The organism is Jiella sonneratiae, from assembly GCF_017353515.1.
Taxonomy (GTDB): Bacteria; Pseudomonadota; Alphaproteobacteria; order Rhizobiales; family Rhizobiaceae; genus Jiella; species Jiella sonneratiae.
Genome location: NZ_JAFMPY010000006.1, coordinates 1 through 224887, shown reverse-complemented (window position 1 = coordinate 224887; position 224887 = coordinate 1). Strand labels below are relative to the sequence as shown.

The window sequence follows — 224887 nt, the reverse complement described above, 5'->3', positions numbered from 1 at the left end:
CCTTGGGGTCGTCGATATGGGCCTCGACCTCCGAGCGCGACTTCGAGCGCATCTCGCGCATCAGGTTGTGCAGGAGGCCGAGGACCTCGAGATAGTCCTTCTGCTTCGGCACCTTGTTCTTGACGGCGTCGCCCATCGCCTTGCCGACGTCCTTGATCGTCTTCGCCGAGTTGGAGATGATGAAGGTGCCGAGCGAGGTGCCGAGGATGACCACGTATTCGAAGGGCTGCACGAGCACCTCGAGATGGCCGCCCATGGCGACGAAGCCGCCGAGCAGCGCGGCGAGCGCCACGACCAGACCGATCAGAATTCCCATGTGAGCCTCGAATACGCAGGTTGTCCCACCGGCAGGCCTAAGGCAGAAGCGCTTGTGCGAGCCTTGACCGTCCCCCTGCCCGGCCACCCGAGATCGCCGGAGCCCGTCCTTTCAGTCTGAGACAAGGCAGGTCCCGCATTGTCCGCCCGACATCGCTAGGCCCGGACCCTTACCCGCGCGCCGCTCCGCAACCGGACACAAGAATCGAGAAGGATGGTCATGGAGGCTTCGCTTCCGGTCGCGCTTTCGGCGCAGCTCGCCGTCGAGCGGCGGCTCGACACGCTCGCCCACAACCTCGCCAACCTCAGAACCGTCGGCTTCCGCTCCGAGGAGGTGAAGTTCGACGAGCTGATCAAGGCCGGCGACGGCTTCGGCGCCGACCCGGTCAGCCTGACCTCGAAGGGCGAGAGCTTCCTTTCGACCAAGAACGGCGAGCTGACCCAGACCGGCAACCCCCTCGACATGGCGGTGAGCGGCGATGCCTGGTTCGGCTTCCAGGGGCCGAACGGCACGGTCTACACCCGCGACGGGCGGATGCGCATCAACCAGGCCGGCACGATCGAGACGCTGACCGGCTATCCGCTGGTCGATGCCGGCGGCGCGCAGCTGCAGGTCGATCCGAGCGGCGGCGCGATCACCGTCGCCCGCGACGGCATGATCACCCAGAACGGCCGGCAGCTCGGCGCCGTCGGCCTGTTCACCATCCCGGCGAGCGCCAAGCTCACCCGCTTCGACACCTCCGGCGTCGTCCCGGACCAGGCCGCCCAGCCGGCGCTCGACTTCTCCCAGGCCGGCGTGATGCAGGGCTTCGTCGAAGGCTCCAACGTCAATCCGATCCTCGAGATGACGCGGCTCATCGAATTGCAGCGCGCCTTCGAAAGCGCCGCCAATCTCGTCCAGTCGAACGAGCGCAGCCTCGGCGACGCCATCCAGACCCTCGGGGGCGCCAAATGAGTCTCGTTCCGGAAAAATCCGCCGACTTCGCCGCCCTCGACATGCCGCGCGTGGCGATCTCCGGCCGCATCGTCGACGTCGGGCCGCAGGCGTTCCGCGTCGCCGGCCTGTCGCCCTTCGTCCGGCTCGGCGACTGCATCGCCTGCCCCGGCGCCGGCGGCGAGGAGATCGGCGAGGTGGTGCGGATCGAATCCGACAGCCTGACCGTCAAGCCCTTCGGCATTCGCTCGACCCTCGGCGTCAAGAGCCCGGCGCGGCGCATGGGCCCCTATACCGTCGCGCCGACCGCCGACTGGAAGGGCCGCGTCGTCAACGCCTTCGGCCAGCCGGTCGACGGCCTCGGACCGCTGGAGAAGGGCGAGGAGGAGCGGATTGCCGACGGCTCGCCGCCGCCGGCCCTGAAGCGCGGCCGCGTCGGCAGCCCGGTGCAGACGGGAATCCGCACGATCGACCTGTTCACGCCGCTGGTCAAAGGCCAGCGCATCGGCATCTTCGCCGGCTCCGGCGTCGGCAAGTCGACGCTGATGGGCATGCTGTCGCGGGCCAAGGGCTTCGACACGGCGGTGGTCGCCCTCGTCGGCGAGCGCGGCCGCGAGGTGCGCGAATTCCTCGAGGAGACCATGGCCGGCGGGCTGGACAAGCTGGTCACGGTGGTCGCCACCGGCGACGAGAGCCCGATGATGCGCCGGCTCGCCCCGAAGACGGCGACGGCGATCGCCGAATATTTCCGCGACCGGGGCGAGAACGTCCTGCTGATCATCGACAGCGTCACGCGCCTCGCCCACGCCGCCCGCGACGTGGCTCTGGCCGCCGGCGAGCCGCCGGTCGCCAGGGGCTATCCGCCGAGCGTCTTTTCCGAACTGCCGCAGCTTCTGGAACGGGCCGGGCCCGGCCTCGAAGGCTCCGGCACGATCACCGGCGTGTTTTCCGTGCTTGTCGACGGCGACGACCACAACGATCCGATCGCCGACGCGATCCGCGGAACCCTCGACGGCCACATCGTCCTCGACCGCAAGATCGCCGAACAGGGGCGGTTCCCGGCGGTCGACGTCCTGAAGTCGATCTCGCGCCTCGCCGACCGCGCCTGGAACCAGCAGGAGCGCGAACTCGTCACCCGGCTGCGGGCGATGATCGCCCGCTTCGAGGACACCCGCGACCTCAGGCTGCTCGGCGGCTACAGCCGCGGTTCCGATGCGACGCTCGACCAGGCCGTCGATCTGGTGCCGCACATCTACGACTATCTGGTCCAGAATCCCGGCGATCCGGTCACCGACAAGCCGTTCAAGGACCTGTCGAAGAAGCTGAAGGAAGCCTTCGCGCCGCCGCCGGGAAAATGATGGCGCAGCGCGCATAGCACCGCCACTTCTACGCTTCGACGGCGCGGCTCCCTCCGCTTCGTGAGCGATTTCCCCTGCAAGACACCCTTGAGGGGGAAATGCCCGGCGTCACGACGGGAGGTGCGGGCGTCGCCGGTCCCGCAGTTCGCCACTGCAGCGGCGACCGATTGCCACCCGGCGCCTTCGCCCTTCGCCCTTCGCCCTTCGCCCTTCGAATTTCCGGGTTTGGACCGAACAGCTACCGCGACGATGGCGCGCCGGGATGTCCGCCGGCAATGCCCGTCCCCTCCTTCCGCGCATAGCCGCGCGGGGTGTAGGCCCAGCGCCGGCCGTCGCCCGTCTCGACCACCCGCGAGTTCGACGAGCCGACGATCACCACCGTCAGCATGTCGACGTCGTCGACCGCGAGTTCGCCGAGCCCGACGATGCGCACGCACTCGCCGGGACGGCCGAGATTGGTGGCGAGAATCACCGGCGTCTCCGCGCCGCGGTGCTTCAAGAGTTCGTCGCGGGCGAAGGCGAGCTGGGTGCGGCGCTTCTTCGAGACAGGATTGTAGAAGGCGATCACGAAGTCGCCCGCCGCGGCCGCCCGCACCCGCCGCTTTATGTCCTCCCAGGGCGTCAGCAGGTCGGAGAGCGAGATGGTGCAGAAGTCGTGGCCGAGCGGCGCCCCGGCCCGCGCCGCGGCCGCCTGCAGCGCCGAGATGCCCGGCGCATTGACGATCTCGATGCGCCGGGCGGCGTCCGACAAATCCCCCTTGTCGAGAAGCTCGAAGACCAGCGTCGCCATCGCATAGATGCCGGCGTCGCCCGAGCAGACGAGCGCGACGCGCCGCCCCTCGCCGGCAAGCTCCATGGCGTGGCGGACCCGCGCCTCCTCCTTGCCGAGATCGAAGTCGTGGCGGGTCTTGCCGGCCGCGAGCGGCCCGAGGAGATCGAGATAGAGCGAATAGCCGACGAGATCGTCGGCGCCCGCAACCATGCGGCTCACCTCCGGCGAGCGCCAGGCCTGCTGCCCCGGCCCGATGCCGACCACGAAGAGCGTGCCCCGCGCCCGCCCGACAGCCTCCGGATCGAGCGGCCCGGCCGCGCCGGCAAGGGCGGCGGTGACGCGTCTCGCCTTGCGCTTGGCGACGAGGAGGCTGCCCGCCGCGCCGACGGCGGCGAGCGCCGCGCCCTCCGCGACCCCGTGGCAGCCGACCTCCGCGAAGACCACTTCGGACGGGTTTTCAAGCCGCGGCGCTTCCTCTTCCAGCCGCGCGGCGCCGAAGAACCGCGCCGTCACGCCGTAGCGGCCGGCAACCGCATGGACGGCCGCCTCGTCGGCCTTGACGTCGAGGCTCGCGACGGCGGCAAGCGACAGCGGGCTGACGCCGGCTTCAAAAAGCACAGCCGCGGCAAGCGCAATCGCCTCCTCGGGGGCTGCGCCGCGCTCGGCGCCGATGCCGAGGACGAGGCTCTTCGGCCGATAGAGGAGCTCGTCCGGCGCCGGGGGGCGGGCGCTCGTCGAAACCGTCAGCCGCACGGCCCCCGCGACCGAGCCGCCGCGGTCGACGAACGGAATCGCCGAGGCCTCGAGCCAGGGCGCCGGCCCTTCGAGAGACGCCGGCGCGCCGGCGACGAGCGCCGCCATGACGGCCTTTGCGTCCTCCGGATTCTCCAGCACGTAACCCGCCGGCGGCGCGTCGAGGGCGACGCCGAACCGCACGTCCCCTGCCGTGGTGACCGCCGCGAAGCCGCGCGTCGCCGCGGCGATCAGCCGGGCGAGATCGTTGGCGCCGCGATGGCCGCCGAGCAGCGGCACCACGGCCGAGCCGTCCTCGGCGACCGCGACGACGGGCGGCTCGCTGCGCTTGTCCGACAAAAGCGGCGCGAGGATGCGGATCAGCGCGCCGCTCGCCATCACGGCGACGATCGGCCGGCCCCCGGCGAAGAGTTGCCGCAGCCCCTCCGCGACGCCCGGTGCGGCGGTTGACGGAGCGCTGTCCTCCGCCGGGCGATCACCGGACGTCGCACCGGACGATCCGGCATCTCGGCTCCGGTCGCCGAGGCCGGTCACCTCGCCGGAGATCGCCTCTGCCACCCGTTCGGCGAGCGGCCGTGCGGCGGCGCTCAGATGAACGACGGCGGGCGTTCCTTCGGGCATGACGCTCACGACGGTGCGCCTCCGGCAGCCGGCGCGGCCGTCGCCCGGACGATCGACGTGCCGCCCGCCGCCGCTTCCCGGCCATAGCGCCGGGCGATCGCCGGCTCGTCGCCGCGATAGCCGAGGATCATCGAAAAATACGGTGCCTCTCCCGACACCGCGGCGAGCGGCAGGACGCGCTCCTCGGGAAGCGTCACCCGCTCGCAATAGACCGCGCGGTCGATGAGACCGAGGCGCTCGATCAGCGCCCGCACCCGGTCGAAATGCCGGCCGAGCTTCATGATCACGAAGGCCTCGGCGCCTTCGAGCCTTGCGGCAAGGGCCCCGTCGTCGAGCGGGCCGGGGATGACGGTGAGACGGTCGTTGCGGGCGGCGAGCGGGCGAAGCGCCCGCGCCGCGGCGGCCATGGGCGAGGCGACACCCGGCACGATCTCGCTCTCGTAGCGCTCCGCGAGCCGCTCGAAGAGATACATGAAGGACCCGTAGAAAAAGGGATCGCCCTCGCAGAGGACGGCGACGTCGGCGCCGGCGTCGAGCCGTTCGGCGATCCGCGCTGCCGCCGCGTCGTAGACCTCCGCCGCGGGATAGCGCTCGACCCGCATGGGCACGACGATCGCGATCTCCTCCTGTGTGCCGGTCAGGAAGCCGGCGACGATGGCGCGCGCGAAGCTCGCCCCGCGATCGGGCGCCGGATAGGCGACGACCGGGCAGGCCTTGAGGATCCGCAGCGCCTTCAGCGTCAGGAGTTCCGGGTCGCCCGGGCCGACGCCGAGGCCGTAGAGCCGGCCGGTCCTCGGCGCGGTCATCCGCCCTGCCCCGGCCGCGGATGCGGCTTCGTCACGTGGAAATGCACGACCGGCATCGCCGGCCGAAAGCCCCGGAACGGCCCCACCGCCTCGGCCCGGTCGATCGCGACCCGCAGCAACTCGCCGCCGAGCCTTCCGTGCAGATCGATGAGGATCGCCTCCGATTCGAGCGTCACCGCATGGGCGACCATCCGGCCGCCCGGCTTCAGCGCCTCCCAGGCGGCGGCAAAGACGCCTTCCGACAGGCCGCCGCCGATGAAGACCGCGTCCGGCTGGTCGAGCCCCGCATAGGCCGCGGGAGCCGACCCCTCGACGATCAGAAGCTCCGGAACGCCGAGCGTCGCGGCGTTTTCGGCGATCGCCTGGCAGCGCTCCGGCCGCGGTTCGATGGCGACCGCCCGCGTGCGCTGTGCCCCACGCAGCCACTCGACGGCGATCGAGCCCGCGCCCGCCCCGACGTCCCACAGGAGCGCGCCGGGCATCGGCTCCAGGGCGGCGATCGCCAATGCCCTGAGCGTGCGCTTGGTCATCTTGCCGTCGTGGACAAAGGCATCGTCCGGCAGGCCGGCGACCAGCGGGCGCGGGGTCGCCGCCCGCCCGGCGACGCATTCGACGGCGACGAGGTTCAGCGCCGCAGCGTCCTCCAGGTCGTAGCCGGCCGCCGGCGCCTGAAGGACCCGCTCGCGCTCGCCGCCGAGATGTTCGAGCACGGTCAGCCGGCTCTGGCCGAAGCCGCGGCTGGTGAGAAGCCGCGCGATCTCGCGCGGCGAGGCGCCGTCCTCGGAAAGGATCAGAAGCCGCTCGCCGGGAAAGAGATGGCGCGAGAGCTGGTCGACCGGGCGGCCGTGGACGGTCAGGCAGGCGGCGTTCTGCAGCGGCCAGCCGAGCCGCGCGGCGGCGAGCGCGAAGGCGGAAGGCTGGGTGACGACGCGCATATCCTTTGGACCGACGTGGCGGGCGAGCGTCGCGCCGACGCCGAACCACATGGGATCGCCGGTGGCGAGCACCACGGTTGGCGTTCCGGCGCGCGCGAGCAGCCTGCCGAGCGCTTCGGAAAAGGGCTTATCCCAGACGATCGTCTCGGCCCGCGTCTCGCCCAGCAGGGCGAGGTGCCGCTCGCCGCCGAAGATCGTCGTCGCGCCGTCGATCGCGTCGAGCGCTTCGCCAGTCAGCGACGCGAGGCCGGCATCGCCGATGCCGACGACGGTCAGCCAGGGCCGGGCGGCGCCGCCCTCGGGCCGCTCGCCCTCCTCCGTCTCGGCGCGGCCCGAAAGCCAGGGGCGGACCGGGTCGCTCATGGCGCCTCCGCGCCGACGGCAAGGGCATTGACCGCGGCGGCGGCGAGCGCCGAGCCGCCGCGCCGGCCGGCCAGCGTCACGAAGGGCACGCCGCGGGAATCGGCGGCGAGCGCCGCCTTCGATTCGGCCGCCCCGACGAAACCGACCGGCAGCCCGATGATCAGCGCCGGGCGCGGCGCGCCCTCGTCGAGCCGTTCGAGCAGGCGGAAGAGCGCCGTCGGCGCGTTGCCGATCGCAACGATTGCGCCTTCGAGGAGATCGTCGCTCCACAAATCGACCTGCGCCGCCGAGCGCGTCGTCCCCTCGCGCTCGGCGATGCGTCGGGTGCGCGGGTCGGTCAGCCGGCAGACGATCTTGTTCTGCTGCTTCAGATTGGCGCCGATGATGCCGTGGGCGACCATCTCGCTGTCGCAGAGGATCGGCGCCCCGGCGTCCAGCGCCGCCCTGCCGGCCGCGACGGCGCCCTCCGAGATCGCGAGGTCGGCGAGGATGTCGGTCATGCCGCAGGCATGGATCATCCGGACCGCCAGCGGTTCGGCCTCCGCCGGCAGGGCGGAAAGGTCCGCCTCCTCGCGGATGATGCGGAAGCTCTCGGCGTAGATCGACGCCGGGTCCTTCAGATAGGCGTCGCCGGAGACGCTGCCGGCGAAGGAATCGAACCCGCCGCCCTTGTCGGCGACGAGATTTGCCTCCTTGAGCTGGTCGAGGCCGACGATCCAGCCTTCCTCGGCAAGCACCGCCGCGATCTCCTCGTCGGAGAGGCCGGACGGGACGTCGAGCAGCGGGCCGAAGCGCTCGGCGGCGTCGAGGCGGGCGAAGAGTTCGGCGAGCGTGTCGACCTGCGCCTCGTCGAGGCAGCTCTTCTCGCCCCTCTCGATGTCGACGAGGCCGGGATAGATCTCGGCGAGCACGACCGGCGCCGAGATCGCCTCGGCAAAGCGGGTCTCGAAGGGCCAGACGGCGATCTTGCCGGCGAATTCCGGATCCCTGCGCAGATGGTCGAGCCGCGCCATGCCGGTGATCGCCTGGCTGCCGACCGAGCCGGTGAAGTTCAGCTTCCAGACCGGCTGGGCCTTGCCGGTGCGCGCCTCGCCGATGCGCTTTTCCGCCAGCGCCGTCGGATAGGGGTCGGGCTTGGTGACCGAGAGGCCCGGAACCTCCTGGTGCATCGGCCGCCCCCAATACATCGGCGCGAAGGCGAGTCGTTCGCGGTTGAGCCGGCCGGTCACCTCGAAGCGGTTGGAGAAGTTGTCGTCGCGGTCCTGCAGGGCCTCGGCGAAATAGGCCCAGAGCGCCTCCCAGCCGCCCTCACCGGCGACCGCCGCCGCGCCGCCCTTCGGATAGCCGAAGGGAAAGTCGAAGCCGCAGAAGACCGTCTTCTCCTCGGCCAGCGCGTCGCGCAGGAACTGGCGCAGATGCGCCATCGCCGCCGAGCGGGTCGGCGGATTGACCGTCTCGACCATGCGCACGTCCCGCCCCTCGCGCGCCGCAAGGGCGATCCAGATCGAATCCCTGCCGGTGGTGGGCGTGTTGGCGGCCGACCAGTCGATGATCGCGTAGCGGTCGAAAAGAGGCATCCGGTCGTCTCGTCTCCTGGCGCCGGCGGCGCCCCGTTGTCGTTTATCTAGCGCATCGACCGCGGGCCGAGAGGATGGTCGGCATGCGGGTAGGGATGATGGTGATGACCATGGCCGCCGTCATGGCCGCCGTCATGGGCGTGGCCATGCGAATGGTCATGAGTGTGATCATGGGAATGCCCGCGATGATGGGCATGATCATGGCCGTGGTCGTCGTGGTGATGGTGGTGGTGGGCGCCCGGTCCGTCGTCGTGATGGTGGTGAGGGTGCCCATGGCTGTGGCCCTCCCCGTCGCCGGCGCCGTCGCCATGACGATGGTCGTGACGAGAGCCGGAGGAATTGCCGTGGTCGCTCTTTGCGGCATCGGCCGGTCCGGTGCCGATCCCCTCGACATGATGGTGGTGGCTCTCCTGGGCAAGGCCCACCTCGGCCTCGAAGCCGAGCACCTGCTCGCGATACTTGCAGAGCTGGCAGTTCATCACGTTGGTGCCGTCGATGATCTCGTGAAGGCGATCGACGAAGGTCTCGACGACGAGGTCGTGGTCGCCGAGATAGGGCGCCTTGAGGAAGCGGATGCCGGGATGTTCCGCGGCGACGGCGTCGGTCTGGTCGTAGATCCGGCGCACCAGGATGCCGGTGAACAGGAAATAGGGAAAGACGACGATGCGCCTGTAGCCGAGCCTGGCGGCATGGGTGAGGCCTGGCCCGACGAGGGGAAAGGTGACGCCCGAATAGGCCGTCTCGCCCCATCCGAAGCCGAAGCCCTCCCAGAGCAGGCGCATGACCTTGGAGACGTTGGAATTGGCGTCGGGGTCGGACGCGCCGCGGCCGACGACGACGAGGAGCGTGTCATGCAGCGGTTCGCCGTCGCGCCAGCCGTCGGCGAGGAGGCACTCCCTGATCCGCGCGCCGGCGGCCCTCAGCATCTTCGGGTCGATGCCGAGCTCGCGGCCGTAGCGGATCGTCACGCCATGCTCGGCGGCATAGGTGTTCAGCACCGAGGGAATGTCGTTCTTGGCGTGGCCGGCGGCGAACAGCATCCCCGGCAGCGCCAGGATCTCGCGCGCACCGCCCTCGCGCAGCCTGTCGAGGCCGTCGCGGATGATCGGCCGGGCAAATTCCAGATAGCCGTAGTCGGTCTGCCACTCCGGCAGGCGCGCCTTCAGCTTCTCGGCAAGGCCGGCGAATTCGCGCACGGCGCCCGCGTCGCGGCTGCCGTGGCCGCACAGCATCAGTGACTTCATCATGACCTTCGATCCTCCTTGCCCGTTCACGACGCCCGGAGGATCCGCCTGCCCGGTGTTCCGGGGCGGGCGAACCGATCCGACAGCTCCGTCTTGGTCCCCTGCTTGGGTCGACCGCACCGGAATCGCTTGCAGCCCCTTCGCGAGGGGCACCGTCATCCACAGCGCGATGGCCTAGATGGGATTGGCCGCCCGGTCAAACGGAGAAGGTCGACGCGGACCCGTCCTCGCCGCCGGAACGCGGCGCACGGCCGCGCCCCCGCGCCCATCGAATCCGCGCGCCCATCGAAGGTACACCGCAGGCGAGGCCTCATCTGAATCGAAGGGTGAAGCGAGCCCGGCGACGGCCGCGAGCCGCCGCTTTCCGGCGGCTTCGGGCTGGAGTCGAGGCCCGCTCAGGCCAGGGTGAAGGCGTCCCGGAAGGCGTCGAGCGCGCGTTCCGGATCGCCGCTGGCAAAGGCTTCCAGGCCGACCGGGCCGTCGTATCCCATCGCCGCGAGGGCGCGGGCGATGTTCTGATAGGCGATCTCGCCGGTGCCCGGCTCCATCCGGCCGGGCACGTCCGCCACCTGGATCTCGCCGATCCACGGCAGCGCCCTCCGGCACAGATCGATCAGGTTCCCCTCGCCGATCTGCGCGTGATAGAGGTCGAGGTTCAGCCGCAGCCCCGGCCGGTTCACCGCTAAGACCAGCGCCAGCGTGTCTTCTGCCCGGGCGAAGGGGACGCCCGGATGGTCGACCGGCAGGTTGAGGTTCTCCAGCGTGAAGGTCACGCCCTTCTCCTCGGCGAGGTCGGCGATCCTTTCCAGCGTGTCGCGGGCCTTCAGCCACATCGCGCCGGTGACGGCCCCGCAGGGCGTGACCGGCAGGCCGCCCTCCCCGAGCCCGGTGCCGTGGAGGTTCAGCCGGGCGACGTTCAGGCGAAGCCCGACATCGGCGGTCTGGCGCGCGGTCCGCAAAAGTTCCGCCGCACCCTCCTCGTCGGCGAGCCGGCCGGAGAGATAGCCGTTCATGATCGAGAAGGTCGCGCCCGAGCGTTCGAGCATGGCGAGGTCGTGATCCGGCCAGTTCCACAGCCCGACGTGAAAGCCGAGCTCGGTCAGGCGCTTCACCCGCCACTCCATCGGCCTGTCGCGCCACAGCATCTCGGCGCAGGCGGCAAGGGTGAACGCCATGGTCAGCCGCCCGCCATCACCTCGGCCACGGCGACCGGCCGGCCTTCCTTCAGGGAGCGGTTCGCCGCCTCCGCGAGGGCCAGCGCGTTCACCCCGTCCTCGACGGTGGCCGGCACCGGCTTGCCGCCGGTCACGGCATCGACGAAGGCCGCCCATTCGATCTGATAGGCCCGCATGTAACGTTCCAGGAAGAAGAACATCGGCTTGGCCGAGGAAACGCCTGCCGCGGTCGATTTCACCACCGTGTTCTCGATCTCGTTGCGCGCCTCCAGCATCCCCTCCGAACCCAGCAGCTCCACCCGCTGGTCGTAGCCGAAGGCGGCTCTGCGGGAGTTGCGGATGGTGGCGAGCCGGCCGTCGGCATAAATGAGGACGACCACTGCCGTGTCGACGTCGCCGGCCGCGCCGATCGCCGGATCGACGAGGCAGGAGCCGTGCGCCATGACGCTTTCCGGCATGCCGAAGAGAAAGGCGCACATGTCGAAATCGTGGATCATCATGTCGCGATAGAGCCCGCCCGAGACCTTCACATAGGCGACCGGCGGCGGGGCGGGATCGTAGGAGGTGACCGCCAGCATCTCGCCCTTGCCGATCTCGCCGGCGTCGAACGCCATCTTGATGCCGGCGAAGTTCGGATCGAAGCGGCGGTTGAAGCCGAGCATCACCGGCTTCGTCGAACCGGCCGCGATCTCGCGCACCCTGAGGGCGCGGTCGAGCGAGAGGTCGATCGGCTTTTCGCAGAAGATCGCCTTGTTCGCCGCGACGCCCTGTTCGATGAGGTCGGCATGGGTGTTGGTCGAGGAGGCGATGAGCACGGCGTCGATCGAGGCGTCGGCGAAGATCTCCGCCGGCGCCATCGCGGCGATGCCGTGTGCCTTCGCCAGGCTCTCGGCCGCCTCGGGCACCACGTCGGCGACGGCGACGAGCTGCGAGCGTGGATCGGCCCCGATCGAGGCGGCATGGACCTTGCCGATACGGCCGGCGCCGAAGAGCGCGACTTTCATTGTACGTCCTCCCGGTCCGGATGCCGGACCTTTTCGCGTGTCAGAGTTCGACCCGCCGCCCCTCGCGGGCCGCGACGTCGATGGCGTGGATCGCCGCCTCGAAGCCGAGCGCGGCGGTAAAATCGGGATACGCCGGCTCGCCCGCGGCGATGGCGCGCAGGAAGTGGCCCGCCTCGATGGTCTTCAGATCGCCGAAGCCGAGCTGGTGGCCGGGCGCCGGACAGAAGGCGCCGTATGGCGGATGCTCGGGGCCGGTGAGGATGGTGCGAAAGCCCTGGCGCGCGCGGGGCTCGTCGGCGACGAAGAGCTGCAGTTCGTTCATCCGTTCCTGGGAGAAGGCGATCATGCCCTTCGTCCCGTGCACCTCGAAGTCCAGCCTGTTCTTGCGCCCCCAGGCCGAGCGGGAGGTGAGCAGCGTGCCCTGCGCACCGCTGCGGAACCGCACGATGGCCGAGGCGGTGTCCTCGTTCTCGACCGCGGCACGGCCGGAGCCGTCCGCGAGCGGCCGGGTCGCATGGATGGTCTGGGTATCGGCGAGGAGACTTTCGAGCGGTCCCATCAGGCCGACGGCCATCGAGACGAGGTGGCAGCCGAGATCGCCGAGGGTGCCGAGGCCGGCCGCCGCGCGTGTCGCCCGCCAGGTCCAGGCGAGGTCGGGATCGGCCTGGTAGTCCTCGTCGACGACGCCGCGGAAATGCACCGGCCGGCCGATGACGCCCTCGTCGATCATCCGTCTGGCATGGGCGAAGGCCGGGTTGTGGATGTAGTTGTAGCCGACGATGGTGCGCACGCCCGCCGCCCGGGCCGCCGCCTCCATCTCGCGGGCGTCATCGAGGGTGAGCGCCATCGGCTTTTCGCAGTGGACGTGCTTGCCCGCCGCCATCGCCGCCAGCGCCATCTCCTTGTGCAGGCCGTTCGGCGTGGTGATCGAGACGATGTCGACCTCAGGGCTCTCGACCAGCGTCCGCCAGTCGTCGGTGGCCGCCGCGAAGCCGAACTGCCGGGCCATGGCGCCGGCCTTTTCGCCCGGCGTGTCGCACAGGAGGGCGAGCCGGAGTTCGGGAAGGTCGCCGAACACCGCGCCGGCCGCGCGGTAGGCCAGCGCATGGGCCTTGCCCATGAAGCCGGTGCCGATGAGGCCGAGACCGATCGACATTCCCCTTCCTCCCCTCCGATTGATTGGAATATATATTCCAACAGTGGGATGCGCCTGTATAGTGCCCGCTGTCAAGACAGGAGAGTTGCATGCCCGCAGAAGACGGCGCGCCGACGATGGCGCCGGAAAGCGTGTCGGAACTGATCGAGCGGATCGACGCCATCGCCCCGACGCTGCCCAAGCGCCTCGGCCAGTCGGCCGAGTTCCTGCGCCACAACATCCATCTCGTCGCGGTGTCGACCGTCGCCGATCTTGCCGCCGGCGCCGGCGTCCAGCCGTCCGCCTTCATGCGCTTCTGCCAGGTGCTCGGCTTTTCCGGCTTCTCCCAGATGCAGGCGCTGTTTCGCGCCGAATACCGGGAACTGCGCCCCGACTATGCCGAGCGCCTGTCGCAGCTTCGCCAGAGCGGCGCCGAGGGGCCCGGACGGCTCGCCGCAAGCTTCGCCGAGGCAGGCCACAAATCGCTGGTCTCGCTGATGAACGACCTCGACGCGGCAAGGCTCGCCACGGCGGCCCGGCTGCTCGCCTCGGCCGGGACGGTGCATCTCGTCGGGCTGCGGCGCGCCTTCGCGATCGTCAGCTACATGGGCTATCTGCTCGACAAGATGAAGGTTCCGGCCGTCATCCACCGGACCTCCGGCCAGATCGAGAGCGACCATGCCATCCGCAAGGGCGACGCCCTGTTCGCCGTGAGCTTCACCCCCTTCTCCGAGGAGACGCTCGAACTCGCGGCAAGGACCCGGCGGCGCAAGGTGCCGGTCGTCGCCCTCAGCGACACGGTCGACGGGCCGCTCGCCGCCACCGCCGACGTGCTGCTCGTCGCCCGCGAGGTGGATGTCGGCGCCTTTCGCGTGCCGACCGCCGCCCTGACGCTCGCCACCTCGCTCGCCGTCGCCATCGGCCAGAGCCGCGAGAAGACCGATTGACAAATCCATCGCCAGCGACAAAAATGGAATAAATCTTCCAAATTCGTCGGGAGGACGAAGGGAGGACGAAGGGTTCGGCCACGGCCGGACGCGGCCGCCGGGCGGCCGTGAAGCATTTGCTCAACCCAGGGAGGAACCATTGAGCATCTCCAGGAAACTCGCCGTCGCCGCCGTCGCGCTGACGATCGCCGGGCCGGCCGCGGCCCAGCAGATCATCGTCGTCAGCCATGGCCAGGCCAACGATCCGTTCTGGTCCGTCGTCAAGAACGGCGTCGAACAGGCCGCCAAGGACACCGGCGCCAAGGTCGACTATCGCGCCCCCGAGACCTTCGACATGGTCAAGATGGGCCAGCTCATCGACGCGGCCGTCAACCAGCAGCCCGACGGCCTCGTCGTGTCGATCCCCGACGCCGACGCCCTCGGCCCCTCGATCGAGCGCGCCGTCCAGGCCGGCATTCCGGTGATCTCGATGAATTCCGGCTCGGACGTCTCCGCCAAACTCGGCGCCGTCCTGCATGTCGGCCAGGACGAGTTCACCGCCGGCAAGAAGGCCGGCGAGAAGCTCAAGGAAATGGGCGGCAAGAACGCCCTCTGCGTCAACCAGGAGGTCGGCAACGTCTCGCTCGACCAGCGCTGCGCGGGCTTCGAGGAAGGCTTCGGCGGCAAGGTCGAGGTGCTGCCGACGTCGAACGATCCGACCGAGGTGAAGTCGAAGGTGCAGGCGGCGCTGGAATCCAACCAGGACGTCGACACCATTCTCGGCCTCGGCGCGGCGACGGTGGGCGAGCCGGCGGTCGCGGCAGTCGAGGCGGTCGGCCGCGGCGGCAAGGTCAATGTCGGCAGCTTCGATCTCTCCGCCGGCTTCCTCAAGGACGTCGCCGACGGCAAGGCCGCCTTCGCCATCGACCAGCAGCAGTTCCTGCAGGGCTACCTGCCGGTGGTGTTCCTCGCCCTCGACGCGAAATACGGCCTCGTGCCCGGCGGCAACGTGCCTTCCGGCCCGAACCTCATCACCAAGGAAAAGGCGAGCCAGGTCATCGACCTGTCGGCGAAGGGCATTCGCTGACGGCCCCGGCCGTCACGCACTCTTCGCAAGGCACCGAGCGAAGGCCGCGGCGGATTGAGCCGCGCCGCGGCCGCATCGCGCCCAGAACCGGCTTCGAGGGACATGCCATGGCGGACGTCTCCCCCATCATCGAGGACGAACGGCTGAAGCGCGAAGGCTTCGCGACGAAGCTGATGAAGCGCCCGGAACTCGGCGCCGTCGCCGGCTTCGTCGCGATCACCTTGTTCTTCCTGGTCACCGCCTCCGGCACGATGTTCACGCTTTCGGGCATCATGAACTTCATGACCCCGGCGGCGCAGCTCGGCATCCTCGCCATCGGCGCGGCGCTCTTGATGATCGGCGGCGAGTTCGACCTGTCGATCGGCTCGATGGTGGCGTTTTCCGGCCTCGTCTTCGGCGCCTTCGTCGTCACCTTCGGCATGCCGCTCGTCGTCGCGATCCCCGCGACCTTCGCCATTGCGGCGGCGATCGGCGTCCTCAACGGCTCGATCGTCCTGAGAACCGGCCTGCCCTCCTTCATCGTGACGCTGGCCTTCCTGTTCATCCTGCGCGGCGCCTCGCTGGTCGGCCTGAAGGTCGCCACCGGCGGCTCGACGCAGCTGCGCGGCGTGCGCGACGCCATCGGCGACGACTGGCTGGCGCCGCTTTTTTCCGGCGACGCCTTCACCGGCCTGTTCTCGTGGCTGGCCGAACAGGGCGTGATCGACCGGTTCCCGAGCGGCCTGCCGAAGGTGCCGGGAATTCCCGTCGAGATCCTGTGGTTCGTCGCCTTCGCGCTTGTCGCCACCTACGTCCTCTTGCGCACGCCCCAGGGCAACTGGATCTTCGCCTCCGGCGGCGACGAGAACGCCGCGTCGAATTCCGGCGTGCCGGTCCGGCGGGTGAAGATCTCGCTCTTCGTGCTCACCGCCTGCTGCGCCACCCTCGTCGCCGTCATCACGGTGATCGACGCCGGCTCGACCGACGCAAGGCGCGGATTCATGAAGGAATTCGAGGCGATCATCGCCGCGGTCATCGGCGGCTGCCTGCTCACCGGCGGCTACGGCTCGGCGATCGGCGCCTTCTTCGGCGCGATCATCTTCGGCATGGTCACCCTCGGCCTCACCTACACCGACATCGACCAGGACTGGTTCCAGGTGTTCCTCGGCGCGATGCTTCTCGCCGCGGTCCTCTTCAACAACTTCATCCGCAAGCGCGTCACCGGGGAGCGCTGAGATGAGCGGCGACACCACCTTCCACCACGGCGATCCGGGCACCGACGCCGCGCCGATCGTCGCAATGCGCGACATCGAGAAGCACTTCGGCAACATCATCGCCCTCGCCGGCGTCAGCTTCGACATCCGCCCGGGCGAGTGCCACTGCCTGCTCGGCGACAACGGCGCCGGCAAGTCGACCTTCATCAAGACCATGTCCGGCGTGCACAAGCCGACGAAGGGCGAGATCCTGCTCGAGGGCAGGCCGCTCTCCTTCTCCAGCCCGCGCGACGCGATGGAGGCCGGCATCGCGACCGTCTACCAGGATCTGGCGATGATCCCGCTGATGTCGGTGACGCGCAACTTCTTCATGGGCCGCGAGCCGACCCGCGGCAAATGGCTGTTCAAGCGCATGGACATCGAGCGGGCGAATGCCGTGACGATGGACGAGATGCGCCGCATGGGCATCAATCTGCGCGGCCCGGACCAGGCCGTCGGCACGCTGTCGGGCGGCGAGCGCCAGACCGTCGCCATCGCCCGCGCGGTCTATTTCGGCGCCAAGGTGCTGATCCTCGACGAGCCGACCTCCGCCCTCGGCGTGCGCCAGACCTCCAACGTGCTGGCGACGATCGACCGGGTGCGCAAGCAGGGGGTGGGCGTCGTCTTCATCACCCACAACGTCCGCCACGCGATGGCCGTCGGCGACCGCTTCACCGTGCTCAACCGCGGCAAGACGCTCGGCACGGCGCGGCGCGGCGCGATCACCGGCAACGAACTGCAGGACTTGATGGCCGGCGGCCAGGAGATGGCCTCGCTCGAGGGCTCGCTCGGGGGCACCGTGTGATGGCGAAGGATCTCGACCTCATCACCATCGGCCGCTCCTCCGTCGATCTTTACGGCGGCCAGATCGGCGGACGGCTGGAGGACATGCGCAGCTTCGACAAATATGTCGGCGGCTCCCCCACCAACATGGCGACGGGCACAGCCCGGCTCGGCCTGAAATCGGCGCTGATCACCCGGGTCGGCGACGAGCATATGGGCCGCTTCCTGATCGAGGAACTGAAGCGCGAGGGGGTCGACACGACGGGCGTCGTCACCGATCCCGAGCGGTTGACCGCCCTCGTCATCCTCGGCATCAGGGACGACAGGCAGTTTCCGCTGATCTTCTACCGCGAGAACTGCGCCGACATGGCGCTGTCGGAAGCCGACATCGACGAGGGGTTCGTGGCGCGGGCGCGCGCCGTCGTCGCTACCGGCACCCATCTCAGCCATCCGCGCACCGAGGCGGCGGTGCTGAAGGCGATCCGCCTCGCCAGGAAGCATGGCGCGCGAACCGCCCTCGACATCGACTACCGCCCCAATCTCTGGGGCCTTGCCGGCCACGGCGCCGGCGAGGAGCGCTTCATCGCATCCGACAAGGTGACGGCAAAGCTGCAGTCGACGCTGTCGCTGTTCGATCTCGTCGTCGGCACCGAGGAAGAGTTCCACATCGCCGGCGGGACGACCGACACGCTGGCGGCCCTTCGCGCCGTGCGCGCCGTCTCGGCCGCGACGCTCGTCCTCAAGCGCGGCGCGGCGGGCGCCGTCGCCTTTGCCGGCGCCATTCCGGCGAGCCTCGATGAGGGCGAAACCGGGCCCGGCTTTCCGATCGAGGTGTTCAACGTCCTCGGCGCCGGCGACGGCTTCATGTCCGGCCTCCTCAAGGGCTGGCTCGACGACGAGGCGTGGCCGCGCTCGCTCGAATACGCCAATGCCTGCGGCGCCTTTGCCGTCTCCCGCCACGGCTGCACGCCGTCCTACCCCTCCCTCGCCGAGCTCGATTTCTTTCTGAAGCGCGGCGTGAAGGAGAAGGCGCTGAGGAAGGACGCGGAGCTCGAACAGATCCACTGGTCGACCAACCGCAAGGGCGACTTCTCGACGATGCGGGTCTTCGCCTTCGACCACCGTATCCAGCTCGAGGAGATCGCCGGCGCGACGCCGGAAATGATCGGCGCCTTCAAGGAGCTCTGCCTCGACGCCGCACTGAAGGTCCAGGCGGGCCGGCCGGGCTACGGAATCTTGTGCGACGGAAGGCTCGGCCGCGAGGCGCTCTACCGCGCCGCGGGCCGCGGCCTGTGGATCGGCCGGCCCGTCGAATGGCCGGGTTCGCGGCCGCTGCTGTTCGAGCCGGAGATCGGTTCCGATTGCGGCGGCCTCGCCGAATGGCCGGCCGAGCACGTGGTCAAATGCCTGTGCTTCTGCCATCCGGACGACGACCAGGATCTCTGGGCCGAGCAGGAAGCGAGCGTCGGGAGGCTGTTCGACGCCTGCCGCCGCAACCGGCTGGAGTTCCTTCTCGAGGTGATCCCATCCAAGACCGGGCCGGTCGACGACGACACCACGGCGGAAGTGATCGGCCGCTTCTACGACCTCGGCATCTATCCCGACTGGTGGAAGCTCGAGCCGATGGCGAGCGAGGCGGCGTGGGAAAAAGCCTGCGCGGCGATCGCCGAGAACGATCCGCATGTGCGCGGCATCGTGATGCTCGGCCTCGACGCCTCGGAAGAGGCCCTGAAGGAGAGCTTCGCGGCCGCGGCGCGGTTCGATCTCGTGAAGGGCTTCGCCGTCGGGCGCACGATCTTCGGCGAGGCGGCGCGGGCCTACATGGCCGGGGAGCTCGCCCCGCAGGAGGCAACGGCAATGATGGCGGAGAAATACGCCAGGCTCTGCGCCCACTGGGACGATGCGCGGGCGGCCGCAACGAATTCCGGCAGAAAGACGACGCGATGACGACGATCCGGCTGACCGCCGCCCAGGCGATGGTGAAATATCTGAGCGCCCAGATGACCGAGGCTGGCGAGCCTTTTCTCGCCGGGGTGTGGGCGATCTTCGGCCATGGCAACGTCGCCGGCATCGGCGAGGCGCTCCACGCCGAGCGCGAGGCGATCCGGACCTATCGCGGCCACAACGAGCAGACGATGTGCCACGCGGCGATCGCCTTCGCCAAGCAGTCCGGACGGCGACGGGCGATGGCCGTCACCTCCTCGATCGGACCCGGGGCGACCAACATGGTGACGGCCGCCGCCCTCGCCCATGTCAACCGGCTGCCGTTGCTCCTGATTCCCGGCGACGTCTTTTCTGGGCGCGGGCCGGACCCGGTGCTGCAGCAGGTCGAGGATTTTTCCGACGGCACGGTCTCTGCCAACGACTGCTTCCGGCCGGTGACCCGCTATTTCGATCGCATCACCCGCCCCGAGCAGCTGCTCACCGCCCTGCCGCGGACCTTCCGGGTGATGACCGATCCGGCCGATTGCGGACCGGTGTGCCTCGCGTTTTGCCAGGACGTCCAGGCAGAGGCCTACGACTTTCCGGAGAGCTTCTTTGAGCCGCGGGTGTGGCGCCTCAGGCGGCCGCACCCTGACCCGGCGGAACTCGCCGCGGTCGCGGCCCTCATCGAGGCCGCCAAAAAGCCTGTGATCGTCGCCGGCGGCGGCGTCCATTATTCCGGCGCGACCGAGGCGCTGAAGGCTTTTGTGGAGAAGCACCGGATTCCCGTCGTCGAGAGCCAGGCCGGCAAGTCGGCGCTCGCCTTCGACGCGGCGATGAATCTCGGGCCCGTCGGCGTCACCGGCTCGTCCTCGGCGAACGTCGCCTCTGCCGAAGCCGACCTCGTCCTCGGCGTCGGCACCCGCTTCCAGGATTTCACCACCGGCTCGTGGAACCTCTTCCGCAACCCGGATCGCAAGCTCGTGTCGCTCAACGTCGCCGCCTATGACGCGATGAAGCACGGCGCCGCGCCGCTGTGCTGCGATGCCCGCGTCGGCCTCGAACTTCTGTCCGAGGCGCTCGGCGACAAGCGGTTCGACGCGCCGGACCCGGCGTTGAAGCAGAGCTGGTTCGCTGCCGTCGATCCGCTCACCGCCCGCCCGGAGGGAAACGCGCTGCCGACCGACCAACAGGTGATCGGCGCCGTGCAGCGGGCGAGCGGGCCCGATACGGTGGTGATGTGCGCCGCCGGCACCATGCCGGGCGAACTCCACAAGCTCTGGAAGGCACCGCGCCCCGGCGCCTACCACATGGAATACGGCTATTCCTGCATGGGCTACGAGATCGCCGGCGCCATCGGCATCAAGATGGCCGAGCCGGACCGCGACGTCGTCTGCATGGTCGGCGACGGCTCCTACATGATGGCGAATTCCGAGCTCGCCACCGCCGTCATGCTGGGGCTGAAGATTACCGTCGTCCTGACCGACAATCGCGGCTATGGCTGCATCAACCGGCTGCAGACGGCCTGCGGCGGGGCAGAATTCAACAACCTCCTCGACCACGCCTTCCACGTGAACCCCTCGACCATCGATTTCGCGGCGCATGCGGCGTCGATGGGGGCACAGGCCGTGCATGCCGCCTCGATCGCCGAGCTGGAGACGGCGCTCGACCGGGCGAAGGCGGCCGCCGGTCCCTTCGTCGTGGTCATCGACACCGATCCCTACCCGTCGAGCCAGCCGGGCGGCCACTGGTGGGACGTCGCGGTTCCCGAGGTCTCGTCGCGCGACGAGGTGATCGAGGCACGCGCGGCCTACGAGGCGCAGCTGAAGCTCCGGGCGGGCGGGTGATGATGGCCGGTTTTGACCGCGCCGGCAGAGCGGAAACGGCGGCGACCTTCGGCGCCCCCCTCTGCCTGCCGGCATCTCCCCCACGAGGCGGGAAATCGATCTCTATCCTCGGCAGCGCGCGCCAATCTCCCTCCTTGTGGGGGAGATGTCACGCAGTGACAGAGGGGGGTACGGCGCGACGTATCCGGTTCGATGACCCTGCCCCGGGCTCTCTCCCAGGTCTTTCCCTCCTCTTCCTTCCCACAGGACCTTCCCATGATCCGCTTCGGCACCAACCCCATCGCCTGGGCCAATGACGACGACCAGAGCCTCGGCGCCGACATTCCGACCGGGCGCATTCTCGACGAGGCCGGCCGGCAGATCGGCTTCGCCGGTATCGAGAACGGCCACCGCTGGCCGCAGGACGATCCCGCCGCGCTGAAGGCGCTGCTCGCCGCTTCCGGCCTCGTCTTCGTCTCCGGCTGGCACTCCATGAACCTCCTCGCCCATTCGGTGGCGGAGGAGAAGGCCGCGATCACGCCGCATCTCGACAAGCTCGCCTACAACGGCTCGAAGGTCTGCATCGTCTGCGAGACGTCGAATTCGGTGCAGGGGCGCGACGTCCCGCTGTCGGAGCGGCCGAAGCTTTCCGCCGACGCGATGCAGGCCTTCGGCGAAAAGGTCGAAGCGATCGCCGCGCATTGCGCCGAGCGTGGGATCGACCTCGTCTATCACCATCACATGGGAACGGTGGTCGAGAGCCCCGAGGACATCGACGCCTTCATGGCGGCGACCGGTCCCGCCACCAAGCTGCTCTTCGACGCCGGCCACTGCTTTTTCGGCGGCGGCGATCCCGCCGCGGTGCTTGCCCGGCACATCGGCCGGGTCGCGCACTTTCATGCCAAGAACGTCAGGCCCGCCGTCCGGGCGAAGGTCGAGGCGGAGGGCCTGTCCTTCATGGACGGCGTGCGCGCCGGCGTCTTCACCGTCCCGGGCGACCAGGAGGGGGCGGTCGACTTCGGCCCGCTGATGAAGATCCTCGCCGAAAACGGCTATGACGGCTGGATCGTCATCGAGGCCGAACAGGACCCGGCGATCCGCAACCCCCTCCTCTACCAGACCCTGGGGCTGGCGACGCTGAGGCGTCTCGCCCGCGAGGTCGGACTGACCGAAGGATAGAGCCCATGCCGCATCTGTTGCGCAAGCCGGCCGGCACCGCCGGCAGGATCCACGACATCACGCCTGAGAGCGCCCGGACGCCGCTCTCGCCGGACTGGACCTATGTCGGCTTCGCCGTCCACCGGCTGGCGCCCGGCGACACCGTCGCCGAGGCCACCGGCGATCGCGAGGCGATCCTCGTCCTTGTGGAGGGAAAGGCGAAGCTCTCGGCGAACGGCGAGGATTTCGGCGAGATGGGCGATCGCATGGACGTCTTCGAGAAGACGCCGCCCCACTGCCTCTACGTGCCGAACGCCAGCGAATGGTCGGCCACCGCGACGACGGCCTGCACCTTCGCCGTCTGCACGGCGCCCGGGCATGGCGGGCACGAGGCGGCGCGGATCGGCCCGGAGGGCATATCGCTCGCCGACCGCGGCAAGGGGACGAACCTTCGCCACATCAACGCCATCGCCATGGAGGAGCGCGACGTCGCGGACTCGCTGCTCGTGACGGAGGTCTTCACCCCCGCCGGCCACTGGTCGTCCTATCCGCCGCACCGCCACGACGAGGACGCCTTCCCGGACATGACCTATCTCGAAGAGACCTATTACCACCGGCTGAACCCGGCAAAGGGCTACGGCCACCAGCGCGTCTTCACCGAGGACGGCACGCTCGACGAGACGATGAGCGTCTCGAATCACGACGTGGTGCTGGTGCCGAAGGGCCATCATCCCTGCGCGGCACCCTATGGCTACGAGATGTACTATCTGAACGTCATGGCGGGTCCCTTGCGCAAGTGGCGCTTCAGGAACCATCCCGACCACGACTGGATCGCCAGGCGCGACGCCTGACGGGAAGACGCCGGCCTGCCATGCGGCCCCACGTCGCCCGCATTCCCGCTCCCCTGGTGCAGTGCTATGACGGCAGAAGAGGCGGCGACGCCGCCAGCCCGGCCATCGAGGAAGGCGGGTCGGGACTCGCCGGGACCGGAGGCGGACACCACTTTTATGGCGAAGACGAGAAGCTGGCCGAGGACATCACGCGATGACCGCTGAAGGATCGGTCGATCCCGCCGCCGAGCGCCGGGCAAAGCCGGTCCCATCGCTCACGGCCGAGCCGCCCGAGCGCCACGGCTGCGGCGTCTGCGGCCGGACGCTTCCGCGCGACGAACTGCGGCCCGCGGCCCTCGTCAGCGGCGCCGTCGCCGCTGTCCTGTCCCGCAGCTCGCCGGGCTGGAACGCCACGGGCTGGGTCTGCCGCGACGACCTTCGAAAGGCCCGGCAGACCACCATCGAGGAGATGATTCGCGAGGAGCGCGGCGAGTTGAGCGCCCTCGACGAGTCGGTTCTGGCGAGCCTTGCCGAGAGCGAGACCGTCACCGAAAATCCCGAGGAGGTCTATGGCCGTGCCGAGAGCTTCGGCGACAGGCTGGCCGACGACATGGCGTCCTTCGCCGGGTCCTGGACCTTCATCTCGATCTTCTGCTCGATCCTCGTTCTGTGGATCGCGGCGAATTCGGTGGCGCTCTTCGTCCGGCCGTTCGACCCCTATCCCTACATCCTGCTCAACCTCATCCTCTCCTGCATCGCGGCGATCCAGGCGCCGCTGATCATGATGAGCCAGAAGCGGCAGGAGGCGAAGGATCGCCTGCGCTCGGAAAACGACTACCGGGTGAACCTGAAGGCCGAGCTCGAGATCCGCCGCCTGCACGAGAAGATCGACCAGCACCTCCTCACCCAGTGGGAGCATCTGTCGCGCATCCAGGAGGCGCAGCTTGAGCTCGTCCGCGAGATGAGATCGCGCGGCTGACGCGCCGTGCGGCGGGGCTTCGAACGGATGGAAGTCGCCCGTCCGGAACCGGCGACGGTCAGTGCGGCATGCCCTTCAGCGTCGCGTTCTCCGCCTTGACGATGCCGCCGTCCTTGGTCGCCTCGATGGCGATGATCTTGCCGAGGCCGGGAACGGAGGAGCCGACCTGCACGTGCCAGAGTTCGCCCGGCGAGGCGAGATGCGCCTCGTGGCCGTAGACCATGACGATCGAGAAGTCCTTGGGCTGCAGCGTCCACGGCCGGACCAGCGTCGCCACCGGCAGCGCCGGGACGGTCGCCGTTTCCTCGTCGTCATCCTCCGCCTTGGCGGTCGAGCCGACGGCGATCGGATCGATCTGGGCATCGGCCATCTGGGAGATGAGGAGGCGGTCGAAATAGCCGGGATACATGTAGGAGATCGACATCACCACCGAGAAGAAGCCGGTGGAAAGGACGAACAGGAAGAGCGACAGCGCCCTCACCGCACGGTCGGACTGATAGGCGGCGTTGAGCTTTTCTGCAGCCGTCGGTTCGGCTTTCGCCGACCTGCGGCCCGCGATCTTGATCATGATGGACGGCCTCGATCCATGGGCTGGAAAGTCGAGGCAGCCTCATGCAACTCCGACGGCACGGAGCATTGCAGCCGCGGGTTAATCTTTCATCGACGCCGTGCATCGAGATCGGCAAGTCACCGACCCTGACGATCGCGCGTTCAGACTTCCTTGGCGATGGACGTGTAGGGTTTCGCGATGCAGCGCGCGCGACAAACCACGATCGGCGGCGACGGCCGGCTCTTCGAACGCCGGCGCACCCGGCTGCGGCCGGTGAAGCTCGCCAGCCTGTCCCGCCGGTTCATCGACGAGGGGCTGCTCCGCGACCGTTCGAAGGGCGGCGCCCGCATCCGCCGCGCGTCCGCGACCGCCCTTCCGGCGCGCTTTCTCCTGCTCGACGAGGGCGAATGCGTCTTCCTGCCGGTCGCGATCGTCTGGGAGGACGGGCTCGAGCTCGGCGTGCGCTTCGTCGGGGCGGAGATCCGCCCGACCCTTGCCGAGATCCGGCGCCTGACCGGCCGCTACTATGCCCTGCCCGAATAAGGTGTAGGGAAGCCGGCGAGGCAGGCGCCGATCGCGCGCGCCCACCGGCTGGGTTCGGGGTGCGACCCCCGAGTGCCTCAGTGCGCCGGCTTGTTCAGATGGACGGCTTCGCCGCCACCGCCACCGCCGGTACCACCGCCCGCGCCGCCGCCGCTCCGGGCGTCCTTCTTGGAGATGTAGTCGAACTGCTCGACGAGAAGCTCGTGCAGGAGTTCCATGCCGAAGCGCTGGTTCACCGAATCGCGGATCGAGGTGGTCAGGGCCGTCAGGTCGAACTTCTCCGGATGCTCGAAGTCGAAACTGTCGGTCGAATACATCCGCCGGAACACCTCGTCGAGAATGAACGGGTCCGGCGGCACCTTCAGCGTGTTCCCGATGGTGCCGTCGATCGTGTAGACGAAGCGGGCGAGGATGTATCCCTTGATCGTCTCGTCCGAAATCATCGGGATCGTGACGCTGTCCGTCGACTTGTAGTCGAGCCCGTCGAAATAGGTCGGGTCCTTCTTCACCTCCTGCGCCGGGGCGGGAGCGAAGACCGACGCCATCACGTAGCTCGAACCGAGCGCGACGACGGCGGCCCAGACGCCTATGCCGATGAGCTTGATCACCGTGTCAGCCTCGCCGCACGACGGCGGTGGTGTAGGTGCCGTCGGATTCGGCCGCCGCGATGGTCGCCGCGATCACGCCGCCGATCTCGTGGCTCGCCTTGACGTGCAGGCCGAGCACCCGCTGGTTCTCCTTGAGCGCCTTCTGCAGAAGACGCAGCCGGTCCTCGATGCGGCCGTCGCGCTCCTCGCGCACGGCGAGCGCCCGCGACAGCCGGCTGAGCTCCAGAAGGCAGTGGTTCTTGCGGGTGGTCAGCTCCGCCAGCGGTTCGCTCGCCTTGCCGCGCAGCGTGTCGATCTCCAGCGAAAGGATCGACTCCAGCCGGTCCGCCGCCTTTTCGATAGCCTGATACATCCGAAGCCCTTCTGCTCGCTTGTTGCTTGGCCGCTCGCCCCGAGCGGCTGGTTTCTCTGATGGCCCGGCGCCGCCGCCGGCCCCTGCCCGGTCAGCCGCCGGTTCTCGTCCGCCGGGCGGCCGCCGCGGCCATCGCGCCGTCCTCGGTCTCCATGGCGTCGACGCCGGCGCTCGCATCCGCCGCCGCAGCACGCCCGGGAGCCGCCAGCTTGTCCCGCTTGGCGATCTCCGCCGCGATGCCGATTCCGCCGCCCTTGGCGATCTCGTCGCCGATCTGCTCGGCCAGCATCGACCGCCAGACCGATCCGGCGGTTCCCTCGCCGAAGAAGCCGGAATCCTCGCTCGGCAGCATCGACTGGATGAAGCTGCGCAGGACGAAGCCCTCGAACTGTTCGAGCGGTCCCACCTTGCGCGCCTCGTGCTTGACGAGCGGGCGGATCGTCGGCTCCTGCAAGGGTTTGGCAACGGGCGTCGCGGCGGTTGCCGCCGCCGCCGTCCGCAGCGCCGCGGTAAAGTCGGTGCCGGCAGCGCCCGCCGCGGCGGGCTGTGCGACGCTCTCGCGCTGTGCCGCGCGCTGAAGCGCTATGGCCGGATTGATCGTGAAGTCGTTGGAAACCGTCATGGAGTTCGCGCGGCGCCGGTTCGGTGGGAAATCGGTGTCCCGGTTCTAGGCGATGCGGCTTATTCGAAGCTTGTTGTGCGGGCGAGAAACGCGTCGATGCTGGCATCGCGCTGGCTCGCCTCGGCCTCGGCCTCGGCGATGCGCCCGTCCCGGTCGCGCACCTTCTCGATACCCTTCTCCACCCGGCGCACCTCCCGCAGCCGCGCCTCGACGTCGGCCTCCTCGGCGGCGAGCTTCTTGCGCTCGGCCTCGTTGCGCCGGAGATTGTTGACCTTGGCGCCGATGAACAGCCCGTGCAGGGCGTTGTCGACGCCGAGGCTCGCCAGGATGTCGGCGTCGCTCTTTTCCAGCGCGACACGCTGCTCGCGCAGCTGGCCGATGCGCCATTCCTGCATCAGGCGTTTCTGCGCCTGCACCTTGAGGATGCGATCCAGTCGCTTGACCCGGTCGGCGCTGTCGCTCATCCGTGCAACACCCAGTTCTGGAATTCGGTCATGAAGATCGTCATGAAGTCGCCGAAGGTATAGCCGAACAGAACGACTCCGCCGGCGAGCACGAAGGGCATCGAGATGAAGTAGATCGGGATCGACGGCGTCAGCTTGTTGGCGAGGCCGATGGCGAAGTTGACGATCACCGCGTAGAGCAGGAAGGGGCTGGAGATCCTGAGGCAGAGAAGGAAGGCCTCGGAGAGGTTGTCGGTGACGGCGATCAGGCTCGCCTGCGGCGCGAAGCCGGCCGACGGGGTGATCGCACCGTAGGAGGCGACCAGCGCCCGGGCGATCTCGGCATGCAGGTTGAGGACGAAGATCAGCGTCGTCGCCGTCATGGTGATCAGCGAGGTGAGCGCCGCCGACTGCTCGTGATCCTCGATGGCGCCCCCCATGGCCTGGCCCATGCCGATCATGTTGGCGACGACGTGGCCGGCAAAGCTCAGCGCCAGCATGAAGATGCGGCCGAGCATGCCGATCATGAAGCCGATCAGCGCCTCCGAGAAGATCAGCCTGAGATGCTCGGCGTCGTCGCCCGTCTGCACCAGCGGCTGGACGATCGGCAGCAGCGCCGGCGCGAGGGCGAGCGAGACGGCGAGCGACAGGAACAGGCGGATCTGCTGGGGAATGCGGGCCGACGAGACCCCCGGCATCACCATCAGGCATGTCCCGACGCGGCAGAAGATCAGGAACAGCGCCAGCGCGACGTCGGGAAGCTGGCCGATCACGAGATCGACCCGATGGGCCGGATGTCGACGCCGCGCGCGATCTCGACGTGGCTGAGCACCGGCAGGTTGACGAAGATGCGCTCGATCATCATGCGCACGTAGGGCCTGGCGTCCGGCGCCGAGACGAGGACGAAGGACTCGCCCTGGTCCATCTTGGCGCGGATCACCTTGGTCGCCTCGCCGGCGAACTGTTCGACGAGGCGCGGGTCGATGTCGAACTCGACGACGTCGCCCTTGGCGTCGCGCTTCAGCGCCTGGTGGAAGGCGAGATCCCACTGGTTGCCGAGGCGCAGAACCGAGAGCTTGCCGTTGTGCAGGAGATCGCCGCAGATCTGCTGGGCCATCCGCATCCTGACATGCTCGACGATCTGCTCGGAGCGGCGGACATGCGGCGCGATCTCGGCGATCGCCTCGAGAATGAGGTTGAGGTTGCGGATCGATACGCGCTCGGCGAGCAGGAGCTTCATGACCGCCTGCAGCCCCGAATAGGACATGTGGGTCGGGATGATCTCGTCGATCAGCCGCTTGTACTCGCTGTCGAGGCGGTCGAGCAGCGTGCGCATGTCCTTGTAGGAGAGAAGCTGGGCGAGGTTGTTGCGGATCACCTCGGAAAGATGGGTGAGGACGATCGACAGCGTGTCGATCGGCTCGAATCCCTGGCGCTTCAGTTCCGAGGTGAAGCTCTCCGAAACCCAGGCGGCGCGCATGCCGAAGGCCGGCTCCTTGGTGATGTCGTGGGGCACGTCCGGGCCCGGCGCATCGCCGATGACGATCATCATTTCGCCGAGCCGCAGCGGCTGGGCGGCGATGGTCGTGCCGTGGATCTTGATCTGGTATGACTTCGGCTCGATCGTCAGATCGTCCGACAACTTGATTTCCGGCACGACGAAGCCGTAGCGCGCCGCGAAGCGCTTGCGCATCTTCTGGACGCGCCGCGCCAGTTCCTCGCGCTTGGCCATCATGTGGGCCGAGGTCTGCTTGCCGAGCACCAGCTCGATCTCGACCATTCTCAGCGATTCCTTGACGGAATCCTTTTCGGCCTCGGCGGCGATCTTGTCCTGGACGGCCTTCTGGGCCGCCACCGCGTCCTCTTCCTGCTTGCGCTTCTTCGGCACCGTCCAGGCAACGAAGGCGAGACCGCCGGCGGTCATGATGAAGGGGATGAAGGGAAGGCCCGGCAAAAGCGCGAGAACACCCATCAGGCCGGCGGCGAGCGACAGGGCCAGCGGGTAGTGGCCGAGCTGGCCGAGGACGGCGGTCTGCGCCGCGCCGCGCGTGCCGCCCTTGGAGACGAGGAGGCCGGCGGCGAGGGAGACGATCAGCGCCGGGATCTGCGAGACCAGGCCGTCGCCGACCGAGAGCTTGGTGAAGACGTCGGCGGCGGCTGCGGCATCCATGCCGTAGCGGGTGATGCCGATGACGATGCCGCCGAAGACGTTGACCGCGGTAATGATCAGGCCCGCGATGGCGTCGCCGCGCACGAATTTCGACGCGCCGTCCATCGAGCCGAAGAACGAGCTTTCCTCCTCGAGCTCCTTGCGCCGGCGCTGAGATTCCTTCTCGTCGATCAGGCCGGCGGACAGATCGGCGTCGATCGCCATCTGCTTGCCGGGGATGGCGTCGAGGGTGAAGCGCGCGCCGACTTCGGCGATACGCGTCGCGCCCTTGGTGATGACCAGGAAGTTCACCGTGATCAGGATCACGAAGACGATGATGCCGATGAAGAAGTCGCCGCCCATGACGAACTGCGAGAAGCCGCCGATCACGTGGCCGGCGGCGTTCACGCCCTCGTGGCCCTGCGACAGGATCATGCGCGTCGTCGCGATGTTGAGCGACAGGCGCAGCATCGTGGCGAGGAGGAGGACGATCGGAAAGGCGGAGAATTCCAGCGGCTTCTGGATCCACAGCGCGACCATCAGGATGAGGATCGAGAGCGCCACGGAGAAGGACAGGCCGATGTCGATGAGGAACGGCGGGATCGGGACGAACAGGACCGTCAGGATCATCACGACCGCGATCGCGAAGCCGATCTCGCGATTGCCCGACTTCTTCGCGTCGCTGGCTTTCTGGGCACCGGCGAGGCCGGGCTTCAGAATGTCGACGGCCATGGCAAACCCCATCTGCGGCATTGAACGGCAAGCGCGCCGGAGCGGCGCGTCCTTGAGGTTTCGTCGCAGATCAAGATTGCTTCAGGCTGGGTCGGACGCCGCCGCCCCTTTCGGGAGCGGTGCCGCTCCCGGGCGTTCTTCCGGCAGGGCGGCAACGGCTTCGGGCGGCCAGCGCCCCGCGGGAAATGCCAAAGCCCGCCGGGGCGGGTCCGGCGGGCTTCGTCTTCGGGTCGCAAGTTCCGTGGCAGGTCGCCGCCTCAGCGGTCGAAGCCGGTCTCGATCCGCGAATAGGATTCCTGGGTGAAGGTGTAGACCTGCGCGCCCGTGAAGGAGGCGGTCATGGCGATCACCACGAAGATCGCGAGGATCTTCGGCACGAAGGTGAGCGTGACTTCCTGGATCTGGGTCAGGGCCTGGAACAGCGCGATGACGACGCCGACGGCCATCGCCACGGCCACGGCCGGCCCGCAGGCGAGGACGATCGTCCAGACGGCTTCCTGGACGATTTCGATCGCTTCGGCTTCGTTCACGACTACTGGACCTCCGTTCCGGATTCCAGCGTGACGGAACCGCCGCCCTCGAGCACCGCCTCGATCCCCGTCGAGCCGGCCCGCACCGCCGAGACGACGCCGCTCGTCGCGCCGTCGGCCGAGGTGATGGTGCGGCCGATCAGCGAATTCGCCTGGGTGAGAGCCGAGACGGCCATCAGCGAATCCAGCTTGCTGTTCGTCTGGATCGACTGTTCGACGCCCGAGAAGGTCGCGAACTGCGCGACGTATTCGGTCGAGTCGGTCGGGTTCAGCGGATCCTGGTTCGACATCTCGGCGACCAGGAGCTGCAGGAACGAATTGTAGTCGAGCGTGGACTTGGCCGTAGACGCGGTGGAGGTCGTCTGCGATGTCGACGCGGCGGTCGCGGAGGAGACGGCGGTGACCATCTCAGGCCCCCGCGGCCATGCGGAGCGCCGGCTCGAACTTGGTCACCGTGGTGGGAGCGTCGGGCGTCTCGCCGAGGATGTGATCCTCGAGCGGGATCATCGAGCGGATGCGCTTCAGCCCGTCGAAGGCCCGGCCGCGGCCGATCAGCTCCTCGACCTCGAGCAGACCGTCGATGATGTCGCGGTTGCTGTAGGTCTTGAGCATCGCCGGATGGGCCTTGGCGAAGAGCTCCATCGCCGCCCCGACGCTGTTGGGATCCATCAGCATCATCTGCACGACGAAATAGAGCTGACGCATCGGCGTCTTGGCCTGCTCGGCCTGCATGACGTGGCTTTCCAGGAGGAAGGTCACGTCGTTGAGGAATTCCAGGGTCGTCTTGCGATCGACCTTGAGGACCGCGCCGTTGACGAAGATGCGTTCGCCGGCCCTGAGGGAAATTCGGAGTGTCGCCATGGTCAGTTGAGTCCGTCGCGGATCAGGGTGGTGATTTCGATGATGCCTGCAAAGTTGTTCGACCGCCCGAGACGGATCGCCTCCGCCTCACGCATGATCCAGAGTCCGATCGAGATCAGCTCCGCGCGCAGGTTCTCAGGCAGACCGTTCTCGGAGCTGGAGAGATCCTCGACGAGGATCGCCCACAAGCTCCGCGTCATGTAGATGGCTTCGATCGCATCGCGGGACCGTGGGCCATTCTTCTCCGCGCGCTTCAGAAGACCGATCGAATGGTCGAGCGCCTGGCGTTCGCGCTCGCGTGCGTTGATCTCGACGTCCTCGGAGATTTCCGCATAGGAGAACTGGTACATTCCTACCCCTTGATCCTACCCGTGGACCGCGCTGCCGCCGGCGTCCGGGCATTGTGAAACCAGTGATTGGTCGTGTTCGGTCGCGGGCGCGTCTCGGCTCCCCCGCCGCAATCGTCGGCGCGCTCAGAACAGCGCGTCGGCGAAGGTCTGCTGCCGGCCCCGGCAGGGCACGGCCCGGCGGAGCGGGCGCGTCTCCGCGGTCCGGGCGGGCCGGAGCCCGCCGTCCGCTCCCTCCGGCAGGCCCCAGAGGTCCGGCGCGCCGGCCGAAGGGCCGAAACGCGAGGGACCCGCCGGCAGCCGCCGTATCCGGCGGTTCGATTGCCGCACCTCGGTCGGTTGTTGCGGCTCTTGCCTCGTCATCGTCGCGCCCCTCGTCAGATGTAGTTGAGAAGGCTGAGCTGCGAGATCCGCGCCGTCAGCGTGTAGGACGTCTCGAGCAGCGTCTGCAGGCCGGTCACCCGCGTGCTCGCCTCGTACTGGTCGACCTCCTCGAGATCCGAGATCGAGATGTTGAGGACGCTCTTTCGCGCCTTCAGCGTCTCGTCGGCCAGGTCGACGCGGTTCTGGCTGCCGCCGATCTCGGCCTGCATCTGGGTGAGCTGGCTGAGACCCTTGCTGAGAGTTTCGATCGCCCGGCTTGTGAGAAGCTGACGGGCGCCGTCATTCATGTTCTCGGCGCCGAGATCCGACAGCATGACGTAAGCCTTGGCGATGTTGCGGAAGGCCTCCTCGTTGGCGGAATAGGAGGTCTTGACCGTCTCGCTGTCGCTGATGCGGTTTTCCACCGTCGTGTCGTCGGCGTTCGACCAGTTGTCAGTCCAGCCACCGCCGGTGCCGGTCGTGAACAGGTCTTCGAACGGCCCGTCGAGAAAGGCCTCGAGGTCGCTTTCGGTGATGTCGGCGACGGCGGCGTCGGTCTGGCTGAAGCCGAAGGCGGCAGCGAAGGCGGCGGCGGTCGCGTCCTGCGCCGTCGAGCCGTCGAAATAGGTGTCGGCCTTGGTTCCCCCCGACGTCGTGAAGCCGACCGCCGGCTGGTCGGTCGCCGACCCGGAGAACAGGAAGCGTGCGCCGGAGGAGGAATTCAGCGCCCCGACGAGCTGCTGCAGGCTCGCCGACGCCTGCTGGACGCTGGCCGTGATGCCCGGATCGCCGGTGCCGTTGGCGATCAGCGAGGACAGGAAGTCGGACCCTGTCGTCGACAGGGAATCGAGCGCGTTCTGCATGACGGAGAAGCGCTGGCCGACGATGGCGTTGGTGTCGAGCTGGCGGTCGACGCTCTCGACTTCCGAGCGCAGCGAGATCGACTGGTTGGTCCGGAGCCCGAGCGCCAGGCCGACGTCGGCGAGGCGGCCGGTCGTCGCCTGCTTCTGCATGATCGTCAGTTCCTGCTGGATCTTCGACACGGCATTGCGCGGCGACGACAGCAGCGAATAATTCGATACGAGAAAGTTGGTCATGGCCGGCCTCGTCAGGCGATCTGGAGGAGACTGTCGAGCATCTCGCCGATCGTGGAGATCAGCTTGCTCGACGCCTGGTAGGACTTCTCGAGGTCGAGAAGGTGCGACATCTCCTCGTCGAGATTGATGCCGGTGACGTTGGAGAGGGATTCTTCGGCGCGGGACAGGACGGTCGACTGGTAGTCGACGTCGTCGTTGGCCGTGGACCTCTTGTCCTCGAGCCAGCTGATCGACGAGGCGATGTAGTCGCCGATGGTGCCCTGGGTGCCGGCGCCGTAGGAGCCGTCGAAGCTGCGCTGGCTGGCGAGCCCGTCGAGGAGATCGTTCAGCCGGTCGCTGAAGCCCGAGGTGCCGTCGGCGTTGTAGACGATGCCCTGGCCGGAGATGTTGCCGTCGCGCAGCAGCGTCGGATCGTTGACGACGCTCGGCGAGACGGTGATCAGCCCGGCGAAGCCGGTCTGGGAGGTGATCGTCGAAAGATCCGTGGAGGAGCCGTCGGCCTTGATCGAGAACAGGCCGGAGAAGGCGGTGCCGCCGCTGTCGGTCTCGGAAAACGCCTCGACCAGCGATGCCGCGACCTCGTCGAGCTGGCCCTGATAGGTGACCGCCGTCTCGTCGCGGAAGGTCAGGAGGCCGTAGACGCTGCCGGACTTGATCGGCATGCCGGTCGAATCGCCCGAGACGCTGACGCCGTCGATCTTGAAGCTGTTGCCGACGGTGTTGGCGTCGTAGGCGGTGGTTGCGGTGAACTCGACCTTGCGCGCCGTGGTCTCGAACAGCGTGATGCCCGAATCGGTGTAGAGGCTCATGTCGCCGCCGGCCCGGCTCTGGACGTTGACGCCGACATAGCCCGAGAGCTCGGTGACGATCTGGTCGCGGCGGTCGACGTCGTCGGTCACGTCCTGGCCGGTCGCGGTTCCGGCCATGATCCGGCCGTTCAGCGTCTCGAACTCCGACAGCAGACTGTTCATCCGGCCGGCGATGTCGGAAAGCTGCCGGTCGGCGTCCGTCCTCGCCGCCTGGACCGCGTCGGTGGTGTCGTTGAGGCTCACCGCGAGGTCGGAGGCGGCGTTGACGGCGGCGCGCGCCGTCTGCGGATCCTCCGGCGTCACGGCATATTGCGACAGCGCCGTCTTGAGAGCCGTCAGGCGCGCGGCCGGCGAGGCGGTGGAGTCGGTGTCGCCGATGACGCTGCGGATGGAATCGAGCAGCGAATAGGTCGCGTTGGCCGATGCCAGCGACGCCGTCGCCGTGGTCATCGAGCTGAACAGCGCCTGGTTGCTCGACTGGGAGACCGAGAGGATCGACACTCCGCCATAGAGGTTCGACGACAGGTTCGTGTATTTGCGCGTCGCCGATGAGTTTTGGGCATTGGCGACGTTGCGCGAAACCAGGGTCGACTGCTGCGACACGGACGCCAGCGACGAGCGGGCGCTCGTAAAGGCGGAAAGAAGGGACATCTCGGTTTTCTACCCCTGCCGGTGGCGCCGTGCGCCGCTCAGCGCTTCAGGTTGATGAGAACGTCGAGAATTTCCGAGCCGGTCTGGAACACCTTCGAGTTGGCGCTGTAGGAGCGCTGCGACTCGATCATGTCCGTCAGTTCGGTGGCGAGGTCGACGTTGGACTGCTCGACGGCGCTCGACACGAGGCTTCCGAAACCGTTCGAACCCGGAAGACCGTATTCGGCCGTGCCGGAATCGAGGGTGGCGGAATAGACGTTGCCGACGCCGGCCTGCAGCATGTCCGGGCTGGTGAAGCGGGCGAGGTTGAGCTGGTAGAGCGAGACCAGCGTGCCGTTGTCCATCACGCCGCTGAGGACGCCGTCGTCGCCGATCGAGAAGTCGCTGAAATAGCCCGGAGGATTGCCGTTCGCCGAGACCTTCGCGGAAAAGTCGGTGTCGTATTCGGTGAGCGAGCCGAAATTGACCGCGACTTCGTTGCCGGCGGCGAGCGTGATGTCCATCGTCAGGTCGCTGAGGTCGTCGTCGGGGACTGCCGTCGCCGTACCCCCATCGGGGGTCACGGAGACCGGCCGACCGGTCGTCGGATCGAACTCGACCGTCTGGGTGGTGGTGGAGGTGCCGTCGGTCAGTTCCACCGACCACTGGCTGTTGGTGGACGTCGTGGCATCGCCCTGCACCAGCTTGGTGAGCGTCATCGTCAGCGTGATCGGCGAGCCGATGTTGTCGTAGACGGTGATCGTCGTGGTCTTCTTGCCGTCGTCGCCGAGCTCGGCGGTCGAGGGAAGCTGGAGGTTCAGGCTGGCGCTGTCGGTCGCCTTGGGCTTCACCAGCTCGCCGACCGGCAGTTGGATCGGCCCGGTGGTGCCGTCCTCCTCCGAGGTGCCGGTCAGCCGGTAACCCGCGGAATTGACCAGATAGGTGGTCTGCTCGCCGTTGACCGTCGAGGTCTTCTGAACGAACGAACCGGCGCGCGTGTAGAACTCGCGGCCGGTGTTGTCCTGCACGACGAAGAAGCCGTCGCCGGAGATCGCGACGTCGGTCGACGAAGAGGTCGCCGCGATGCTGCCCTGGGTGCTGACATACTGACGGGTCTCGGTCTTCACCGATCCCGAGTTGTACTGTCCGCCGGACTGGGCGATCACCAGCGTCGAGAACTCGGCCTCGCTCCGCTTGTAGCCGTCCGTGCTGGAATTGGAAATGTTGTCCGAGATGGCCGACAGGCGGTTTGCCTGGGCATTCATACCCGAAACACTGGTTCTGAAGACGCCATTGATGCTCATGGGCTCGAGACTCCGTAGCCTGCCGCGCTGCATCACGGATAGGCCGGCAAGCTTGCGTCTGGCTGTGATCCGCCCCGATCCGGGTGGTACTTCTGCAAATGAAAATGCCCCGCCGGAAATATCCGACAGGGCATTTTGAATTTAATACTTTGGAAAGATTTGGCGCTTACTCTACCCCGATGCCGTATCCGAGGTAACGCTTCGACGAGACCGGGTCGTAGCCGAGGCGCATCTTCAGCTTCTTGCGCAACTTGGAGATGTGGCTCTCGATGACGTTCTCTTCGACGTTCTCGTCGAAGATGCCGTAGATGGCGTTGAAGAGCTGCTGCTTGGAGACCCGGCGGCCGCGGTTGGCGACCAGATATTCGAGGATGCGGCGCTCGCGGCGCGGCAGGGCCATCGCCTTGCCGGCGACCTCGGCGTCGCGGCCGTCCTGGTAGACGCAGATCTCGCCGACCACCGTCCGGGTCGTCTCGGCGTTCTCGCGGCGGCGGATGGCGCCGACCCGTGCCAGAATCTCCTTGACGTGCACCGGCTTGGCGACGACGTCGTCGACACCGGCGGCGAACAGATCGAGCGTGCCGTCGAGGTTGCGGCTCTCGGACAGGGCGATCATCGGCGCCGTCGAACGCGACCGGATCACCCGCGGGCAGCCGGCCCGCTCGTCGAAGTCGCCCAGGAGAAACGCCTCGACCGCCGAGATGTCGGCGTCCGGCGCCGTCTCGACCCAGTCGCGGAACTCGCTGGAATGGAAGGTCGCCGTCGAAACGCCTTCACGCGCGAAGAGCGACTGATATCCGCTCGTCACCAGTTCCCGATTGTCAACCACTACGATCATTTTTACCCCCTCGTCCGCCGCCGCGTTGTTGGTAAAAAAACCGTAACCTGACGCGAGTCTTGCACCAATCCTGAAATTTAGTGATCTATTAACCATGGCTTGCGATCGCGCGGCCAAGCCATTGAATTTGCGGCAAAAAGTTTTTTGCCACGATGAATGCGGACGGCGGCGGCAGGCCATCGCCCGCCGCCTGGCCGTAAGCGGCCGGAACCGTTCCGGACGGTGTGGTCGTCGCAGCCTGTCACAGGTAGATCGACGGGTCGAGGCCCATGCCGCGGCTGCCGGCCTCGCCGCCGGTGCCGATCGGCCCGGCTGATCGATCGCCGCGCGGCTGCCGCGGCGCACCGTCGTCGCGGCGGTTGCCCTGGGCGCCCTGCCCGTTCTGTCCGCCGGACGCCGTCTGACCACCGGAGGATGCATCGCCGCGCGGCTGGCCGGAAGCTGCCGGATCGCCCTGGCCGGCGGGCTGCTGCGCCGCGCGAAGGCCGGAGGTGTCCCGCTGTCCGACGGTGACGAGCGCGTCGTCGACGTCGAAGCCCGAGGATTTCAGCATCGCCTTCAGCGCCTCGCTGTCATCCTTCAGCCGCATCGCGGTTTCCGGCTCGAGCGCCTCGATATGCACCGAGAGGCTGCCCTCGATCAGCTTGAGCGTGACGTTGACCTTGCCGAGATCTTCCGGCGCGAGCTGGATCTGGATCGTCTTCAGCGCCGCACCGCCGGCCCGCAGGCGGGTGCGTTCGACCCCTTCGGACATGGCGGCTGCCGCCGGCATCTGGACGAGGGCCGCGGCAACCGCATTGGCGACCTGGCTGGTCGCCGGCGCGACGTTCGCCGGGACAACGCCCCGCACCGCCTCGCCGCGCGCGACCGGAACCTGCGGCTGGACGGCGGGAAGCGGCCGGGCGAACTCCGCTGCGAGTTCGCGCGCCGAGGCCGGCTCGTGTTTGGGGGCGTCCGCGGCAGGATGCGAAGCGGCCGGATCAGCGCCGACCGTCGCGCCCGTCCCGCCTTCAGCGGCGGAGGCAGACGCCGGGGTGCGATCCCCGGCCGCAGCTACCTGGAGGGGCCGGGCGCCGGTCGTGGCGGTGCCGGTCGTCGCGGCAGGCGCGGCGGCGGGCGCCTTCTGGGCGTTGCCGGCTGGCGCAGGCATCACGTTCCGGCGGTCCGTCTCGCCCCGCACGGGCATCGCGGCGCCGCGATCGGCACCGGCGTCGGCGGCCGAATCCGCGGCAGGCGCAGGGGTGGTCAGGTCAGCCGCGACTTCCGCCCCGGGAGAGCTGCGAGGCGCCGCGGCCGTCTCTCCGCGCCCCGGCGTGCCGGCTTCTGCGGGTGCAGCGGTACCGGCCTGATCGCTCGTTTCGGCGGGCGTCGCCGAAGCGGCCGCGCCGGTCAGCAGTGGCTCGCCGGTATCGCTGCCGGACGTGGGCTGCTGCGCCGTGGCCGCCGGCGCGCCGGCATCGTCACGGGCGACGCGAGGCTCCGCCGCCGGCAATGCGGCATCGCTGCCGGCCGGTGCGGACGAAGCGGCGCCTTCGGTCGAGGCTGCGGCGCCGGACGCAAGCGCCCCGCGGCCTGCGGCCTGCCCGCCCGCAGGAGCGGCCTCGGGCATTCTCGCCGCAGCTACGCCGCGGCTGGAGGCTGCCTGGCTTTGCGCGGCGGCTGCGCCGGCCTGTCGGGTCGCCGGTAGCTCGCGGCCGCCCTGCTGCTTCGGCTCGGAGGTGTCGGCACTGTCGGTACGTCCGGTGCCGGAAGCGATCGGCGGAGCTGCATCCGCGCGGGCCGGCGACGTCGCGGCGCGGGGAGCTGCGGCGTCACGCGGCGCGGCAGCGGCGGCGGCCGCCTGGCGCGGCGTCAAGGCATCGGCGCTGCGGATGCCCTGGACGGAGGGGCTCGGCATTTTCTCCCCAGAAACGCCCGATCCTTGTTCGGCAAAGGCGCTGCCCGCCACGGCCTGAGCCGAGGCCGCACCGGTCTCGCCAATGGCCTCCACGGTCGTTGCGGCGGCGACCGGCCGCGATCCCGTGGCGATCGCTGCGGAACCTTCGGCATCGCCGGCCGCCGGCGCGGCGGCTGTCGTGGTCACCGCTTCGGGCGCCGTCATCCTCGACGTCACCGCTGCGGGGCTAACTTCAGCAAATGTCTGCGTGGCGGCAGATCCCGGCTGTCCGGCACCGGCTGCAGCCCCCGGCGTCATTGCGCCTTGCGAAAGGTTCGGCATGCCGCGTGCCTGGCCGTCGGCCGGCGCCGTCATGCCCGCTACCGCGCTCTCTGCACCGCTTTCTGCCCCGATCCCCGCTCCGGGCCGAACCTCTGGCACCGCGCCCGAGACGCTCCGCACCGGTTCGGGCGAGGCACTGCTCGAGCCTGCTGCGGCGGCCGTTCCCGGCTGTGCCTGGCGGTCAAGCTGGAATGCCGGATTTGCGGGGGATCGCTGGCCGGTCTGCTGCGTCGCAGCCTGCGCCTGCCCGGCGGCCGGGCGGGCGCTGCGCCGGGCGGCAGCAGGCTGTCCGGAAGCCGCAGGGTTGCGCGGCGCCGCGGCGGACTGGTCGGTCGACCGCGCGCCAGCCCCAGTGACGCTCGTCTCGGTCGAGCCGGTCGCGGCGGTCGCGGCTTGGCCGCTGTTTACCGGCTCCACCGTGCCTGCACCGCGTGGGACGGCCGCAACCGTGCCGGCCGCGGGCCGGGCTTCTGCCGCGGAAGCGGTCTGCGTGCTTGCAGCAGCAATTCCCGCCGAAGCCGCGCCGGCCGCAATGCTGCTCGTCGAAGGCTGGGTCTGCCCGAGCTGCGCTTCGCCGAAAGCGCGGGACGAAACGCCGGCAGCAGCCGTCGCCGCAAGCGGCGCCGAGCGCTCGAATGCCCGCACCGGCGCGCCATCGGCCCGGACGGTGGTGGTCGGCGCGCCCGCACCCGCCTGACCGGCGATCGAGGGCTTGCGCGGCGATGTCGTGGACGGGTCGGCCGAGCGCGTCGTCGCAGCCGGGCTGCTCGTCTCGGTGGAGGCGGATGCAGCGGTAGCAGAAAGCGGGGCCGTGCGCTCGAAAGCCTGCGCCGGGGCGGCATCGGCCGTAGCCGCTACGGTCGGCACGTTCGTCGCCGTCTGGCCGGCGACGGAGGCGGCGGCGGAGGCGGAGGCGGTGCCGGCGAAGCCGCGAACCGACTCGGCCACCGCGCCGCCCGCAACGGTCGCAGCTCTTGGCATGGCGGCGGTTCCAGCCTGAGCGGTCGCGCCGGTGTTCTGGGAGGCGGAGAAGGCATTTTCTGCCGTCGCGGGAGCGTTCGCCGTCTGGCCGGCGACGCCGAGGCCCGCCAGCGCATCGCGACGGGCGGCGGCGGCGATCGTTCCGCCGGTGGCGGCAACCGGTGCCGTAGCGGTGGTGGCGCCCTCGCCGGCCCTGCCGCGGTCGGCCCGCCGTGTCGCCGGCTCGAAGTCGGTGCGCATCGAGACGAGGTCGACCCGGGCGCCGAGCATGGCCCGGGAGGAGCCCGGCAGGCGGATGCTGCGCTCGGAGGCGGCGCGCAATGCGTCGACCGGCACGTCGCCGCCGCTCGCCGGTGCGGGCGTCGCCGCCCCGCTCGTCTGTGCGGCGCCGCCGGGTATCGCATTCGTGGCGGCGGCGGTGGTCGCTCCGCCGGTGGCGGCCGGCGACCCGGACGCGGCCTGCTGCGACGGAAGGCTCGCGCGCGCCGCCAGATCGGCGACAGCCTGTTGCGGAGCCGCACCGGAGGGGAGGACGAAGCTCGACGCGGCCGCCGGCCGCAGTTGCTGCGCGGCAGCCTCGCCGCTCCGGGAGGCGCCCCGGACGGCGGCGGGATCGACCGCCGGCCGGCCGGCGGCGGCAGGCGCGGCATCGGCGGCGGCACCTTGCGCCTGGGCGCGCGGACCGGCCTGCGCCGCGACACCTGGCTGCAGCGGGTTGCGATCGACCAGCGAGGCCCCCGCGAGGAGGTTCGACGGCGTGGCGGCGGTCGTCGCCGCCGGCCCGTTCTGCGGGGCGTCTTCGGTCCCGGCACTCGCGGCGACGATCTGCCGTTCCAGGCCGAAGCCGCCGAGGATCGCCGCGAGCTTGGCGTCGGGCGAAAGCGGCGCCGCCGAGACCGTCTCGACGGGCTCGGCGGCCGGCGCGCCGGCATCCTCGTCCGTGTCGTCGCCGGAGGAAGCGGCGACCGCCTGCCCGCTCCCCACAGTGACGATGACGCGGTGGCTGCGAACCGGGCTCGCCGCCCTTTGTACGGAGGCTTTCGTGTCGGCGTCCCCGGGCAGGGTGATGCCGAGCCGCTCGGCGGTCTCTTCCGCAGAAAGCTGCAGTTCGACGGCCGGATTCTCGGCATCGACGCCGGATTGCAGCAGCCGCAGGCGCAAAAGTTCCGGATCGGTCTCGGCGGTGACCGCCGCGAGCCTGGCCTGCGGGGCGGCCCGGCGGCCCGTTTCGAGGTTCGTCGCCGCAGCGGCGGCGCCCGGACGGGTTTGCCCGTCCCTGCCGGCGACGGATGCGCCGGCTGCCGCCATGCGGCGCTTCGACAGTCCTTCCGCCGCAGCGGCTTTGGTCTCGGCGGCCGGCAGCGAGCGGCCCTTTTCTGGCACGACCGCCGCCTGCGCATCACTCTCCTGCGCATCGCCCTCGGCGTCGCCGAGCGGTGCGATGGCCTCTGCCGCGTCGGCGACGCCGGAGGGGCCGTCGGCGACCTTTGGACCGGCAGTGGGCGCCGGCCCGCCGGCCGCCTCGCCGGCAACCTGTCTGCCGGCACTGCGCGAGGTCTGTCCGCGGCCGAGACGCGCGGCGGTTTCGGCCGTGTCGGAACCCTTCTGTCCCGCAGCATCCTGCTGCGCGGCCGGCTCGCCCGCAGCCGCCGGGCGCCGCCTGCCGGAGGCGGCGGACGCAGCATTGCCGCCGTCCTGCGCCGATTTGAGGTCGCGGATCGCCGCGGCGAAGCCGTCGGCGTCGCCCGCCTTGCCGCCACGGTCCTTGGAAGCACTGCGACCCGGCACCGCCACGTCGGCCGCGATCCCCCTCGCCACGGTCATTCCTTCATCCCTTCGAGATCGCTGCGCACGGCATCGAGAAGCTTGTTCGCCCGGTCGAGGACGGCCGAATCGGCCGCGTCGGCCGCCGGCGCCGCGTCCCCGCCCTTGGCGGAAGGCATCGCCGCGTCGGCCATCAGCGGCTTGCGGATTTCGTCGAGCACGCCGAGCGCCGCCTCGTAGAGCTTGCGGTCGGCCGGGTGCAGATTGTCGCGCTGGATCTCCTCCAGCCTGGCGAGCGTCTCCGCGGGGTCGCGCTCGGTCAAGGTCGAGGCGGCGACGTAAAGGAGCGCGCGCTGGCGGGCGGCGGGCGTGAGGTTCGGCACCTCCAGAACCTTCGCCCCGACCATGCCGGCGAGCTTCATGTTGCCGGCGATCAGTGCCCGCCGGCCGATCGACAGGAAGATGTTGAGCCGGTCGGCGAGCGGGATCCGGGCAACCGCGTCGGCGACGCGTTCCACCGTCTTGTCCGCCTCTTCCACGGGCCGCGCGACGTAGAGCGCGGTGAACATCGCCCGGAAATTGCCGGCATAGACCGAATGGGCGTAGCGGTCGAAATAGAGCCGCCCGTAGCCATCGGCCCGGTCGTGCTCGCCGAGCTGTTCGGCCAGCACCATGGCGAGGCGCAGCGCCGCCTCCTCGAGCAGCGTGCCCGTGCCGTCGAGCATCACCAGCCGCAGCCGCTCCAGCGCCTTGTCAGGCGCGGTCTTCTCGATCATCTGGGCGACGGCGAGGTTGACCTGGGCGGCAAGGCCCGGCTCCAGGCTGGCGACGTCGAGACCGGAGAGCAGCCGCTCGGCATCCTTCTGGCGGTTCTCCACATAGGCCAGCGCGCCGTCGAGCAGCGGCCGCACGTCGGCGGGAAAGTCGTTCTTGGCGAGGATCATCCGCAGCACGGAGGGCGGCCCGCCGGAGAGGACGAAGAGAGCCGCCGCCCGCTGGTTGCGCGGGTCCTTCCAGGTGTCCTGGCTCGCACGTTCGAACGCCGGTCCGTACCACTGCAGGAGACGCGCCTGGACGCGATTGGCCGACGGATTGCCGCGTGCGGCCTGGTCCTGCAGAAACTGCAGCGAGCGGATCACCTCGTAGGGCTGCGGCCCGCGGGTCGGGACCGGCGCAGGCGCCTTGCCGTGGCCTTCGTCCGAATGGGCTTCTTCCGCAGCGTCCCCCGCATGGGCGTCATCGCCGGCGTGCGCATCCGGTTCCGCATGGGCGCCCTCGCCGGCATTCGCCGCGTGCGAGGCATTGCCACCGTCATGTGCCGCATCGGCCGCCTTCGCGCCGGCCTGCGCCCCGCTCTCGCCGTGGCCGGCTGCGGCCGCCGGCTGCCCGGCATCATCGGCATGCCCGTCGCCAGCTTCGTGCGGCGCCTGCGCCGCGGCGTCGGCCCCGCCCGTTTCGTGCCCGCCGGCATCGTGCCCGGCGGCATTCTGCCCGGCACTGCCCTGCGCGGGAGCGTCGTGCCCGGCCTCGTCGCCGCGCCGCGCCGCCTCGCCCGCCTCGCGGACGCGCTCGGCCGCGCTCTTGCCGGCGGCGTCGCCGTGCGCCTCCTCGCCGCGCACCGGCGCAGCGAGGACGACCGCGGCCACCGCGAGGAGACGCGCAAGATGGTTGAGGGGTTGACGCATCACGCCCGTGGTTCGGTGAGGAAGATTTCGATGCGGCGGTTGATCGCCGCGTCCGGATGCTTGGGATCCTTGAGGTCGCGGTCGGCGAAGCCCTCGATGGCCTTGACCCTGGTCTCGTCGAGGCCGCCGCGCGCCAGCATGTAGTAGGCCATGTGCGCACGGGCGGTGGAAAGCCGCCAGTTGTCGTATTCGCCGCCGGCATACTGCCGGGCGTCGGTGTGCCCGCGGATGGTGATCCTGCCGGGCCGCTTGGCGAGAACCTCGGCAATCTTCTCCATCATCTTGATGGCGTCGGCGCTCGGCTTGGCCGAGCCGACCGGGAACATGCCGGACTTCGCCTCGTCGGCGAGCGAGATGGTGACGCCGCCCTCGCCCTCGACGACCTCGACATTGGCCGGGACGTGATCGCCCAGCTTGGCGAGTTGGGCATTGATCTCGCGCTTGATCCGGGCAGCCTCGCCGCCCTGCTTCTTGGTGCCGTCCTCGGCCTTGCCGGCGGCGTCGGCGCCCTTGCCGGAGGGTGCTCCGCTCTGGTCGCCAGCCGCCTTGAAGCCGGTCTTGTCCTTCTGGTCGCCCGCGGCCATGGAATTGCCGGGGTCGTCGACGCCCTCGCCCTTCGGCCCCTTTTCCGGGTCGCTCATCGGGTCCTCGGGCGGCAGGACGGCGGTGCGGAAGTCGATCGGCGGAACGTCCTCCAGCCGGCCGCCGCTCTCCATGACGTTGGGCGACAGCTGCCAGGAATCGGGGTCGAACGGATCGCGATAGGCCTCGCCGCCGTTGAGGCCCGGCAGGCCGGAACCGTCCGGCTTGCCCGACATCTGGCCGTCGCCGTTCTTGCTGCTTTCCGAGACGATCTCGGCGAGCACCGAATACGGGTCGCGGAAGATCGCCTTCTCCTCGCCGCCGGTCTCGTTGCCGGCGGTGGGATGCCCGCGCGGATCGCCGTTGGTCTCGGCGGCGCTCTCGCCGTTCTGGTTCTCGCTGCGGTCGGCGCCGTCGTCCTTCTTCTTGATGCCGCGGGTGGCGGGCGAAGGATCGTTGAGCTTGATCGGATTGAAGTACTGGGCGACCTGCTTGCGCGTCGCCATGTCCGAGGAATTGGTCAGCCACATCACCAGGAAGAACGCCATCATCGCGGTCATGAAGTCGGCGAAGGCGATCTTCCAGGCACCGCCGTGGTGTTCGCCCTCGCCATGGCCGCTGCGGCGGACGATGATGATCTGGTGTTGGTCGAGATGCCCCGCTCCGGACTGCTCGCTCACGTCAGGGCCTCTTCCAGGGCGCGCTTCCAGTCGGCGAGACGGGTCTCGAGGGTGGTCTGGTCGCAGCTGATGCGGATGTCGGAGAGGTTCTCGTCTGCCTCGAAGGCGACGAAGCCGCGCCGCGGCCCGAGGGCCTCGGCGAAGGCGTCGAGCAGCGCCGCCGGGCCGACCGCCTCGAGCGAGAGCGAGCGTCCGTCGAGGGACATGGTGGCGACGGCCGTGGCGAGGTCTCCGATCGTCTGGCGGGTCCTGACGTCGAGCGCGATCGGCTTCAGGACGCCGGCGAGCGACGTCGACAGCGCCGTTTCGATGCGCTCGAGCTTGTCGGTGAGAAGTTCCGCCAGGCGGCCGCCCTCCTCGCCGAGCGCTTCGAGGCGCGCGGCCTCGACCGCCTCGGCCTCATGCGCGGCGGCGCGGGCACGTTCGGCCTGCAGGGCAGCCTCCACCGCGGCCTCGATCCGCGCCTCGGCCTCTTCGAACGCCTCGGCGCGTCCGGCCTCGCGGCCCTCGGCACGGGCGGCCTCGACGTCCTCTTCCGTCAGCTGCGGCAGCGCGAAGGCGATCTCCTGCGGTGCTGCGGCCTGCTCGGCGTCGAAGCCGAAGTCGGCGCCGTCGAAGGAAACGTCGTCGAGGGCCTTCTCGGCCTCGCCCATCTCGGGGATCGCCTCGAGATGCTCGGGCACCGGCTTGCTGCGGCGCTTCTGGGCCGGCAGGGCGTCGGAGACCAGCGTCAGATGCTCGAAGCTCGGCTTCTTCTGCGGCTTCGGCTTCGCGGGCGTCAGGCTCTGGAAGTGCTCGTCGCCGGCCTCGGGGAATTCCGTCAGATAGTCTGCGAGAGAGATCATCCCTTACGCCGCCTCTTTGTGATTGATCCACTGCTTCAGCACGTTGGCGGCCTTCAGCTCGTCCTGGTCGAGCAACCGCTCGATGCGCTCCTGGGGGCTGAGGTTGTCGGGTTCGTCGAACTGGCCGAGATAGGCCGGCGCGCCGCCGCCGAACTCGGATATATCGGGCGTACCTTGCGCGAACTCGAAACCGCCGGGCAACTCCAGGGCGCCGGCGTTCTCCGGCAGGCCGAGGCCCGGCAGCCCCTCGCCGGCGAGCTCCAGCCCGTTCTCCTGGCCCGGCGTCTGGACGATCGCCCGGATCGCCGGCTTGAGGCCGAACCAGATGACGAGGACGGCGACCGCGAGGATGGTGAGCGCGTTGATGAGCGTGCCGGACTGGCGCATGAACATCTCGCCGAGCCCGGGGCCCGGAACCGGCTCGAGGGCGGTCTCGCTGTCGAGGAAGTCGACGGCCGTCAGCTTCAGCTGGTCGCCGCGCTGCTCGGAGATGCCGGCGGCCGAGGCGATGAGCGCCTTGAGTTCGCCGATGCGCTGGTCGATGTCGGCGTCGGTCGCCTTCTCGCCGAGCGACTGCTTCAGCCGCGCCCGGTTGATGACCACCGCGACTGACAGCTTCTCGACGCTGTAGCCCTCGCTCGTCGTCTGGACGGTCTTTTCGTTGATCTCGTAGTTGGTGAGCTCCTCGCGGCGCTCGTTGTTGTCCTTGGAGGTCTGGCCGCTGCTCGACTGCGCCTGGCCGTTGGCCGGCTGGATGTCCTGCTGGACGCCGACGGCGTTCTCCTTGGTCGAGTTCTCGCTCTCGCCGTTCTCGCGGATGGAGCGGACCGAGCGCTCGACCCGGCCGTCCGGATCGAAGGTCCGTTCGCTGATCTGCCGGCGGTCGGTGTTGAGCCGCGCCGTCACCGAGGTCTGGAAATTGCCGATGCCGAGATAGGGCGAGAGGGTGCGGCGGATCGAATCCTCGACGCTCTTGCCGACGATGCGCTCGATGCCGAACAGCTTCGTCGGCGCGCTGGAGGCCGAATCGTCGCCGGAGGCGAGCAGCGTGCCGTCGGAGGAGAGGATCGTCACCTCGTCGGGCGTCATGCCGGGAATGGCGGAAGCGACGAGGTGGCGGATCGCCTGGGCGGAGGAGAAGTCCTCCGGCTGGTCGGTGCGGATGACGACGCTCGCCGAGGGCTTGCGCTCGTTGCGGCGGAAGCTTCCCTCGTCCGGCAGAACGATGTGGACGCGCGCGGCACGCACATGCGCCAGCGACTGGATGGTGCGCGCGATCTCGCCTTCGAGCGCCCGCACGCGGGTGATCTCCTGCATGAAGGAGGTGAGGCCGATGGAGCCGAGATTGTCGAAGAGTTCGTAGCCGGCGTTCTCGGAGCGCGGCAGGCCCTTTTCGGCGAGCAGCATGCGCGCCGGCGCCGTCTGCGAGAACGGCGTCATCACCGCGTCGCCCTTGGCGTTGACGTCGAAGGGAATGCCGGCTTCCGTCAGCGCCGCGCCGATGCGGGTGACGTCGGTCCGATCGAGGCCCGAATAGAGCACCTCCATGTCCGGTCGCGACAGGTAGTAGCTGCCGAGACCGACGAGCGCGACCACCAACAGGCCGACGAGGCCGAGCGCGGAGAGCTTGCGCGCTCCGAGCCCCGAGAGATTCGTCAGGATCTGCTGAGCCTGCCCGCCGATGGCAAGAGCCATGTTCATTCCTCGCGATACGCACGAACTGCCGTTCTGAGTCGCGAGGGACAATGCCGTCTAAAGCTTGCGCGAGACCCCGGTTAACAAACCGTTAACGCCGTGGATTGTCTGCTGAAATCGGCATGTGGCGGCGCCTGCGGACGGCATCGTCCTCGACGGCTCATGGAATGGCCGGGCCCCCGCCGCAAGACGGGCCGGCCCGACGCGCCATATGCTAAATCAAAGATTGTGTATGTTCAGGAATATGCTATTTTCGGTTGATATTGTTGGGACGAGCGCGGCGCGATGCGGATACTTGATGTCGGTGGTGCGGTGGTCGACGGCGTGGCGTCCATTCCGATCGGGCTGTATTACGGCGCGCGGCGAACGGTGGAGGACAGCGGCGTTCTAGGCCGCGACATCCAGCGCGAGAACTTTGCCGAGGACAGACGCGTCTGGGCGCTGATGAAGGCTGCCTTCGAGAACCGCGGCATCCTGATGAGCGTCATCACGATCGTCGTCTCGGAATCGCTGGAACGCCTTCCCGCCTCCGCGATCGAAAAGCTTGCCGATCATCTCGCCCTGCGCGGAATGAAGATCGTGGCGAGCCGTGCGACGAAGAAATTCATCGTCAAGACCGTGACCGACATCGTCGTCGCGAAGATCGGCGCAAAGACGGTGGCCCGGGTGATCAGCAAGCAGGCGGCGAACAGGGTTATGAGCGTCGCCCTGATGCCGATCTCGATCCAGGGAACGATCGAGCAGGCGTCGAACGCCTCCAAGCGGCTCAGGAAGATCGACCCCCGGCTCTGGCAGAAGCTGGCCGACGGCAACCTCGACATGCTCTACGGGCTGGTCGAGGACGAGCTCGCGCCGTTCGTCGCGCTGGCTGCAATCATCGCCGGCAGCGACCCGCAGTCGCGCGCCGCCTTCACCAGGTTCGAGAGCTACCTCGAATGAGGTTCATCGTCTCGTTCCTCAGGGATCTGACCTTCGACCTCTACGTCTTCGCCGCCTTCGTCAGCGCCTTCGTGGCGTTCAACTTTCTCGCGGATGCCGGCTACGGCGGTGGCATCAAGCTCGCCGGGGCGGCCGCGATCCTCGCGGGGTGGCTCTGCGTCTACGTCGTTCTGAGACGCCGCTGATCGACAGCGGGCGTCATCGCTGCCGGTCGCTGTGGCCGAGATCCCGTTCCGGATCGAGGCGGTCGCGCACCCGCTGCTTCAGCACCTTCGCCTCCGGAAAGCCGCCGTCGGCCTTGCGTTCCCAGATCAGCGCCTCGCTCGCGCCGTCGCGATAGCGGATCTCGAAGACGCCGCCCGTCCCCGGCACCAGCGCCACCTCGCCGAGATCGGTGGAAAAGGTCGAGAGCAGTTCCTGCGCCATCCACGCCGCCCTGAGCAGCCACTGGCACTGGGTGCAATAGGTGATCGCGATGCGAGGGCGCTCCTCGTTTAAGGGCGTCGGTGCTGACATGGGGATGAACCTCCGAAAGGTTGAGAGGCAGACGACCGCGCCGCGGGCGGCCTGAAGCGGTCGATCGTCCGGGCTTCGGCCTATATGGCCCCGGGACAGCTTCGCGCTCAAGGAACCGGCGCGCTCAAGGAACCGGATGCCGACATCGCCCCACCCGGCCAGAGCGCCGCGCTACGATGCGCCCCTCGCCCGCCTCAGATCGAGGCTTCGCCGGCTCTATTACGGCGACGGCAAAGCCGCCATGCGCTTTCAGACGGCCGCCCTGACCGTCGACCTTGCGATCATCGCGCTGTTCATCGCCCAGCCGGTCCTGAAAGGCACCCAGGCCTTTCTCGCCGTCGACTACAGTGTCGCCGCCGTGCTCTTCATCGACATCGCGGCGCGCATGCTGGCGGTGCCCCGGCCGTTTCGCCGGCTGCGCCAGCCGCTGGTCCTCCTCGACGTCTTGATCCTCGTCACGCTGCTTCTGCCCTATGCGCTGATCAACTTCGGTTTCCTGAGGATCCTGCGTCTCTGGTCGCTGTCGAAGAGCGGACGGCTGTGGCAGCCGCTGAAGCGCCGCGGCCTTGCCGAATGGGAATTGCCGGCGCGGGCGGTGGTCAATCTCGTCACCTTCCTGTTTCTGGCGACGGGCTTCATCTACACCTTCTTCTTTCGCCAGAGCTCCGGCCTCGAAGGCTATCTCGACGCGCTGTACTTCACCGTCGCCTCGGTGACGACGACCGGCTACGGCGACATCACGCTGGAAGGCCCCTGGGGCAAGCTGACCGCCATCGTCGTCATGATCATCGGCATCAGCCTGTTCGTGCAACTCGCCCAGGCGATCTTCAAGCCGTCGAAGGTCCACCATCCCTGCCCGCAATGCGGCCTTCAGCGGCACGACCCGGACGCCGTCCACTGCAAGGCCTGCGGCCAGATCCTGAACATTCCGAACGACGACGGCTGACGGCAAGGCGGCACCCCAGGTCGCCGGCGCGATCGCCTGAATGCGAGCGCCGTCGCTGACGCTTCGATCTCCGCCCTTGTGGGGAGATCAGGCCAATCGCAAATGCGGGCCCCGGCTTCGCGCGATCGGCTCGGCACATCCCCGCACCTTGAAGTATCGGGGCAAAACGGGCATGTGTTCCTGAAATCCGACACATCCGCGCGCCTTGGGTGGCAGCGCTCGACCCAGCCGGCCGCGATGCGCCGCCGGCAAGACGATTTCGCGAAGGACCGTCATGGCCGTTTCGATCGACCTGAAGCCGCAGGAAAGCCGCGCCGCGCTCGCCGAACGGGCGCTCGCCGCCGCCGCGATCCCGGCCGTCCCGCAGCCGCTCGGCGAGACGCCCTCGTTGATCGGCCTGTCGCGCGAGGAACTCGGCGCGGCGCTTGCCTCCGTCGGCGTGCCCGAGCGGCAGATCAAGATGCGCGTCGCCCAGCTCTGGCACTGGCTCTACGTCCGCGGCGTCTCGGATTTTTCGCAGATGGCCAACGTCTCGAGGGAGCTGCGGGAAAAGCTGGCCGCCGCCTTCACCATCGCACGGCCGGAGATCGTCACCGAGCAGGTCTCGGTCGACGGCACCCGCAAATGGGTGCTGCGCTTTCCGGCCAAGGGGGCGGGCCGGCCGGTCGAGATCGAGACGGTCTACATCCCCGAGGAAGGCCGCGGCACGCTCTGCGTCTCCTCCCAGGTCGGCTGCACCCTCACCTGCACCTTCTGCCACACCGGCACCCAGCGGCTCGTCCGCAACCTCACCGCCGACGAGATCGTCGGCCAGGTGCTCTTGGCGCGCGATCGACTCGGCGACTTTCCCGATGCCGAGACGCCCGCCGGCGCGATCGTTCCCTCCGAAGGCCGCCTCGTCTCCAACGTCGTGATGATGGGCATGGGCGAGCCGCTCTACAATTTCGACGCCGTGAAGGCGGCGCTGGCCGTCGTCTCCGACGGCGAGGGTCTGGCGCTGTCGAAGCGGCGGATCACGCTCTCGACCTCCGGCGTCGTGCCGATGATCGCAAAGACCGGCGAGGAGATGGGCGTGATGCTGGCGATCTCGCTCCATGCCGTCCGCGACGCGTTGCGCGACGAGCTGGTGCCGATCAACCGGAAATATCCGCTCAAGGAGCTGCTCGATGCCTGCCGGACCTATCCGGGCCTTTCGAACGCCCGGCGGATCACCTTCGAATACGTCATGCTGAAGGGCGTCAACGACAGCCTCGACGACGCGAAGGAGCTCGTGCGCGTGCTGAAGGGCATTCCGGCGAAGATAAACCTGATCCCGTTCAATCCCTGGCCGGGCTCGGCCTACGAATGCTCCGACTGGGACCAGATCGAGCGCTTCGCCGACTTCGTCAACCAGGCCGGCTACGCCTCGCCGATCCGCACCCCGCGCGGCCGCGACATCTTCGCCGCCTGCGGCCAGCTGAAATCGGAATCGGAGCGGATGCGCAAGAAGGACCGCGAGGCTCTGGCGGCGGCCGAGTGAGACCTGTGCCGGGGTGACGCCGGTCCGAAGCCGGTCCGATGCCGTGAGGCATCGAAGCCGGCTGATGGCGGCCGATCCGGTTTTCTAACGTGGCCCGGCTTGGCGTCGAAAATTCGTCTGCGCATCCGGCTGTGCCGGGCGAGCGGACGCGTCGCCATCATCGCGCCAACACGACGTTCGCGAGGGCGCTCGGGGCGCGGGTCCGCATGTCCGTCCGTGCCGGCCATCTCGCTTCAGAGCAAAACCCGGTCCGGGGCGGCGGCACCTTCCGGCTTCGAGCCCAAATCATCGAAATTCGATGGCGAAAGCGCCGACTTCACCGTCATGGGGTCGCGCCGATGATTCGACTTGCCATCGCGGCATCGACGGCATAGTACGTTCCCCTGGGGAATGTCGGTCATCCTGAAAGTCGGAATTGCCGGAAGTTGCAATGCGCCTGCGCAAGCAGCGCGGCAGTGCTTTGTCGTGCTGTCCGACCGCGGGAAGATCGACGCTGCCACCGCCGGGGCGTCCGCGCGCCGTGCAAGATGCAGGAAGGCCGAGGGCGGCTGACGCCGGAAGCTGCAACGGTCGTCGGGTGTCGGCCGTCAAGATTCGAATGAGCGCGAGCGCACGGAGATCGGCAGGATCATGCAGGCATTACTGGCGGCATTGGCATATGCGACCGTCTCGATTGCCGGGTTCACGGCGGAAGCCCCGGCTGCCGGCCCCGAGAAGGCGCATGTCATCAAGGTTCAGGGCACCTTGAGCTGGAGCGGCAGCTGGATCTACATCCCCGAAATCCGCAAAGGGATCACGAAGGACAATCACTCCTCCATCGAACTTCTGATGGGAAACAAGGTCAATTATTGCTTGAACGGCTCGTGCTGGAAGGTCGGTTTTACGGAAAAGAACCAGATCTACAGGTTCGTCGTGCCGTCGATCATTCCGACCTACTACGAGTTCTGGCTCGGAGACTTCAATTCCCTGGAGGGAAGATCCTGGTTCGGCAAGACCAAGCCGCAGGGCGCTCCGGATGCGATGATCCGGATGATGCATCCGTAGCCGACCGTCAAACGTTGCGGCGGTTGCCTCCGCCGCCCCCATCGAAGCCTCCATCCTCTCTCTCCCCGCGTCAAAGGTGATCCGTGTTCGGTTGGCAAAACCTCGTCCTGGGTGCGACCATCGCGCTGACTTTCGCCGGGTCGGCCACGGCCCAGCAGAACGATTACGGCGGCTACGACATCGTCGCAGCGCCGAAGGGCGAATCTTTCTACGCCGACACGCGGGGATGGCGCGTCTTCGCCGCGAGGGCCCGCGGGAAGTTCGCCTATTGCTTTGCCGAGGCAAGGCGCAGCGACGGCTCGGCCTTCCGCCTCGGCTGGGACGGCCAGCAGTGGCAGCTCGCGGTGCCGGTCGTCTCCCGGCCCGACTGGCGGGGCACGCTTCGGATCGACGGTGCGGGCTCCGGCCAGGGCTATCAGAGAGGCGGCGACTTCATTTCGGGGACGGCAACCGGCCGCTGGACGATCGCCTGGCTCGGCGAGGCCGAACTCGACGGCCTGCGCCAGGGCAAGGCTGCTGTTCTCGGCGTCGGCAAGGCCGACTACGACTTCGCCCTGTCGGGTTCGACGGCGGCGGTGCTGAAGGTCAAGGAATGCGTCGGCCGTTCCGGCGAGGCCGCGTCCGCGGCGGCGCCCGAGCCGACGGAGGCGACGGCCGCGCGCTTCGGCAAGGCGGGCTCGTGGATCATCAACGAGTTTCGCGAAGGCGGCCGGGTCGTTGCCTGCGAGACCTACGATTCCGCCAAGGGCAACCTGCGCTTCGAAATCGACCGGGACAACAGCTATATCGATTTCAAGGACGGCGGCGAGATGGGCCGTCTTGGCCAGCGCATTCCCGTCAAGGTCGGCTTCGGGCCGCGGGACGCGCCGACGGATTCCGTCGTCGAGATCATCGAGGGGCGCGACGGCGAGAAATGGGCCCGCATCACCCAGGGGCGCAGCGACGGCCCGGGCTATCTGGACGATGCGATCCCCAACTCCCGGCAGGTGTCGTTCAGCGGACCGAACATCATCCTGGAAACCGATCTTGGGGGAAGCAACAAGGCGCTCGACGCGTTCTTCAGGTGCAGCGGGAACATCCAGTAATCGCCCCGAAGACCTTGCCCCGCCGGCGGCGAGGCGACTTGAGGCCGACATCGACGCGGCCCTCGAAGCACGAGCGGCGGAGTTGGCCGAACAAGGCTACTGAGGTGCCACGCCTCATACGAGATCCGCTCGATCAGAGCGGGGCTCGTATCAAGCCCGCGCGGCGAATGAGCGTCTTTGTTTCCGGCATCACGAAGTGATCTGCCGGAATCCGTATCAGACATTTGAGGTCCGCTCGGACCGATCTGGTGGAAATCCTCACCGACGTCACCCGGCAAAGCGGCAGCCTGTCGGTCGGGCGACGCTTCATCGACCTGTTGCGCCTGAAATGTGCCACTCCTTTAGGCCTTCCGGGCCTTCTCGGCACCCCGCGCCCGGAGCTTCGGCGTGACATCCGGAGCTATGCGTTCCGCGGCTATGTCATCTACATCCGATATCTCGACGATCGCGAAACCCTCGAGATCGTCAACATCCTGGAAGGCCATGCCGACGTCGACGCACATTTCCACGGTGCGCCCGGCGACGCGTGAAAGACGACCGTATTTGCCCTCAGTCCGCCGCGCCGAGGATGGCGCCGGGCCGGCCGTCACTGTCCGCCTGCAGGACGACGGCACAGGCGTCGGCGCCCTTCGCCGCGCCGCAGCGGCCGAGATCGAAGCGTGCCGGCGTGCCGGTCCACCGTCCGAGCGGCGTCAGGCCGCGGACGGCGTTGACGTAGGTGACCGTGCGGCCGCGGTTCTCGCCCCTTCCGATCGGTACCGACGCGGTGCGGGTGTAGTCGACGCGCCAGAGCGTCGCCCCGCCCGAACCCGCCCTTTCCTTTCCAGCGCCGATCCTGACCGTTCCGGCCTTGCGGTCGACCGCGATCTCGACCGGCAGCGGCGCGCCCATCAGCCCGGCGATCGCCACGGCGTTGGAGCCGACCGCATGGCCGCCGCCGTCGACCACCGCCTGGGGCGTATAGACCTGGCCGTCGCCGCGCCGGACGGCATAGTCCCGCTGGCGAGTCGAAAAGGCCGGGGAGCCGAGCGTGTCCGGCCAGCCGAGCCGGTCCCAGTAGTCGACGTGGAAACCGAGCGCCAGGACGTCGGCCTCGCCCGACAGGCCGCGCAGAAGCGCATCGGCCGGCGGGCAGGAAGAGCAGCCCTGGCTGGTGAAGAGCTCGACCACGTGCCGCGGCCCGGCCGTCGCGGGCAGCGCGGCCATGGTCGCAAGGCAAGCGGCGGCAAACCATCTGGCGGGCATCGTCGTCTCCTCGACATTGTGTCCTCGACCGGGGTTCGGTGCGGCGGCCGAAGCGGTTACAGTCCGGCCGCGATCGGGCCGATAACGATCGCGTGCAGATCGAAGAAGGTGGTCGCCGATGGGCACGGTCCTGAGATTCCTGTTCGTCGTGCCGCTCGCCTATGTCGCGGCCTGCCTCGCCTCGGCCTTCGCCATGCTCTGGCCGTTCATGCAGATTGGAGGGTCGGCCGCGATGGACCCGATCTTCGTCGGCCGGGCCGCCTTCGTCTTCGGCGCCCAGACGCTGCAGATCGGTGCCGTGACCTTCATGCCCTGGGTCGCCTGCATGGTGGTGAGCGAACTCTTCGGCCTGTCGTCGCTGCTCCTGCATCTGGTCGCGGGGCTGTTCGGCGGCATCGCGATCCTCTTCGTCGCCTACGGCCAGAACGTGCCGCATATGAGCGTCCAGACGGCGATCCTCGTTGCCTCGCTGACCTTCCCGCTGGTCTACTGGATCCTCGCCGGCCACGGCGCCGGGCGCTGGCGCCGGAAGCTGCCTGCCGCCGGCAGCGGAGGCGCCGAGACGCGGCGACCGCCCGCCCCGCCCGCCAAAGGCACCGCGTGAGACGTGCGATCGCTCGTGCCCATTGATTTTTCGCCGGCCATGCGGTCAGTCGTCGCCTGATCCGGCACGACCCGAAGAAAGGTTTCCCATCGCCATGTCCACCCGCGACATCGTCCTCATCGCGCTCTTCGCCGCGCTGATGGCCGCGCTCGGCGCCTTTCCGCCGCTGATGATTCCCGCCATCGCGGTACCGGTCACCGCCCAGTCGATGGGCCCGATGCTCGCCGGCGGCATCCTCGGCGCGAAGCGCGGGGCGCTGTCGATGCTGCTCTTCGTGGTGCTCGTCGCCGCCGGCCTGCCGCTTCTGTCGGGGGGCCGCGGCGGGCTGGCGATCTTTGCCGGGCCGACCGCCGGCTTCATCTTCGGCTGGATCGTCGCGGCCTTCGCCACCGGCCTCGTGGTCGAGCGATTCTGGGCGAAGCTGACCTTCGTCACCGCCTTCCTCGCCGCCGCCGCCGGCGGCATCGTGCTTCTCTACGCGATCGGCATTCCCTGGATCTCGCTCGTCGGCGGCGTGCCGCTGGCAACGGCCGCCACGGGCTCCGCCGCCTTCATCCCCGGCGACCTCATCAAGGCCGGTCTCGCGGCGGCCGCGATCGTCATGGTCAGGCGGGCCTATCCGATGATCCGGCAGGAGGACCGCTGGCGGACCGCTCCGAGCGATGATCTCGATTGAGGGCGTCCGGCTCGAACGCGGCGGACGAACGGTTCTCTCGGGGCTCGATCTGACGCTCGCCGAGCGGCGCATCGGCGTCGTCGGCGCCAACGGCTCCGGCAAGAGTTCCTTCGCGCGCCTCGTCAACGGGCTGCTGCTGCCGAGCGCTGGCCGCGTCACCGTCGACGGCCTCGACACCCGCCGCGAGGCGAAGGCGGTGCGCCGCAAGGTCGGCTTCCTGTTCCAGAATCCCGACAACCAGATCGTCTATCCGACCGTCGGCGAGGATCTCGCCTTCGGCCTGAAGGGGCGCGGCCTGGCGAAGCCGGAGATCGCCGAAAGGGTCGCGGCAACTCTCAACCGCTTCGGCCTGGAGGGCTTCGGCGACCGCCTCGTCCACGAACTTTCCGGCGGCGAGCGGCAGCTGGTGGCGCTTGCCGGCGTCATGATCCTCGAGCCGGAATGGCTGGTCCTCGACGAGCCGACGACCCTGCTCGACCGCCGGAACGCCCGCGCGATCATGGCGGCGGTCGCGGCGATGCCCCAGAACGTCTTGCTCGTGACCCACGATCTGACGCTCCTGGCGGATTTCGACCGCGTGCTCGTCTTCGAGGCCGGCCGCCTCGCCACCGACGCGGCGCCCGCTGCGGCGATCGACGCCTATCTTCGGATCGCCGGGTGATCGCCGGACTCTACCGCGCGGGAGACAGCCCGCTGCATCGCACCGGCGCGGGGACGAAGCTCCTCGCGCTGGTCCTCTTCGGGACGCTTCTCCTCTCGGTTGCCTCGCCGATCGTCGCGGCCGGGGGGCTTCTGCTCGTCCTCGGCCTCTATCTCGCGGCGGGCTTTGGCGCACGCATCTTCCTTGCGCAGCTCAGGCCCGTCGCCCTCGTGCTCGTCCTCCTGGCGCTCGCCCAGCTCTGGCTCTCGACGCCTTCGGAAGCGCTCCTCCTCGTCCTGCGATTCGCAGCGCTCGTGCTCGCCGCCGGGCTGGTGACGCTGACGACCCGCACCGCCGATCTCGTCGCGTCGCTCGAACGCAGACTGTCGCCCCTCGCGCGGCTCGGCCTCGACGTCGGAAAGATCAGCCTCGCCGTTTCCCTCGCCATCCGCTTCATCCCGGCCGTCGGACAGATCGCGGCGGAGGTGCGCGAGGCGCAGATCGCGCGCGGCCGCAGGCCCTCTCCGGTCAGCCTGGTGGTGCCCCTGATCGTCCGCCTCCTGAAGATGGCCGACGAGATCGCCGAGGCGATCGACGCCCGGTCGTGAGGCCTTCGCATCGCAAGGCGGGCGCACCGCGTCGAAACGGGACGTCGGACCATCGCCACAGCGCGGCGAAGCGCTTATGGTGGCGCCGGGCACCGCGGAATTTGGGAGGATCGTCATGCGGCTGACAAGCGCCGTCGCGGCGGTATTCGCGCTCGTCCTGGCTGCCACCGTCACCCCCGGCTCTGCCGAAGAGAATCCGACGATCCGGATCGGCGTATTGAAATTCGGCACCGTCAACTGGGAGCTCGACGCGATGCAGCGGGCCGGCCTCGACGAGAAGGCCGGCGTCACCATCGACGTCGTCCCCTTCGCCGGCGAGGACGCCTCCGCCGTGGCGCTGCAGGCCGGCTCGGTCGACATGATCGTTTCCGACTGGCTGTGGGTGTCGCGGGAGCGGGCGATGGGGACCGACCTCACCTTCGTGCCCTACTCGACCTCGGTCGGCTCGCTGATGGTGCAGGCGGACAGCCCGGCAAAGACCCTCGGCGACCTCAAGGGCAAGTCCATCGGCGTTGCCGGTGGCCCGCTCGACAAGAACTGGCTGCTGATCCAGGCGCTGGCGAAGAAGCGCTACGGCGTCGATCTCGCGGCCGAGAATTCGGTGGTCTACGGCGCCCCGCCGCTCCTTACCGAAAAGGCCCGGCAGGGCGAACTCGATGCCGTGCTGAACTTCTGGCACTACGCCGCGCGGCTCGAGGCGGAGGGCTTCCGCACGCTGATCTCCGGGACGAAAGCGGCGATGGAAATGGGAACGTCCGGGCCGGTCGCCTCGATCGGCTGGGTGTTCCGCGACGGATTCGCCGAGAAGCACCAGGGGGCGATCGCCGCCTTCCTGAAGGCCGACCAGGCGACGAAGGATCTGCTGGCGAGCTCCGACGATGCCTGGAACGCGCTGAAACCGCTGATGAAGGCCGAGGACGAGAAGACCTTCACCACGCTGCGGGACCGCTATCGCGAAGGCATCCCCGATCGGTCGGCGGCCGAGGAGCGCACCGACACGGAGCGGCTCTACGGCCTTCTGTCCGAGATCGGCGGCGAAAAGCTGGTCGGGCCGTCGAAGACGTTGCAGCCCGGCACCTATTACGACGACGGCAAGAATGGCTCTTGAGCTGGAACACGGGACGGCGGGCACCGCCGTCCCCTCGCGCCTTGCGCCCGGCGTCGTCACGATCGTCTCACTTGCCGGTCTCCTTGCCGTGTGGTGGGTCGCAGCGACGCTCGCCGACAGCCGCGTGCTGCCGACCCCGCCGGAGGTCGCAGAGGCGTTCTGGCGCGACGCGCGAACCGGCGAATTGTTCTTCCATCTCGGCATGACGCTGATGCGGGTCGCCGGCGCCTTCGCCATCGCCATGGCCGTCGGCTCGGCCATCGGCATCTTCCTCGGCATGAACCGCGAGGCGAACCGCTTCTTCGACCCCTGGGTGATCCTCTTCCTCAACGTCCCGGCGCTGGTCCTGATCGTCCTCGCCTACATCTGGTTCGGGCTGAACGAAGCGGCGGCGATCGGCGCCATCGCCGTCAACAAGATTCCCAACGTCGTCGTGACGCTGCGCGAAGGCGCAAGGGCGCTCGACCGCGATCTCGAGGAGATGGCGCGGGTCTACCGCTTCTCCTTCGCCAGGACGCTGCGCCACGTGGTCCTGCCGCAGCTTCAGCCGTATTTTGCCGCAGCGTCCCGCTCCGGCATATCGCTGATCTGGAAGATCGCCCTCGTCGTCGAACTGCTCGGCCGTTCGAACGGTGTCGGCTTTCAGATCAACCTTTATTTCCAGCTCTTCGACGTGGCGGCGATCCTCGCCTATACACTCGCCTTCGTCGCGGTCATGCTGATCATCGAGTTCCTCCTTGTCCAACCTTTCGAAGCCCATTCCACCCGCTGGCGGCCGAAACGCGCTCGAGGTTGAGATCCGCGGCAAGACCTTCCGCGGGGCAGACGGCGAGGCGGTCCGTGCGATCGAGACGATTGCCTTCGAGGTCGCGCCGGCGAGCTTCGCGACGCTGATCGGCCCGTCCGGCTGCGGCAAGACGACGACGCTCCGGATCATCCTCGGCCTCGACGAGGATTACGAGGGGCGGCTCAGGCTGCCTGACGAGGGGCACGGGCGGATCGCGGCGGTCTTCCAGGAGCCGCGTCTCCTGCCCTGGCGTACGGTCGAGGAGAACGTCCGCCTGGCACTGTCCGACGACGAGGCCGAACGCGACCTCGACCAGCTCTTCGCCGTCCTCGGCCTCGCCGAGATGCGCTCGCGCTATCCCTCCGAGCTCTCGCTCGGCCTGGCGCGCCGGGTCGCCCTGGCGCGGGCCTTCGCGGTGCGTCCGTCGCTGCTCCTCCTCGACGAGCCCTTCGTCTCGCTCGACGAGCAGACCGCGACGCGGCTGCGCAAGCTGCTGATGGACGTCTGGTCGGCGCGGCCGACGACGGCGCTGATGGTGACCCACAATCTGCGCGAGGCGGTTCAGCTCTCGGACAGGATCATCTTCCTGACCGAGCGCCCGTCACGCGTGCGCGGCGTCCACGACATCGCGAAGCCGCGCGCGGAACGCGACACGCGCTGGCGCGAGGCGACGCTCTCGGCGATCGCCAAGCGCTATTCGGGCGTGCTGTAGACGCGGTCCTGCGACGAACGGTCCTGCCGGAAAAACGGCGAAGCCCGGCGGTGGATCGAGCCTCGCGGGGTCAGAGCGCCCTGAGATGCGGCCGCTCGTCGGCGGCGTCGTAGATCAGGACGACGGTCATGCCCTGGGCGATGGCTTCGTAGTCGAAGTCCGGCGGCAGGTTGTAGATCTCGCCGTCGCTGAGGCGCAGCTGCGCGTGCTCGCGATCGATGGATTCGATGACACCGTCGGTCTCCTCCGCCATTGCGGGGATCGTCAGTGCCACGGTCAGGAACGAACTTGCGAAAAGTGCCAGAATCCGTCTCGTCATGACCTTGCTCCTCGCTCGCCACGTCTGATGCCGTGCATTCGGGCCTGCGGCCTTCGCGTCGGAAGTGCCGCCAATTTCGGAGAGCGAAGCATCGTCGGCCCGCTCCCGTCCGCCGACCCGGAACGTCGCCTCCGATTGTGTCCAAAGTCGTACCGGGCCATGGCGAATTGTATCGAAAGATTCGCCGCGATGGTAAGCAATTCTTTAAGGCTGGCGGCCCTGCGGAACGCCGGCCGGACGGCTGCCGCGGCGGCGCGTTGCTCAGGCCCTCGCAGACGGGATTTGCGTCGATTTGCGCTTTGCGCGTAGAGAGGTCGCAGACGGCCTCGTCCCCTGTTCATGCCACGGCTTCGACTGCCCCATGTCCCACAACACCTTCGGCCACCTCTTCCGCGTCACCACCTGGGGCGAGAGCCACGGCGCCGCGATCGGCTGCGTCGTCGACGGCATGCCGCCGAACATTCGCTTCACCGTCGCCGAGATTCAGGCCGAGCTCGACCGGCGGCGTCCCGGCCAGTCGCGCTACACCACGCAGCGCCAGGAGCTTGACCAGGTGCGCGTCCTCTCCGGCGTCATGCCGGGCGAGACCGAGGGCGACTACGTCTCGACCGGCACGCCGATCGCGCTGGAGATCCAGAACACCGACCAGCGCTCGAAGGACTATTCCGACATCGCGCAGCGCTACCGGCCGGGCCATGCCGACATGACCTACGACGTCAAATACGGCATCCGCGACCATCGCGGCGGGGGGCGGTCCTCGGCCCGCGAGACGGCGATGCGGGTCGCGGCCGGCGCCCTCGCCCGCAAGGTCGTGCCCGGCCTGCGGGTCCGCGGCGCCCTCGTCGCGATCGGCGCGACCTGGGTCGACCGCTCGCGCTGGGACTGGGACGAGGTGCCGCGCAATCCGTTCTTCTGTCCGGACGCCGAGACGGCGACCCGCTGGGCGGAGGAACTCGACGCCGTCAGGAAGAGCGGCTCCTCCATCGGCGCGGTGGTGGAAATCGTCGCAGAGGGCGTGCCGGCCGGGCTCGGCGCCCCGATCTACGGCAAGCTCGACGCCGACATCGCTTCCGGACTGATGTCGATCAACGCGGTGAAGGGCGTCGAGATCGGCGAAGGCTTCGCCGCCGCCGCGCTGTCGGGCGAGGAGAACGCCGACGAGATGCGCCCCGGTCCGGACGGCAGGCCGCAGTTCCTGTCGAACCATGCCGGCGGCATCCTCGGCGGCATCTCGACGGGCCAGGCCGTCGTCGCCCGCTTCGCGGTGAAGCCGACCTCCTCGATCCTGACGCCGCGCCGGTCCGTCGATGCCGGCGGCAACGCCGTCGACGTGATGACCAAGGGACGTCACGACCCCTGCGTCGGCATCCGGGCCGTGCCGGTCGGCGAGGCGATGGTGGCCTGCGCCATCGCCGACCATTATCTGCGAGATCGCGGCCAGGTCGGGGCAGTGCGTGCGTGAACCGCCATGCCCCCGATGCCGGCCGGTTTGAAGTTGGGCGGGAGGGGCGCTAGCTCGTTTGTTATGAACACGCGGCTCTATCATCACGAGATCTTCGCCGAGCACCTCACCGGCCCCGACCATCCGGAGCGGCCGGACCGCATGAAGGCGGTCGCCGCGGCGCTCGAGGCCGAGGCGTTCCAGCATCTCGACCGCGCCGAGGCTCCCGAAGCGCCGCTCGAGGCGATCTATCGCTGCCATCCGGAAGAATACGTCCGCCGGATCGCGACGACGATCCCCGGCGAGGGCCTGACCCGGCTCGACAACGACACCGTCGTCAGCCCGAAGAGCTTCTCCGCGGCGCTCCACGCCGCAGGCGGGGCGATCGCCGCCGTCGACGACGTCGTGGCGAAAAGCGCGAAGAACGTCTTCGTGGCGGCGCGCCCGCCGGGCCATCATGCCGAGCGGGCGATCGCCATGGGCTTCTGCCTGTTCAACAATGCCGGGGTCGCCGCCCGCCACGCCCAAACCGTGCACGGTCTGGAGCGGGTGGCGATCGTCGACTGGGACGTCCATCACGGCAACGGCACCCAGGACATCTTCTGGTCCGACCCGTCGGTCCTCTACGCCTCGACGCACGAGATGCCGCTCTATCCTGGCACCGGGGCGAGGAACGAGACCGGTGCCGGCAACATCGTCAACGCGCCGCTGAGGGCCGGCGACGGCGGCGAGGAATTCCGTGCGGCGATGCGCGAGCGCATCCTCCCCGAACTCGAGGCCTTCGAACCCGATCTCGTCATCGTCTCGGCCGGCTTCGACGCGCACTGGCGCGACCCTTTGGCGAACATCAACCTCACCGAGGCCGATTTCGACTGGGCGACCGGCCAGCTTCTCGACGTCGCCGACCGCCATGCCGGCGGCCGGCTGGTCAGCCTGCTCGAAGGCGGCTACGACCTCAAGGGCCTGGCTTTCTCTGCAGCCGCCCACATCAAGCGCCTGATGACCGGCTGAGGCGCCGGCGCGACGCCCCGCCCGCTCCGGCCGGCGAAACCGCAACCCACGACGAAAGGTCCGGCCCATGGCGGAGACCGGTGAAGCGCCGCTGCCGGCGGACGATTCGGACATCAAGCGGATGAGCTTCGAGGACGCGATCGCCGCGCTCGAGCGCATCGTCACGGATCTCGAACGGGGCGACGTGCCGCTCGACGTCTCGATCCGCATCTACGATCGCGGCGAGAAGCTGAAGAACCACTGCGAGCGGCTGCTGTCGGCGGCCGAGGACAAGGTGGAGAAGATCAAGCTGAACCGCGCCGGCAAGCCCTCCGGCACCGAGCCGCTCGATCCCGGCTGAGACCGGCCTCGCCGCACCTCTTCGCCCGAAAAGGCGGCAGACGGGGCGGAGCGCGCCTCGTTCCCGCGGCTCGTCCGGCCGGGCTTGCGATCCCGTGCTTGAAGAGCGCACTCTGTGAACGATCTAAGTGCAATGCCGGCGCGCCGTGAGGCACGCGGGCCTGGCTGCCCGATCCGATGCCAACGGCCCGCGGGCGGCCGCGTCAGTCTCGTTGAAAGGTTTTGAGGTGGCAGAAACGTCCAACACGCCGCTCCTCGATCGGATCACCCATCCGGAGGATCTGCGCGACCTCGATGAATCGAAGCTCACCCAGCTCGCCGACGAACTCCGCGCCGATCTCATCGACCAGATATCGCGCACCGGCGGCCATCTCGGCGCCGGTCTCGGCGTGGTCGAGCTGACCGTCGCCCTGCACTACGTCTTCGACACGCCGCGCGACCGCCTGATCTGGGACGTCGGCCACCAGGCCTATCCCCACAAGATCCTCACCGGACGCCGCGACCGGATGAAGACGATCCGCCAGGAGGGCGGGCTCTCCGGCTTCGCCAAGCGCACCGAGAGCGAATACGACCCCTTCGGCGCCGGTCACTCGTCGACCTCGATCTCCGCCGGGCTCGGCATGGCCGTGGCGCGCGACCTGTCGGGCGGGACGAACAACGTCGTCGCGGTGATCGGCGACGGCGCGATGAGCGCCGGCATGGCCTACGAGGCGATGAACAACGCCGGGGCGCTGGATGCGCGGCTGATCGTCATCCTCAACGACAACGACATGTCGATCGCCCCCCCGACCGGCGCGATGAGCGCCTATCTGGCGCGGCTCGTCTCCGGCAAGACCTACCGCACGATCCGCGACCGGGCGAAGAGCCTGACCCGCATCCTGCCGGACTTCATGCGCGAAGGCGCGCGGCGGACGGAGGAATATACCCCCGGCTTCTTCACCGGCGGCACGCTGTTCGAGGAACTCGGCTTCTATTACGTCGGGCCGATCGACGGGCACGACCTCAACCACCTCTTGCCGGTCCTCAAGAACGTCCGCGACGCCAAGTCCGGCCCGATCCTCGTCCACGTCGTCACCAAGAAGGGCAAGGGCTACCCGCCGGCGGAAAGCTCGACCGACAAGTATCACGGTGTCTCGAAGTTCGACGTCATCACCGGGGCCCAGTCGAAATCCAAGGCCAACGCCCCGAGCTATACCGGCGTCTTCGCCGACAGCCTGATCCGCGAGGCGGAGGAGGACGAGCGCATCGTCGCCGTCAACGCCGCGATGCCGGCCGGCACCGGCCTCGACAAGTTCGGCGCGCGGTTTCCGAAGCGCACCTTCGACGTCGGCATCGCCGAGCAGCACGCCGTGACCTTCTGTGCGGGGCTGGCGTCCGAAGGCTACCGGCCGTTCGCGGCGATCTATTCGACCTTCCTGCAGCGGGCCTACGACCAGGTGGTGCACGACGTCGCGATCCAGCATCTGCCGGTGCGTTTCGCCATCGACCGGGCCGGCTTCGTCGGCGCCGACGGACCGACCCATGCCGGCTCCTTCGACCTCGGCTTCCTGACCTCGCTGCCGGGGATGGTGGTGATGGCGGCGAGCGACGAGGCCGAGCTCAAGCACATGGTCCGCACCGCAGCGGCCCACGACGAAGGCCCGATCGCCTTCCGCTACCCGCGCGGCAACGGCGTCGGCGTCGACCTGCCGGACCGCGGCGAGATCCTTCCCATCGGCAAGGGCCGCATCGTCAAGGAGGGGTCGAAGGTGGCGATCCTCTCCCTCGGCACGCGGCTCGCCGACGCGATGAAGGCGGCGCAGGAGCTCGACGGCTTCGGCCTGTCGACGACGGTCGCGGATGCCCGCTTCGCCAAGCCCCTCGACACCGCCCTCCTCGCCCGGCTGGCACGCGAGCACGAGGTGCTGGTGACGATCGAGGAGGGAGCCGTCGGCGGCTTCGGATCGCTGGTGATGCAGTTCCTGGCGATGAACGGGCTGCTCGACGCCGGGCTGAAGCTGCGGCCGATGGCGATGCCCGACCGCTTCGTCAATCAGGCCTCGCCCGAGGCGATGATTCACGAGGCCGGCCTCGACGCGAAGGCGATCGTCGACACGGTGTTCCGGGCGCTCGGCGAAGGGGCGAAGCGGCAGATGGAGGCGTAAGGCCGCGGCCGGCTGGCCGGTCGCTAAAACCCCTCAGCATCGCCCGCGCCGTTCAGCCGTCGATGTGCCCGCCAGTCGCCGTCCTTGAGCACCGGGTCGTCTTCCGACTGCTGCGAGACGTAGACCCAGGCGTGAACGCCCGCCGGCTCGACGAGGGCGATCCGGCGGCGCACATAGAGCGACCCGGCCTCGTCGCGCGGATCGTAGCCCTCCCAGTCGTCGAAGACAGCGAAGGCCTCCGGCCGCAGGACGGCATGTAGCTCGGCGACGACATGGCCCTCGCGGGCAGCGTCCCCGCCGGTCGCACGCGCGTCGGCCGGCATCGGAAAGTAGCCGGGATAGCTGCCGTGGTCGCGCAGGATGCCCGCAAGGCGGCACGGACCGATCCGGCGCACAAGCCCTTCGGTCCGGGGCGTCGCGGCATCGCCGGCGCCCTGCATCAACGTGCCGTAGAAGGCGAAATAGTCCGTCATCGTTCGTTCCGGGACTGTGCTGCCGGGGCGTATGCGCGGCGAGACCGGGGCCACGGCCGTCGCGCGGTGTCGGGGGCGTCGGGGCGTCGGGGCGTCGGGGCAACCGTGCTTCAGCCGGTCGAGAGCCGGTCCCTGCCGCTGCGCTTTGCCTGGAAGAGCTGCCTGTCGGCGCGTTTGACGAGGTCGTCGAAAGTGCGGTCCTCGACCTGAAGAAGCGACAGCCCCATGCTCAGGGTGATGCTGCCGGCTTCGCGGTCGATGAAGTTCTCGACGCCGAGTTCGGTGGCGAGCCGGATGCGCTGCGCGACGCCTTCCGCCATTTCCCGGTCGGCGCCGGGCAAGAGGACGCAGAACTCGTCGCCGCCGAGGCGGACCGCATGGTCGCCGGTTCGCATGCCGTCGCGGATCGCGTCGGCGACGAGGATCAGCACCTGGTCGCCCATCGAGTGTCCGTGTTCGTCGTTGAACGACTTGAACCGGTCGACGTCGATGACGAGGAGTGCCAGCGGGCGCCGCTCGCGCCTGGCGTCCGAGATGAGACGCTCGCGCCTGTCGTCGATCCAACGGCGGTTGTAGAGGCCGGTCAGAGGATCCGTCACCGAGAGCCCCTCGAGGGTCGCGATCGTCATGTCGAGTTCGGCAATGGTCGCCTGAACGCTCGCCATCAGCCGTCCGGCATCGTCACCATGGACGGTCGGGAGATCCGGCAGGGCCCGCTCGGCGCCGTAGTCGTCGAGGGCGGCGGTGGCCAGCCGGATCGGCACCAGCATCGCGGCGAGCCCTGCAAGCGTCGCCGCCGTGCCGATCAGCGTCGCCACGAGAACGACGAGGAGCACCGGCAGGTTTTCGAGCAGCCGGCCGTCGCCGGCGAGCCAGACGAGCAGGGCGACGAGCGGAACATGCGTTCCGAGGAAACAGATCGCCAGGATCTTGCCGCGGTAGGACCGCGGCCATCCGATCCGCTGCATGAACGCATAGAACGGCATCGACACAACTCTTTGGCAAAGCATGAGATCCGGGCCGGAGCGTCGTCCGGCCCGGCCCGTTGCCGCCGATTATAGCCAGGATTTCCTCACTATCCACGGTAGTGAAGAGGTTGTGGATCTTTACGTTAATCCCGCTGCAGTCGGCGGGCCGTCACTCCGGCTCGAATTCGAGTGCGACGCCATTGATGCAGTAGCGCAGGCCGGTCGGCGGCGGGCCGTCCGGAAAGACATGGCCGAGGTGACTGCCGCAGCGGCTGCAGTGCACCTCCGTGCGGACCATGCCATGGCTGCGGTCGACGGTTTCCTCGATCGCGCCTTCCACCGGCGTGTCGAAGCTCGGCCAGCCCGTGCCGCTCTCGAATTTCGTCGTCGCGACGAAGAGCGGCTGGCCGCAGCCGATGCAGGAGAAGCGGCCGGGCCGCTTTTCGTGCAGCAGGGCGCAACTGCCCGGCCGCTCGGTGCCGTGGCCGCGCATCACCTGATACTGTTCGGGGGTCAGCATGGCACGCCATTCGGCCTCGCTCCGGGTGACTGGAAACGTCCTCTGGTCCATGATCTCGTCCTTTCCGGCTCAGTTGCCGACGATGCGGTCGCGCCGAATTTGTGGCCGCCGTGTATCGGGATCAAGCTGCGCCCCCGGGCGCCGGCGGCACGCGCCCGAGCAAATGCGGTGCCGGCCACGTGGCTTCCCGGAATTTCACGACCCTGATCCCTTTCGCCGCGATTCCCCACGGCCTATATTGCGCAAAGGCGGGCTGCGCGGTGCGACAGGAGTAACTTATCCCCGGGGCCTTAGTCATTCCGAAGGGAGCTGTCCCTGCCTCGGCCCGTGGGCCGGGGCACACGGCGCCCACCTACGTTGTAGGTTCCCGGGATCGACTTCTCCATCGGCCGGGTGGCTCGCCCCTCGTTTCGGCCTCGGCCTGTCTGCGCGGTCGGGCCATTTTCCTCCGATCATTTTCTTCCGACCAAATTTGACGGCGCCGCGACGATGGACCCGACGATCAGAGAGCGCAAGGCGACGATCCGCCGCGAGGCGCTGGCCCGCCGCGACGCCATGGCGGAAGACAGCCGGATCGAGGCTTCGCTCGCCGTCTGCGATGCCGTCGCGGCGCATGTCGCGGCATCCCCCGCCATCGTCTCCGGATTCCTGCCGATCCGCTCCGAAATCGACATCCGCCCGCTGATGACGGCGTTTGCCGATCGCGGCGCGCAGCTCTGCGTCCCGGCGATCGTCGAGGGCGAGCTTCAGTTCCGCCAGCTCCTGCGCGGCGCCGCGCTCGAGCCGCAGGGCTTCGGCACTTTTGCGCCGGGCGCCGAGGCGGCGGTCCTCGACCCCGAGCTCATGCTGATTCCCCTTGCCGCCTTCGACGGCAGCGGCGGACGCGTCGGCTACGGCCGCGGCTATTACGACCGGGCGATTGCGCGGCTGCGGCAGAAGGGCCTCGACCCGGTTCTCGTCGGCGTCGCCTTCGCCTGCCAGGAGGTGGACGCGGTGCCGATGGATGCCCACGACGTCCGTCTCGGCATGATCGCCACCGAAGCAGGGATCATCCGGCCCTCCGGGTGAACCCGCCGATCCCGTCGGGCGCCAGCCGGCGAGCCGCCGCCGGCGTCTTCGGCGAAGCGCGCGGCTCGCAGCTCACTCCCGCGCGGCGAGCACCAGCGCCCAGTAGGGCTCGCCGTTCGGGCCCTCGGCCGCCGCGAAGCCGATTTCGCGAACCCGCGGATTGAGCAGATTCTTGCGGTGGCCGGCGGAGTTCTTCCAGCCGTCCATCACCGCCGGCACCGAGCGGTAGTTCCAGCCGATGTTCTCGGCCGCCGCATAGACGTCGTAGCCGTAGGAGCGGACGCGTTCCGGCAGCGTCCCGTCGACGCTGTGGGAGAGATCGCCGCGCGCCGCCATCGCCCGGGCCTGGCGTTCCGCCACTTCCCCGAGGATCGGATTGAACACCAGCGCCGGCAGGCCGTTCTCGGCCCTGAAGGCGTTGAGGGAGGACAGCGCCACTTGCCGGTCGACGGGCACGTCCCTCGTCAAGGCGACGTCGACCGAACCGAGCCCGCCCGCGCAGCCGGACAGGGCGAGAAGGAGAGCGAAGGCGAGCCCCGCCCCCGAAAGACGTCGCGCATGTTTGGACCGATGCTCTGCCGCAGTCATCCGAAGATCCCCCTTTTGCCCTTCTTACCGGCCCTACGGCCCGGCCATCGCTTTGCCGCGGGCCGAAGCGGCCTAACTCGCCGTTACAGGTCACGCGCCCATCCGATGGGCCCCGACGAAGGATTTTTCATGATCGATCTTTACACTTGGCAAACGCCGAACGGCGAAAAACCCGTCCTGATGCTGGAGGAATGCGGCCTCGACTATCGCCTCCACATGGTCGACATCTCCGCCGGCGAACAGAAGACGCCGGAATTTCTGGCGATCAACCCGAACGGCAAGATCCCGGCACTCGTCGAGACGACCGCAGTCCGGACCGACGCGGTGTTCGAGTCCGGCGCGACCCTCGTCTATCTCGCCGAGAAGACCGGCCGCTTCCTGCCGCCATCCGGCCCCGAGCGCTACGAGACCCTCGCCTGGACCTTCTTCCAGGCCGGCGGCACCGGCCCGATGCTCGGCCAGTGGTATCACTTCGAGAAGTCCGCGCCCGAGAAGCTGCCCTATGCGATCGAACGGTACCGGAAGGAGTCGCTCCGGCTCCTCGGCGTCCTCGACGAGCGCCTGAAGGATCGGGAGTGGATCGCCGGCGCCTATTCGATCGCCGACATGATGAACTTCGGCTGGGTGCGCACCGGGCTCTCGGCCCTGAAGACCGAAGGCGCGGCTGACCTGTCGAACCTTTTCGCCTGGACCGAGCGGGTGGGCTCGCGCCCGGCGGTGAAAGCCGCTATCGAAAAGCTCGACCAAGCCAAGCGTGCCAAGACGGGCTGATGCGATTTCTGTTTCTGGGTGACATGGTCGGCCGGTCCGGCCGCAATGCGGTGTTTTCCGCCCTCCCCGGCCTCGTTTCCGACTACAGGCTGGATTTCGTCGTGGTGAACGGCGAGAACGCCGCCGGCGGCTTCGGCATCACCGAGGAGATCTTCAACGAGACGCTCCGCGCCGGCGCCGACGTCGTCACCACCGGCAACCACGTCTGGGACCAGCGCGAGGCGATCGGCTTCGCGCCGCGCGAGCCGCGTTTCCTGCGCCCCCTGAACTATCCGAAGGGGGCCCCCGGCAACGGCTCGGGACTGTTCGAGGCGAAGAACGGCGCCCGCGTCCTCGTCGCCAACATCATGGGGCGGGTGTTCATGGTGCCCGACCTCGACGATCCCTTCGCCTGCGCCGACCAGCTGGTCGGCTCCTGCCCGCTCGGCGAACAGGCCGACGCCGTCATCCTCGACTTCCATGCCGAGGCGACCAGCGAAAAGCAGTCGATGGGCCACTTTCTCGACGGCCGCGCCAGCGTCGTCGTCGGCACCCACACCCACGTCCCGACCGCCGACCACCAGATCCTTTCCGGCGGCACGGCCTACCAGTCCGACGCCGGCATGTGCGGCGACTACGATTCCTCCCTCGGCATGGAGAAGGAGGAGCCGCTCAACCGTTTCGTCACCAAGGTGCCGCGCGGCCGCTTCGAGGCGGCGCAGGGGCCGGCGACGATCTGCGGCCTCGCCGTCGAGATTTCCGATCGCACCGGCCTCGCCGAAAAGGTCGCGGCCCTGAGGCTCGGCCCGCGGCTTCAGGAGGTGCGTCCGGATTTTTGGTGAGCCGTCTCTGGTTTTCCGAAATGCGGCACCACATCTGACGGCAACCGCCGAGAATCCGGCGGCATTCGACCACCTCGCGCCCTGGAGCCCCGATGGCCGACATGTTCGCCTTCCTCGCCGACCCGACCGCCTATGTCGCGCTCTTCACCCTGGTGGTGATGGAGATCGTGCTCGGCATCGACAATCTCGTCTTCATTTCGATCCTGTCGAACAAGCTGCCGGAAAACCGCCGCGCCACGGCCCGGCGCGTCGGCATCGGCCTCGCTCTGATCCTGAGGCTCGGCCTCCTCTCCACCGTGGCGATCATCGTCCAGCTGACCGAGCCGATCTTCGAGCTCTTCGGCCACGGCTTCTCCTGGCGCGACCTGATCCTGATCGCCGGCGGCCTGTTCCTCGTCTGGAAGGCGACGAAGGAAATCCATCACTCCGTCGACCCCGAAGACCACAAGGACACGATCGTCTCCAAGGCGGCGACAGTGACGATGGGCGCGGTGATCGTCCAGATCCTCGTCCTCGACCTGGTCTTCTCGATCGACTCGATCATCACCGCCGTCGGCATGACCGACGAGGTGGGGATCATGGTGATCGCCGTCGTCGTCGCCGTCATGGTGATGCTCCTCGCCTCGGGACCGCTGTCGCGCTTCATCGAGCAGAACCCGACGATCGTCATGCTCGCCCTCGGCTTCCTGCTGATGATCGGCATGACGCTGATCGCCGACGGCCTCGGCTTCCACGTGCCGAAGGGCTACGTCTACGCCGCGATGGCCTTCTCGGCGCTGGTCGAGATCCTCAACATCTTCGCCAAGCGCAAGCGCCGGCTGGACCGCGAGCGAGCGGCGGGGGCTGCGGCGGGCGCCGCTCCGACGGCGCCGGTCAAGGTTCCGGCGCAGGCGCATGGCGGCCCGCCGACCGTGACCTGACGGCGGGCCGGACTTCTGCTTCGACCGGCCGGGCAAAAATTGATGCAAATGCTTCGGCTGCACTTCGCAAAGTCTTCATCGGCGTCGGCGATTGATTTGCGATGATCTCGCATGGGTCGATATCATAAAATATACTTACATTGTGCGGAATGGACCGCACGGTGGAGCTTTCCCATGTTGACCCGACGCATGATGTGCGGCTGCCTCGCCGCGGTTCCTCTCGCCACCATCGCCCGCCCGTCGCTTGCAGCCGAAGGCGATGCCTGCGACGTCTTCACGCCGGCGCGCCAGCAGGCGATGTCGCCGGCCGACGCCCTGGCGCGGCTCAAGGCCGGCAACGAACGCTTCGTCGCCGGAAAGACGATCGACTGCGATCTCCTGGCCCAGGCGAAGCGAACCGCGGGCGGCCAGGCGCCGTTCGCGGCGATCGTCGGATGCATGGATTCGCGCGTTCCGCCCGAACTCGTCTTCGATCAGAAGATCGGCGACGTCTTCGATGCCCGCATCGCCGGCAATTTCGTCGACACGAACATCCTCGGCAGCCTCGAATTCGCGACGAAGGTCGCCGGCGCGCGACTGATCTGCATCCTCGGCCACAGCGACTGCGGCGCGATCAAGGGCGCCATCGACGGCGTCGAACTCGGCAACCTGACCGCGACGCTTTCGAACATCCGGCCGGCCGTCGACGCGGCCTCGACGGGCGGCGATGCCGGAACCTCGAAGGACGCAGCCTTCGTGCAGAAAGTTTCCGACGCCAACGTCGAACTCGCCGGCCGCTTCATCCTCGACAACAGCCCGACGATCAAGTCCATGGTGGACGCCGGAGACGTCATGATCGTCGGAGCCATGCACGAGCTTGCAAGCGGCAGGGTCCGCTTCTTCGAAGGCTGACCCTCGAAGAGGCCCCGAAGACGACCGGCTTCCTCGGCGGGACCGGCTTCAGGCCTCCGCCGTCGGCAACGCCTCCGGCGCGGCGGCAGCCGCCTCACGGGACAAGGGCTGCGGCGGCGCCGGCTTCGGCACGATCAAGGCGAGCACCAGCGTCAGCGCCGAGACGGCGAACATCGCCCAGAAGGTCAGGTTGAGCGAATGGGCGAGCGCGGCCTGCGTCTGCGGATCGGCGGCGATCTCGCCCGCGCCGTCGAGCAGTTCGCGGATGCGGCCGAAGTCGACCGGCGCGGTGCCGCCCCAGCCGCCCGCCATGGACAGGTTGAACACGGCGCCGAGGGCGGTCGCCCCGAGCGTCGAGCCGAGATTGCGGGCGAAGATGTTGGAGGAGGTCGCCGCGCCCCGTTCGCCCCAGCCGACCGCGCTCTGGATGATGACGATCGCGGCATTGGTCAAGAAGCCCATGCCGAAGCCCATGATCACCGATCCGACTCCGGCGACCACCGGCGAGGAGCCGGGACCGAGGAACACGAAGACGCTGGCGCCGACCGGCAGGAGCGCCGCCCCGACGATGAGGATCGCCCGCAGGCCGAAGCGGGTGAAGTTCTTCGCCGCGATGGTCGCGCCGATCGGCCAGCCGAGCACCATCGCCGTCATCGCAAAGCCGGCGACGAGGGGCGAGCGGCCGAGAACGCCCTGCACGTACATCGGCAGGAAGGTCGTCAGGCCGATGACGGTCATGCCGGAAAGCAGCGTCGCGGCGTTGGTCAGCGCGATCGAGCGGCGCATCCACAGGCGCACGTCCATCATCGGATCGACGGCCCGCCGTTCCTGCGCGAGGAAGAGGATCGCGGTCACCACCGCGACGGCCAGCGCGCCGAGAACGAGGCCTGTGGACTCGCCGATTTCCGTGAGGGCGATCATCAGTGCCGCGACGGAAATCGCAAAGAGCGCCGCGCCGGCGACGTCGATCTTGCGGCGCTGATAGGTGATGCCCTCGTTGAGGAAGGCGACGAAGCCGGCCGCCGCCACGAGCCCGATCGGCACGTTGATCCAGAAGATCCACGCCCAGCTCGCATGCTGGATGATCAGCCCGCCCGCCAGCGGGCCGATCACCGAAGAAATGCCCCAGACGCTGGCGAGCCAGCCCTGCACCTTGCCGCGTTCCTCAACGGTGTAGAGGTCGCCGACGATGGTGATGCCGACAGGCTGGATCGCGCCGGCGCCGACGCCCTGGATCAGCCGGAAGGCGATCAGCGACGGCATCGACCAGGCAAGGCCGCAGAGCACCGAGCCGGCGAGGAAGATGGCGATGCCGAGCAGCATGATCGGGCGCCGCCCGTAAAGGTCGGCGAGCTTGCCGAAGGCGACGGTCATCGCCGTCTGCGTCAGCAGGAAGGACGAGAACACCCAGGAATAGAGGTGGAGATCGCCGAGCTGGCCGGCGATCTGCGGCATGGCTGTCGAGACGATCGTCGCCTCGATCGCGATCATCGCCATCGCCCCGACGATCGAGGCGACGATGAAGGGGCGGCGGAGCGCCGAACTGTCGGTCATGGTCGGGCCATTGCGTAATCGGGCGGGCAGTTCGATGCCCGTCGACCGATGCCCCTCGAGCCGCGAAGGTCGAAACGCGCGGCGAAGGGGAAGAGGAAAATCGTCTGTCAGGAAGTCTTTTCTGACCTCCCCATATGCCGCTCCAGGGGCGGCTGGCAAGAGTCGCCCGATCGTCGCCGGATCGTCGCCCGAGCGGATCCGGAACGGGTCTGCGGCCTTTGCCGGCCCCGGTCAGGCGGACGATCCCTCGGACCGTCCCGACGCGCCGGACGATCGGTCCGGCCCCTCTGCCCCGTTCATTTTTGCGGCACTGCGGCCGAGATTTCCCAGACCGCCTTCGAGGTCGAGCTCCTTCAGCAGCGCGTCGACGAGCGGCGCCTGCCCGCGGTAGCGCAACGCCGAATTGACCAGCCGGTCGGACATCGACGCCCCGTCGCCGTCTCCCCCGGCGCCTCCGCCGCCGGCCACACCGACGAGCCCGTCCACCTGCAGGATCTTGATCTGGTCGATGCGCTCCATCGGCCGCACGCTCTCGGCGATGATCTTCGGCATTTCCTCGATCAGCCGCAGCCGCACCTGCATGGCGATCTGCTCGGCCGACAGCATGTTCGCGGCATCGTTGATCGCCCGCGCACCTTCCGCCTCGACCCGCAGCCGCACCTCGTCGGCCTCGGCCCTCTGGCGCACGGCGTCGGCGTCGGCCTGGGCGAGGATGCGGGCGCGGTCGGCCTCGCCCTGGGCGACCTGGCGCTGCGCCTCGGCCCGGTCCTCGGCGGCTTCGCGCTCGGCCTCGGCGGCGACGCGGATGGAGATCGCCTCGCGTTCGGCGGTCTGGCGCGCCTGGACGAGCTCGACCTGCTTGCGCCGCTCGGCCGCCTCCACCTCGCGCACCGTCTCGACCTGCTCGGCGGCGCGCACGGCGATCGCCCGGGCCGCGTCGGCCGCCGACTGCGCCTCGGACCGGGCGCGCGAGCGGTCGGCGATGGCGATCTCGCGGTCCTGCTCGGTGAGTTCGACGGTCTTCCTGCGCTCGATCTCGGCCGCCTCCAGCGCCTGCTGGCGGGCGATGTCGCGCCGGCGGACCTCCTGCTCGGAATGGATCTGGGCTTCCTTGGCCTCGCGGTCGCGCTGGGCCTTTTCCGAGGCGACCTGGGATTCCTGCGCGGCTCGGCGCACGGCGATCTCGCGCTGCTGCTCGAGCCGCGAATATTCCTGCTCGCGGGTGATCTCGAGCTGCTTCTGCTCGGCCTCGAGATTCTTGCGGGCGATGGCCACCTGGGTGTCCTGCTCGATCTCGTTGCGGATGCGGCGCCGCTCCTCGATCTCGGCCGTCAGCCGGGTCAGGCCCTCCGCGTCGAAGGCGTTGTCCGGGTTGAAGTAGTCGCGCCGGGTCTGGTCGAGGCCGGTGAGCGACACCGTCTCGAGCTCCAGGCCGTTCTTCAGGAGATCCTCCGAAACCGCGTTCTGGACCCTCTGGACGAAGTCGATGCGGCGCTCGTGCAGCTCCTCCATCGCCATTTCCGCGGCGACTGAGCGCAGCGCGTCGACGAACTTGCCCTCGATCAGCTCCTTCAGGCTCTCCGGCTCCATCGTGCGCCGGCCGAGGGTCTGGGCGGCGTTGGCGATCGATTCGGCGGTCGGCTGCGCCCTGACGTAGAATTCCGCGACCACGTCGACGCGCATGCGGTCCCGCGTGATCAGCGCCGCCTCGTCGGCGCGCCGCACCTCGAGCCGCAGCGTGTTCATGTTCACCGGGATGATCTCGTGCAGCACCGGCATGACCAGCGCGCCGCCGTTCATGATCACCTTCTGCCCGCCGAGACCGGTGCGGACGTAGGAGATCTCCTTGGAGGAACGGCGATATAGCCGGGCGAAGATCAGGAAGACGGCGACGATCGCCGCGATCACCGCCCCGACGAGGATCAGGAATTCGACATTCACGGCTGGCTCTCCCTCATGCGATGGCACCGCGACGAGCGGCACGGTTCTCGGATAGGCGCTCAAGCGGTCGGATCACGCATCACCCGCGCCCGGGCGCCCTCGAGCGACACGACGATGACGGACGTGCCGGGGCCGAAGGTCTCGCCGTCGTCCTCCGGCTCGCCGAGGAGGTAGTGGGTGGTGCCGTGTTCGTCGGTGATGCGGATCTGGGCCGGCAGGCCGGTCCGCGCTGTGCCGGAACTGACGACGCCGAGCCGGCCGACGAAGCTCTCGCGGCTGATCGCGGCAGTCTCCTCCTTCGGGATGATGCGGCCGATCACCCGGCCGAGAAACCGCATGAACACCGCCCCGCCCGCGACCGCCGGGACCGAGAGGAGACCCGGCGACGCCGGACCGCCCGAAATCGCCTCGGCGATAAGCTGCAGGACGAATCCCGTCGCTCCGAAGCCGAGCAGGAACAGGATGACGAGAACCAGCAGCGGCACGCGCCCGAAGGACAGGAAATCGAGGACGGCGCCAAGCGACGATCCGTCGAAGGCGCCGTCGGCGGACGCCGCGTCGGCGTCGAACTCGGCATGGAGATCGCCACCGACGTCGAAATGGGCATCGGCCGACAGGTCCGGCAGGGCGTCGTCGACGAGCCCGGAGAGCGAATGGCCGAGGATCGTCGATGCCGCTTCGAAGAATGCGATCGCGACGACGCCGCAGAGCGCAAGGGTGAACGGAAAGAGGGCGGGATCGAACAGGCCGGTCGGCATCGATGCTGTCGGATCCTCCATCGTCCAGATTTCCGGCCCTTCCCCTGCGGCCGGAACGGAGGGTCGATCGCCCCCGGCGGCCCGGACCGGCCCGGGTTCCACGTCCACCATGCGTGCTCAGTCCGCGGCAGGCAAGCGAAATGACGCATGGTAAATTTTTTGGAATGAACGGCACCGACGATTCGGGGCGCAGCCCGGCCGACGCGCGATCCGGCCGGTTTTTCGTCAATTGGTTCAAATGCGATCGATCGACTCCACGAGCGGTTGAGCTTTGCGCCGCATGCTGCGGCCATGGCCCAAAGCACCCGCACGTCCTGGCGTTCAGCCTCCACCCGCCGCCGCCGGCGCGGCGCGTGGCGGCTGCCTTTCAAGCTCGCGCGCGAGGCGCTGCTCGTCGCCGCGGTCTTCCTCGCCGCCGTCGCCGTCGGTCGGCTGCACGAAAACGGCGTCGCCGACGAATTCTTCGCGGCCGTCGAAGGCGGACTGTCGGCGACGGCCTCCGGGGTCGGCGGTCACGGCGCGGCCGCGGCTTCGGTCCACGGCGCCCTGCCGGTCTGCGGCCGCGGGGAACGTCGGACCTGCCTCGTCGACGGCGACACGGGCTGGGCCGACGGCCGCAAATGGCGGCTCGCGCGCATCGACACGCCGGAAGTCTTCAGCCCCGCCTGCCCGGCCGAACGCCGGATCGGCGAGCAAGCGACACGCCGGCTGCAGGCGCTGCTGTCGCAGGGCTACCGGCTCGCTGCCGACGGGACCGATCGCTACGGCCGCGATCTCGTCACCATCACCCTTGCGGACGGGCGCGACGCCGGCCGTGTGCTGATGGGCGAAGGTCTGGCACAGCCATGGCCGAACCGGTCGAACCCCTGGTGCGGTTGACGCCGGCCGGCATGGCGGGCTTTGCGCGCCGCAGGCTGCCGCAGGCTGCAGGCACGGCGCGATCGTTCCGCGTCAGACGCCCGGCAGGACGATGACGGTCGGCCGTTTCGGCAGGGTCTTCGCCGAGACCTCGATCGTGTCCGAGAGGCGCCAGTCGACCTCGAACTCCGGCACATTCGCCAAAAAACGGTCGATCGGGCCGCTGAAGCGATGCATCGGCAAAATGATCCGCGACTGCAGCCGCTCGGCGATCTCGCCCATGCCGTCCTGGCTCATGGTCATGCCGCCGTCGACCGGCACCATCAGGACGTCCAGCCGGCCGATCGCGGCATAGTCCTCGTCCGTCAGCCGGTGGTGCAGATGGCCGAGATGCCCGATGCAGAGCCCCGCCACCTCGAAGATGAAGATCGAGTTGCCGTCGGGCTCCATCGCGCCGCCAAAGGAGCGGATGTCGGTGGTCACGTTCCGCACATACATGTCGCCGACCGTCAGCGCGTGGCGGGCCGGGCCGTCGCCGGCGGGGTTCCACCCCTTGAGGACATGCTTGATCGCCGGGTCGGGAAAGGCCGTGTTGTGCGAGGAATGCGCCTTGTTCATCGTGACGATGTCGGGGACGGCCGGCCCCGCATAGCCGGCATAGTCCGTCGCGGCGCGCACCCCGCCCGGGCTCTCGATCAGGAACGTCGCGTGGGTGACATAGGTGATCCTGACCGTCCGGTCGCCTGCCCCGCCCTCGAAGAGGCCCCGCCCCGACGGCGCGAACTGCGCCGGAACGACGCCGAGGGCGAGGTCGGGATCGCTGCCTGGGTCGCGGCTGGCGATCGCCCGGCACTGGCTGGGACGCTCGCCAGCGCCGGCCGCATCCTGGGAAAAGGCCCGGCCGGGCGAGAGCGTCCACAGCGCTGCGACGAGGCAGAGGAACACGCGGACGATCGGTCTGGCGCGCATGACTTCGTTCCCTTCTCATGCTCGGATCCCACGCGCGGAGCCGATCGGATCGCCGCCACCCCTCGCCTCGACCGGTCGCATCATCGGCCTCGCGGCTCCAAGAGCCGGAGAGTGCCGCCGCCTTGCGGAGGCGCAAGGCGAGATTATCGGCGCCGCCGCAGAGGCAAAATCACGACGGTGTCATCGAGCGACAGTCGCGCGCCGCCTTTGGTGTTCCGGGGGGCCCGCGCTCAGAGATCCACCTGCCCCTTCGCCGGTGCCGGCCCGCCGGTCGGCGCAACGAGCAGCGACCGCTCCTTGAGGAAGGGATCGATGGCGACGGCCGCCCGGAGCTGATCCTGGGCCAGCCGATGCCGCCCCTGCCGCATCAGGATGAGCGCACGCCCGGCCATCGCCGCGAAGTGGCGCGGCTCGATCGCGATCGCCCGGTCGACGTCCTCGAGCGCGCCGTCGAAATCCTCTTGGAGGAAGCGGACGAAGCCGCGCTGGTTCCAGGCTTCGGCATAGTCCGGCGCGCCGGCGACCGCCGCATCGAGCAGGGTTCTCGCCCCGGCGAAGTCGTAGACCTCGCGCCGCGCCATCGCCTCGCGCAGGAGCGCCCCGGTCTTCTCGTCCGGCGCCTCCATCCATCGCCGCCAGATCCGGTCCTCGATCGCCCGGGCGCTCGCCTCGTCCCGCGCCGCCCGCAATCTTGCAAAGAGCCGCGGGAGGTCGTCGGCCGCATGAGGCTGCGGCAGGCCGCGCGGCTCGCCCGTCGTCTGCGCCGATGCGTCCGGCACGAGGGCCGCCGCGGCGGCGGCGAAGGCGAGGCAGGCCGCCGCGAAGCCTGCGAGGATCCTTCCCGATAGCTGCAAGCAGGACGCCATCATGTCCTCCGCTTCCGAGTGCCGAAACCACGCAGCCCATCGCCGCCGCCGCCGATTCCGCCAGTTTGCGCCGGATCGGCAAAGTCATATTGTCGTTATCGGCCGAACGGTCCGGCCCCATGTGGAGGGCGAGGGCGAGGAAGGATTGCTGCCATGACGATCTACCGGCTCGCCTATGTCTCCCGGCCGAGCCCCGGGCTGACGGCTGAAGACCTCACCTCCCTCGCGGAAGCCGCTGCCCGCCGCAACGCGGAAATCGGCGTCACCGGCCTGTTGATCCACGAGTTCAACCGCTTCATCCAGCTCCTGGAAGGCCCGCTCGACCCGGTCGAGACGCTGATGCAGGCGATCATCGCCGACAAGCGGCATTCCGACATCCGGATCTTCCTCCAGCAGAGCGCGCCCGAGCGCAGCCTCTCGCGCTGGATCATGTGGTCGGACTTCACCCGCATGGCGATGAGCCGGCAGGAGCTTCTCCTGCGCGAGGAAATCGTGCGGGCGGCGCTCGAAAGCCTCGCCGACCTCGATGCCGAAGGCCGCAAGGGCGACCGGGAGCTATGAACGGAGTGCCCTGTCGGAATCAGGCTGACGATGGTTCCCGAGCTCCGGCCGTCCCGGCCAATTCCCGGGCTCGCACCATTCTGTAGAGTTCGCCCGCCTCCTCGATCAGGCTTTGATGGGCGGCGCGCGCCTCCTCGATTTCTTCCTGGCTTACCAGGGTCGATCGGTTCCGTGTGGCATTGAAGTGGCCGATCTCGCTCTTGTCGATCCTCAGAAGCGTCCGATTCCGATCGAGAAAACCGGCCATGCCCTCGATCGTGCCGGCCGCGATGCGCTCGATGCGGCGTTCGAGATGGACGGCGGGCAAGGGCCGCGATTTCCCACCGACGATGCCGTTCTGAATGAAGAGCGCCGCCGTGCCGTAGGGCGTCGCGATGAATTGCTTCAGTCGCTGCGACCTGAGGAGACGCAGGCCATGCGCAAGACGCGCCGCGGTTTCACCGGGCCGGCGGGCGTGACCCGCAGCCGAGACCAGCCGTTCCAGCGGATCGCGGAGAAGCGTCACGAAGGCCGCGTCCGGCAGGAGACTTTCGGCATGATCGAACCGGAAATGTCCGGCGACGAAATCGTAGGCGTAAAGGTGCCCTGCCGCCGACAGAAGCTCCGAGTCCGAGCGCAGCCGGAGGGATCGATGGAAGCGGCCCTGCGCCGCCTCGAAAATCGAGGTGCCTGCGGTTTTCGGCACGTGCAGAAAGACCGTCTGCCGCCCCGAAAAACGCGCCGAGGCGACGTCCGCGACATAGGACCTCAAATGAGCCCTGGTGCGTCTTTCGAGAAATTCCCTGCGCAAGTTCCATCGAGAGGAGAGCAATCCGCCCCGCCGTCGCCGGCGGGTCAGGAGGAGGAAGACCGGATTTGCGAAGACGACGTCCCAGTGGGCGATCTCGGCCAAAAAGGACAGCGGGAAGGCGCTCATCATCCCCTTGTGCAGCAATACCACGTCGGCCGGCACGCCGTAGGCGACCGATCGGTCGAAGATTCCATCGAACTCCGCGGGCAGTGAAACGGAGACGTCCCCGGTCTCCTCGACGAGTGCCTGAACGGCGAGACGAGCCTCCTGCCAAAATCGATCCTGCATCGAGACCTCGTCTGCCATCATTCCCCGCTGGTCTCGCTTCCCCAACCGCTCTTGCTTCAGGACAATGGTCGGGTCTAGTGGATTGAATTTGACATTTGAACCCCGACCAGATGAGGCGTCGGATCAAATGTCAAATTCGAAAAATCCACTAGGATCATAAACTTGGCTAGTGGTGTTTCGATTTCGGCATTTGCTGCGCGGTCTCCAAAAGACGGTACCAAATGTCGGAATCGGACCACGAGTGGCCAAAGCCCTTTCAAGAGGGCCGCAAACCGGAACCCTGCCTGGGAGGGCGACCATTCCAACCCTTCGACAGCGTCACCTGCCTTCGCTGCGTCAACATGCCGAAAAGCTGCGTCGCAGATTCATCAAGCGAGAACTGAACGCAACCTGGGCGAGCCTCGACGAAGGTCACGGTCATGTCAATTTCGGGGACGCGCTCAGTCCACTTGTCGTCAGCGCCATTTCCGGTCGCCGCATCCGCAAGCTCCCTTTCGTCACCAATGAGACGAGGCTCTCGGCGATCGGCACCATCGCGCAGAACTTCTCCGGCGGGGACGTCCAGATCTGGGGGTCGGGCCTCGATCGCTACACCCATGGCATCAACGTCGACCAGAGCGGCTACCGGCTTCCGTCCTATACCAGGTTCACGATCGCGGCCTGCCGGGGCCGGCACACCCGCCAGATCTTCCTGGATGCGGGCGTGGCTTCGCCGGAGATCTTCGGCGATCCGGGCTTCTTCGTCGGCAAGCTCTGGCCGCAACACGCGCGGCAGGAGAAGATTTACGACGTCGGCGTGATTCCGCATCTGAGCGAATGGGCTGGAAGGCGCGCGGATTCGCCTCTGAAGGCGGGCCTGCGCCGCTACGAGATACCGTCGGATCTCGCCGAGCGCGTCGTCCTGATCAGCCCCATCGCCGAGCGGTCGTTCGACGGCGTTGGAAAGGTGATCGAACAGATCGGCCGGTGCCGGCGCATCCTCTCGGCCTCGCTTCACGGGCTCGTCGTGGCCGAGGCTCTCGGGGTTCCGGCCTTTCCCTTCGGCGTCACCAAAGAGGCCGGCCCGCAGGACCTGCCGATCGTTCCGACGCACGTGATGGACCATCGGATATGGGATCTCTATTCCGTGCTCGACCGCAAGACCGCGCCGACCTATTGCTGGCCGCGCCAGCGCCCGGCGAACTGGCACGCGATCGTCGAGTGGTGCGATCGCCAGGCGCCCTTCTTCCACTTCGATCCGCGACCGCTCTTCGACGCCTTCCCCTATCGCAAGGTCGTCCGCTTCGACGACGAGCGCTGGCCGGTCCGCAAAGACCTTCTCGTCGAGGGCGACTTTCTCTGACGCCTGACGCGGCGCCGTGCCTTTCACCCGTGCCGGCAAGATTCCCAACGTCCGGACGGCATCCGGCCGGCACGCGTCCTGTCCGCTCCGCTCTCCTGCAGGCTTTGCGAGGATTCTGGACGGACCGGCCGAGATTTTTTATATGACACCCACGTTTCACCGCCGACATTTCGAGAGCAGGTGCCGCATGGCCGGTCATTCACAGTTCAAGAACATCATGCATCGCAAGGGGCGGCAGGATGCCGTCCGCTCGAAGCTCTTCTCCAAGCTCGCCCGCGAGATCACCGTCGCGGCGAAGGCCGGCCTGGCCGACCCCGACATGAACCCGCGGCTGCGCCTTGCGATCAACAACGCCAAGGCCCAATCGATGCCGAAGGACAACATCGAGCGGGCGATCAAGAAGGCCGCCGGCGGCGAGGGCGACAATTACGAGGAGGTCCGCTACGAGGGCTACGGCCCGGGCGGCGTCGCCGTCATCGTCGAGGCGCTGACCGACAACCGCAACCGCACCGCCTCGAACGTGCGCTCCTATTTCACCAAGTCCGGCGGGGCGCTCGGCGAGACCGGCTCGGTCGCCTTCATGTTCGACAAGGTCGGCGAGATCGTCTACGCGGCCTCGGCGGGCGACGCCGACGCCGTCATGGAGGCGGCGATCGAGGCCGGTGCCGACGACGTCGTCTCCGACGAGACGGGCCACACCATCATCACCGCCTTCGAGGATCTCAACGAGGTCTCCACGGCCCTGGAAAACTCCCTCGGCGAGGCCGAGAGCGTGCGCGCCATCTGGCGCCCGCAGACCGGCACCCCGGTGGACGAGGAGAAGGCCCAGAGCATCCTGAAGCTGATCGGCAATCTCGACGACGACGACGACGTCCAGAACGTCTATGCGAATTTCGAGGTCGACGACGCGGTGATGGCGAAGCTGTCGGCCGCCTGACGACGGGGCGACGGCCCGGCGGATGCATCGCCTTCGTCCGATGCTCGCCGGGCATATCGCAGGCATGGATTATCATGGCTGCCGCCTTCCGCCTGCCGTCCGCCGTCCGCCGTCCGCCGTCCGCCGTCCGCCGTGAAGTAACCGCGGGCTGAGGATTTCCCAGCAGGATCGGCGCGGCCCGATCAAGTCGACTTTCGACGCAATTTCGCAATTATTTCCGCCGCTTGCATATCGCAAGCGTGGTTCGGCGCTGGGCGTCGGGCAGGTCCCAACTTGTGTCCTCTCCGACTCTGGTATAATGAGATGACCAGTACGGTTTCGGGGGTTGCATGTCATCTGAGGATCGCGTCGCGTCCAGCCGTCGCTCGGTCGATCGCATCGAGGCCGACTACCTGCTGGAAACGCCGGATATTGTGGAGAGAGCGGTCGCGGCGATCGCCGGGGAGCAGTCGAGCGGGACCTTCCTGCCGGTCCCCGGCGAGACGCCCGAGCTCAAAGAACGTGCGGCGGCGACCGTCGCGGCTATCGAGAATCTGGCCCCCTCCGACCGCCCGTCGCTTCCGGGCGCCGCCGAACCGCGGATCGGGGGTCGCTGGAACCGGGCGAAAATCACCATCTCCTGGCCGCTCGCCAATATCGGCCCGTCGCTGCCGAACCTTCTCGCCACGGTCGCCGGCAATCTCTTCGAACTAAAGCAGGTGTCCGGCCTGCGCCTTCTCGACATCCGTCTGCCGGGGGCCTTCGCCGACGCCTACCCGGGGCCGCAATTCGGGGTCGAAGGCACCCGCCGGCTCGCCGGCGTCGAAGGCCGGCCGCTGATCGGGACGATCATCAAGCCGAGCATCGGCCTGACGCCGGAAGCCACCGCCGAGGCGGTGGATACGCTCGCCGGCGCCGGCATCGACTTCATCAAGGACGACGAACTCCAGTCGGACGGTCCCGGCTGTCCCTTCGAGGCGCGCGCCCGCGCCGTGATGGAGGTCATCGAGCGGCACGCCGAGCGCAGCGGCAGGAAGGTGATGTTCGCCTTCAATCTGACGGGCGATCTCGACGAGATGCGCCGGCGCCACGATCTCGTCCGCGAGCTCGGCGGCACCTGCGTGATGGCGAGCCTCAACTCCGTCGGTCTCGTCGGCATGATCGAATTCGCCCGTCACAGCGAACTGCCGATCCATGCCCACCGCAACGGCTGGGGCTACCTGTCGCGCCATCCGCTGCTCGGCTGGTCCTACACCGCCTGGCAGAAGATCTGGCGGCTGGTCGGCTGCGACCACATGCATGTGAACGGCCTCAGCAACAAGTTCTCGGAGGACGACGACAGCGTCATTGCGGCGGCGCGCGCCTGCCTGACGCCGATGTTCGACGACAAACCGTGCATCATCATGCCGGTGTTCTCGTCCGGCCAGACGGCACGCCAGGCGCCGGAGACCTTCGCGCGGCTGGGGTCGGCCGATCTCATCCATGCCGCCGGCGGCGGCATCATGGCGCATCCGGCAGGCCCGGCCGGCGGCGTCGCCAGCATGCGCGAAGCCTGGGAGGCGGCGATGTCCGGAACGCCCCTCGCCGAATACGCAGAGAGCCGTCCGGCGCTGAAAGGCGCCCTGGAGACGTTTCGTTAGGGACCTTCGCGGCGATCATTTTTCTGCCGGAACGCCTCTGCCGCCTCGGGCGCCATCGCCGCGCCGAAGCCGTTGTCGTTCAGCCAGCCGAGAGCCGCCAGAACGCCCTTCGCGATGTCCCGCCGCGTGCCCGTCGCACCCGCGAGTTCGTCGTAATAGCCGACGTCCTTGAAGGCGTTGGCGTTGGTGAAGCGCATCTGGGCGGTCTCGCCTTCGAGCAGGAAGGGCGCGACGCGGTCGAGCGCGGCTCCGTGGCCACCGCCGCGCCTCAGGCAATCGACGAGGATCTCCGCCGCAATGCCGTTTTCGGCGGCGCAGGCCGCGGCCTCGCCGATCAGCGCGACGCTGCCGAGCGAGACGAAATTGTGGATCAGCTTCAGCGTCTGCCCGGCGCCGACCGGCCCGGCATGAAAGCGGTTCTCCGAAAACAGCTCAAACAGCGGCGTCAGCTCCGCGACCGTCTTCTCGTCGCCGCCGATCAGAAGGTTGAGGCGCCCCGCCTCCGCCTCCTTCGGCGTGCGGGTCATCGCGGCGTCGCAGAAGCGGCCTCCCGCTGCCTCGACCCGCGCTGCGGCCCGCCGGGTGACCGCGGGAATGCCGGTCGAGCAGTCGACGACGATGGTGCCGGGGCGCAGGGCCCGAATGAAGGCTTCGTCGGCAAGGACGATCCGTTCGATCTCCCTGCTTCCGGTGACGACGAGGACGACGACGTCGCTTTGCGCGACGAGATCCGGCAGCGCGTCGATGCGGGTCGCGCCGGCTGCGTCGAGATCCTCCGCCGGCTGGTTGCCCGGGTGGTCGAGATAGGCCAGAGGCCAGCCGGCGAGCGCGATATTCCGGGCGATGCCGTGGCCCATCATGCCGACGCCGATGATGCCGATCTTCCTGCTCATGGGTTGCGTCCTTCTCGAATCGTTCAGGCGAGCGCGCCGAGGATCGCCTGTGTCATCTCGCTGCAGCGCGCTTTGCCCCCGAGATCGGTCGGAACGAACGCGCCGGCCTCGAGCACGGTCTCGACGGCCCGTTCGATCCGGCTCGCGTCCTCGCCGAGCGCCGCGTCGCCGTGGCGGTCCGCCAGCCAGCGCAGCATCATGACGCCGGAGAGGATCGCCGCGACGGGGCTTGCGAGATCCTGGCCGGCGATGTCCGGCGCCGAGCCGTGGGCGCCCTGGAAGAGGCCGTGCGCGTCGCCGATCTCACCGGAAGGCGAGATGCCCATGCCGCCCACGGTCGCCGCCCCGAGGTCGGAGATGATGTCGCCGAACATGTTTTCGGCGACGATGACGTCGTAGAAGTCCGGCCGCTTGAGGAGGTGGACGGTGATCGCATCGGCATAGGCGTAGTCGATCTCGACGTCGGGAAACTCGCCATGCACCTCGTCGCAGATTGAGCGGAAGAAGGCATAGCTCCTCAGAATGTTCGCCTTGTCGCACACCGTCATGCGGCGCCTGCCATCGCGCAGCGCTCCGCCGCGCTTCTCGGCGAGATCGAAGGCGAAGCGGGCGACGCGGCTCGTCCCCTTGCGGGTGACGACGAGGCTGTCGGACGCGAACTCGCCGCGCAGAAGCACGCCTGCCCCGCGGCTCGCATAGAGCCCCTCGGTGTTTTCGCGCACGATCACGTAGTCGATGCTTCTGCCGCCGGCGGCATCGAAATCCCGCAGCGGCGAGCGCACGCCTTTGAGAAGCTTGATCGGGCGGACATTGGCGTAAAGATCGAGCTTGAAGCGCAGCTGCAGATGCAGCTCGTTGCCGACCTCCGTCCCGTCCGGATAGGTCACACCCGGCAGGCCGGCGGCGCCGTGCAGGGTGGCGTCGAGCTCGCGACAGGCCTTCAGCGTATCCTTGGGCAGAACCTCGCCGGACGCCTGGTAGTGGCCGACGCCCCCCGGCACCATCACGAAGTCGAGCCGGCCTGCGCCGCAGGCTCCCGCAAGCACCGCCATCGCCGACCGGGTGACCTCCGGCCCGATGCCGTCGCCTTCGATCGTCGCGATGCGATATGTAGCTTTTGGATGTCCGCTCATGCCGTCATGCCTTCGTTTGGCTTGCCGCGTCTGGATCGCCGCCGTCAGTTGAACAGATCGCGCAGGAACAGCGAGATCGGCGGCACGTAGGTGATGAGAAGGAGCGTCGCGAAGACCACCGTCACGGGGATGACGAGCGAGGCGAACATCCGCTGCACCGGGATCCTCGCCACCTGCGCCGCCGCGAAGAGATTGACGCCGAGCGGCGGGGTGATCATGCCGAGGGCGAGGTTGACGATGACGATGATGCCGAAATGCACCGGATCGACGCCGAATCCGGTGGCGATCGGCGTCAGGATCGGCGCCAGCACCAGGATCGCCGCCGAGGTCTCGACGAACATGCCGACGACGAGCAGCAGCAGGTTGACGAACAGCAGGAAGCCGACGGCGCTGTCGAAATTCGCCTTCGCCCAGCCGCCGATGAGGTTGGGCAAGCCGGAAAGGCTGATCAGGAAGGAAAACAGGCCGGCCGTCGCGATGATAAGCATGATCGCCCCCGTCGAGACCGCCGCCGAGCGGAAGATCTGCGGCAGGTCGGCGACGGTCATCTCGCGATAGACGAAGAGCCCGACGATCAGCGCATAGACCACCGACACAGCCGCCGCCTCGGTGGGGGTGAAGACGCCGCCATAGATTCCGCCGAGAATGATGACGGGCAGCATCAACGCCCAGAACGCGTCGACGAAGCTCTTCAGGATCGGCTGGCTCTCGTCGCCGTCCTGCTTGCCGATGCCCTTCATCCGGCACCAGACCTGCGTCATCACGACGAGCGCGCCGGCGACGAGGAGGCCGGGTCCGATCCCGGCCATGAACAGCTGGGTGACGGAGGTCTCCGTGGCGACGCCGAAGATGATCATCGGCACCGACGGCGGGATGATGACGCCGAGTTCGGCGGAGGTCGCCTGGATCGTCGCAGCCATCGGCAGGGGATAGTTGTGCCGCGCCATCGCCGGCACCAGGATCGCCCCGATCGCGAAGGTGGTCGCCACCGACGAGCCGGAAATCGCCGCGAAGATCATGCAGGTGACGACGCAGGTCGAGGCGAGGCCGCCCTGCACCCCGCCGACCATCGACTTGGCGAAGCCGACGAGCCGGCGCGACACCCCGCCATGGGTCATCAGATTGCCGGCGAGAATGAAGAACGGCACGGCGAGCAGCGGGAAGCTGTCGATCGAGGTGAAGATCTTCTGCGGGATGACGAGCAGCGGCAGCGGCGAGAAGAAGCCGACGCCGACGATGGCGGCAAGCCCGATCGCCACGCCGACCGGGACCGAGAGGACGAAGAAGAAGATCAGTGCGCTGACGAGGCCGGCGTTCATTCGAACGTCTCGTCCCGGGCGGCCGCCGCGTCGCGAAGCTCGTCGATCGGCCGGAAGAATTCGAGGAGGACGCCCGGCACCGCCAAGGCCGCACCGAGCGGGATCGCGGCATAGAACCAGGAGATCGGTACGCCGAGCATCGCCACTTGCTGGGTCGAGACGCGGATCGCCATCGCCGTGCCGAACCAGATCAGCACGCCCAGGAAGACGAGGATCAGCGCCATCACGACGAAACCGACGACCCGCTGGAGAGTGTCCGGCAGGACGCTGCGGACGAATTCGAGCGGGATCATCGCGCTGAGGCGAAACCCGGCACCGGCGACGAGAAACACCATCCAAATGACGACGCCGCGCGCCAGCACCTCCGACCACGCCGCGGCATCGCCGAGGAGGAAGCGGGTGACGACCTGCCAGAACACCAGCAGCGCAGCCACCGCCAGAAGCACGGCCGCGAGATTATGGGTGAGCGCGATGAGCCGCTCGGCGGCATTGACGGCGATCTTCCGCATCGGCGGGACCTCGACGAGGTTTATCGGGCGGCTTCGTGCCCTTGCCGGCGACGCCCGCCCGGCCGTCTGACCGGGCGAGCGCCTGCCGGGAGAGGCGCGCGGCAGCGGCGCCTATTTCTGGGCGTCGCGGATCCTCTGGATCATCTGCTCGCCATATTCCTTGCCGTAGCGCTCGTATGTCGGCTCGACCGCGTCCTGGAAGGCCGCCTTGTCGACGTCCTCGATCACCTCCATGCCATGCTCGCGCATGGTCTTGACGCCGTTTGCCTCGGTCTGGTCGACGACCGCGCGCGTCGCTTCGACGGCGGCCTTGGAAGCCTCTCTGATCCAGCCCTTTTCCTCGTCGGAGAGCTGGTCCCAGTGGATCTTCGACATGGTGATCACCGCCGGCGAATAGACGTGGCCGGTGAGCGTCACGTATTTCTGCATGTCCCACATGTTGTTCGAGACGATGATCGGGATCGGGTTTTCCTGACCGTCGATCGTCCCCTGCTGGAGCGAGGTGAGAACCTCGGTCCAGCTCATCGGCGTCGGCGAGGCGCCGAGCTCCTTGAAGGCGTCGATGTGGACCTGGTTCTCCATGGTGCGGAGCTTCAGGCCCTGGAGATCCGCCGGGGTCTTGATCGGATGGACGGAATTGGTGATGTGGCGGAAGCCGTTCTCCGACCAGGCGAGCCCGATCATCCCCTTGTCCTCGAACTTGGACAGAAGCTCGTCGCCGATCTCGCCGTCGAGGATCTTGCGGGCGCTCGCATAGTCCTTGAACAGGAAGGGGAAATCGAGAGCGTAGATTTCCGGCACGAAGGAGCCGACGGGCCCCGTCGAAGTCATCGCCAATTCGATGGTGCCGATCTGCTCGCCCTCGAGGAGCTCGCGCTCGCCGCCGAGCGAACCGCCGGCCTTGACGTTGACGACGAAGTCGCCGCCCGACAGTTCCTTCATCTTCTCGGCGAACGCCTTGGCGCCCTGGCCGTAGTGGCCGTCCGGCGGGGTCACGATGGCGAAGTTCATCTCCTTCGCATCGGCGATCGTGGTCGCGAGGCCAGTGGTCGCGAGGGCCGTCGTCGCCAGCATCAGGCCGGCGAGCATCGACTTGTAGCTCATCTCAATTTCCTCCCTTGGGCAAGGCCGCAGAACGCGCCGCACGTCTCCCCCGGGCAGCGCCGGCCCCATCGGCCCAGTGTTTACACCAGATATCCGATACGATATTCGTAAGCGACGTTTTCGGAACGGTCAAGGATGCCCCTTTGATTGCGAAAGACGCCGTCTTCGGCACCCGACCGGAGGACCGCTCTCCGCGGGATGCGATCCTGCAGCGCCCGTCGCTCGGCGACGAGGTCTACCAGCGGCTCGTCGACGACCTGATCGCGCTGCGCATCCCCGCCGGTGCGCGACTGTCCGTCGACGGCCTCGCGCGCCGCTTCGGCGTGTCGCAGACGCCGACCCGGGCAGCCCTGATCCGGCTCGAGGCGGAAGGGCTCGTCGTCAAGAAGCAGTTCACCGGCTGGAGCGTCGCGCCGCTCCCCTCGCCCGAGCAGTTCGCCAAGATCTTCGAGCTCCGCTGCCTCATCGAGCCGGCAAGCGCCGCCGGGGCAGCGCGGCTGGCATCGCCCGAAGCGCTCGCCGAACTCGGTTCGATCGCCGAGGAGATGCGCGCCATGGCCGCCGAGGACATCACCGGCCACCGGGCGAAACTCGTCGTCCTCGACAGCCGCTTTCACAGCGCCATCGCCGCCGCCTGCGGCAACGAGTTGATCGAGGACGCGCTCGGGCGGCTGTTCACCCAGATGCACATCTTCCGACTGCGCTATCACTCCGACGTCGCCCAGGCGGTCATCGAGGAACACATCGACATCCTCGCCGCCATCGGCGCGCGCGATCCGGCCCGGGCGGAAACGGCCATGCGGGGCCATATCGAGGCCGGCCGCGAGCGGATCGAGGCGCATCTCGATGCCGCCGACTGAGCGGATCGCACCGCGCGGGGACGACGCGGGGACGCGAAGCGCAATTCACGACGGCGCACGTCCTCGACGCGACCGGTCGCCGAAAGCTTTCATGGGAGGGAACGATGAAGTTGAACACGAAGCTGTGGTTCGATCCGTCCAGGCTTCTCGTCGGAGGGACATGGCGTGACGCGGAGGGCGGCGGATCGATCCCGGTCGAGAACCCCTCGACCGGCGAGGCCGTCGCATCGATCGCCGCGGGAACGCCAGGCGACGTCGAGGCGGCCGTCCGTGCCGCCGAAGCCGCGCTCGACGGCGAATGGGGGGCGATGACCGCGACGGAGCGCGGCCGCATCCTGATCCGCTGGGCACGGCTCGTCGAGGAGCGTGCCGAGACGCTGGCCCATCTGGAATCGACCGATGTCGGCAAGCCGATCACCCAGGCCCGCAACGACGCGACCGCCCTCGCCCGCTATTTCGAATTCTATGGCGGCGCCGCCGACAAGGTGATGGGCGAGACGATCCCCTATCAGGCCGGAACCACCGTTCTGACCCTCCGCGAGCCGCACGGCGTCACCGCCCACATCATTCCGTGGAACTATCCGATGCAGATCCTCGGCCGCTCGATCGGGGCGGCCCTCGCAATGGGCAATGCCTGCGTGCTGAAGCCGGCCGAGGACGCCTCGCTGAGCGCCCTGGCCGTCGCCGCACTGGCCGAGGAGGCGGGCCTGCCGGCCGGCGCGCTCAACGTCGTCACCGGTTACGGCGACGAGGTCGGCGCGGCGCTGTCGGCCCACCCCCGCGTCCATCACGTCTCCTTCACCGGCTCGGTCGGCACCGGCCGGCGCATCCAGTCGGCGGCGGCGGAGAACGTCGTGCCGGTGACGCTGGAGCTCGGCGGCAAGAGCCCGCACATCGTCTTCGACGACTGCGATCTCGAGGCGGCGCTGCCGACGCTCGTCGGCGCCTGCATCCAGGCCGCCGGCCAGACCTGCTCGGCCGCCTCGCGGGTCCTCGTCCAGCGCGGCATCTACGCGGAGGTGAAGGCGAAGATGGCCGCCGCCTATGGCAGGCTCGTCGCGGGACCTGCCTCCGGCGGCTTCGACCTCGGGCCGCTGGTCTCGGGCAGGCAGAAGGCGATCGTGACCCGCTACATCGCCCAAGGCCGCGACGAGTTGACGGTCGCCGCCGAGGGGCGGATCGACGACGACGCGCCGGCGAAGGGCCACTATGTCGCGCCGGTGCTCTTTGCCGACGTCCCCGCCGACCACGCCCTGGCCCAGGAGGAGATCTTCGGCCCGGTGCAGGTGATGATCCCCTTCGAGGACGAGGCGGAGGCAATCCGCATCGCCAACGGCACCGACTACGGCCTCGTCGCCGGCGTCTGGACGGAGAACGGCGCGAGACAGATGCGGCTCGCCCGCCGGCTCCACTGCGGCCAGGTCTTCGTCAACAATTACGGGGCCGGCGGCGGCGTCGAACTCCCCTTCGGCGGCGTCGGCAAGTCGGGCCACGGCCGCGAGAAGGGCTTCGAGGCGCTCTACGGCTTCTCGCGGCTGAAGACCGTGTCGATCAGACACGGGTGAAGGCCAGCTTTTCGATGCGACACGAGGCCGGCGCGATTCTCGCGCGCCGGCCTCGTGTCATCGTCGAGCAATGGCTTCGGGGCTCAGGTGATGCGGCGGATGCTCGCCGCGATCTCGTCGGGCTCGAAGACCTTTTTCCAGTCGTCGCGCATCAGCATCGGCTTGCCGAACTCGATCGCCTTGTTGCAGGCGTCGGAGAACACCCCGTCGACCTCCTCGAAGATCACCGCGCCGAGAATGTTCATGTGGCCGAGCAGGAAGTCGCGGGCGCAATCGCGCGAAACGCCGGTCTTGATGACCTCCTCCATCGCCTCGCGCATGACGACGAGCAGCGAGGCGCAGACGGTCTCCGAGAGGCCTGGTTCCAGATAGGCCATCTGCTCGACGCTGACCCGGTGCGTCCGGTTGACCGGCGCGTAGATCGCCCGTGCGACGCTGTCGCCGATCGCGTAATGCTCCTCCGGCCCCTGCATCAGGGCGTTGACCACCGCCTGCTCCGCGGCGATGCCGCCGAAATGGTCGTTGCGGCCCGCCTCGGTGGTCTCCTTGGTGAAGATCGTCGGGTGGCAGGGATGGGTGACGAAATAGCTGATGTCGGCGCGTTCCGGCAGATGGCCCGCAAAGGGCGCGGCGGCGTCGAGGATGACGACGATCGTTCCCGGCGCGACCTTCGGCACCACCATTCCGGCGACCTTGCCGATCGCCGTGTCCGGGACTGCGAGGACGACGACGTCCGCACCTTCGATCGCCGCGTCCGGCGCGACGCAGGCGGCGCCCACGGCTTCCTTCAGCCGCGCCTGCCCCTCGGGCATCACCTCGACATGGCGGACGTCGAAATCCGTCTTCGCCAGATTGCGCGACAGCCTGACGCCCATCTTCCCGCCGGCCCCGAACAGCGCAATGCTCGTCATCGCCTTCCCCTCCCTGTCAGCCCAACCGGCTTTCATCAACTGGTATGATGAGATAACGATCGGACGGCGAATGTCAATTCCATCCACGATGCGAGGTCCGATGACCGGAAAAGCTGAAATTGCGCCGCTCGTCACATGGTATGGCGACGACTTCACCGGCTCAGCGGCAGTGATGGAGGCTCTGGCCTTTGCCGGCGCCGATGCGGTGCTGTTCACCGGCATTCCGGAAGCCGCGACGCTGGAGCGCTTTGCCGGATGCCGGGCCTTCGGGATCGCCTCGACGGCGCGCAGCCACGGGCCCACGTGGATGGAGGACAATCTCCGCGAACCGCTGCGCTGGCTCGACAGCCTCGGCGCGCCGCTCTTGCACTACAAGGTCTGCTCGACCTTCGATTCGGCGCCGGACGTCGGGTCGATCGGCAAGGCGATCGAGATCGGGCTGACGATTCGTCCGGCAAGCGCCGTGCCGCTCCTCACGGCCGCGCCGCAGATGCGCCGCTACCAGGCCTTCGGCCATCTCTTCGCGGGCACCTATGACGGCGTCTTTCGCCTCGACCGGCATCCGGTGATGGCGAACCACCCGGTGACGCCGATGAACGAGGCCGATCTCCTGAAGCACCTCGCCGCGCAGACGGCCCTTCCCTCAGCGCTGATCGACCTCGAGGCGCTGTGGTCCGGCCCGCAGTCCCGCCTTGAGGCGGCGATCGGCGCCGGCGCGCGGATCCTGTCGCTCGATTCGATGGAGGAGAAAAGCGAGCGGGCCGCCGGCCGGTTGATCTGGGAAAACCGCGACAGGCTCGGCTTCGTGGTCGGCAGCCAGGGTGTCGAATATGCCCTGCTGCGCCATTGGCAGGCGACCGGCCTGATCGATCCGCCCGCACCGACCCCCTCCGCCGGGAAGGTCGACCGGATCGCGGTGATTTCCGGCTCGGTCTCGCCGATGACCGCGGCGCAGCTGCGCTGGGCGGGGGCGAACGGCTTCGCCCTCACCGCCTTCGACGCCGCCGCCGTCTGCGGCAGCGACGCCGCGCTCGCGGCCGAGGAAAGCCGTGTCGTCGCCCGCGCCTGCGAGGCGGCCGCACGGGGGCAAAGCCCTCTCGTCCATTCGGCGATGGGCACCGAAGGCGAAGCGGTTTCCGCCTTCCGGGCGGCGCTCGGCCGAAGCGGCATGGCGCCGGAGACCGCCAACCGGCGCATCGGCGAGGCGCTCGGCCGCATCCTCGACCGCATCCTCACGGAAACCGGCATCCGCCGCGCCGTGATCTCCGGCGGCGACACTTCCGGCCACGGCATGCGCCAGCTGAGGCTCGACGCGCTCACCGCGCTCAGCCCGACCATCCCCGGCGCGTCGCTCTGCACCGCCTACGGCAACGGCTCCCACGACGGCCTGCAGATCGCCCTGAAGGGCGGCCAGATGGGCTCGGAGGATTTCTTCGGCTGGATCCGCGATGGCGGCGGGGCAAGGTAGAGCCGCAGTGGCGCGGAGTTCGAACTCGGCAGGTTCGCTTTTGCCCAGCGCCGGTCGCCGTGAGCCGAGGTGCGGAGATCGAAACTGATTACGATGAAAGTCTTCAAATACGAGCTTTGCGTGCTCCTTCGAGCGCTCGAACGACACGACATGGGTTACCCACCGCAAGCACGTTTGGCGGCAGGTCTTTCGTGACAACGCTCCCAGCACCGACGACCGTATTTTCGCCGATTGTCACGCCAGGGCAGATCAGCGCTCGACCGCCGAGCCAAGCGCCGTCACCGATCAGAACAGGATGAGCCGACTCCAACCCGGATCGGCGCGTTTCAGCGTCCAATGGATGACTCGCGGTGTAGATATGAACGCCGGGCCCGACCTGGACTTCCTCGCCGATCGTGATCGTGTTGCAGTCGAGGAAAACGCAATCGTAATTGACGAATGTTCTCGCGTCGATCGAGATATTGAAGCCGTAATCGCACCGGAGCGTCGGCTTTACGACGGCATCTGTCCCAAGATGACCGAGGAGATCATGAAGGATGGAAACAAGCGCTGTCAGCTCATGGCCGGGCGTCGCGTTGAATCTGGCGAGGAGGTTCTGCGCCCGTCCGTAGGCTGCTCCCAGTTCAGGATCGTTGGCGAGATACAGTTCCCCCGCCAACATCTTTTCTTTTTGGGTTTTGGTGCTCATGCATCCAACCCTACCACGCAGAGGTCACTGCTCGCCACGGAGCTGAATCGGATGCGGAATCTACAATCCCGTCGTGTCCGCCGCCTCACCTGTCATAAGGTTAGGTTATGGAATGCATGAAATCGTGGCGAGATATGCAAGAGAAACCGGCCGTGCGCTCATCATTGCATGATGCGGTCGTTAAAATGCGAAGTCATGCCACCATTGGAACAAGATGCCGGGCTCTGATCGGACAATCTCTTCATGGAGCGTATGGCATGAAAGTTCTTGGCATATATGCGATTTTTGCGTGTCTGGGCGTTCTTTGCGGAGCCTCCGCAGGGTCGGCGAAGGAAGGATCGGGGCTCGACTGGGGCGCTCGTGACCCTACGCCCTGTGTGGCGTTGACCCAAAGCGAACCGCCCACCGCCGAACAGGCTGTTACGCTCGTTCGCTGTTCCGGCGAAGTCGCGGTGGAGGGCACCATGTCACTGATGGAAAACGTCGAGCTCGAGGTTGGCGGGCCCGTTCCTTATCTCGCCATGTACGATCGATATGTCATGGAGGATGCCGACACACGGGCCGACACCTACCCGATCCGAGGCAGCTTTACGTGGTCGACCTGCAAGACACGCCATGATGCCGCGATTTATGGGAACCCCGACCTGAACTGTGCGGAGGCGGACGTGTCGGCAGCGGAGGGACTTTGCTGGAAGACCAGCTTTGCCGAATGGCGCTGCCGGATGAACGGTGCGAGCGTTGCGCGGCGGGAACCCACAGCGCCACCTCGGTAGTTGAATGCTCAACGCGCTGGCGCTGTGACAGAAGTGTGAAACACTCCTGGCAATTCCGTCTCAAATTCTCCACTCGCCTCAGCCCCGTCCCTCGCTGCGGGCGTAAAGCTCCAGCGAGCGGTCGAGGTGGGTCTGCATCATGGCGACGGCGCCCTCGGCGTCATGCGCCTCGATCAGATCGACGATGCGCTCGTGCTCGGTGAGCGTCACCTCCTCCTTGCCCGACCAGTGGAGGAGTGCGGTGTGATACTCGAACAGCCAGCGCAGCATCGCCACGGAGACGGCGGCGATGATCGGGTTTCCGACGATCTCGGCGATCCGCGCATGGAAGGCCATGTCGGTCTCGATGAAAGGCAGCGCGTCCCGTCCGAGAAGCGCGCGCTGGCGGGCGACGAGGCCTCGCAGCTCGGCAACGTCGTCGTCGCTCGCCTTCTCGGCGGCGATCCGCACGATGCCGAGTTCGAACATCCGCCGCGCCTGTTTCAGATGTTCGAGATTGGACGGCACCGCGTCGAGCAGCAGCCGGGCGATCTCGTCGGAACGGTCGAGCACGGTGCCGGCGGTGATCTCGTTCACCCGGCTGCGCTCGCCGTGATTGATAGTGATCAGGCCGGAATTGTGCAGCGACTGCAGCGCCTCGCGGACCGCCGGGCGGCCGACCCCGAAGCGCTCCATCAAGGTGCGTTCCGAGGGCATCGCGTCGCCGGGCCGCAATTCGCCACCGCGGATCATCTCGCGCAGCCGGTCGAGCACCTGCTCGGACAGTTTCCGGCGGACGATCTTGTCCCCTTCAGGACCTGCGGAGAGTTGCGATGCCACGGGCTTTCCTCGAATGCGATGAACCGGCCGGACGGCGCGGCTCTCTCTTCAGCTAGGTTCCCTCCCCGGACCAGCCATAGGGTTCCAATCCACGAAGCGGAGCGTCGGTCAAGTTGGCCGTGAAGCGGCGCTTGCCGAGCACCAGCCTGGCGAGGCCGTCGTCGATCGTCGCTTCCGCCACCGGCGAGCTTGCACACGCGGCCAGTGCCGCGACGACATGGGTCAACGGATGCCAGCCTCCGTCATCGCGGACGATGCCGCGAGGCCCGTAAAGCTCGGCGGGCGTCCAGACGGCGATTTTGGCCGGGGCCAGAGCTGCCGCCAGTCCGAGCGCATAGGCCGCGCCGAAGCGCGCGCGATGGCGCGGATCGTCGTCGGCCATGGCGACGCGGCGGCCCTCGGGGTTCGGGATGGTCCTCGCGCCATAGGGGTTCTGGCGCATGGCGATGGTCGACGGGCCGATCCGATACGGCCGGTCGCCGATGATCGCGCGGGCGGAGCGGGTGATGTGCGGCACCGCCTCGAGCGTCTCGATCACCGCGCGGTCGCCGGCGTCGTGGACGATCGGACAGAGCGAATGGGAAACGAAATCGAGGCGCCCGACCGGCGGGCGCTTGCGATTGAGTTCGGGAAAGAAGCTCGCCATGCCGCCGCCCATCAACGGCGCGGCGAATGCCGCACGCGCCGCCGCATGGATCAGATCGAGCGGCGGGCAGGCCGGCCATGTCGAGCCGGGCGGGGTCGACTGGCGGTCGACCGAGGGGCAGACCATGACGCTTGCCGGCCGCAGGCCCGTCTCCCGCATCGCACCGGCAGCGGCGTCGAGCGGCCCGGCCGGATCGGCAGCGGGATCGTCGCCGAAATCCGCGATCATCTCGATGTCGTAGAGATAGGCCGGCGCGGCGCGCTGCAGATCGGCGAAGGCCGCAAACTGTCCGGCAAGATCGCCGCGCGAGGCGTCGACATGGCAGAGCAGCCGCTGCGGCCCGATCGCCCGGATGTCGTCGAGCCGCCCGAGCGCCCGGCGCGCTTGCTCCGGCGTCAGGAGGATCGCGGTTTCGGGAAAGCGGCAAGCCGCAACCGTCCGGGTCGGGCGAACCGAGGCTTGCGCCGGCTTTCTCTCTCGCCAAGACACCCGCACCGCCTGGCGGATCGTTGCGCCGTCGTCGATCCGGTAGGGCCAGGGCAGCGCCAGCGGCCGGTTGTAGGTCTTGAAGGACGCATCGCCCCACTGGCGCTGATCCTCCATCTCGAAGACGTCGCCTTCCAGCCGGCAGGTGCAGGAGAGGACGCCGACGTGATGGGTGATCGCGGCGATGTCCTTGAAGGGCTGCCACGGCGCGATGGTTTCCGGAAACGTCCCCTCTTCGGTCCCGCCGGCACCGTGAACGACCGTGACCGGCGACCCGGCCTGGCCGGCGATCGGATGCAGGATCGTGAAGCCGGCGCGGTTGGTCTCGAAGACGCCTCGCGCAACCGCCTCGGCCTCGAAGTCGAGACCGTCCGGGCGAAGCGTCAGCGTCAGGCGCGTGTCGAGCCGCGCGGCGCCGTTTTGGAACCGCATCGGGATGGCAAGGCGCAAGCTCGCGCCGTCCGCTTTCTCCTCGACCGGCCCGAGCGTCGGAGCCAGCGTTCCCCAGTCACGGTCGCGGGCGAGGAAGGCGATACGGCGGACGACTTCGCTGCCGCCGACCGCAAGATACCGGACGGCACCGCCGCAAAGCTCGAAGGAGACCGGCCCGAGCCGATACGGCCGGCGCTCCTCCACCGGCTCCTCGGTGCCGTAGAGGGCGACGAGCCCGCTCACAGATCCCCCGGCCGGACCGTTTCGCCGGTCGCCGCCGAGCGATAGGCCGCCTCGACGAGCGCCAGCGTCTTCAGATTGTCCCGGCCGGAGGTCTCCGGCTCGCGGCCAGCGCCGATACAATCGACGAAATGCTGCTGGATCGTCCGGACGCTCTCCTGGATGTTGTGCCAGGGCCTCTCGGCCCAGGAAAGCAGAGGCGGCGAAACGTCGACGACGCTCTCCTCGCCCCTCGCCTGGATCGTCAGGCGATAGCCGGCGTCGAGCCGCAGCGTTCCGTCGGTGCCGTCGATCTCGACGAGCGACTGGGGGAAGGTGTCCGGCACGCGCTTCGTCGCATAGGAGCAGTCGACGACGCTGGTGACGCCGCCGGCATGGGAGAGGAGCATCGTCGCCACGTCCTCGCCGCGGATCTTCGGGTTGACCCGCCGCGTCGTCGCGGCCAGCCGGTCGACGTCGCCGAAGAAGGCCCGGGCGATGTCGAGGATGTGGATGCCGAGATCCTCGATGATGAAGCGCTCGCCCTCGGCGAGATAGGGCTGGCCGGAAAAGACGTCGTAGCCGGAGCGAAAGGAGACCCGCCCGAAGAACGGCTCGCCGATCGCCCCGCCGCGCACCGTGTCGATCGCCCGGCGCACCGCCGACTGCCAGCGGAAATTCTCGTGCACCATCAGGACGCGGCCGGCGCCCTCGACGGCGGCGACCATGGCGCGGGCGTCTTCCATCGTTTCGGCGAAGGGCTTCTGGCAGATGACGTGGAGGCGCATTCTCGCCGCCAGTTCGACCAGCGGCCGATGGCTCGGGACCGTCGTCGCGATGTCGACGAAGTCGAGCGTCTCGGCCTCGAGCATCGCGGCGGCGTCGCGGTAGGTCCGCTCGATGCCGAAGCGCCGCGCGGTTTCCGCCAGCTTCGCCTCGTCGGTGTCGCAAAGGGCGACGATCCCGGCGCCGGGGATCTCGGCCCAGGCGTGGAGCTGGTTCTGCGCGAAGAAGCCGCAGCCGATCAGTGCGCCTTTCATCGGCGAGCCCTCCCTATTTGCCGAGTGCGGCCTGGGCCTGCAGCGCCAGGCGGCTCTCGAAGCGCTGCTGGGCCTGGTCGATCACCACGGCGGCGATGATGACGACGCCCTTGATCACCGTCTGCCAGAAGGCCGAAACGCCCATCATCACCAGCCCGTCCGAGAGGATGCCGATGACGAAAGCGCCGACGATGGTGCCGGCGATCCGCCCGCGTCCGCCGGACATCGAGGTGCCGCCGAGGACCGCCGCGGCGATGGCGTTGAGCTCGAAGGTCTCGCCCGTCGCCGGATGCGAGGCGACGAGCTGCGAGGCGATGATGATGCCGACCAGCGCCGCGCAGAAGCCGGAGAACATGTAGACGAAGTATTTGACCCGGTTGACCCTGACGCCCGAGAGGCCGGCCGCCTTCTCGTTGCCGCCGACGGCGTAGATGTAGCGCCCCAGCGGCGTGCGGCGGGCGATGTAGGCGGCGGCCAGTCCGACCACGATCAGCATCCAGATCGAGATCGGCACGCCGAGGAAGTCTCCCGCCCCGATCAGGCGGAAGGTGTCGGAGCCGTAGGCGGCCTTGCCGTTGAGATTGGGGAAGGTCTCGCCATTCGACGAGAGCATCGCGGTTCCCCGCGCGACATAGAGCGTGCCGAGCGTGGCGATGAACGGCGCGACGTTGAGCCGGGTGATCAGGAAGGCGTTGACGGCGCCGACGGCGATTCCCACCAGAACGACCAGGAAGCAGATCTCGAACGTGTTGAACTCGATGGTGAAACCGAGGCCGAGATCGATGCCGTGGAGGATCAGCCACCCGGCGACCATGCCGCACAGCCCGACGATCGAGCCGACGGAAAGGTCGATGCCGCCCGAGACGATGACGAAGGTCATGCCGATCGCGAGGAAGGCATTGAGCGCGACGTGCTTCGACATGATCACCAGGTTCGCCACCGACAGGAAGTTCGGGGCGGCGAAGGCGAAGAAGGCGAAGACCAGGATCAGCGCGATGAAGGTGCGCGCCTTGAGAAGCACGAGCAGCGCGGCATTCAGGTCGAAGCCTTGATGCGCCGGTCGGGCGAGGGTCTGTTCGGACATCACGATGCTTCCCTGAAACGGCCGGCATGCCCGGCATCCGGCCCGTGGCCGAGGCTGGAGGCTTCGACGAGAGCGGTTTCGGTTGCCTCGGCGCGGTCGAACGCGCCGGTGACGCGCCCGTTCGACATCACGATGATCCGGTCCGAAAGCGCCATCACCTCGTCGAGATCGGAGGTGACGAAGACGATGCCGAGGCCCTCGGCGGCGAGCCTGCGCATCACCCGGAAGACCTCCGCCTTGGCGCCGATGTCGATGCCCCGGGACGGCTCGTCCATCAACAGGATCTTCGGCTTCGTCATCAGAGCCTTGGCGATGACGACCTTCTGCTGGTTGCCCCCGGACAGCGACGAGACCTCGTGCTCGGTCGAGGCGACCTTGACCGTCATCCGCCTGACGAACTCGGCGACGCTCAGCGCCTCACGCTTCAGGGAGAGATGGATGCCGGTCGCGAAAGCCTTGAGGCTCGACAGCGTCATGTTCTCCCGGATCGAGAGGATCTGGACGAGACCGTCCTCCTTGCGATTTTCGGGGATGAGGGCGATGCCCCGGGCGATCCGTCCCGAGACGCTCCGCTCGGCGAGCGGCTTTCCCTCGACGAAGAGGCGGCCGCCATAATGCGTCACGCCGCCGATGATGCATTCGAGAAGTTCGGAGCGACCGGCGCCCATCAGGCCGTAGATGCCGAGGATCTCGCCGGCCCGCAGCGAAAACGACACGTGATCGACGGCAAGGCCGCCGCGGCTCGACGCCAGCGTGATCTCCTCGGCGCGAAAGATCTCCGGTCCGAAGGCGTGTTCGACGTCCTTGGCGAAGTCCTTCGAGGCGTCGCCGATCATGTTGCGGACGATCCAGGCCAGATCGACCCCCTCCATCGGCCGCGCGCCGGTGGCCTGGCCGTCGCGCAGCACGGTGATGTAGTCGCCGATCCGAAGGAGTTCCTCGAGCCGGTGCGAGATGTAGACGATGCCGACGCCGTCCTTGCGCAGCTCGTCGATGACCCGGAACAGGATCTCCACCTCGGCCGAGGAAAGTGCCGAGGTCGGCTCGTCGAGAATGAGGATCCTGGCATTCTGGGACAGGCTCTTGGCGATCTCGACGATCTGCTGCTGGCCGACCTTGAGGTCGCCGACCAGCGTGTCCGGATCGATGTCGTGCTCGAGCCGCCGCATCAGCAGCCGCGCCTCCTCGCGCTGCACCCTTCTGTCGATGTCGATGCCGGCGCGCGTCCTCTCCCTGGCCATGAAGATGTTGTCGGCGACGGAAAGGTTCGGAAAGAGGTTCAGCTCCTGAAAGACGATGCCGATGCCGTGCCTGGCCGCGTCGTCGGTGGTCCGGAAGACGACCTCCTCGCCGTCCATCAGGATGCGGCCCTCGGTCAGCCGCTCGACCCCGGCGATGACTTTCATCATCGTCGACTTGCCGGCGCCGTTCTCGCCGACGAGCACGTTGACGGCCCCCATCCGCAGGTCGAAATCCGCCGACTTGAGGGCGACCGTACCCGGATAGACCTTGGTGCCGCCGCGGATCGACAGGCCGACGGGATGCTCGCTCGCCACCATCTCAGCCGCCGATCGTCAGCTTGGTCGGAACGAGCTCGATGCTCGCGGCATCGCCGCGCAGGGTGAAGACGCCCTCGAAATGCGCCGTCTCACCGGTCGGATCGCTCTCCGGCAGGCTCAGCCGGCCATGGGCGACGTCGTTGAGGGCGTTGGCGAGCTTGGCGAACTCGATCTGGTCGCGGAAGTCGGTGAAGTTGATGAACGGCATCGCGTCCCGCAGCGCCGTGCCGCGGATGACCGGCCCGAGCTGGATCGTCACGTCGCCCTTGCCGTCGCCGTCGGTGTCGACTTCGAGCTTGGCCGCGCGGCTTTTCAGCTTCGCCCCGACGATTTTGCCCTCGCCGGACACCGCAAAATTCCAGGGATTGGCTTCGCCCTCGGGCCTCAACCCGTAGGCTTCTCCCGCCTTGTCGGCGCTTTCGGCGACAAGGCCGCGCAGCTTCGCGAGCGGCACGACGTGTTCTTCGATCACCGGCACGACCTTGTTCTGCCAGTTCTCCTGCGCATAGGCGGCCATGCGTGCCTCGTCGGTCTGCGGAACCGCCTTTTCTCCGGTTTCCGAAGCCGGCTTGTCCCAGACGATGGTGAAGCCCGAGAGGCATGCGAAGGCGGCGGCGGCAAGGATCGGCCGCGCGATCTGACGCAACATGAATGCCCTCCCGTGAGCATCGAGGCGCCCGGCGCCGGAGACGCCGGGCGAGATGGCCTTCGACCGAGATCTCACTCCGAAAGGGCGAAGGTTTCCAGAGCTTTCGCATTGGTTTCGTCGATCAGGATGCAGTCCATCAGCTGCTTCTCCTGCTGGCCGGTCGAACCCGTCTTCAGGTACTGGTCGGCCTGCTCGACCGCGAGTTGCGCCTCCCGGTAGGCCGGCTGCAGGACCGTCGCCTTGATGCCGCCCTTGATGATCGAGTCGCGGACGTCGTTCGAGCCGTCGAAGCCGACGAGGATGACGTCGGTGCGCCCTGCCGCCTCGAGTGCCGCCCAGGCACCCATGGCCATGGTGTCGTTGCCGGAAATGACGCCCTTGATCTTCGGATTGGCCTGGAGAATGCTCTCCATCTTCTCGTAGGCCTCGGTCTGCGACCAGTTGGCGGACTGCTGGGCCACCATCTTCATGTCGGGATACTGGTCGATGATGTCGTGATAGCCGGAGGAGCGGATGCCGGCATTGGTGTCGGCCTCGCGCCCGACGAGCTCGACATAGGGACCTTCCTCCCCCATCAGCTCGACGAACTTCTCGGCCCCGAGCTGGGCACCCTGGTAGTTGTTGGAAACGATCTGACTGATGGCGATGCCGCTTTCCTTGATCTCCCGGTCGATCAGGAAGGACGGGATGCCGGCATCCTTGGCCCGCTGCACCGGCGCGACGGTGGCGTCGGCGCCGGCATTGTCGAGAATGATCGCCTTGGCGCCGCGGGCGATCGCCGTGTCGAACATTTCCGACTGCTTGTTCGGGTCGTCGTCATGAACGAGGACGATGGTGTCGTAGCCGAGTTCCTTGGCGCGCTTTTCGGCGCCGACGGCCTCGGCCTTGAAGAAGGGATTGTCGTGGCTCGGCGTGATGATCGCCATCAGCCCCTTGTCCTGGGCAAGCGCCGGGCTCGCCAAGAGACAGGCAGCGACGGCGAGTGCCGACACGAATTCGCGGCGTGTCATGGTCATGTACGGTCCTCCCGATCAGTCTGCGTCCTCCTCGACCCAGACTTCCCTGATCGGCAGCAACCTCGATATTTCTCATCATCATGTCAACAGGTATGATGATCGCATAAGACGCTTTTCAATCCGTCGGGCTCGGCCGCGGCGGCGCCGGCGTCCGGATCGAACACGACTTTCCGCGCACTGCTTTCCCCTCAGCCGCCTGACGTCCGTGTGGTGACATCGCTGCAGCCGGTCGGTGGCGGTCCGCCGGCTTCGGGGGACACGACCCGACTCTCGCCGACGAGTATCCGATGCCATGAGGGAGTGTCCGTCCGCCGACCGAGTTCCGAAAAGAGATGGAGGCGCCGTCATGCAGATCAGGCCGTCGCTTCAGATCAGCCCGCCATTCGGCTGGATGATCTGGCCGTGGACCCAGGAGGACCGGTCGGAGGCGAGGAAGCTGACGACCTCGGCGATCTCTTCCGGCCGGCCGACCCGGTTGAACGGGCTCATCGCCGCCGAGCGCGCCACCGCCTCGTCGTTCTTGCCGGCCCGGAAGAGGTCGGTGTCGACCGGCCCCGGCGCCACCGCATTGACCCTGACGCCGCGGCCGGCGAGCTCCTTCGCCAAGGATCGCACGAGACACTCCACCGCCGCCTTGCTCGCGCTGTAGGGGCCGAGGCCGGGGGCGGCATGGCGCACCAGCGAGGTCGTCAGCGCGACGATCGTGCCGCCGTCGGCGACCTCGTTCGCCGCTTCGTGCAGGATGTTGAAGGCGCCGACGATATTGACCTCGACGAGCCGGCGGAAGCTTTCCGGATCGAATTTGCCGAGCGGCGCCGGCGGCACGTTGATGCCGGCATTGGCGACGACGCAGCTCGGCGCCGCGCCGAAATCCGTCCTGACCGCGGCGAACACCCGCGCGACGTCGGCAGGGTCGGTGATGTCGGCCTTGTAAGCCTTCGCGCCGGCCGCCGCTGCGGGCTCCCGGCTGACATAGGTATAGCCGACCTCGAAGCCGTCGCGGGCGAGCGCCGAAACGCTCGCCGCGCCGATGCCGCGCGATCCGCCGAAGACGAGGGCGATCTTCTTGTCCTGCATGTCATGCTCCTTGGTTTGCCGCCGGATGCTGCGCCTGCAGCCTTCCGGTCAATCAGGCCGAGATCGAGACGATCCGCTCTTCCGTCATTTCGTGGATGGCATAGCGCGGCCCCTCGCGGCCGAAGCCGGAATCCTTCGAGCCGCCATAGGGCATCATGTCGACGCGCGAACTCGACGTCTCGTTGACGTGGACCCCACCGACCTCGAGCCGCCGGGCGGCGGCAAAGGCATCGGCGAGCCGGTTGGTGAAGATGCCGGTGGCGAGCCCGTAGGGCGTCGCATTGACCCGGTCGATCGCCTCGTCGAGGGTCGCGAAGGGCAGGAGGCAGACGACCGGGCCGAAGATCTCGGCGCAGCCGACCCGCATCGACTGATCGACGCGGTCGAGCAGCGTCGGCGGGATCACCGGGCCGTTGCGGGCGCCGCCCGCCAGCCGTTCGGCGCCGCGCGACACCGCCTCGTCGATCCACGCCTCGACCCGCGCCGCCTCCTTCTCGCTGATCAGCGGGCCGACCGTCGTCTCCGGATCCGCCGGATCGCCGAATTTCAGCGCCTTCACCAGCGGCGTCAGCCGGGCCTTCACCGCATCGAAGATCGCCTCGCTGACGAGAAGCATCTGGATCGACGTGCAGACCTGGCCGGCCTTGCGGTAGCCGGCGGCGACGACCTTCGGCAAGGCGCGGTCGAGATCGGCATCGTCGCACAAGATGGTAAAGGCGATCGAGCCGAGTTCCATCTGGGTCCGGCGCAGCCCGGCCTGGCGCTGGATGCCGAGCCCCACCTCCGTCGAGCCGGTGAAGGCGAAGAAGCGCAGGCGCGCATCGTCGAGGAGACGCGCCGCGATGCCGCCGGGGCCGTGCAGGACCGACAGGAAGCCGGCCGGCATGCCGGCGTCGACCAGCGCCTCGGCGAGCATGCAGGCGGTCAGCGGCGTGTTCGAGGAGGGCTTCAGCACCACCGAATTGCCGGCGGCGAAGGCCGGGGCGATCTTGTGGGCGACGGTGTTGAGCGGCGAGTTGAACGGGGTGATCGCGGCGACGACGCCGAGCGGCACGCGCAGCGTGAAGGCGAAGCGGCCGTCCTGGTTCGGCGCCCCCTCGAAGGGGATGACCTCGCCGGCGAGCCGCTGCGCCTCGACGCCGGAGAGTTTGAGCGTCTCGACGCAGCGCGTCACTTCGCCCGAGGCGTCGGCGAAGGTGAAGCCGGCTTCCGCCTGCATGGTCTTCACGAAGCCGTCGCGCCGCTCCGAGACCAGCTGCGAGGCGCGCTGCAGGATCGCCCCGCGCTCGTAGGCACTCGGGGCGCCGCGGCGGAATGCGGCATGCGCGGCATCGACCATCGCCGTCACCTGGGCGGGCGTCGCCGCGGCGATCTCGGCGACGGGCTCGAGGCGGTACTTGTCGAGAACGGTGAAGCTTTCGCCCTCCCCCGGCGTCCAGGCCCCGTCGATGAGCAGATGGCCGCGGTCGAAGGCTCCGGTGGCAACGTTCGTCGTCAATGTCATGGCGTCCATCTCCAAACCGGTCAGAGCCACAGGATTTGTTTGCGATAGTCGAGATCGTTCAAAAGGTCCGCCGCCGGCCCCTCGTGGAAGACCGCGCCGTTCTCCAGCGCGAACACCCGGTCGGCGAGCGCCAGCACGAGGTCGAGATTGTGCTCGACGATGAGGATCGAGACCTCCCGGCGCAGCGTGTCGAAGACGGTGAAGAGCTCTTCGACGACTGCGGGCGCGAGGCCCTCGAAGGGTTCGTCGAGCAGAAGAAGGCGGGTGTCGCCCGACAGCGCCCGCGCCACGGCCAGCATCTGCTGCTCGCCGCCCGACAGGACGTCGGCATGGGTGTGCATCCGCTCGCCGAGCCGCGGGAACATCTCCAGGATCCGCTCCGGGCTCCAGGCGACGCCGTTCTCGCCCCTGTTCGCCCGTGCCAGGCGCCCGAGGCCGAGATTTTCCGCCACCGTCATGCCGGCGAAGATGCCGCGCCCCTGCGGCACGTAGGAGACGCCGAGCCGGGCGATGTCCGGTGCGGCCATGCCGGCAAGTTCCCGCCCGTCGTAGACGATGTTCCCGGAGGCGGGCGGCACGAGGCCCGCCAGCGTCTTCAGGAAGGTCGACTTGCCGGCGCCGTTGCGCCCGAGGAGCGCGACGATCTCGCCGCGCCGAAGGTCGAGCGAGGCGTCGTTGAGGATGTGGCTCTTGCCGTAGAAGGTGTTGACGTCACGGACGTCGAGGAGCGTCGCCTGCGGCGCCGAACCCGGCGCGGCGCGGCCGGTGACCACCGGCGTTCCGGTGCCGGTGTAGATCTCCTGGACGCGCCGGTTGCGGCGGATCTCGTCCGGACAGCCGGTGACCAGCACCGCGCCCTCGTTCATGACGGTGACGTGGTCGGAGAAGCCGAGCACCCGGTCGATGTCGTGCTCGACGATCAGGACGGGAATGTTCTCGGCGATCGTCCTGACGAGTTTCGAGACCCGCTCGCGCTCCGCCGCGGCGAGACCTGCGAGCGGCTCGTCGAGCAGCAGGACCTGCGGCCGCGAGGCGAGCGCGATGCCGAGATCGACGAGGCGCTGGCCGCCATAGGAGAGGTCGCCGCCCTTCACGTCCTCGATGCCTTCGAGCCCGAGAAAGCGGACGAGTTCGGCGGTATCGGCATGCAGCCGGTCGTAGGTGTCGATGTCGCGCCAGAAGCCGAAGCGGCAGGAGTGCCTGGCCTGCGCCGAGAGCCGGAGGTTCTCGTAGATCGTCAGGTTCTTGAAGAGGTTGGTGATCTGGAAGGAGCGGGCGAGCCCCTGCTGGCAGATCGCATGCGCCGGCAGGCCATGGATCTCGCGCCCGTGCAGCCTGATGGCGCCGGCGGTCGGCGCGAAGCGGCCGGAGACGAGGTTGAAGAAGGTTGTCTTGCCGGCGCCGTTCGGGCCGATCAGCGCGTGGATCTCGCCGGCGTCGAGGGCAAGGCTCGCCTCGCGCACCGCCTTGAAGCCGCCGAAGCGCATGGAGACGGAATCGGCTTCGAGCACCCTTCCTGCGGTCTTTTCCGGGCGCAGGAACGCTGGCAGCGCCAGGCCCTCGTGGATCTTGCGGCGGCTCATCGCCGAGCTCATCTCCGGCAGCGGCCGCCAGCGGCGCGACAGCCGCTCCCAGGCGCCGACGAGGCCGCCCGGCGTGTACATGACGAAGCCGACGAAGATCAGCCCGAACCAGAGCAGCCAGTTCTCCGTCCAGATCGAGAACATCTCGCGGAAGACGATGTAGAAGGCGACGCCGATGGCCGGGCCGAGGATGTTGTGCATGCCGCCGATGACCACCATCGCCAGCATCTCGCCGGAAAGCTCCACCGACACCGATTCGGCGGAGACGAGATAGTGCTGGAAGGCCGACAGCGCCCCGGCGAGCCCCGTCACCGTCGCCGACAGGACGAAGGCCGCGAGCTTGTAGCGGTCGACGGCATAGCCCTGGAAGGTCGCGCGCATCTGGTTCTCGCGGATCGCCGCGAGGACGTGGCCGAAGGGCGAGCGCATGACGCGCAGGAGGAAGTAGAGGACGGCGAGGCCGATCACCGCCACCAGCGCGTAGTACCAGCGGGTGTCGTCGAAATCGATCGGCCCGAGACTGCCGCGGTCGAGGCCGCCGAGCCCGTCCTCGCCGCCGGTGACGGCGGTCCAGCGGAAGGCGACGGTGTAGGTCAGTGCCGACATGGCCAGCGTCATCAGGGCGAAATAGACGCCGCGGCGGCGCAGGATGAGAAGGCCGACCGGCAGCGAGATCGCCGCGACGGCGACCATCGAAAGGAGGATCGGCAGGAAGATGTCGCCGGGCAGCCAGTATTTCTGGGCGAGCGCCGCGGCGTAGGCGCCGACGCCGAACCAGGTGGAGTGGCCGAAGGAGACGAGCCCGGTCTGGCCGATCAGGATGTTGAGGCCGAGGACGGCGATGGTGAGGATCACCAGCACCGCGGCAGTGTTGATGGTGAGGCCGATCAGCGGCATGGCGAAGGGCAGCAGCACGACGGCGGCGGCCGCGATCAGCAACGGGCGGTACCGCGAAAGCAGGCGGGCATTCATAGCTCGAACTTCTCGATCGGCTCGCCGAGGAGACCCCGCGGACGCAGGATCAGCACCAGGAACATCAGGACATACATCGACGCTTCGCCGGCCGACGGGAGGAAGTGGATGGTGACGCCCCGCACGACGCCGACGAGGAGGGCGGACAGGACGACGCCCCAGAAGCTGCCGAGCCCGCCGATGATCACCACGACGAAGGCGACGGTGATGATGTCGGCCCCCATCGCCGGATGGACCGTGGTGATCGGCGCGAACAGCGCCCCGCCGAGGGCCGCCATGCCGACGCCGAGCATGACGATGCTGGTCATGTAGGGCTGCAGCCGGATGCCGAGCGCGGCGACCATGTCGGGGCGCTGGATGCCGGCCCGCACGACACGGCCGAAGGCGGTCTTGTGCAGGAGCAGCCAGAGCGCCGCGAGCACCAGCGCGACGATCGCGAGGAGGATGAGCCGGTATTTCGAAAACAGCATGTTGCCGACGATGACGGCGCCGTTGAGCGCCTCGGGAATGCGCGCCGGCAGCGGCGCCGCCCCCCAGACGATGCGGATGATCTGCTCCGCCACCATGGCGAGGCCGAAGGTGACGAGCAGGCTGAGGATCGGATCTTCCTCGTAGAAGCGGCGCAGGATGAAGCGCTCGAAGAAGATGCCGAGGACCGCGACGAGGATCGGCGAGACCACCGTCGCCGGGCCGAAGCCCAGCGTGTGGCCGAGCGTCACCGCCAGATAGGCGCCGAGGGCATAGAAGGCGCCGTGGGCGAGATTGACGATGCCGCCGACGCTGAAGATCAGCGACAGGCCGAGCGCGATCAGCAGGTAGTAGCCGCCGAGCACGAGCCCGTTGACGACCTGCTCCAACAGGAAGATGAGCTGCATTTTAGGGTTCTGCCTTGGCACGATGCGCGGGCGCGGCGGGCGCCCGGCGGTCACTTATGGCGGGCCGCGGAACGTGCCGTTCCGCGGCCTCCGCGCGTCACGGGTCTGCGCGCGTCACAGTTGGCAGGGATTCTGCTCCTCGGTCGGATAGATCGATTCCAGCGGCTGCTCGGGGCCGGGAACCGCGGCGCCGAGTTCCATCATGTCCTGCTCGTCCTTCATCTGGTCGTCGGGCTTGACCGTGAAGGGATAGGCCTCCTGGACGAGCTGGTGGTCCCAGGGCCGGAAATAGGCCTCGCGCGCCTTCAGGATGTCGAACTTCGCCCCGCTTTCCAGATAGTCGACGAGCTTCTCGCTGTCGGTCGACTTCGCCTCGTTCATCGCCTGGGCCAGGAGCTTCAGCGAGACGTATTCGATCCAGGCGTGGTTCTCGGGGAGCTTGCCGAACTTCTTCTGGAACTTGTCGACGAACTCCTTCGACGCGGGAACGTCGAGCGTGTGGTACCAGACCGTCGGCCAGGTGCCCTTCAGATTGCCCGGCCCGGCGGCCCAGGCGTCGGCGGTGTTGAGGTTGAAGCCGACGATCGGGAAGGGAATGCCGAATTCGGCGTATTGCTTGACGAGGTTGGTCACCTGGTTGCCGGCGAGATTCGAGCAGACGATGTCCGGCTGCGCCTGGCGGATCTTCAGGAGATAGGGGCTGAAGTCGGTGACGTCGGTGGCGACCAGCTCGTCGCCGATCAGCTCGGCGTCGTTGCGCTCGAAGAAGTCCTTGGCGGCGCGCAGCAGGTCGTGGCCGAACACGTAGTCGGCGGTCAGCGTGTAGAACTTCCTGCCCTTCACCATGTCGTCGCGCTTCAGGGCGCTGCCGACGGCGTTGACCATCACGGTGTTCGGAATGTCACTGCAGAAGAGATAGCGGTTGCAGCTCTTGCCGCGCAGCGTGTCCGACCGCGGACCGGTCGCGAGGAACAGCTTCTTGTTGCGCGCCGCGACCTGGGAGATCGCCAGCGCCGAGGCCGACGAGATCTCGCCGAGGAGTAGCACCGAGCCGTCGCGCGTCAGCATGCGCTCGGCCTTGGTCGCCGCGGTGTCCGGATTGATCGAATCTTCGGAATTGACCTGGATCTGGCGTCCCATGACGCCGCCGGCGGCGTTGATCTCCTCCGCCGCCATCTTGATGCCGAGCACGGCATAGTCGCCCAGGGCTCCGAGAAAGCCGGTCAACGGCGTCAGATGGCCGATGGTGATGGCGTCGGTCGACTGCGCGCGGACGATCGAGGGCATGCCGAGAACCGTCGTCGCGGCAATTCCCGCGCCGAGCCGCAGGGCGGTCCGGCGATTGACGTCCGGGCTCGGCCCGGCGCTCGAATTCCACTTGTCCATATCTCTCCTCCCAGATCGATGGTGGCTCTTTTCTTGCCCGGTCGCGCCGCCTCCGGCCCGGCGATCGACCAGGTGGCGCCAGACTAGGAGGCGCAGAGGCGAAGCGAAAATACGAAATAGCGAGAATGGCTATAAGCTGGACGTATGGCCAGAAACGCGCTCAGATGGGCGATGGACATCCGCCAACTCCGCTATTTCGTGCAGATCGTCGAAGCCGGGAGCCTGTCCAAGGCATCGCGGCAGCTTCTGATCGCGCAGCCCGCTCTCAGCCAGCAGCTGGCCAAGCTCGAAGGCGAAGTGGGCAAGCCGCTTCTGAACCGCTCGTCGAAGGGCATCTCGCCGACCCGCAACGGCATGGCGCTCTACCACCACGCGCGCTTCATGCTCCGCCAGCTCGACCAGTCGCTGTCGATCGCACGCAGCGAGGCGGGCGCGGTGCAGGGCATGGTCGCGGTCGGCCTGCCGGCGACGACGGTCTCCGCCATCGGCCTGTCGCTGGTGCGCCGCATCCGCGACGCCTATCCGAGCATCCTGCTCAACGTCGTCGAGGGCATGAGCGGCCACATCGGGCAGCTCTTCCGGCTCGGCCAGCTCGACCTCGCGATCCTGTTCAGCAACGACGCGGCGCGGGACATGGTCGTCGAGCCGCTCCTGGAGGAAGAGCTCTTCCTGATGCTGCCGCGGCACAGCGATCTCGTCCCGCCGGATCGCGAGACGATCACCATCGCGGAAGCCTCGATGCTGCCGCTGATCCTGCCGACGGCCTCGCACGGGCTGCGCCAGCGGATCGCTTCGGAATTCGAGAACCGCGGCCTGCCGACCGACGTCGTCGCCGAGATCGACTCGCTGTCGCTTCTGATGAACAGCGTCTTCGACGGCATCGGCGCCACCATCAAGCCGATGGGCGCGATCATGCACGAGGGTGCGCGGGGCCGCCAATGGCGGCACCTGTCGTTTTCCGATGCGAGGTTCCGCCGCCGCAACTTCCTCTATTCGCTGCCCGCCGGCCGGATGACGCCGGCTGCGGCCGTCGTCGCGGACGAACTGAAGGCGGCGGCGCGCGAACTGGTGGCAAGCCGCGTCTGGGCAGGCTTCGACAGCATCACCGCCACGCCGCCCGCCCGGCGCGGCGGCGCGGCGAAGGCAAAGCCTGCACCCGCCCCTCAGGAGGCGCCGTCGCGGTCGGCATGACCCAGCGCCGCCGACAGCCGGCGCGCCGCGGCGCGAAGCTGGTCGGAGCGCTCCTGGAGATGGGCGGCCATCCGCCAGATCGGACCGGAAACGCCGATCGCGGCGAGCGGCCGGCCGGCGAAATCATGGACCAGCATCGCGATGCAGGAGACGTCCGGGTCGAGCTCGCGGCGGTCGTGAGCGATCCCGCTCGCCCGGATCGCGGCGATCTCCCGGCGCAGCGCCTCCGGTTCGGTGATGGTGTCGGGCGTGAACCGCTCGAGGCTCAGCGTCGGCAGCAGCCGTTCGAAATCTTCTTCGGGCATCGCCGACAGGAGCACCTTGCCGATCGCCGTCGCATGCGCCGGCCTGACGGCGCCGCCGCGGTCGGAAAGCTGCAGGAGGCCGGTCGCCGCCTTGCGGGCGACGACGACGATGTCGCGTCCGGAGCGGACCGCGAGATGCGAGGCTTCGCCGGTCGCCGCGCTGAGATCGGCGAGGACCGGCGAAGCGAGGTTGAGCAGCGCCGCCTCGTCGAGCGCGCCCGCCGCGATCGCGAAAAGCCGGCTGCCGACCCGGTAGCGCCGGTCCCGCTCGCCCTGGTCGATGTAGCCGAGGGCGACGAGGGTCTGGATCAGGGCGAAGGCCGTGCTGGTGTGGAGCCCGACGGCGGCGCTGAGATCGGCGAGCGCGATTCCGCCCGGATGCCGGGCGACGGTGTCGAGAATGGCGCCGGCCCGCACCAGCGACTGGATGCCGCCGCTCCGCCCCGAAGCCGCCGGGGCGGCGGGCGGGCGGCCGGTCGTGACCGCGTCCTCCCCTGCCCCGGCGGCGGCCGCCTTGCGGATTCTCGGCATTTTTCGCCCCTATTCGTCCTTCACCGGCGTCGTCACGACGATGAAGGTCAGGTCGCCTAGCCCGGTGTTCTCGATCGAGTGGAAGGTGCCGGGCGTGATGAAGACGACGTCGTTGCGGCGCACGACGCGCTTCTCGTCGCCGATTTCCATCAGTCCCTCGCCGTCCAGCACGTGATAGACCTGTTCCTGCACCTTGTGCGCATGCCGCTCGACATAGGCCATCGGCTGGTAGGTCGAGATCCGATAGTCGATCTGCCGCGATCCCGTGGTCTCCGGATGCACAAGCGCCTTCGACAGCGCACTGCCGAAATGGTTGGGAAACTGCCGCCAGGGCTCTTCGGCGATGTTGCGGATGCCGGACTTGTAGTCGTCGCTCATGATGTCTCTCCTTGCGGTCTCGTTCGTTGCGTCAGCGTCCGTCCGGGCGCCAGGGCGCACCGAAGGCCGGCTCCTTCGGCGGGATCGGCGGCAGTTCCCAGGCGCCGGTGGCCGGCGGGCGGATGTTGGCGTCGACATGGACGTCGATCAGCGCCGGCCGGTTCGACGCCACCGCCTGTTCGAGGACGCCGGCGAAGTCCTGCGACCGGGTCACCGTCCACGACGCGACGCCGGCCGCCTTCGCCCACATCGCGAAATCGGGATTGTAAGGCTCGCGGTTCGGGCCCTGGTAGAAGCCCGTGCCGTATTCGCGGCCGTCGAAATAGGCATATTGCAGGTCGCGGATCGCCGCCCAGGCAAAGTTGTTCCAGACCACCCAGACGACCGCGATGTCGTATTCGACGGCCGTGCACAGGACATGCGGCACCATGGTGAAGCCGCCGTCGCCGCAGATCGAGACCACCGGCCGGTCGGGAGCGGCGAGCTTGGCGCCGAGCGCCGAGCTCGGCCCGAAGCCCATGCCGGAATAGCCCCAGGTGTTGAGCATCGACTGCGGCCGGCGCGCCTCCCAGAACTGCATGAACCAGTTGTGGTGGATGCCCGAATCGAGGGTGATGATCGCATCGTCCGGCAGCACCTTGCGACAGTCGGCGACGATCCGCTCCGGGCGGATCGGCTGGCTGTGCGTCTCGAAGCCGGGGCGGATGAAGTCCGCCCATTCCTTGCGCCAGCCCGCGATGTCCGCCCGCCAGGCCTCGAGCCGCGGCGCACCGCCCGCCCCGCGCCGGTCCAGCTCCGACAAGAGCTGGCGGATGAAGGCCTTGGCGTCGGCGAGGATCGCGAGATCCGGCGCGTAGTTGCGGCCGAGCTCGCCATGGTCGAGGTCGACATGGACGAGCCGCGTCGACGGGAAGTTCCAGGAATAGCCCGGCTTCCAGGAGGAGGCGGAACGATCGTCGAAGCGCGCGCCGATGGCGACGACGAGGTCGGCATGGCGACCCGCCTGATTGGCCTGATAGGCGCCGTTGCGGCCGATGAAGCCGAGCGAGAGCTCGTCGCGCATGTCGATCGTGCCCATGCCGTTCGGCGAGGAAATGACCGGGATCGACAGGCGCTGCGCGAGTTCGGTCAGCTCCGCCCCGGCCTCGGACAGGGTCATGCCGTGACCGACGAAGATCACCGGCCGCTCGGCCTCGAGCAGCCAGTCGACCGTGCGTGCGACGTCCGCCTCGCTGGCGCCGCTGCGGCGCGAGAGATAGCCGTCCCAGGCGGGCTCCTCGCTCACCTCGGCGCTCTCGACGAAGAGGTTGTAGGGGATGTCGAGATTGACCGGGCCGGGCCGGCCTGTCGTCATGGTGGTCGCCGCCTGGCGCATGGCGAGCGGCAGCATCTCCACCCGCGTCGGCTGGAAGGAGCGCTTCACCACCGGCTTGATGACGTTGTTGAAGTCGGCCTGATGGTGCTGGTTGAGCTCCTGGAACGGGCCGCGGTTGAACTGCGAGGTCGGAACGTTGGCGGTGATCGAGAGAACCGCCGAGGAATCGGTCTGGGCGACGGCAAGCCCCATGATCAGGTTGGCCGAGCCCGGCCCGGTCGAGGTGAGCGTCGCGGCCGGGCGGTGGCTCACCCGGAAGAAGCCGTCGGCCATGTGGGCGGCCGTCTGCTCGTGGCGGGGCGAGACGAGCTTGACCTCGTCCTTCACGTCGTAGAGCGAATCCAGAAGCCCGACATTGCCGTGGCCGCAGATCCCGAAGACATACGGGATCTTCTCCCTGACCAGGAACTCGGCGATGAGGTCGCCGCCCTTCTTCACCGTCATGTCGCACTCCCGTCGACCATGTTGAAAACCCTTGGCAGCGTCAGCCCTCGGCGTTGACGCCCGCCGCGTGCCGGCCAGCCGCCCAGCCGAACGCCATTCCCTGGCCGAGCTGCGCGCCGGCGCCCGGATATTCGCCGCCGAAGGCGGACTGCATGTCGTTGCCGCAGACATAGAGGCCGGGGATCGCTCTCCCGTTCTTGTCCAGAACGCGGGCGTCCCGGTCGGCCAGAAGGCCGCGGCTGGTGCCGAGCGGCGTCGGCCATAGCGCCAGCGCATAGAACGGCGCCGTTTCGATCGGCCCGAGACAGGGGTTCGGCCCGTGCGCCGGATCGCCGTTGCCGCGCTCGTAGGCGCCGGTGCCGCGGCCGAAATCCGCGTCGACGCCGGTGCGGGCGAAGCCGTTGAAGCGCGCCACCGTCGCCTGCAGCCTCTCGGCTGCGACACCGATCTTTCCGGCGAGTTCGCCGAGCGAGGCGGCCTCGGTGAGATAGCCGTTCGCCACGTATTTCCTCAGGCTCGGCGTGCGCGGCCGGATGAGGCCGAGCCCGTATGTCCGGATGAAGGGGCGGTCGCAGATCAGCCAGGCCGGGATCGCCGGGACTTCGGCGTTTCTGCGATACATCGCCCGCACGAACTCGTGATAGGAGACCGCCTCGTCGACGAAACGCTCGCCCGAGCCGTCGACGGCGATCACGCCGGGCTTCGGCCGGTCGAGCACGATATGCGGATAGACCGCCGTCGAGCCGTCGGGGCGCGTCGCGATGGAGCTCGGAAACCACAGGGCGTTGTCGCGGCCGGACGGTCCGAGGGCCGCGCCGATTTCGAGCGCCAGGGAGATGGTCGAACCGTCGGCGCCGGGCGCGGCGGGCGTGTGTTCGGCAACCGGCGACGGCAGTTCGCGGGCCCGCCAGCCGGCGTCCGCCGGAAAGCCGCCGCCGGCGAGCACCACGCCGCGAGCCGCCGAAAGCAGCCGCGATCCGCCGTCCCTTTCCACCTCGACCCCGGAAACGCCGCGGCCGTCGCGGACGAGGCGGATGGTGCGGATGCCGGTCCAAAGGTCGACGCCGCGATCCCGGCACGCCTTGGAGAGCCGCGCCACGAGAGCATTGCCCATCACCAGCCGCGTTCCGCGGGAATGGCTGATCCGGTCGCGCGCATAGTGGGCGAGAAGCCGGGCGGCCTTCAGCGCGGCGCGCGGCGAGCGGTCGGCGCGCAGCAGCTCGGCCGCCTCGCTCCGCGTCACCATCATGCCGCCGAACAGCATGAGCTCCGGGATCGGCGGGGCGAGACGCGAGAAATCGTCGCCGAGCGTCCGGCCGTCGAAGGCGAGCGGCTCGAGCGCCCGGCCGCCGGGCGCGGCGCCCGGACAGTCCTGGCGGTAATCGGCGGCGCTCATGAAGGGCCGGAAGCCGATGCCGGCGCGGTCGCGCAGATCCGCCGCCATCTTCGGCGCGAGGTCGAGAAAGGCGCGCCACATCGCGGCATCGCCCCGCACTCCGACCAGCGCGTCGAGATAACGCTCGGCCGCCGCGCGGTCGTCGGTGACGCCGGCCTCGCGAAGATAGGAGCTGTCCGGAATCCACACGGTGCCGGAGGAGCGTGCGCTGGTTCCGCCGAAGAGGGGCTGGTGTTCGAGAACCACCACCTTGAGGCCGGCGAGCGCTGCCGTCAGCGCCGCCGTCAGGCCGGCCGCGCCGCTGCCGAGGACCAGAAGGTCGCACGGGCCATCCCGCTCCGGTTCTCGTGGCGGCAATCCGTTCTCCCCTGCTCCACGCTGCACCGACGCGCACAGGCTCCGGCGTCTTCCATCGGCCACAGGAGAGGCGATGATTGCGACATTGTCAAATCGGTTCCGACAATGCAGGAGAAACTGTCATCTCATTCGCCGTCGTCCCGGCCCGGCTCTCCGGCCAACAGATCCTCGCGCATCATCTTCAGCCGCGCCCTCTGCGCCTGGCGGATGTGGCCGCGCGCGGCGGTCTCGGCGGCGGCCGAATCCCGCTCGGCGATGGCGGCGATGATCGCCCCATGCTCGCGATGCGCCGTCTCGTAGCGTCCGGGCACCCTCAGGCTGGTCCCGCCGAGCAGCGCCATGGAATCGCGCAGGCCGATCAGCGACCGCTCGAGATAGCGGTTGTGCGCCGCCCGGTAGAGCACCGAGTGGAACAGCCGGTTGAGGTCCGCGAGCCTCGCCGGATTGTCCTTGATCGCCTCTTCCGAACCGACGAGTTCGCGCAGCTCCTCGATCTCGGCTTCCGAGGCGTGGCGGGCGGCGAAGGCGGCGGCCGAGCCTTCCAGCACCTCGCGCAGGTCGTAGAGCTCCATCGTCTCCTGGTGGTCGAGCTTGGAGACCACCGCGCCCTGGCGGGGGACGAAGGAGATCAGCCCGTCCGATTCGAGCCGGCGGATCGCGTCGCGCGCCGGGGTCCGGCTCACATGGAAGCGCTCGGCGATCTCGATCTCGCGGATGCGCGTTCCCGGCGGCAGCGTGCCGTCCTGGATCGCCTCCTTCAGCTTGCGATAGGCCGCCTCGCCGCGCGAAATCTCGGTCGCCATCCCGTCCCTCCCTGCCTCTCTCCAGCCGCCCGGCATGCGGTGATGCCGGGGTATCCGAAGCGCGCGCGCTTTGCACGCGGCGTTCCGCCCCGCTTGACACGCGCCGACGATCGTATACCTCGGCATACATTCATATCACGAGACCGGCAGTGCGGGGGGCAATGGCCGAACCATCCGAGCTTCTGACAGCGGGCGCCGACGTGCTGGTGGCCGGTGGCGGCAACGCGGCGCTGTGCGCGGCGATCAACGCGGCGCGCGCCGGCGCGCGGGTGCTGGTGGTCGAGGCGGCGCCGAAGTTCTACCGCGGCGGCAACACCCGCCACACCCGCAACCTGCGCTGCGCCCACGACGAGGGCAACGAGGTGCTGACCGGGCCCTACCCGGAAGAGGAGTTCTGGGACGACCTGATGCGGGTGACCGGCGGCGAGACCGACGAGGAGCTCGCCCGCTTCACCATCGCGCAGTCGAAGGAACTCTGGGACTACATGAACGAGCAGGGGGTGCGCTTCCAGCCGTCGCTCGGCGGCACGCTGTCGCTCGGACGCACCAACGCCTTCTTCCTCGGCGGCGGCCGGGCGATGATCAACGCGCTCTACCGCACGGCCGAGGCGCTGGGCGTCAGGGTGGTGTACGAGGCGGAAGTCGTCGACGTCGAGATCGAGGACGGCTTCTTCCTTTCCGCCACCGTATCGCACGGCGGGACCCGCCATCGGATCGCGGCCAAGGCGCTGGTGGCGGCGGCCGGCGGCTTCGAGGCGAACATCGAGTGGCTGACCGAAGCCTGGGGACCGGAGGCGAAGAACTTCCTGATCCGCGGCACGCCCTACAATCGCGGCTCGATGCTGCGCCTGCTGCTCGATCGCGGGGTCAGGCCGATCGGCGATCCGAAACAGTGCCACGCCGTCGCGATCGACGCCCGCGCACCGAAGTTCGACGGCGGCATCTCCACCCGCCTCGACTGCGTCGTCTTCGGCATCGTGGTCAATCGCGCGGCCGAGCGCTTCTACGACGAGGGCGAGGATTTCTGGCCGAAGCGCTACGCGATCTGGGGCCGGCTCGTCGCCGCCCAGCCCGAGCAGATCGCCTATGCGATCATCGACCGGACCTCGATCGACAAGTTCATGCCCTCGGTGTTCCCGCCGATCGAGGCGGCGAGCATCGAGGAGCTCGCGGGCAGGCTCGAGCTCGACCCGGCGGCGCTGCGGCACACGGTCGAAAGCTTCAACGCCGCGGTCCGGCCGGGAAGCTTCGACCCTGCCGCCCTCGACGATTGCCGCACCGAGGGGCTGGCGCCGGAAAAGACGCATTGGGCGCGGCCGATCGCCGAACCGCCCTTCTACGCCTATCCGCTGCGGCCGGGCATCACCTTCACCTATCTCGGCGTGCGCGTGAACCGCCGGGCGCAGATCGTGATGGACGACGGAAAGCCCTCCGCGAACATGTTCGCGGCGGGAGAGATCATGGCCGGCAACGTGCTCGGGAAGGGCTATCTCGCCGGCATCGGCATGACCATCGGAGCGGTGTTCGGCCGCATCGCGGGACGGGAAGCAGGCCACCATGTTCGCAACTGAGGACCACGCCGAGGCCGACCGGCTGATGCGGATCTGCAATGCCTGCCGCTATTGCGAGGGGCTCTGCGCGGTGTTCCCGGCGATGGAGCTGCGCCGCACCTTCCTCGACGGCGACCTCAACTATCTCGCCAATCTCTGCCATCAGTGCGGCGCCTGCTACTTCGACTGCCAGTACGCGCCGCCGCACGAGTTCGCCGTCAACGTCCCGCAAACCCTGTCGAAGGTGCGCGCCGGCTCCTATCGCGCCTATGTCTGGCCGCAGGCCTTCGCGCCGATGTTCGAGAAGAACGGCCTCGCCGTCGCGCTGGCCGCGGCCCTCGGCGTCGCCGCCTTCCTCTTCGGCTTCATGGCCTGGAGCGATCCGGGCGTGATGTTCTCGGCCCAGCACGGCGAAGGCGCCTTCTACAGGATCATGCCGCATGCCGCGATGGCATGGCTGTTCGGCCTCGCCTTCCTCTATGCGATCGTCGCCCTGACGATGGGATTTCGCGCCTTCTGGAAGGACATCGGCGCCTCCGGCGAGGCGGTCGGCGGCGGCTCGCTCTGGCAGGCGGTCAAGGATGCCGGGCGGCTGCGCTATCTCGACGGCGGCGGCGTCGGCTGCATGAACGAGGACGAGCGTCCGACCGACCGGCGCAGGCACTACCACCACGCCACCTTCTACGGCTTCCTCCTGTGCTTCGCCTCCACCTGTTCGGCGACGCTCGCCCATTATCTCTTCGGCTGGGAGGCGCCCTACGCCTGGTACAGCGTGCCGGTCGTGCTCGGCTTCGTCGGCGGCTGCGGCCTCGTCGTCGGGCCGCTCGGCCTTTTCGCCGCCAAGACGAGGCGCGACCCGGCGATGGCGGACACCGGCCGCTACGGCATGGACGTCGCCTTCCTGGCGATGCTCTTCCTCCTCGGCGTCACCGGGCTCCTGCTCCTCCTCCTGCGGGCGACGCCGGCCATGGGAACGCTGCTCGCGGTGCATCTCGGCGTCGTCTTCGCGTTCTTCCTGACCATGCCCTACGGCAAGTTCGTGCACGGGCTCTACCGCTTCGGCGCCCTCGTCCGCCACGCCATGGAGCGGCGCGCCGGGCATTCCGTCGGCGAGGCCGCCGGCTGAACGGCATGGCCGCACAGGCTCCTGCGACCTGGAATGCCGGCCGAGACGGGTTCGGCGTGATCCTGGTCATCAACATGGAGATCGGCGCCGTGACGCCGCCGGTCGGCATGAAACTCTTCGTCGTCCAGTCGCTCAGGGACGACTACTCGATCCGCGAGGTGCTGACCGGCTCCCTCCCCTACGCTTTGATGGGCATCGTCGGCCTGATCCTCGTCATGCTGTTCCCGCAGCTCGCGCTCTACCTCCCCGATCTGGTGAACTGAGCGCGGCGGCGGCACCCGCGACCGGGCGAAGGGCCGCCGGTCCATGCCGCCGCCCGGTTTCGCCCCCGTGCCGTTCGATGCTATGCACGTTTGCCGGAGGATTTCGGCGCGTTTCCGCATCCCGGACCGATCATGCAGTTCCTCACCTTCATGGGCCGGAACGCCCGCTGGCTCGCCGGCGGCTTCCTGCTCTGCTTCTTCTCGTCCTTCGGGCAGACCTTCTACATCTCGCTCTCCAACGGCGACATCCGCCGGGAGTTCGGCCTTTCGAACGGCGATTTCGGGCTGATCTACATGGCGGCGACGCTGGCGAGCGCCGCGACGCTGCCCGCCCTCGGCTGGACGCTCGACCGGTTCAGGGCCTGGCAGGTGGCGGCGGCGACGGTCGTCTGCCTGGCGCTGGCGACGGCGCTGATGTCCTCGGTCGCCAGCCTGCCGATCCTCTTCCTCGCGCTCTACCTGCTGCGGCTGTTCGGCCAGGGGATGATGACCGAGACGGCGATGACGGCGACCGGCCGCTGGTTCGCCGCCAATCGCGGCCGGGCGATGGCGATCATCTCGCTCGGCTTCCACGTCGGCACGGGCCTGTTTCCGCTGGTCTTCGTCCTCGTCGCGGGGGCGCTCGGCTGGCGCGGCACCTGGCTCGCCTGCGGCGCCGTGCTCCTCGCCGTCGCCCTGCCGGTGGTCGTCTATGCGACGCTGCGGGACCGGGACCCGCAGTCCGAACCGCAGTCGAAGCAGAAACCGGCGGTGCGCGACTGGACGATGCGCGAGGTCGTCGCCTCGCCGACCTTCTGGCTGGTGGCTTCGGCCGTCCTTGCCCCGCCCTTCATCGGCACGACCCTGTTCTTCCACCAGGTCTATCTGACCGAGCTGCGCGGCTGGCCGATTGAGGTCTTCGCCTCGGGTTTTGCCCTGATGTCGGCGACGACGGTGGTCTTCGCCCTTCTCTGCGGCGCGCTGGTCGACCGCTTCTCGGCGGTGCGGCTGCTGCCCTTCTTCCTTTTGCCCATGGCGCTCGCCTGCTTCGTCGTCTCCGGCTTTTCGGCGGTGGCGGCGATCTTCGTCTTCATGGTGCTGTTGGGGATCTCCAACGGCTTTTCCTCGACGCTGCTCGGGGCGCTCTGGCCGGAGCTCTACGGCACGAAACATCTCGGCTCGGTGCGCTCGGTGACGGTGGCGCTGATGGTTCTCGCTTCGGCGCTCGGCCCCGGCGTTACCGGCGTCCTGATCGACCGGCAGGTCTCCTACCCGCTGCAGATCGGCGCGATGGGCGCTTACTGCCTCGCCATCTCCTGCGTCATGGCGATGCTGGCGCTCCGCCGCCGCGCCGCCGCGACCACCGCCGCTGATCCGGCGGCGGGCCTGACGGAGCGCGGCATCGACCGGATCGACCCGCAGCCGCGCCGGCGCTGATCGGGCGGGCGGCGCGCCTTAGCGGATGACGCCGCGTCGAACAGCCTGGCGCCGCAGACTTCCGGCGCCTGCCGCTTTCGTGTAGGTCGCTCGCCATGTCCGTCATCCTCCGCTTCGCGCCGTCGCCGACCGGCCGGCTCCATATCGGCAACCTGCGCACCGCCCTGTTCAACTGGCTGTTCGCCATGCGCGAGGGCGGCCACTTCGTGCTGCGCTTCGACGACACCGACAGGCAGCGCTCGACGCGCGAAAATGCCGACCGCATCGAGAAGGACCTCGCCTGGATCGGCATCGAACCGCACCGGATCGCCCGGCAGTCGGAGCGGCTGGCGCTCTACGACGCGGCGGCCGCGAAGCTGAAGGCCGCCGGCCTGCTCTATCCCTGCTACGAGACGCCGGACGAACTCGACCGAAAACGCAAGCGCCTCGCCGCGCGGGGCCTGCCGCCGGTCTATGGCCGCGAGGCGCTGAAGCTGTTGCCGGGGGAGCGGAGGGCGCTGGAGGAAGCGGGCCGCAAGCCGCACTGGCGCTTCCTCCTGCCGAACTTTACCCTCGATCCGTTTGCGCCGGCGCGCACGGACATCGCCTTCGACGACATGATCCGCGGGCCGACGGCGATCGACCTCGCCTCGCTGTCGGATCCGGTGCTCATCCGCGAGGACGGCAGCTATCTCTACACCCTCCCCTCGGTGGTGGACGATGCCGAGATGGGCGTGACCCACGTCATCCGCGGCGACGACCACGTCACCAACACCGCGGTGCAGGCGGCGATCTTCGAGGCGCTCGGCGCCTCGGTGCCGCGCTTCGGCCACCACAACCTTCTGACCACCATCGGCGGCGACGGGCTGTCGAAACGAAGCGGCGCGCTGTCGCTCGAGACCCTGCGCGAGGAAGGCTACGAGCCGATGGCGCTCGCCTCGCTCGCCGTCCTCGTCGGCACCGCCGGGGCGATTGAGCCGATGGCCGACCTTTCGGCGCTTGGCGCGCGGCTGGATTTTTCGGCGGTCTCCGCTTCGGCCTCGAAATTCGACCCCGCCGAACTCGACCGCCTCAACCGCGAGATCGTCCACACCCTGCCCTACGCGGCCGTCGCCGGCAGGCTCGCGGACATGGGCGTCGCCGAAACGGACGGCGAGGCGTTCTGGCAGGCGGTGCGGGCGAACTGCGACAGGGTACCGGACGCGCGGGTGTTTGCGGAGATCGTCTTCGGGGACCCCGTCGTCCCGCCGCCGGCCGACGCAGCGGAGGCGGCGTTTCGCGCCGCAGCGCTGCGGCTCCTGCCGGATGGCGAGACCGGGCCGGAGACGTTCCGGGAATGGACGACCGCGATCAGGACGGAGACCGGGGCGAAGGGCAAGGCGCTGTTCCTGCCGCTGCGCCGGGCGATCACCGGCCTCGACCACGGGCCGGAACTCGGCCCGCTGCTGCCGCTGATCGGGCGCGAGCGCCTGCTGCGCCGCCTCGGCTGAGGCCGCTCCGCACAGGACGGCGGCGAGAAGCGCGAAACGCCGCGGGATCACGAAAACGTTTGCCGGCCGAATACCGGCGCCGCCTTTGCGTCGTCAGGGACTTGCCGCCGCCATGGCGGATCGTTCCGGCGAGGACGGTTGCGCCGCGGCCTCTTCTGTGCGCCTTCCTTAACGGAAGATACCAGGAGAGCCGCCATGAGACGCGTCGCGATTGCAGTCTGCCTGATGGCCTCGGCGCTCATTGCCGCGACCCCGGCATTCGCCGAGCAGCTCAACCTTTCCGGCCGTTCCTACGGCGGCAAGGTGCGGTCTGGGCCGGGCGCCGGCTACCGGCAGGTCGGCTCGACGCGCCTCAACGAACGCATCGTGCTGATCGAGCGCTCGACGCGGATGGACGGCTACGACTGGTTTCTCATTCGCATGCCGAACGGCCGCACCGGCTATCAGTGGGGCGGCCTGATGTGCGCCGACGGCGAGGAGAGCGGCATCCTGACCATCTGCGGGTCGCAGCAGGACCGTCAGCTTTCGGGCCTCGGCGGCGACGCCGGCGGCGGGCAGCCGGGCTCCGGGCGGCCGCCGGCGCGCGACGTCGCCTACAGCTGCAACGAAGGCATTCCGCTCACCGTGCGCTACCGCAACGAGGGGCGCAACTTCGTCGCCTACGCCTCGCACGACTCGCTCCCGGAAATCCGCTTGGTGCAGGTCCCTTCCGGCTCGGGCGTGCAGTTTCAGGCGGGACGCAACTGGCTGGGCGGCAAGGGCCGCGAAGTCTCGATCAATTTCGACGGCATCGAGGACAGCTGCCGGGAAATCCGCTGATACGGTTTCCGGCAGATCACTTCGTGATGCCGGAGACAAAGACGCTCATTCGCCGCGCGGGCTTGATACGAGCCCCGCTCTGATCGAGCGGATCTCGTATGATCCATCCATCCATGCGCGCCGTTCCGAGCTTTTCCGCTGCGGCCAAGATCGGGCCAGTCGCCTTGCCCGGTCCGGCCGGGCTGTCCGAGCGATCGCCCCGACCCGCCCCACCAAGACAGCCGCACCCTGCCCGCCGCACTCTGCCCGCCACACCGTGCCCGCCGCACCCTGCCCGCCGCACCCTGATTGTGAAATACGCCTCCTGATTGTATCATGAGATGCCCGTTCTGCCTCGCGTTGCCAAGCAAAGCCGGCGGGACGGTCAATCCAGGCAAATCGAAACAAGGAAGGAAGCAATGCGTGGACTGCTGTTGGGTCTCGTGTCGGGTATCGTCCTCTGGACGCTGCCGGCCTTTGCCGAGGTCGGCGCCATGTGCGGCGGGATCGCCGCGGTGCAATGCGGCGAGAAGGAGTTCTGCGACTTCGGCGACAAGGGCACTTGCGGCGCCGGCGATCAGTCCGGCGTCTGCGCGGCGGTGCCGCAGGCCTGCACGAAGGAGTACGTCCCGGTCTGCGGCTGCGACCAGAAGACCTATCCGAACGCCTGCGAGGCGCATATGGCCGGGGTGAGCGTCGCGAGCGCCGGCGCGTGCGGCGACAGGTCGAAGGGCATGTCCGACGAAACGAAAGCTGCCCCTGCCGAGGGCCGGATCTGCCCGGACGTCATCAGCTGCGGCATCAAGGACGGCGAGCCGAAGGAATATTCGACCCCCTGCGCCGCCGAGGACGACGGCGCGACGGACATCCACTCGAAGACGGGCGATTCCTGTAAAGCCGTCCAGTAAGGCGTGGCGGGGCGAAGCGGCAGCGCATCGTCCGCGCCGCCTCGCCCTCTCCTGCCCTCTCCGGCCCGATGCGGGGCCCGGTGCGGGACCACGGGCAGCGAGAGTCCTGCCGCAGGCCTGAGCGCCGCCCCGCCTATTCCTTCATCGCGCCCGGCCCGGGGGTCGCGCCGGCCGGGCACTTGCCGAGGATGATCATGCCGAGGACCTCGTCCTTGGTGACGTCCTCGGTCTTCGCCGTGCCGACGACCTGGCCGTTCTTCATCACCACGACGCGGTCCGACAGGTCGAAGACGTCGTGGATGTCGTGGCTGATCAGGAAGATGCCGATGTTCTCCTTCTTCAGCTCCTTGATCAGGTCGGCGACCTGCGCCGTCTCCTGCGGGCCGAGCGCCGCCGTCGGCTCGTCCATGATCAGGATCTTGGCGTTGAAGAGGATCGCCCTCGCGATCGCCACGGACTGGCGCTGGCCGCCCGAAAGCGCCTTCACCGGTTCCTTGAAGCGGCGGAAGTTCGGGTTGAGCCGGCCCATCACCTTGCGGGCCTCGGCCTCCATCGCCGCGTCGTCGAGCGTGCCGAAGGCGGTCATGATCTCGCGGCCGAGGAAGAGGTTGGCGGCCGCGTCGACGTTGTCGGCGAGCGCCAGCGTCTGGTAGATCGTCTCGATCCCATAGGCTTTGGCGTCGCGGGGATTGCCGATCGTCGCCTTTTCGCCGCGCACGTAGATCTCGCCGGAATCGCGCTTGTAGGCGCCGGAGAGGATCTTGATCAGCGTCGACTTGCCGGCGCCGTTGTGGCCGAGCAGCGCCACGACCTCGCCCGGGAAGAGGTCGATCGAGGCGTGGTCGACGGCGTGGATGCCGCCGAAGGCGATCGAGATGTCCTCCATCGCGACGAGCGGTGCGCCCGACCGGTCGACATCGTCGTGGTGGTGGCCGCGACCGTGGTCGCGGATGTCCTCCATCGTGGCGCTCATGCGGCCCTCCTGCGGTAGATCGTGTCGAGCCAGACGGCGACGACGAGGACGGCGCCGACGACGATGTTCTGCAGCGGCGTGTCCATGCCGAGCAGCACCATGCCGGACTGCAGGCTCTGCATGACGAGGGCGCCGAGCATGGCACCGGCGATGGTTCCGGCGCCGCCGGCGAGCGACGTGCCGCCGATCACCGCCGCGGCGATGGTGTAGAGCTCGTCGAGCGTTCCCTGCGCGTTGGTCGCCGAGGACAGCCGCGCGGTGGAGATCGCCGCGGCGACGGCGGCGAGCATGCCCATCAGCGCGAACACCATCAGCGTCACCCGCTTGGTGTTGATGCCGGCAAGGTCCGCCGCCTCCGGATTGCCGCCGATGGCGAAGACGTAGCGGCCGAAGCGAGTGCGCCGCGCGACGAAGGTCATGACGATGCCGACGCCGATGAACAGGAGCACCGGCACGGCGTAGCCGAAGGAGATGTCGAGGCCGCCTTCGGGAACCTCGATGCCCCGCGCCTCGGCGTAGCGGCGCGCCAGCGGGCCGGGCAGGAGATAGGAATTGACGATCATCGTCGCGACCACGACGGCGACGACCGAGATGCCGACGGTGACCGCCTCGGCCCACATCGGCTTGATGGCGAAGTTGAAGCGCTGGCGCTGGCGGCGGGCGGTGAAGGCGCCGAGCAGGATGAGAGCGACGGCGACGGCCGCCAGGATCCAGCTCCAGGTGGCGCCGATCGAGCCGTCGCTGCCGCCGCCGAGCAGCTTGAAATTGTCGTCGGTGAGCGGGATCGTGCGGCCGGAGGCGACCCACCAGGCGGCGCCGCGCCAGACCAGGAGGCCGCCGAGGGTGACGATGAAGGCCGGGACGCCGAGATAGGCGATGATGAAGCCCTGCAGGCTGCCGATCAGAAGGCCGCAGACCAGCCCGACGAGAAGCGTCGCCAGCCAGACGAGGCCGGAATCGTAACCGAGCATCGGCGTCAGATACTGGGTCTGCGCCACGGCCATGATCATGCCGGTGACGCCGAGGATCGAGCCGACCGACAGGTCGATGTTGCGGGTGACGATGACCAGCACCATGCCCGTCGCCATGACGCCGACGGAAGCGGTCTGGACCGAGAGGTTCCAGAGGTTGCGCGGCGTCAGGAACGTGCCGCCGGACAGAATGTGGAAGCCGATCCAGATGACCAGCAGCGCGCCGATCATGCCGAGCATGCGCGTGTCGATCTCGGTCGCGCGCATGAAGCCCTTCATGCCGCTGCCCGAACGGCTCGCGGGACCGGGCCTGGTCAGGGACGTGTTCGAGGTCGCCTCGCTCAATGCCGCCTCCCTTTCGCGACCGCGGCGTCACCGGGCCCTGCGGCGGGCGCAGGCGCGTGGCGCGGTCCGGTTATGGTTGAAGCCGGGCCGCTTCGGGCCGGCTCGTTTCGTGGCCTGCCCTTCCGGCAGCATGGCCCAGTTGCGCGGCCCGGTCGAGAGCGGCGCCTTGGAAAATGGCCGCGGCAGGGAGCCGCGGCCATCGCTTTCGAAGAGCCTTGCGGATCAGCCGCAGACCGGGACCGAGCCGGGCTTCACGCCCTGGCAGACTTCGTCCTTGGAGATCCAGCCGGCGTCGATCACGACGTCGAGATTGTCCTTGGTGATCGGAACCGGCTTCAGGAAGATCGACTCGAGCTTCTTGCCGTTCGGGCTGTCCCACTCCTCGGCGCCCGTGACTTCGCTCATCTTCTTGCCTTCGGCGAGCTGAAGGGCGATCTCCGCGGCGCGCTTGCCGAGCTCGCGCGAGTCCTTCCAGACCGAGACGGTCTGCGTGCCGAGGGCGATGCGGTTGAGCGCGGCGTGGTCCGCGTCCTGGCCGGAAACCGGCACGGAGCCGGCAAGACCCTGCGCCTCGAGCGCCGCGATGGCGCCGCCGGCCGTGCCGTCGTTGGAAGCGACCACGGCGTCGACCTTGTTGTTGTTGGCCGTCAGGATCTGTTCCATGTTCTTCTGGGCGTTGGCCGGAAGCCAGCCGTCCGTGTAGGCCTCGCCGACATTCTTGATCTTGCCGCTGTCGATGGCGTCCTTCAGGACTTCCATCTGGCCCGAGAACAGGAAGTCGGCGTTCGGATCGGACGAGGAGCCCTTGATGAAGGCGTAGTTGCCTTCCGGCTGCGCCTCCTGCACGGCGCGGGCCTGCATGCGGCCGACTTCCTTGTTGTCGAAGGTGATGTAGAAGGCGTTCGGATCCTCGATCAGGCGGTCGTAGCCGACCACCGGGATGCCGTTGTTGGCGGCCGTCTGGACGGCCGGGCCGATCGCCGCCGAATCCTGGGCGAGGATGATCAGGGCGTTCGCCCCCTGCGTGATCAGCGACTCGACGTCGGTGAGCTGCTTGGCGGCCGAGGACTGGGCGTCGGCGGAAATGTACTTGGCGCCGGCGGCCTCGAGGGCCTTCTTGATGGCGGCCTCGTCGGTCTTCCAGCGCTCCTCCTGGAAGTTCGACCAGGACACGCCGACGGTGATGTCCTTCCCGTCCTGAGCGTAGGCGACACCGCTCATGGCGGCGACCGAGAACATCGCGCCGGCAAGCGCGAATTTCAGCGTCTTCATGAATTTTCCTCCCACGGCGCCCATGGCGCCCTCGCGTCACGGAGCCCGGCTTTTCGCCGGCCGAGACTTTTTCCAAGCCTCGGAAAAAATGGTGACAGCATTTGCGATCCGTGTCAACTTGTCGGAGCAGGGCTGCCGAAACGCCATGAAGAGCGACGCCGGCGGGAGGAGAGACGCAGTTGAGCAGGCTGGCGAAGACCGATGCCGACATGGTGCGCGTCCACAATCGGCTGGCGGTGCTCGATCACCTCCGTCGCGTGGGGACGACGACCCGCAAGCTGGTGAGCGAGGCGACCGGGCTGTCGGTTTCCGCCTCATCTGCGATCTCCGGGACGCTGCTGCGCTGCGGCCTGCTCGAGGAGCTGGAGGACGACGAGCGCTCGATCCGCCGCGGCCGGCCGGGCAAGAGTCTCGCCCTGTGCGGCGGCGCGGCGCGGGTGGCGGCGCTGAAGATCGCCGTCGGCGAGGTGACCGGCCGGATCAGCGACTATGCCGGCCGCCCGCTCGCGGAACTGCGGCGCGAGGTCGACATTTCCGGCGAGGACGGCGACCGCCTCGTCGCGCTGCTTGCCGAACTCGCGGCCGCTCTCCTCGAACGGACCGGCCTGCCCGACCTCGACAAGGTGGTGGTCGCGGTCCAGGGCAAGACCCACAGCGACCTCTCCGGCATCGTCTGGTCGCCGGCGCTCAAGCACTGGAACATCGAAATCGCCGCCCCGCTGTCCCAGCGGCTCGGCGCCGACGTGTCGGTGCTCAACGACTGTTCGCTGATGCCGGAGGCGTTCCGCTGGCGGCCGGAATTCTCCGGCCTCGACTTCGCCACGCTGTTCGTCGGCTTCGGCGTCGGCATGGGGCTGAAGATCAACGGCGCGACCTTCCAGGGCAAGCACTCCTCGGCGGTGGAGTTCGGCCACATCAACCACATGCCCCACGGCGCGCTGTGCCGCTGCGGCAATCGCGGCTGCGTCGAGGCCTATGCCAGCGACTACGCGATCTGGCGCCGCGCCACCGGCGGCGACGCGATCCCGGCGCACCGGATCTCCGACGCCGTGATGCAGCGGCTCGCCGACGCGGCGCGGGCCGGCGACGAGGCGGCGCGGATCGCCTTCGAAGAGGCCGGCATCGCCATCGGCTACGGCCTCGGCCGCGTCTATACGATGATCGACCCGCTGCCGATCGTCTTGACCGGCTCCGGCGCGCGGGCCATCGACCTGCTCGAGCCGGCGATCCGGACCGGCATTCGGGAAAGCTCGGTCGACGGGCTCGGCGCCGACGCGCCCTTCATCCTCGTGGAGGATACCGACGCCCTGGTCTTCGATGCCGGGACGGCGCACGCGCTGGCAGCGCTCGACCAGGCATTCGCCCGTTCGGCGGCCGAAGCGACGGAGGCAGCATGACAACGCGAAGAGACAATGCTCTGCGGGCGGCGGCGCTCGTCCTTGCAAACCTCGCCGCGGGCGCCCTCGCCGCTCCGGCAGGAGCCGGGGAGCCTGCCTGGAGCGAGAAGGCGATCAAGCGGCAGATCCCGCCGGTTACGGGCAGGATCGCCGGCGCTTCGCTCGAAGCCCTGGCGCATGAGGGCCGCGATTTGTTCGAGGCCCGCTTCACCGATCTCGACGGGGCGGGCCGGCCGAACGCCACCCAGGCGATCGTGCCGACGGCGACGCGCAGGCCGGCCGAGCTCGACTTCCAGCGGCTTGCGGGGCCGGATGCCAACGCCTGTTCCTCCTGCCACAACGAGCCTGTCGCCGGCGGGGCCGGCAGCTTCGTCGCCAACGCCTTCGTCTCGGAAGGCTTCGAGAGCGCCAATTTCGACACGCTGGACGCCCAGTTCTCCAACGAGCGGGGAACCAACCATCTGTTCGGCGCCGGGCTGATCGAGCTCCTGGCGCGGGAGATGAGCGCCGATCTGGCGAGCCAGCGCCGGGCAGCGCTGCACGCGGCGCGCCAGTCGGGCGGGGCGGTGCGCAAGCCGCTGTCCTCCAAGGGCGTCGACTTTGGCCGTCTCACCGCCTTTCCCGACGGCTCGGTCGACCTGTCGGAGCTTTCCGGCGTCGACGACGACCTCGTCGTCCGGCCGTTCAGCCAGAAGGGGGTGATGACCTCGATCCGCCAGTTCTCCGTCAACGCCATGAACCAGCATCACGGCATGGAGGCCGGCGAACGCTGGGGCGCCCGCTGGACCGGCACCGCCGACTTCGACGGCGACGGCCATGCGGACGAACTCGGACCCGGCGAGGTCTCGGCGCTCGTCGCCTTCCAGGCGACGCTCGCCCCGCCGCGCGAGGAAGCGCCCGACGACGAGGCCTGGGTCGAGGCGGCCGCCCGCGGGCGGACGGTCTTTAGGGACATCGGCTGCGAGAGCTGCCACAGGCCGGCGCTGCCGCTGAAGAGCCTGCGCTTCGAGGATCCGGGGCCGCTCGACATGGCGGGAACCCTGCGGACCGGCGACGTCGAGACGCCCGCGACCTACGACCTTTCGACGCTCGAATGGGCAAAGCGCCTGCCGCGCAACGACGCGGGCGAGGTGCTGGTGCCGCTGTTCGGCGACCTCAAGCGGCACCGGATCGCCGACAGCCGCACGCCGCGCCTCGGCAACGAGACGCTTGCCCAGCGCTTCGTCGAGCGGGACGTGTTCATGACCGCCGAACTCTGGGGCCTTGCCGACACGGCGCCCTACGGCCATCGCGGCGACATCACCACGCTCGATGCGGTGATCCGCGCCCACGGGGCGGAAGGCGAAGCGAGCGGCCACGCTTATGCCGCGCTTCCCGACGCCGACCGCTCGGCGCTGATCGCCTGGCTGAAGACGCTGCGGGTGGAGGAGTGAGGGCGATGGGATCGCGGCTGAAGGAAGACATTCCGGAAGGGTCGGCGCGAGGCACCCCCCTCTGTCCTGCCGGACATCTCCCCCGCAAGGGGGGAGATCGGCAGCGTTGGGGCTCGCCGCTTTTCCTTCATCGCTTGCGTTTTCTTCAGTCGCCGACGATTGGCCGAGGCAGCGGCGCAGGGTCGATCTCCCCCCTTGCGGGGGAGATGTCCGGCAGGACAGAGGGGGGCGCGACGCGCACCGACGTCAGACAGGTGTTCCGTCTGAAGAGGCGTGTCCTCTCCGCTTTGGTGGCCCTTCTCCTCGCCATGCCGGCCGTCGCCGCCGAACCTGCCCCCAGCCCCTTTTCCGGCGACGTTCCCGTCCTGCACGAGGAGGCCGCGGCGGCCGGCATCGACCACGTCTATGGCGGCCCGTGGGAATTCTTCGTCGGGGGCGGCGGTGCGGCCCTCGACTGCAACGAGGACGGCTTTCCCGACGTCTTCCTCGCCGGCGGCAAGGGCGACGGCGCGTTCTACGTCAACCGTTCGCGCGCCGGCGGCAGGCTCGCCTTCGAGAAGGCGCCGCAGGACCTCGATCCGAAGGATCTTCAGAACGTCACCGGCGCCTATCCGCTCGACATCGACCAGGACGGCCGGCAGGACCTCGTCCTTCTGAGGGTCGGCGGCAACGTCCTGCTCAAGGGCCTGCCGGGCTGCCGCTTCGAGAAGGCGAACTTTGCCTGGCACTTCGACGGCGGCCGCGCCTGGACCACGGCGTTCTCGGCGACCTTCGAGCCGGGCATGGCGTATCCGACGCTGGCCTTCGGCAACTATGTCGACCGGGCGGCGCCCGGCTCGCCCTGGGGCACCTGCGCCGACAACGTGCTGATCCGTCCGAGGCAGCCTGCTGCTGCGGCGCCCGAGCCGCGGGTCGCCGCCGGCGCAGAACCGGCGCCGCTGCCGGGCGCCGGCGGCCCGGACTATTCCGAACCGACGGCGCTGTCTCCCGGCTACTGCGCCCTGTCGATGCTGTTCACCGACTGGGACCGCTCCGGCCAGCCTTCCTTAAGGATCACCAACGACCGGCAATACTATCGCGGCGGCGAGGAACAGCTCTGGCGCGTCGAGCCCGGCCGGGCGCCGCGGCCCTACCGCAAGGCCGACGGCTGGCAGCATTTGTCGATCTGGGGCATGGGGATCGCCGAGGGCGACGTCGACAACGACGGCTATCCCGACTACGCGCTGACCTCGATGGGCGACACCAAGCTGCAGTTCCTCGACCGCGAGTTCGAGGACGCGCCGACCTATCGCGACGAGGCCTATCAGCGCGGGGCGACGGCGCACCGTCCCTATGTCCACGATGCCGGCAAGCCCTCGACCGGCTGGCACGCCGGCTTCGCCGACTTCAACAACGACACCCGGCTCGATCTCTTCATCGCCAAGGGCAATGTCGAGGCGATGCCGGACTTTGCCGCCGACGATCCGGACAATCTCCTGATGGGCGGCTTCGACGGCCGCTTCACCGAGGTCGGCGATCGGGCCGGCATCGCCCTGCCGACGAAGGGCCGCGGCGCGCTCATCGCCGACTTCAACCTCGACGGAGCGATGGACCTCCTCGTCGTCAATCGCGGCCAGAAGGCGAGCCTTTTCCGCAACCTCGGCGGCAAGGCTGATTTCGGAGAGCGCCCGCTCGGCAATTTCGTCGAGGTGAAGCTGTCGCAGAAGGGTGCGAACCGCGATGCGGTCGGGGCAAAGCTGGCCGTGAAGATCGGCGCGACGACGCTCAATCGGACGATCCAGGTCGGCGGCGGCCACGCCTCGGGAACCGCCGGCTTCGTCCATGTCGGCGTCGGCACCGCCGAACGCGCCGAAATCCGCGTCCAGTGGCCGGACGGCGAATGGAGCCACCCCTACAGGGTGTTCGCCGACAATTTCGTGCTGATCGACAAGGGCGCCGTCGCCGCGCGCTACTGGTATCCGGACGCCGAGCGGCCCGAACCGGCCGAGCCGGCGACGACCGCCGAGCGCAACTGACCTCAGGCACCGGGCCTCAGGGCATCGATCCTCCGGGCACCGGGCCTCAGGGCACCGGGCCGCTGGCGAAGATGTGAGCGATTCCAAGGTGGACGGCGCTGTGACAGAAATCACATACGCGGGCGACGCCAGCCATCATCGTTCTGCGGTGTCACACCGCCCCGTCGCGCACGCCGCGCGACGTCCGGCACCTGCGGAGACCAAGCACCCATGTTCGGCCCACCGACCGACGCCGTCGCCATGGACCCGACCAATGCGCGGCCGCTTCCGGCCGACGCCCCGAGGAACGACGTTCCGACGCCCGGCGCTCCGACGGCCGGCGTTCCGGCGGCCGGCGTTGCGGCGACCAACGTTCCGGCACCGCGGCCCGTCGTCACCGCCGGGCTGCCGGTGCGCCTGCGCCGGGGAATCGTCCTGTCGCTCAATCTCGCAACCATCGGCGGGCTCGCGGCCGCGGCCCTGGCGATCCTTTCCGACGACGGCCTGGACGCGCTCGACGCCGTCGTCTTCGCCGGCTTCCTGCTGACCACGCCCTTCACCGTGCTCGGCTGCTGGAACGCCGTCATCGGCCTTGCGCTGATCAGATTCGGCCGGCCGGAGAGAAGCGTCTATCCCTATTTCGCCGAAACCGGCGGCCGCGCCGCCCCTTCCCCGACGAGCCGGACCGATCTCCTGGTCTTCCTGCGCAACGAGGCGCCCGAGCCGATCTTCGCCCGGCTGGAGGCGATGCGCCGAAGCCTGGCGGCGACCGGCAAGGCCGAGCGCTTCCGCTTCGCCGTCCTCTCCGACACCTCGGATCCGCTGGTCGCGGCGGCCGAGCGGTGCGCCTTCGACCGCTTCGCCCATCTGTTCGCGTCCCTCCCCGAAGCCTCTCGGCCGCTCTATCGCCGCCGGGCCGACAATACCGGCTACAAGGCTGGCAATCTGAGGGATTTCCTCGCCGGCCACGCCGAAGAGTCCGACTTCTTCCTGCCGCTCGATTCCGACAGCCTGATGGGCGCCGGCACGATCCTGCGGATGGTCGAGGCGATGGAGGCAAATCCGCAGATCGGCATCCTGCAGAGCCTCGTCGTCGGCATGCCGGCGACGAGCGGCTTCGCGCGGCTCTTCCAGTTCGGCATGCGCCACGGCATGCGGTCCTTCACCATGGGCTCTGCCTGGTGGAACGCCGACTGCGGGCCCTATTGGGGGCACAATGCGCTGGTCCGCACCCGGCCCTTCCACGCGCATTGCGACCTGCCGGTCCTTTCCGGCAAGCCGCCGCTCGGCGGTCCCGTGCTCTCCCACGACCAGCTGGAGGCGGTCTACATGCGGCGCGCCGGCTTCGAGGTGCGCGTCGTCCCCGTCGAGACCCGCAGCTTCGAGACCAATCCGCCGACGCTGCTCGAATTCAAGAAGCGGGATCTCAGGTGGTGCCAGGGCAACATGCAGTATTTCCCCTTCCTCTTCGAGAAAGGGCTGCAGCCCGTCAGCCGCTTCCAGATCCTGCAGGCGATCCTGATGTATGTCGCGCCGCTCGCCTGGCTGATCATGACGCTTGCCGCGGCGGCGAAGGCGCTTGCCGGCGGCTACGACCCGGCAACGGTCGAACGCGGCCTGGCGCTGTTCGCCACGCTGTTTATCATGGCGCTCGCCCCGAAGCTCGCCGGCGTCGCCGACGTGCTGACGACCCGCGGCGCGATGCGGGCCTATGGCGGCGCGTCCCGCTTCCTCGCCTCGGTGGTGCTGGAACTGGCGGCGGCGATGCTGATCGCCCCGATCGTCGCGGTCTACGTCTCGGTGTTCCTCGTCGGTCTCTGCTTCGGCCGGCGCGTCGGCTGGAACGGCCAGAACCGCGACCGCCTCGGCGTTCCATTGTCGGCCGCCGCCAGGGCGCTGGCGCCGCAGACCGCGCTCGGCCTGTCGCTGACGGGGGTGCTGCTTCTTTCGGGCAGCGGCGCGGCGGTGCTTCTGGGGCTGCCCTTCCTCGCCGGGCTGCTTCTCGCCGTGCCGTTCACCGCCCTGACCGCCGCACCGGCCTTCGGCCGGCTGACGACCTGGCTCGGCCTGTTCGCCATTCCGGAGGAGACGATCATGCCGCCGGTGCTGCGCTCGGTCGTCTCCCCCGCGGCGCGGCGGTGGCGCCGGCCGGCGCGCCGGCCGGTCGCTGCGGCAAAAGAGCTCCGCGAGGCGGACGTCTCGGCCGGGCGGCCGTGACGCTGCGCCGGCGCATCGGGGCCTGGCGCGGCATCGCCCGCAGCCTCCTCACCTACCGGCTCGACCGGCGCCACGCGGCAGGCCTGAGGCGCCTCTATTCCGGCCTGGTGAGGCCGGGCGATCTCGTCTTCGACGTCGGCGCCCATGTCGGGGACCGCAGCGCCGCCTTCGCGGCGCTGGGCGCCCGGGTCGTCGCCGTCGAGGCGCAGCCCCGGCTGGCGCGGCTCCTGCGCTGGCAGGCCCGCCTGACGCCCGGTCTCACCGTCGTCGAGGCGGCCGCGGGCGCGGCGCCCGGGACGCTCACCCTGCGGCTGAATGCCGGCAACCCCAGCGTCGCGAGCGTCTCGGCGGCATTCGTCGCGGCCGCGTCGCAGGGCGCGCCCGGCTGGCAGGGGCAGGTCTGGGACGAAACCGTCGAGGTCGAATGCGTCACCCTCGACGGGCTCGCCGCCCGCTTCGGCCGGCCGGACTTCGTCAAGATCGACGTCGAGGGCTTCGAGGACCGGGTGCTCGCCGGCCTGTCGGGAAAAAACGCCCCCGCGGGGCTCTCCTTCGAATTCGTGACCATGGACCTCGCCCCGGCCCTCGATGCGCTGGCGACCGTGCAGCGGCTCGGCTACCGGGCCTTCGACGTCTCGCTCGGCGAAAGCCACCGCTTCACCTTCGGCGACAGGCAACCGGCCGAGGCGATCGCGGCATGGCTTCGGGCCCTGCCTCTTAAGGCAAATTCCGGAGACGTCTATTGCTGGCGCCCCGCCTCGTCCGCCGGCGACGGCCGGACCGTGCCGACTGACGAGACCGCGCCGTGATCGAGCGGCGATTTCCCGGGAGCCCGAGCGGCGGCGAGACGCCACCGTGGTTCTCGACGCACACGTTTGAACACGTGCGCCACCGCCTTGACGGCGCGCTTCCGAAAAATGCTTTGATTTCATGGAATTGAACGGTGCCGGCGGAGAGGATCGAACTCCCGACCTTCGGTTTACAAAACCGCTGCACTACCGCTGTGCTACGCCGGCGCAGACCACGCGGTAGCACATCCCGCCCGCGCGAAGAACCCGAAAATTCCTGGACCCTGGGGCGTCGGCGCGGCCTGGCATCGCGCCGAGCCGGCGGCGGTTCCGCGATCGGGTCGCCGAAGCTCGGCTCAGCCGGGCAAGGCCGAGAGATCGGCGGCGGCGATGCGGCCGTCGTGCAGCGCGGATGCGACCAGCGCCCCGGAGATCCCCATCGCCGCCAGCCGACGAAGGTCCTCCGGCCCGCGCACCCCGCCGGCGGCGAAGACGTCGCGGTCCCCGGCCCGCGCCCTGATCGCTTCGAGACGATCGAAGTCCGGCCCGGCGCCGCTGCCGACCTTGGCGAGCGTCATGACGATCAGCCGATCCGGCCAGAGCCCCGCATCATCGAGGATTTCGCGCGGCCCGAGGAAGGCCTCGCCGCGAAAGTCGAGCGACAGCGCGAAGTCGGTCGCCTCCGACAGCCTGCCGACGGTGGCGGGCCCGTCCACCGATTCGGAGCCGACGACGCAGAGGACCCCCGGCAGGGCGTCGATCGCCATCGCCTCGTCGAAGCTCGCGACCCCGGCATCGAGCCAGAGCGCGATGCCGGGATGCGCCGCGACGAGGTCCGCCATCAGCGCCTCGTCGGGCTCGCCACGCCGCCGGCGACCGGCCCCCTCCTCCAGCACGCCCTCCACCACCACGCCTTCGATGGCGTCGAGATCGGCGACGTAGAGCGCGCCGAACGAATGAAGGGACAGAAGGCCGCGGGCGACGGCCAGCGGCTCGGCAGTGTTGGAGAGCGGCGTTTCGATCGGCCGATAGTTCGCCCGGTCGCCCATGACGCCCCGCACGACGCTGCCGCCCTTGACGTCGAGGACCGGAACGACTTGCATCTTGAACCTTGAGACCGGTTGGCTTTCGGTGGTCATATACCGCAAGCATTGCGAGGCGGCCAGAACGGGCGGCCGCGCGAGGCCGGCATATCCTCCCCGTCGCCGCCGGGCTTCGGGCGGGACGGCATCCGGAAACGACTTCGAGACGTTGATTTCATGACGAGAATTCTGGGCTGGGACGTCGGCGGCGCGCATCTCAAGGCAGCGCTTGCCGAAAACGACCGCATCCTGCGCGTCTTCCAGGAACGCACCCCGATCTGGCAGGGCCTCGATCATCTGGAAGCCGGACTCGGCCGGATCCTCGGCGAGATCGATGCCGAATCGGTCGATCGCCATGTCGTCACCATGACCGGCGAGCTCTCGGACGTCTTTGCGTCGCGCCGCGAAGGCGTCGAGCGGCTGGCCCGGCTGTTCGGCGCGCGGCTGTCCGGCGACGTCCTCCTCTATGGCGGCGCGGCGGGTTTCCTCGCGCCAGGCGACGCCCGCTCCCATGCCGGCGAGATCGCCTCGGCCAACTGGCATGCCAGCGCCGCCCTCGTCGCCGCATCGATCGAAGAGGCGGTGTTCGTCGACATGGGGTCGACCACCACCGACATCCTGCCCGTCGCCGGCGGCGCCGTGAAGGCGGCCGGCGCCAGCGACAACGCCCGGCTCGCCTGCGGTGAACTCGTCTATCAGGGCTACACCCGCACGCCGCTGATGGCCGTCGCCGGCCGGGCCGCCTTTGCCGGGCGCGTCGTGCCGGTGATGAACGAGTTCTTCGCGACGATGGCCGACGTCCAGCGCATCGTCGGCGTCCTCGACGAGGCCGACGACCTCTACCCCGCCGCGGACAATGCCGAGAAGACGGTCGAGGCCTCCCGCCGGCGCCTCGCCCGGATGATCGGTCTCGATGCCGAGGACGGCACCGACGGCGCCTGGGAATGGCTCGCCCATGGCTTTGCCGAGGAACAGCTCAGAAAGATCCACGACGCCGTCCTCCTCGTCCTGTCGCGCGAGGACGTCTCGGAGGACGCGCCGGTCGTCGTCGCCGGAACCGGGCGGCCGGTGCTGAAGCGCCTCGCAGCGAGGCTCGACCGCGGGGTGGTCGACTTTCCCGATCTCTTCGATTGCCCCGCCGAACTGCGCGACGCCGTCTGCCGGGCGGCGCCGGCGGCGGCGCTGGCCGTCCTGGCGGGGCGGACGACCTGACCGTCGCAGCAGGGGCCGCGCCGGCAAGAGCCCGAAGAGACGCGGGCGGCGCCGGTGCGCGCTTCGCCTGCAGGCCGGCCGGGGAGAAGCGTTTCGGTGGCGCGGCAACGTGCCGGTGTGATGACCGAACGGCACGAAAAACGGGGCCGGCGCGATACGCACCGGCCCAGAGATTCATGCCATGACGGCGGCTTGGCGCGGTGATCAGGCCGCCGCGCCGACCTCCTCGGGAAGATGCGGCAGCAGTTTGTCCATCGTCACCGGATAGTCGCGGATGCGGATGCCGGTGGCGTTGTGAATGGCGTTGTTGATCGCCGCCCCGACGCCGGCGATCGCGAGTTCGCCGATGCCCTTGCCGGCGAGCGGACTGGCATAGGGGTCGCGGTCCTCGAGCAGCACCACGTCGAGCTTCGGCACGTCGGCATGGACGGGCACGTGATACTCGGCAAGGTCGTGGTTGACGATCAGGCCGTTGCGGGCGTCGACCACCAGTTCCTCTTCGAGCGCGTAGCCGATGCCCCAGATCTGGCCGCCGTAGCACTGCGACGTCGCGGTCTTCATGTTGAGGATGCGGCCGGCCGCGCCGACGGTGAGAAGCCGCCGCACCCTTGTCTCGCCGGTGGTGGCGTTGACCGCGACCTCGGCGAAATGCGCCCCGTAGCTCGCCTGGTTGGTCTCGTTCGACGTATCGCCCGGTTCGATCTTGCCGGTCACCCGGATCGTCTCGCCCTCGAGGATCTCGGAAAACGGGATCTGCCGGTTGCCCGAAATCGCGTGCCCGTCCTTCAGCGTCAGGGTCTCCGCCTCGACGCCGAGCCGCTTGGCGAATTCCGCGACCACCGCCTCGGCCGCGACATAGACCGAGGAACCGGCCGAGTTCGCGCCCCAGGAGCCGCCGGAGCCGGAGGATTCCGGCAGCGAGGTATCGCCGAGGAGGACGTCGACATGATCGAGCGGCAGGCCGAGCATCTCGGCGGCGATCTGCTGCAGGATGGTGTAGGTGCCGGTGCCGATGTCGGTCATCGACGTCTTCACCGTCGCCCGGCCGGCCGGATCCATCTCGATCTCGGCGGAGGACGCCATCAGCGAGTTGGCGCGGCTCGCCGAGGCCATGCCCCAGCCGATCAGCCACTCGCCTTCGCGCCGCGAGGCGGGCGTCTTCGGCCGGTCGGACCAGCCGAAGCGCTTCGCCCCCTCGTCGATGCATTCGAGCAGCCGGCGCGAGGAGAACGGCACGTCCTCCTGCGGATCCTTTTCCGGCTCGTTCTTCCTGCGGAACTCGATGGGATCGATGCCGAACATCTCGGCAAGCTCGTCGAGCGCGCTTTCGGTGGCGAGCATTCCCGTCGCCTCGCCCGGGGCACGCACCGCCGAGGTTGTCAGCACGTCGGTGGTGACGACCCGGTGCGTCACCAGCCGGTCGGAGCCGGGATAGAGGAAGACGGTCGAGATGCCCGACGGTTCGAAGAAGCCCTCGCCCTCGGCATTCGCCGTCTCGCTCTCATGGGCGAAGCAGGTGATGCGGCCGTCCCGCGTCGCGCCGATGCGGACCCGCTGGATGGTCTCGCCGCGCCGCGACGTCGCCTGGAAGACGTTCTGCCGCGTCAACGCCAGCTTCACCGGCCGGCCGACCTCGCGGGCGCCGAGCGATGCGAGGACGGCGTCCGGGCCGATGCCGAGCTTCGAGCCGAAGCCGCCGCCGATATAGGGGCTGAGCAACCGCACCTTCGAGGCGTCGATGCCGACCCCGTTGGCGATCTGCTGGACGTTGAGGTCGAGGAGCTGGCAGGACGACCAGACGGTCAGCTGATCGCCGTCCCACTTCGCGACCGACGAATGGGGCTCCATCGCCGCCGCGTGATAGGCCGGCGTCGTGTAGGTGCGGTCGAACTGGACCTCCGCCGCGGCGAAGGCCTTTTCGAAATCGCCGCGCTTGGTATCGGCCGCCATCGGCCCGCCGTCGGAGGCACGCCCGGTGCCGCGGCGGCTCTCGATCTCGTAGCGGCCTTCGAGCGCCTCGTATTCCACCTTGACCAGGCTGGCGGCATGGCGGGCGATCTCGAAGCTTTCCGCCACAACCAGCGCCACCGGCTGGTTGTAATGGTAGATCTCGCCCTTCATCGCCGGCACGTCAGGGCCCATCGGCTGGGCAGAGGAGTGCATCACCCGGTCGCCGCTGACCACCGCGAGGACGCCCGCGAGCGACTGGGCGGCCATGGTGTCGATCGACGTGACCTTGGCGCGGCCGACCGGCCCCGGCACGACAAAGCCGTAGGCGACCTTCTCGCCGACGAGATGCTCGTAGGCGTAAGGCGCCTTGCCGGAGACCTTCAGCTTGCCCTCGTAGCGGTCGACGCCCTTGCCGATCACCCCTTGCGTGGCACGATCGAGGCGGGTCTCGCCGATCGCTTCGTTCATCACGTGCTTGTTCATGGCGTCATGCTCCCTTCGTGGCGTCGGCGAGCACGGCCTTCAGCGTGCGCCGCGCGAGCGGGATCTTGAAGTCGTTCCCGCCCTGGCCCTCGGCCTCGGCGAGGAGGATGTCCGCAGCCTTGTCGAAGTTCGCCATCGTCGGCTCCTTGCCGACGAGCGCGGCTTCAACCTGCGCGTCGCGCCAGGGCATCGGGGCGAGGCCGCCGAAGGCGAGTCCGGCCTCGGCGATCGTCGAGCCCTCCATGCGGACGATCGCGGCGACCGAGACGAGAGCGAAGGCGTAGGACGCGCGATCGCGAACCTTGCGGTAGCGCTGCGTGCCGGCGCGGGGCTTCGGCAGCCGCACGGCGGTAATCAGTTCGCCCGGCTCGAGCACCGTCTCGATCTGCGGCGTCTCCCCCGGCAGGCGATAGAGTTCGCCGAGCGGGATCGTGCGGCTGGAGCCGTCGGCCTTCTGCGTCTCGACGGCGGCATCGAGCACCCGCATGGCGACCGCCATGTCGGAGGGATGCGTGGCGATGCAGTGCTTCGAGGCCCCGAGGACGGCGTGGATGCGATTGAAGCCGCCGATCGCGCCGCAGCCCGATCCCGGCTCGCGCTTGTTGCAGGGCTGGGACGGCTCGTAGAAATAGTTGCAGCGGGTGCGCTGGAGGAGATTGCCGCCGGTCGTCGCCTTGTTGCGCAGCTGACCGGAGGCACCGGCGAGCAGCGCCCGCGACAACACCTCGTAGTCGCGGCGGATGCACGGTTCGGCGGCGAGATCGGAATTGGTGACGAGAGCGCCGATCCTGAGTCCACCGTCGTCCGTCTCCTCGATGCCGCGCAGCGGCAGACGGGTGATGTCGACGAGCTTTTCGGGCGTCTCGACCTCGAGCTTCATCAGGTCGAGGAGATTGGTGCCGCCGGCGATGAAGCGCCCGGCAAGCCGACCGGCCTCCGCGACGTCGCCCGCCCTCGCGTATTCGAACGGTCTCATGCGGTCTCCTTCAGCTTGGCGCTGGCGGTCTCGATGGCGTCGACAATGTTGGGATAGGCCGAGCAGCGGCAGAGATTGCCGCTCATGCGCTCGCGGATCTCGCCGCCCGAAAGTTCGGGGCGCCCGTTGACGTCGGCGCTGGCGTGGCTCGGCCAGCCGTCGGCGACCTCGCCGAGCATCCCGACCGCCGAGACGATCTGACCCGGCGTGCAGTAGCCGCACTGGAAGCCGTCGTGGTGCAGGAAGGCCTCCTGCATCGGGTGGAGAGCGGCCGGATTGCCGAGCCCCTCGATGGTGGTGATCTCGTCGCCCTCGTGCATGACGGCGAGGGTCAGGCAGGAATTGATCCGCCGGCCGTTGACCAGCATCGTGCAGGCGCCGCACTGGCCGTGGTCGCAGCCCTTCTTCGAGCCGGTGAGCCCCAGATGGTCGCGGCAGGCGTCGAGCAGCGACGTGCGCATGTCGACGTCGAGCGTGTACTCGCTCCCGTTGATCTTCAGCTTCATTGCGTGAACTCGCCCTTCGTTGGCGTCCGTCGGGCGCGATGCTTAGCCACGCCCAGTTTGGAACGGTTCGAAATCCGTTCGTTAACGAGGGCACGACCCGATGGTTTCGAGTGGGGTGACGAAGTGTTCAATAAGCCATTGGCCAACGAATGATCCGTGCGGCATCCGGTGCGTGTCGGGCAAAAAATTCCGCGGCCGAAACGTCGAAATCGCCGACCGGCCTCACTGCGTTGCCTCAACCTCCGCCAGATGCTCAATGACCTTTTCGAGCAGCCAGTAGAAGGCGGTCTCCTCGTCCGGGCCGGCGGTCTTGTCGATGGCGATCTTCAGATAGGCGATCTCGGTCTCGATCTTCTCGGCCGGCAGCATCTTCAGCCGGCTGACCAGGATCGCGGCCTCGAGCACCGCCGCCTTGGCGCGGTTCATGCCGGTGAAGGGCCGGTGCTGCCCCGAGGAGACGACCCTGCAGAAGAAGCGTGGCCGCGCCGCGTCGTCGCTGACCCGCTCGACCTTCAGGACGTCGTGGGAAAGCGCCGCTTCGAGCCGCGGCACCGGGCAGCCCTCGACCGGCGCCAGCGGCCAGTCCTTGCGGCCGGTGAGGCAGCCGGCGAAGATCTTCGCCTCGTCGGTGTAGTTGACGACGGCAATGCCGTTGGCCTCGATATTGGCGAGGGTCGTCGAGGGCCGGAACGGCGCGATGACCCAACCGTCGCCCTCCTGGATGATGCCGAGCGGCGCGATGTGGACTTCGCCGGCCTCGGAAATGGTGGTCAGGATCGTCTCGCGAATATAGGCCAAGGCCTCACCTCCCCTCGCCGTCGTCTTTCCCGGCAGCTTCCGCACGCCGGGGGTTCTTCTTCGCCTTCAGCGTATGGCCCGCCTCTTCCAGCCGCGTCCGGTCCTCCTCGTCGCGCGGTGCCCCGACGCCGAAGTCGAGGGCTGTGTCCTGGGCATAGCGCTTGCCGAGCCGGAAGGCGATCTCGGCCTTCTGGAGTTCCGCCCCGAGATAGAAGGCATGGCCGGTGTCGCCGTCCACCTCGATGTGCGGAAACAGCTCGAAGGCGTCGGTCGCGACCGCATGGATGTCGCGGTTGTAGAGGTGGATGCCGTCCTCGGCGGTCTCGATCCGGTAGTTGCGGTCCTTGATCGTCGCGGCCATCTCGCCGAGTTCCTCGGGCGTCACGGCGAAGGGCTTGACGTCGTGGACCTGCAAAAGCGCGTTGGAATAGCCGCGCGGCAGGGCGTTGTCCTGCCGCGCCGCAAAGAACATGCGCCGGGCCGCATCATGCTCGGCGATCGTCCGGCGGGTGTGCGGGCTGACATGGACGACGAGGAGATTGTCGATGGCGAGTTCCGAGCAGATGCCGAGCAGCGTCGCGGTGATGCCCGACGTGTCGGCGTCGGTGAGTTCGGTGAGATTGCCGGTTCCCATCAGGATGGAGATCTGCGGATGGCGCCGACGCAGCTCGTGATAGCGCGCCAGCGAGGCGGAAAAGCCGAAATGGATCGGATCGAGGATCGGGTCGGCGATGACGTCGATCCCCATCGCCCGTGCCTTCTCGATCGCCCGGTCGAGCGAGTCGAGGTCGTGCGGCGTTGCCGGAACGAGCACCGGCACGGCATCACCCTCCCGGGCGATATCCAGCGTTTCCTCGGTGAGGCTGAGGAGGTAGTCGGCGCCGGCCCGCGTGCCCCGTGAGAGCTCGTCGGGGTCGGCGGAATCGACGCTGACCCGGTGACCGGCGGCCTTCAGGGCGCAGATGGTCGCTTCGAGATGCGGAAACGGCGTGTCCGGCAGGCAGCCGAGGTCGATGACGTCGGCGCCCTCGCCGCGCATCCTCGCCGCCCGTTCGACGATCGCCTCGACCGGATGCGCGGTCGCGTCAACGATCTCCGCGAAGATCCGCATGGCATGCCGGGAGAGATCGGGCGGGCCGCCCTTGCGTCCGAGAAAGGCCGGCAGGTCGGCGAGTTCGTCCGGCCCGCGCACGAAGGGGACGCCGAAGGAGGCCTCGAGCCGGCCGAGATCGGCGCGGCAGCGCCCCGGCAGGACGACGCGGTCGGCCTCGACCGGCCGGGCCAGCCGCCGCTCGATGATCTCGCCGGTGGCGAGGGCGGCGACCTTGACCCCGATATCCGCGATCGCCCAGCTAAAATCCGCGGCATCGAGGCCGGCGAGGATCCGTTCCAGGCGCGGTCGGGCCAGATGGCCGGTCAGGAAGAGCAGTCGCGGTTTCGCCATGGCCCGCTATGTCGGTCATTCCCGGCCGGTTGAAAAGCCCGCCGGCGGCGGAACCGGCCAGATGCCGCTCAACCGGCGACGGCGACGAGACGCGCCGGCTGGCGGGCGAGGAGATGGCCGGGAACCTTCCCCTCCGCAAGGCGCATCCCCGCCGCAGACAGATCCCCCGGGCCCGCCACGTGAACCCTCGCCGCCTCGGCGAGATGGAAGCCGAACATGTCGTCGACGATCTTCGCCCCGACCAGCGCCTCGACGTCGCTGCCCTTCGGCACGTCGATCTGCTTGATCAGGCAGAGGTCGGAGGCCGAAAGGCGGCGTGCCAGCCAGGCCGCCAGCGAATCGGAGGTGACGGTCCAGTCCTGGGCGATGTCCGATGCCGTGAGGGCGACGTCGCGTGGCAGCCAGACCGGGATCCGGCCGGCCTCGATCGCCGTATCGATCTCGCTGCGGTCGCGCGCCCGGACCATCCGCGTCGACAGGCTGACGAGGGCGAGACCGAACTGTTCCATGCCGAGGATCGCCATTTCGTGGGCCGCCCGGTCGTCGAAGCCGAGCTTCGACTGATAGCGCCGAACCGTGTTGGCGAACGGCCCGCCGCCCGGCACCACCACCATCGGCAGACGCGCCTGTTCGAGCGCCCTGACCCAGCGGGCGAGATCCGGCGAGGTCGCCGAACTGCCACCGAGCTTGACCACCAAGAGCTGCTTGCGAATTCCCATACCGGCGACCCTTCCCTGGCGTTTCCCGAAGGCCGCCGCGAAGCCGCGAGCCGACCTCTCCCGTCGCGGCCTCTTCGGGCCGCTTCACAGTTTCGTCACAGAAACTGGCGCCGCGCGTCGCCGGTTCCAGCCCGGCAGTTGCGGCGGAATACGCCCGCGGGGTCGTCAGTCTGTGTCAGATCGGAGTGAATGACGTCTCGGCCGGTGATGCAAGAGGCGGCGGCGCGGCCCTGCTCAGCCGCCCGCCGCCTGCCGCCGGCGGATGATCTCGATGCCGACGGAGCCGGGGCCGAGTTCGAGCTTCTCCACCCTGACGCCGACCTCGAAGACCCTCTGGTCGGAGAGGACGGTCGCCGCGAGATCGACCGCCAGCGTCTCGACGAGATCGGTGTGGCCCCGTTCGGCGAGGTGCCGGATCGCGTCGATGACGAGGTCGTAGGAATAGACCGCGGCGATGTCGTCGTTCCGCGGATCGATCCTGTCGATCAGGGCGTCGACTGAAAACCGCACCTTCTGGCGCCGTCCGCGCTCGTGCCCGTAGGCGCCGATCTCGATGTCGAGGACGAAGTCGCGCACGAAGATCCTGTCGTGGACGGGCTGCCCGGCGGGGGCGGCTGCGCCGTCCGGACCGGCCCCCTCGACCGGCCGCCCGGAGCCGGCGACGAGCGCGGCGATGCGGCGGACCTTGTCGGCGTCGAGCGCGTCGCCGCGCGCCCCGTTCGTCAGCGCGCCGCGAAATCCGAGATAGTCCGGCGAAAGGACGAGAAGACGCGGCACGTCCGGCGCTTCGAGCGAGCCGGCGAGGCCTGTGACGAGGCCGTTTGCCCTCGCCGCGTCGACGAAGCGCGACAGCGCCGGAAAGGCGAGCTTCGACAACAGCCCGCCGCCCGCCTTCCCCATCGTGTCGATCATCGCGCCGTGAAATCCCGCCTCGGCGAGCGGAGCGAGAAGGTCGAAGTCCGGATCGCCGTCCGCGAAGAACACCGCGACCAGCCGGATCTCGCGGGAAAGCACCGCGAGCGCTCCGATCACCGCGAGGCGCTCCTCGCGGGACGCCGGGAACAGGCCGATCTTGACGAAGTCGGCGGCGCGCCGCTCGCGAACCGCCCGCATCACAAGGTCCGGCTGCATCGGCAGGTCGCCCGCCACCGCCGAAACCGGGCGCCGGCCGGCCACCGCCGCGATGGTCGCAGCGAGGACGGCCGGCGGAACCGCGCCAAGGGCGCCCGCGGCGGGATCCTTCAGATCGATGATGTCGGCGCCGCCGGAGATCGCGAGCTCGGCCTCTTCGGGGCCGGTGACGCTCGCCAGGAGTTTCGTCAACGCGCAGCCTCCAGCTGCTTCTTCAGAAAATTCTCGAACAGATAAGCGAGGCCACGGTCCCAGCTCTCGTCGGTGTTGGAGCGGATGTCGGCGCTGCCGCGGGCGATCTCCTTACCGGTTCCGACGTCGAAGGCATAGGCGTTGATGTTGAGGATCAGGTTGGAAACCTTCTGCACGGTGCCGACGACTGCGACGTCCGCCCCGACCGTGCGGGCGAAGCCGATCGCGCAGTTGCCGCAGCTCTGAAGATTGGCGGCCTCGGCCTTCGGGGCGACCGGCGCGACGTCGACGACGTCGTAGCCGTTCAGCCCGGCGATGTCCCTGCGCAGCTCCGGTGCCATGCGCCTGAGGCGGGCCTGCTGCGCCTCGTCGCGGCCGGTCATTGCCCCTTCGAGGCTCGAATCGATCAGCTGGAATTTGAAGACCGCGACGCCGCGTTCGGCCGCGACGGCCGGAGCGGCGACCGTCAGCGCCAGGAGCATAACGGGAAAAAATCTTGCTTGCCTGATCAGTTCGGCTCCGTGACAGATGGGCGGTACAGGCATGAGGCTTCTCCCCTGGACTGTGGAATGGTGCCCGACACCGGGTGATAGGGCGGCCACGGGGAGGAACAATGGACGCGGCACGGCGGCGGCGGGGCGCCGCGTCCGCGTGAAATGCGGGAGGAAATCGTCATGTTCGATCCGGATCGCCTGCGAAACAGGCTGTCGTCGCTCGTCCTCGCCCCGGCGCTGGTCGCGGCGATGAGCGTCGCCGCGCCGGCCCAGGAGACCTCCGGCCAGGGCACCGCGCCGAAGCCGGCCGCTCCGGCGGCGGCGAGCCCCGGCAAGAAGCAATTGGAGACGATCCGCATCGGCTATCTGCGGACCTACGAACGCACGCTGGCGCTTTCCGTCCTCGACATCCCGCCGGAGGACATCGGGCTCGCAGGCGCCCGCGTCGCGATCAAGGATAACGATACGACCGGCTCCTTCATGGGCCAGAAGTTCGTCCTCGACGAGGTGACGCTGAAGCCCGGCGAGAGCATCGACGCGTCGCTCCAGAAGCTCATCGCCGACGGCGACCACTATATCGTCACCGACCTGTCGGCGGAAGACACGCTGAAGGCCGCCGACATCGCCAAGACGTCCGGCGCGATCATCCTCAATGCGGGGTCCGAGGCCGACCGGCTGCGCAACGACGATTGCCGCAACAACATGTTCCACATCGCGCCGTCGCGCTCGATGCTGACCGACGGGCTGGCGCAGTACCTGATGTGGAAGCAGTGGCGGAACTGGGCGCTGGTCGAGGGCGAACACCCGAACGACCAGCTCTTTGCCGACGCGCTGAAACGGTCGGCCGAGAAGTTCGGCGGCAACATCGTCGGCGAGAAGGTGTTCCCCGATCGCGGCGGCGCCCGGGCGACGGATTCCGGCCAGGCCGAGGTGCAGCGGCAGATCCCGGTGTTCCTGCAGGACCTGCCGGAGCACGACGTCCTGCTGGTCGCCGACGAGAGCGAGGTGTTCGGCACCTACATCCCGTGGCGGACCTGGATCCCGCGGCCCGTTGCCGGCACCGCCGGCCTGGTTCCCGGCTCGTGGCACCCGGCGAGCGAACAGTGGGGCGGCGCGCAGATCCAGAACCGCTTCGTCGATGCCTCCGGCCGGCGCATGCAGGCGAAGGACATGCAGGCCTGGACGGCGGTCCGCGTCATCGGCGAGGCGGCATCGCGCACCCAGTCCGCCGATCCGAAGAAGATCGACGCCTTCATCCGCTCGAAGGATTTCACCGTCGCCGCCTTCAAGGGACAGCGCCTGACCTTCCGCGACTGGGACTGGCAGCTGCGCCAGCCGGTGCTCCTGGCGACGGAGAACTCGGTGGTCACCGCCTCGCCGCAGGATGGCTTCCTGCATCAGGTCTCGGAGCTCGACACGCTCGGCACCGACCGGCCCGAGACCACCTGCAAGTTCGCCGACTGAGCGGCCGGCCGGCCGCCCGGCGGTGATGACCGGCATGACGCCCGCCGACCCGATCCGGCCGGCAGGCGGGGGCCGCCGGATCGCTGACAGGCCGGTGGAAAGATGCTACCCGCAGAGGCCGCCTCCCGCGCCGCGACACGCCTGCTGCAAAGCGGGTGCGCAGCCCGGGTGGGCCGGCTTCCGCCACGGCGAGATCCCGAGGCCGCCCGCCCCAGGCAGGCGGGACCGGCCGGGTCGAAACCGCCGGAACGGCAGCATCGCGACCTCTGAACGGCAGGGTCGCGGACGGTGTGAGCAGGCATTGATGAGGCAATCGGACGGCCAGAGCGAGGATGCGGCGCCCACGGGGCGGCGCCAGAGAGCGGCGACGATGTCGCTCAAGGCCCGGCTCGCCCTCACCCTCGCCACGGCCTTCTTCGCCATCGTCATCCTCGGCGCGGTGCTGACCTTCTTCCAGGCGCGCGACAACATCCACACCGAGCTGATCGCGGCGCGCAGCGTCGCCACCAACCGCGTCGCGCAACTCGTCGCCGAACTCCCGGCCTCGCGCGACGTCAGGGGCAAGCTCGCCGGCTTCGTGCGCACCTTCAACGGCGACCGGCGCGTCAAGGTGGTGCTGATCGATTCGCTCGGCGTGATCCGCGACCAGTCGATCATGGCGCACGACTTCGGGGCGCTGCCGCAGTGGTTCGTGCAGCTCCTCGCCCCCGAACCATCGACGACGATCATGCCGCTCGCGGCGGTCTCCGAGCCGCTCACCTCGGTGGCGGTCATCGTCGATCCGCGCAACGAACTCGCCGACGCCTGGCTCGACCTCCTCACCTCCCTCGGTCTGCTGGTGTCGTTTCTCGCCATCGCCTTCGGGGCGATCTGGGTGGTCGCCGACCGGGCGCTGCGGCCGCTGACGGCGATCCACGACGCCTTCGCCCGGATCGGCGGCGGCGACTATTCCGCCAAGGTCGCGCCGCGGGGGCCGCCGGAAATCCAGGAACTCGCCCGCGGCCTCAACACCATGACCGGTCGCCTCGAGGCGATTTCGAGCCGCAACCGCCGCCTTTCGGAGCGGCTGCTGCATCTCGAGGACGAGGAACGCGCCGCCCTCGCCCGCGACCTCCACGACGACGTCGGCCCGCTGCTCTTCGCCATCGACGTCGACGCCTCCGGCATCAGGCGCACCGCGGCCTCGCCGAGCCCGGACAAGGCGGCGATCGCCGAGCGCGCCGGCGCCGTCGTCGCCGCCGCCCACCAGGCCCGGCGGGAGCTGAAGCGCATCCTCGGCAATCTGCGGCCGGGCGCGACCTCGGGGCTCGGACTGAAGGGCGCGATCGAGGAGATGGTCGCCGGCCTCGCCGCGCGCCATTCCGACGTCGCCTTCCGTCTCGATCTTCCCGGCGGCGAGTTCGGCGCGACGATCGAGATGCTGGTCTATCGCGCCGTGCGCGAAGCGGTGACCAACGCGCTGCGCCACGGCCGGCCCGAGGCGATCGCGGTCGCGGTGGAGGAACGCGCCGGCGCCCTCGCCTTTTCGGTGAGCGACGACGGCGGCGGTTTTGCCGGGCCGCAGCGCGACGGCGGCTTCGGCCTCGTCGGGATGCGCGAGCGGATCGAGGCGGCCGGCGGGACGCTGGCCGTGGAGGAGACCCCGGCGCCGAAGGGCGTCAGGGTCTTCGGACGCATCCCCGTGGCCGGCCTGGTTCCGCCCCATGCGGCGGCGGCGGGCGCTGGGCCGGCGGTTCTGGACGAGAAGGCGGCGCTCGCCGCCATGGCATCGATGAAGGACGAGCGATGAAGCTTCTGATCGTCGACGACCACAAGGTCGTCAGGGACGGCATCCGCCGCCTCGTCGAGGACATGGCCGTCAGCGAGATCGGCGAGGCGGAGACGCCCTCGGAGGCGCTCGCCGCCTTCCGCAGGCTGCGGCCGGACGTCACCATCCTCGACATCAACCTGAAGAACGGCAGCGGGCTCGACGTGCTGCGGCGCCTGAGAGCCGACGATCCCCGGGCGAAGATCGTCGTCTTCTCGATGTATTCCGACGTCGTCTACGCGGTGTCGGCGCGCCGCGAGGGCGCGCTCGGCTACGTCTCGAAGAGCGCCCCCTCCGACGAACTCCTCGTCGCGCTCGAAAAGGCGCTGGGCGGCGAGCCCTACGTCGATTCGGAGACCTCCTCCCTGATGAAGGAGCACGCCAGCCGCGAGACCGGCGTCTCCGACCTCACCCGAAGGGAGCTGCAGATCCTGCACATGCTCGGCGACGGCAAGAGCCTGTCCGAGATCGCCGAGGGGCTCGGCGTCGCCTACAAGACCGTCGCCAACACCTCGACCCGGATGAAGGAGAAGCTCGGCGTCGAGCGGACCTCGGATCTCGTGCGCTTCGCCCTCGAGACCAAGGGCGGGCGGATGCTCGACGGCGGCAATTGAGGCCGGGGCGGCAAGTTGGGAAGTAGTCCCGTTGCCGGTGGCGGAATTCATAAGCTACCAATTCGAAAGCCGGCGCTCCTCGGGGCTTGTCTCCCATGGACAGGTCCCGGGGAGTGCCAGGCACCGCCAGACGGGACGGGAGGCTCGCCTTGACGACATTCGCGCGAATTTCATGTGCTGTGGCCCTCACCTGCTTCGCGGGCGCCGCGACCGCCGAGGAGGCCGAGACGGTCGAGCAGATGGCCTCGCCCGAGGAGGTGGCGAAGGTCGGCGAGACGCTCGCCCTGATCGGCTGCACCGCGCCGGCGGTCGAGAAGGAAAGCGAGCGGCTCTTCGAGGTCGACGACGCCACCTGCGCGATCGGCCAGTACGACATCAAGCTGAACGGCGACTACAAGATCATCGTGATGTCGATCGACGAATGACGCTCGATGTCGCATGACGAGGCCGGACGAAACGGGGAAGGCCCGGTCCGGCTCAGGGGAGGAATGGTTTGAAACGACTGTCACTGGCGGCTCTCGCCGCGGCGCTCGCGATGTCGGCAAGTCCCGCCTTCGCCTACAAGGTCTTCGTGTCGAACGAGAAGGGCAACGACGTCACGGTGCTGGATTCCGACAAGGACTTCGCGGTGACCGACACCTTCAAGGTCGGGCAGCGTCCGCGCGGCATCGCCGTCAGCCCCGACGGGGCGAAGCTCTACATCTGCACCAGCGACGACGACACGATCCAGGTCTACGATTCCAAGACCCACGCCTTTCTGGGGACGCTTCCCTCCGGCCCCGACCCGGAACTCCTCGCGCTCTCGCCGGACGGCGACCAGCTCTATGCGGCGAACGAGGACGACAATCTCGTCACCGTCATCGACACCAAGACCAGCCAGCGGCTGGCCGAGATCCCGGTCGGCGTCGAGCCGGAGGGAATGGGCGTGTCGCCGGACGGCAAGACCATCGTCAACACGTCGGAAACGACGAACATGGCCCACTTCATCGATCGCGAGAGCCAGCAGATCGTCGCCAACGTCCTCGTCGATTCCCGCCCGCGCTGGGCGGAGTGGAAGCACGACGGCTCGGAGGTCTGGGTCTCGGCCGAGATCGGCGGCACGGTGTCGGTGATCGACACGGCGACCAAAGAAATCACCCATAAGATCAGCTTCCAGATCCCCGGCATCCGCTCCGAGGCGATCCAGGCGGTCGGCGTCGCCATCACCAGGGACGGCTCGAAGGCCTATGTGGCGCTCGGCCCGGCCAACCGCATCGCGGTGGTCGACACCAAGACCTACGAGGTGACCGACTATCTCCTCGTCGGCCAGCGCGTCTGGCATCTCGGCTTCTCGCCCGACGAGAAATACCTGTTCACCACCAACGGCCTGTCGAACGACGTCACGATCATCGACGTCGCTTCCGACGAGCCGGTCAAGACGGTGCAGGTCGGCCAGCAGCCCTGGGGCGTCGCCGTGACGCCGAACTGACCGGCGGCCCGCGGGAAAGCCGCGTGCCGGAATTCGCAATTTCGATCGGGAGGACATCGATGAAATCACCGTGGCTCGCTCTGATGGCTGCCGTCTTCGCACTCGGTATCGGGCTCGCGCCGGGCGGAACGGCGTTCGCCCAGGGCAATGACGACGACGACGATGACGCCAAGCCCGCCGCCTCCGCCTCGAAGGCCGCGGACGACGATGACGACGACGACGACGAGCGCCACGGCGCCGAGATGGTGCCCGCCGCCGACGGGCTGAAGATTCCCCCCGGTTCGGAACTGATGCCCGCCGCCGCCCTCAACGGCGACATGCTGGGCCTGCCGAAGAAGAGCCTGACGACCCAGATCGTCACGCCGCTCGTCCTCGGCGCCGACGGCGACGCCTTCAAGACCAGCCACAAGGACTTCTATCTGCGGGCCGGCCAGCCCTATCGCTGGGACATCAAGTCCGAGGGCGACATCGAATACAAGTTCAATGCACCGGACTTCTTCCGCAATGTCTGGATGAACCAGATCGTCATCGACGATCTGGAGGTCCACATGGCCGGCGCCCCGGCCTGGCTCGAATACGACTCCCACGGCACCATCACCGTGCAGTTCCAGACGGTGCGGCCCGGCCGCTACCACTGGGAGGTGGGCGGTCTCGACGAGAACCACGTCATGGAAGGCACGATCACCGTGGTCCAGTGACGGCCCGAAGCCGGCAAGGAAGCGGCCGCGAGCCTATGGAGGCTTCGCGGCCGTCTGCCATTTTCGGGCCGGCGCGATAGGTTGGCTTGAAGGACCTGGAGCACGATCTCGAAAAGCGGGAGCCGATATTCGGAAAAAGATCGTGCGCCCATGAAGACGGGGGCGGATGGCGAGCGAAGCTCGTCCCATCCCGCTCCGGGAGGGCGGGCGGGGCCCGCGAGAGGCGAGTAGACATGCAGGACGGCATCCTCAGCCAGGAGGAAGGCAGGCTTCCCGCCCTTTCGGTGGAAGGCGTCAGCCATTCCTACGGGGCCCGCAAGGCGCTCGACGAGGTCAGCTTCACCGTGCCCCAGGGCTCCTTCACCGCGCTTCTCGGGCCGAACGGCGCCGGCAAGTCGACGCTGTTCTCGCTGGTGACGCGACTCTTCGACGTGCGCCACGGCCGCATCCACATTCTCGGCTTCGACCTGACGGCAGATCCCGGCGAGGCGCTGCGCCGGCTGGGCGTCGTCTTCCAGGCCCGCACCCTCGACCTCGACCTCTCGATCCGGCAGAACCTCGTCTATCACGCCGCCCTCCACGGGCTGTCGGGCGCGAAGGCCAAGGCGCGCATCGGCGAGATCCTCGCGACGTCGGAACTGCGCGAGCGGCTCTCCGACAAGGCCCGGAACCTTTCCGGCGGCCAGCTTCGCAGCATCGAGATCGTCCGCGCCTTCATGCACCGCCCGCGTCTGATCCTCCTCGACGAGCCGACCGTCGGCCTCGACATCCGCTCGCGCGCCGCCATCCTGGCGGAAGTCCGGCGGCTCGTGCGCGAAGAGGGGGTGAGCGTCCTGTGGGCGACCCATCTCATCGACGAGATCGACGAGAGCGACCGCGTCGTGGTGCTGCATCAGGGCACGGTGCGGGCCGAGGGTCTCGTCCCGCACGTCGTCGCGGCCGAGCGGGCGGGCTCGATCGGCGAGGCCTTCACCCGCCTGACCGGCGTGACGGCCGCGAACGGACGCGAGGAGGCACGGGCATGACCGGAGAGCTCTTGGAGGTGACGCGGTGAGCGGCGCCATGATCGACACCGCCGGCGCCCCGAAGATGCGCCGCGGCTTTCCGCTTTCGGCCTATCTGATCTGCGCCGGCGGCATCGTCTGGCGCGAGGGCCTGCGCTTCGTCCACCAGCGCGAGCGCTTCGTCTCGGCGCTGGTGCGGCCGCTGCTGTGGCTGTTCATCTTCGCCGCCGGCTTCCGCCAGGTGCTCGGCGTCTCGATCATCGCGCCCTACAAGACCTACATCCTCTACGAGGTCTACATCGCCCCCGGCCTCGTCGGCATGATCCTGCTGTTCAACGGCATGCAGTCGTCGCTCTCCATGGTCTACGACCGCGAGACCGGCACCATGAAGACGCTGCTCGTCTCGCCGCTGCCGCGCTGGTATCTGCTCTGCTCGAAGCTCTTCGCCGGCGTCGCCGTCGGCGTCGTCCAGGTCTACGTCTTCTTCGCCATCGCCTGGTTCTGGGAGGTCCGGCCGGACTGGCTCGGCTATCTCAGCGCGCTGCCGGCGATCTTCCTCGCCGGGCTGATGCTCGGGGCGCTCGGCATGCTCTTGTCGTCGCTCGTCCAGCAGCTCGAGAACTTCGCCGGGGTGATGAACTTCGTCATCTTCCCGATGTATTTCGCGTCCTCGGCGCTCTATCCACTCTGGCGGGTGCAGGAATCGAGCCCGCTGCTCTACCGGATCTGCCAGTTCAACCCCTTCACCCATGCGGTGGAACTGATCCGCTTCGCGCTCTACCGGCAGTTCAACACAGACGCGTTCCTGATCGTCCTCGGCTGCACGATCGTGTTCCTCGGCGGTGCGATCCTCGCCTACGATCCGGCACGCGGGCTGATCAGCCGCAAACGGCAATAGCCTCGAGCGGCAACGACACGAGACGGGAGGAAACCTCATGATGACTTCATCGCCGACGGCCGGGTCCCGGCGGATCGCCCCGGCCGCCATCGCCGCCGCCGTCTTCTTTGCCCAAGCCGGCCTCGTCCTCGCGCAGGACGGCGCGACGCCCCGCGAGGTGCCGAAGGACTTCGTGCTCCCCGGCCCCGCCCCCACCAACGCGCCGGTCGGCACCGGCAGCGGCGCTGCCGCGAAGGCGGGCGAATCCGCGCCGGAGGCCGGGCCGTCCAAATCCGGTCAAGCGGCCCAGAACCCGGTGAACTTCGCCAGGGCGCCGGCCCCGGCGACCACCGACTGGCCCTGCATCCAGAGGCGGGTCGAGCGCATTTCCGCCGGCCAGATCTGGGGCGGGCCGGCGCTTCCCGACGCGGGCGAGGTGGAGGTCGATCCGACCCTTCGCCGGCTGCTCGACACGGTCAGCGCGAGGCGCACGCCGCTCGCCGACGCCGAAGCCGCGGTGAAGGACTATCTCGGCGGCCTGCCGGAGGCCGAGCGGGAGACCGGGGCCGGCCGCTTCGTCGCCCTGCTGCTCGACCGGCTGAATGCCGAACGCAGCCAGATCATGAGCGGCATCGAGCGCTACGGCGCCAAGCAGAAGGCGCTGGCGGCGCGGCTGCGCAAGGAGACGACGGCGTTCTCGACGCATCAGAACAATCCGACCGCCAACCCGACCGCGCTCGACGACGCACGGCAGCAGCTGCTCTGGGACACCCGCGTCTTCAACGAGCGGCGCCAGTCGCTGAGCTATGTCTGCGAGGTGCCGACGCTGATCGAACAGCGGGCCTTCGCGCTCGGCCGTGCTGCCGAACGGGCCTTGTGACGGTGGCGGGGGCGACACCGGAAGACGCACCGGCCGTTTGCGTCACCCTGCGGGCGCTGCCGCACCTCTATGCGGTGAGCCGGCTTGCTCCCGATGCGGCGATCCCCGCCTGGGCCGACGGCGAGGGTTTCGTCTCGATCTCCCGCAGCGCGGACGAACTCTCGATCCTCTGCGCCGCCGAGCGCGTGCCGCAGGGCACGCAGTCGGAAGCCGGCTGGTGCGGCTTTTCCTTCGTCGGCCCCTTCGCCTTCGACGAGACCGGCATCGCGGCGGCGGTGCTCGAGCCGCTGGCCGCGGCCGGCATCGGCGTCTTCCTGGTCTCGAGCTTCGACACCGACCATCTCTTCGTGAAGATCGAGAATGCCGGCCGGACCAGCGAAGCGCTCACCGCTGCGGGCCATGTGGTCGCGCCCGGCTGAGCGGCGGAGCGCAGCCTCCGGCTCAGCGCTTCAACTGCTCGATCAGAGAGCTTCGCATCGGAAGCTCGAACATCGCTCCCCCGGCAACGATGGCGGCCTGCTTTTCGATCGTCTCCCACAGGAAGAGGATGCGTTCCATCTGCTTCGTGACCTTGGCCTTCTGAAGCCCCCTCGACAGGAAGAAGCCGATGAGCCGGGAGTTTCTGAATGCCTGATATTCGAGCTCGTTCCGGGTGATGCGGCGATCACCTGAAAGGACCACCCACCGTCCTTCGGAACTGAGGACCGGTATCCACTCGACGTCTTTGACGCCGGGGCCGAATTTCTCGCGAAGATGGACGATCGTGTGTTCGCCTTGAAAGAGGGCCTGGAGCGCATGTGCGAGAGCCGGCGAAAGGTTCTCGTCGACGAGAACCTTCACGCGGCCTCGAGGCTCGCTTCGAACGTCGCCGCATCACGCACGACGGCGGCCGGAACCTGAAACAGTCGGGCGGCTTTCTCGACCGATCCTTCCGCCTTGACGGCATCGGCCAACGCCACGGTCGGCACACCGAACTGAGCCGCCACCGGCTGCCCGAAGGCCCGGGACGGGTCGATCACGATCGAAGCCTTGCCGTGAAAAGGGCGCCATCTCGCGACCGTCCGGTCGTCGAAATCGAGATCCTTGAAGCTCCTTTCGATGACGTCCTTGAAGACGTACTGGCGTGTCTTGAGATCGAGAAGCGCCTCGTTGCTGGTCGATCGCTCGATGCTCTTGAGAAAGATCGTTCGACCGTCGGTCTGAAATCGCCGCGTGGAAAAGGGATAGGGGTCGCCGACGCATTCACGCGCATATTCCAGGCACCCACGCACCGCCTTCAAGCCGACGCCGGCGTCGACGAAGGCTTTGACAAATCGCAATTCGATGAGGTCGCGAAACCCAAGTTCGAGGCTGTCCTCGAACATTGCAAGCTGGGACTGCCAGAGCGGCGGAACCTGGCGGATCGCGTCGCCCGCGACATATCTGTGACCGCGCATCCAGCGCCGGATATTCCGGGCCGGCGTCCGCAGGAGGCGCGCCGCCTCCGCCGCGGTATAGGAGCCGACGTCGAGCGGGACGGTGAGTGGCATCGTCATCTCGTTCATGGGCGGCAGAATATCCCCAATCGGATCAGCGGCAATCCCGCGGCTCATCCTATCGCGGACGATCGGCCGATGCCGCCGACAATCTGCGTCGGGATTGCCGTGCATCACCATGGACGTGGGATGATAGCGTATCGACCCGCCGCTCCGGCAGGGCGGAGCCGCCATGCGACGCGCGGAAGATGATCGGCACGCGAACTGTGACGACCGTCACGACGCCTGGGCGATCCTGCTGTGATGTGTCGGTGATGGGTCGCGGTGCTGGAGGTCGATGGCAGGGGCAACAGGGCTCGAACCTGTGACCTGCGGTTTTGGAGACCGCCGCTCTACCAACTGAGCTATACCCCTTCGGCCGCGCTGAGATAGAACGTCGGCGGCCCGGATGCAACAGCAATCTTCCGCGGCTTCGAAGGGCCGGCGGGCGGGAGTCCGCGCGGCCCGGAAGGTCCCTCTTTCAGGCCACAGGGCCCTGCGCGTGCAGCCCCTCGCCCGTCAGGACGAGGCCTGCATCGGCTTGCGGGGCGAGCCGCCTTCCTGCCCGACGAACCAGCGGACGAGGAGCATGACGGCGATCACCGCGAGATAGGCGGCAAGCTCGCTCGCCGAGGGCTGCGAGGCATAGCCGAAGAGCACATGCGCGACGCGGCCGGGCAGGCTCGCCTCGGAGAGGATGCCGCTGGTGTCCCAGAGCGGAGTCACCCAGTCATTCAGCCAGCCGCCCTGGGCGAGGAAGCGCACCGCCTGGGCCGCCAGGCCGGCAGCGAGCAGCGTGATCAGCGCCGTCAGCACGCCGAAGAGATAGCGCAGCGGGATCGCCACGAGGCCGAAATAGAGCAGCGCCGAGACGACCGCGCCGCCGGCGATCCCGATCAGCCCGCCGCCGATGATGCCGGTGGCGGTGGTCTGGCCGGCCGCGGCGACGCCGTAGAGGAACAGCACCACCTCCGAGCCTTCCCGCAGAACCGCCACGGCGCAGACGATGGCGAGCGCCATCAGCGAGCGGCGGCCCGCCTTCACCTCCTCGCCGACCGCCTTCAGGGACCGGGCGAGTTCGCGGCCGTGGCTGGCCATCCAGGCATTGTGCCAGACGAGCATGACGACGGCGACGAACAGCACCGTGGCGTTCAGCGCCTCCTGCCCGGATCCCTCGAAGAGATCGGCGATGCCGCCGGCGAAGGCCGCGACGAGGCAGGCGCCGAGGAAACCGGCGAGGATGCCGCCGGCGACGTAGCCGCTGCGGCCGGCAAGCCCGCGCGTCGCCGCGAGCACCACGCCGACGACAAGACCCGCCTCGATGACCTCGCGGAAGACGATGATGAAGGCTGCGAGCATGGCGGTTACTTCGCCGTCACGATGCCGCGGGCCGTCGCGGCGTGATACTCGCCCATGAACTGATAGCGGCCCGGGACCAGCGGCTGGACGCGGATGACGCCGGTCTGGCCGCCGCCCACGACCTTCTCGACACGCAGGTCGGTGGAATCGAACTCGTCGGCGGTGGCGTCGGCGTTGGTCAGCTTGATCTGGAAGCGCTGGTTGGCCGGCACCTCGATCTCGGAGGGCGAGAACTTGTGGTCCTTGAGGGTGACCTCGAAGGTCGGCACGTCCGCGGCCAGCGCCGGAGCGGCGACGGCGGCAACACAGAGCGAAAGGGCGGCGGATCGCAGGAGGGCGGTCATCGTCGTCTTCTCCAATTCTCCGAATTCGGTTGGTCTTGCCGCCCTTCCCACGTCGCGGAAAGGGCGGTCCGTTCAGCTGTGCTTGGCGGGATAGTCGAAGGTCCACGAGACGGTGATCGGCTTCCACCAGTCGGGAACCCCGGTCGCCTTGTCGACATGCCGCAGGAAGCCGTTCACCGAGGGCGGCGCAACGACGTAGGTGGCCTTGTACGTGCCGGGGCCGTGCATGGCAAAGTCGTTGGCATAATGCGGGCCGTCGGCTGCGGTCATCGGCGCGAGGGTCTTGGTCTCGCTGTAGGAGCCGTCGGCCTTGGCCACCGTCAGCTTGACGCCGAGATAGGGGATCCAGGCATCCGGCGGAAAGCCGTGGGCTTCCTTGGCGGTGGCGTGGATGTCGATCTCGACATGGACCGCGTCCTTGGCCCGGCTCATCCCGGGCGCCATCGCACTCATGGTGATGCCGGTGAGATAGGCGGGCGAAAGCTGCATCCCGTCCTTCACGACGGGTTCGCCCATGTAGAATTCGGTGGCGGACGCCGGACCTGCGGCCACCGAGGCGATGACCGCCCAGGCCGCGATACGTGCTTTGACCATAGTCTCATTCCTCACAGTGAGGCCCGCCCGAGCGGGTCGCAGCGAGGGATATACCCTGCCGTCTAATCCTGACAGTTTCGCTCGCATTACAATTTCGCAATGTCGTCGGCAGGGGGTGAGCGGGCCGCGGGGCCGGCACGCACTGGCTTGAGGACGACGCGGATCGGCGCGCCGCCGCCGGGCTTCACGCAATCGCCGCTGCGCTGCAACAGTATCTTTATACAATTCATCATTGTCGAAACGCCCGGCCTGCCGTAAGGTCATTTCGGGTGAGCCGCTTCTCGCCCGCGAAGCTTTCGGGTGACGCATCATGGCCAATCGCGAGTTCCTGGACGCCGACGCCATCGACCGGGCGAAACGGGCGGCCGAACGCTGGAAGCAACGGACGGAAGAGCGCGAGCGGCGCAAACGGGCGCTCGAACGCGGCGCCATCATCGAGGCCGACAAGCAGGAACGCGTCATCAAGCGCGTGAACCGCCTCGACGAGTGGGCGGCGACCGCGAAGAAGACGGACGACGGCGAGACGATCTCGGCTCGTGAGAGCTTCAGTGCCCGGGCTTGGCGGCCGGAGGACATCGGGAGGGCGGCCGAGGAGCGGATCCTTGAGACCAAGGACCTCCTCTCCATCGAGTTCTTCGAGCTCGGCCTCGTCGCCGCCGACTGCGTCGGGCGGATCACCACCGGCGGCCAGCCGAACGGCACCGGCTTCCTGGTGGCGCCCGGCCTGGTGATGACCAACCACCACGTGCTCGCGAGCCCGCAGGAGGCGAGCGCGAGCCGCTTTCAGCTGTATTACGAGCCGAACGAGGTCGGCGTGCCGCGGCCCGTCGAAACCTTCCTGTTTCGCCCGCAGGACTTCTTCCTCACCGACACGCGGCTGGACTTCACCCTCGTCGCCATCGAGAAGACGTCGCAGAGCGGCACGACGCTCGACACGGCCATGCTGCTGCCGCTGATCGGCGACGAGGGCAAGGCCCGCGTCGGCGAGGCCCTGAACATCGTCCAGCACCCGGCGGGACGGCCGAAGGAAGTGGTGATCCGCAACAACCGGCTTCTCGACCTGCCGGAGGGCGACGGTCTCGACATCTTCTTCCACTACGAGAGCGACACCGAGCAGGGCTCGTCCGGCTCGCCGGTCTTCAACGACCAGTGGGAGGTGGTGGCGCTGCATCATTCCTCGGTGCCGAAGACCGACGCCAACGGCGAACTCGTCGACGCCGGCGGCGTCGTCCTGCGCCAGGGCGATTCGCCCGACCGGATCGTCTGGGTCGCCAACGAGGGCATCAGGGTCTCGCGGCTCGTCAACTTCATCCGCGACGTTCCGCTCGACCCGGCGATGGATGCGGTTCGCGACGAAGCGCTGGCGACCTGGGCCTTGCAGGGCCGGCCGGAGGCCGCCAAGAAGCGCGCCGAGAAGGCGATGTCGGACCCGACCCCGATCACCGACGTGCCGGGCGAGACGCAGCCGGATGACCGGCCTGGCGAGACGCCGCAGGCCGGCGGGAGCGGCGATCGCGCAACGGACGACGGCCCTTCGCGTGGTCGGCACGATGGTGGTCCGGAAGGCGGAATATCCGGGGGCGGTGCGCTCTCGGCAGGGTCCGTCTCGCGCGACAAGCCCGTGGTGGGGCCCCGTGCAACCTGCGGCGGAGACGCGCTTCCCGTCGCCGCGACCGAAAGCGGCCGGCCCGACCCGTCGGACCCGGACTACAAGAACAGAGTCGGCTACGATCCGGTCTTTCTCGGCGAGGCCGTGCCGCTGCCGACCCTCAGGGATGCGAGCCACGGCCCGCTCGCCGCGACCGCGTCGGGTCCGGAGCTGAAATACCATCATTACAGCGTGATGATGAACGAGCGGCGCCGGCTCGCCTATGTCTCGGCGGTCAACATCGACGGCGCCGCGCCCTTCCAGCAGAGCCGCGAGGGTTCGGACCGCTGGTATCTCGATCCGCGCCTCGCCGCGGCGCTGCAGGCGGACGGCAGCTATTACCGCGACAACCCGCTCGATCGCGGCCATCTGGTGCGCCGCGCCGACGCCGCCTGGGGACACAGCACGGAAGAGGCCGAACGCGCCAACGACGACACGTTCCACTTCACCAACTGCTCGCCGCAGCACGAGATCTTCAACCAGTCCCGGCTCGCCAGCCGCAAGGGCCTGATGCTCTGGGGCAATCTCGAAAACGCCGTCGCCCGGCTCGCCGGCCAGTCGCAGCGGCGGCTCAGCGTGATGAACGGGCCGGTCTTCACCGAGCATGACCGGCCGTACCGGCACGACTTCTTCGTCCCCGCGGCCTTCTGGAAGCTGGTGATCTTCCCGGAGAGCGAGACCAAGGTGAGCGCCCTCGCCTTCCGGCTGAGCCAGGCCGACCAGATCGCCGGGCTGGCGCGCGAGGCCGCGCTGGACCAGGGGCTCGTCGAATTCAGGCCGCAGCAGATCGCGATCGCCGAGCTCGAGGCGATCACCGGCCTCGATTTCGGCACGCTGCGCCAGCGCGACGCCTTCGCGGCCGCCGCCGGCAGCCCCGCCGGCGCCAGCGCCGAATCCGTCCGCGAAAGGGTGGGAAGCCGCGTCGTCACGAACGAGGCCGACATCGTCTTCGCCTCGGCGCGCGGGGGGCGCGGCGCCGCGTCGCAGCACGAAGGCGCGGTTCGCGGCGCGGGCGGGGGCACCGGCAACGGGATACCCGCGGCCGCAGCCGCCGCCGAGGGCGAACGGATCTCCTACGAGCAGCTCAAGGCGATGATGCTCGATCCGAAGGTGCCGGACGAGACGATCGCCCGCTATCTGACGGGCGTGCCGAAGCGCTCCGGCGCCTTCAGTCCGGAGGTCAGGCCCGATCCCGCCATGGTGCGGATGGAGGGGACCGCACGCCTCGAGGTCGAGAGCGCCCTCGGCTGGGGCAACGCCCTCAGCCGCTGGCGCCGCAACCGCGCCTACGAGCTGCGGCGCATCTTTGACAGGCACAGCCCCGTCCTCGTCGAGGAAGGCGATTCCTGGTTCCAGTTCCCGTTCCTGATCAAGGACGTCATCGACCATCTCGGCGAGGAATATCTGATCTGGAGCCTTTCGGCGGCCGGCGACACGGCCGAGAACATGGTCAGGACCGAGCCGGAATACATGGCCGGCCTCGAGGCGGTGCGCGAGCATGGCGTGCGCGCCTTCCTGTTCTCCGCCGCCGGCAACGACGTGATCGGCGAGGATCTCACCGGCAAGCCGGTGCTCGGCTCGCTGCTGAAGCACTTCGAGCCCGGCAAGAGCGCGTCCTGGCACATCGACGAAACGGCCCTGCGGCGGGTGCTCGAAACCCTCGAGCGATCCTACGAGACCGTCGTCGACACGATCCACGCCCGCCGCGGCTTCGAGCGGCTGCCGATCCTCGTCCACGGCTACGACTATGCGATCGCCGGCGGCTTTTCCGGCGACGTCCGCGACCCGAGCTGGGCGGCGCAGGACGAGTGGCTGGGCGGGCCGATGCGCCAGAAGGGGATCGTCGACCCGCAGATGCAGCGCGCCATCGTCCGGCTGCTGATCGACCGGCTCTACGACATGCTGAACGGCCTCGCCGCGCGAAAGACCGACGTCCACGTCGTCGACGTGCGCGGGACGCTCGAGCTCGGCGAATGGGCGGACGAGATCCACGGCACCGACGGCGGCTTCGGCCAGGTGGCGGAGAAGTTCAGGGCGGTGCTGCGGCGGGTGATCTGACGAAAGGCCCGCGGGGCCAGATGATCGGCGAGCCTACCGTCGCCCGGCTCGCGCAGGCCCGGCGGGCCGATCACGATCCGCCGCTCGGAATGGTCCGCGACGGCCGCGTCGACGGACCGGCCGAGAAGCCTGTGCGGGCTCCTTCGCTCACTTCCCGCGCTTCAGGCTGCCCAAAATTCCCCTGACGATGGCGGTGGTCACCGTCGAGGCGACGGTGCGGCCGACCTGCTTCATCACCGTCTCGGTCAGGGTCTGGCGCTGGTAGCCGGAGGAGCGCGACGCCCGGCGGCGCGGCGCCCGCCGCCGCGGGGCGTCTTCTTCGTCCTCGACATAGTCTTCGGCATCGTCCCGTCCGGAGCCGCCGAGGCCGAAATCCGGGATCTGGAAGCCGGTGCGGGTGCGGCGGGTCGCCGGCACCGACGCCCGGCCGCCGCCCCAGGGCCCCCGCGCCTCGCTTTCGCCGTCGCGCGCCGTCTCCGTCTCGCGCCGCCGTGCCGCCTCCGCCCGCGCGTCGCGCGCGGCCCTGTCGCTCGCTTCTCGCTGCCGCGTGGCCTCGGCCTCGCGCTCGCGTTCCTCCGCCTCGCGCTTCAGCTCCGCCCCGGCGCGCTCCACCAGGATCTCGTAGGCGGATTCGGAATCGATCGCGTGATTGTAGAGCCCGGCCACCGGGCTCGAACGCAGCGTCTCCGCCCGCTCCGCGTCGCTCACCGGGCCGAGCCGCCCCGCCGGCGGACGGATCAGCGTGCGCTGGACCATGGACGGCACGCCGCCCTTGCCGAGGGTGGAGACCAGCGCCTCGCCGACCCCGAGCGTGGTGATCGCCTCGTAGGCGTCGAAGTCGGGATTGGGCCGGAAGGTCTCGGCGGCGCTCTTCACCGCCTTCTGTTCGCGCGGCGTATAGGCCCTGAGCGCATGCTGGACGCGGTTGCCCAGCTGGGCGAGGACGCCGTCCGGCACGTCGAGCGGGTTCTGCGTCACGAAATAGACGCCGACGCCCTTCGAGCGGATCAGCTTCACCACCTGCTCGACCCGGTCGAGCAGGATCTGCGGTGCGCCGTCGAAGAGGAGATGTGCCTCGTCGAAGAAGAAGACCAGCTTCGGCTTTTCGGGATCGCCGACCTCCGGCAGTTCCTCGAAGAGCTCGGACAACAGCCACAGAAGAAAGGTCGCATAGAGCCGCGGATTCATCATCAGCTTGTCGGCGGCGAGCACGTTGACGAAGCCGCGCCCGTCGCGGTCGGTGCGCATCAGGTCGTCGATCTTCAGCGCCGGCTCGCCGAAGAAGCTCGCCGCCCCCTGCTGTTCCAGGACGAGCAGCGCGCGCTGAATCGCGCCGACCGAGGCCTTGGAGACGTTGCCGTAGAGCCCCGAAATCTCCGAGGCGTTCTCCGACAGATGGGCGAGCATCGCCTGCATGTCTTTCAGGTCGAGGAGCAGCAGCCCCTCGTCGTCGGCCATCTTGAAGGCGATGTTGAGGACGCCCTCCTGCGCCTCGGAAAGGCTCATCAGCCGCGACAGGAGCAGCGGCCCCATTTCGGAAATCGTCGCACGGACGGGATGGCCCTTCTCGCCGAAGATGTCCCAGAAGACCGTCGGATAGAGGTCGTTGTAATAGGGTTCGAGGCCGATCTTCCTGGCCCGCTCGACGAGGAAGTCCTTCGCCTCGCCGCGCTGCGAGATGCCGGAGAGGTCGCCCTTGATGTCGGCGCAGAACACCGGGACGCCGGCGTCCGAGAAGCCCTCGGCGAGAACCTGCAGCGTCACCGTCTTGCCGGTGCCGGTCGCCCCGGTGACGAGGCCGTGGCGGTTGGCGAAGGCGAGGTCGAGATATTCGCCGTCGCCGATCGCGTTGCGGGAATCGCGGCTCGCGCCGAGAAAGATCCGATCCGACTGAGCCATGCGCGCGAGCCTCCGACGTTGCGTCGAAACGGTATATAGCGGGGTGGCGGCCGCACAAGTCGGGGATCGTTCCTCGCCTGCGCCCGGCGGCCGCAGGTCGCGATGCGCGGCACCCCCGCCGATCGCCGATGTCGTGTGGCAAAATCCCTCCGGCTCGGGTAAGGTGTTCGCGCAATGGGGGAAATCGCATAGGAAAAGAGGGGTCGCGGGTCGAGGCGTTGAGCCGCGCTTGCTCGGGACGAAGAGCCGTGAGCATTCACATGCGAACAGAGGGGCGACCTGCCGCCGGCGCGGGCCGGCGTTCCGCCGGGCCGGGTGCACGGCTGCGGCGCCTCGGCCTGAAGCGCCGGTGGCGGCGGCCGACGCTCGTCGTCCATCTGCTGACCTTCGCGCTGATGGTGCTCGTTCCGGCGCTGCTGTTCAGCGCCTATCTGATCGTCCAGTTCTCCCAGCAGCAGCAGGAGATCGCCGCCGCCCAGGTGAACGACACGGCGGAGATCGTCTCGAACGCCATCGACCGCGAGATCTACGGCCTGATGACCTCCGGCCGGGTCCTCGCCGCCTCCCCGACCCTCGTCGACGACCGGCTGGCCGAATTCAACGACCGCACGGCGCAGGCGCTCGCCGGGACGATGACCACCGCCGAACTGGTCGATCACGGCATGGCCGTCCTCGTCGACACCCAGGACCGCTTCCCGCCGCCCTCGGCGCATTTTTCGGACACGCCGCTGATCCAGCGGGTCTTCGACACCCACCAGCCGGCGATCTCGGGCGTCAGCTTCCGCAAGAAGCGCGGCGAGTTCGTCTATCAGGTGGCGCTTCCGGTGAAGAAGGGCAGCGACGTCGGATACGTCCTCGTGCTGTCGAAGGCGACGACGTCGTTCGAGGCGGTGATCGCCGACCGCAACCTGCCGAGCCGCTGGTCGGCGATCATCAAGGACGCCGCCGGCAAGCGGGTCTTTGCGGCGGTCACCAGCGACGGCCGCATGCGGGCCCGCCAGAGCGTGTCCTACGACAACCCGTCGATCGTCGAGACCATCGGCAACACCGGCATGGGGACGGACCTGATCGAGGCGTCGACGGTCTCGGCGCTTTCGGGCTGGACGACGACGGTGGCGGTGCCGAGCGCGGTGATCGGCCGGCCGGTGATGCGCTCCTGGCTGCTGCTCATCGGTGCCGGGGCACTGCTGCTCGCTTTCTCCGTCGCCCTCGGGATCACCTTCGGCCGCCGCCTCGCCGAGCCGATCCGCAAGCTTTCCAGCCAGGCCGGCCTGATCGGCCGCGGCGAACCGGCGACGATGATCGCCACCGACATCGCCGAGATCGCCGAGGTCTCGCGGGTTCTCGCCCAGGCGTCGCGCGAGCGGCGCGAGGCCGAGGAGCAGAACCGCTTCCTGATGCGCGAGATGAGCCATCGGGCGAAGAACCAGTATGCGCTGATCGCCGCCATCGCGCGGCGGGCGGCCAACGAGAGCGCCGACACGACGCAGTTCCTCGCGACGCTTTCGGAGGCGCTCAACTCGCTCGCCCGCTCGGCCGACCTGCTGTCCTCGGGCGGCTGGGAAAGCGTCTCGGTGGGCGACCTCGTGAAGAGCCAGCTCAAGGCCTTCGGCACCGGCAACGAGCAGATCGTTTCCCGCGGTCCGACGATCGCGCTCAACCCGACCGCCGCCCAGACCATCGGCCTCGCCCTCCACGAACTCGCGACCAATGCCGCGAAATACGGCGCACTGTCGGTGCCGGAAGGAAAGGTCCTGATCGAATGGACCTGCGGCGACAGGTTCCGCCTGTCCTGGCGCGAAAGCGGCGGTCCGCCGGTGACGCCGCCGCGCCACTCCGGTTTCGGCACCCTCGTCACCCAGAAGATGACGGCGAGAGGCCTCGGCGGCTCGGTCGACATGGACTATGCGGCGACCGGCGTCGTCTGGACCCTGACCGTGCCGATCGAGGCCGTCGTCCCCGCGCCGGAGGTTCATCCGGAAGAAGGCGGCGAGGCCGCGTCAGCGCCGTCCTGAACGGCCTGTTCCTGCCGGATCGCCCGGCCGGACGGCCGCTGCCGCCACGTCCTCGCATGGCGCCGATTCATCAACCCTTCACCCGGTGCGGCTAGAGGTTGGAGGCGGTCGACGCAGGGGGGCGGTCCCGGGCAAGGTCGGACGGCGAGGCAGATTTCGACGGGCGTCTCGTTCGCCGCGGGCTCTCTGAAAAGTGGAGCGAGCGGATGCGCCGGCGGCGTCGCACGGCGATCTCATGGAATGCCGGACCGGTTCGGCTGGACCGCACATGGCTGCCGGCCGGGCGTCAATCGCTTCTCGAAGGGCTGCGGATGATCGAGACCTATGCGTTCGACGGCTCCAAGGTCGTCCACGACACCGTCGGCCCGGGCGGCCTTTCGGAGACCGCCATCTGGATCGATCTCGATTCGCCGTCGGCCGAGGAGGTCGCGGCCGTCGAGGCGCTCTGCACCATCGCCGTTCCGACCCGCGAGGAGATGAGCGAGATCGAGGTCTCCAGCCGGCTCTACTCCGAGGACGGCGCCGACGTGATGACGGCGAGCGTCGTCCACGGCGTCCAGAACGGCGCGCCGGCCTTCTCGCCGATCACCTTCATCCTCACCCGCGGCCGGCTGGTCACCGTGCGCTACAGCGAGCCGAAGAGCTTCCGCATCTTCGTCGCCAAGCTGTGCCGCGATCCATCCGCCCTGCCGTCCCACCACGATCACGCCGAGGCCGGCGAAATCGTCCGCGCCGCCGGCAAGCCGCCGACCGCCGAGCAGCTTCTCGTCGGGCTCCTGGAAACCGTCGTCGACCGCATGGCCGACCTTCTGGAACTGATCTCCGCCGATCTCGACCGCATCGGCGAGGACATCTTCTCCTCCTCGGCGCGCAAGAAGCCGACCGGCACCGCGGATTTCAAGAAGCTGCTGCAGCGCATCGGCGCGGCGGGAGACCTCACCTCGCGGGTGCGCGAAAGCCTCGCCACGCTCGACCGCCTGCTGCCCTTCCTGCAGCTCGTGCTCGACCGCAAGAAGGGCAACGGCGTGAAGGACGGCAAGGCGCGGGTCAAGGTGATGGCCCGCGACATCCACTCGCTCAACGACTTCGTCTCCTTCCTGTCCAACAAGACGACCTTCCTGCTCGACACGACCGTCGGGATGATCTCGATCGAGCAGAACGCCATCATCAAGATCTTCTCGGTCGCCGCCGTCGCCTTCCTGCCGCCGACCCTCGTCGCCTCCGTCTACGGGATGAACTTCGAGCACATGCCGGAACTCGGCTGGACCTATGGCTACCCCTATGCGCTGGCGCTGATGGGGGTCTCGGCGGTGCTGCCGATGCTGTATTTCCGCTACAAGAACTGGCTCTGACGAGGACCTTGAAGCCGGCGGCGGCCGGCCCGCCTCGCCCTGCCCCGCCCAGGCCGGCGCATGGGTGAACGCTGCGGTCACCGCCGGCGAGACGTCTTTTCAGCCGCGTTGCGAGGCGCCATCTCAGGGCGATCGACCGTCCGCGCATCCGCTACCGGAGCCCCGCCATGCCCGCATTCTCCGTCCTCGACCTTTCGCCGGTGCCAGACGGCTTGACGGCGGCGGATGCCCTGAAGAATTCCGGCGAGCTCGCCCGCCATGCCGAGGAGCTCGGCTACCGCCGCTTCTGGATGGCCGAGCATCACAACATGCCCGGCATCGCCAGCGCCGCGACCGCGGTCGCCCTCGCCTTCATCGCCGGCCAGACCAAGTCGATCCGCGTCGGCGCCGGCGGGATCATGCTGCCGAACCACGCGCCCCTCGTCGTCGCCGAGCAGTTCGGGACGCTGGCGACGCTCTATCCGGACCGGATCGACCTCGGGCTCGGCCGCGCCCCCGGCACCGACATGATGACGGCGCGGGCTCTCAGGCGAAACCTCGAGGCCGGCGACAGCTTCCCGCAGGACGTCCTCGAACTGATGCTGTATTTCGAGCCGGCATCGGAGGGACAGAAGCTGCGGGCGATCCCCGGCGAGGGCACGAACGTGCCGGTCTTCATCCTCGGCTCGAGCCTCTACGGCGCCCAGCTCGCCGCCCATCTCGGGCTGCCCTACGCCTTCGCCTCGCATTTCGCGCCGCAGGCCCTCGACCAGGCCGTCGAGATCTATCGCACGACCTACCGCCCCTCGGAACGCCATCCGCAGCCCTTCTTCATCCTCGCCGCCAACGTCTTCGCCGCCGCGACCGACGCCGAGGGCGCCTATCTGAAGAGCTCGATGGAACAGGCCTTCGTCAATCTGCGCACCGGCACTCCCGGCAAGCTGCCGCGCCCGAGGGAGGGCTATCTCGAAGGCCTCGAGCCCGCGGCGCGCTCGATGCTCGATCAGGCGCTCGCGGTTTCGGCCGTCGGATCGCCGGAGAAGGTGCACCGCGACCTCGCCGCCCTCGTCGAGCGCTACCGGCCGGACGAGATGATCCTCACCGGCCAGATCCACGATCACGCGGCGCGGCTGAAATCCTTCACCATCGCTGCCGACGCGATGCGCCGGATCGCCGAGGCGCGCCGGGCCGCCTGATGCGGCTGGTCGGGCCTGGGTCCGCTCCCGGTTCCGCCCTGCCCGGCGGACAATGGCGCAAGAACCGACGGTTTACGCTTCCCGGTCGACTGGGCTAAGGCCTTCTGCCAGAACGGCTCGCCGTACCGTCAGGGGGAAAAGCATGATCTCGCGCCGGCTCGTCTGCCTCTTTCCCGGCTTCGAGCCGATGCGTGCCGACGCGCACCGCAAGCGCTTCCGCCGCGGAGTAGAGAGTGCGGCCGCGCTCTGGGACCTGACGGTCGGCCTCGAAGAGCCGGCGGCGAGCGGTCCGGACGGCCTGTTCCCGCAGCTGAAGGTCCGGCTCGGCGGGGCGGCTCCCGGCAATCCGCCCTGGCGCTGCGATACCGAAATCGTCTTCTTCGACTGGGGCGACCTGATCCTCGCCTATGCGGCGCGGCCGGTGCCGACCCGGTTCGCCACCGGTTATCTCGCCCTCGCCGACTTTCTGGTGACGGGCACGGTGTTTCGCTATTTCAAGGTGAGCTGGCGTTATGGCCTCTTCTACCTCTTCCCGCTGGTGGTCCTCGCCGCCGCCCTGCTTCTCGGATGGCTCGGCGGAACGCTCGCGACGGCCCTCGTCGCCAGCCTTTCCGCCAGCCTCGGGGGCGTCGCCGCGACGCTGATCGGCGTCGTCGTCGGCCTCACGGTCGCCGCCGGCGTGCTCGTCCTCGCGCAGCGGCGGCTGCATCTCCTCACCGCGCTCGACGACTGGGCGATGGCGCGGGACATCTGCCGCGACCGCAATCCGGCGATCCGCCAGCGTATCCTTCTCCAGGCCGAGGAACTCGCCGCCCGCCTCGCCCCGGGCGCCGCGACCGGCGACGCCGAACTCGTCGTCGCAGCCCACAGCCTCGGCGCGGTGATGGCGGTGCGGGCGCTCGACGAGGCGCTCCGCCGGCCAGCGCTTTCCGGCCTGCAGCCGCATCTTCTGACCGTCGGATCGAGCCTGATGAAGACGGCCTTGCATCCTTCGGCGCGCGAGCAGCGGGCCGCGGTGCGGCACCTCGTCGCCGACCGCCTCGTCGCCTGGACCGACTGCCAGGGCCTGTCCGACCCGATCAACTTCTACAAGTCCAATCCGGCGACCTCGCTCGGCATCGAGGAGGGCCGGACGCCGCGCGTCGTGCGCGTCCATTTCCGCAAGCTGGTGAAGCCGGAGACCTACCGGCGCATCAAGCGGGACTTCTTCCGCCTGCACCGCCAGTTCGTGCTTCCCGTGGAGAAGCGGGCGCCCTATTCGTTCCACATGCTCCTCACCGGCCCGCACCCCGTCTCCGACCTCGCTCTCGAGGGAACCCTCGACCGGCCGCCGCTGAAGGCGCTCCCCGAACCGCCGAAGGAGATCGCCGCGAAGACGCCGACGATGGCCGAGGATCCGGCGAAATGAGCGCGGCACTCGTCGGCAAGATCCTCTGGGTGGCGATGGTCGTCGGCTGGTACGCCATCCGCTATCCGTTCGAGCGGCGCGCCAAACGCCGCCGGGTGGAGCGGACGCGCCGCGGCCGGGCCGAGACGATCCGGATGCTGATCTCGCTGTCGGGCCTCGGCATCCTGCCGGGGCTCTTCGTCGCGACCGGCTTCCCGTGGTTTGCGACCTACGCGCCCTCGCCGGTTCAGACGGCGCTCGGCCTCGCCCTGATGGTCGTCGCCCTCGTCCTCTTCCGCCTGACTCACAAGGCGCTCGGCAAGATGTGGTCGGTCTCCCTCGACATCCGCGAGAAGCACGAACTCGTCACCCGCGGCATCTACCGGCACGTGCGCCACCCGATGTACACGGCCTTCTGGACCATGGCCCTCGCCCAGGCGCTGCTCCTGCCCAACTTCGTTGCCGGCCTTGCGGGGCTCGCCGGCTTCGGCACCCTGTATTTCCTGCGCGTCGGGCCGGAAGAGGCGATGATGGAGGAGACCTTCGGCGATGCCTGGCGCGACTATCGCCGACGCACCGCCCGGCTGATCCCCGGCATCTACTGAGGCGGGCGGAAAGTGGCGGACGGAATCGCCACGGCGACGATCGCCGCGCTCGCCATCGGCGGCGTCATCGTCCGGCCGTTCGGCCTCGCCGAATGGATCTTCGCCACGCTCGGCGCTTTGCTGCTCGTTGTGCTGGGGCTGCTGCCGCCCGGCGAGGCGCTTGCGGGCGTCGCCTCGGGATCCGACGTCTATCTGTTCCTCGCCGGGATGATGCTGCTCGCCGAGATCGCCCGGCGCGAGGGCCTGTTCGACCACCTCGCCCGCCGCGCCGCCCGCGCCGCCGCGGGATCGCCGGTCCGTCTCTTCGTGCTCGTCTATCTGGTCGGCACGCTGGTCACCGTCTTCCTGTCGAACGACGCCACCGCCGTCGTCCTCACGCCGGCGGTCATCGCCGTCACCCGCGCGGCCAAGGTCGCAGATCCGATCCCCTATCTCCTGATCTGCGCCTTCGTCGCCAACGCCGCCTCTTTCGTCCTGCCGATCTCCAACCCGGCGAACATCGTGGTCTTCGGCGAGGCCATGCCGCCGCTCGGCGCCTGGCTGGCGCGCTTCGCCCTGCCTTCGGCGGCGGCGATCGTCGTGACCTTCGCCATGCTCTTGCTTCTCACCCGCCGGCGCCTCGGCGAGACGGTCGCAATCCCCGGCGAGACGGTGCGGCTGCCTTCCGGCGGAAGGATCGCCGCCTGCGGCCTCGCGCTCGCCGTCGTCGCGCTTCTCGCCGCCTCGGCCCTCGGCGCCGATCTCGGCCTGCCGACGGCGCTGGCGGGGCTCGCGACCCTCGTCCTCGTCGCGATCGGCGAAGGCCGCAGCCGGCTTGCCGCGCTCCGCGGTGTCTCCTGGTCGACGCTCGTCCTCGTCGCGGGTCTTTTCGTCATCGTCCGCGCTCTCGACCGCATCGGCCTCCAGGACCAGCTCGTCGCAGCGCTCCATGGCCTCGCGGACCGGACCGGCGCTTTCGCCGCGCCGATCGCCGGCGCCGTCACCGCCGTCCTGACGAACCTCACCAACAACCTGCCCCTCGGCCTCGTCGCCGGCGGCGTGGTGAAGGCGGCGCATGTCTTGCCGGAAATCACCGGCGCCGTCCTCGTCGGCATCGATCTCGGGCCGAACGTCTCGGTCACCGGTTCGCTGGCGACGATCCTCTGGCTGTTGGCGTTGCGGCGCGAGGGCATCCGCTACGGCGCCCTCGCCTTTCTCAGAATCGGCCTTGCGGTGACGCTGCCGGCGCTGGCCCTGGCGCTCGCCGCCCTGATGCTGTGAGCGCCAGCTCCGCGCGGCGTCAACCCTTCGGGCGCTTGGCCTTGCGAGGCCTCTCCCCGGCGCTGGAACCGCCCCCCGGCGCGCCGGCGCCTTCCGGCCTGCCGCCCTTGCGGTGGAACGGCTTTTTCGGCCGCTGACCGTCATGGCCCGGCCGGCCGGCGGATGGGCCGCCCGGCCCGCGGCTGCCGCCGCGCTCCGCACCTGCGCCCCGGCCCCGCGGCGGCGCCTTGCCGCCCGGGCTATCGGCATAGGAGATCGTGATGTCGTCGCCGTCGCTGACCTCGGCGGCGCCGGCGAACTTGCGGGCGACGCTCTCGGCGACCTCGAACTTGGTCTCGCGGTCGTAAATCTTGATCGCGCCGATCTCCTGCCGGGTGATCTTGCCGCGCCGGCAGATCAGCGGCAGGATCCACTTCGGATCGGCATTGTTCTTGCGGCCGACATCCATGTGGAACCAGACCACCGGACCGCCGCGCATCTGTTCCCGGCCGCCGCGCTCGCCGTCGCCGCGTTCGCCGCCGAACTTGCGTCCCTTGCCGGCAAACTCCCGCTCCTTGGCGACTTTCGGATCCGGTCCGAAGCCCGGGTCGAAGACGTCTTCCGGCGCGGGCAGACGGGCACGGTAGAGCCGCGCCAGCGCGGCCGCCAGTTCCTCGGCCCCGCGCGTCGCGAGAAGCCGTCGCGCCACGGCGATGTCGTCCTCGCCCGCCGGCTCGGCCAGCAGCGGATCGGAGAGCAGCCGCTCCTCGTCGAGGCGGCGGATCGCCTCGGCCGAGGGTGCGCCGCCCCATCGCGCCGTGACACCGGCCTCGGCGAGAAGCCGCTCGGCCTTGCGACGCCGCGAGATCGGCACCAGCAGGGCCGAGACACCCTTGCGGCCGGCCCGGCCGGTGCGGCCCGAGCGGTGCTGCAGGGTTTCGGCGTCGCTCGGCAGCTCGGCATGGACGACGAGGCCGAGGCTCGGCAGGTCGATGCCGCGGGCCGCGACGTCGGTCGCGACGCAGACCCGCGCCCGGCCGTCACGCAGCGCCTGCATCGCCTGGTTCCGCTCGGCCTGGCCGAGCTCGCCGGACAGCGTGACGGCGGCAAAGCCGCGCTCGATCAGCCCGGACGAGAGATGGCGCACGGATTCGCGGGTGTTGCAGAAGACGATGGCGCTCGGCGACTCGGCCTCGCGCAGCACGTTGACGATCGCATGCTCGACCTCGTTCGGGGCGATGCGGATCGCCCGATATTCGATGTCGGCATGGCCCGCCGTGCCCTTCGCCACCTCGATGCGCATGGCGCCGCGCTGATAGCGCTTGGCCATCGCCATGATTGTCTTCGGCAGCGTCGCGGAGAAGAGCAGCGTCCGCCGTTCCGCCGGCGTCGCCTCGAGCAGGAATTCCAGATCCTCGCGGAAGCCGAGATTGAGCATCTCGTCGGCCTCGTCGAGCACCAGCGCCTTCAGCCCGCCGATCTTCAGCGCCCCGCGCTCCAGATGGTCGCGCAGGCGGCCCGGCGTTCCGACGACGATATGGGCGCCACGCTCGAGCCTGCGGCGCTCGGCGCGCGGATCCATGCCGCCGACGCAGGTGACGATCTCGGCGCCGGCATGGGCGTAGAGCCAGGCAAGCTCGACCGTCACCTGGATCGCCAGTTCCCGCGTCGGCGCGACGATCAGCGCCATCGGCTCGGCGGCGGCGGAAAAGCGCTCGTCCTCGCCGAGCAGCGTTGCGGCAATCGCCAGCCCGTAGGCGATGGTCTTGCCGGAACCGGTCTGCGCCGAGACGAGCAGGTCGCGGTTCTCCGTCCCCTCCTCCAGCACCGCGTCCTGGACGGGCGTCGGCTCCTCGTAGCCGCGCTCGGAAAGCGCCCGGACGAGCGGGGTGATGGCGGTGCGAAACGGCATGAAATATCCTCGGAGAGGTGGAGGCGCGCCGGCGCGTTCCGCGCGGCATCTGAAAACATCCCCACCTGGCGGCTCCTATGGCACAGGGAGGCGCCGGGTTCAAATGGGATCGGGTGGTCCTCCGTGGTGGTTTATCAAACTTCGCACCTGGATGTTTACCCAAGGGTCACAGAAAATGATCAATTATCTATTATCCATAATATATAATTTAAGAATTATAATTCTATAATTGATGAACTTTCTGATATTTTACAATCAGGTCGCCCTAATTTACACCATATCATCTTCCTACGTCTAAATAATCTAATAATTCTGCGGCCTCAAACCCGGATGGCAACCTCGATCTGTCAAACCAATTTGATGTCATGTCCCCATTATCAGACGTTATCATATCCTCTAAACTTGCGCTTTTTGTCGCGTGAATGGAGTGATCCGTGTCGGATACACGCCTGTACTCAGAGTACGCAATCTGTAGCGTGGGCATCGCTACCGCGATCACGATTGCGATAACCCCAATTCGGATGGCGCGACTTGCAGTACGATCGTTTTCGGCGGCCGCTTGCTCAAACTTCAGAAGAAACTCCGCAGCAGATGCTTGGAGGCCCGTTGCAATCTGCGCGCCTTCCGTGGCAACGTTCTGCAACTGATCAAAGCGCGATTCGATGCGCGCAAGCCGTTTGTTCGTTTCGTTTAGTGGATTTGGAGGCAATGGCGGGAGGCTGGGAACTCGCACCACTTTGGGCACATCGCCATCCAGCGACCGACTGTGTTCAAAGACCGACCTACTGGCAGCATCCATAGATACACCAGATTTTAAAGCGTCTATCGCGACCTGCTGCTCACCGATCCTTTTAGAGAGACGGCCCAAAGGTGTTTCTTCTCCAGCTAATAGACCTAGAGATCGCATTCGATCCGTAAGCTCATTTGCCGGCGCCATAGCTCTGCGCAACGAATCTAAAGCGCTATCATTCCACGGCTTAGCTAATTCCTCAGAAGCATTGGATGGAAGAATTTCTTGCAGCCGAAAGGAGTCCATCTGCTTCTGCAACGCTTGTAAGGGGGACGTCGAAAGCGCAGCCCGCTCCAATTGGTTCTTCATCATCTCAGCGGCAGGATCGACAACACTCATGTCGCTCGCTCGGGATCGACGTCTCAACTCAGCAAGGTCCATTCTCACGCTCCATCATTTGCTGCCGCCTTTATATCAGCAAGCAAAGCGGCCAGAATGCATCGAAGGATATTCAAGTCCGCATATGGTTCAAATTTCGAATATTGTAAGGCAGAGATGAATTTCGGTCATCATTCGAAGGCAACTTCGAGACCGCCGTCCACAGAAAGGAACGCGTCCCGCACGTCATTCCCTGCCGAACGCCAGACAATAGACCTCAAACACGGCAACTGCGATTTCAGTATCAATCTGTCAGGATGACCCGTAGCCACGCAAGATAACTCACTAAGCGTGAACGCCTATGCTCACCCCGCAATATCCACAACGCCTGCCTCGCCGTTCTCCGCGCCGAAGGCGATGAGCCCGCCATCCGCGTCCCAGGCCATCGTCCTGACCGGCGACGTGCCGCCCCGGCGCAAGAGCGCTTCCTTGGAATCGGCGAAGCGGACGGCGAGGATCATCCCGTCCTGATAGCCGATCGCCAGCATCTCCTCGGCCGGATGGCAGGCGACGGCGGTGACCATGGAATCGCCGCGCGTGCCGAGTTCGAGCGGCGCCTTGCCCATCGGCCCGTCCTTGCCCGAGAACGGCCAGAGGATCGCCGCCGGCGCGCCGGTGGTGGCGAGGAACCTGCCCTTGGCCGACCACGACCAGCCCTTCACCTTGGCCGGATAGCCGGTCATGCGCATGTGCCGGCCGTCCTCGACGCGCCAGCCGTGCAAGGCGTTTTCCTGCATCATCGTCACCAGGAAACGTCCGTCCGGCGAGAAGCCGACGCCGAGATGCGCGCCCTTCCAGTCGAGGGAGACCGGCGCGGCGTCGGTCGCCGGGAAATACAGGGAGGCGCCGTCGTAGCGGGCGGTGGCGAGCCGGGTGCCCTTCGGGGCGAAGGCGACGCCCTCGACGGTGCGCTCGTGCCGCAGTTCCTTCGGCGCGCCCTTTTCCGGCTTGAAGAAGGCGCTGCGGCCCGAGGCGAAGGCGACGGCACCGCCCGGCCCGCCGGCGACCGCCCCGACCCATTTGCGGCCGATGGCGGCGATCTCCGAGACCGCCGCGCCGTCCGCCGTCGCGACGACGCGGCCGTCCTCGCCGCCGGACAGAAGCCGCCTGCCGAACGGATCGTAGACCGCGGCGAGCAGCCCGCCTTCATGCAGCGTCAGCGTCCGCTCGCCGCCGGCCGGCAGGCGCAGCGTCCCGTCGGCCAGCGCGAAGGCCGGCTGGCCCTTCAGGAAACAGGTGGTCTCGACGAAGTCGGAAAAGTCGTAGGCAGCGATCGAAGGCATCAGGCCGGCGCCTTCGCCTTTGCCGCACAGGCGGCGAAGCCGGCCTCCAGTTCCTCGCGATCGAGCCGGCGGCCGATGAAGACGAGGCGGCTCGCGCGCGGCTCGTCCTCGCGCCACGGCCGCTGGTGGTCGCCCTCGATGATCATGTGGACCCCCTGCACGACGTAGCGGTCCGGATCGTCGGCAAAGGCGATGATGCCCTTGAGCCGCAGGATGTTCGGCCCCTGCTCCTGGGTCAGCGCCTGGATCCAGGGGAAGAACTTCTTCGGGTCGAGCGCCCCGCCCTTCAGCGAGATCGAGGTCACGGTAACGTCGTGGATCGGCGCGACGGCGCCGTGATGATGGTGCCCGTGATCGTGCCCGTCATGGCCGTGGCCGTGATGATGGTGGTCGTGGTCGCAGTCCGGCCCGCAGACGTGGTCGTCATGATCGTGGGCCTGCGCGGCCTCCTCGAGAAAGGCCGGGTCGCCGTCGAGCACCCGCTTCAGGTCGAAGGCCTTCTGGCCGAGCACCTTCGCCAGATCGACGCCGGCCCGCTCGGTGCGGTGGACGACGGCATGCGGGTTGATGGCGCGCACCGTCGCCTCGACGGCCGCGAGTTCGTCGGCGGAAACGAGGTCGGTCTTGTTGAGGAGGACGACGTCGGCAAAGGCGATCTGGTCCTCCGCCTCGCGGCTGTCCTTCAGCCGCTGCGGCAGGTGCTTGGCGTCGACCAGCGCGACCACGGCGTCGAGCTCGGTCTTTGCCCTGACGTCCTCGTCCATGAAGAAGGTCTGGGCGACGGGCACCGGGTCGGCGAGGCCGGTCGTCTCGACGACGATCGCGTCGAAGCGGCCCTTGCGCCTCGTCAGGCCCTCGACGACGCGCACCAGGTCGCCGCGCACCGTGCAGCAGACGCAGCCGTTGTTCATCTCGTAGATCTCCTCGTCGCTCTCGACGATGAGGTCGTTGTCGATGCCGATCTCGCCGAATTCGTTGACGATGACGGCATAGCGGCGGCCATGGTCTTCCGAGAGGATCCGGTTGAGGAGGGTCGTCTTGCCGGAGCCGAGATAGCCGGTGAGGACGGTCACGGGAATCGGAGCGGCCTGCGTCTCTGACATCGGAATTTCCTTCGTGATGCGACTGGCGTGGCGAGGCCTGGGGCCTTGCCGCAATGCCCCGCATATAATCCCGCCCGACCCGGATTGCACGGGGGAGTTTCTTGCCGGGGGACCCTGCCGCAGGCGCCTTGCGGCTTGCCTTCGGCGCGTCATCCCCTTCCTATGAGGGGGCTTGCGGGCGGACATTTTTGCGGATCGAGGGGATGGAACCGGAATGGACGAAACCGACGAATTGCCGAAGGGCGAACTCACCGTCCGCATTCCGGCGATGCCCGCCGACGCCAATGCCAATGGCGATATCTTCGGCGGCTGGGTGGTCTCGCAGATGGACCTTGCCGCCGGCATCCGGGCCTCGGAGCGTGCCCGGGGGCGCGTCGCCACGGTCGCGATCAACGCCCTCGTCTTCAAGAAGCCGGTGAAGATCGGCGACACGCTCTGCGTCTACACGGCGATCGAGAAGGTGGGCCGGACCTCGATCACCCTGGCCATCGAGGCCTGGACCCAGCGGCGCACCAGCCGCGTCGAGGCCAAGGTGACCGAAGGCAGCTTCGTCATGGTGGCGATCGACGACGAGGGCCGGCCCTCGACGGTCCCGGCCGAAACGCTCGACTGAGCCGGCGCGCGGCCGGCGCCGCCTCCCCGAAGGACCAACCACGAAACGGGAGCCGACCATGCTCCAGACCATCGTCCGCGACTATGCCTGGATCCATCTCGGGATCGGGCTTTTCGGCAATTTCTGCTTCGTCGTCGGCTCGGTGCTGTTCTTCGAGACCTTCAAGGCCTGGCACACGCTCGCCGTCTGGCTGTTCGTCGCGGGTTCGGCGGGGATGTTCCTCGGGTCTCTGGGCGAACTCGCCAAGTCGCTCTACGAGCGCCGGGAGAAGCGGCGCGCGAATTGAGAGCGCAGGTTCCGGGGGAACGGGCTTCTCCTCGACGGGCCGCGCTCGATGCGCGTTCAGACGTCGACGATGAGCCGCGACTCCTCCCAGAAGGCCGCGACGATCGGCGGCCGCAATTCGCGCCTCGCCGTGACGAGGCCGATCCGGTAGCCGACGTCGGGGCCGGTGATCGGGATCGCCATCAGCGGATCGGCGAGGCCGAGGACCGCCGCCGAGCGCAGCGGCATGACGGTGGCGATGCCGGCGAGCCGCGTCTGCGACAGGAGCGCGATCATCGAATTCGATTCCGTCACGGTCCGGATCCGCCGGCCGCCTGCCCCGAGATGCCGGTTGAGGATCTGCCGGTTCTGCATGGTCGGGCTGAGCAGGCCGAGCTTCAGCGTCGCCACCTCCTCCCAGGTCACCCAGTCGCGGTCGTCGAAGCCGCTGCCCTTGCGCGTCACCAGGCAGTAGTGCTCCTCGTAGAGGACATGGGTGTCGAGCTTGCGCAGGCGTTCGTCGTCGACATAGGTCAGCGCGATGTCGATCTCGAAATTCTCGATGGCGGCGAGGATCTCCGTCGAGGTCTGGGAGGTGACCTCGAAGGTGACGTTCTCGTGCTTCTGGTGGAACGGCGCGGTCAGCCGCGAGACGATGGCAAGGCTCGTCGGCACGGCCCCGATCCTCAGGTGACCGGAGAGCCCCTTGCGGACGGTGTGGATCTCCTCGCGCATCGTCCTGACGTCGTCGACGATGCGCCGCGCCCAGGCGAGGGCGCGCTCGCCCTCCTCGGTCAGGCCGCGATAGCGCGAGCCGCGGTTGACCAGCGTCGTGCCCAGCCGCTCCTCGAGCTGGCGGATGCCGGCCGAGAGCGTCGGCTGGGTGATGCCGAGCCGGTCGGCGGCGCGGCCGAAATGCCGCTCGCCCGCCAGCGCTATCAGATATTCCAGCTTGTCGATCATGTGCGCCCGTCAGACTTGCGGCCGAAGATGCTCAGATCCGCCGCGATCACTTCTCGCATCTCGATCAAGCGGGCGACAACGGCTTTAACCCCACGGGGTCGATCTTCTGTCTGATGCCGGCCTGCCTCAATACGGCATCGACCGTATGCCGGCTCTTCGTCTCGACAGGCACGGAAAAATGCCTGCGGGTGTGCGGGCTGTACCATAATTCATGCGAGCCGGCCTGCCGCGCGAATTCGCAACCGTTCTCGCGCAGGATCGCCGATATCTGCCTGTACAATTCCGACAACACGGTCTCCCTGTCGTGCAGCCTCTCCGGATCACCGGACATGGAAGCGGATTTTCACCTGGTCCGATTGCAGATTCAGCCGTGCCAGGTCCCGGGAAATGAGTCGCACGTCGTCGAGAAGCTGCTGATAGGACGGGGCCTCCACCGCTATCGGGATGGCCTCGTTTGCCGCAGTCCAGACATCCGCCTCTTCGTCGCGAACGAGATCGACGTCGAACGCCACGTCACTGTCGAGATCTTGCCGAGCCTCCGGAGTGGTCAACCAAAAATATGCGTATGCGCCGAGCGACAGGATCACCGCCACGGCCGGCATGATATAGAGAGCAGGATCAGGCATGTATCAGCCCTCATCCTGAAGGAAACCGAGCAGAAGCTGCGCCATGAAGTGAAGGAGAATAGCCAGCAGGATCCATACCCAAACATATGCCCGAGATTGCAGCTTCTCACTCACCTCGAACAGCGGCGCCACGATTCCCGAAATAAAGAAGGCAAGCGAAATCGCGTTGATCGCCGAGGACGCCAGCTTTACCCGCTCGTTTCGACGCCTGATCTCAATTTTCATAACATATTCTCGAAAATGGAGAAAATTTCGATCGAGCTCCAGGCGAATTCCTTCTGGCCACGGCTCGATCCCGCATGTCACCGGTCACGTCCACGACGCCGCCGTCGGACAGAGTAGGAAATCGAATGTCCCCCGACAATCTCACCCAGCTCGGCCAGTCGAGCCGCCCCGCCGCCTCGCCCGAGCAGGCGGTGCTCGAAACCGTGCCCTACCACCGCCCGGACGGGCCGCCGACGATCGTGCGCTTCACGGCGCCGGAGTTCACCTCGCTCTGTCCGGTGACCGGCCAGCCGGACTTCGCGCACATCGTCATCGACTACGCGCCGGACCGGCGGCTCGTCGAATCGAAGTCGCTGAAGCTCTTCCTGACCAGCTTCCGCAACCACGGCGCCTTTCACGAGGACTGCACGGTTGCGATCGCGCGCCGGATCGTCGCGGCGACCGCGCCCCTGTGGCTCAGGATCGGCGGCTACTGGTATCCGCGCGGCGGCATCCCGATCGACGTCTTCTGGCAGACCGGCCCGGCGCCGGAGGGCGTCTTCCTGCCGGATCAGGGCGTGCCGCCCTATCGCGGCCGCGGCTGAGCGAAGCTGCCGCGCCGCGGCGATTGAAGCGCAGGGCGGTTCGGACGTAAAAGCCCGCAGCAACGCCCGCAGGACCCATCGAGCGGCCACCACCGGCCCCGGCATACAGGACGAACCATGAGCGACCAGGATCTCACCCTCGACCCCATCGAAGACGCGATCGCGGCGATCGCCGAGGGCGAGCTCGTGGTGGTCGTCGACGACACCGACCGCGAGAACGAGGGCGACCTCATCATGGCCGCCAGCAAGGCGACGCCGGAGAAGATGGCCTTCATGATCCGCCACACCAGCGGCATCATCTGCGTGCCGATGACCGGCGAGCGGGCCGAGACGCTCAACCTGCCGCCGATGGTCGCCAACAATCTCGATCCGATGCGCACCGCCTTCACCGTCTCGGTCGACTACAAGGTCGGGATGACCACGGGGATCGCCGCCGAGGAGCGGGCGAACACCTGCCGCGCCCTTCTGAACGGCAATTGCGGCCCGACCGACTTCCTGCGGCCCGGCCACATCTTTCCGCTGATCGCCCGCGAGGGCGGCGTCCTGATCCGCTCCGGCCATACCGAGGCCGGCGTCGACCTCGCCCGCCTCGCCGGGCTCGAGCCGGGCGGCGTCCTCGCCGAGGTCGTCAACGACGACGGCACGGTCAAGCGCCTGCCCGAACTCGTCCCCTTCGCCCGCGAGCACGGCCTCAAGATCGTCTCGATCGAGGACCTCATCTCCTACCGGGTGCGCCGCGAATCCTTCGTCACCTGCGTGCGGGAGGAGACCTTCGCCTTCGCCGGGCTCGACGGGCGGATCCGCGTCTACGAGACGCCCTTCGACGAGACCCAGCACGTCGTCTTCGTGCATGGCGACGTGCGCGGCCGCAACCACGTGCCGACCCGCATCCATCGCGAGCAGCCGGTGCTCGACCTCCTCGCGCGCGTCGGAGGCGGCCGCAGCTGGGTCGATGCCGCCGTCGAGAAGATCGGCGCCAGCGGCTGCGGCGTCGTCATGCTGCTGCGCGCGCCGCAGATCGACGACCTCGGGGTCAAGCCGCCCGAGGGCGAGGGCCCGGTCACCGACGGCGAGCGTCATCTCAGTGCCCGGCTGCGCCGGCAGCGCTGGCGCGAGGTCGGCGTCGGGGCGCAGATCCTGCGCGATCTCGGCGTCTCGTCGATCGCCGTCCTCGCGACGCATCAGCGCGCCTTCGTGGGGCTGAGCGGCTTCGGCATCGAGGTCTGCGAGACCGTGCTGATCAACGAGGATTAGGCCACCAGCCAGGTGTCCGACCCTGGCGGATTTTTCGGATCTGACATTTGAGACGACATTCGGTGCGACCGCGATCCAAGCGTCTCATCCGATCCCCTGGCCGGTCCGAGGGCCGGCCGCAAGCCCGCCCCGCCCGCACAGGCCCTCGCACGCCCGGGCGCCGGCGCGCCGATGGCGGCCGCCCTCCGGTCCACGAGCGGCCGACCGCCCCTTCATGTTTCGAGCAGCCACGCCGAGGCCGCGCGGCTCCGGCTGCGCCGCATGCCGGGAGCGCTGCCAGGTCAAAGTCCCGTCTTTCCTGACCGGCGTTGCACGAATTTCCGCAAAGGCAGTCGAAGATCATCTCCACAACGCCGGTCTTGACGGCGGCGACGCCCGTCGATTGCAATCGCCGGCCCGCGGCTTGGCGAGCCATGGCAGGCTTCGGCTGACCCCGCGCGCACCCCAGCCCGAGCGCCGTCGCATCGCCCTGATTTTGCAGTGCAGCGCGCTTCGCCGCGCATCCGCCACGACGGCAGGCCGCGCCGCCGATGACATGAGGCGACGGCAACCCCCACGGGTCCGGCGGCAGTGCCCTCGTCAGCCTTTCCTCCGAGAAAGGGTCTTGCATTGCCGTTACCGCCGAGTATCAATATGAGATCTTCCCTTGCGACGAGCCCCATATCCGCACGATTTTCGTATCAAAATGGAACAACTGGTGGCTCATTGCGCTTTTTCCAATTCGAATGTCGATAATCTATTGATCTTTGATTACGGACCTTTAATGCTTCCCTTGCGCAACATCGAACACGGAGGCGTTTATTCTCATGCGCAAAGTGCTGCTCACGCTGATCGCCGCTGCCGGTGCAGTCTCCTTCGCGGGGACCGCCGACGCGAAGTGGTACAAGAAAGAAGTCGATGAACGGGGTGCCAAGTGCTACCTCGTCGAGTATGTTCCTTCCACCTACAAGTACAACACGCGCGGCAAGCTCGTTCAGCACGAGAGCACGTCGTGGGAAGGCGACATCGTCGACGGCAACCACATCTACCACCGCCGGAATCCGGCCGTGTACGTGACCACCAAGAAGCTCGTCGAGCAGGACCACTACACGCTGGTCCCCTGCTGAGACTCGATCACGCGAAGTCGCGGACGGGGGAGGACCGTCGGTCTTCTCCCGTCTCGCTCTCGACCGGGACCTGAACGGTCCACCCCGGTCCGGGCGGACGCCCGCCGGTCCGGCTGCGGATCGGCCAGGCCCGGATCCTCGGGCACGGACCGGTCCGACTGGGAGGAACCTCGATGCTTGAGACCGTCTTTCTCGCCGGCGCCATCGCGATCCCGTTTTCCGATTCGCCCGCTCCGGATCCCTCGGCCGCCAATACCCCCCTCGCCCGCTACGAGACGGCCTTCGAATTCGCCGAGATCACCGGTGGCTACCGGCTGAACGCCATCGTCATCGATCTCGAGACCGGCGAGCGGGTGTCGAAGCCGATCGGCGATTGCCGCACGATCAATCTCAATTCCTTTTCCGAAAGCACCTTCGGAACGCCGGTGGCCTGCAACGGCGTCAACTACAGCTTCGACGTCCGCAGGGGCCAGATCGTCGTCGACGGCTCGCCGGGCAAACGCCCGCCGAAGGTCGTGCGGCAGCTGAAGCCCGGCCACGCGCTCGTCAACGGCTTGCCGCTTCTCATAGAGAAAGGTCGGGGGAAATAGGCGCCGCCGGCACGCCCTCGTAGGGTATGGTGTAGCGCACCTCGCCGTCGATGCGCGGATGCTCCGGCGCGATGCGGTTTCGAGGCGCCGGCGGGCGATCGGCCGCCGTTCGCTCCGCCGATGGCGCGAGGCGGCCGGCCGGAGCTCGACCCGCGAGGGCCAGCGGCTTCTCGGCCGTATCGCCGTTCGACGCCGCCGCGGAAATTTCGCCGAGCGGCGGCGCGAATGCCTGCGCGAGCGGCGGGATGGATTCGCCGGGCATCGGCATCAGGAAGGCGTTGCGGATGATTGCCCGCTTCAGCGCCTCGCTGGCGCCGGTCGCCGTGCCGGCAGCGGCGGGGGTCGCCGCGGCCCCGGCATCGTCATCCGCCTCGGATTTTGCGTCCGCGGCGCCGGCTTTCGTCCCGCCGGAGGCCTGATCGCTTTCGTCGGCCGGCTCGACATAGCCTTCGTAGGAGAGTGCCCCGAGAACGTATGGCGGAACGTAATAGGCGGCGTTGCTCTCGGTGATCGGCCGCACGATCAGCACCGGCCCGCTCTCGCACGCCTCGGCCGTCGGCTGGCCGACGGCGCTCAGCGTGACATAGCAGGTCTTCGGTCTGACGGCGCAGCCGGCAAGGGCCAGCGCCGCGCCCGCAAGGAGCCCAAGCAAGAGTGAACGCGCCGCCATCGAGGCCCTCCTCGAGACGAATTTCCAATGTCATGGTTAATTGCAGGTTAAATCGCCGCCCGGTTGCGCATGCCGCCTTCGCGCCGGCCAGTTCCGGGCCAGCCGCGGGATCCCGCCCGCCGTTCGGCCCCGGCCGGCCCTGCCCGACAAAGCGCGACGCGGGCGCCGGGTCAGCTCGCGAGTTCGAGGCGGGCGACCGTCCGGCGAATCGCCTCGATGAACATCCGCAGCGCCGGCGACGGGCTGCCGTCGCCGCGCATCGTCAGCCCGACGGGGCCGAGCGTCTCGCGCATCTGGATCGGCAATTCGACGAGCTTGCCCTCGGTGACGTCGAGCGCCACGACCCCCGACGAGATCACCCAGATCGCGTCGGTCCGGCGGACATAGGCCCGGCCGAAGGTCTCGGCGACGGTCTCGATGCGGTGTCCGGTCCGCCGGATGCCCTGGGCGATGAAGAACTGCTCGGCCAGCGTCCGGATCGCGGCGTCGCGGTTGGGAAAGACGATCGGATATTGCGAGATCGCCGTGACGTCGCCGTTGCCCACCAGCGGATGGCCGGGCCGCACCACCAGCGAGATGCGCTCGGAATAGAGCTGCGAGAAACTGTGGCCCTCCATCGCCTCGGGATTGCCGAGACGGCCGATCACCAGATCGAGGCTGCCATTGGCGAGTTCGGACAGAAGATAACCATTCGGTCCAGTTACGATTGCGAGCCCGACCTCCGGCGCCACCCGGCCCATTTCGACCGCAGCGTCCGGCACGATGCGCGCGGCGACCGACGGAAGCGCCCCGACCGCCAGCCGCAGCCCGCCCGCCGCCAGCGTGTCGGAAACCCCGTCGATCCCCTGCCGCAGCGCCGCCAGGCTCGAACTCGCATAGGAATGAAACATTTGGCCGACGGGCGTCAGCGCCACGCCGATGCGGTTGCGGTCCATCAGCCTTGCACCGAGAACGGCTTCGAGCTCGGCAAGGGTCTTGGAAACGGCTGGCTGGGAGACGTGCATCAGCTCCGCGGCCCTCCCCACGCTGCCGGTGCGTGCAACTTCAACAAATGTTCTCAGATGGCGAATTTTGATGCGTCGATCAATTTCCATAACTATACAGTCATCATAATCCCCAAGCGAATTCATTTTACATGAATTTTTCTCACTTTCATATTGCCGGCTCAAGGAGATCGGATGACCATGTCGGAGCAAGGACCGAACCGCTACCAGCTTGGCATGACAACGCGCCGACGGGTCCTCGGCGACGCCCATGTCGATCGGGCGCAGGCGGCGATGTCGCCGGTCGACCGGGATTTCCAGGCCTTCATCACCGAAGGCGCCTGGGGCTCGGTGTGGTCGCGGCCGCATTTTTCCGATCGCGAGCGCTCGATCGTCACCATCGCGCTGCTCGCCGCCCTCGGCCAGCACGAGGAACTCGCAATGCATATCCGCGCGACGCGGAACACCGGGGCAAGCCGCGAGGACGTGGTCGAGGCGCTGATGCACGTCGCCGTCTATGCTGGCGTCCCGGCGGCCAACCATGCGATCAGGATCGCCAAGCAGATCTACGCCGAGGCCGGGGACAGCGGCGAGGGAGGCACGACATGAGCGGAGGTTCCTTCTACCAGCGGGACCGGCAGTGGCATCCGCCGGCCTATGCGCCGATCTACAAGACCAGCGTCACGCGCTCGCCCCAGAAGGCGCTCGTCGCCCTCGACAACACGCTGTCGGAGATGACCGGGCCGGTCTTCGGCCACGACGTGCTCGGCCCGCTCGACGACGACATGATCCGCAACTTCGCCAAGGACGGCGAGCCGATCGGCCAGCGGATCATCGTCCACGGCCGGGTGCTGGACGAGGACGCCCGGCCGGTGCCGGGGGCGCTGATCGAGGTCTGGCAGGCCAATGCCGGCGGGCGCTACCGCCACCGCAAGGAGACCTATCTCGCGCCGCTCGATCCGAATTTCGGCGGCTGCGGGCGGACGATCTCCGGGCCCGACGGCAGCTACCGCTTCCGCACCATCAAGCCCGGCCCCTATCCCTGGCCGAACGGGCCCAACGACTGGCGCCCCGCCCACATCCACTTCTCGATCTTCGGCCACGGCTTCGCCCAGCGGCTGATCACCCAGATGTATTTCGAGGGCGATCCGCTGATCTGGCGCTGCCCCATCGTCGCGACGATCCCCGACAAGGCTGCTGTCGAGCGGCTGATCGCCCCGCTCGACATGGCCAACACCGTTCCGATGGACGCCAGGGCATACAAGTTCGACATCGTGCTGCGCGGCCGCCGCTCGACGCTGTTCGAGAACCGGATGGAGGGCAACTGATGGTGCAGTCTCTCGACCGCCTGAAGGAGAGCGCCTCCCAGACCGCCGGGCCCTACGTCCACATCGGCTGCACGCCCAACTATTGCGGCATCGAAGGCGTCTATCCGCAGGATCTCGGCAGGACGATGCTGACGCCGCAGACGAAGGGCCAGCGCATCCGCATCGTCGGGCGCGTCTTCGACGGCGTCGGCACGCCGCTGAAGGACGCGATGGTCGAGCTCTGGCAGGCCGACGCGGCAGGCCTCTACAACTCGCCGCAGGAGACCCGCGGCAAGGCCGACCCGTCCTTCACCGGCTTCGGCCGATCGGCCGGCGACATGGCGACGGGCGAATTCGTCTTCGACACCGTCAAGCCGGGCACCGTGCCGTTCAAGGACGGACGCCCCCAGGCGCCGCACGTCACGCTCTGGATCGTCGCCCGCGGCATCAACATCGGCCTCCACACCCGGATCTATTTCGGCGACGAGGCGGCGGCGAACGAGGCGGACCCGATCCTTTCCAGGATCGAGCACCGGTCGCGCGTCGAAACCCTCGTCGCGCCGCGCACGACCGAAGAGGGCGTTCCGACCTATCGCCACGACATCTTCCTCCAGGGCGAGCGCGAGACGATCTTCTTCGACATCTGATACGGTTTCCGGCAGATCACTTCGTGATGCCGGAAACAAAGACGCTCATTCGCCGCGCGGGTTTGATTCGAGCCCCGCTCTGATCGAGCGGATCTCGTATGACCGGCGCGGGAGGGGCCGCAGCGGCGAAAGATGCGCGGCGCCCCGGCATGGCGGCCGCTGCGCGGTTCACGTTCACGGGGAGGCGAGATGAGCAACGAAGCGGGCGGGGGCGCGGCTCCGAAACGGACGCAGGTGGTGGTGGTCGGCGGCGGGCCCGCCGGGCTCCTGCTGGCGCTGCTGCTCCATCGGGCCGGCATCGACTGCGTCGTGCTCGAGCGGCGCAGCCGCGACTACGTCCTGTCGCGCATCCGGGCCGGCGTGCTCGAACAGGGAACGACCGATCTCCTGCGCACCGCCGGCGTCGGCGGCAGGATGGACCGCGAGGGCCTCGTCCACGAAGGCATCGACATCGCCTGGCGCGGCGAGACGCTGCACATCGACCTGCGCGAACTCTCCGGCGGCAAGACCGTCACGGTCTACGGCCAGACCGAGGTGACGCACGACCTCTACGACGCGCTCGACACGGCGGGCGTCCCGGTCGTCCACGAGGCCGCAGACGTCCTGCCGCAGGAGGTGGCGGGAACCGCGCCCTTCGTCACCTTCAGGACGGAGGCGGAGGGCGAGAAACGGATCGACTGCGACTTCGTCGCCGGCTGCGACGGCTTCCACGGCGTCTGCCGGACGGTGATTCCGGCTTCAACGATTAAGACCTTCGAGCGGGTCTATCCCTTCGGCTGGCTGGGCGTCCTCGTCAGACAGCCGCCGATCCAGGAGGAACTGGTCTACGCCCATTCCAACCGCGGCTTCGCGCTCTGCTCGCTGCGCAACCCGCAGCTCTCGCGCTACTACGTCCAGTGCAGCCTCGACGAGAGCGTCGAGGACTGGCCGGAGACGCGCTTCTTCGACGAGCTGGCCGCCCGGCTGCCGCAGCGGATCGCCGCCAACCTCAAGCGCGGCCCGGCGATCGAGAAATCGATCGCCCCGCTCCGCTCCTTCGTCGCCGAGCCGATGCGCCACGGCCGGCTTTTTCTCGCGGGCGACGCGGCGCACATCGTGCCGCCGACCGGGGCGAAGGGGCTGAACCTCGCCGTCTCGGACGTCTTCTATTTGTCGCGCGCCCTCGTCGCCCACTATCTGGACCACGACGACGGCCATCTCGACCGCTATTCCGCCGACGCCCTCGCCCGGGTCTGGAAGGCCGAGCGCTTCTCCTGGTGGTTCACCTCGATGATCCACCGCTTCGAGGACGACGGCGGTTTCGGCCAGCGCATCCAGGAAGCCGAGTTCGACTTCCTTGCAAGTTCCAGGGCGGCGCAGACGGCGCTTGCCGAGAACTATGTCGGCCTGCCCTTCTGACGCTGCCGCAGGGCGGGCTTGGCGGCCTCGCGGCCGGTCCCCTCGCCTCATACGGTTTCCGGCAGATCACTTCGTGATGCCGGAAACAAAGACGCTCATTCGCCGCGCGGGCTTGATTCGAGCCCCGCTCTGACCGAGCGGATCTCGCCTCAGTTCGCCTCGGGATCGTAGGCGAGCGCCGAGACCGGGACGATCTCGATGCCGCGGCGCTCGGCCTCGGGGATCCAGGCCGCGATCGTCGCGATCGACTGGTCGAAGGCCGAGGCGACGCCGATCGCCGAGCCTTGCGCCCGCGCGACCTTTTCCAGCATGTCGAGCTGGCTCGCGATCGCCGCCGGGTCCTGGGTCTCGTCGAGAAGCACGTTGACCCCCGCGGCGGGAACGCCGTCGGCGAGTGCGATGTCCTTGCCGAGCGAGCGGGACGAGGAACCGTCGTCGAGATACATCAGGCCGCGGCGGCCGAGCTCGGACATGAAGGGATCCATGGCCGAACGGTCGCTGGTGAAGCGCGCGCCCATGTAGTTCATCACGCCGACATAGTTGGTCATCCGGCCGAGCGAGCCATAGAGCGCCGAAAAGTCGCCGTTCGCCGCCGCCTTCACCGTCAACGTGTCGGCGCCGGGATCGACGGAGGGATAGCCGACGGGTTCGAGCGGCGCCTGCAGGAGCAGTTCGTGGCCGCCGCGCCGCGCCGCCTGCATCCAGCGGTCGAGGCTGTTGCCGGCCGGCGAGAAGCCGAGGGTGACGGGGCCCGGCAACCTCTCCACCGCCTCCATGCTGCCGGTCTGGCTGATGCCGATGCCGCCGACGACGATGGCGATGCGCGTCGCCGGCTTGCCGCTCCAGGCGCCGCGATAGACGTCGAAGGGCCGGCGTCCGTCTGCGGCCCGCACGGGAAGCTGGCCGAAGGACGTCGTCTCGAGAAGATCGGGCTCCGGCAGGTAGGCCGTCGCCAGCGACTGGCGGTGGTCGGTCGGCTCCTCGACCCGGAAGGTGACCTGCCCGGTCGTTGGGCTGGGGCCGATGATGGTCGGGCCGGAACGCCGCGGCAGCGGCTTGGCGACGACGGCGACCTTCTGCTCGGAAGCGGGCGCTGCCGCGACCGGCACGGCGGCGGGTTTCGCGAGAACGTCGACGAGTCGCCGCGGCGGATGCGAATGCAGCGCGGTCGCGGCAGAGCCGGCGAGGATCGCCGCCGCGCTCGCGGCGAGAAAGAGGGTCGAGGCCCGGGGAAGGCGCGGCCAGCTGCGCCGCACCCGCCTGTCGAGCCCGAGGGGCCGATAGAGTTCGCCTTCGATGAGCATGGCCGAAGACTTACGGCCCGAAGCTTTCCCGGGCCTCGCCGTGCCGCATGGTCAGCCTGATGGCTCCCCCCGGGACGACGAAGGGCCCGGCTGCTCGTGGCAGCCGGGCCCTCGTGTCGGTGTCTCGCCTTGATGACCGGGCGGGGTGTCGGTTCGCCCCGCTCCGGATCAGTTCTTGGCGTTGGTCGCCGGGGCCGTCTCGCTTCCGGTCTGGTTGTTCGCCTCGCGCTTCGGCGGGAACATGGCGTTGGTCTTGACGCCGTTCAGAAGGTCGATCGCGTACTGGAGCTGGATGTCGTCCTTCTTTTCCGGCGGAACGTAGTCGAGCGAGCCGGAGCCTTCGGAGGTCTCTTCCTTGCCCTGGATGTGGCCGCGCAGGGAGGACTCGCCGCGGGTGATCTCGTCCTCGGCGTCGAGGCCCATCTGCTCGCGGATCTCCTTCGGCAGCGGCTGCTCCACGGTGATGTCCGGGTTGATGCCGCGTCCCTGGATCGAGCTGCCCGACGGCGTGTAGTAGAGCGCCGTGGTGAGCCGCAGCGCGCCGTTCTGGCCGAGCGGGATGATCGTCTGGACCGATCCCTTGCCGAAGGAGCGCGTGCCGACGATGGTGGCGCGGCGCTGATCCTGCAGGGCGCCGGCGACGATCTCCGAGGCCGAGGCCGACCCGCCGTTGACGAGGACGACCAGCGGCTTGCTGTCGATGTCGTCGCCGGAACGGGCGTTGTAGCGGCGCGTCTCCTCCGGATTGCGGCCGCGGGTCGAGACGATCTCGCCGCCGTTGAGGAAGGCGTCGCTGACAGAGACCGCCTCGTCGAGCAGACCGCCCGGATTGCGGCGCAGGTCGAGGACGTAGCCCTTCAGCTTGTCCTCGCCGACCTTCTCCTTGATGTCGGCGATGGCGTCTTCGAGCCCGACGGTCGTCTGCTCGTTGAACTTCAGGAGCTTGATGTAGCCGACGTCGCCCTCGACCGTATGGCGGACCGACGGCACCTTGATCTCGGCGCGTGTCAGGGTCAGCCGGATCGGCTTGGTGGCGCCGTCGCGCACGATGGTCAGCGTCACCTTGGTGCCGATGTCGCCCTTCATCTTGTCGACCGCCTCGCCGAGGCTGAGGCCGCGCACCTGCTCGCCGTTGATCTCGGCGATCAGGTCGCCGGCAAGGACGCCGGCCTTGTCGGCCGGGGTGCCCTCGAAGGGCGAGACGACCTTGACGAGGTCGTCCTGCATCGTCACCTCGATGCCGAGACCGCCGAACTGGCCGCGGGTCTCGGTCCGCATCTCGGCGGCTTCCTTGGCGTTCATGTAGCTCGAATGCGGATCGAGCGAGGTGAGCATGCCGTTGATCGCCGTCTCGATCAGCTTCTGATCGTCCGGCTGCTCGACATACTGCGCGCGAACCCGCTCGAAGACGTCGCCGAAGATCGCAAGCTGGCGATAGGTATCGGACCCGGCGGCGTTGGCGACGCCCGGGCTCTGGCTGACCACGGTCATCGCCGTGGCACCCATCAGCACACCGGCGAAGAGTATCGATAGCTTACGAATCATTCCTCGTCCTTCCAGAGGGTTCTACCGTCCACCACGGGGTCGGATCGACCGGCTTCCCGTCCTTGCGAAACTCGACGTAGAGAGCGGGCTCGGCCGCGCCGAATTCCGCCACCTGAACACTTGCCAGCCGCCGCGCACCCATCAGCGCGACCGGCTCCCCTGCCGAGACGAACTGACCACTCGCCACATCGATGCGGTCCATGCCGGCCAAGACGACATGATAGCCGTCGCCCGCATCGAGGATCAAGAGTTCGCCGTAGGAACGGAAGGGACCGGCATAGAGCACGCGGCCGTCGGCGGGCGCGATCACGACGTCGCCTGCACGCGAGGCGAAGGAGACGCCCGTCGACGGCCTGCCGATGTCGTCCTTTTCGCCGAATCCGATGATCTGTCTCCCGAGCACGGGTTTGGACAAACGAGCCTTGAGTGTCGAAAATGCGGCGGCCGGCTCCAGTAACGCCGTGTTGTTTCTGAGGGCGGCGACGTCGTAGCCGCTCTGCTGGGACGACGGGGCATCCTCGAGCGCGGCGATCTCGACGCCGTCCTTCGTTTCGGCAGGCTTCGCCCCGCCACCGCCGGCGGGCGAATCTGCTCCATCCGCAGCCACGTCCGATCCGGCGGAAGCATTGGCCGAAGTGGAATCCGCAGAGGGCGCCGGGGGCTTTTCTCCCGCCGCGCCGCCGTCTGCCGGGGCGGCCGGGTCCTTCGCCTCGGCGACCTCCGTCGGTGCCTCCGCCGTGCCGGACGCACCCTCCGGCGCGACGAGCCGGGCGGATTTCTTCGCCGCCTCGTCGCTGCGCTTCAGCGCGAGCTTCTCCCCCGCGGCGGCGGCATCGCGGTTCGCCATCTCCTCCTGCCGCTTCGCCTCGGCCGCCTTGCGGGCCGCGGCCTGCCGGTCGGCAGCGGCGCGGGCGCGCTCGGCATCCGCCTCGGCCTGCAGCGAGGCGATCAAATCCTTGAGGTCGCCGGCCTTGCGGGCGAGTTCGGCGGCGCGCCGGCTCTCGGCCTCGCGCTTCTCGCGGCTGTCGGCTTCGAGGCGCTGCTTTTCGGCGAACAGCCGCGACAGCCGCGCCTCCTCTTCGCGGTGCTGTCCGATCTGCGACGCGAAGCGATCCTTCTCCTTGACGATCGACGCCTTGACGGTAGCGAGATTTTCGAGATCGGCGGCGAGGGCCTCGGTCTCCTTGCGCATGGTCGGTACGACGGCGCCGAGCAGGATGGCGCTGCGCACCGCGCCGAGCGCGTCGCGGGGACGCACCAGCAGCGCCGGCGGCGGCTTCGAACCCATGCGCTCCAGCGCCGCGAGCACCTCGGCGAGGACGCCGCGGCGCGAGGCGAGCGACGCCCGGATGGCATCCTGCCGGCCGCCGAGATCGGCGAGCCGCTGTTCGGTCGCGTCCAGCGACGCGCTGATCCGGCGCTGGTCGTCGGTCGCCTTCTTCAGCGCCGCGGTCAGCTTGTCGCGATCGGCGGCGATCGTGACGATCTCCTCGTCGAGCGAGCGGATCGTCGCTTCGGAGAGCTTGATCTTGGAGGCGAGTTCGGCCAGTTCGGCCGCCGTCTTCAGACGCCGCGCCTCGATGGCCGAGACGGAGCCCGTGCCGGATGCGTCAGCGCCAGCTTGCGCCGCAGGCGCCGGCGACAGCGCCGCGACCGTCGTCGGATCGGTCTCGGCGGTCGGGCCGGAAGACGGCGCGGCGGCCGCCCCGAGAAGCGCAAGCAGCATCGCGCCGAGCGGCAGCGCAGCCCGGCGCGCGGCCGGCCGGCCACCCGCAAGGCCTTTCTCGCCTGCGCCACTCTCGTTTGCTGCCCGCACGCCGTTCCGCCCTGTCTTCGACCCGCCGAGCATAGGACGGGGCCGTTAACAACCCATCAACCATGGCCTGTCGACCATGGCCGGTCCGAACCGCCGCCCGAAGGCGCCCGGTTCCTCCCGGCGCGGGCGGCTCGAACCGGCTCCTCGCGCCGGCGCGGTACCCCGCGTGGTGGAACCGGATTCCTAGCACAGATTCGGCGATCCGGCGTGTGGTCCCGGCACGACACCGGCAAAATCCCTGGGGGCCGTGGGCTCCCCTCCCGGCATTTCCGCCGTCTCCCCGCACTTTGTCCCGACCGGGGGACCGAAGCGGGCGACACACCGGCAAGAGGACGCGACGAAGGCGTGACGTGGCGATAGGGCGGATGGCGGCGCAGGACGCCCGTCAGCTGCGGTGATAGGGATGGCCCGCGAGGATCGTCGCGACGCGGTACAATTGCTCGGCGAGCATCAGCCGGGCGATCTGGTGGGGAAAGGTCATGCGGCCGAAGCAGAGGCACCGGTCGGCCGCCTTGACGAAATCCGGGTCGTGGCCGTCAGGACCGCCGAGGAACAGCCGCGTCTCGCGGCGCCCTGCGTCGCGCATGCCGCCGATCAGCGCCGCCAGTTCTTCGGAAGAGAGATTCTCGCCGCGCTCGTCGAAGACCAGCCGCACGCAGTCCTCGTCCATGCCCTCGCCGAGCCGCGCAGCCTCCTCGCGCCGCCGCTCGCCAACGGTCGCAAGGCGCGATTCGGTGGTCTCGCGCACGCCGCGGAAATCGAGGCCGACCTTCGGGCCGACCTTCGCCAGCCGGTCGAGATAGCGCTCGACCAGATCGCGGTCCGGGCCCCGCTTGACCTTGCCGACGGCGGCAATCGTCAACCGCATCGGCCGCGCCCCCCGGACGGGCCGATCGCCAGGTGCTTCGTCATCGCCCGGTCAGCGGACCCGATCAGTGGATCGTCTGATCCGCCGCGTCGCCCACGGTCCACATCTTCTCGATGTTGTAGAAGCTGCGGATTTCGGGGCGGAAGATGTGGACGATGACGTCGCCGGAATCGATCAGCACCCAGTCGCCGTTCTGCAGCCCTTCGACCTTGGCGTTGCCGAGGCCGTGTTCTTTCAGATGTCGCAGGAGATGATCGGCGATCGCGGTAACATGGCGATTGGAGCGTCCGGAGACGACCACCATGTAGTCGGCCAGCGCCGACTTTCCGCCGAGATCGATGGAGACGATGTCCTCGCCCTTGGAGTCTTCAAGGCTCTGCATCACGAGGTCGATGGCAGTCCCGCCGGCCGAAACGTCGGTCGCGGGCGCTTCAGAAGGAGCCGTCTCGAAGACGTCCTTCGCTTGAGCCGCTTGTCTCAGTGTTGTTTTCCCTTTCCTGGGCCAACTTGCCGGCATCACGACGACCCCGACAATGGTAATGTAGGCAGTGTTCCATGTCCGTTTCAAGACGGCATGACGGCCTCGCCACGCAGGCGTGTCGAGGACGTCGCGTCGCGCGGCCCGAACAGGAACGTCCAGGCCGGCGCCTGACGGTACGGCAGAATGCTTGCGCGTTCCTGTGGAATTCTCGCAAAATCGTAGCGACGCGCGAAGGGCGAGGCGAGCGCGGCGAAGGTCGCGCCCGGCCGGTCGACGACGGCGATCGGCACCATCTCGGCGATGCGCTGCCATTCCTGCCAGCGGTGGAACGTCGCCATGCTGTCGGCGCCCATCACCCAGACGATGCGCAGCTCCGGCCGCCGCGCCCTGACCAGCGCCACCATGTCGGCGGTGAAGCGGACCTTGTAGCGGGCCTCGAAGGCGGTGACGTCCATCCGCGCCGGCGAGGCCATCGCGCGGGCCATTGCGACCCTTTCGCCGAGCGGCCGCAAAATGCCGTGATCCTTCAGCGGATTGCCGGGCGTGACGATCCACCAGATGCGCGACAGGCCGAGCCGCTTCAGCGCCGTCTCGGCGACCAGCCGGTGCCCCGGATGCGGCGGATTGAACGATCCGCCGAACAGGCCGACGGTCATCTGGCGGTTGCCGGGGGGCATCGCCATCGCCGCGTGCGCCGCCCCGGCCGCGAAGAGGCGTTCCGGCGGCTGCATCAAGGCCGGGTCTGGCCGCTGCCGCGGACGCGGTAGTTGAAGCTCGTCAGCTGCTCGACGCCCACCGGACCGCGCGCATGCATCTTGCCGGTGGCGATGCCGATCTCCGCGCCCATGCCGAATTCGCCGCCGTCGGCGAACTGGGTCGAGGCGTTGTGGAGCAGGATCGCCGAATCGATGCCGTTCATGAAGGCTTCCACCGCCGCCGCGTCCTCGGCGACGATCGCCTCGGTATGGTGCGAGGAATGGCGCTCGATGTGATCGATCGCGCCGGCGACGCCGTCGACCAGCGCGACGGAGATGATCGCGTCGAGATATTCGGTCGCAAAGTCCGTCTCGTCGGCGGCGGCAGCGGCCGGATAGAGCGCCCGCACCTCCTGCGTCGCGCGGATCTCGCAGCCCTTCGCCGCCAGCGCGTCGAGGATCGGCGCCAGATGGCTTGCCGCGACAGCCCGGTCGATGAGCAGCGTCTCGGCCGCACCGCAGATGCCGGTGCGCCGCATCTTGGAATTCACCACCACCTCGACCGCCATCCGAAGCTCCGCCGAGCGGTCGACATAGACGTGGCAGAGGCCCTCGAGATGGGCGAAGACCGGCACGCGCGCCTCGTCCTGCACCCTTGCGACCAGCGACTTGCCGCCGCGCGGGACGATGACGTCGAGATTGCCGGAAAGGCCCTTCAGCATCTCGCCGACGGCGGCGCGGTCGGTGGTCGGCACGATCTGGATCGCATCCTCGGGAAGCCCCGCCGCCCGCAGGCCCGTGGCGAGCGCGGCGTGGATCGCCCGCGCGGAATGGGCCGAATCCGAGCCGCCGCGCAGGATCACCGCGTTGCCGGCCTTGAGGCACAGGGCGCCCGCATCGGCCGTGACGTTCGGCCGGCTCTCGTAGATGACGCCGACGACGCCGAGCGGCGTGCGGACCCTCGATATCCTGAGGCCGTTCGGCCGCTGCCATTCGGCGATCGTCCCGCCCACCGGATCGGGCAGGCCGGCGACGGTCCTCAGCCCCTCCGCCATGGCGATCACCCGCGCCGGGTTGAGCGTCAGCCGGTCGACGAAGGCCGCCGGCATCCCGGCCTCCTGGGCCTTCGACACGTCCTGGGCATTGGCGTCGAGGATCGCCGGGATCGCGGCGTCGAGCGCGTCGGCCATGGCGTGGAGCGCGGCGTCCTTCCTTTCGCGTGGGGCGAGCGCCAGTTTGCGGGCGCTGGCGCGGGCGCGCCGGCCGATCGCATCCATCGTCGCTGCCACCGACTGGCTGTCGATCTCGGTCTTGTCGAGCATCCGGAGTTCTCCCTGTCTCAGCCGGCGGCGCCGCCGGCGGCCGCTTCGCGTTCCTCGGCGATCATCACGGCGACTTCCGCGGCCACCGCCTCGACGGCGTGGCTGAGCACCAGATCGTCGCGATGCACCATCGCCGCCCGCGCCTCGTAGCCGAGCGCCGCGCTGACCGCCGAGGAGCGCAGACCCGCGATCTTGCGTGCGTCCTCGGCGTCGTAGGCGGCGATGCCGCGGGCGACCTCGGAGCCGTCGGCCCTGGTGATCAGCACCGGATCGCCGCGCGAGAACACCCCGTGGACGGAGGCGACCCCCGCCGCGAGGAGGCTCTTGCCGGAGGTCAGCGCGGCGACGGCGCCCTCGTCGACGACCAGCGCCCCGGCCATCTGCAGATGCCCGGCGATCCAGCGCTTGCGGGCGCTGCGCGGCGTGCCGGAGGCGAGGAACATCGTCGCCCGCTCGCCGCGCTCGATCGCCGACAGCGGATAGAGGCGCTGGCCGGCGGTGATGATCATCGCCGTGCCAGAACCGGTCGCGATCTTGCCGGCGTCGATCTTGGTCTTCATGCCGCCGCGCGACAGTTCCGAGCCGGCCGCTCCCGCCATCGCCTCGATCTCCGGCGTGATGCTGTCGACGAGCGGGATGTGCTCGGCCGCCGGGTCTTCCGCGGGCGGCGCGGTGTAGAGGCCGTCGACGTCGGAGAGCAGGATCAAAAGGTCGGCGTCGACCATGGTGGCGACCCGCGCCGCGAGGCGGTCGTTGTCGCCGTAGCGGATCTCGCTGGTCGCGACCGTGTCGTTCTCGTTGATCACCGGCACCGCGCCCATGTCGAGCAGCGTCGCCAGCGTCGCGCGGGCGTTGAGGTAGCGCCGCCGCTCCTCGGTGTCGCCGATGGTCAGGAGGACTTGCCCGGTCTCGAGCCCGTGCCGGCCGAGGATCTCGGAATAGGTCCGCGACAGGGCGATCTGGCCGACGGCCGCCGCGGCCTGGTTCTCCTCCAGCCGGAGCGGCCCGCGCGGCATCTTCAAAAGCTTGCGGCCCATGGCGATGGCGCCCGAGGAGACGACGAGGATCTGCCTTCCGCCGCCGGTCAGCCGGGCGATGTCCTCGCCGAGGGATTCCAGCCATGTCCGCTTCATGCCGCGCTCGCGGTCGACGAGCAGCGACGAGCCGATCTTGACGACGATCCGGCGGTGGCCTTGGAGAAGATTGCTCATTGCGTCTGTCCGTCGGAAGCGTCTGAGAGGTCGGGCCGGTTGACGACCGGCGAAGCGTCCGGCGGGTTCAGGCCGTCGATCTCCGCCCGCATGCGCCTCAGCGCGTCGGTCATGCCCTCGCCGCTCACCGCGGAGATCGCCAGCGGCACGACGCCGGCGGCCTTCGCCAGCGCCTCGAGCTTTTCCGCCCGCGCCTCCTCGGCAAGCGTATCGACCTGCGACAGCGCGACGATCTCGGGCTTTTCGGCAATGCCGTGGCCATAGGCCTGAAGCTCGCCGCGCACCGTGCGGTAGGCCTTCGCGACGTCCTCCTCGACCGCCGAGACGAGGTGGAGCAGGATCGAGGTGCGCTCGACATGGCCGAGGAAGCGATCGCCGATGCCGACTCCCTCGTGCGCGCCCTCGATCAGGCCGGGGATGTCGGCGATGACGAACTCGCCCTCGTCCACCTTGGCGACGCCGAGGCCGGGATGCAGCGTGGTGAAAGGATAGTCGGCGATCTTCGGCCGGGCCCGCGTCACCGCGGCGAGGAAGGTCGACTTGCCGGCATTCGGCAGGCCGACCAGCCCGGCATCGGCGATCAGCTTCAGCCGCAGCCAGATCGTCATCTCCTCGCCGGCAAGGCCCGGATTGGCGTGGCGCGGGGCCTGGTTGACCGAGGACTTGAAATAGGCGTTGCCGAAGCCGCCATTGCCGCCCGCGGCGATCTTCTGCCGCTCGCCGACCGCGGTCAGGTCGCAGATCAGGGTCTCGTTGTCCTCGGCGAAGACCTGGGTCCCGGCCGGCACCTTCAGCGTCACGTCGGCGCCCTTGGCGCCGTTGCGGTTGCGGCCCATGCCGTGCATGCCGGTCTTGGCCTTGAAATGCTGCTGATAGCGATAGTCGATGAGCGTGTTGAGGCCGGCCACCGCCTCGATCCAGACGTCGCCGCCGCGGCCGCCGTCGCCGCCGTCCGGCCCGCCGAACTCGATGAACTTCTCGCGCCGGAACGAGACGGAGCCCGCGCCGCCATCGCCGGAGCGCACATAGACCTTCGCCTGATCGAGGAACTTCATCGTCCTACCGTCCGTCTGTCCTGCCGGCGCGGCGGCGTCGCCGTCCTCCGCGCTGGATGGTCTCGTCTCACCTGCGGTCGCCCCTGTCGGCGCGGCGCCGCTCGAATGTTCCGTTCACCGGCCGGCGCGCCGGAAGATCACGTCGGCATGGGCGATCGGCAGGCCGAACTTGGCGATCGTCACCCGGTTCTCCACCCTGTCCGGCCCGAGCCGCCGCATGACGTGACGAAAGCCGAGCAGGATGCGGCCGCCGCCCGGCGCGTAACCGTCATAGGCAAGGACGGCGCCGCCTGCAAAGCCGTGGCCCTCGACCCGCACCGGCGGCGCCATGGTGCCGTCGCCGAGTTCGGTGCGCACGGTGCCCTCGTAGCGGCCCCGGGCGGTGCGCGTCAGGTCCCAGTGCTGCAGCCGCCGCCCGTCCTCGAAGCGAAAGCGCTCGTCGAGGCTGAGGTGCCGGCCGGCCACCGTGCCGGTGAAGGTCGCGGTGAAGGTCTCGGCGCGTCCGATCAGCGGCGTCGTCGTACCGTGCGAACGCGCCCGCCCGTCGAAGAACCTCAGCAGCGACAGCTCCGCCGCCTCAGCGTGGCGAGCAGCGGCGGGCCCGGCGGCGCTCGCCGTGGCTGCCATCGGGAGCAATCCGGCCGCCGCCATCGCGAGCAACAGCGCCGCGGTCGGCCGGAAGCGCCGGGCGGCCGCGGCGGGCCGCCCGATCGCGCGGTCTTTCTTGCTGCGGTTCACGGCGTTCCTCCCCAAGCCTTGAGCGAGCGCCAGCAGCTGCGGTCGAGGCTGAAATGTTCGGCGGCGACGCGGCCGGAAGCCAGCGTGTCGATCATGCCGCTGCCGGAAAAGCGGAAACCGCATTTCCAGACGACCCGCCGCGAGGCTTCGTTGATGACCCGGCAGCTGACCGTGATCTCGTCGAGGCCGAGCGCCGTGAAGCCGTAGTCGATCGCCGCGTGGGCGGCTTCGGTGGCATAACCCTGGTTCCAATGGCGACGGCCGATCCAGTAGCCGAGATCGCCGGCATTGCCGCCGCGGCGGCCGGGATGCAGGCCGCAGACGCCGACGAGCTCGCCGCTCGCCTTCAGGCAGACGGCAAAGACCGTCTCGTCGCCGTAGTCGCAGATGAAGCTCTCGGCATCCGCGACCCCGTAGGGCCAGGGCACCCGGGCGAGCATGCGGACGACCTCGAAGTCGTCGAGCAGCGCCGCCAGCGTCTCCGCGTCGTCGAGCCGCAGCGGCCGCAGCCGCAGCCGGGGTGTGACGATGGCGCGAGGCGGCCCCGCACGCGGCCTCGACCCTTCGCTCATCTCCTCGGTCATCGCATCGTCCTTCCTCTCAAGCGAAAAGGGGAGACGGCGATCCATCTCCCCTTTCGCTCGATCCGTCAGGCGGTGCCTTCTGGCTGGGTGAGCGCCGGGTCGGTGGAACGCCGGCGCTCAGAAGCTCCGGTCATTCGGCGGCTTCTGCTTTCGGCATAATCGCGACGTAGGTTCGTCCGTTGGCCTTCTTCTGGAAGGCGACGACGCCTTCCGACTTGGCGAAGAGGGTATGGTCCCTGCCCATGCCCACGTTGAGGCCGGGATGCCATTGCGTGCCGCGCTGGCGTACCAGGATGTTGCCGGCGATGACGGCTTCGCCGCCGAACTTCTTCACGCCGAGGCGCTTGGATTCCGAGTCGCGACCGTTGCGCGAGGAACCGCCTGCTTTCTTATGTGCCATGGTTCGATCTCCTTGCCTTTTCAGGCCCGGGCCCTCGCGGGTTCCCGGTCAATTCGGTTCAACGGCGCGCTGCGCCACTCATTCGCCGGCGAGCGCCTTCGCCTGTTCGCGCCAGTCGCGGATCTGCGCCGCGCTGAACGGCATCGCCGCGTCGATCCGCGCAATGTCCTCGTCGCCGAGCGCAGCGATCTGCGCGAAGGTGGTGATCCCCTGCGCGTTGAGCTGCTTTTCGGCGGCCGGGCCGACGCCCTTGATCTCGGTCAGCTTGTCCTTCTCGCCGGCCGGCGCATCGAACATCGGCGCCTGCGGCGCGTCGACGGCGGCCGGCTCGCTCGCGGCAGCAGCTTCCGGCTTCGCGGCCTTCGCCTTGCCGGACGCCTTCTTGCCGTCGGTCAGGATCTCGGTGACGCGGATCATCGTCAGGTCCTGACGGTGGCCGCGGCTGCGCTTCGAATTCTGCCGCCGGCGCTTCTTGAAGGAGATGACCTTCTTGCCGCGGGTCTGCTCGACGATCTCGGCAGCGACGCTGGCGCCCGCCACGAAGGGCGCGCCGATCGAGGAGCCGACCATCAGCACCTCGTTGAACGTCACGAGATCGCCCGCCTCGCCGGCGATGCGCTCGATGGTGAACCTGTCTTCGGCGGCAACGCGATACTGCTTGCCTCCGGTCTTGATGACTGCGAACATTTTGTCTCCGTTCGTCAGACCGGCTCTCGTGCCGCGGTGTGGCGCGGGCCGTCTTCTTGTTCAGTCGGTTGATGGGCAGGGCGGTCGGGGCGCGGACGGACCGGCCCCGAGAATGGTCACGCTATAGTGACGGATGCGCGGCCGGTCAAGGCGCCGCGGCTTTCGAACGTGTCCCGGCGACAATGAAGCGTCGAGGGGGGGGGGGAGCCTCGACCTGGAAGCCCCGAGCTGGAAGCCCGGAGCGTGTAGCCCGGAGCGGCCTGTCAGTTCGCCGCCTGCCGCGCCACCGCCGCGAGGGCCGGCCGCCCTCCGCCGGTGAAGGCGGCCGGCGCGGCCGCCGGGGTCACCGTCTCGCCGGAGTTCTTGCCCTTCAGCTGCGGCGGCTGCGGCGACGGCGTCGTCGCGCCGCCCTCGCCCGGCAGCGTGCCGCCTTCCGGCAGCGTCCCCTCGCCGGGTGCGGCGGAGCCGCCGTCCTGCGTCGCCGTCGGTGCGGCGGAGGATCCCGCCCCGCCTCCGGGCACGGGTCGCGGCAACGTGCCGGAGCCGCCCGGACCGGCCGCGGCACCGCCGTCCTTCGTCGTTCCGCCACCGTCCCCGTCGCCGCCGGTGGCCGCGGGTTCGGCGGGCTTGTCGCCGCCGAGGATCAGCGCCCAGAGATCGTCCGTCGCCTTGCGCGCCCGGTCGAGCGGCAGGACGAGCTTGCCGCTGCCGGCCGCCCGTGTCAGCTCGTCGCGCAGCTTGGCGGCGACGCGGTCGCCGCCCGCCGCCGCGATCGACGCCCAGCCATAGGCGCGCATGATGTTGCGCGGCATCTCGGCGCCTTCGTAATAGGCGTAGGCGAACTGGCGGATCGACGCCCAGTCGCGGGTGCGGAACGCCTCGATCTCGGCGGCGCGCTGGCGCTGGCCGACCGGCGTCTGGCGCCAGGCCGCCACCGCGTCGTCCTCCGCCCCGACGATCTCCGCCGGGCTGAGGCGGGCGCCGATCGCCGTCAGGCTCTCGGCGGCGAACGGCAGTCCCTCGGCGAGGGCAAGGTCGAGGGCGACGTAGCTCGGGGCCAGCTTCTCCTGGGCGATCGTCACATAGGGATCGACGGCGATCGCCCGTGCGAGCAGCGCCACGGCGGCGCGATTGCCGTCCATCGCCGCGGGCATGATGAGCTCCAGCGCCCGGCCGGCGTTCTGCGGCGTGCCGCGGCCTTCGAGCAGCGTCTCGGCGAGCGCCAGCACGCTCGCCAGCGGCGCGTCCGGCGCGAGCGTCAGCGCGGCGGGGGCGAGCAGCGGCTGGCGCAGCGTCTCGCCGGTCGCGACTTGCGGGTTCAGCGCCTCGACGTCCGCCGCATCCACCGTGCCGTCGGTGAGCCGGGCGAGATCGAAAGGCTGTTGCGGCCGGAACGAGACCAGCAGCCGGTCCGGATTCTTGAGGAAGGCCTGCACGGCGGCCGAGAACGCCTGCGCCCTTTCCTGAAGCGCCGGGGTCGCTCCGCCCGGCAGCTTGTCGAACATCCCGGCGACGCCGGCCCCGGCGATCACCGTCGCGGCACTGCGGGCACCCTCGGGGCTGAGACCCTGGCTCTTGCCGAGAACGTCGTAGAGCGCCGGCACCAGGCCCATGTCGGTGAAGGCTGCATCGGCCGTGGCGAGTTGCCCGCGCAGCTCGGGGGCGTTTCTCCCCGGCGCCGCACCCGCCCCCTCGATATCGCTGAGGGGAGCGAGGAAATGAAAGCCGCGCAGATCGGCATTGAGCTCCAGCGCGCCGATGCCGTCGAGCCGCGCCGTCGCCTGCACGAGATAGTCCGCCCGCGGCGCGTCGAGATCGAAGTCGACGGTCACGGTTCCGGTCACGACCTCTTTGCCGAGACGGGTAAGCACCGCCGCCGTCGTCGGATCGAGGGACAGCCGGCGCGTGTCGACGGAGACGTCGTCGAGGATCATCTGGTCGGTCGACAGGCGCAGCTGGCCGACCCTGAAATGCACCGCGTCGCGGTCGACCTCGAGCCCCGTCACCACCAGCGAACGGGTGATCGGATCGTAGCGCCGCCCGGAATAGGTGATCTGCGCCAGGGTGCGCAGCGACGTCACCGCGAAATCGAACAGATAGGGCGTATAGGGAAGGACCAGGCCGGCGAGCCCCTGCGGGTCGGCCGCGAGCGGGACCGGCGTCGGCGCCGTCTGCGATAGGGCCGGCACTGTCGCCGTCGTCGCCGAGACGACGAGGGCCGGCAACAGCGCGGCGAAGCTGCGCGTCATGTTCTTCCTCCCGGCGCGGCCGGCTCCCGTGAAGCCGAGGCCGCCCCGCATTACGCCACACCCCGGCGGCGAACGTAACTCGGGAGCCGGCGAATCCCCAGCCCGAAAATTCCGATCAAGACATGTACAAATGTTTATATGGCCTTGTGAGGCGACCCGTCGCCTGCTAAAGCCAGCGCCATATCGGGGCCGCGCATCGGCGCACCCCTGACCGACCCATTCGATCCACAGACGGAGTTGCGAACACATGAGCGAGCAGAACGACTACCTCGTGAAGGACATCGCGCTGGCCGACTACGGCCGCAAGGAACTCGACATCGCCGAAACCGAGATGCCCGGCCTGATGGCCTGCCGCGAGGAGTTCGGCGCCGACAAGCCGCTGAAGGGCGCCCGGATCACCGGCTCGCTGCACATGACGATCCAGACCGGCGTCCTCATCGAGACGCTCGTCGCCCTCGGCGCCGAGGTCCGCTGGGCGTCCTGCAACATCTTCTCGACCCAGGACCACGCCGCCGCTGCGATCGCCGCCGCCGGCGTTCCCGTTTTCGCCGTCAAGGGCGAGAGCCTCGAGGAATACTGGACCTACACCGACAAGATCTTCCAGTGGCCGGACGGCCAGCCGTCCAACATGATCCTCGACGACGGCGGCGACGCGACGATGTACATCCTGCTCGGCGCCCGCGCCGAGGCCGGCGAGGACGTCCTGTCGAAGCCGGGCAACGAGGAAGAGGAGATCCTCTTCGCCCAGATCAAGAAGCGCATGGCCGAGACGCCGGGCTTCTTCGCCAGGCAGCGCGACGCCATCAAGGGCGTGACCGAAGAGACGACGACCGGCGTCAACCGTCTCTACCAGCTGCAGAAGAAGGGCCTGCTGCCGTTCCCGGCGATCAACGTCAACGACAGCGTCACCAAGTCGAAGTTCGACAACAAGTACGGCTGCAAGGAGTCGCTGGTCGACGGCATCCGCCGCGCCACCGACGTGATGATGGCCGGCAAGGTCGCAGTGGTCTGCGGCTACGGCGACGTCGGCAAGGGCTCGGCCCAGTCGCTCTCCGGCGCCGGCGCCCGCGTCAAGGTCACCGAGGTCGATCCGATCTGCGCCCTGCAGGCGGCGATGGACGGCTTCGAGGTCGTGCAGCTCGAGGACGTCGTCGCCTCGGCCGACATCTTCGTCACCACCACCGGCAACAAGGACGTCATCCGCATCGAGCACATGCGCGAGATGAAGGACATGGCGATCGTCGGCAACATCGGCCACTTCGACAACGAGATCCAGGTCGGCGCCCTGAAGAACCTGAAGTGGACGAACATCAAGCCACAGGTCGACATGGTGGAATTCCCGAAGGGGAACCGCATGCTGCTCCTGTCGGAAGGCCGCCTGCTCAACCTCGGCAACGCCACCGGCCACCCGAGCTTCGTGATGTCGGCTTCCTTCACCAACCAGACGCTGGCGCAGATCGAGCTGTTCACCAAGGGCGACCAGTATCAGAACCAGGTCTACGTGCTGCCCAAGCATCTCGACGAAAAGGTCGCACGGCTGCATCTCGGCAAGCTCGGCGCAAGGCTGACGGAGCTTTCGGAAGAACAGGCTTCCTATATCGGCGTCACCCAGCAAGGTCCTTACAAGCCTGAGCATTACCGCTACTGATTTGCGACCGGCTCAGCGAGCGATTCACACGACCCGGCGAGGCGCAAGCCTCGCCGGGTCAATTGTTTTCAACTTTCGTCAAATATTACGGATTGCGCCCGAGTCGGCAGCCGCTAATATGTCCGAATCAAGGCTTTGAGATGCGGACCTGAAAGCCTTGTCGAGATGCGTTGAGTACGTCTCGAAGAGCGGCGGCAACGACGAGGACAGGCTCACATGTCGAAAGACATCGGACCCGGGCGCGGGGGCGCCGCCGGGTTGCGCATGGATTCCGGACTGAATCGCAGGACGGCGTCGGGTCACGGCGCCACGACTTCGAAGACGGCGGCCCTGGTCGTCCAGCCCCTCGGGCTGGTCCTGCTGCCGAAATGCGTCTTCGCCGCGGAGGCGGGAGCCACCGCCTTCGGCACCTCGCTCGGCGACAGCGACATCCTCTATCTTTCCGTCCTCGCCTTCCTGATCGGTGCGGCGATGGTCGCCGCCACCTTCCTGATCCGGCAGCGCGCCATGCTGCAGGTCGAGAACGACGTGATCCGCGGCGAGCTCCACGAAGCCCGGGCGACGGCGGATGCCCGCACGGCGCTGATGATCTCCGGCGACGAGCGGGTCCTGGTCTTCGCCGGCCACAACGCCCCGGAAGTGATCGGCCAGATCGCCGGCCATGCCCGCGTGCCGGTCGATCCCGAGCGTTTCCTTGTCTTCGCCGACTGGATGCCGGCCGAAGCCGCGCACGGCCTCGAAGCCGCGCTCGCAGCGCTGCTGGAAAACGCCACGCCGTTCCGCATCGCCATCGACCTCGACGAAAACTGCGTGATCGAGGCGGCCGGCCGGACCTCCGGCGGCCTCGCCGTCGTCCGGTTCAGCGCCCTCGAGGGAATTCGCCGCAGGCTCGAGGAGCTGACCACCGCCCTTTCCCGCGCCGAGGCAGGCGTCGCGACCTTCAAGCAGCTCTTCGACGTCGCGCCGGCGGCGATCTGGCTGCGCGACGGCAACGGCCGGCTGATCTGGGTCAACCAGGCCTATGCCACCGCCGTCGACGCGCCCTCCGCCACCGCCGCCCTCGACGGGCAGCTGGAATTCCTCAGCGCCCAGGACCGGCTGCGCGTCGCCCGGCATCTCGCCGAGGCGCGGCCCTTCGCCGACAAGCTCTCGACCGTCGTCGCGGCCGACCGCCGCAAGTTCAACGTCGTCGAGACCACCGGGCCGGCCGGCTCGGCCGGCCTCGCCATCGACGTCTCGGAGACCGAGCAGGTGCGCATCGAGCTGCGCCAGACCATCGAGAGCCAGTCCGAGACCCTCGACCAGCTGGCGACCGCCGTGGCGCGGTTCGACGAGAAGACGCGCCTCGCCTACTACAACTCCGCTTTCCAGCGTCTCTTCGACCTGACCAACGCCTATCTCGAGACCGAGCCCGACCACGTCGCGCTGCTCGATCACCTGCGCACCCGCGGCGTCCTGCCGATCGAGAAGCTGATGCGCTCGGAACTGCAGGAGCACGACCTCGCCGCCTATCGGGCGACCGAGCCGGTCGACGCGATGTGGCACCTGACCGACGGCCGCACCCTGCGGGTCATCGCGACGCCCCAGCCGCGCGGCGGCGCCACCTGGGTGTTCGAGGACATCACCGAGAAGCTCGAACTCGAAAGCCAGGTCAAGTCGACCTCGCAGCTGCAGCGCGAGACCATCGACTATCTGTCGGAGGCGGTCGCGGTGTTCGGCAGCGACGGGCGGATGCGGCTTTCCAACCCGGCCTTCGCCGACATGTGGGGCATCGACGCCGCGCAGCTGACGAACGGCACGCGGATCCAGGGCCTCGCCGACGTCGCGACGATCAAGGTGGTGACGACGCTCGGGCCGGGTGGCGCGCCGCAGCCGGGCCTTTCGGAAGGCTGGCAGCTGTTCCTCGAACAGGTCACCGCCTTCGACGATCACGGCCGCGACACGCTCATCGGCGAGATCAGCCTCTCCGACGGACGCATCTACAACTACACCATCGTGCCGCTGCCCAACGGGCTGACGATGCTGACCTTCTCGAACATCTCCGAGGCGCGGGCCGCCGAGCTGGTGCTGCGCGAGCGCAACGACGCCCTCGAACAGGCCAACCAGATCAAGACCGACTTCGTCCAACACGTGAACTACGAGCTGCGCTCGCCGCTCACCAACATCATCGGCTTCTCGGCCCTGCTCCGCTCGCCCGAGACCGGCCCCCTCAACGAGCGCCAGAGCGAGTATCTCGACTACATCTCCTCCTCGACCTCGACACTTTTGACAATTGTCAACGACATCCTCGACCTCGCGACGGTCGACGCCGGGATCATGGAGCTCGAGCTCTCCAAGGTCGACATCGCGCGCACCGTGGAACAGGCGGTCGACGGCGTCAGGGACCGCTTCGAGGCGGCCGACATCCGCCTCGACGTCGACCTGTCGGAGGCCGGAAGCAGTTTCCTCGCCGACGGCCACCGGTTGACCCAGATCCTGTTCAACCTCCTCTCCAACGCCGCGAACTTCGCACCGGCGGGCTCGACCGTCGGCGTGCGCGCCTGGCGGCACCAGGGGATGCTCTCCTTCGAGATCTCCGACCGCGGCCCGGGCATCGCGACGCCCAACATCGAAAAGGTGTTCGACCGGTTCGAAGCCAATCCGATCGGCGGTCGCCAGTCCGGCGCCGGGCTCGGCCTGTCGATCGTCAAGAGCTTCGTCGAGCTGCATCACGGCCATGTCGAGGTGCGCTCGGCCGCCGGCAAGGGAACGGCCTTCACCTGCCACTTCCCGCTCGGTACGCTGCCACCCGGCGAAGACACCGATCGCGACGAACATTTCTGGGACGCGGCCGAATGACACGGGCGACTGACCCGGCGGGATCGAACGGCAGGGAAGCTTTCGCGGCCGAGGCCGCTCCGGCCGTGCGGCTCGCGCTGCCCGATGCCGCCGCCACCGAACGGCTCGGCGCCGACCTCGCGATGATCGTCCGGCCCGGCGACGTCATCGCCCTCTCCGGCGATCTCGGTGCCGGCAAGTCGACCCTCGCCCGCGCCCTGATCCGGGCGCTCGCCGGCGATGCCGGGCTCGAAGTCCCCTCGCCGACCTACACGCTGGTCCAGCCCTATCCGACCGAGCCGCCCGTCGCGCATTTCGATCTCTACCGGCTCGCCTCGGGCGAGGAACTCGACGAACTCGATTTCCGCGACGCCGTGGAAACCGGCGTCGTTCTCGTCGAATGGCCGGAGCGGGCGGCGGAAGTGCTCGCCGCGGCAACCGTTTCGATCGCCCTCGCGCTTTCGCCGGCGGGCGGCCGCGAAGCGACAGTGACCACCCGCGGCACCGCCGGCGGGCGGCTCGCCCGCACCCTCGCCATCCGGGATTTCCTCGCCGCGGCGGGGCTTTCCGAGGCGCCGCGCCGGCGCTTCTTCGGCGATGCCTCGACGCGGCGCTACGAGACCGTCGGCACCGGCGAGGAGACCCTCGTGCTGATGGACGCGCCACGCCAGCCGGACGGCCCACCGATCCGCGACGGGCTCCCCTACAGCCGCATCGCCCATCTCGCCGAGGACGTCGCGCCCTTCGTCGCCGTCGCCACGGCGCTGCGGAGGCCCGGCTTCGCCGCACCGGCGATCCACCGCGCCGACCTCGACGCGGGCCTTCTTCTGATCGAACATCTCGGGACGGACGGCGTCATCGACGCGGCGCGGCGGCCGATCCCCGAGCGCTATCACGAGGCGGTCGCCTGCCTCGCCGCGCTGCACGGCGTCGCCTGGCCGGGCGAGCTTCCGGTTCCGGGCGGGCCGGTCCACCGCGTCCCGCCCTACGACCGGCGGGCGATGACGGCCGAGGTCGAACTCCTGATCGACTGGTATCTGCCGGATGCGATCGGCCGCGCGGCGAGCGCCGACGAGCGCGGGCTGTTTTCCGAGATCTGGCAGGCGATCTTCGACGAACTCGCAACCGCCGAAACCTCCCTCGTTCTCCGCGACTTCCACTCGCCGAACATCATCTACCGGCCTGAGGCCGCCGTCGTTCTGAAGATCGGGCTGATCGACTTCCAGGATGCGGTGATCGGCCCGTCGGCCTACGACGTCGCCTCGCTCGCCCAGGATGCCCGCGTCGACGTCTCGGCCGAGCTCGAGGCGGCGCTGACGGCCGCCTATGTGGCAGAGCGGCGGGCCGCCGACGCAAGCTTCGACGCCTTCGCATTCGAGCGCGACTATGCAATCATGGCGGCGCAGCGCGCCTCGAAAATTCTCGGCATTTTCGTCCGCCTACTCAAAAGAGACGGCAAGCCGCAATATCTGCGTCACATACCGCGGATTAAGGGCTATCTCGCCCGAACGCTCGGTCACCCCTCGCTGTCGGCCCTTCGCCATCTCTATGGCGAATGGGGCATCACCGCAGCCGGGGCCGCCGGCGCCGCATCACCCGAACGATCGACAAGACCATGACGCTCCACAGTATCCAGCCCCGCTTCAAGCCGAAGACCGCGATGATCCTCGCCGCCGGCCTCGGCAAGCGCATGCGTCCGATCACCTCGACCATGCCGAAACCGCTGATCGAGATCCGCGGCCGGGCACTCATCGACTACGGGCTCGACGCCTTGGTCCGCAATGGCGTGACGAGGATCGTCGTCAACGTCCACTACCTTCCCGACCTGATGCGCGCCCATCTCAGGAAGCGCAAGGACGTCGAGATCGTCGTCTCCGACGAGACCGACGCGCTGCTCGATTCCGGCGGCGGCATCGTCAGGGCGCTGCCGGAGCTCGGGGAAGACCCCTTCTACGTGCTGAATGCCGACACCTTCTGGATCGACGGCTACCGCGACAATCTCGACCTCCTCGCCGAGCTCTGGGACCCGGCGAAGATGGACGTCTCGCTGCTGATCGCCGAGATGCGGCAGGCCACGGGCTACGACGGCGACGGCGATTTCGTGATGGATCCCTCCGGCCGGCTGGCCCGGGTTCCCGAGCGGGTGATCTCGCCCTTCATCTATGCCGGCGGCGCGATCCTCAAGCCCGAGCTCTTTGCCGGGATGAAGCCGGAAAAATTCTCGCTCAACCGGATCTTCGACCGGACGATCGAGGCCGAGCGGCTCTACGGCGTGCGCCTCGACGGCGTCTGGATCACCGTCGGCACGCCCTCGGCGATCAAGCTCGCCGAGGAGGCATTTCTCGCCAGCGCCGCGGCGTGAGGGCAAACTCTCTCGAGTCAGGCGGGCCGAGACCACGCATCCGGACCGGCACGCGCCTTCGAAAAGGCTTCAGCGCCACGACGGATCCACGTGGCGCGAGGGTGGCGTCACCGCGCCGACTCAGGGAAATCGATTGAAGGAAGGCGCCATCCACGACGCTCCCATCTCCCCCATTGCGGGGGAGATGGGTGGCAACCCAGAGGGGGTACTGCGCCACACTTCGAGGTTTGGCGCGAGGTCTGCCCCCCCTCTGCCTACCGGCATCTCCCCCACGAGGGGGGAGATCAGGCCAGTCGCCGCGTCTCGGCACGAAGTCGAGCGGCAGCTCGGCAAACCAGCCCTCTGCCCGTCTTCGTTCACTGATGCGCGAGGATCGCGAGCAGCAGCAGCGCGACGATGTTGGTGATCTTGATCGCCGGGTTCACCGCCGGGCCGGCGGTGTCCTTGTAGGGATCGCCCACCGTGTCGCCGGTCACCGAGGCCTTGTGCGCCTCAGATCCCTTCATGTGCCGGGTGCCGTGAACGTCGACGAAGCCGTCCTCGAAGCTCTTCTTGGCGTTGTCCCAGGCGCCGCCGCCCGAGGTCATCGAGATCGCCACGAAGATGCCGGTGACGATGACGCCGAGCAGCATCGCGCCGACCGCCGAGAAGGCCTCGCTCTTGCCGGCGATCAGATAGACGACGAAGTAGACGACGACCGGCGCCAGCACCGGCAGGAGCGACGGGATCACCATCTCCTTGATCGCCGCCCGGGTCAGAAGGTCGACGGCCCGCGCATAGTCCGGCCGCTCGGTGCCCTCCATGATGCCGGGCTTTTCGCGGAACTGCCGGCGCACCTCCTCGACGACGGCGCCGCCAGCCCTGCCGACCGCCGTCATCGCCATGCCGCCGAACAGGAACGGGATGAGGCCGCCGAGCAGGAGGCCGACCACGACGAAGGGGTTGGTCAGCGCGAAGTCCGGCGAGACGCCCTTGAAATAGGCGAACTCGCCGTTGCCCTTGGCGCTCTGCTCGACGAAGTAGCGCAGGTCGTAGTTGTAGGCCGCGAACAGCACCAGGGCGCCGAGGCCGGCCGAGCCGATCGCGTAGCCCTTGGTCACCGCCTTGGTGGTGTTGCCGACGGCGTCGAGCGCGTCGGTCGAACGCCGCACGTCGGCCGGCAGGCCCGCCATCTCGGCGATGCCGCCGGCATTGTCGGTGACCGGGCCGAAGGCGTCCAGCGCGACGATCATGCCGGCGACGCCGAGCATTGCGGTGACGGCGATGCCGGTGCCGTAGAGCCCGGCGAGCTGATAGGTCGAGATGATGCCGGCGACGATGACGATGGTCGGCAGCGCGGTGGCTTCCAGCGAGACGGCGAGGCCCTGGATGACGTTGGTGCCGTGGCCGGTGACGGAGGCCTGGCTGATCGAGCGCACCGGGCGGAAGCCGATGCCGGTGTAGTATTCGGTGATCCAGACGATGAGGCCGGTCACCGCGAGGCCGACGATGCCGCAGATGAACAGGTTGAGGCCGTTGATGGTGACGCCGTCCGAGGACTGGCCGATGTCGCCGAAGCCGATGGTGAAGTAATTCGCCGCGGCGAGCCCGACGATCGACAGAAGCGTCGTCACCCACAGGCCCTTGTAGAGCGCGCCCATGATCGAGCCGTTGGCGCCGAGCCGGACGAAGAAGGTGCCGATGATCGATGTGATGATGCAGGCGCCGCAGATCGCCAGCGGGTAGACCATGACGCTCTCGATGACCGACGAGCCGGCAAAGAAGATCGCGCCGAGAACCATGGTCGCGACGACGGTCACCGCATAGGTCTCGAAGAGATCGGCCGCCATGCCGGCGCAGTCGCCGACATTGTCGCCGACATTGTCGGCGATGGTCGCCGGGTTGCGGGGATCGTCCTCGGGAATGCCGGCCTCGACCTTGCCGACGAGATCGCCGCCGACGTCGGCGCCCTTGGTGAAGATGCCGCCGCCGAGGCGGGCGAAGATCGAGATCAGCGAGGCGCCGAAACCGAGCGAGACCAGCGCATCGATCACCGTGCGGTCGGCCGGCGCGAAGCCGAGCCAGCCGGTCAGCGCCGCGAAGTAGAGGGTGACGCCGAGCAGCGCCAGGCCGGCGACGAGGAGGCCGGTGATCGCGCCCGACTTGAAGGCGACGGACAGGCCGAGGCCGAGCGAGCGGGCGGCCGCCTGGGCGGTGCGCACGTTCGCCCGCACCGAGACGTTCATGCCGATGAAGCCGGCGAGGCCGGAGAGGATCGCGCCGATGGCGAAGCCGACCGCCGCATAGAGCGAGAGCAGCAGCCAGCTCAGCCCGAACACTACGACGCCGACCATGGCGATGGTCGTATATTGCCGCGCCAGATAGGCCTGCGCGCCCTCCCGGATGGCTTCCGCGATCTCCTGCATCCGCGCCGAGCCCTGATCGGCCGCGAGGATCGAGCGGGTCGCCCAGATGGCGTAGACCACCGCAAGCAGCCCGCACAGGGCCACGACCAGTAGAATTGTCAGCATGCCGTTTCCTCACTTGGTCGCAGACCTGGCCTGCGACGATCCCTTTTATGGCTTCCGTGGCTTCGTGAGCCCAGGCCGGTTTGCTCCCCCCACGGCCGAAGGCAAGCGGAGGTTATATGAGGCTGTGGCCGCGTCAAGCGCGGCGCGAGCGTGGGGAAAGAGGCGTACCGGAACTCAGCCCGCGACGAGCCGGTGGCCGGCCCGCCGGGCCTCGACGGCGATCGCGGCGAGGCAGGTGAGGCCGACCGGCAGGGCGACGAGATTCATCGTCTCCCAGCCGCTCGAAACGAAGACCCGGCCGGACATGAAGGACGAGAACGCCACGGTGCTGAACAGGACGAGGTCGTGGAAGCCTTGCGTCTTGTTCTTCTCCGACGGGCGGTGCGTCTCGGCGACCATCGCCGTCGCGCCGATGAAGCCGAAGTTCCAGCCGAGGCCGAGCAGCACGAGGCCGAGCCAGAACTGCCAGACCGCCGTGCCGGACAGGAAGGTGGCGAAGCTCGCGAGCAGCGAGAGAAGGCCGGCGGCGATGATCCGCTCCTTGCCGTAGCGGGCGATCAGCCTGCCGGTGAAGAAGCTCGGCGCGAACATCGCCATGACGTGCCACTGGATGCCGAAGAAGCCGACCTGTTGCGGGTGGCCGCAGGCGACGATGGCGAGCGGCGCGCCGGTCATCACGAAGCTCATCATCGCGAAGCTGCCGACGCCGCAGAGCAGCGCGGTGAGGAAGCGCGGCTGCGAGACGATCTCGGCGAGCGGCCGGGCCGGCCGTTCGGCTTCTCCCGCCGCCGGCGCGGCGGCCGGCGCGTTGATGCGCAGCGCCGACAGGACGGCGACGCCGAGAAGGCCGAGGATCGACAGGCCGAAATAGGCCCCGGCGAATTCCGCCGGCCGGAACAGTTCGGTGGTGAAGTTCACCATCTGCGGACCGATGACGGCGGCGAACATGCCGCCGGCCAGCACCAGGCCGATCGCCCGCGACTGGTAGTCGCTCGGCGCGCCGTCGGTGGCGGCGAAGCGGTATTGCTGGGTGAAGGCGTTGCCGCAGCCGACGAGAATCAGCGAGGCGACGAAGGGCCAGAAGGACTGGGCGAGCAGGGAAAGCGCAGCGCAGAGGCCGCCCAGCGAGACGACCAGCGCGCCGGAGGTGAAGCCGAGGCGCCGGCCGATCGCCCGCATCAGCGCGGCGGCGGGAAGCGCACCGAGGGCGACGCCGAGGTTGAAGCCGGTGACCGGCAGGGTGGCGAGCGACTTGTCCTCGAGCAGCAGCCAGGCTCCCGCGAGGCCGCCGGTCGAGATCGCCACCGGTGCCGCCGACCCGACGATCGCCTGGGCGGCGGCCAGAACGACGGCGTTGCGCCGCGCCGCGGCGATCGGCGCCGTTGCCGGCGGGGCGGCGACCCTGTTCATGTCCGGTCGGCTTTTGCCGCCCGCTCGGGCGTGTCGGGGCGGTTCTGCCGGGCGATCCGGTCGAGCACGGCATTGACCAGCCGCGGCTCCTCCTCGGCGTAGAAGGCCCGCGCGACGTCGACATATTCGTTGATGATCACCGCCACGGGAACGTCGAGCCGCGAGCGGATCTCGAAGGCCCCGGCGCGCAGGATCGCCCGCAGCGTCGTGTCGAGGCGGGCCAGCGGCCAGTCGGTCGGCAGCGCGGTATGGATCAGCGGATCGATCGTCGTCTGCTGGCGCACCACGCCGGAGACGACGTCACGGAACCAGGCGGCGTCGGCGTCGCGATACTGCTCGCCGTCGATCTCCCGGCCGAGCCGGAAGGATTCGTATTCGGCGACGGTCTCCATCAGCGTCGAGCCGCCGACATCCATCTGGTAGAGCGCCTGCACGGCGGCGAGACGGGCTGCGCCGCGCTTGTTGGCGGCCTTCACCGGGCGCGGCGGCTGCTGCTGGTCGGCCATGGTCAGGCTCCGAAGTGGTCCCTGAGGGCAATCATCCGAAGCGCCGTCTTCGCCGCCTCGCCGCCCTTGTCCTTGCGGGCGGGATCGGCGCGCACCAGCGCCTGCTCCTCGTTTTCGACGGTGAGGATGCCGTTGCCGACGGCGATCCCCTCGTCGACGCTGAGCGACATCAGCGCCCGGGCGGATTCACCGGCGACGATGTCGAAGTGAAAGGTCTCGCCGCGGATGACGCAGCCGAGCACGACGAAACCGTCATATTCGGTGCCGCCGCCATCGGCGCCCGACAGCGCGAAACCGACCGCCGCAGGCGCCTCCAGCGCGCCCGGCACCGTGACGACGTCGTGTGTCGCCCCGGCGGCGTCCAGCGCCGCCTTGGCGCCGGCGAGAAGATGATCGGCGATATGGCCGTAGAAGCGCGCCTCGACGATCAGGATATGCGGCCTGGAAGCCATGGGTTGTCCTTTCAAGGCCCGCTGCCCCGGCGTCGACGCGCCTTGCGTCTGGCGGCGTATCAAAGCGTGGCGGCAGGCCGAAGCGGGGAGAATTTCAAACGGCGCCCGGCCGGCCGAGCCGCTTCGATGGCTTCAGCCGGCCGCTGCGCCGAACAGGCGCTCGGCATAGCGCGCAATCTGGTCGATCTCAAGGTTGACGCGGTCGCCGACGCTGCGTTCACCCCAGGTCGTGACCTCCAGCGAATGGCGGATCAGAAGGACGTCGAAGACGTCGTCCTCGACCGAATTCACCGTCAGCGACGTGCCGTCGAGACAGATCGAGCCCTTGCGGGCGACGTAGCGTTTCAGGTCCTGAGGCGCCCTGAGGCGAAACCGGACCGCCTCTCCCTCCTCCTCGCGCTCGACGATCTCCGCCAGGCCGTCGACATGGCCGGAGACGAGATGGCCGCCGAGTTCGTCGCCGACCCTCAGCGACCGCTCGAGATTGATCCGCGTGCCGTCCCGCCATTTGCCGGCCGTGGTCAGGCGCAGCGCCTCCTCCCAGGCTTCCACCTCGAACCACCGCGCGTTGGATGTCGCTTCGGGCAGCGCCGTCACCGTCAGGCAGACGCCGGCACAGGCGATCGACGCGCCGATGTCGATCCCGGCCGGGTCGTAGGCGGTGGCGATGCGGAAGGCCCTGCCCTTCTCGCGCGGTGCCGCGGCCTCGACGCGGCCGACATCGGTGACGATTCCGGTGAACATCAGGCAGCTCCGCAGGAAAATTCGTACCAGGCATCGGCGCCGAAAACGTCCTGGCGCAACAGCGCGTAGCGCCGACGCGCCGCGTCGACGTCGATCGGCGCCGCAATGCCCGCCGCACCGATGGCCTCAGGACCGGTGACGAGGATCAGCCGGTCGACGAGATCGGCCTGAAGGAAGCTCTCGGCGATCATCGCGCCGCCCTCGACGAGGATCGAGGATATCCCCGTCGCCGCGAGATCCTCGAGAAGCTCCGGCAGCGCAACCCGGCCAGTTTCCGGATCCGCGACGCAGGCGATGAAGGAGACCCCCGCAGCGGCGAGCGCGGCGCGGCGCTCCGGGTCGGCGGTCTCGAAGGTGGCGATCATCGTCGAAACGTTTCGCGCCGTCTTCGCGACGGTCATCTCCGGCGAGACGCGCAAATTCGGGTCGAGGATGATCCGGGCCGGCGAGCGGTCGGCCATGCCCGGCAGCCGGCAGTCGAGCCGCGGGTCGTCCTCAAGCGCCGTTCCGGCCCCGACGAGGATGGCGTCGTGCCGCGCCCTCACCAGATGGGTCTGGGAATCTGAAACCGGCCCGGTGATCTTCACCTGGCCGCCGCCGCGGATGCCGATCCGGCCGTCGCGCGACAGAGCGAGCTTCAGCGTGATGCCGGGCCGCCCGCGCCGGTGCCTCGTCAGATAGCCCTCGATCCCGCGCGCCGCCTCGGCCGCCATCACCCGCGGTGTCACCTCGACGCCGCCGGCGATCAGCATGGCGTGGCCCTTGCCGTCGACCCGCATGTCGGGATCGGCCGCCGCCGAGACGACGCGGGCAATGCCCGCCGCCACCAGCGCTTCGGCACAGGGCGGCGTGCGGCCGTGATGGGCGCAGGGCTCCAGCGTCACATAGGCCGTCGCGCCGCGGGCGAGGTCGCCCGCTTCCGCCAAAGCGCCGGCCTCGGCATGCGGGCGGCCGCCGAGTGCCGTCACGCCGCGCCCGACGATCCGCGGGCCGCGGCCGTCCCGGTCGTCGCGCACGATCAGCGTCCCGACCGCCGGGTTGGTGCCGGTCCGGCCGGCATGGCGCGCCGCAAAGCGGATCGCCGCCGCCATGAAACGCCTGTCCTCCGGTCGTTCGGGGGAGAAAGCCCGCGCCTCATTCGCCATCGGAAACGACCTCCCCGGCCTGGGGCGGATTGGCGACGGCGGCGATCGGCCCCTCCTTGTGGGACCGTGCCAGTTCGCCGATCACCGATTCGAAGTCGCTCGCTTCGGCGAAATCGCGATAGACCGAGGCGAACCGCACATAGGCGACGTCGTCGAGGCCGCGCAGCGCCTCCATCACCATGGTGCCGATGACCTCCGAGCGGACTTCCGCCTCGCCCATCTGTTCGAGGCGCCGGACGATGCCGGAGATCATCCGCTCGACGCGCTGCGGATCGACCGGCCGCTTGCGAAGCGCGATCTCCACCGACCGCGCCAGCTTGTCGCGCTCGAAGGCGACGCGCTTGCCGGATTTCTTCAGGACGTGCAGCTCGCGCAGCTGCACCCGCTCGAAGGTGGTGAAGCGCCCGGAACAGTCGGGGCAGATGCGTCGCCGCCTGATCGCGGCGCCGTCCTCGGCCGGGCGCGAGTCCTTCACCTGGCTGTCCTGGGAGCCGCAATAGGGACAGCGCATCGTTTCCGCACTCCTGGATTCAGACGAGGAAAAGGCCGCACGGCGGCGGCCTTCTCAGATAATGACGGTTCGGCCGAGCGAAAAGTTCGCCCCGCTCACATCGCCTGATAGATCGGGAACCGGTCCGTCAGCGCGACGACGCGTTGCTTCACCGAGGCCTCGACCTCGGCGTTGCCGTCCTCGGAATTCGCCTTGCGCAGGCCGTCCAGCACTTCGAGGATCAGCTTGCCGACCTCGCGGAATTCGGCGGCACCGAAGCCGCGGCTCGTCGCCGCCGGGCTGCCGAGCCGGATGCCGGAGGTGATGGTCGGCTTTTCCGGGTCGTTCGGGACGCCGTTCTTGTTGCAGGTGATGTTCGCCCGGCCGAGCGCCTTTTCCGAGGCCTTGCCGGTCAGGTTCATCGGCCGGAGGTCGACGAGCATCAGATGCGTGTCGGTGCCGCCGGAGACGATGTCGAGACCGCCTTCGCGCAGCGTCTCGGCGAGCACGCGGGCGTTTTCGCAGACTGCTGCGATGTAGCTCTTGTAGGACGGCCGCAGCGCCTCGCCGAAGGCCACCGCCTTGCCGGCGATGACATGCATCAGCGGCCCGCCCTGCAGGCCCGGAAAGATCGCGGAATTGATCTTCTTGGCGATTTCCGCGTCGTTGGTGAGAACGATGCCGCCGCGCGGGCCGCGCAGCGTCTTGTGGGTCGTCGAGGTCGCGACGTGGGCATGCGGGAACGGGCTCGGATGCTCGCCGGCGGCGACGAGGCCGGCGAAATGCGCCATGTCGACCCAGAGATAGGCGCCGACCTTGTCGGCGATCTCGCGGAAGCGCTTGAAGTCGATCCGGCGGGAATAGGCCGAGCCGCCGGCGACGATCACCTCCGGCTTGTGGTCGAGGGCGAGGCTCTCGACCTGGTCGTAGTCGATGAGGCCGGTCGCCGTGTCGAGGCCGTACTGAACGGCATCGAACCAGCGGCCCGAAAGGTTCGGCTTGGCGCCGTGGGTCAGATGGCCGCCGGCGTCGAGGCTCATGCCGAGCAGCGTCGCGCCGGGCTTCGACAAGGCGAGCAGCACCGCCTGGTTCGCCTGGCTGCCGGAATTCGCCTGGACGTTGGCGAACTCGCAGCCGAAGAGCTGCTTCACCCGCTCGATCGCCAGTTCCTCGACAATGTCGACATACTGGCAGCCGCCATAGTAGCGCCGGCCCGGATAGCCCTCGGCATATTTGTTGGTGAGGACCGAGCCCTGCGCCTCGAGGACGGCGCGCGAAACGATGTTTTCCGAGGCGATCAGCTCGATCTCGTGGCGCTGGCGGCCGAGTTCCTTCTCGATGGCGGAGAACACCTCGCCGTCGCGCGACGCGAGCGCTTCGGTGAAGAAGCCGGAAATTTCGCCGGACGGTTCGGTGCTGCGGGCAACGCTCATGTTTCGCTCTCCCTGTGGTCGATGCGCACGCGCCGGCGCAGCAGACGGTTGCCGGCCGCTTGGCGGGGCTGCCGCCACGGTGCCGCGACGGCGCGGCGGCGGCCTGATCGCCCGCCGCTTACCATAGGCGGGCGGCATCTCCAAGCAGCAGGGCCAGAGCGAAAGGGCAGGCTCCGGCGGGAATGCCGGAGCCTGCCCTGAAAGCAAGCCGGCCGGCCTTCGGGGCCGGCCGGCGCGGATTACGAACAGGCCTCAGCGCACCTTGTAGAGCGGGATCGGCGGGCCGGCATTCGGATCGACCGGATAGCGCCGCGGATTGCCGTGGCCGCCGTCGTGGCCGCCGGAATCACGTCCCCGCCCGTCATAGCCGCCATGCCGGCCGTCGTCGCCGCGGCCCTGGTCGTCGCCGACACGGCCGTCGCGGGGCGGGCGGCGCCGGTAGTCGCCATCCCCCCGGTCGTGCCGGTCGCGATCGCCGTCATAGCCGCCGCGACGGCCGCCGTCGTCATAGCCGCCGTGGCGGCGGTCGTCGCCGTAGTCCGGCCGCGGACGGTCACGATGGTCGAAGTCGCGCCCGTCGCGGTCGCGGCGATCGTAGCGGTCGCCGCGGTCGTGGCGGCCGCCGTCCCGGTCGCGGCGATACCGGTCGCGGTCGCGGTAGAAGTTGCGGGAGGCATAGTGGTCGCGCCAGTAGCTGTCCACCGAGAAGGTGATCACCGGCGCCGAATACGGGTTGAAGTCGTGGTAGCCGGCATAGCCGTCGCCGCGCAGCGCGATATAGTTGGCGGAAATCCAGCCGCGCTGGCCCTGGAACCTGACGTCGCACCAGGACCGCGTCTGCAGGCAGCCGAAGACCCGCAGCCGCTCGCCGGCGATCAGCGTGTCGACGACGGGATAGTCGGTCGACGGGCCGGCCCTCAGATTGACGTCGGTGGTGGCCACGGCGATCTCAGAGGCGAGGGCCGCACCGGCCGGCAGGGTCAGGGCGCCGATCAGGGCGGTCGCCGCAAGCAATGTCTTTCGCATGTCGTTCCCTCCTTGGTGGAGCGCGGCCGGACCATTCTCCCGGTCCGGCCGGCGTTCTTCTCATTGCCCAAGAAAACACGACGGAGACGAACGGTTCCGGAACGGGGCCTTCATCGGGCATTCATCTTGCCCCGGCTTGCCCTCGCGGAACACGCGCCGAGGCGCGTCCAGCCGCCCTGCACCGGCGAGGCGCGGTCAGAGACGCGCCTCGATCGCATCCCAGATCATCGCGGCGATGTCGTTGCCGCCGAAGCGGGCGACCTCGCGGATGCCCGTCGGCGAGGTGACGTTGATCTCGGTCAGGAAGCCGCCGATCACGTCGATGCCGACGAAGAGCAGCTTGCGCTTTTTCAGCGCGGGGCCGATGCGCGCGCAGATCTCGCGCTCGCGCTCGGTCAGCTCGGTCGCCGTCGCGACGCCGCCGACATGCATGTTCGAGCGCGCGTCGGTCTCGGCGGGGACGCGGTTGATCGCGCCGGCGATCTCGCCGTCGACGAGGATGATCCGCTTGTCGCCCTGCCGCACGTCCTTGAGATAGCGCTGGACGATGAAGGGCTCGCGGAACAGCAGGGCGAAGGTTTCCATGAAGGAGGTGATGTTGCGGTCCTCGCGGGTGATGTGGAACACCCCCGCCCCGCCGTTGCCGTAGAGCGGCTTCATGACGATCTCGCCGAATTCCCTGCGGAATTCGGCCACCTCGGCCGCGTCCTTGGTGATCAGCGTTTCCGGCATCAGGTCGGGAAACTCGGTGACGAAGATCTTCTCCGGCGCGTCGCGCACGGCGGCCGGATCGTTGACCACCAGCGTCTTCGGCTGAACCCGCTCGAGGATGTGGGTCGAGGTGATGTAGGCCATGTCGAAGGGCGGGTCCTGACGCAGCAGGACGACGTCGCTTTCGCCGAGATCGCGCTTTTCCGACGGCCCGAGCGTGAAGTGGTTGCCCTGTTCCTCGCGCAGTTCCATCGTCTCGCCGCGCACCGTCACCTTGCCGTCGCGCAGCGACAGCCGGTCGGGCGTATAGTGGAACAGCCGGTGGCCGCGCCGCTGCGCCTCGAGGCAGATGGCGAAGGTGGAATCGCCCTTGATCGTGATGGACGAGACGTGATCCATCTGGACGGCGACATCGAGCGCCATGGCGGCTTCTCCGCTAGCGATTGATCGTTGCGGGAGGTCGTAGCGCCGGGCCATGGCCGAGGCAATGGCGATGGATCGTTGCCGCGGCGTCGATGCCGGCGCGCATGTCCCTCGGCGTGCCGCCCGCCAGCCCCCCGCGCGCCGCCGGACAGGGCGGGGCGCCGACGATTTGGGCAGCCGTCGCCTTCGCCATGCGGCCGGCCGCGGCGCATGCCGCCGGACGGAACGATCCGCGCCGCGACACCCTTGACGCCCTCGACCGGCGACACAGCGCCGGTCGAGGGCGCCGCTCCGCCCTTCCCTTCAAGGCTCGGTCAAGCCTAGGCACGTTTCTTGCAGGACCGCAGCGCGGGGCCGTTCCCGATTCGCCGACGCAGCCGACGCGACAACCGCCATCATCGAGGTCCGCTCGTGGAGCATTACGAATTCGTCGTCATCGGCTCTGGCCCGGCCGGCCGCCGTGCCGCCATCCAGGCCGCCAAGCTCGGCCGCAGCGTCCTCGTCGTCGAAAAGGGTCGCAAGGTCGGCGGCGTCTCGGTGCATACCGGCACCATCCCGTCGAAGACGCTGCGCGAGACGGTGCTCAACCTCTCCGGCTGGCGCGAGCGCGGCTTCTACGGCCGCTCCTACCGGGTCAAGAAGGACATCACCGCCGACGACCTGCGCACCAGGCTGCATCTCACCCTCGGCCACGAGGTCGAGGTGCTGGAACACCAGTTCGCCCGCAACCGCGTGACCACGCTGCGCGGCGAGGCGCGCTTCCTCGGGCCGCACACCATCGAGGTCCACGGCCAGGACGGCGAGACCCGCGAGTTCACCGCCGACAACTTCCTCATCGCCGTCGGCACCCAGCCGTTCCGCCCCGACTACGTGCCCTTCGACGGCAGGACGATCCTCGACAGCGACGAGATCATCGAACTCGCCACCCTGCCCCGCTCGATCGCCGTCATCGGGGCGGGTGTCATCGGCGTCGAATATGCGACGATCTTCCAGGCCCTCGACGTCAAGGTGACGCTGATCGAGCCGCGCAGCTCGATGCTGGACTTCCTCGACGAGGAAATGCTCGAGGATTTCACCTACCAGCTGCGCGACAGCGGCATGGTGCTGCGCTTCGGCCACAAGGTCGAGAAGGTCGGCAGGTCCGCCGACGGCTTCTGCGAGATCGGGCTCGAGGGCGGACGGCACGTGCGCGCGCAGATGATCCTCTTCGCCGCCGGGCGCATGGGCCAGACGCGGTCGCTCAACCTCGAGGCCTGCGGGCTGACCACCGACCACCGCGGCCGCCTCGGCGTCGACCCGAAGTCGCTGCAGACCGCCGTGCCGCACATCTACGCCGCCGGCGACGTCATCGGCTTTCCGAGCCTTGCCTCCACCTCGATGGAGCAGGGCCGCGTCGCCGCCTGCCACGCCTTCGGCTTTTCCGCCGTCGAGCCGCCGGACTATTTTCCCTACGGCATCTATTCGGTGCCGGAAATGTCGATGGTCGGGATGACCGAGAAGGAAGTCGCCGAGCGCGGCATTCCCTACGAGGTCGGCGTCGCCAGATTCCGCGAGACCTCGCGCGGCCACATCATGGGCCTCGACAAGGGCATGCTGAAGATGATCTTCAGCATGAAGACCCGGCGCCTGCTCGGCTGCCACATCGTCGGCGAAGGCGCCACCGAGCTGATCCACATCGGCCAGGCGGTGCTCAACCTCAAAGGCACGCTCGACTATTTCGTCGAGAACACCTTCAATTACCCCACCTTGGCGGAGGCCTATAAGGTGGCCGCCCTCGACGCCTACAACCGCATGGCTGGCCCGGACGCCGCGCCGCATATTTCCGGCGAGGAGTGAGGCGGCGGAAGCGGGACGCCGCCTGCCGGCCCCCGAACGATCTTGGGTCGATCATTCGTGCCCGTTCCGTGGGCCGGCGGTGATGGAATGATACGGGCGGAGTGGAGGGGTGGGGATATCTTTATTTCGAAGGCAGCGGTTTTCCCGGACGCGCCCTCTCTCCCCGTCGTGGGAGAGAAAGCCATTCCTAGGGCGTAGACTCATAACGATGCGATCCAGATTCGAACTGCGACGAGTTTGAGGGCTGCGAGGTAGTTGTCTGCGCGTCGGTCGTAGCGCGTTGCCAGTCCGCGCATGTTCTTGATGCGATTGAAG

At 68.6% G+C, this 224887-nt stretch carries 208 protein-coding genes, 2 tRNA genes, 1 other RNA gene and 1 pseudogene (1 of these 212 cut by a window edge); 91 read left to right on the top strand and 121 right to left on the bottom strand.

The window, feature by feature from the left end; translation table 11 throughout:
- Positions 1-316: the beginning of a flagellar motor stator protein MotA gene (gene motA, locus J1C47_RS08185; RefSeq protein WP_207350247.1), read on the bottom strand. 548 nt of this gene lie to the left of the window's left edge; only the first 316 of its 864 coding nucleotides appear in the window; the start codon lies at positions 314-316; the stop codon falls past the left edge of the window.
- Between the two features lie 219 nt (positions 317-535).
- Here motA and flgF point away from each other — a divergent pair, with 219 nt between their 5' ends.
- A complete protein-coding gene (gene flgF / locus J1C47_RS08180; protein ID WP_207350246.1) occupies positions 536-1270 on the top strand; it encodes a flagellar basal-body rod protein FlgF in 735 nt (244 codons plus the stop codon).
- Positions 1267-2607 (top strand): flagellar protein export ATPase FliI, encoded by a 1341-nt coding sequence (gene fliI, locus J1C47_RS08175; RefSeq protein ID WP_207350245.1) that lies wholly within the window; start codon positions 1267-1269, stop codon positions 2605-2607. The genes flgF and fliI overlap by 4 nt, the downstream gene beginning before the upstream one ends.
- A gap of 238 nt (positions 2608-2845) precedes the next feature.
- Here fliI and cobJ read toward each other — a convergent pair whose 3' ends face one another.
- The 8 genes from cobJ to J1C47_RS08135 all read right to left on the bottom strand — a co-directional run bounded on the left by cobJ (position 2846) and on the right by J1C47_RS08135 (position 13013).
- Complete coding sequence (gene cobJ / locus J1C47_RS08170; RefSeq protein ID WP_207350288.1) at positions 2846-4753, bottom strand: precorrin-3B C(17)-methyltransferase; 1908 nt, start codon at positions 4751-4753, stop codon at positions 2846-2848.
- Between the two features lie 5 nt (positions 4754-4758).
- Positions 4759-5559, bottom strand: coding sequence for a precorrin-2 C(20)-methyltransferase (cobI, locus tag J1C47_RS08165; RefSeq protein ID WP_207350244.1), 801 nt, complete (start codon positions 5557-5559; stop codon positions 4759-4761).
- Positions 5556-6857 carry a precorrin-6y C5,15-methyltransferase (decarboxylating) subunit CbiE gene (gene cbiE, locus J1C47_RS08160; RefSeq protein ID WP_207350243.1) on the bottom strand — a complete coding sequence of 434 codons (1302 nt, stop codon included), beginning with the start codon at positions 6855-6857 and terminating at the stop codon, positions 5556-5558. Before cbiE ends, cobI begins: the two co-directional genes overlap by 4 nt.
- A complete protein-coding gene (locus J1C47_RS23670; RefSeq protein WP_245396439.1) occupies positions 6854-7477 on the bottom strand; it encodes a precorrin-8X methylmutase in 624 nt (207 codons plus the stop codon). The genes cbiE and J1C47_RS23670 overlap by 4 nt, the downstream gene beginning before the upstream one ends.
- A gap of 1004 nt (positions 7478-8481) precedes the next feature.
- Positions 8482-9678, bottom strand: a complete 1197-nt coding sequence (locus J1C47_RS08150) for a sirohydrochlorin chelatase (protein WP_207350287.1) — start codon at positions 9676-9678, stop codon at positions 8482-8484.
- A gap of 395 nt (positions 9679-10073) precedes the next feature.
- The gene (locus J1C47_RS08145; protein WP_207350241.1) at positions 10074-10853 is read right to left on the bottom strand and encodes a TIM barrel protein; all 780 of its coding nucleotides are present in this window, start codon (positions 10851-10853) and stop codon (positions 10074-10076) included.
- 2 nt (positions 10854-10855) lie between these two features.
- Positions 10856-11857 carry an inositol 2-dehydrogenase gene (iolG, locus tag J1C47_RS08140; RefSeq protein WP_207350240.1) on the bottom strand — a complete coding sequence of 334 codons (1002 nt, stop codon included), beginning with the start codon at positions 11855-11857 and terminating at the stop codon, positions 10856-10858.
- 40 nt (positions 11858-11897) lie between these two features.
- Positions 11898-13013, bottom strand: coding sequence for a Gfo/Idh/MocA family protein (locus tag J1C47_RS08135; protein WP_207350239.1), 1116 nt, complete (start codon positions 13011-13013; stop codon positions 11898-11900).
- Positions 13014-13102: 89 nt separating this feature from the next.
- Here J1C47_RS08135 and J1C47_RS08130 point away from each other — a divergent pair, with 89 nt between their 5' ends.
- The 9 genes from J1C47_RS08130 to J1C47_RS08090 all read left to right on the top strand — a co-directional run bounded on the left by J1C47_RS08130 (position 13103) and on the right by J1C47_RS08090 (position 23736).
- Positions 13103-13939, top strand: a complete 837-nt coding sequence (locus J1C47_RS08130; protein WP_245396428.1) for a MurR/RpiR family transcriptional regulator — start codon at positions 13103-13105, stop codon at positions 13937-13939.
- A gap of 139 nt (positions 13940-14078) precedes the next feature.
- A complete protein-coding gene (locus J1C47_RS08125; RefSeq protein WP_210382274.1) occupies positions 14079-15005 on the top strand; it encodes a sugar ABC transporter substrate-binding protein in 927 nt (308 codons plus the stop codon).
- A 107-nt stretch (positions 15006-15112) separates the two neighbouring features.
- Positions 15113-16219, top strand: a complete 1107-nt coding sequence (locus J1C47_RS08120) for an ABC transporter permease (protein ID WP_207350238.1) — start codon at positions 15113-15115, stop codon at positions 16217-16219.
- A 64-nt stretch (positions 16220-16283) separates the two neighbouring features.
- Positions 16284-17042 carry an ATP-binding cassette domain-containing protein gene (locus tag J1C47_RS08115; RefSeq protein ID WP_207350284.1) on the top strand — a complete coding sequence of 253 codons (759 nt, stop codon included), beginning with the start codon at positions 16284-16286 and terminating at the stop codon, positions 17040-17042.
- Positions 17042-18967, top strand: coding sequence for a bifunctional 5-dehydro-2-deoxygluconokinase/5-dehydro-2-deoxyphosphogluconate aldolase (locus tag J1C47_RS08110; protein ID WP_207350237.1), 1926 nt, complete (start codon positions 17042-17044; stop codon positions 18965-18967). The genes J1C47_RS08115 and J1C47_RS08110 overlap by 1 nt, the downstream gene beginning before the upstream one ends.
- Positions 18964-20790, top strand: coding sequence for a 3D-(3,5/4)-trihydroxycyclohexane-1,2-dione acylhydrolase (decyclizing) (gene iolD, locus J1C47_RS08105; protein WP_207350236.1), 1827 nt, complete (start codon positions 18964-18966; stop codon positions 20788-20790). Before J1C47_RS08110 ends, iolD begins: the two co-directional genes overlap by 4 nt.
- Positions 20791-21045: 255 nt before the next feature.
- Positions 21046-21948, top strand: a complete 903-nt coding sequence (gene iolE, locus J1C47_RS08100; protein WP_207350235.1) for a myo-inosose-2 dehydratase — start codon at positions 21046-21048, stop codon at positions 21946-21948.
- Between the two features lie 5 nt (positions 21949-21953).
- A complete protein-coding gene (iolB, locus tag J1C47_RS08095; protein WP_207350234.1) occupies positions 21954-22778 on the top strand; it encodes a 5-deoxy-glucuronate isomerase in 825 nt (274 codons plus the stop codon).
- 193 nt (positions 22779-22971) lie between these two features.
- Positions 22972-23736: a DUF1003 domain-containing protein gene (locus J1C47_RS08090; protein ID WP_207350233.1), complete on the top strand. Its 765-nt coding sequence runs from the start codon at positions 22972-22974 to the stop codon at positions 23734-23736.
- Between the two features lie 58 nt (positions 23737-23794).
- Here J1C47_RS08090 and J1C47_RS08085 read toward each other — a convergent pair whose 3' ends face one another.
- A complete protein-coding gene (locus tag J1C47_RS08085; protein ID WP_207350232.1) occupies positions 23795-24304 on the bottom strand; it encodes a hypothetical protein in 510 nt (169 codons plus the stop codon).
- Between the two features lie 180 nt (positions 24305-24484).
- On the opposite strand from J1C47_RS08085, the gene J1C47_RS08080 reads away from it, so the two are divergent.
- Complete coding sequence (locus tag J1C47_RS08080) at positions 24485-24829, top strand: hypothetical protein (RefSeq protein ID WP_207350231.1); 345 nt, start codon at positions 24485-24487, stop codon at positions 24827-24829.
- A 77-nt stretch (positions 24830-24906) separates the two neighbouring features.
- On the opposite strand, the gene J1C47_RS08075 is transcribed toward J1C47_RS08080, so the two are convergent.
- The 19 genes from J1C47_RS08075 to fliF all read right to left on the bottom strand — a co-directional run bounded on the left by J1C47_RS08075 (position 24907) and on the right by fliF (position 46964).
- Positions 24907-25437, bottom strand: a complete 531-nt coding sequence (locus J1C47_RS08075; protein ID WP_207350230.1) for a hypothetical protein — start codon at positions 25435-25437, stop codon at positions 24907-24909.
- A 4-nt stretch (positions 25438-25441) separates the two neighbouring features.
- Complete coding sequence (locus tag J1C47_RS08070) at positions 25442-25789, bottom strand: flagellar protein FlgN (RefSeq protein WP_207350229.1); 348 nt, start codon at positions 25787-25789, stop codon at positions 25442-25444.
- A gap of 91 nt (positions 25790-25880) precedes the next feature.
- On the bottom strand, positions 25881-26411 hold the full coding sequence (locus tag J1C47_RS08065) for a rod-binding protein (RefSeq protein WP_207350228.1): 531 nt from the start codon (positions 26409-26411) through the stop codon (positions 25881-25883).
- 59 nt (positions 26412-26470) lie between these two features.
- Complete coding sequence (locus J1C47_RS08060) at positions 26471-26875, bottom strand: hypothetical protein (protein WP_207350227.1); 405 nt, start codon at positions 26873-26875, stop codon at positions 26471-26473.
- Complete coding sequence (locus tag J1C47_RS08055) at positions 26872-27627, bottom strand: flagellar biosynthetic protein FliR (RefSeq protein ID WP_207350226.1); 756 nt, start codon at positions 27625-27627, stop codon at positions 26872-26874. The genes J1C47_RS08060 and J1C47_RS08055 overlap by 4 nt, the downstream gene beginning before the upstream one ends.
- Entirely contained in the window at positions 27624-29735 is a 2112-nt protein-coding gene (flhA, locus tag J1C47_RS08050) for a flagellar biosynthesis protein FlhA (RefSeq protein WP_207350225.1), read from the bottom strand. Before flhA ends, J1C47_RS08055 begins: the two co-directional genes overlap by 4 nt.
- Before the next feature lie 257 nt (positions 29736-29992).
- Positions 29993-30265 carry a flagellar biosynthesis protein FliQ gene (fliQ, locus tag J1C47_RS08045; RefSeq protein WP_207350224.1) on the bottom strand — a complete coding sequence of 91 codons (273 nt, stop codon included), beginning with the start codon at positions 30263-30265 and terminating at the stop codon, positions 29993-29995.
- Between the two features lie 2 nt (positions 30266-30267).
- Complete coding sequence (gene flgD, locus J1C47_RS08040; RefSeq protein WP_207350223.1) at positions 30268-30672, bottom strand: flagellar hook assembly protein FlgD; 405 nt, start codon at positions 30670-30672, stop codon at positions 30268-30270.
- Position 30673: 1 nt separating this feature from the next.
- Entirely contained in the window at positions 30674-31126 is a 453-nt protein-coding gene (gene flbT / locus J1C47_RS08035; protein ID WP_207350222.1) for a flagellar biosynthesis repressor FlbT, read from the bottom strand.
- A gap of 2 nt (positions 31127-31128) precedes the next feature.
- Positions 31129-31476, bottom strand: coding sequence for a flagellar biosynthesis regulator FlaF (gene flaF / locus J1C47_RS08030; protein ID WP_207350221.1), 348 nt, complete (start codon positions 31474-31476; stop codon positions 31129-31131).
- Positions 31477-31850: 374 nt separating this feature from the next.
- Positions 31851-32933, bottom strand: a complete 1083-nt coding sequence (locus J1C47_RS08025) for a flagellar hook-associated family protein (protein ID WP_207350220.1) — start codon at positions 32931-32933, stop codon at positions 31851-31853.
- An 11-nt stretch (positions 32934-32944) separates the two neighbouring features.
- Positions 32945-34393, bottom strand: a complete 1449-nt coding sequence (gene flgK / locus J1C47_RS08020) for a flagellar hook-associated protein FlgK (protein ID WP_207350219.1) — start codon at positions 34391-34393, stop codon at positions 32945-32947.
- A 38-nt stretch (positions 34394-34431) separates the two neighbouring features.
- The gene (locus J1C47_RS08015) at positions 34432-35676 is read right to left on the bottom strand and encodes a flagellar hook protein FlgE (RefSeq protein ID WP_207350218.1); all 1245 of its coding nucleotides are present in this window, start codon (positions 35674-35676) and stop codon (positions 34432-34434) included.
- Positions 35677-35842: 166 nt separating this feature from the next.
- Entirely contained in the window at positions 35843-36514 is a 672-nt protein-coding gene (locus J1C47_RS08010) for a response regulator transcription factor (RefSeq protein WP_207350217.1), read from the bottom strand.
- A 241-nt stretch (positions 36515-36755) separates the two neighbouring features.
- Positions 36756-41537, bottom strand: coding sequence for a flagellar hook-length control protein FliK (locus J1C47_RS08005; protein WP_207350216.1), 4782 nt, complete (start codon positions 41535-41537; stop codon positions 36756-36758).
- The gene (locus J1C47_RS08000) at positions 41534-43162 is read right to left on the bottom strand and encodes a hypothetical protein (RefSeq protein WP_207350215.1); all 1629 of its coding nucleotides are present in this window, start codon (positions 43160-43162) and stop codon (positions 41534-41536) included. Before J1C47_RS08000 ends, J1C47_RS08005 begins: the two co-directional genes overlap by 4 nt.
- Positions 43162-44424, bottom strand: coding sequence for a MotB family protein (locus J1C47_RS07995; protein ID WP_207350214.1), 1263 nt, complete (start codon positions 44422-44424; stop codon positions 43162-43164). The genes J1C47_RS08000 and J1C47_RS07995 overlap by 1 nt, the downstream gene beginning before the upstream one ends.
- Positions 44421-45269: a hypothetical protein gene (locus J1C47_RS07990; protein WP_207350213.1), complete on the bottom strand. Its 849-nt coding sequence runs from the start codon at positions 45267-45269 to the stop codon at positions 44421-44423. The genes J1C47_RS07995 and J1C47_RS07990 overlap by 4 nt, the downstream gene beginning before the upstream one ends.
- A 3-nt stretch (positions 45270-45272) precedes the next feature.
- Entirely contained in the window at positions 45273-46964 is a 1692-nt protein-coding gene (gene fliF / locus J1C47_RS07985; RefSeq protein ID WP_207350212.1) for a flagellar basal-body MS-ring/collar protein FliF, read from the bottom strand.
- Positions 46965-47249: 285 nt separating this feature from the next.
- Between fliF and J1C47_RS07980 the strand changes: the two genes are divergently transcribed.
- Positions 47250-47903 carry a hypothetical protein gene (locus J1C47_RS07980; RefSeq protein WP_207350211.1) on the top strand — a complete coding sequence of 218 codons (654 nt, stop codon included), beginning with the start codon at positions 47250-47252 and terminating at the stop codon, positions 47901-47903.
- Positions 47900-48088 (top strand): hypothetical protein, encoded by a 189-nt coding sequence (locus J1C47_RS07975; protein ID WP_207350210.1) that lies wholly within the window; start codon positions 47900-47902, stop codon positions 48086-48088. Before J1C47_RS07980 ends, J1C47_RS07975 begins: the two co-directional genes overlap by 4 nt.
- Before the next feature lie 13 nt (positions 48089-48101).
- Here the strand turns inward: J1C47_RS07975 and J1C47_RS07970 are convergent, their stop codons facing one another.
- Entirely contained in the window at positions 48102-48419 is a 318-nt protein-coding gene (locus J1C47_RS07970; RefSeq protein WP_207350209.1) for an Rdx family protein, read from the bottom strand.
- A 136-nt stretch (positions 48420-48555) separates the two neighbouring features.
- On the opposite strand from J1C47_RS07970, the gene J1C47_RS07965 reads away from it, so the two are divergent.
- The 5 genes from J1C47_RS07965 to J1C47_RS07945 all read left to right on the top strand — a co-directional run bounded on the left by J1C47_RS07965 (position 48556) and on the right by J1C47_RS07945 (position 53543).
- Entirely contained in the window at positions 48556-49365 is an 810-nt protein-coding gene (locus tag J1C47_RS07965) for a potassium channel family protein (RefSeq protein ID WP_207350208.1), read from the top strand.
- A gap of 274 nt (positions 49366-49639) precedes the next feature.
- Positions 49640-50884 (top strand): dual-specificity RNA methyltransferase RlmN, encoded by a 1245-nt coding sequence (gene rlmN, locus J1C47_RS07960; protein ID WP_207350207.1) that lies wholly within the window; start codon positions 49640-49642, stop codon positions 50882-50884.
- Positions 50885-51514: 630 nt separating this feature from the next.
- Positions 51515-51928: a hypothetical protein gene (locus tag J1C47_RS07955; protein ID WP_207350206.1), complete on the top strand. Its 414-nt coding sequence runs from the start codon at positions 51515-51517 to the stop codon at positions 51926-51928.
- A gap of 83 nt (positions 51929-52011) precedes the next feature.
- The gene (locus tag J1C47_RS07950; protein ID WP_207350205.1) at positions 52012-53013 is read left to right on the top strand and encodes a hypothetical protein; all 1002 of its coding nucleotides are present in this window, start codon (positions 52012-52014) and stop codon (positions 53011-53013) included.
- A 224-nt stretch (positions 53014-53237) separates the two neighbouring features.
- On the top strand, positions 53238-53543 hold the full coding sequence (locus J1C47_RS07945; RefSeq protein ID WP_210382273.1) for a type II toxin-antitoxin system RelE/ParE family toxin: 306 nt from the start codon (positions 53238-53240) through the stop codon (positions 53541-53543).
- Positions 53544-53562: 19 nt separating this feature from the next.
- Here the strand turns inward: J1C47_RS07945 and J1C47_RS07940 are convergent, their stop codons facing one another.
- Complete coding sequence (locus J1C47_RS07940) at positions 53563-54258, bottom strand: DUF1223 domain-containing protein (RefSeq protein WP_207350204.1); 696 nt, start codon at positions 54256-54258, stop codon at positions 53563-53565.
- 118 nt (positions 54259-54376) lie between these two features.
- On the opposite strand from J1C47_RS07940, the gene J1C47_RS07935 reads away from it, so the two are divergent.
- From J1C47_RS07935 to J1C47_RS07905, 7 genes are all read left to right on the top strand, one after another.
- Complete coding sequence (locus J1C47_RS07935) at positions 54377-54862, top strand: hypothetical protein (protein WP_207350203.1); 486 nt, start codon at positions 54377-54379, stop codon at positions 54860-54862.
- A gap of 94 nt (positions 54863-54956) precedes the next feature.
- The gene (locus tag J1C47_RS07930) at positions 54957-55538 is read left to right on the top strand and encodes a biotin transporter BioY (protein WP_207350202.1); all 582 of its coding nucleotides are present in this window, start codon (positions 54957-54959) and stop codon (positions 55536-55538) included.
- Entirely contained in the window at positions 55525-56199 is a 675-nt protein-coding gene (locus J1C47_RS07925; protein ID WP_207350201.1) for an energy-coupling factor ABC transporter ATP-binding protein, read from the top strand. Before J1C47_RS07930 ends, J1C47_RS07925 begins: the two co-directional genes overlap by 14 nt.
- Positions 56196-56786: an energy-coupling factor transporter transmembrane protein EcfT gene (locus tag J1C47_RS07920; RefSeq protein ID WP_207350200.1), complete on the top strand. Its 591-nt coding sequence runs from the start codon at positions 56196-56198 to the stop codon at positions 56784-56786. The genes J1C47_RS07925 and J1C47_RS07920 overlap by 4 nt, the downstream gene beginning before the upstream one ends.
- Before the next feature lie 115 nt (positions 56787-56901).
- Positions 56902-57894: an ABC transporter substrate-binding protein gene (locus J1C47_RS07915; protein ID WP_245396427.1), complete on the top strand. Its 993-nt coding sequence runs from the start codon at positions 56902-56904 to the stop codon at positions 57892-57894.
- Positions 57884-58690 (top strand): ABC transporter permease, encoded by an 807-nt coding sequence (locus J1C47_RS07910; protein WP_207350198.1) that lies wholly within the window; start codon positions 57884-57886, stop codon positions 58688-58690. The genes J1C47_RS07915 and J1C47_RS07910 overlap by 11 nt, the downstream gene beginning before the upstream one ends.
- The gene (locus J1C47_RS07905) at positions 58632-59393 is read left to right on the top strand and encodes an ABC transporter ATP-binding protein (RefSeq protein ID WP_210382272.1); all 762 of its coding nucleotides are present in this window, start codon (positions 58632-58634) and stop codon (positions 59391-59393) included. Before J1C47_RS07910 ends, J1C47_RS07905 begins: the two co-directional genes overlap by 59 nt.
- Positions 59394-59463: 70 nt before the next feature.
- Here the strand turns inward: J1C47_RS07905 and J1C47_RS07900 are convergent, their stop codons facing one another.
- Complete coding sequence (locus tag J1C47_RS07900; protein WP_207350197.1) at positions 59464-59712, bottom strand: DUF1344 domain-containing protein; 249 nt, start codon at positions 59710-59712, stop codon at positions 59464-59466.
- 361 nt (positions 59713-60073) lie between these two features.
- On the opposite strand from J1C47_RS07900, the gene aroC reads away from it, so the two are divergent.
- From aroC to dxs, 4 genes are all read left to right on the top strand, one after another.
- Positions 60074-61174, top strand: a complete 1101-nt coding sequence (aroC, locus tag J1C47_RS07895; RefSeq protein ID WP_207350196.1) for a chorismate synthase — start codon at positions 60074-60076, stop codon at positions 61172-61174.
- A 63-nt stretch (positions 61175-61237) separates the two neighbouring features.
- Complete coding sequence (locus J1C47_RS07890) at positions 61238-62164, top strand: histone deacetylase family protein (protein ID WP_207350195.1); 927 nt, start codon at positions 61238-61240, stop codon at positions 62162-62164.
- Between the two features lie 67 nt (positions 62165-62231).
- Entirely contained in the window at positions 62232-62504 is a 273-nt protein-coding gene (locus J1C47_RS07885) for an exodeoxyribonuclease VII small subunit (protein WP_207350194.1), read from the top strand.
- A 226-nt stretch (positions 62505-62730) separates the two neighbouring features.
- Complete coding sequence (gene dxs / locus J1C47_RS07880; protein WP_207350193.1) at positions 62731-64647, top strand: 1-deoxy-D-xylulose-5-phosphate synthase; 1917 nt, start codon at positions 62731-62733, stop codon at positions 64645-64647.
- A gap of 23 nt (positions 64648-64670) precedes the next feature.
- Here dxs and J1C47_RS07875 read toward each other — a convergent pair whose 3' ends face one another.
- From J1C47_RS07875 to msrB, 3 genes are all read right to left on the bottom strand, one after another.
- Positions 64671-65120 (bottom strand): gamma-glutamylcyclotransferase family protein, encoded by a 450-nt coding sequence (locus tag J1C47_RS07875; RefSeq protein WP_207350192.1) that lies wholly within the window; start codon positions 65118-65120, stop codon positions 64671-64673.
- A 110-nt stretch (positions 65121-65230) separates the two neighbouring features.
- A complete protein-coding gene (locus tag J1C47_RS07870) occupies positions 65231-66106 on the bottom strand; it encodes a GGDEF domain-containing protein (protein WP_207350191.1) in 876 nt (291 codons plus the stop codon).
- Between the two features lie 151 nt (positions 66107-66257).
- Positions 66258-66659, bottom strand: coding sequence for a peptide-methionine (R)-S-oxide reductase MsrB (gene msrB, locus J1C47_RS07865; RefSeq protein ID WP_207350190.1), 402 nt, complete (start codon positions 66657-66659; stop codon positions 66258-66260).
- 196 nt (positions 66660-66855) lie between these two features.
- On the opposite strand from msrB, the gene ssrS reads away from it, so the two are divergent.
- A non-coding RNA gene (gene ssrS / locus J1C47_RS07860) (6S RNA) lies at positions 66856-67012 on the top strand.
- 85 nt (positions 67013-67097) lie between these two features.
- Positions 67098-67676 carry a 5-formyltetrahydrofolate cyclo-ligase gene (locus J1C47_RS07855; RefSeq protein ID WP_207350189.1) on the top strand — a complete coding sequence of 193 codons (579 nt, stop codon included), beginning with the start codon at positions 67098-67100 and terminating at the stop codon, positions 67674-67676.
- A 72-nt stretch (positions 67677-67748) separates the two neighbouring features.
- Here J1C47_RS07855 and J1C47_RS07850 read toward each other — a convergent pair whose 3' ends face one another.
- Positions 67749-68264 (bottom strand): CAP domain-containing protein, encoded by a 516-nt coding sequence (locus tag J1C47_RS07850; protein WP_207350188.1) that lies wholly within the window; start codon positions 68262-68264, stop codon positions 67749-67751.
- A gap of 129 nt (positions 68265-68393) precedes the next feature.
- Here J1C47_RS07850 and J1C47_RS07845 point away from each other — a divergent pair, with 129 nt between their 5' ends.
- From J1C47_RS07845 to J1C47_RS07830, 4 genes are all read left to right on the top strand, one after another.
- Positions 68394-69035 (top strand): glutathione S-transferase family protein, encoded by a 642-nt coding sequence (locus tag J1C47_RS07845; RefSeq protein WP_207350187.1) that lies wholly within the window; start codon positions 68394-68396, stop codon positions 69033-69035.
- On the top strand, positions 69035-69856 hold the full coding sequence (locus J1C47_RS07840) for a TIGR00282 family metallophosphoesterase (RefSeq protein ID WP_207350186.1): 822 nt from the start codon (positions 69035-69037) through the stop codon (positions 69854-69856). Before J1C47_RS07845 ends, J1C47_RS07840 begins: the two co-directional genes overlap by 1 nt.
- 92 nt (positions 69857-69948) lie before the next feature.
- Positions 69949-70776 (top strand): TerC family protein, encoded by an 828-nt coding sequence (locus tag J1C47_RS07835; RefSeq protein ID WP_207350185.1) that lies wholly within the window; start codon positions 69949-69951, stop codon positions 70774-70776.
- A gap of 174 nt (positions 70777-70950) precedes the next feature.
- Positions 70951-71667, top strand: a complete 717-nt coding sequence (locus J1C47_RS07830) for a carbonic anhydrase (RefSeq protein WP_207350184.1) — start codon at positions 70951-70953, stop codon at positions 71665-71667.
- 48 nt (positions 71668-71715) lie between these two features.
- Here the strand turns inward: J1C47_RS07830 and J1C47_RS07825 are convergent, their stop codons facing one another.
- The 3 genes from J1C47_RS07825 to J1C47_RS07815 form a co-directional block, all read right to left on the bottom strand.
- Entirely contained in the window at positions 71716-73221 is a 1506-nt protein-coding gene (locus J1C47_RS07825; RefSeq protein WP_207350183.1) for an MDR family MFS transporter, read from the bottom strand.
- A 231-nt stretch (positions 73222-73452) separates the two neighbouring features.
- Complete coding sequence (locus J1C47_RS07820) at positions 73453-75162, bottom strand: flotillin domain-containing protein (RefSeq protein WP_207350182.1); 1710 nt, start codon at positions 75160-75162, stop codon at positions 73453-73455.
- A 59-nt stretch (positions 75163-75221) separates the two neighbouring features.
- The gene (locus J1C47_RS07815; RefSeq protein WP_207350181.1) at positions 75222-75941 is read right to left on the bottom strand and encodes an OB-fold-containig protein; all 720 of its coding nucleotides are present in this window, start codon (positions 75939-75941) and stop codon (positions 75222-75224) included.
- A 270-nt stretch (positions 75942-76211) separates the two neighbouring features.
- On the opposite strand from J1C47_RS07815, the gene J1C47_RS07810 reads away from it, so the two are divergent.
- Positions 76212-76799 (top strand): thermonuclease family protein, encoded by a 588-nt coding sequence (locus tag J1C47_RS07810; protein ID WP_207350180.1) that lies wholly within the window; start codon positions 76212-76214, stop codon positions 76797-76799.
- Positions 76800-76871: 72 nt separating this feature from the next.
- Here the strand turns inward: J1C47_RS07810 and J1C47_RS07805 are convergent, their stop codons facing one another.
- Positions 76872-77747, bottom strand: a complete 876-nt coding sequence (locus J1C47_RS07805; protein ID WP_207350179.1) for an MBL fold metallo-hydrolase — start codon at positions 77745-77747, stop codon at positions 76872-76874.
- Positions 77748-77977: 230 nt separating this feature from the next.
- Positions 77978-78616, bottom strand: a complete 639-nt coding sequence (locus J1C47_RS07800; RefSeq protein ID WP_207350178.1) for a tetratricopeptide repeat protein — start codon at positions 78614-78616, stop codon at positions 77978-77980.
- Positions 78617-78766: 150 nt separating this feature from the next.
- Here J1C47_RS07800 and J1C47_RS07795 point away from each other — a divergent pair, with 150 nt between their 5' ends.
- Complete coding sequence (locus J1C47_RS07795; RefSeq protein ID WP_207350177.1) at positions 78767-79174, top strand: BLUF domain-containing protein; 408 nt, start codon at positions 78767-78769, stop codon at positions 79172-79174.
- Between the two features lie 19 nt (positions 79175-79193).
- Here J1C47_RS07795 and J1C47_RS07790 read toward each other — a convergent pair whose 3' ends face one another.
- Complete coding sequence (locus tag J1C47_RS07790; RefSeq protein ID WP_207350176.1) at positions 79194-80273, bottom strand: hypothetical protein; 1080 nt, start codon at positions 80271-80273, stop codon at positions 79194-79196.
- A gap of 220 nt (positions 80274-80493) precedes the next feature.
- Between J1C47_RS07790 and J1C47_RS07785 the strand changes: the two genes are divergently transcribed.
- From J1C47_RS07785 to J1C47_RS07775, 3 genes are all read left to right on the top strand, one after another.
- Complete coding sequence (locus tag J1C47_RS07785) at positions 80494-81594, top strand: polysaccharide pyruvyl transferase family protein (RefSeq protein WP_207350175.1); 1101 nt, start codon at positions 80494-80496, stop codon at positions 81592-81594.
- A gap of 187 nt (positions 81595-81781) precedes the next feature.
- Entirely contained in the window at positions 81782-82531 is a 750-nt protein-coding gene (locus J1C47_RS07780) for a YebC/PmpR family DNA-binding transcriptional regulator (RefSeq protein WP_207350174.1), read from the top strand.
- 329 nt (positions 82532-82860) lie between these two features.
- Positions 82861-84150: a ribulose-bisphosphate carboxylase large subunit family protein gene (locus J1C47_RS07775; RefSeq protein ID WP_207350173.1), complete on the top strand. Its 1290-nt coding sequence runs from the start codon at positions 82861-82863 to the stop codon at positions 84148-84150.
- Here J1C47_RS07775 and J1C47_RS07770 read toward each other — a convergent pair.
- From J1C47_RS07770 to J1C47_RS07750, 5 genes are all read right to left on the bottom strand, one after another.
- Positions 84147-85070 carry an NAD(P)-dependent oxidoreductase gene (locus J1C47_RS07770; protein ID WP_281065490.1) on the bottom strand — a complete coding sequence of 308 codons (924 nt, stop codon included), beginning with the start codon at positions 85068-85070 and terminating at the stop codon, positions 84147-84149. The two genes, J1C47_RS07775 and J1C47_RS07770, sit on opposite strands and share 4 nt — an antisense overlap.
- Positions 85067-86176: an isocitrate/isopropylmalate dehydrogenase family protein gene (locus J1C47_RS07765; RefSeq protein WP_207350171.1), complete on the bottom strand. Its 1110-nt coding sequence runs from the start codon at positions 86174-86176 to the stop codon at positions 85067-85069. Before J1C47_RS07765 ends, J1C47_RS07770 begins: the two co-directional genes overlap by 4 nt.
- A gap of 44 nt (positions 86177-86220) precedes the next feature.
- Positions 86221-87495 (bottom strand): TRAP transporter large permease, encoded by a 1275-nt coding sequence (locus J1C47_RS07760; RefSeq protein WP_207350170.1) that lies wholly within the window; start codon positions 87493-87495, stop codon positions 86221-86223.
- Positions 87492-88004: a TRAP transporter small permease gene (locus J1C47_RS07755; protein ID WP_207350169.1), complete on the bottom strand. Its 513-nt coding sequence runs from the start codon at positions 88002-88004 to the stop codon at positions 87492-87494. Before J1C47_RS07755 ends, J1C47_RS07760 begins: the two co-directional genes overlap by 4 nt.
- Before the next feature lie 111 nt (positions 88005-88115).
- Entirely contained in the window at positions 88116-89108 is a 993-nt protein-coding gene (locus tag J1C47_RS07750) for a TRAP transporter substrate-binding protein (protein ID WP_245396425.1), read from the bottom strand.
- 143 nt (positions 89109-89251) lie between these two features.
- Here J1C47_RS07750 and J1C47_RS07745 point away from each other — a divergent pair, with 143 nt between their 5' ends.
- Positions 89252-89968 carry a GntR family transcriptional regulator gene (locus J1C47_RS07745; RefSeq protein ID WP_207350167.1) on the top strand — a complete coding sequence of 239 codons (717 nt, stop codon included), beginning with the start codon at positions 89252-89254 and terminating at the stop codon, positions 89966-89968.
- Between the two features lie 104 nt (positions 89969-90072).
- A complete protein-coding gene (locus tag J1C47_RS07740) occupies positions 90073-91533 on the top strand; it encodes an aldehyde dehydrogenase family protein (protein ID WP_207350166.1) in 1461 nt (486 codons plus the stop codon).
- A gap of 83 nt (positions 91534-91616) precedes the next feature.
- Here J1C47_RS07740 and J1C47_RS07735 read toward each other — a convergent pair whose 3' ends face one another.
- A complete protein-coding gene (locus J1C47_RS07735; protein ID WP_207350165.1) occupies positions 91617-92444 on the bottom strand; it encodes a phosphogluconate dehydrogenase C-terminal domain-containing protein in 828 nt (275 codons plus the stop codon).
- 100 nt (positions 92445-92544) lie between these two features.
- Between J1C47_RS07735 and J1C47_RS07730 the strand changes: the two genes are divergently transcribed.
- Positions 92545-93912: a four-carbon acid sugar kinase family protein gene (locus J1C47_RS07730; protein ID WP_245396424.1), complete on the top strand. Its 1368-nt coding sequence runs from the start codon at positions 92545-92547 to the stop codon at positions 93910-93912.
- 103 nt (positions 93913-94015) lie between these two features.
- Here J1C47_RS07730 and J1C47_RS07725 read toward each other — a convergent pair whose 3' ends face one another.
- Positions 94016-94600, bottom strand: coding sequence for a sugar O-acetyltransferase (locus tag J1C47_RS07725; protein WP_207350163.1), 585 nt, complete (start codon positions 94598-94600; stop codon positions 94016-94018).
- Positions 94601-94857: 257 nt separating this feature from the next.
- On the opposite strand from J1C47_RS07725, the gene J1C47_RS07720 reads away from it, so the two are divergent.
- Complete coding sequence (locus tag J1C47_RS07720) at positions 94858-95373, top strand: hypothetical protein (RefSeq protein ID WP_207350162.1); 516 nt, start codon at positions 94858-94860, stop codon at positions 95371-95373.
- A gap of 78 nt (positions 95374-95451) precedes the next feature.
- Here the strand turns inward: J1C47_RS07720 and nanR are convergent, their stop codons facing one another.
- The 12 genes from nanR to J1C47_RS07660 all read right to left on the bottom strand — a co-directional run bounded on the left by nanR (position 95452) and on the right by J1C47_RS07660 (position 110720).
- Positions 95452-96192, bottom strand: coding sequence for a transcriptional regulator NanR (nanR, locus tag J1C47_RS07715; protein WP_207350161.1), 741 nt, complete (start codon positions 96190-96192; stop codon positions 95452-95454).
- A gap of 52 nt (positions 96193-96244) precedes the next feature.
- A complete protein-coding gene (locus J1C47_RS07710) occupies positions 96245-97999 on the bottom strand; it encodes a D-apionate lactonase family protein (RefSeq protein ID WP_207350160.1) in 1755 nt (584 codons plus the stop codon).
- Positions 97996-99015: a Gfo/Idh/MocA family protein gene (locus tag J1C47_RS07705; RefSeq protein WP_207350159.1), complete on the bottom strand. Its 1020-nt coding sequence runs from the start codon at positions 99013-99015 to the stop codon at positions 97996-97998. Before J1C47_RS07705 ends, J1C47_RS07710 begins: the two co-directional genes overlap by 4 nt.
- 13 nt (positions 99016-99028) lie before the next feature.
- A complete protein-coding gene (locus J1C47_RS07700; RefSeq protein WP_207350158.1) occupies positions 99029-100099 on the bottom strand; it encodes an ABC transporter permease in 1071 nt (356 codons plus the stop codon).
- Positions 100099-101658: a sugar ABC transporter ATP-binding protein gene (locus J1C47_RS07695; RefSeq protein ID WP_207350157.1), complete on the bottom strand. Its 1560-nt coding sequence runs from the start codon at positions 101656-101658 to the stop codon at positions 100099-100101. Before J1C47_RS07695 ends, J1C47_RS07700 begins: the two co-directional genes overlap by 1 nt.
- A 1-nt stretch (position 101659) precedes the next feature.
- Positions 101660-102307, bottom strand: a complete 648-nt coding sequence (locus J1C47_RS07690) for a DUF2291 family protein (protein WP_207350156.1) — start codon at positions 102305-102307, stop codon at positions 101660-101662.
- 71 nt (positions 102308-102378) lie between these two features.
- Entirely contained in the window at positions 102379-103323 is a 945-nt protein-coding gene (locus J1C47_RS07685) for a D-ribose ABC transporter substrate-binding protein (protein ID WP_207350155.1), read from the bottom strand.
- Between the two features lie 366 nt (positions 103324-103689).
- The gene (locus J1C47_RS07680) at positions 103690-104400 is read right to left on the bottom strand and encodes an SDR family oxidoreductase (protein WP_207350154.1); all 711 of its coding nucleotides are present in this window, start codon (positions 104398-104400) and stop codon (positions 103690-103692) included.
- A 52-nt stretch (positions 104401-104452) separates the two neighbouring features.
- Entirely contained in the window at positions 104453-105904 is a 1452-nt protein-coding gene (locus J1C47_RS07675; RefSeq protein WP_207350153.1) for an aldehyde dehydrogenase family protein, read from the bottom strand.
- 20 nt (positions 105905-105924) lie between these two features.
- Positions 105925-108459, bottom strand: a complete 2535-nt coding sequence (locus J1C47_RS07670) for a branched-chain amino acid ABC transporter ATP-binding protein/permease (protein WP_207350152.1) — start codon at positions 108457-108459, stop codon at positions 105925-105927.
- On the bottom strand, positions 108456-109334 hold the full coding sequence (locus J1C47_RS07665) for a branched-chain amino acid ABC transporter permease (RefSeq protein ID WP_207350151.1): 879 nt from the start codon (positions 109332-109334) through the stop codon (positions 108456-108458). Before J1C47_RS07665 ends, J1C47_RS07670 begins: the two co-directional genes overlap by 4 nt.
- A 114-nt stretch (positions 109335-109448) precedes the next feature.
- Complete coding sequence (locus J1C47_RS07660; protein WP_207350150.1) at positions 109449-110720, bottom strand: ABC transporter substrate-binding protein; 1272 nt, start codon at positions 110718-110720, stop codon at positions 109449-109451.
- Positions 110721-110864: 144 nt separating this feature from the next.
- On the opposite strand from J1C47_RS07660, the gene J1C47_RS07655 reads away from it, so the two are divergent.
- The gene (locus J1C47_RS07655; protein WP_245396423.1) at positions 110865-111911 is read left to right on the top strand and encodes a LysR substrate-binding domain-containing protein; all 1047 of its coding nucleotides are present in this window, start codon (positions 110865-110867) and stop codon (positions 111909-111911) included.
- On the opposite strand, the gene J1C47_RS07650 is transcribed toward J1C47_RS07655, so the two are convergent.
- The 5 genes from J1C47_RS07650 to J1C47_RS07630 form a co-directional block, all read right to left on the bottom strand.
- Positions 111884-112747, bottom strand: coding sequence for an IclR family transcriptional regulator (locus tag J1C47_RS07650; protein WP_207350149.1), 864 nt, complete (start codon positions 112745-112747; stop codon positions 111884-111886). The genes J1C47_RS07655 and J1C47_RS07650 overlap by 28 nt on opposite strands.
- 9 nt (positions 112748-112756) lie before the next feature.
- Entirely contained in the window at positions 112757-113125 is a 369-nt protein-coding gene (locus J1C47_RS07645) for a cupin domain-containing protein (protein ID WP_207350148.1), read from the bottom strand.
- A gap of 31 nt (positions 113126-113156) precedes the next feature.
- On the bottom strand, positions 113157-114944 hold the full coding sequence (locus J1C47_RS07640) for a thiamine pyrophosphate-binding protein (protein WP_207350147.1): 1788 nt from the start codon (positions 114942-114944) through the stop codon (positions 113157-113159).
- A gap of 40 nt (positions 114945-114984) precedes the next feature.
- Positions 114985-116697: an FAD-dependent oxidoreductase gene (locus J1C47_RS07635; protein ID WP_207350146.1), complete on the bottom strand. Its 1713-nt coding sequence runs from the start codon at positions 116695-116697 to the stop codon at positions 114985-114987.
- Positions 116698-116822: 125 nt separating this feature from the next.
- Complete coding sequence (locus J1C47_RS07630; protein ID WP_207350145.1) at positions 116823-117500, bottom strand: GntR family transcriptional regulator; 678 nt, start codon at positions 117498-117500, stop codon at positions 116823-116825.
- 161 nt (positions 117501-117661) lie between these two features.
- Between J1C47_RS07630 and tcuA the strand changes: the two genes are divergently transcribed.
- The 7 genes from tcuA to J1C47_RS07595 all read left to right on the top strand — a co-directional run bounded on the left by tcuA (position 117662) and on the right by J1C47_RS07595 (position 125030).
- Positions 117662-119071, top strand: a complete 1410-nt coding sequence (tcuA, locus tag J1C47_RS07625; RefSeq protein WP_207350144.1) for an FAD-dependent tricarballylate dehydrogenase TcuA — start codon at positions 117662-117664, stop codon at positions 119069-119071.
- The gene (gene tcuB, locus J1C47_RS07620; RefSeq protein ID WP_207350143.1) at positions 119058-120176 is read left to right on the top strand and encodes a tricarballylate utilization 4Fe-4S protein TcuB; all 1119 of its coding nucleotides are present in this window, start codon (positions 119058-119060) and stop codon (positions 120174-120176) included. The genes tcuA and tcuB overlap by 14 nt, the downstream gene beginning before the upstream one ends.
- 56 nt (positions 120177-120232) lie before the next feature.
- Positions 120233-120439: a TRAP transporter large permease subunit gene (locus tag J1C47_RS07615; protein WP_207350142.1), complete on the top strand. Its 207-nt coding sequence runs from the start codon at positions 120233-120235 to the stop codon at positions 120437-120439.
- Positions 120440-120571: 132 nt separating this feature from the next.
- Positions 120572-121855: an MFS transporter gene (locus tag J1C47_RS07610; protein ID WP_207350141.1), complete on the top strand. Its 1284-nt coding sequence runs from the start codon at positions 120572-120574 to the stop codon at positions 121853-121855.
- A gap of 95 nt (positions 121856-121950) precedes the next feature.
- Positions 121951-123324 carry a glutamate--tRNA ligase gene (gene gltX, locus J1C47_RS07605; RefSeq protein WP_207350140.1) on the top strand — a complete coding sequence of 458 codons (1374 nt, stop codon included), beginning with the start codon at positions 121951-121953 and terminating at the stop codon, positions 123322-123324.
- A 195-nt stretch (positions 123325-123519) separates the two neighbouring features.
- The gene (locus J1C47_RS07600; protein ID WP_207350139.1) at positions 123520-124143 is read left to right on the top strand and encodes an MliC family protein; all 624 of its coding nucleotides are present in this window, start codon (positions 123520-123522) and stop codon (positions 124141-124143) included.
- A gap of 398 nt (positions 124144-124541) precedes the next feature.
- Positions 124542-125030, top strand: coding sequence for a Kazal-type serine protease inhibitor family protein (locus J1C47_RS07595; RefSeq protein WP_207350138.1), 489 nt, complete (start codon positions 124542-124544; stop codon positions 125028-125030).
- Between the two features lie 133 nt (positions 125031-125163).
- On the opposite strand, the gene J1C47_RS07590 is transcribed toward J1C47_RS07595, so the two are convergent.
- The 3 genes from J1C47_RS07590 to xylF all read right to left on the bottom strand — a co-directional run bounded on the left by J1C47_RS07590 (position 125164) and on the right by xylF (position 128591).
- Positions 125164-125916 carry an ATP-binding cassette domain-containing protein gene (locus tag J1C47_RS07590; protein ID WP_245396433.1) on the bottom strand — a complete coding sequence of 251 codons (753 nt, stop codon included), beginning with the start codon at positions 125914-125916 and terminating at the stop codon, positions 125164-125166.
- Between the two features lie 83 nt (positions 125917-125999).
- Positions 126000-127319, bottom strand: coding sequence for a sugar ABC transporter permease (locus J1C47_RS07585; protein ID WP_425354547.1), 1320 nt, complete (start codon positions 127317-127319; stop codon positions 126000-126002).
- Positions 127320-127541: 222 nt separating this feature from the next.
- Positions 127542-128591: a D-xylose ABC transporter substrate-binding protein gene (gene xylF / locus J1C47_RS07580; RefSeq protein WP_207350136.1), complete on the bottom strand. Its 1050-nt coding sequence runs from the start codon at positions 128589-128591 to the stop codon at positions 127542-127544.
- A 179-nt stretch (positions 128592-128770) separates the two neighbouring features.
- Between xylF and J1C47_RS07575 the strand changes: the two genes are divergently transcribed.
- The 5 genes from J1C47_RS07575 (at position 128771) to J1C47_RS07555 (ending at position 136441) form a co-directional block, all read left to right on the top strand.
- On the top strand, positions 128771-129988 hold the full coding sequence (locus J1C47_RS07575) for an ROK family protein (RefSeq protein WP_245396422.1): 1218 nt from the start codon (positions 128771-128773) through the stop codon (positions 129986-129988).
- On the top strand, positions 129985-131421 hold the full coding sequence (locus tag J1C47_RS07570; protein ID WP_207350135.1) for a di-heme oxidoredictase family protein: 1437 nt from the start codon (positions 129985-129987) through the stop codon (positions 131419-131421). Before J1C47_RS07575 ends, J1C47_RS07570 begins: the two co-directional genes overlap by 4 nt.
- Before the next feature lie 308 nt (positions 131422-131729).
- Positions 131730-133436 carry a CRTAC1 family protein gene (locus J1C47_RS07565; protein WP_207350278.1) on the top strand — a complete coding sequence of 569 codons (1707 nt, stop codon included), beginning with the start codon at positions 131730-131732 and terminating at the stop codon, positions 133434-133436.
- A gap of 210 nt (positions 133437-133646) precedes the next feature.
- Positions 133647-135632, top strand: a complete 1986-nt coding sequence (mdoH, locus tag J1C47_RS07560) for a glucans biosynthesis glucosyltransferase MdoH (RefSeq protein ID WP_207350134.1) — start codon at positions 133647-133649, stop codon at positions 135630-135632.
- On the top strand, positions 135629-136441 hold the full coding sequence (locus J1C47_RS07555; RefSeq protein ID WP_207350133.1) for an FkbM family methyltransferase: 813 nt from the start codon (positions 135629-135631) through the stop codon (positions 136439-136441). The genes mdoH and J1C47_RS07555 overlap by 4 nt, the downstream gene beginning before the upstream one ends.
- A gap of 135 nt (positions 136442-136576) precedes the next feature.
- On the opposite strand, the gene J1C47_RS07550 is transcribed toward J1C47_RS07555, so the two are convergent.
- Positions 136577-136648 (bottom strand) — tRNA-Thr (locus tag J1C47_RS07550).
- A gap of 128 nt (positions 136649-136776) precedes the next feature.
- Positions 136777-137523 (bottom strand): HisA/HisF-related TIM barrel protein, encoded by a 747-nt coding sequence (locus J1C47_RS07545; RefSeq protein WP_207350132.1) that lies wholly within the window; start codon positions 137521-137523, stop codon positions 136777-136779.
- 156 nt (positions 137524-137679) lie between these two features.
- Between J1C47_RS07545 and J1C47_RS07540 the strand changes: the two genes are divergently transcribed.
- A complete protein-coding gene (locus tag J1C47_RS07540; RefSeq protein WP_207350131.1) occupies positions 137680-138714 on the top strand; it encodes a hydantoinase/oxoprolinase family protein in 1035 nt (344 codons plus the stop codon).
- A gap of 204 nt (positions 138715-138918) precedes the next feature.
- Here the strand turns inward: J1C47_RS07540 and J1C47_RS07535 are convergent, their stop codons facing one another.
- The 8 genes from J1C47_RS07535 to J1C47_RS07500 all read right to left on the bottom strand — a co-directional run bounded on the left by J1C47_RS07535 (position 138919) and on the right by J1C47_RS07500 (position 147395).
- A complete protein-coding gene (locus J1C47_RS07535; RefSeq protein ID WP_207350130.1) occupies positions 138919-141147 on the bottom strand; it encodes a xanthine dehydrogenase family protein molybdopterin-binding subunit in 2229 nt (742 codons plus the stop codon).
- A 4-nt stretch (positions 141148-141151) separates the two neighbouring features.
- Positions 141152-142123, bottom strand: coding sequence for an FAD binding domain-containing protein (locus J1C47_RS07530; RefSeq protein ID WP_207350129.1), 972 nt, complete (start codon positions 142121-142123; stop codon positions 141152-141154).
- The gene (locus J1C47_RS07525; protein WP_207350128.1) at positions 142120-142629 is read right to left on the bottom strand and encodes a 2Fe-2S iron-sulfur cluster-binding protein; all 510 of its coding nucleotides are present in this window, start codon (positions 142627-142629) and stop codon (positions 142120-142122) included. Before J1C47_RS07525 ends, J1C47_RS07530 begins: the two co-directional genes overlap by 4 nt.
- Positions 142630-142851: 222 nt before the next feature.
- A complete protein-coding gene (locus tag J1C47_RS07520) occupies positions 142852-143427 on the bottom strand; it encodes a DUF447 domain-containing protein (RefSeq protein ID WP_207350127.1) in 576 nt (191 codons plus the stop codon).
- Positions 143428-143431: 4 nt separating this feature from the next.
- A complete protein-coding gene (locus J1C47_RS07515; RefSeq protein ID WP_207350126.1) occupies positions 143432-144871 on the bottom strand; it encodes a DUF6513 domain-containing protein in 1440 nt (479 codons plus the stop codon).
- Between the two features lie 68 nt (positions 144872-144939).
- The gene (locus J1C47_RS07510) at positions 144940-145590 is read right to left on the bottom strand and encodes an amino acid kinase family protein (RefSeq protein WP_207350125.1); all 651 of its coding nucleotides are present in this window, start codon (positions 145588-145590) and stop codon (positions 144940-144942) included.
- 234 nt (positions 145591-145824) lie between these two features.
- Positions 145825-146913, bottom strand: a complete 1089-nt coding sequence (locus J1C47_RS07505; RefSeq protein ID WP_207350124.1) for a (5-formylfuran-3-yl)methyl phosphate synthase — start codon at positions 146911-146913, stop codon at positions 145825-145827.
- A complete protein-coding gene (locus tag J1C47_RS07500; RefSeq protein WP_245396421.1) occupies positions 146910-147395 on the bottom strand; it encodes a DUF3280 domain-containing protein in 486 nt (161 codons plus the stop codon). Before J1C47_RS07500 ends, J1C47_RS07505 begins: the two co-directional genes overlap by 4 nt.
- A 192-nt stretch (positions 147396-147587) precedes the next feature.
- On the opposite strand from J1C47_RS07500, the gene J1C47_RS07495 reads away from it, so the two are divergent.
- From J1C47_RS07495 to J1C47_RS07450, 10 genes are all read left to right on the top strand, one after another.
- A complete protein-coding gene (locus J1C47_RS07495; protein ID WP_207350122.1) occupies positions 147588-148871 on the top strand; it encodes an ABC transporter substrate-binding protein in 1284 nt (427 codons plus the stop codon).
- Between the two features lie 304 nt (positions 148872-149175).
- The gene (locus J1C47_RS07490; protein ID WP_245396420.1) at positions 149176-150660 is read left to right on the top strand and encodes a sensor histidine kinase; all 1485 of its coding nucleotides are present in this window, start codon (positions 149176-149178) and stop codon (positions 150658-150660) included.
- Entirely contained in the window at positions 150657-151292 is a 636-nt protein-coding gene (locus J1C47_RS07485) for a response regulator transcription factor (protein ID WP_207350121.1), read from the top strand. The genes J1C47_RS07490 and J1C47_RS07485 overlap by 4 nt, the downstream gene beginning before the upstream one ends.
- A gap of 179 nt (positions 151293-151471) precedes the next feature.
- Positions 151472-151717 (top strand): hypothetical protein, encoded by a 246-nt coding sequence (locus J1C47_RS07480; RefSeq protein ID WP_207350120.1) that lies wholly within the window; start codon positions 151472-151474, stop codon positions 151715-151717.
- 68 nt (positions 151718-151785) lie between these two features.
- Entirely contained in the window at positions 151786-152760 is a 975-nt protein-coding gene (locus tag J1C47_RS07475) for a PQQ-dependent catabolism-associated beta-propeller protein (RefSeq protein ID WP_245396419.1), read from the top strand.
- Between the two features lie 59 nt (positions 152761-152819).
- The gene (locus J1C47_RS07470) at positions 152820-153458 is read left to right on the top strand and encodes a cupredoxin domain-containing protein (RefSeq protein WP_210382270.1); all 639 of its coding nucleotides are present in this window, start codon (positions 152820-152822) and stop codon (positions 153456-153458) included.
- A 233-nt stretch (positions 153459-153691) separates the two neighbouring features.
- On the top strand, positions 153692-154483 hold the full coding sequence (locus tag J1C47_RS07465) for an ABC transporter ATP-binding protein (RefSeq protein ID WP_207350119.1): 792 nt from the start codon (positions 153692-153694) through the stop codon (positions 154481-154483).
- A 64-nt stretch (positions 154484-154547) separates the two neighbouring features.
- Positions 154548-155360 (top strand): ABC transporter permease, encoded by an 813-nt coding sequence (locus J1C47_RS07460; RefSeq protein WP_207350274.1) that lies wholly within the window; start codon positions 154548-154550, stop codon positions 155358-155360.
- A gap of 37 nt (positions 155361-155397) precedes the next feature.
- Positions 155398-156219, top strand: coding sequence for a hypothetical protein (locus J1C47_RS07455; protein WP_207350118.1), 822 nt, complete (start codon positions 155398-155400; stop codon positions 156217-156219).
- Between the two features lie 2 nt (positions 156220-156221).
- Positions 156222-156638 carry an ACT domain-containing protein gene (locus J1C47_RS07450; protein WP_342591949.1) on the top strand — a complete coding sequence of 139 codons (417 nt, stop codon included), beginning with the start codon at positions 156222-156224 and terminating at the stop codon, positions 156636-156638.
- Positions 156639-156660: 22 nt separating this feature from the next.
- On the opposite strand, the gene J1C47_RS07445 is transcribed toward J1C47_RS07450, so the two are convergent.
- The 6 genes from J1C47_RS07445 to J1C47_RS07420 all read right to left on the bottom strand — a co-directional run bounded on the left by J1C47_RS07445 (position 156661) and on the right by J1C47_RS07420 (position 160030).
- Entirely contained in the window at positions 156661-157059 is a 399-nt protein-coding gene (locus J1C47_RS07445; protein WP_207350117.1) for a PIN-like domain-containing protein, read from the bottom strand.
- A complete protein-coding gene (locus J1C47_RS07440; protein ID WP_245396418.1) occupies positions 157056-157763 on the bottom strand; it encodes a hypothetical protein in 708 nt (235 codons plus the stop codon). Before J1C47_RS07440 ends, J1C47_RS07445 begins: the two co-directional genes overlap by 4 nt.
- 269 nt (positions 157764-158032) lie before the next feature.
- Positions 158033-158108: transfer RNA gene (locus J1C47_RS07435), tRNA-Trp, on the bottom strand.
- Positions 158109-158252: 144 nt separating this feature from the next.
- Complete coding sequence (locus J1C47_RS07430; RefSeq protein ID WP_207350116.1) at positions 158253-159092, bottom strand: FTR1 family iron permease; 840 nt, start codon at positions 159090-159092, stop codon at positions 158253-158255.
- Between the two features lie 5 nt (positions 159093-159097).
- Entirely contained in the window at positions 159098-159436 is a 339-nt protein-coding gene (locus J1C47_RS07425) for a cupredoxin domain-containing protein (RefSeq protein ID WP_207350115.1), read from the bottom strand.
- Positions 159437-159508: 72 nt separating this feature from the next.
- Positions 159509-160030: an iron transporter gene (locus J1C47_RS07420; RefSeq protein ID WP_207350114.1), complete on the bottom strand. Its 522-nt coding sequence runs from the start codon at positions 160028-160030 to the stop codon at positions 159509-159511.
- A gap of 310 nt (positions 160031-160340) precedes the next feature.
- Here J1C47_RS07420 and J1C47_RS07415 point away from each other — a divergent pair, with 310 nt between their 5' ends.
- A complete protein-coding gene (locus tag J1C47_RS07415) occupies positions 160341-163736 on the top strand; it encodes a DNA/RNA non-specific endonuclease (RefSeq protein WP_207350113.1) in 3396 nt (1131 codons plus the stop codon).
- Positions 163737-163883: 147 nt separating this feature from the next.
- Here J1C47_RS07415 and J1C47_RS07410 read toward each other — a convergent pair whose 3' ends face one another.
- A complete protein-coding gene (locus J1C47_RS07410) occupies positions 163884-165635 on the bottom strand; it encodes a helicase HerA-like domain-containing protein (protein WP_207350112.1) in 1752 nt (583 codons plus the stop codon).
- A 260-nt stretch (positions 165636-165895) separates the two neighbouring features.
- Here J1C47_RS07410 and J1C47_RS07405 point away from each other — a divergent pair, with 260 nt between their 5' ends.
- From J1C47_RS07405 to J1C47_RS07380, 6 genes are all read left to right on the top strand, one after another.
- Positions 165896-167650, top strand: a complete 1755-nt coding sequence (locus J1C47_RS07405; protein ID WP_207350111.1) for an HWE histidine kinase domain-containing protein — start codon at positions 165896-165898, stop codon at positions 167648-167650.
- 311 nt (positions 167651-167961) lie between these two features.
- Entirely contained in the window at positions 167962-169002 is a 1041-nt protein-coding gene (locus tag J1C47_RS07400) for a magnesium transporter CorA family protein (protein WP_207350110.1), read from the top strand.
- 167 nt (positions 169003-169169) lie between these two features.
- Positions 169170-170177: an LLM class flavin-dependent oxidoreductase gene (locus J1C47_RS07395; protein WP_207350109.1), complete on the top strand. Its 1008-nt coding sequence runs from the start codon at positions 169170-169172 to the stop codon at positions 170175-170177.
- 142 nt (positions 170178-170319) lie between these two features.
- On the top strand, positions 170320-171585 hold the full coding sequence (locus J1C47_RS07390) for a hypothetical protein (protein WP_207350108.1): 1266 nt from the start codon (positions 170320-170322) through the stop codon (positions 171583-171585).
- Positions 171582-172169, top strand: coding sequence for a protein-S-isoprenylcysteine O-methyltransferase (locus J1C47_RS07385; RefSeq protein WP_207350107.1), 588 nt, complete (start codon positions 171582-171584; stop codon positions 172167-172169). The genes J1C47_RS07390 and J1C47_RS07385 overlap by 4 nt, the downstream gene beginning before the upstream one ends.
- A 12-nt stretch (positions 172170-172181) precedes the next feature.
- The gene (locus J1C47_RS07380; protein WP_207350106.1) at positions 172182-173429 is read left to right on the top strand and encodes an SLC13 family permease; all 1248 of its coding nucleotides are present in this window, start codon (positions 172182-172184) and stop codon (positions 173427-173429) included.
- Positions 173430-173448: 19 nt separating this feature from the next.
- Here the strand turns inward: J1C47_RS07380 and J1C47_RS07375 are convergent, their stop codons facing one another.
- The 4 genes from J1C47_RS07375 to J1C47_RS07360 all read right to left on the bottom strand — a co-directional run bounded on the left by J1C47_RS07375 (position 173449) and on the right by J1C47_RS07360 (position 178874).
- Positions 173449-175320, bottom strand: a complete 1872-nt coding sequence (locus J1C47_RS07375; protein ID WP_207350105.1) for a DEAD/DEAH box helicase — start codon at positions 175318-175320, stop codon at positions 173449-173451.
- 280 nt (positions 175321-175600) lie between these two features.
- On the bottom strand, positions 175601-176449 hold the full coding sequence (locus J1C47_RS07370; protein ID WP_207350104.1) for a hypothetical protein: 849 nt from the start codon (positions 176447-176449) through the stop codon (positions 175601-175603).
- Positions 176450-176793: 344 nt separating this feature from the next.
- A complete protein-coding gene (locus tag J1C47_RS07365) occupies positions 176794-177771 on the bottom strand; it encodes a WD40 repeat domain-containing protein (RefSeq protein WP_207350103.1) in 978 nt (325 codons plus the stop codon).
- Positions 177771-178874: a CobW family GTP-binding protein gene (locus J1C47_RS07360; protein WP_207350102.1), complete on the bottom strand. Its 1104-nt coding sequence runs from the start codon at positions 178872-178874 to the stop codon at positions 177771-177773. Before J1C47_RS07360 ends, J1C47_RS07365 begins: the two co-directional genes overlap by 1 nt.
- Positions 178875-179088: 214 nt before the next feature.
- Here J1C47_RS07360 and J1C47_RS07355 point away from each other — a divergent pair, with 214 nt between their 5' ends.
- Positions 179089-179487 (top strand): acyl-CoA thioesterase, encoded by a 399-nt coding sequence (locus tag J1C47_RS07355; RefSeq protein WP_207350101.1) that lies wholly within the window; start codon positions 179089-179091, stop codon positions 179485-179487.
- Between the two features lie 58 nt (positions 179488-179545).
- Complete coding sequence (locus tag J1C47_RS07350) at positions 179546-179773, top strand: YrhK family protein (protein WP_207350100.1); 228 nt, start codon at positions 179546-179548, stop codon at positions 179771-179773.
- A 56-nt stretch (positions 179774-179829) separates the two neighbouring features.
- Here J1C47_RS07350 and J1C47_RS07345 read toward each other — a convergent pair whose 3' ends face one another.
- From J1C47_RS07345 to J1C47_RS07330, 4 genes are all read right to left on the bottom strand, one after another.
- Positions 179830-180714 (bottom strand): LysR family transcriptional regulator, encoded by an 885-nt coding sequence (locus tag J1C47_RS07345; RefSeq protein ID WP_207350099.1) that lies wholly within the window; start codon positions 180712-180714, stop codon positions 179830-179832.
- A 64-nt stretch (positions 180715-180778) separates the two neighbouring features.
- On the bottom strand, positions 180779-181045 hold the full coding sequence (locus tag J1C47_RS07340; protein WP_207350098.1) for a type II toxin-antitoxin system HicA family toxin: 267 nt from the start codon (positions 181043-181045) through the stop codon (positions 180779-180781).
- Complete coding sequence (locus tag J1C47_RS07335; RefSeq protein ID WP_207350097.1) at positions 181035-181340, bottom strand: DUF1902 domain-containing protein; 306 nt, start codon at positions 181338-181340, stop codon at positions 181035-181037. The genes J1C47_RS07340 and J1C47_RS07335 overlap by 11 nt, the downstream gene beginning before the upstream one ends.
- Before the next feature lie 3 nt (positions 181341-181343).
- Complete coding sequence (locus tag J1C47_RS07330) at positions 181344-181565, bottom strand: hypothetical protein (RefSeq protein WP_207350096.1); 222 nt, start codon at positions 181563-181565, stop codon at positions 181344-181346.
- Between the two features lie 125 nt (positions 181566-181690).
- On the opposite strand from J1C47_RS07330, the gene queF reads away from it, so the two are divergent.
- From queF to J1C47_RS07310, 4 genes are all read left to right on the top strand, one after another.
- Positions 181691-182149 (top strand): preQ(1) synthase, encoded by a 459-nt coding sequence (queF, locus tag J1C47_RS07325; RefSeq protein WP_207350095.1) that lies wholly within the window; start codon positions 181691-181693, stop codon positions 182147-182149.
- 117 nt (positions 182150-182266) lie between these two features.
- Positions 182267-183403 (top strand): 3,4-dihydroxy-2-butanone-4-phosphate synthase, encoded by a 1137-nt coding sequence (gene ribB / locus J1C47_RS07320; RefSeq protein WP_207350094.1) that lies wholly within the window; start codon positions 182267-182269, stop codon positions 183401-183403.
- 806 nt (positions 183404-184209) lie between these two features.
- Complete coding sequence (locus tag J1C47_RS07315; RefSeq protein ID WP_207350093.1) at positions 184210-184509, top strand: hypothetical protein; 300 nt, start codon at positions 184210-184212, stop codon at positions 184507-184509.
- Positions 184510-184682: 173 nt separating this feature from the next.
- The gene (locus J1C47_RS07310) at positions 184683-185099 is read left to right on the top strand and encodes a hypothetical protein (protein WP_207350092.1); all 417 of its coding nucleotides are present in this window, start codon (positions 184683-184685) and stop codon (positions 185097-185099) included.
- On the opposite strand, the gene J1C47_RS07305 is transcribed toward J1C47_RS07310, so the two are convergent.
- Positions 185074-185769: a hypothetical protein gene (locus J1C47_RS07305; RefSeq protein ID WP_207350091.1), complete on the bottom strand. Its 696-nt coding sequence runs from the start codon at positions 185767-185769 to the stop codon at positions 185074-185076. The genes J1C47_RS07310 and J1C47_RS07305 overlap by 26 nt on opposite strands.
- Positions 185770-185939: 170 nt before the next feature.
- Complete coding sequence (pcaQ, locus tag J1C47_RS07300) at positions 185940-186863, bottom strand: pca operon transcription factor PcaQ (RefSeq protein ID WP_207350090.1); 924 nt, start codon at positions 186861-186863, stop codon at positions 185940-185942.
- 90 nt (positions 186864-186953) lie between these two features.
- On the opposite strand from pcaQ, the gene pcaC reads away from it, so the two are divergent.
- The 4 genes from pcaC (at position 186954) to pobA (ending at position 190104) form a co-directional block, all read left to right on the top strand.
- A complete protein-coding gene (pcaC, locus tag J1C47_RS07295) occupies positions 186954-187361 on the top strand; it encodes a 4-carboxymuconolactone decarboxylase (protein WP_207350089.1) in 408 nt (135 codons plus the stop codon).
- Positions 187358-188080, top strand: a complete 723-nt coding sequence (pcaH, locus tag J1C47_RS07290; RefSeq protein WP_207350088.1) for a protocatechuate 3,4-dioxygenase subunit beta — start codon at positions 187358-187360, stop codon at positions 188078-188080. The genes pcaC and pcaH overlap by 4 nt, the downstream gene beginning before the upstream one ends.
- Positions 188080-188706 carry a protocatechuate 3,4-dioxygenase subunit alpha gene (gene pcaG, locus J1C47_RS07285; protein WP_207350087.1) on the top strand — a complete coding sequence of 209 codons (627 nt, stop codon included), beginning with the start codon at positions 188080-188082 and terminating at the stop codon, positions 188704-188706. Before pcaH ends, pcaG begins: the two co-directional genes overlap by 1 nt.
- 189 nt (positions 188707-188895) lie before the next feature.
- Positions 188896-190104, top strand: a complete 1209-nt coding sequence (gene pobA, locus J1C47_RS07280; protein WP_207350086.1) for a 4-hydroxybenzoate 3-monooxygenase — start codon at positions 188896-188898, stop codon at positions 190102-190104.
- 149 nt (positions 190105-190253) lie between these two features.
- Here the strand turns inward: pobA and J1C47_RS07275 are convergent, their stop codons facing one another.
- From J1C47_RS07275 to J1C47_RS07210, 14 genes are all read right to left on the bottom strand, one after another.
- Positions 190254-191408 (bottom strand): divergent polysaccharide deacetylase family protein, encoded by a 1155-nt coding sequence (locus J1C47_RS07275; RefSeq protein WP_207350085.1) that lies wholly within the window; start codon positions 191406-191408, stop codon positions 190254-190256.
- 168 nt (positions 191409-191576) lie between these two features.
- Positions 191577-192953 (bottom strand): S41 family peptidase, encoded by a 1377-nt coding sequence (locus J1C47_RS07270; RefSeq protein ID WP_207350084.1) that lies wholly within the window; start codon positions 192951-192953, stop codon positions 191577-191579.
- Complete coding sequence (locus J1C47_RS07265; RefSeq protein ID WP_342591948.1) at positions 192943-194769, bottom strand: murein hydrolase activator EnvC family protein; 1827 nt, start codon at positions 194767-194769, stop codon at positions 192943-192945. The genes J1C47_RS07270 and J1C47_RS07265 overlap by 11 nt, the downstream gene beginning before the upstream one ends.
- Positions 194770-195154: 385 nt before the next feature.
- Positions 195155-195637, bottom strand: a complete 483-nt coding sequence (gene rlmH, locus J1C47_RS07260; RefSeq protein ID WP_207350083.1) for a 23S rRNA (pseudouridine(1915)-N(3))-methyltransferase RlmH — start codon at positions 195635-195637, stop codon at positions 195155-195157.
- 64 nt (positions 195638-195701) lie between these two features.
- Positions 195702-196154 (bottom strand): ribosome silencing factor, encoded by a 453-nt coding sequence (gene rsfS / locus J1C47_RS07255; RefSeq protein WP_207350270.1) that lies wholly within the window; start codon positions 196152-196154, stop codon positions 195702-195704.
- A gap of 47 nt (positions 196155-196201) precedes the next feature.
- Positions 196202-196849, bottom strand: coding sequence for a nicotinate-nucleotide adenylyltransferase (locus J1C47_RS07250; protein ID WP_342591947.1), 648 nt, complete (start codon positions 196847-196849; stop codon positions 196202-196204).
- Positions 196849-198135, bottom strand: a complete 1287-nt coding sequence (locus J1C47_RS07245) for a glutamate-5-semialdehyde dehydrogenase (protein ID WP_207350082.1) — start codon at positions 198133-198135, stop codon at positions 196849-196851. Before J1C47_RS07245 ends, J1C47_RS07250 begins: the two co-directional genes overlap by 1 nt.
- 17 nt (positions 198136-198152) lie before the next feature.
- Entirely contained in the window at positions 198153-199346 is a 1194-nt protein-coding gene (gene proB, locus J1C47_RS07240) for a glutamate 5-kinase (protein WP_207350081.1), read from the bottom strand.
- A complete protein-coding gene (gene obgE / locus J1C47_RS07235; RefSeq protein ID WP_207350080.1) occupies positions 199343-200401 on the bottom strand; it encodes a GTPase ObgE in 1059 nt (352 codons plus the stop codon). The genes proB and obgE overlap by 4 nt, the downstream gene beginning before the upstream one ends.
- A 114-nt stretch (positions 200402-200515) precedes the next feature.
- Positions 200516-201139, bottom strand: a complete 624-nt coding sequence (locus J1C47_RS07230; protein WP_207350079.1) for a DUF3833 family protein — start codon at positions 201137-201139, stop codon at positions 200516-200518.
- Positions 201136-201723, bottom strand: coding sequence for a GNAT family N-acetyltransferase (locus J1C47_RS07225; RefSeq protein WP_245396417.1), 588 nt, complete (start codon positions 201721-201723; stop codon positions 201136-201138). Before J1C47_RS07225 ends, J1C47_RS07230 begins: the two co-directional genes overlap by 4 nt.
- A 130-nt stretch (positions 201724-201853) precedes the next feature.
- Positions 201854-202123, bottom strand: a complete 270-nt coding sequence (rpmA, locus tag J1C47_RS07220; RefSeq protein WP_207350078.1) for a 50S ribosomal protein L27 — start codon at positions 202121-202123, stop codon at positions 201854-201856.
- Positions 202124-202201: 78 nt separating this feature from the next.
- Positions 202202-202810, bottom strand: a complete 609-nt coding sequence (locus tag J1C47_RS07215; RefSeq protein ID WP_207350077.1) for a 50S ribosomal protein L21 — start codon at positions 202808-202810, stop codon at positions 202202-202204.
- A 263-nt stretch (positions 202811-203073) separates the two neighbouring features.
- Positions 203074-205059, bottom strand: a complete 1986-nt coding sequence (locus J1C47_RS07210; protein ID WP_207350076.1) for a hypothetical protein — start codon at positions 205057-205059, stop codon at positions 203074-203076.
- A gap of 247 nt (positions 205060-205306) precedes the next feature.
- Between J1C47_RS07210 and ahcY the strand changes: the two genes are divergently transcribed.
- From ahcY to J1C47_RS07190, 4 genes are all read left to right on the top strand, one after another.
- Positions 205307-206707 carry an adenosylhomocysteinase gene (gene ahcY, locus J1C47_RS07205; RefSeq protein WP_207350075.1) on the top strand — a complete coding sequence of 467 codons (1401 nt, stop codon included), beginning with the start codon at positions 205307-205309 and terminating at the stop codon, positions 206705-206707.
- A 216-nt stretch (positions 206708-206923) separates the two neighbouring features.
- Positions 206924-209545 carry a PAS domain-containing sensor histidine kinase gene (locus J1C47_RS07200; RefSeq protein ID WP_245396416.1) on the top strand — a complete coding sequence of 874 codons (2622 nt, stop codon included), beginning with the start codon at positions 206924-206926 and terminating at the stop codon, positions 209543-209545.
- A complete protein-coding gene (gene tsaE, locus J1C47_RS07195) occupies positions 209542-211143 on the top strand; it encodes a tRNA (adenosine(37)-N6)-threonylcarbamoyltransferase complex ATPase subunit type 1 TsaE (protein ID WP_207350074.1) in 1602 nt (533 codons plus the stop codon). Before J1C47_RS07200 ends, tsaE begins: the two co-directional genes overlap by 4 nt.
- Entirely contained in the window at positions 211140-211886 is a 747-nt protein-coding gene (locus tag J1C47_RS07190) for a nucleotidyltransferase family protein (RefSeq protein ID WP_207350073.1), read from the top strand. Before tsaE ends, J1C47_RS07190 begins: the two co-directional genes overlap by 4 nt.
- A gap of 356 nt (positions 211887-212242) precedes the next feature.
- On the opposite strand, the gene J1C47_RS07185 is transcribed toward J1C47_RS07190, so the two are convergent.
- From J1C47_RS07185 to gshB, 10 genes are all read right to left on the bottom strand, one after another.
- Positions 212243-214396 (bottom strand): sodium-translocating pyrophosphatase, encoded by a 2154-nt coding sequence (locus J1C47_RS07185; protein ID WP_207350072.1) that lies wholly within the window; start codon positions 214394-214396, stop codon positions 212243-212245.
- A 174-nt stretch (positions 214397-214570) separates the two neighbouring features.
- Positions 214571-215806, bottom strand: coding sequence for an MFS transporter (locus J1C47_RS07180; protein WP_207350071.1), 1236 nt, complete (start codon positions 215804-215806; stop codon positions 214571-214573).
- Entirely contained in the window at positions 215803-216312 is a 510-nt protein-coding gene (gene nusB / locus J1C47_RS07175; RefSeq protein ID WP_207350070.1) for a transcription antitermination factor NusB, read from the bottom strand. Before nusB ends, J1C47_RS07180 begins: the two co-directional genes overlap by 4 nt.
- A gap of 2 nt (positions 216313-216314) precedes the next feature.
- Entirely contained in the window at positions 216315-216764 is a 450-nt protein-coding gene (ribH, locus tag J1C47_RS07170; protein WP_207350069.1) for a 6,7-dimethyl-8-ribityllumazine synthase, read from the bottom strand.
- A gap of 132 nt (positions 216765-216896) precedes the next feature.
- Positions 216897-217508: a riboflavin synthase gene (locus J1C47_RS07165; RefSeq protein WP_207350068.1), complete on the bottom strand. Its 612-nt coding sequence runs from the start codon at positions 217506-217508 to the stop codon at positions 216897-216899.
- Positions 217508-218653 carry a bifunctional diaminohydroxyphosphoribosylaminopyrimidine deaminase/5-amino-6-(5-phosphoribosylamino)uracil reductase RibD gene (ribD, locus tag J1C47_RS07160; protein WP_207350067.1) on the bottom strand — a complete coding sequence of 382 codons (1146 nt, stop codon included), beginning with the start codon at positions 218651-218653 and terminating at the stop codon, positions 217508-217510. The genes J1C47_RS07165 and ribD overlap by 1 nt, the downstream gene beginning before the upstream one ends.
- The gene (nrdR, locus tag J1C47_RS07155; RefSeq protein WP_207350066.1) at positions 218643-219164 is read right to left on the bottom strand and encodes a transcriptional regulator NrdR; all 522 of its coding nucleotides are present in this window, start codon (positions 219162-219164) and stop codon (positions 218643-218645) included. The genes ribD and nrdR overlap by 11 nt, the downstream gene beginning before the upstream one ends.
- A gap of 95 nt (positions 219165-219259) precedes the next feature.
- The gene (gene glyA, locus J1C47_RS07150; protein WP_207350065.1) at positions 219260-220576 is read right to left on the bottom strand and encodes a serine hydroxymethyltransferase; all 1317 of its coding nucleotides are present in this window, start codon (positions 220574-220576) and stop codon (positions 219260-219262) included.
- A gap of 252 nt (positions 220577-220828) precedes the next feature.
- Entirely contained in the window at positions 220829-221602 is a 774-nt protein-coding gene (locus J1C47_RS07145) for an SH3 domain-containing protein (protein WP_207350064.1), read from the bottom strand.
- Positions 221603-221797: 195 nt separating this feature from the next.
- On the bottom strand, positions 221798-222736 hold the full coding sequence (gene gshB / locus J1C47_RS07140; RefSeq protein WP_207350063.1) for a glutathione synthase: 939 nt from the start codon (positions 222734-222736) through the stop codon (positions 221798-221800).
- A gap of 411 nt (positions 222737-223147) precedes the next feature.
- Between gshB and sthA the strand changes: the two genes are divergently transcribed.
- Positions 223148-224572, top strand: coding sequence for a Si-specific NAD(P)(+) transhydrogenase (gene sthA, locus J1C47_RS07135; RefSeq protein WP_207350062.1), 1425 nt, complete (start codon positions 223148-223150; stop codon positions 224570-224572).
- Between the two features lie 200 nt (positions 224573-224772).
- Here the strand turns inward: sthA and J1C47_RS07130 are convergent.
- Positions 224773-224887 (bottom strand): annotated as a pseudogene (locus tag J1C47_RS07130) (IS5/IS1182 family transposase); the annotation flags it as partial.

What these genes read in the sequence shown, in the direction of transcription:
- flgF (WP_207350246.1), top strand. Translation starts at nt 536, where the DNA reads ATGGAGGCTTCGCTTCCGGTCGCGCTTTCGGCGCAGCTCGCCGTCGAG.
- fliI (WP_207350245.1), top strand. Translation starts at nt 1,267, where the DNA reads ATGAGTCTCGTTCCGGAAAAATCCGCCGACTTCGCCGCCCTCGACATG.
- cobJ (WP_207350288.1), bottom strand. Translation starts at nt 4,753, where the DNA reads ATGCCCGAAGGAACGCCCGCCGTCGTTCATCTGAGCGCCGCCGCACGG.
- cobI (WP_207350244.1), bottom strand. Translation starts at nt 5,559, where the DNA reads ATGACCGCGCCGAGGACCGGCCGGCTCTACGGCCTCGGCGTCGGCCCG.
- cbiE (WP_207350243.1), bottom strand. Translation starts at nt 6,857, where the DNA reads ATGAGCGACCCGGTCCGCCCCTGGCTTTCGGGCCGCGCCGAGACGGAG.
- J1C47_RS08150 (WP_207350287.1), bottom strand. Translation starts at nt 9,678, where the DNA reads ATGAAGTCACTGATGCTGTGCGGCCACGGCAGCCGCGACGCGGGCGCC.
- J1C47_RS08145 (WP_207350241.1), bottom strand. Translation starts at nt 10,853, where the DNA reads ATGGCGTTCACCCTTGCCGCCTGCGCCGAGATGCTGTGGCGCGACAGG.
- iolG (WP_207350240.1), bottom strand. Translation starts at nt 11,857, where the DNA reads ATGAAAGTCGCGCTCTTCGGCGCCGGCCGTATCGGCAAGGTCCATGCC.
- J1C47_RS08135 (WP_207350239.1), bottom strand. Translation starts at nt 13,013, where the DNA reads ATGTCGATCGGTCTCGGCCTCATCGGCACCGGCTTCATGGGCAAGGCC.
- J1C47_RS08130 (WP_245396428.1), top strand. Translation starts at nt 13,103, where the DNA reads ATGCCCGCAGAAGACGGCGCGCCGACGATGGCGCCGGAAAGCGTGTCG.
- J1C47_RS08120 (WP_207350238.1), top strand. Translation starts at nt 15,113, where the DNA reads ATGGCGGACGTCTCCCCCATCATCGAGGACGAACGGCTGAAGCGCGAA.
- J1C47_RS08115 (WP_207350284.1), top strand. Translation starts at nt 16,284, where the DNA reads ATGCGCGACATCGAGAAGCACTTCGGCAACATCATCGCCCTCGCCGGC.
- J1C47_RS08110 (WP_207350237.1), top strand. Translation starts at nt 17,042, where the DNA reads ATGGCGAAGGATCTCGACCTCATCACCATCGGCCGCTCCTCCGTCGAT.
- iolD (WP_207350236.1), top strand. Translation starts at nt 18,964, where the DNA reads ATGACGACGATCCGGCTGACCGCCGCCCAGGCGATGGTGAAATATCTG.
- iolE (WP_207350235.1), top strand. Translation starts at nt 21,046, where the DNA reads ATGATCCGCTTCGGCACCAACCCCATCGCCTGGGCCAATGACGACGAC.
- iolB (WP_207350234.1), top strand. Translation starts at nt 21,954, where the DNA reads ATGCCGCATCTGTTGCGCAAGCCGGCCGGCACCGCCGGCAGGATCCAC.
- J1C47_RS08090 (WP_207350233.1), top strand. Translation starts at nt 22,972, where the DNA reads ATGACCGCTGAAGGATCGGTCGATCCCGCCGCCGAGCGCCGGGCAAAG.
- J1C47_RS08085 (WP_207350232.1), bottom strand. Translation starts at nt 24,304, where the DNA reads ATGATCAAGATCGCGGGCCGCAGGTCGGCGAAAGCCGAACCGACGGCT.
- J1C47_RS08080 (WP_207350231.1), top strand. Translation starts at nt 24,485, where the DNA reads ATGCAGCGCGCGCGACAAACCACGATCGGCGGCGACGGCCGGCTCTTC.
- J1C47_RS08070 (WP_207350229.1), bottom strand. Translation starts at nt 25,789, where the DNA reads ATGTATCAGGCTATCGAAAAGGCGGCGGACCGGCTGGAGTCGATCCTT.
- J1C47_RS08065 (WP_207350228.1), bottom strand. Translation starts at nt 26,411, where the DNA reads ATGACGGTTTCCAACGACTTCACGATCAATCCGGCCATAGCGCTTCAG.
- J1C47_RS08060 (WP_207350227.1), bottom strand. Translation starts at nt 26,875, where the DNA reads ATGAGCGACAGCGCCGACCGGGTCAAGCGACTGGATCGCATCCTCAAG.
- flhA (WP_207350225.1), bottom strand. Translation starts at nt 29,735, where the DNA reads ATGGCCGTCGACATTCTGAAGCCCGGCCTCGCCGGTGCCCAGAAAGCC.
- flgD (WP_207350223.1), bottom strand. Translation starts at nt 30,672, where the DNA reads ATGGTCACCGCCGTCTCCTCCGCGACCGCCGCGTCGACATCGCAGACG.
- flbT (WP_207350222.1), bottom strand. Translation starts at nt 31,126, where the DNA reads ATGGCGACACTCCGAATTTCCCTCAGGGCCGGCGAACGCATCTTCGTC.
- flaF (WP_207350221.1), bottom strand. Translation starts at nt 31,476, where the DNA reads ATGTACCAGTTCTCCTATGCGGAAATCTCCGAGGACGTCGAGATCAAC.
- J1C47_RS08025 (WP_207350220.1), bottom strand. Translation starts at nt 32,933, where the DNA reads ATGACCAACTTTCTCGTATCGAATTATTCGCTGCTGTCGTCGCCGCGC.
- flgK (WP_207350219.1), bottom strand. Translation starts at nt 34,393, where the DNA reads ATGTCCCTTCTTTCCGCCTTTACGAGCGCCCGCTCGTCGCTGGCGTCC.
- J1C47_RS08015 (WP_207350218.1), bottom strand. Translation starts at nt 35,676, where the DNA reads ATGAGCATCAATGGCGTCTTCAGAACCAGTGTTTCGGGTATGAATGCC.
- J1C47_RS08010 (WP_207350217.1), bottom strand. Translation starts at nt 36,514, where the DNA reads ATGATCGTAGTGGTTGACAATCGGGAACTGGTGACGAGCGGATATCAG.
- J1C47_RS08005 (WP_207350216.1), bottom strand. Translation starts at nt 41,537, where the DNA reads ATGACCGTGGCGAGGGGGATCGCGGCCGACGTGGCGGTGCCGGGTCGC.
- J1C47_RS08000 (WP_207350215.1), bottom strand. Translation starts at nt 43,162, where the DNA reads ATGCGTCAACCCCTCAACCATCTTGCGCGTCTCCTCGCGGTGGCCGCG.
- J1C47_RS07990 (WP_207350213.1), bottom strand. Translation starts at nt 45,269, where the DNA reads ATGATCTCTCTCGCAGACTATCTGACGGAATTCCCCGAGGCCGGCGAC.
- fliF (WP_207350212.1), bottom strand. Translation starts at nt 46,964, where the DNA reads ATGGCTCTTGCCATCGGCGGGCAGGCTCAGCAGATCCTGACGAATCTC.
- J1C47_RS07980 (WP_207350211.1), top strand. Translation starts at nt 47,250, where the DNA reads ATGCGGATACTTGATGTCGGTGGTGCGGTGGTCGACGGCGTGGCGTCC.
- J1C47_RS07975 (WP_207350210.1), top strand. Translation starts at nt 47,900, where the DNA reads ATGAGGTTCATCGTCTCGTTCCTCAGGGATCTGACCTTCGACCTCTAC.
- J1C47_RS07970 (WP_207350209.1), bottom strand. Translation starts at nt 48,419, where the DNA reads ATGTCAGCACCGACGCCCTTAAACGAGGAGCGCCCTCGCATCGCGATC.
- J1C47_RS07965 (WP_207350208.1), top strand. Translation starts at nt 48,556, where the DNA reads ATGCCGACATCGCCCCACCCGGCCAGAGCGCCGCGCTACGATGCGCCC.
- rlmN (WP_207350207.1), top strand. Translation starts at nt 49,640, where the DNA reads ATGGCCGTTTCGATCGACCTGAAGCCGCAGGAAAGCCGCGCCGCGCTC.
- J1C47_RS07955 (WP_207350206.1), top strand. Translation starts at nt 51,515, where the DNA reads ATGCAGGCATTACTGGCGGCATTGGCATATGCGACCGTCTCGATTGCC.
- J1C47_RS07940 (WP_207350204.1), bottom strand. Translation starts at nt 54,258, where the DNA reads ATGCCCGCCAGATGGTTTGCCGCCGCTTGCCTTGCGACCATGGCCGCG.
- J1C47_RS07935 (WP_207350203.1), top strand. Translation starts at nt 54,377, where the DNA reads ATGGGCACGGTCCTGAGATTCCTGTTCGTCGTGCCGCTCGCCTATGTC.
- J1C47_RS07930 (WP_207350202.1), top strand. Translation starts at nt 54,957, where the DNA reads ATGTCCACCCGCGACATCGTCCTCATCGCGCTCTTCGCCGCGCTGATG.
- J1C47_RS07925 (WP_207350201.1), top strand. Translation starts at nt 55,525, where the DNA reads ATGATCTCGATTGAGGGCGTCCGGCTCGAACGCGGCGGACGAACGGTT.
- J1C47_RS07915 (WP_245396427.1), top strand. Translation starts at nt 56,902, where the DNA reads ATGCGGCTGACAAGCGCCGTCGCGGCGGTATTCGCGCTCGTCCTGGCT.
- J1C47_RS07910 (WP_207350198.1), top strand. Translation starts at nt 57,884, where the DNA reads ATGGCTCTTGAGCTGGAACACGGGACGGCGGGCACCGCCGTCCCCTCG.
- J1C47_RS07900 (WP_207350197.1), bottom strand. Translation starts at nt 59,712, where the DNA reads ATGACGAGACGGATTCTGGCACTTTTCGCAAGTTCGTTCCTGACCGTG.
- aroC (WP_207350196.1), top strand. Translation starts at nt 60,074, where the DNA reads ATGTCCCACAACACCTTCGGCCACCTCTTCCGCGTCACCACCTGGGGC.
- J1C47_RS07890 (WP_207350195.1), top strand. Translation starts at nt 61,238, where the DNA reads ATGAACACGCGGCTCTATCATCACGAGATCTTCGCCGAGCACCTCACC.
- J1C47_RS07885 (WP_207350194.1), top strand. Translation starts at nt 62,232, where the DNA reads ATGGCGGAGACCGGTGAAGCGCCGCTGCCGGCGGACGATTCGGACATC.
- J1C47_RS07875 (WP_207350192.1), bottom strand. Translation starts at nt 65,120, where the DNA reads ATGACGGACTATTTCGCCTTCTACGGCACGTTGATGCAGGGCGCCGGC.
- J1C47_RS07870 (WP_207350191.1), bottom strand. Translation starts at nt 66,106, where the DNA reads ATGCCGTTCTATGCGTTCATGCAGCGGATCGGATGGCCGCGGTCCTAC.
- msrB (WP_207350190.1), bottom strand. Translation starts at nt 66,659, where the DNA reads ATGGACCAGAGGACGTTTCCAGTCACCCGGAGCGAGGCCGAATGGCGT.
- J1C47_RS07855 (WP_207350189.1), top strand. Translation starts at nt 67,098, where the DNA reads ATGGACCCGACGATCAGAGAGCGCAAGGCGACGATCCGCCGCGAGGCG.
- J1C47_RS07850 (WP_207350188.1), bottom strand. Translation starts at nt 68,264, where the DNA reads ATGACTGCGGCAGAGCATCGGTCCAAACATGCGCGACGTCTTTCGGGG.
- J1C47_RS07845 (WP_207350187.1), top strand. Translation starts at nt 68,394, where the DNA reads ATGATCGATCTTTACACTTGGCAAACGCCGAACGGCGAAAAACCCGTC.
- J1C47_RS07840 (WP_207350186.1), top strand. Translation starts at nt 69,035, where the DNA reads ATGCGATTTCTGTTTCTGGGTGACATGGTCGGCCGGTCCGGCCGCAAT.
- J1C47_RS07835 (WP_207350185.1), top strand. Translation starts at nt 69,949, where the DNA reads ATGGCCGACATGTTCGCCTTCCTCGCCGACCCGACCGCCTATGTCGCG.
- J1C47_RS07830 (WP_207350184.1), top strand. Translation starts at nt 70,951, where the DNA reads ATGTTGACCCGACGCATGATGTGCGGCTGCCTCGCCGCGGTTCCTCTC.
- J1C47_RS07825 (WP_207350183.1), bottom strand. Translation starts at nt 73,221, where the DNA reads ATGACCGACAGTTCGGCGCTCCGCCGCCCCTTCATCGTCGCCTCGATC.
- J1C47_RS07815 (WP_207350181.1), bottom strand. Translation starts at nt 75,941, where the DNA reads ATGGAGGATCCGACAGCATCGATGCCGACCGGCCTGTTCGATCCCGCC.
- J1C47_RS07810 (WP_207350180.1), top strand. Translation starts at nt 76,212, where the DNA reads ATGGCCCAAAGCACCCGCACGTCCTGGCGTTCAGCCTCCACCCGCCGC.
- J1C47_RS07805 (WP_207350179.1), bottom strand. Translation starts at nt 77,747, where the DNA reads ATGCGCGCCAGACCGATCGTCCGCGTGTTCCTCTGCCTCGTCGCAGCG.
- J1C47_RS07800 (WP_207350178.1), bottom strand. Translation starts at nt 78,616, where the DNA reads ATGATGGCGTCCTGCTTGCAGCTATCGGGAAGGATCCTCGCAGGCTTC.
- J1C47_RS07795 (WP_207350177.1), top strand. Translation starts at nt 78,767, where the DNA reads ATGACGATCTACCGGCTCGCCTATGTCTCCCGGCCGAGCCCCGGGCTG.
- J1C47_RS07790 (WP_207350176.1), bottom strand. Translation starts at nt 80,273, where the DNA reads ATGATGGCAGACGAGGTCTCGATGCAGGATCGATTTTGGCAGGAGGCT.
- J1C47_RS07780 (WP_207350174.1), top strand. Translation starts at nt 81,782, where the DNA reads ATGGCCGGTCATTCACAGTTCAAGAACATCATGCATCGCAAGGGGCGG.
- J1C47_RS07775 (WP_207350173.1), top strand. Translation starts at nt 82,861, where the DNA reads ATGTCATCTGAGGATCGCGTCGCGTCCAGCCGTCGCTCGGTCGATCGC.
- J1C47_RS07765 (WP_207350171.1), bottom strand. Translation starts at nt 86,176, where the DNA reads ATGAGCGGACATCCAAAAGCTACATATCGCATCGCGACGATCGAAGGC.
- J1C47_RS07760 (WP_207350170.1), bottom strand. Translation starts at nt 87,495, where the DNA reads ATGAACGCCGGCCTCGTCAGCGCACTGATCTTCTTCTTCGTCCTCTCG.
- J1C47_RS07755 (WP_207350169.1), bottom strand. Translation starts at nt 88,004, where the DNA reads ATGCGGAAGATCGCCGTCAATGCCGCCGAGCGGCTCATCGCGCTCACC.
- J1C47_RS07750 (WP_245396425.1), bottom strand. Translation starts at nt 89,108, where the DNA reads ATGAGCTACAAGTCGATGCTCGCCGGCCTGATGCTGGCGACGACGGCC.
- J1C47_RS07740 (WP_207350166.1), top strand. Translation starts at nt 90,073, where the DNA reads ATGAAGTTGAACACGAAGCTGTGGTTCGATCCGTCCAGGCTTCTCGTC.
- J1C47_RS07735 (WP_207350165.1), bottom strand. Translation starts at nt 92,444, where the DNA reads ATGACGAGCATTGCGCTGTTCGGGGCCGGCGGGAAGATGGGCGTCAGG.
- J1C47_RS07730 (WP_245396424.1), top strand. Translation starts at nt 92,545, where the DNA reads ATGACCGGAAAAGCTGAAATTGCGCCGCTCGTCACATGGTATGGCGAC.
- J1C47_RS07725 (WP_207350163.1), bottom strand. Translation starts at nt 94,600, where the DNA reads ATGAGCACCAAAACCCAAAAAGAAAAGATGTTGGCGGGGGAACTGTAT.
- J1C47_RS07720 (WP_207350162.1), top strand. Translation starts at nt 94,858, where the DNA reads ATGAAAGTTCTTGGCATATATGCGATTTTTGCGTGTCTGGGCGTTCTT.
- J1C47_RS07705 (WP_207350159.1), bottom strand. Translation starts at nt 99,015, where the DNA reads ATGAAAGGCGCACTGATCGGCTGCGGCTTCTTCGCGCAGAACCAGCTC.
- J1C47_RS07700 (WP_207350158.1), bottom strand. Translation starts at nt 100,099, where the DNA reads ATGTCCGAACAGACCCTCGCCCGACCGGCGCATCAAGGCTTCGACCTG.
- J1C47_RS07695 (WP_207350157.1), bottom strand. Translation starts at nt 101,658, where the DNA reads ATGGTGGCGAGCGAGCATCCCGTCGGCCTGTCGATCCGCGGCGGCACC.
- J1C47_RS07690 (WP_207350156.1), bottom strand. Translation starts at nt 102,307, where the DNA reads ATGTTGCGTCAGATCGCGCGGCCGATCCTTGCCGCCGCCGCCTTCGCA.
- J1C47_RS07685 (WP_207350155.1), bottom strand. Translation starts at nt 103,323, where the DNA reads ATGACCATGACACGCCGCGAATTCGTGTCGGCACTCGCCGTCGCTGCC.
- J1C47_RS07680 (WP_207350154.1), bottom strand. Translation starts at nt 104,400, where the DNA reads ATGCAGGACAAGAAGATCGCCCTCGTCTTCGGCGGATCGCGCGGCATC.
- J1C47_RS07675 (WP_207350153.1), bottom strand. Translation starts at nt 105,904, where the DNA reads ATGACATTGACGACGAACGTTGCCACCGGAGCCTTCGACCGCGGCCAT.
- J1C47_RS07670 (WP_207350152.1), bottom strand. Translation starts at nt 108,459, where the DNA reads ATGAATGCCCGCCTGCTTTCGCGGTACCGCCCGTTGCTGATCGCGGCC.
- J1C47_RS07665 (WP_207350151.1), bottom strand. Translation starts at nt 109,334, where the DNA reads ATGCAGCTCATCTTCCTGTTGGAGCAGGTCGTCAACGGGCTCGTGCTC.
- J1C47_RS07660 (WP_207350150.1), bottom strand. Translation starts at nt 110,720, where the DNA reads ATGGACAAGTGGAATTCGAGCGCCGGGCCGAGCCCGGACGTCAATCGC.
- J1C47_RS07655 (WP_245396423.1), top strand. Translation starts at nt 110,865, where the DNA reads ATGGCCAGAAACGCGCTCAGATGGGCGATGGACATCCGCCAACTCCGC.
- J1C47_RS07650 (WP_207350149.1), bottom strand. Translation starts at nt 112,747, where the DNA reads ATGCCGAGAATCCGCAAGGCGGCCGCCGCCGGGGCAGGGGAGGACGCG.
- J1C47_RS07645 (WP_207350148.1), bottom strand. Translation starts at nt 113,125, where the DNA reads ATGAGCGACGACTACAAGTCCGGCATCCGCAACATCGCCGAAGAGCCC.
- J1C47_RS07640 (WP_207350147.1), bottom strand. Translation starts at nt 114,944, where the DNA reads ATGACGGTGAAGAAGGGCGGCGACCTCATCGCCGAGTTCCTGGTCAGG.
- J1C47_RS07630 (WP_207350145.1), bottom strand. Translation starts at nt 117,500, where the DNA reads ATGGCGACCGAGATTTCGCGCGGCGAGGCGGCCTATCGCAAGCTGAAG.
- tcuA (WP_207350144.1), top strand. Translation starts at nt 117,662, where the DNA reads ATGGCCGAACCATCCGAGCTTCTGACAGCGGGCGCCGACGTGCTGGTG.
- tcuB (WP_207350143.1), top strand. Translation starts at nt 119,058, where the DNA reads ATGTTCGCAACTGAGGACCACGCCGAGGCCGACCGGCTGATGCGGATC.
- J1C47_RS07610 (WP_207350141.1), top strand. Translation starts at nt 120,572, where the DNA reads ATGCAGTTCCTCACCTTCATGGGCCGGAACGCCCGCTGGCTCGCCGGC.
- gltX (WP_207350140.1), top strand. Translation starts at nt 121,951, where the DNA reads ATGTCCGTCATCCTCCGCTTCGCGCCGTCGCCGACCGGCCGGCTCCAT.
- J1C47_RS07600 (WP_207350139.1), top strand. Translation starts at nt 123,520, where the DNA reads ATGAGACGCGTCGCGATTGCAGTCTGCCTGATGGCCTCGGCGCTCATT.
- J1C47_RS07595 (WP_207350138.1), top strand. Translation starts at nt 124,542, where the DNA reads ATGCGTGGACTGCTGTTGGGTCTCGTGTCGGGTATCGTCCTCTGGACG.
- J1C47_RS07590 (WP_245396433.1), bottom strand. Translation starts at nt 125,916, where the DNA reads ATGGAGGACATCTCGATCGCCTTCGGCGGCATCCACGCCGTCGACCAC.
- xylF (WP_207350136.1), bottom strand. Translation starts at nt 128,591, where the DNA reads ATGAAGACGCTGAAATTCGCGCTTGCCGGCGCGATGTTCTCGGTCGCC.
- J1C47_RS07570 (WP_207350135.1), top strand. Translation starts at nt 129,985, where the DNA reads ATGACAACGCGAAGAGACAATGCTCTGCGGGCGGCGGCGCTCGTCCTT.
- J1C47_RS07565 (WP_207350278.1), top strand. Translation starts at nt 131,730, where the DNA reads ATGCCGGCCGTCGCCGCCGAACCTGCCCCCAGCCCCTTTTCCGGCGAC.
- mdoH (WP_207350134.1), top strand. Translation starts at nt 133,647, where the DNA reads ATGTTCGGCCCACCGACCGACGCCGTCGCCATGGACCCGACCAATGCG.
- J1C47_RS07545 (WP_207350132.1), bottom strand. Translation starts at nt 137,523, where the DNA reads ATGCAAGTCGTTCCGGTCCTCGACGTCAAGGGCGGCAGCGTCGTGCGG.
- J1C47_RS07540 (WP_207350131.1), top strand. Translation starts at nt 137,680, where the DNA reads ATGACGAGAATTCTGGGCTGGGACGTCGGCGGCGCGCATCTCAAGGCA.
- J1C47_RS07535 (WP_207350130.1), bottom strand. Translation starts at nt 141,147, where the DNA reads ATGAACAAGCACGTGATGAACGAAGCGATCGGCGAGACCCGCCTCGAT.
- J1C47_RS07530 (WP_207350129.1), bottom strand. Translation starts at nt 142,123, where the DNA reads ATGAGACCGTTCGAATACGCGAGGGCGGGCGACGTCGCGGAGGCCGGT.
- J1C47_RS07525 (WP_207350128.1), bottom strand. Translation starts at nt 142,629, where the DNA reads ATGAAGCTGAAGATCAACGGGAGCGAGTACACGCTCGACGTCGACATG.
- J1C47_RS07515 (WP_207350126.1), bottom strand. Translation starts at nt 144,871, where the DNA reads ATGGCGAAACCGCGACTGCTCTTCCTGACCGGCCATCTGGCCCGACCG.
- J1C47_RS07510 (WP_207350125.1), bottom strand. Translation starts at nt 145,590, where the DNA reads ATGGGAATTCGCAAGCAGCTCTTGGTGGTCAAGCTCGGTGGCAGTTCG.
- J1C47_RS07500 (WP_245396421.1), bottom strand. Translation starts at nt 147,395, where the DNA reads ATGCTCCTGGCGCTGACGGTCGCCGCTCCGGCCGTCGCGGCCGAACGC.
- J1C47_RS07495 (WP_207350122.1), top strand. Translation starts at nt 147,588, where the DNA reads ATGTTCGATCCGGATCGCCTGCGAAACAGGCTGTCGTCGCTCGTCCTC.
- J1C47_RS07490 (WP_245396420.1), top strand. Translation starts at nt 149,176, where the DNA reads ATGAGGCAATCGGACGGCCAGAGCGAGGATGCGGCGCCCACGGGGCGG.
- J1C47_RS07485 (WP_207350121.1), top strand. Translation starts at nt 150,657, where the DNA reads ATGAAGCTTCTGATCGTCGACGACCACAAGGTCGTCAGGGACGGCATC.
- J1C47_RS07470 (WP_210382270.1), top strand. Translation starts at nt 152,820, where the DNA reads ATGAAATCACCGTGGCTCGCTCTGATGGCTGCCGTCTTCGCACTCGGT.
- J1C47_RS07465 (WP_207350119.1), top strand. Translation starts at nt 153,692, where the DNA reads ATGCAGGACGGCATCCTCAGCCAGGAGGAAGGCAGGCTTCCCGCCCTT.
- J1C47_RS07460 (WP_207350274.1), top strand. Translation starts at nt 154,548, where the DNA reads ATGCGCCGCGGCTTTCCGCTTTCGGCCTATCTGATCTGCGCCGGCGGC.
- J1C47_RS07455 (WP_207350118.1), top strand. Translation starts at nt 155,398, where the DNA reads ATGATGACTTCATCGCCGACGGCCGGGTCCCGGCGGATCGCCCCGGCC.
- J1C47_RS07440 (WP_245396418.1), bottom strand. Translation starts at nt 157,763, where the DNA reads ATGAACGAGATGACGATGCCACTCACCGTCCCGCTCGACGTCGGCTCC.
- J1C47_RS07430 (WP_207350116.1), bottom strand. Translation starts at nt 159,092, where the DNA reads ATGCTCGCAGCCTTCATCATCGTCTTCCGCGAGGTCATCGAGGCGGGT.
- J1C47_RS07425 (WP_207350115.1), bottom strand. Translation starts at nt 159,436, where the DNA reads ATGACCGCCCTCCTGCGATCCGCCGCCCTTTCGCTCTGTGTTGCCGCC.
- J1C47_RS07420 (WP_207350114.1), bottom strand. Translation starts at nt 160,030, where the DNA reads ATGGTCAAAGCACGTATCGCGGCCTGGGCGGTCATCGCCTCGGTGGCC.
- J1C47_RS07415 (WP_207350113.1), top strand. Translation starts at nt 160,341, where the DNA reads ATGGCCAATCGCGAGTTCCTGGACGCCGACGCCATCGACCGGGCGAAA.
- J1C47_RS07410 (WP_207350112.1), bottom strand. Translation starts at nt 165,635, where the DNA reads ATGGCTCAGTCGGATCGGATCTTTCTCGGCGCGAGCCGCGATTCCCGC.
- J1C47_RS07405 (WP_207350111.1), top strand. Translation starts at nt 165,896, where the DNA reads ATGCGAACAGAGGGGCGACCTGCCGCCGGCGCGGGCCGGCGTTCCGCC.
- J1C47_RS07400 (WP_207350110.1), top strand. Translation starts at nt 167,962, where the DNA reads ATGATCGAGACCTATGCGTTCGACGGCTCCAAGGTCGTCCACGACACC.
- J1C47_RS07395 (WP_207350109.1), top strand. Translation starts at nt 169,170, where the DNA reads ATGCCCGCATTCTCCGTCCTCGACCTTTCGCCGGTGCCAGACGGCTTG.
- J1C47_RS07390 (WP_207350108.1), top strand. Translation starts at nt 170,320, where the DNA reads ATGATCTCGCGCCGGCTCGTCTGCCTCTTTCCCGGCTTCGAGCCGATG.
- J1C47_RS07385 (WP_207350107.1), top strand. Translation starts at nt 171,582, where the DNA reads ATGAGCGCGGCACTCGTCGGCAAGATCCTCTGGGTGGCGATGGTCGTC.
- J1C47_RS07375 (WP_207350105.1), bottom strand. Translation starts at nt 175,320, where the DNA reads ATGCCGTTTCGCACCGCCATCACCCCGCTCGTCCGGGCGCTTTCCGAG.
- J1C47_RS07370 (WP_207350104.1), bottom strand. Translation starts at nt 176,449, where the DNA reads ATGAGTGTTGTCGATCCTGCCGCTGAGATGATGAAGAACCAATTGGAG.
- J1C47_RS07365 (WP_207350103.1), bottom strand. Translation starts at nt 177,771, where the DNA reads ATGCCTTCGATCGCTGCCTACGACTTTTCCGACTTCGTCGAGACCACC.
- J1C47_RS07360 (WP_207350102.1), bottom strand. Translation starts at nt 178,874, where the DNA reads ATGTCAGAGACGCAGGCCGCTCCGATTCCCGTGACCGTCCTCACCGGC.
- J1C47_RS07355 (WP_207350101.1), top strand. Translation starts at nt 179,089, where the DNA reads ATGGACGAAACCGACGAATTGCCGAAGGGCGAACTCACCGTCCGCATT.
- J1C47_RS07350 (WP_207350100.1), top strand. Translation starts at nt 179,546, where the DNA reads ATGCTCCAGACCATCGTCCGCGACTATGCCTGGATCCATCTCGGGATC.
- J1C47_RS07345 (WP_207350099.1), bottom strand. Translation starts at nt 180,714, where the DNA reads ATGATCGACAAGCTGGAATATCTGATAGCGCTGGCGGGCGAGCGGCAT.
- J1C47_RS07340 (WP_207350098.1), bottom strand. Translation starts at nt 181,045, where the DNA reads ATGTCCGGTGATCCGGAGAGGCTGCACGACAGGGAGACCGTGTTGTCG.
- J1C47_RS07335 (WP_207350097.1), bottom strand. Translation starts at nt 181,340, where the DNA reads ATGCCTGATCCTGCTCTCTATATCATGCCGGCCGTGGCGGTGATCCTG.
- J1C47_RS07330 (WP_207350096.1), bottom strand. Translation starts at nt 181,565, where the DNA reads ATGAAAATTGAGATCAGGCGTCGAAACGAGCGGGTAAAGCTGGCGTCC.
- queF (WP_207350095.1), top strand. Translation starts at nt 181,691, where the DNA reads ATGTCCCCCGACAATCTCACCCAGCTCGGCCAGTCGAGCCGCCCCGCC.
- ribB (WP_207350094.1), top strand. Translation starts at nt 182,267, where the DNA reads ATGAGCGACCAGGATCTCACCCTCGACCCCATCGAAGACGCGATCGCG.
- J1C47_RS07315 (WP_207350093.1), top strand. Translation starts at nt 184,210, where the DNA reads ATGCGCAAAGTGCTGCTCACGCTGATCGCCGCTGCCGGTGCAGTCTCC.
- J1C47_RS07310 (WP_207350092.1), top strand. Translation starts at nt 184,683, where the DNA reads ATGCTTGAGACCGTCTTTCTCGCCGGCGCCATCGCGATCCCGTTTTCC.
- J1C47_RS07305 (WP_207350091.1), bottom strand. Translation starts at nt 185,769, where the DNA reads ATGGCGGCGCGTTCACTCTTGCTTGGGCTCCTTGCGGGCGCGGCGCTG.
- pcaQ (WP_207350090.1), bottom strand. Translation starts at nt 186,863, where the DNA reads ATGGAAATTGATCGACGCATCAAAATTCGCCATCTGAGAACATTTGTT.
- pcaC (WP_207350089.1), top strand. Translation starts at nt 186,954, where the DNA reads ATGTCGGAGCAAGGACCGAACCGCTACCAGCTTGGCATGACAACGCGC.
- pcaH (WP_207350088.1), top strand. Translation starts at nt 187,358, where the DNA reads ATGAGCGGAGGTTCCTTCTACCAGCGGGACCGGCAGTGGCATCCGCCG.
- pcaG (WP_207350087.1), top strand. Translation starts at nt 188,080, where the DNA reads ATGGTGCAGTCTCTCGACCGCCTGAAGGAGAGCGCCTCCCAGACCGCC.
- pobA (WP_207350086.1), top strand. Translation starts at nt 188,896, where the DNA reads ATGAGCAACGAAGCGGGCGGGGGCGCGGCTCCGAAACGGACGCAGGTG.
- J1C47_RS07275 (WP_207350085.1), bottom strand. Translation starts at nt 191,408, where the DNA reads ATGCTCATCGAAGGCGAACTCTATCGGCCCCTCGGGCTCGACAGGCGG.
- J1C47_RS07270 (WP_207350084.1), bottom strand. Translation starts at nt 192,953, where the DNA reads ATGATTCGTAAGCTATCGATACTCTTCGCCGGTGTGCTGATGGGTGCC.
- rlmH (WP_207350083.1), bottom strand. Translation starts at nt 195,637, where the DNA reads ATGCGGTTGACGATTGCCGCCGTCGGCAAGGTCAAGCGGGGCCCGGAC.
- rsfS (WP_207350270.1), bottom strand. Translation starts at nt 196,154, where the DNA reads ATGCCGGCAAGTTGGCCCAGGAAAGGGAAAACAACACTGAGACAAGCG.
- J1C47_RS07250 (WP_342591947.1), bottom strand. Translation starts at nt 196,849, where the DNA reads ATGCAGCCGCCGGAACGCCTCTTCGCGGCCGGGGCGGCGCACGCGGCG.
- J1C47_RS07245 (WP_207350082.1), bottom strand. Translation starts at nt 198,135, where the DNA reads ATGCTCGACAAGACCGAGATCGACAGCCAGTCGGTGGCAGCGACGATG.
- proB (WP_207350081.1), bottom strand. Translation starts at nt 199,346, where the DNA reads ATGAGCAATCTTCTCCAAGGCCACCGCCGGATCGTCGTCAAGATCGGC.
- obgE (WP_207350080.1), bottom strand. Translation starts at nt 200,401, where the DNA reads ATGAAGTTCCTCGATCAGGCGAAGGTCTATGTGCGCTCCGGCGATGGC.
- J1C47_RS07225 (WP_245396417.1), bottom strand. Translation starts at nt 201,723, where the DNA reads ATGACCGAGGAGATGAGCGAAGGGTCGAGGCCGCGTGCGGGGCCGCCT.
- rpmA (WP_207350078.1), bottom strand. Translation starts at nt 202,123, where the DNA reads ATGGCACATAAGAAAGCAGGCGGTTCCTCGCGCAACGGTCGCGACTCG.
- J1C47_RS07215 (WP_207350077.1), bottom strand. Translation starts at nt 202,810, where the DNA reads ATGTTCGCAGTCATCAAGACCGGAGGCAAGCAGTATCGCGTTGCCGCC.
- J1C47_RS07210 (WP_207350076.1), bottom strand. Translation starts at nt 205,059, where the DNA reads ATGACGCGCAGCTTCGCCGCGCTGTTGCCGGCCCTCGTCGTCTCGGCG.
- ahcY (WP_207350075.1), top strand. Translation starts at nt 205,307, where the DNA reads ATGAGCGAGCAGAACGACTACCTCGTGAAGGACATCGCGCTGGCCGAC.
- J1C47_RS07200 (WP_245396416.1), top strand. Translation starts at nt 206,924, where the DNA reads ATGTCGAAAGACATCGGACCCGGGCGCGGGGGCGCCGCCGGGTTGCGC.
- tsaE (WP_207350074.1), top strand. Translation starts at nt 209,542, where the DNA reads ATGACACGGGCGACTGACCCGGCGGGATCGAACGGCAGGGAAGCTTTC.
- J1C47_RS07190 (WP_207350073.1), top strand. Translation starts at nt 211,140, where the DNA reads ATGACGCTCCACAGTATCCAGCCCCGCTTCAAGCCGAAGACCGCGATG.
- J1C47_RS07185 (WP_207350072.1), bottom strand. Translation starts at nt 214,396, where the DNA reads ATGCTGACAATTCTACTGGTCGTGGCCCTGTGCGGGCTGCTTGCGGTG.
- J1C47_RS07180 (WP_207350071.1), bottom strand. Translation starts at nt 215,806, where the DNA reads ATGAACAGGGTCGCCGCCCCGCCGGCAACGGCGCCGATCGCCGCGGCG.
- nusB (WP_207350070.1), bottom strand. Translation starts at nt 216,312, where the DNA reads ATGGCCGACCAGCAGCAGCCGCCGCGCCCGGTGAAGGCCGCCAACAAG.
- ribH (WP_207350069.1), bottom strand. Translation starts at nt 216,764, where the DNA reads ATGGCTTCCAGGCCGCATATCCTGATCGTCGAGGCGCGCTTCTACGGC.
- J1C47_RS07165 (WP_207350068.1), bottom strand. Translation starts at nt 217,508, where the DNA reads ATGTTCACCGGAATCGTCACCGATGTCGGCCGCGTCGAGGCCGCGGCA.
- ribD (WP_207350067.1), bottom strand. Translation starts at nt 218,653, where the DNA reads ATGGCGAATGAGGCGCGGGCTTTCTCCCCCGAACGACCGGAGGACAGG.
- nrdR (WP_207350066.1), bottom strand. Translation starts at nt 219,164, where the DNA reads ATGCGCTGTCCCTATTGCGGCTCCCAGGACAGCCAGGTGAAGGACTCG.
- glyA (WP_207350065.1), bottom strand. Translation starts at nt 220,576, where the DNA reads ATGAGCGTTGCCCGCAGCACCGAACCGTCCGGCGAAATTTCCGGCTTC.
- J1C47_RS07145 (WP_207350064.1), bottom strand. Translation starts at nt 221,602, where the DNA reads ATGCGAAAGACATTGCTTGCGGCGACCGCCCTGATCGGCGCCCTGACC.
- gshB (WP_207350063.1), bottom strand. Translation starts at nt 222,736, where the DNA reads ATGGCGCTCGATGTCGCCGTCCAGATGGATCACGTCTCGTCCATCACG.